General features: G+C 37.1%; 217 protein-coding genes, 5 tRNA genes and 1 pseudogene (2 of these 223 only partly in view). 109 read left to right on the top strand and 114 right to left on the bottom strand.

What is annotated here, in order from left to right; all coding sequences use genetic code 11:
- Both LB450_RS07860 and LB450_RS07855 read left to right on the top strand, forming a co-directional pair.
- A protein-coding gene (locus LB450_RS07860; protein WP_224487370.1) for a DUF5686 and carboxypeptidase-like regulatory domain-containing protein crosses the window boundary here: on the top strand, nucleotides 1-1,062 show its final stretch. 1,431 nt of this gene lie to the left of the window's left edge; only the last 1,062 of its 2,493 coding nucleotides appear in the window; the start codon falls outside the window, past its left edge; it ends in the stop codon at nucleotides 1,060-1,062.
- Between the two features lie 81 nt (nucleotides 1,063-1,143).
- The gene (locus LB450_RS07855; RefSeq protein ID WP_224487369.1) at nucleotides 1,144-2,160 is read left to right on the top strand and encodes a hypothetical protein; all 1,017 of its coding nucleotides are present in this window, start codon (nucleotides 1,144-1,146) and stop codon (nucleotides 2,158-2,160) included.
- A 492-nt stretch (nucleotides 2,161-2,652) separates the two neighbouring features.
- Here LB450_RS07855 and LB450_RS07850 read toward each other — a convergent pair whose 3' ends face one another.
- Complete coding sequence (locus LB450_RS07850) at nucleotides 2,653-2,880, bottom strand: hypothetical protein (protein WP_224487368.1); 228 nt, start codon at nucleotides 2,878-2,880, stop codon at nucleotides 2,653-2,655.
- Nucleotides 2,881-2,891: 11 nt separating this feature from the next.
- Nucleotides 2,892-3,929, bottom strand: a complete 1,038-nt coding sequence (locus LB450_RS07845) for a hypothetical protein (protein ID WP_224487367.1) — start codon at nucleotides 3,927-3,929, stop codon at nucleotides 2,892-2,894.
- 124 nt (nucleotides 3,930-4,053) lie between these two features.
- On the opposite strand from LB450_RS07845, the gene LB450_RS07840 reads away from it, so the two are divergent.
- The 7 genes and pseudogenes from LB450_RS07840 (at nucleotide 4,054) to ffh (ending at nucleotide 11,089) form a co-directional block, all read left to right on the top strand.
- On the top strand, nucleotides 4,054-4,575 hold the full coding sequence (locus LB450_RS07840) for an RNA polymerase sigma factor (RefSeq protein ID WP_224487366.1): 522 nt from the start codon (nucleotides 4,054-4,056) through the stop codon (nucleotides 4,573-4,575).
- Nucleotides 4,576-4,618: 43 nt separating this feature from the next.
- On the top strand, nucleotides 4,619-5,506 hold the full coding sequence (locus LB450_RS07835; protein ID WP_224487365.1) for a FecR family protein: 888 nt from the start codon (nucleotides 4,619-4,621) through the stop codon (nucleotides 5,504-5,506).
- Nucleotides 5,466-8,021 carry a TonB-dependent receptor plug domain-containing protein gene (locus LB450_RS07830; protein WP_224487364.1) on the top strand — a complete coding sequence of 852 codons (2,556 nt, stop codon included), beginning with the start codon at nucleotides 5,466-5,468 and terminating at the stop codon, nucleotides 8,019-8,021. The genes LB450_RS07835 and LB450_RS07830 overlap by 41 nt, the downstream gene beginning before the upstream one ends.
- A gap of 154 nt (nucleotides 8,022-8,175) precedes the next feature.
- Nucleotides 8,176-8,592, top strand: coding sequence for a DUF2141 domain-containing protein (locus LB450_RS07825; protein WP_224487363.1), 417 nt, complete (start codon nucleotides 8,176-8,178; stop codon nucleotides 8,590-8,592).
- Between the two features lie 160 nt (nucleotides 8,593-8,752).
- Nucleotides 8,753-9,007, top strand: a pseudogene (locus LB450_RS13915) (type II toxin-antitoxin system RelE/ParE family toxin); the annotation flags it as partial.
- 129 nt (nucleotides 9,008-9,136) lie between these two features.
- On the top strand, nucleotides 9,137-9,643 hold the full coding sequence (locus tag LB450_RS07815; RefSeq protein ID WP_224487362.1) for an inorganic diphosphatase: 507 nt from the start codon (nucleotides 9,137-9,139) through the stop codon (nucleotides 9,641-9,643).
- Nucleotides 9,644-9,760: 117 nt separating this feature from the next.
- Nucleotides 9,761-11,089 (top strand): signal recognition particle protein, encoded by a 1,329-nt coding sequence (ffh, locus tag LB450_RS07810; protein ID WP_224487361.1) that lies wholly within the window; start codon nucleotides 9,761-9,763, stop codon nucleotides 11,087-11,089.
- Between the two features lie 32 nt (nucleotides 11,090-11,121).
- On the opposite strand, the gene LB450_RS13910 is transcribed toward ffh, so the two are convergent.
- From LB450_RS13910 to LB450_RS07780, 6 genes are read right to left on the bottom strand one after another with little or no spacing between them, the layout of a single operon-like run.
- Nucleotides 11,122-11,544: a YkvA family protein gene (locus LB450_RS13910; RefSeq protein ID WP_407692572.1), complete on the bottom strand. Its 423-nt coding sequence runs from the start codon at nucleotides 11,542-11,544 to the stop codon at nucleotides 11,122-11,124.
- Nucleotides 11,507-12,574, bottom strand: a complete 1,068-nt coding sequence (locus LB450_RS07800; RefSeq protein WP_224487360.1) for an AI-2E family transporter — start codon at nucleotides 12,572-12,574, stop codon at nucleotides 11,507-11,509. The genes LB450_RS13910 and LB450_RS07800 overlap by 38 nt, the downstream gene beginning before the upstream one ends.
- Nucleotide 12,575: 1 nt before the next feature.
- Nucleotides 12,576-13,001, bottom strand: coding sequence for a VOC family protein (locus tag LB450_RS07795; protein ID WP_224487359.1), 426 nt, complete (start codon nucleotides 12,999-13,001; stop codon nucleotides 12,576-12,578).
- 22 nt (nucleotides 13,002-13,023) lie between these two features.
- Nucleotides 13,024-13,725, bottom strand: coding sequence for a pseudouridine synthase (locus tag LB450_RS07790; RefSeq protein WP_224487358.1), 702 nt, complete (start codon nucleotides 13,723-13,725; stop codon nucleotides 13,024-13,026).
- 2 nt (nucleotides 13,726-13,727) lie between these two features.
- A complete protein-coding gene (locus LB450_RS07785) occupies nucleotides 13,728-14,576 on the bottom strand; it encodes an alpha/beta hydrolase (protein WP_224487357.1) in 849 nt (282 codons plus the stop codon).
- A 12-nt stretch (nucleotides 14,577-14,588) separates the two neighbouring features.
- Nucleotides 14,589-15,152, bottom strand: a complete 564-nt coding sequence (locus tag LB450_RS07780) for a hypothetical protein (RefSeq protein ID WP_224487356.1) — start codon at nucleotides 15,150-15,152, stop codon at nucleotides 14,589-14,591.
- A 114-nt stretch (nucleotides 15,153-15,266) separates the two neighbouring features.
- Between LB450_RS07780 and LB450_RS07775 the strand changes: the two genes are divergently transcribed.
- Together LB450_RS07775 and LB450_RS07770 are read left to right on the top strand one after the other, a co-directional pair.
- On the top strand, nucleotides 15,267-15,899 hold the full coding sequence (locus tag LB450_RS07775; protein WP_224487355.1) for a 7-carboxy-7-deazaguanine synthase QueE: 633 nt from the start codon (nucleotides 15,267-15,269) through the stop codon (nucleotides 15,897-15,899).
- A gap of 110 nt (nucleotides 15,900-16,009) precedes the next feature.
- A complete protein-coding gene (locus LB450_RS07770) occupies nucleotides 16,010-17,950 on the top strand; it encodes a CHRD domain-containing protein (RefSeq protein ID WP_224487354.1) in 1,941 nt (646 codons plus the stop codon).
- 48 nt (nucleotides 17,951-17,998) lie between these two features.
- Here LB450_RS07770 and LB450_RS07765 read toward each other — a convergent pair whose 3' ends face one another.
- On the bottom strand, nucleotides 17,999-18,538 hold the full coding sequence (locus LB450_RS07765; protein WP_224487353.1) for a pyridoxamine 5'-phosphate oxidase family protein: 540 nt from the start codon (nucleotides 18,536-18,538) through the stop codon (nucleotides 17,999-18,001).
- A gap of 70 nt (nucleotides 18,539-18,608) precedes the next feature.
- Between LB450_RS07765 and guaA the strand changes: the two genes are divergently transcribed.
- Nucleotides 18,609-20,138, top strand: coding sequence for a glutamine-hydrolyzing GMP synthase (gene guaA / locus LB450_RS07760; RefSeq protein WP_224487352.1), 1,530 nt, complete (start codon nucleotides 18,609-18,611; stop codon nucleotides 20,136-20,138).
- Entirely contained in the window at nucleotides 20,138-22,063 is a 1,926-nt protein-coding gene (locus LB450_RS07755; protein ID WP_224487351.1) for an amino acid ABC transporter substrate-binding protein, read from the top strand. Before guaA ends, LB450_RS07755 begins: the two co-directional genes overlap by 1 nt.
- A 15-nt stretch (nucleotides 22,064-22,078) precedes the next feature.
- Here LB450_RS07755 and LB450_RS07750 read toward each other — a convergent pair whose 3' ends face one another.
- Together LB450_RS07750 and mnmA are read right to left on the bottom strand one after the other, a co-directional pair.
- Complete coding sequence (locus LB450_RS07750) at nucleotides 22,079-23,029, bottom strand: NAD(P)H-dependent flavin oxidoreductase (RefSeq protein WP_224487350.1); 951 nt, start codon at nucleotides 23,027-23,029, stop codon at nucleotides 22,079-22,081.
- Nucleotides 23,030-23,344: 315 nt separating this feature from the next.
- The gene (gene mnmA / locus LB450_RS07745; RefSeq protein ID WP_224487349.1) at nucleotides 23,345-24,538 is read right to left on the bottom strand and encodes a tRNA 2-thiouridine(34) synthase MnmA; all 1,194 of its coding nucleotides are present in this window, start codon (nucleotides 24,536-24,538) and stop codon (nucleotides 23,345-23,347) included.
- Between the two features lie 156 nt (nucleotides 24,539-24,694).
- On the opposite strand from mnmA, the gene LB450_RS07740 reads away from it, so the two are divergent.
- Nucleotides 24,695-25,240 carry a hypothetical protein gene (locus LB450_RS07740; RefSeq protein ID WP_224487348.1) on the top strand — a complete coding sequence of 182 codons (546 nt, stop codon included), beginning with the start codon at nucleotides 24,695-24,697 and terminating at the stop codon, nucleotides 25,238-25,240.
- Between the two features lie 86 nt (nucleotides 25,241-25,326).
- Nucleotides 25,327-26,649 (top strand): fasciclin domain-containing protein, encoded by a 1,323-nt coding sequence (locus LB450_RS07735; RefSeq protein WP_224487347.1) that lies wholly within the window; start codon nucleotides 25,327-25,329, stop codon nucleotides 26,647-26,649.
- Nucleotides 26,650-27,114: 465 nt separating this feature from the next.
- Here the strand turns inward: LB450_RS07735 and LB450_RS13905 are convergent, their stop codons facing one another.
- Entirely contained in the window at nucleotides 27,115-27,201 is an 87-nt protein-coding gene (locus LB450_RS13905) for a hypothetical protein (protein ID WP_224487471.1), read from the bottom strand.
- On the opposite strand from LB450_RS13905, the gene LB450_RS07725 reads away from it, so the two are divergent.
- Nucleotides 27,163-28,632: an FMN-binding glutamate synthase family protein gene (locus tag LB450_RS07725; protein WP_224487470.1), complete on the top strand. Its 1,470-nt coding sequence runs from the start codon at nucleotides 27,163-27,165 to the stop codon at nucleotides 28,630-28,632. The genes LB450_RS13905 and LB450_RS07725 overlap by 39 nt on opposite strands.
- 112 nt (nucleotides 28,633-28,744) lie before the next feature.
- Here the strand turns inward: LB450_RS07725 and LB450_RS07720 are convergent, their stop codons facing one another.
- From LB450_RS07720 to LB450_RS07705, 4 genes are all read right to left on the bottom strand, one after another.
- Nucleotides 28,745-30,100 (bottom strand): NAD-dependent succinate-semialdehyde dehydrogenase, encoded by a 1,356-nt coding sequence (locus LB450_RS07720; protein ID WP_224487346.1) that lies wholly within the window; start codon nucleotides 30,098-30,100, stop codon nucleotides 28,745-28,747.
- A gap of 276 nt (nucleotides 30,101-30,376) precedes the next feature.
- The gene (yidC, locus tag LB450_RS07715; RefSeq protein WP_224487345.1) at nucleotides 30,377-32,317 is read right to left on the bottom strand and encodes a membrane protein insertase YidC; all 1,941 of its coding nucleotides are present in this window, start codon (nucleotides 32,315-32,317) and stop codon (nucleotides 30,377-30,379) included.
- A 106-nt stretch (nucleotides 32,318-32,423) separates the two neighbouring features.
- Nucleotides 32,424-34,034, bottom strand: coding sequence for a CTP synthase (locus LB450_RS07710; protein ID WP_224487344.1), 1,611 nt, complete (start codon nucleotides 34,032-34,034; stop codon nucleotides 32,424-32,426).
- An 83-nt stretch (nucleotides 34,035-34,117) separates the two neighbouring features.
- Nucleotides 34,118-34,342: a DUF3820 family protein gene (locus LB450_RS07705; protein ID WP_224487343.1), complete on the bottom strand. Its 225-nt coding sequence runs from the start codon at nucleotides 34,340-34,342 to the stop codon at nucleotides 34,118-34,120.
- Nucleotides 34,343-34,466: 124 nt separating this feature from the next.
- On the opposite strand from LB450_RS07705, the gene sucC reads away from it, so the two are divergent.
- Nucleotides 34,467-35,660, top strand: a complete 1,194-nt coding sequence (sucC, locus tag LB450_RS07700; RefSeq protein ID WP_224487342.1) for an ADP-forming succinate--CoA ligase subunit beta — start codon at nucleotides 34,467-34,469, stop codon at nucleotides 35,658-35,660.
- A gap of 54 nt (nucleotides 35,661-35,714) precedes the next feature.
- On the opposite strand, the gene LB450_RS07695 is transcribed toward sucC, so the two are convergent.
- Genes LB450_RS07695 through rpe form a run of 4 tightly spaced genes read right to left on the bottom strand, consistent with a single transcriptional unit; the run spans nucleotide 35,715 to nucleotide 39,415 of the window.
- On the bottom strand, nucleotides 35,715-36,779 hold the full coding sequence (locus LB450_RS07695; protein WP_224487341.1) for a flavin-containing monooxygenase: 1,065 nt from the start codon (nucleotides 36,777-36,779) through the stop codon (nucleotides 35,715-35,717).
- Nucleotides 36,780-36,830: 51 nt separating this feature from the next.
- Entirely contained in the window at nucleotides 36,831-37,742 is a 912-nt protein-coding gene (locus tag LB450_RS07690; RefSeq protein ID WP_224487340.1) for a hypothetical protein, read from the bottom strand.
- Nucleotides 37,743-37,790: 48 nt separating this feature from the next.
- Nucleotides 37,791-38,750 (bottom strand): YpdA family putative bacillithiol disulfide reductase, encoded by a 960-nt coding sequence (locus LB450_RS07685; RefSeq protein WP_224487339.1) that lies wholly within the window; start codon nucleotides 38,748-38,750, stop codon nucleotides 37,791-37,793.
- A gap of 2 nt (nucleotides 38,751-38,752) precedes the next feature.
- Nucleotides 38,753-39,415 carry a ribulose-phosphate 3-epimerase gene (gene rpe, locus LB450_RS07680; RefSeq protein WP_224487338.1) on the bottom strand — a complete coding sequence of 221 codons (663 nt, stop codon included), beginning with the start codon at nucleotides 39,413-39,415 and terminating at the stop codon, nucleotides 38,753-38,755.
- A gap of 119 nt (nucleotides 39,416-39,534) precedes the next feature.
- On the opposite strand from rpe, the gene LB450_RS13830 reads away from it, so the two are divergent.
- From LB450_RS13830 to LB450_RS07665, 3 genes are read left to right on the top strand one after another with little or no spacing between them, the layout of a single operon-like run.
- Nucleotides 39,535-39,858 (top strand): DUF6122 family protein, encoded by a 324-nt coding sequence (locus LB450_RS13830; RefSeq protein WP_224487337.1) that lies wholly within the window; start codon nucleotides 39,535-39,537, stop codon nucleotides 39,856-39,858.
- Between the two features lie 44 nt (nucleotides 39,859-39,902).
- Complete coding sequence (locus LB450_RS07670; RefSeq protein WP_224487336.1) at nucleotides 39,903-40,691, top strand: hypothetical protein; 789 nt, start codon at nucleotides 39,903-39,905, stop codon at nucleotides 40,689-40,691.
- A gap of 4 nt (nucleotides 40,692-40,695) precedes the next feature.
- On the top strand, nucleotides 40,696-41,310 hold the full coding sequence (locus LB450_RS07665; protein ID WP_224487335.1) for a deoxynucleoside kinase: 615 nt from the start codon (nucleotides 40,696-40,698) through the stop codon (nucleotides 41,308-41,310).
- A 92-nt stretch (nucleotides 41,311-41,402) separates the two neighbouring features.
- Here the strand turns inward: LB450_RS07665 and LB450_RS07660 are convergent, their stop codons facing one another.
- Nucleotides 41,403-41,792, bottom strand: a complete 390-nt coding sequence (locus tag LB450_RS07660; protein WP_224487334.1) for a pyrophosphohydrolase domain-containing protein — start codon at nucleotides 41,790-41,792, stop codon at nucleotides 41,403-41,405.
- 37 nt (nucleotides 41,793-41,829) lie between these two features.
- Between LB450_RS07660 and LB450_RS07655 the strand changes: the two genes are divergently transcribed.
- Nucleotides 41,830-42,060, top strand: a complete 231-nt coding sequence (locus tag LB450_RS07655; protein ID WP_224487333.1) for a hypothetical protein — start codon at nucleotides 41,830-41,832, stop codon at nucleotides 42,058-42,060.
- Nucleotides 42,061-42,150: 90 nt separating this feature from the next.
- The gene (locus LB450_RS07650; protein WP_224487332.1) at nucleotides 42,151-43,077 is read left to right on the top strand and encodes a 2-hydroxyacid dehydrogenase; all 927 of its coding nucleotides are present in this window, start codon (nucleotides 42,151-42,153) and stop codon (nucleotides 43,075-43,077) included.
- A gap of 79 nt (nucleotides 43,078-43,156) precedes the next feature.
- Here the strand turns inward: LB450_RS07650 and crcB are convergent, their stop codons facing one another.
- From crcB to pepT, 3 genes are all read right to left on the bottom strand, one after another.
- Complete coding sequence (gene crcB, locus LB450_RS07645) at nucleotides 43,157-43,537, bottom strand: fluoride efflux transporter CrcB (protein WP_224487331.1); 381 nt, start codon at nucleotides 43,535-43,537, stop codon at nucleotides 43,157-43,159.
- The gene (locus LB450_RS07640; RefSeq protein WP_224487330.1) at nucleotides 43,537-44,574 is read right to left on the bottom strand and encodes an AraC family transcriptional regulator; all 1,038 of its coding nucleotides are present in this window, start codon (nucleotides 44,572-44,574) and stop codon (nucleotides 43,537-43,539) included. Before LB450_RS07640 ends, crcB begins: the two co-directional genes overlap by 1 nt.
- A gap of 144 nt (nucleotides 44,575-44,718) precedes the next feature.
- The gene (gene pepT / locus LB450_RS07635) at nucleotides 44,719-45,954 is read right to left on the bottom strand and encodes a peptidase T (protein ID WP_224487329.1); all 1,236 of its coding nucleotides are present in this window, start codon (nucleotides 45,952-45,954) and stop codon (nucleotides 44,719-44,721) included.
- Nucleotides 45,955-46,063: 109 nt separating this feature from the next.
- On the opposite strand from pepT, the gene LB450_RS07630 reads away from it, so the two are divergent.
- The 7 genes from LB450_RS07630 (at nucleotide 46,064) to dnaG (ending at nucleotide 54,188) form a co-directional block, all read left to right on the top strand.
- A complete protein-coding gene (locus LB450_RS07630) occupies nucleotides 46,064-47,086 on the top strand; it encodes a quinone-dependent dihydroorotate dehydrogenase (RefSeq protein ID WP_224487328.1) in 1,023 nt (340 codons plus the stop codon).
- A 5-nt stretch (nucleotides 47,087-47,091) separates the two neighbouring features.
- On the top strand, nucleotides 47,092-47,709 hold the full coding sequence (locus LB450_RS07625) for a LysE family translocator (RefSeq protein ID WP_224487327.1): 618 nt from the start codon (nucleotides 47,092-47,094) through the stop codon (nucleotides 47,707-47,709).
- 46 nt (nucleotides 47,710-47,755) lie between these two features.
- Nucleotides 47,756-48,619, top strand: coding sequence for a hydroxymethylglutaryl-CoA lyase (locus LB450_RS07620; RefSeq protein WP_224487326.1), 864 nt, complete (start codon nucleotides 47,756-47,758; stop codon nucleotides 48,617-48,619).
- 159 nt (nucleotides 48,620-48,778) lie between these two features.
- Nucleotides 48,779-49,825, top strand: a complete 1,047-nt coding sequence (gene rlmN / locus LB450_RS07615) for a 23S rRNA (adenine(2503)-C(2))-methyltransferase RlmN (protein WP_224487325.1) — start codon at nucleotides 48,779-48,781, stop codon at nucleotides 49,823-49,825.
- A 62-nt stretch (nucleotides 49,826-49,887) separates the two neighbouring features.
- Nucleotides 49,888-50,865 (top strand): polyprenyl synthetase family protein, encoded by a 978-nt coding sequence (locus tag LB450_RS07610; protein WP_224487324.1) that lies wholly within the window; start codon nucleotides 49,888-49,890, stop codon nucleotides 50,863-50,865.
- 369 nt (nucleotides 50,866-51,234) lie between these two features.
- On the top strand, nucleotides 51,235-51,612 hold the full coding sequence (locus tag LB450_RS07605) for a GxxExxY protein (protein WP_224487323.1): 378 nt from the start codon (nucleotides 51,235-51,237) through the stop codon (nucleotides 51,610-51,612).
- A gap of 626 nt (nucleotides 51,613-52,238) precedes the next feature.
- Complete coding sequence (gene dnaG, locus LB450_RS07600; RefSeq protein ID WP_224487322.1) at nucleotides 52,239-54,188, top strand: DNA primase; 1,950 nt, start codon at nucleotides 52,239-52,241, stop codon at nucleotides 54,186-54,188.
- A gap of 101 nt (nucleotides 54,189-54,289) precedes the next feature.
- Here dnaG and nadE read toward each other — a convergent pair whose 3' ends face one another.
- The gene (nadE, locus tag LB450_RS07595) at nucleotides 54,290-55,072 is read right to left on the bottom strand and encodes an NAD(+) synthase (RefSeq protein ID WP_224487321.1); all 783 of its coding nucleotides are present in this window, start codon (nucleotides 55,070-55,072) and stop codon (nucleotides 54,290-54,292) included.
- A gap of 82 nt (nucleotides 55,073-55,154) precedes the next feature.
- On the opposite strand from nadE, the gene gldB reads away from it, so the two are divergent.
- The 3 genes from gldB to LB450_RS07580 are packed head-to-tail and all read left to right on the top strand — an operon-like array spanning nucleotide 55,155 to nucleotide 56,820.
- Nucleotides 55,155-56,111, top strand: coding sequence for a gliding motility lipoprotein GldB (gene gldB / locus LB450_RS07590; protein ID WP_224487320.1), 957 nt, complete (start codon nucleotides 55,155-55,157; stop codon nucleotides 56,109-56,111).
- Between the two features lie 2 nt (nucleotides 56,112-56,113).
- Nucleotides 56,114-56,452 (top strand): gliding motility protein GldC, encoded by a 339-nt coding sequence (gldC, locus tag LB450_RS07585; protein ID WP_224487319.1) that lies wholly within the window; start codon nucleotides 56,114-56,116, stop codon nucleotides 56,450-56,452.
- Nucleotides 56,452-56,820, top strand: a complete 369-nt coding sequence (locus LB450_RS07580; protein WP_224487318.1) for a GTPase — start codon at nucleotides 56,452-56,454, stop codon at nucleotides 56,818-56,820. Before gldC ends, LB450_RS07580 begins: the two co-directional genes overlap by 1 nt.
- Here LB450_RS07580 and yihA read toward each other — a convergent pair whose 3' ends face one another.
- The gene (yihA, locus tag LB450_RS07575; RefSeq protein WP_224487317.1) at nucleotides 56,821-57,420 is read right to left on the bottom strand and encodes a ribosome biogenesis GTP-binding protein YihA/YsxC; all 600 of its coding nucleotides are present in this window, start codon (nucleotides 57,418-57,420) and stop codon (nucleotides 56,821-56,823) included.
- A gap of 12 nt (nucleotides 57,421-57,432) precedes the next feature.
- Nucleotides 57,433-58,197: an alpha/beta fold hydrolase gene (locus LB450_RS07570; protein ID WP_224487316.1), complete on the bottom strand. Its 765-nt coding sequence runs from the start codon at nucleotides 58,195-58,197 to the stop codon at nucleotides 57,433-57,435.
- Between the two features lie 345 nt (nucleotides 58,198-58,542).
- On the opposite strand from LB450_RS07570, the gene mraZ reads away from it, so the two are divergent.
- The 13 genes from mraZ to ftsZ are packed head-to-tail and all read left to right on the top strand — an operon-like array spanning nucleotide 58,543 to nucleotide 73,907.
- Nucleotides 58,543-58,998, top strand: coding sequence for a division/cell wall cluster transcriptional repressor MraZ (gene mraZ / locus LB450_RS07565; RefSeq protein WP_224487315.1), 456 nt, complete (start codon nucleotides 58,543-58,545; stop codon nucleotides 58,996-58,998).
- On the top strand, nucleotides 58,991-59,893 hold the full coding sequence (gene rsmH / locus LB450_RS07560; RefSeq protein WP_224487314.1) for a 16S rRNA (cytosine(1402)-N(4))-methyltransferase RsmH: 903 nt from the start codon (nucleotides 58,991-58,993) through the stop codon (nucleotides 59,891-59,893). The genes mraZ and rsmH overlap by 8 nt, the downstream gene beginning before the upstream one ends.
- Nucleotides 59,894-59,895: 2 nt before the next feature.
- Nucleotides 59,896-60,210: an FtsL-like putative cell division protein gene (locus LB450_RS07555; protein WP_224487313.1), complete on the top strand. Its 315-nt coding sequence runs from the start codon at nucleotides 59,896-59,898 to the stop codon at nucleotides 60,208-60,210.
- Between the two features lies 1 nt (nucleotide 60,211).
- Nucleotides 60,212-62,179 (top strand): penicillin-binding protein, encoded by a 1,968-nt coding sequence (locus LB450_RS07550; protein WP_224487312.1) that lies wholly within the window; start codon nucleotides 60,212-60,214, stop codon nucleotides 62,177-62,179.
- Entirely contained in the window at nucleotides 62,176-63,639 is a 1,464-nt protein-coding gene (locus LB450_RS07545) for a UDP-N-acetylmuramoyl-L-alanyl-D-glutamate--2,6-diaminopimelate ligase (RefSeq protein ID WP_224487311.1), read from the top strand. The genes LB450_RS07550 and LB450_RS07545 overlap by 4 nt, the downstream gene beginning before the upstream one ends.
- Before the next feature lie 3 nt (nucleotides 63,640-63,642).
- Nucleotides 63,643-64,863 carry a phospho-N-acetylmuramoyl-pentapeptide-transferase gene (gene mraY / locus LB450_RS07540; RefSeq protein WP_224487310.1) on the top strand — a complete coding sequence of 407 codons (1,221 nt, stop codon included), beginning with the start codon at nucleotides 63,643-63,645 and terminating at the stop codon, nucleotides 64,861-64,863.
- Nucleotides 64,864-66,207 (top strand): UDP-N-acetylmuramoyl-L-alanine--D-glutamate ligase, encoded by a 1,344-nt coding sequence (murD, locus tag LB450_RS07535; RefSeq protein ID WP_224487309.1) that lies wholly within the window; start codon nucleotides 64,864-64,866, stop codon nucleotides 66,205-66,207.
- A gap of 6 nt (nucleotides 66,208-66,213) precedes the next feature.
- Nucleotides 66,214-67,455, top strand: a complete 1,242-nt coding sequence (locus LB450_RS07530) for an FtsW/RodA/SpoVE family cell cycle protein (RefSeq protein WP_224487308.1) — start codon at nucleotides 66,214-66,216, stop codon at nucleotides 67,453-67,455.
- Nucleotides 67,452-68,549 (top strand): undecaprenyldiphospho-muramoylpentapeptide beta-N-acetylglucosaminyltransferase, encoded by a 1,098-nt coding sequence (gene murG / locus LB450_RS07525; RefSeq protein ID WP_224487307.1) that lies wholly within the window; start codon nucleotides 67,452-67,454, stop codon nucleotides 68,547-68,549. The genes LB450_RS07530 and murG overlap by 4 nt, the downstream gene beginning before the upstream one ends.
- Nucleotides 68,546-69,898, top strand: coding sequence for a UDP-N-acetylmuramate--L-alanine ligase (gene murC / locus LB450_RS07520; protein ID WP_224487306.1), 1,353 nt, complete (start codon nucleotides 68,546-68,548; stop codon nucleotides 69,896-69,898). Before murG ends, murC begins: the two co-directional genes overlap by 4 nt.
- Nucleotides 69,885-70,604, top strand: coding sequence for a cell division protein FtsQ/DivIB (locus LB450_RS07515; RefSeq protein ID WP_224487305.1), 720 nt, complete (start codon nucleotides 69,885-69,887; stop codon nucleotides 70,602-70,604). The genes murC and LB450_RS07515 overlap by 14 nt, the downstream gene beginning before the upstream one ends.
- A gap of 12 nt (nucleotides 70,605-70,616) precedes the next feature.
- A complete protein-coding gene (ftsA, locus tag LB450_RS07510; RefSeq protein ID WP_224487304.1) occupies nucleotides 70,617-72,011 on the top strand; it encodes a cell division protein FtsA in 1,395 nt (464 codons plus the stop codon).
- Nucleotides 72,012-72,038: 27 nt separating this feature from the next.
- A complete protein-coding gene (gene ftsZ, locus LB450_RS07505; RefSeq protein WP_224487303.1) occupies nucleotides 72,039-73,907 on the top strand; it encodes a cell division protein FtsZ in 1,869 nt (622 codons plus the stop codon).
- Nucleotides 73,908-74,400: 493 nt separating this feature from the next.
- On the opposite strand, the gene LB450_RS07500 is transcribed toward ftsZ, so the two are convergent.
- Both LB450_RS07500 and LB450_RS07495 read right to left on the bottom strand, forming a co-directional pair.
- Nucleotides 74,401-74,733: an NINE protein gene (locus LB450_RS07500; protein ID WP_224487302.1), complete on the bottom strand. Its 333-nt coding sequence runs from the start codon at nucleotides 74,731-74,733 to the stop codon at nucleotides 74,401-74,403.
- A gap of 39 nt (nucleotides 74,734-74,772) precedes the next feature.
- Nucleotides 74,773-76,485 (bottom strand): DUF885 domain-containing protein, encoded by a 1,713-nt coding sequence (locus LB450_RS07495; protein ID WP_224487301.1) that lies wholly within the window; start codon nucleotides 76,483-76,485, stop codon nucleotides 74,773-74,775.
- A gap of 370 nt (nucleotides 76,486-76,855) precedes the next feature.
- On the opposite strand from LB450_RS07495, the gene LB450_RS07490 reads away from it, so the two are divergent.
- The gene (locus LB450_RS07490; RefSeq protein WP_224487300.1) at nucleotides 76,856-77,626 is read left to right on the top strand and encodes a DUF4382 domain-containing protein; all 771 of its coding nucleotides are present in this window, start codon (nucleotides 76,856-76,858) and stop codon (nucleotides 77,624-77,626) included.
- A gap of 167 nt (nucleotides 77,627-77,793) precedes the next feature.
- Here LB450_RS07490 and LB450_RS07485 read toward each other — a convergent pair whose 3' ends face one another.
- The 7 genes from LB450_RS07485 to LB450_RS07455 all read right to left on the bottom strand — a co-directional run bounded on the left by LB450_RS07485 (nucleotide 77,794) and on the right by LB450_RS07455 (nucleotide 82,829).
- Nucleotides 77,794-79,638, bottom strand: coding sequence for a glycoside hydrolase family 2 protein (locus tag LB450_RS07485; RefSeq protein ID WP_224487299.1), 1,845 nt, complete (start codon nucleotides 79,636-79,638; stop codon nucleotides 77,794-77,796).
- A gap of 333 nt (nucleotides 79,639-79,971) precedes the next feature.
- The gene (locus LB450_RS07480) at nucleotides 79,972-80,403 is read right to left on the bottom strand and encodes a hypothetical protein (RefSeq protein ID WP_224487298.1); all 432 of its coding nucleotides are present in this window, start codon (nucleotides 80,401-80,403) and stop codon (nucleotides 79,972-79,974) included.
- Between the two features lie 3 nt (nucleotides 80,404-80,406).
- A complete protein-coding gene (locus LB450_RS07475) occupies nucleotides 80,407-80,829 on the bottom strand; it encodes a hypothetical protein (RefSeq protein WP_224487297.1) in 423 nt (140 codons plus the stop codon).
- Between the two features lie 3 nt (nucleotides 80,830-80,832).
- A complete protein-coding gene (locus tag LB450_RS07470; protein WP_224487296.1) occupies nucleotides 80,833-81,246 on the bottom strand; it encodes a hypothetical protein in 414 nt (137 codons plus the stop codon).
- An 18-nt stretch (nucleotides 81,247-81,264) separates the two neighbouring features.
- Entirely contained in the window at nucleotides 81,265-81,417 is a 153-nt protein-coding gene (locus LB450_RS07465) for a hypothetical protein (RefSeq protein WP_224487295.1), read from the bottom strand.
- A 298-nt stretch (nucleotides 81,418-81,715) separates the two neighbouring features.
- Nucleotides 81,716-82,597, bottom strand: a complete 882-nt coding sequence (locus LB450_RS07460) for a TolB family protein (RefSeq protein WP_224487294.1) — start codon at nucleotides 82,595-82,597, stop codon at nucleotides 81,716-81,718.
- A gap of 58 nt (nucleotides 82,598-82,655) precedes the next feature.
- Entirely contained in the window at nucleotides 82,656-82,829 is a 174-nt protein-coding gene (locus tag LB450_RS07455; RefSeq protein ID WP_224487293.1) for a hypothetical protein, read from the bottom strand.
- A 197-nt stretch (nucleotides 82,830-83,026) separates the two neighbouring features.
- On the opposite strand from LB450_RS07455, the gene LB450_RS07450 reads away from it, so the two are divergent.
- Both LB450_RS07450 and LB450_RS07445 read left to right on the top strand, forming a co-directional pair.
- Nucleotides 83,027-84,946 (top strand): DUF294 nucleotidyltransferase-like domain-containing protein, encoded by a 1,920-nt coding sequence (locus LB450_RS07450; RefSeq protein WP_224487292.1) that lies wholly within the window; start codon nucleotides 83,027-83,029, stop codon nucleotides 84,944-84,946.
- Nucleotides 84,943-85,545, top strand: a complete 603-nt coding sequence (locus tag LB450_RS07445; RefSeq protein ID WP_224487291.1) for a 3'-5' exonuclease — start codon at nucleotides 84,943-84,945, stop codon at nucleotides 85,543-85,545. The genes LB450_RS07450 and LB450_RS07445 overlap by 4 nt, the downstream gene beginning before the upstream one ends.
- Before the next feature lie 118 nt (nucleotides 85,546-85,663).
- Here LB450_RS07445 and LB450_RS07440 read toward each other — a convergent pair whose 3' ends face one another.
- Nucleotides 85,664-87,823 carry an APC family permease gene (locus LB450_RS07440; RefSeq protein ID WP_224487290.1) on the bottom strand — a complete coding sequence of 720 codons (2,160 nt, stop codon included), beginning with the start codon at nucleotides 87,821-87,823 and terminating at the stop codon, nucleotides 85,664-85,666.
- Nucleotides 87,824-88,276: 453 nt separating this feature from the next.
- Between LB450_RS07440 and LB450_RS07435 the strand changes: the two genes are divergently transcribed.
- A complete protein-coding gene (locus LB450_RS07435; protein ID WP_224487289.1) occupies nucleotides 88,277-88,480 on the top strand; it encodes a dodecin family protein in 204 nt (67 codons plus the stop codon).
- A 92-nt stretch (nucleotides 88,481-88,572) separates the two neighbouring features.
- On the opposite strand, the gene LB450_RS07430 is transcribed toward LB450_RS07435, so the two are convergent.
- The 13 genes from LB450_RS07430 to LB450_RS07370 form a co-directional block, all read right to left on the bottom strand.
- A complete protein-coding gene (locus tag LB450_RS07430) occupies nucleotides 88,573-89,499 on the bottom strand; it encodes a M14 family metallopeptidase (RefSeq protein ID WP_224487288.1) in 927 nt (308 codons plus the stop codon).
- An 87-nt stretch (nucleotides 89,500-89,586) separates the two neighbouring features.
- Nucleotides 89,587-90,636, bottom strand: a complete 1,050-nt coding sequence (locus LB450_RS07425; protein ID WP_224487287.1) for a glutathione synthetase — start codon at nucleotides 90,634-90,636, stop codon at nucleotides 89,587-89,589.
- The gene (locus LB450_RS07420; RefSeq protein ID WP_224487286.1) at nucleotides 90,636-92,480 is read right to left on the bottom strand and encodes a flavohemoglobin expression-modulating QEGLA motif protein; all 1,845 of its coding nucleotides are present in this window, start codon (nucleotides 92,478-92,480) and stop codon (nucleotides 90,636-90,638) included. Before LB450_RS07420 ends, LB450_RS07425 begins: the two co-directional genes overlap by 1 nt.
- 513 nt (nucleotides 92,481-92,993) lie before the next feature.
- Nucleotides 92,994-94,229 (bottom strand): APC family permease, encoded by a 1,236-nt coding sequence (locus tag LB450_RS07415; protein WP_224487285.1) that lies wholly within the window; start codon nucleotides 94,227-94,229, stop codon nucleotides 92,994-92,996.
- Between the two features lie 48 nt (nucleotides 94,230-94,277).
- The gene (locus LB450_RS07410; RefSeq protein WP_224487284.1) at nucleotides 94,278-94,805 is read right to left on the bottom strand and encodes a macro domain-containing protein; all 528 of its coding nucleotides are present in this window, start codon (nucleotides 94,803-94,805) and stop codon (nucleotides 94,278-94,280) included.
- 124 nt (nucleotides 94,806-94,929) lie between these two features.
- Nucleotides 94,930-96,030: an AI-2E family transporter gene (locus LB450_RS07405; protein ID WP_224487283.1), complete on the bottom strand. Its 1,101-nt coding sequence runs from the start codon at nucleotides 96,028-96,030 to the stop codon at nucleotides 94,930-94,932.
- 109 nt (nucleotides 96,031-96,139) lie between these two features.
- Nucleotides 96,140-97,303, bottom strand: coding sequence for a baeRF7 domain-containing protein (locus LB450_RS07400; RefSeq protein ID WP_224487282.1), 1,164 nt, complete (start codon nucleotides 97,301-97,303; stop codon nucleotides 96,140-96,142).
- A 214-nt stretch (nucleotides 97,304-97,517) separates the two neighbouring features.
- Nucleotides 97,518-98,330, bottom strand: coding sequence for a non-homologous end-joining DNA ligase (gene ligD, locus LB450_RS07395; RefSeq protein WP_224487281.1), 813 nt, complete (start codon nucleotides 98,328-98,330; stop codon nucleotides 97,518-97,520).
- Nucleotides 98,327-99,334 carry a non-homologous end-joining DNA ligase gene (ligD, locus tag LB450_RS07390; protein ID WP_224487280.1) on the bottom strand — a complete coding sequence of 336 codons (1,008 nt, stop codon included), beginning with the start codon at nucleotides 99,332-99,334 and terminating at the stop codon, nucleotides 98,327-98,329. The genes ligD (LB450_RS07395) and ligD (LB450_RS07390) overlap by 4 nt, the downstream gene beginning before the upstream one ends.
- Nucleotides 99,331-99,927 carry a DNA polymerase ligase N-terminal domain-containing protein gene (locus LB450_RS07385; RefSeq protein ID WP_224487279.1) on the bottom strand — a complete coding sequence of 199 codons (597 nt, stop codon included), beginning with the start codon at nucleotides 99,925-99,927 and terminating at the stop codon, nucleotides 99,331-99,333. Before LB450_RS07385 ends, ligD (LB450_RS07390) begins: the two co-directional genes overlap by 4 nt.
- A 43-nt stretch (nucleotides 99,928-99,970) precedes the next feature.
- Nucleotides 99,971-100,600 (bottom strand): protein-L-isoaspartate(D-aspartate) O-methyltransferase, encoded by a 630-nt coding sequence (locus LB450_RS07380; protein WP_224487278.1) that lies wholly within the window; start codon nucleotides 100,598-100,600, stop codon nucleotides 99,971-99,973.
- A 300-nt stretch (nucleotides 100,601-100,900) separates the two neighbouring features.
- Nucleotides 100,901-102,403, bottom strand: a complete 1,503-nt coding sequence (locus LB450_RS07375; RefSeq protein ID WP_224487277.1) for a malate:quinone oxidoreductase — start codon at nucleotides 102,401-102,403, stop codon at nucleotides 100,901-100,903.
- A gap of 204 nt (nucleotides 102,404-102,607) precedes the next feature.
- The gene (locus LB450_RS07370; protein WP_224487276.1) at nucleotides 102,608-103,906 is read right to left on the bottom strand and encodes an erythromycin esterase family protein; all 1,299 of its coding nucleotides are present in this window, start codon (nucleotides 103,904-103,906) and stop codon (nucleotides 102,608-102,610) included.
- Between the two features lie 360 nt (nucleotides 103,907-104,266).
- On the opposite strand from LB450_RS07370, the gene LB450_RS07365 reads away from it, so the two are divergent.
- Nucleotides 104,267-104,602 carry a DUF202 domain-containing protein gene (locus tag LB450_RS07365; protein WP_224487275.1) on the top strand — a complete coding sequence of 112 codons (336 nt, stop codon included), beginning with the start codon at nucleotides 104,267-104,269 and terminating at the stop codon, nucleotides 104,600-104,602.
- Here LB450_RS07365 and LB450_RS07360 read toward each other — a convergent pair.
- On the bottom strand, nucleotides 104,577-106,361 hold the full coding sequence (locus LB450_RS07360) for an SLC13 family permease (RefSeq protein ID WP_224487274.1): 1,785 nt from the start codon (nucleotides 106,359-106,361) through the stop codon (nucleotides 104,577-104,579). The genes LB450_RS07365 and LB450_RS07360 overlap by 26 nt on opposite strands.
- Nucleotides 106,362-106,667: 306 nt before the next feature.
- Complete coding sequence (locus LB450_RS07355) at nucleotides 106,668-107,105, bottom strand: secondary thiamine-phosphate synthase enzyme YjbQ (RefSeq protein WP_224487273.1); 438 nt, start codon at nucleotides 107,103-107,105, stop codon at nucleotides 106,668-106,670.
- 224 nt (nucleotides 107,106-107,329) lie between these two features.
- Here LB450_RS07355 and LB450_RS07350 point away from each other — a divergent pair, with 224 nt between their 5' ends.
- Nucleotides 107,330-108,136 (top strand): HAD family hydrolase, encoded by an 807-nt coding sequence (locus LB450_RS07350; RefSeq protein WP_224487272.1) that lies wholly within the window; start codon nucleotides 107,330-107,332, stop codon nucleotides 108,134-108,136.
- Nucleotides 108,137-108,652: 516 nt separating this feature from the next.
- On the opposite strand, the gene LB450_RS07345 is transcribed toward LB450_RS07350, so the two are convergent.
- Together LB450_RS07345 and LB450_RS07340 are read right to left on the bottom strand one after the other, a co-directional pair.
- A tRNA-Arg gene (locus LB450_RS07345) sits at nucleotides 108,653-108,726 on the bottom strand.
- A gap of 55 nt (nucleotides 108,727-108,781) precedes the next feature.
- A complete protein-coding gene (locus LB450_RS07340; protein ID WP_224487271.1) occupies nucleotides 108,782-109,231 on the bottom strand; it encodes a GatB/YqeY domain-containing protein in 450 nt (149 codons plus the stop codon).
- 130 nt (nucleotides 109,232-109,361) lie between these two features.
- Here LB450_RS07340 and LB450_RS07335 point away from each other — a divergent pair, with 130 nt between their 5' ends.
- From LB450_RS07335 to LB450_RS07310, 6 genes are all read left to right on the top strand, one after another.
- The gene (locus LB450_RS07335; RefSeq protein ID WP_224487270.1) at nucleotides 109,362-110,165 is read left to right on the top strand and encodes a sulfite exporter TauE/SafE family protein; all 804 of its coding nucleotides are present in this window, start codon (nucleotides 109,362-109,364) and stop codon (nucleotides 110,163-110,165) included.
- Nucleotides 110,166-110,498: 333 nt separating this feature from the next.
- On the top strand, nucleotides 110,499-112,151 hold the full coding sequence (locus tag LB450_RS07330; protein ID WP_224487269.1) for an L-lactate permease: 1,653 nt from the start codon (nucleotides 110,499-110,501) through the stop codon (nucleotides 112,149-112,151).
- A 327-nt stretch (nucleotides 112,152-112,478) separates the two neighbouring features.
- Nucleotides 112,479-113,474, top strand: a complete 996-nt coding sequence (locus LB450_RS07325; RefSeq protein WP_224487268.1) for a c-type heme family protein — start codon at nucleotides 112,479-112,481, stop codon at nucleotides 113,472-113,474.
- Between the two features lie 108 nt (nucleotides 113,475-113,582).
- A complete protein-coding gene (locus LB450_RS07320) occupies nucleotides 113,583-113,942 on the top strand; it encodes a zinc ribbon domain-containing protein YjdM (RefSeq protein WP_224487267.1) in 360 nt (119 codons plus the stop codon).
- Between the two features lie 25 nt (nucleotides 113,943-113,967).
- A complete protein-coding gene (locus tag LB450_RS07315; RefSeq protein ID WP_224487266.1) occupies nucleotides 113,968-114,645 on the top strand; it encodes an aspartate/glutamate racemase family protein in 678 nt (225 codons plus the stop codon).
- A gap of 181 nt (nucleotides 114,646-114,826) precedes the next feature.
- Nucleotides 114,827-115,471, top strand: a complete 645-nt coding sequence (locus LB450_RS07310; protein WP_224487265.1) for a ZIP family metal transporter — start codon at nucleotides 114,827-114,829, stop codon at nucleotides 115,469-115,471.
- Between the two features lie 580 nt (nucleotides 115,472-116,051).
- Here LB450_RS07310 and LB450_RS07305 read toward each other — a convergent pair.
- From LB450_RS07305 to LB450_RS07285, 5 genes are all read right to left on the bottom strand, one after another.
- Nucleotides 116,052-119,285, bottom strand: coding sequence for an efflux RND transporter permease subunit (locus tag LB450_RS07305; protein WP_224487264.1), 3,234 nt, complete (start codon nucleotides 119,283-119,285; stop codon nucleotides 116,052-116,054).
- Nucleotides 119,286-119,290: 5 nt separating this feature from the next.
- The gene (locus LB450_RS07300) at nucleotides 119,291-120,361 is read right to left on the bottom strand and encodes an efflux RND transporter periplasmic adaptor subunit (protein ID WP_224487263.1); all 1,071 of its coding nucleotides are present in this window, start codon (nucleotides 120,359-120,361) and stop codon (nucleotides 119,291-119,293) included.
- Nucleotides 120,351-121,679, bottom strand: coding sequence for a TolC family protein (locus LB450_RS07295; protein WP_224487262.1), 1,329 nt, complete (start codon nucleotides 121,677-121,679; stop codon nucleotides 120,351-120,353). The genes LB450_RS07300 and LB450_RS07295 overlap by 11 nt, the downstream gene beginning before the upstream one ends.
- Before the next feature lie 938 nt (nucleotides 121,680-122,617).
- Nucleotides 122,618-124,915, bottom strand: coding sequence for a TonB-dependent receptor domain-containing protein (locus LB450_RS07290; protein ID WP_224487261.1), 2,298 nt, complete (start codon nucleotides 124,913-124,915; stop codon nucleotides 122,618-122,620).
- 47 nt (nucleotides 124,916-124,962) lie between these two features.
- Nucleotides 124,963-125,346 (bottom strand): hypothetical protein, encoded by a 384-nt coding sequence (locus tag LB450_RS07285; protein ID WP_224487260.1) that lies wholly within the window; start codon nucleotides 125,344-125,346, stop codon nucleotides 124,963-124,965.
- Between the two features lie 220 nt (nucleotides 125,347-125,566).
- Between LB450_RS07285 and LB450_RS07280 the strand changes: the two genes are divergently transcribed.
- The 7 genes from LB450_RS07280 (at nucleotide 125,567) to LB450_RS07250 (ending at nucleotide 133,238) form a co-directional block, all read left to right on the top strand.
- Nucleotides 125,567-126,769 carry a DUF4856 domain-containing protein gene (locus LB450_RS07280; protein ID WP_224487259.1) on the top strand — a complete coding sequence of 401 codons (1,203 nt, stop codon included), beginning with the start codon at nucleotides 125,567-125,569 and terminating at the stop codon, nucleotides 126,767-126,769.
- A gap of 77 nt (nucleotides 126,770-126,846) precedes the next feature.
- Entirely contained in the window at nucleotides 126,847-127,956 is a 1,110-nt protein-coding gene (locus tag LB450_RS07275; protein WP_322962763.1) for an imelysin family protein, read from the top strand.
- Nucleotides 127,957-128,021: 65 nt separating this feature from the next.
- Nucleotides 128,022-129,386, top strand: coding sequence for an HTTM domain-containing protein (locus tag LB450_RS07270; RefSeq protein ID WP_224487257.1), 1,365 nt, complete (start codon nucleotides 128,022-128,024; stop codon nucleotides 129,384-129,386).
- Entirely contained in the window at nucleotides 129,367-131,796 is a 2,430-nt protein-coding gene (locus LB450_RS07265; RefSeq protein WP_224487256.1) for a TonB-dependent receptor domain-containing protein, read from the top strand. Before LB450_RS07270 ends, LB450_RS07265 begins: the two co-directional genes overlap by 20 nt.
- Before the next feature lie 101 nt (nucleotides 131,797-131,897).
- Nucleotides 131,898-132,494, top strand: coding sequence for a Crp/Fnr family transcriptional regulator (locus LB450_RS07260; protein WP_224487255.1), 597 nt, complete (start codon nucleotides 131,898-131,900; stop codon nucleotides 132,492-132,494).
- Between the two features lie 67 nt (nucleotides 132,495-132,561).
- Nucleotides 132,562-132,849, top strand: a complete 288-nt coding sequence (locus LB450_RS07255; RefSeq protein ID WP_224487254.1) for a hypothetical protein — start codon at nucleotides 132,562-132,564, stop codon at nucleotides 132,847-132,849.
- Nucleotides 132,846-133,238, top strand: a complete 393-nt coding sequence (locus LB450_RS07250; protein ID WP_224487253.1) for a group III truncated hemoglobin — start codon at nucleotides 132,846-132,848, stop codon at nucleotides 133,236-133,238. The genes LB450_RS07255 and LB450_RS07250 overlap by 4 nt, the downstream gene beginning before the upstream one ends.
- Before the next feature lie 64 nt (nucleotides 133,239-133,302).
- On the opposite strand, the gene nadA is transcribed toward LB450_RS07250, so the two are convergent.
- The 3 genes from nadA to LB450_RS07235 are packed head-to-tail and all read right to left on the bottom strand — an operon-like array spanning nucleotide 133,303 to nucleotide 136,737.
- On the bottom strand, nucleotides 133,303-134,229 hold the full coding sequence (gene nadA / locus LB450_RS07245; protein WP_322962762.1) for a quinolinate synthase NadA: 927 nt from the start codon (nucleotides 134,227-134,229) through the stop codon (nucleotides 133,303-133,305).
- 9 nt (nucleotides 134,230-134,238) lie between these two features.
- Nucleotides 134,239-136,245 (bottom strand): glycyl radical enzyme family protein, encoded by a 2,007-nt coding sequence (locus LB450_RS07240; protein WP_224487252.1) that lies wholly within the window; start codon nucleotides 136,243-136,245, stop codon nucleotides 134,239-134,241.
- Nucleotides 136,246-136,305: 60 nt separating this feature from the next.
- On the bottom strand, nucleotides 136,306-136,737 hold the full coding sequence (locus LB450_RS07235) for an RrF2 family transcriptional regulator (RefSeq protein ID WP_224487251.1): 432 nt from the start codon (nucleotides 136,735-136,737) through the stop codon (nucleotides 136,306-136,308).
- Between the two features lie 75 nt (nucleotides 136,738-136,812).
- Here LB450_RS07235 and LB450_RS07230 point away from each other — a divergent pair, with 75 nt between their 5' ends.
- From LB450_RS07230 to LB450_RS07215, 4 genes are all read left to right on the top strand, one after another.
- Nucleotides 136,813-137,271 (top strand): hemerythrin domain-containing protein, encoded by a 459-nt coding sequence (locus LB450_RS07230; protein WP_224487250.1) that lies wholly within the window; start codon nucleotides 136,813-136,815, stop codon nucleotides 137,269-137,271.
- Nucleotides 137,272-137,422: 151 nt separating this feature from the next.
- The gene (locus tag LB450_RS07225) at nucleotides 137,423-138,349 is read left to right on the top strand and encodes a DnaJ C-terminal domain-containing protein (protein WP_224487249.1); all 927 of its coding nucleotides are present in this window, start codon (nucleotides 137,423-137,425) and stop codon (nucleotides 138,347-138,349) included.
- The gene (locus LB450_RS07220; RefSeq protein ID WP_224487248.1) at nucleotides 138,336-138,635 is read left to right on the top strand and encodes a chaperone modulator CbpM; all 300 of its coding nucleotides are present in this window, start codon (nucleotides 138,336-138,338) and stop codon (nucleotides 138,633-138,635) included. The genes LB450_RS07225 and LB450_RS07220 overlap by 14 nt, the downstream gene beginning before the upstream one ends.
- 30 nt (nucleotides 138,636-138,665) lie before the next feature.
- The gene (locus LB450_RS07215) at nucleotides 138,666-139,409 is read left to right on the top strand and encodes a VIT1/CCC1 transporter family protein (protein ID WP_224487247.1); all 744 of its coding nucleotides are present in this window, start codon (nucleotides 138,666-138,668) and stop codon (nucleotides 139,407-139,409) included.
- A gap of 92 nt (nucleotides 139,410-139,501) precedes the next feature.
- Here the strand turns inward: LB450_RS07215 and LB450_RS07210 are convergent, their stop codons facing one another.
- The 13 genes from LB450_RS07210 to LB450_RS07150 all read right to left on the bottom strand — a co-directional run bounded on the left by LB450_RS07210 (nucleotide 139,502) and on the right by LB450_RS07150 (nucleotide 151,757).
- Nucleotides 139,502-140,560 carry a DUF481 domain-containing protein gene (locus LB450_RS07210; RefSeq protein WP_224487246.1) on the bottom strand — a complete coding sequence of 353 codons (1,059 nt, stop codon included), beginning with the start codon at nucleotides 140,558-140,560 and terminating at the stop codon, nucleotides 139,502-139,504.
- 23 nt (nucleotides 140,561-140,583) lie between these two features.
- Nucleotides 140,584-141,015: a copper resistance protein NlpE gene (locus tag LB450_RS07205; protein ID WP_224487245.1), complete on the bottom strand. Its 432-nt coding sequence runs from the start codon at nucleotides 141,013-141,015 to the stop codon at nucleotides 140,584-140,586.
- 29 nt (nucleotides 141,016-141,044) lie between these two features.
- Nucleotides 141,045-142,364: a metal-dependent hydrolase family protein gene (locus tag LB450_RS07200; protein WP_224487244.1), complete on the bottom strand. Its 1,320-nt coding sequence runs from the start codon at nucleotides 142,362-142,364 to the stop codon at nucleotides 141,045-141,047.
- Nucleotides 142,365-142,616: 252 nt separating this feature from the next.
- The gene (locus LB450_RS07195; RefSeq protein ID WP_224487243.1) at nucleotides 142,617-143,801 is read right to left on the bottom strand and encodes a hypothetical protein; all 1,185 of its coding nucleotides are present in this window, start codon (nucleotides 143,799-143,801) and stop codon (nucleotides 142,617-142,619) included.
- Between the two features lie 66 nt (nucleotides 143,802-143,867).
- Nucleotides 143,868-144,587 carry an iron-sulfur cluster repair di-iron protein gene (gene ric, locus LB450_RS07190; RefSeq protein ID WP_224487242.1) on the bottom strand — a complete coding sequence of 240 codons (720 nt, stop codon included), beginning with the start codon at nucleotides 144,585-144,587 and terminating at the stop codon, nucleotides 143,868-143,870.
- Between the two features lie 167 nt (nucleotides 144,588-144,754).
- Complete coding sequence (locus LB450_RS07185) at nucleotides 144,755-145,537, bottom strand: ABC-2 transporter permease (RefSeq protein WP_224487241.1); 783 nt, start codon at nucleotides 145,535-145,537, stop codon at nucleotides 144,755-144,757.
- Nucleotides 145,530-146,237: an ABC transporter ATP-binding protein gene (locus LB450_RS07180; RefSeq protein WP_224487240.1), complete on the bottom strand. Its 708-nt coding sequence runs from the start codon at nucleotides 146,235-146,237 to the stop codon at nucleotides 145,530-145,532. Before LB450_RS07180 ends, LB450_RS07185 begins: the two co-directional genes overlap by 8 nt.
- Nucleotides 146,231-147,478 carry a nitrous oxide reductase family maturation protein NosD gene (locus LB450_RS07175; protein ID WP_224487239.1) on the bottom strand — a complete coding sequence of 416 codons (1,248 nt, stop codon included), beginning with the start codon at nucleotides 147,476-147,478 and terminating at the stop codon, nucleotides 146,231-146,233. The genes LB450_RS07180 and LB450_RS07175 overlap by 7 nt, the downstream gene beginning before the upstream one ends.
- A gap of 1 nt (nucleotide 147,479) precedes the next feature.
- Complete coding sequence (locus LB450_RS07170) at nucleotides 147,480-147,932, bottom strand: nitrous oxide reductase accessory protein NosL (protein ID WP_224487238.1); 453 nt, start codon at nucleotides 147,930-147,932, stop codon at nucleotides 147,480-147,482.
- A 1-nt stretch (nucleotide 147,933) separates the two neighbouring features.
- On the bottom strand, nucleotides 147,934-148,539 hold the full coding sequence (locus LB450_RS07165) for a hypothetical protein (RefSeq protein ID WP_224487237.1): 606 nt from the start codon (nucleotides 148,537-148,539) through the stop codon (nucleotides 147,934-147,936).
- Nucleotides 148,540-148,621: 82 nt separating this feature from the next.
- Nucleotides 148,622-150,589, bottom strand: coding sequence for a Sec-dependent nitrous-oxide reductase (gene nosZ / locus LB450_RS07160; protein ID WP_224487236.1), 1,968 nt, complete (start codon nucleotides 150,587-150,589; stop codon nucleotides 148,622-148,624).
- Between the two features lie 33 nt (nucleotides 150,590-150,622).
- Nucleotides 150,623-151,219 carry a fasciclin domain-containing protein gene (locus LB450_RS07155; RefSeq protein ID WP_224487235.1) on the bottom strand — a complete coding sequence of 199 codons (597 nt, stop codon included), beginning with the start codon at nucleotides 151,217-151,219 and terminating at the stop codon, nucleotides 150,623-150,625.
- Between the two features lie 19 nt (nucleotides 151,220-151,238).
- Complete coding sequence (locus LB450_RS07150) at nucleotides 151,239-151,757, bottom strand: c-type cytochrome (protein WP_224487234.1); 519 nt, start codon at nucleotides 151,755-151,757, stop codon at nucleotides 151,239-151,241.
- 263 nt (nucleotides 151,758-152,020) lie between these two features.
- Between LB450_RS07150 and LB450_RS07145 the strand changes: the two genes are divergently transcribed.
- The 8 genes from LB450_RS07145 to LB450_RS07110 all read left to right on the top strand — a co-directional run bounded on the left by LB450_RS07145 (nucleotide 152,021) and on the right by LB450_RS07110 (nucleotide 159,177).
- The gene (locus LB450_RS07145) at nucleotides 152,021-152,599 is read left to right on the top strand and encodes a TetR/AcrR family transcriptional regulator (protein ID WP_224487233.1); all 579 of its coding nucleotides are present in this window, start codon (nucleotides 152,021-152,023) and stop codon (nucleotides 152,597-152,599) included.
- A gap of 51 nt (nucleotides 152,600-152,650) precedes the next feature.
- Nucleotides 152,651-153,898 (top strand): TolC family protein, encoded by a 1,248-nt coding sequence (locus LB450_RS07140; protein ID WP_224487232.1) that lies wholly within the window; start codon nucleotides 152,651-152,653, stop codon nucleotides 153,896-153,898.
- 1 nt (nucleotide 153,899) lies between these two features.
- Nucleotides 153,900-154,781: an HlyD family secretion protein gene (locus LB450_RS07135; RefSeq protein WP_224487231.1), complete on the top strand. Its 882-nt coding sequence runs from the start codon at nucleotides 153,900-153,902 to the stop codon at nucleotides 154,779-154,781.
- Between the two features lie 70 nt (nucleotides 154,782-154,851).
- Entirely contained in the window at nucleotides 154,852-155,292 is a 441-nt protein-coding gene (locus tag LB450_RS07130; RefSeq protein ID WP_224487230.1) for a hypothetical protein, read from the top strand.
- Nucleotides 155,293-155,295: 3 nt separating this feature from the next.
- Nucleotides 155,296-156,201, top strand: a complete 906-nt coding sequence (locus LB450_RS07125; protein ID WP_224487229.1) for an ABC transporter ATP-binding protein — start codon at nucleotides 155,296-155,298, stop codon at nucleotides 156,199-156,201.
- Nucleotides 156,202-156,205: 4 nt separating this feature from the next.
- Entirely contained in the window at nucleotides 156,206-156,925 is a 720-nt protein-coding gene (locus LB450_RS07120; RefSeq protein ID WP_224487228.1) for an ABC transporter ATP-binding protein, read from the top strand.
- A complete protein-coding gene (locus tag LB450_RS07115) occupies nucleotides 156,922-158,028 on the top strand; it encodes an ABC transporter permease (protein WP_224487227.1) in 1,107 nt (368 codons plus the stop codon). Before LB450_RS07120 ends, LB450_RS07115 begins: the two co-directional genes overlap by 4 nt.
- A gap of 27 nt (nucleotides 158,029-158,055) precedes the next feature.
- Nucleotides 158,056-159,177 carry an ABC transporter permease gene (locus tag LB450_RS07110; RefSeq protein WP_224487226.1) on the top strand — a complete coding sequence of 374 codons (1,122 nt, stop codon included), beginning with the start codon at nucleotides 158,056-158,058 and terminating at the stop codon, nucleotides 159,175-159,177.
- Between the two features lie 67 nt (nucleotides 159,178-159,244).
- Here LB450_RS07110 and LB450_RS07105 read toward each other — a convergent pair whose 3' ends face one another.
- Nucleotides 159,245-160,132, bottom strand: a complete 888-nt coding sequence (locus LB450_RS07105; protein WP_224487225.1) for an AraC family transcriptional regulator — start codon at nucleotides 160,130-160,132, stop codon at nucleotides 159,245-159,247.
- A 226-nt stretch (nucleotides 160,133-160,358) separates the two neighbouring features.
- On the opposite strand from LB450_RS07105, the gene LB450_RS07100 reads away from it, so the two are divergent.
- Entirely contained in the window at nucleotides 160,359-160,943 is a 585-nt protein-coding gene (locus LB450_RS07100; protein WP_224487224.1) for a T9SS type A sorting domain-containing protein, read from the top strand.
- Nucleotides 160,944-161,100: 157 nt separating this feature from the next.
- On the opposite strand, the gene LB450_RS07095 is transcribed toward LB450_RS07100, so the two are convergent.
- On the bottom strand, nucleotides 161,101-161,496 hold the full coding sequence (locus LB450_RS07095; RefSeq protein WP_224487223.1) for a PUR family DNA/RNA-binding protein: 396 nt from the start codon (nucleotides 161,494-161,496) through the stop codon (nucleotides 161,101-161,103).
- A 75-nt stretch (nucleotides 161,497-161,571) separates the two neighbouring features.
- Complete coding sequence (locus LB450_RS07090) at nucleotides 161,572-163,332, bottom strand: ABC transporter ATP-binding protein (RefSeq protein ID WP_224487222.1); 1,761 nt, start codon at nucleotides 163,330-163,332, stop codon at nucleotides 161,572-161,574.
- Between the two features lie 184 nt (nucleotides 163,333-163,516).
- On the opposite strand from LB450_RS07090, the gene nusB reads away from it, so the two are divergent.
- From nusB to LB450_RS07035, 11 genes are all read left to right on the top strand, one after another.
- Nucleotides 163,517-164,458 (top strand): transcription antitermination factor NusB, encoded by a 942-nt coding sequence (nusB, locus tag LB450_RS07085; protein WP_224487221.1) that lies wholly within the window; start codon nucleotides 163,517-163,519, stop codon nucleotides 164,456-164,458.
- Between the two features lie 47 nt (nucleotides 164,459-164,505).
- Entirely contained in the window at nucleotides 164,506-164,982 is a 477-nt protein-coding gene (locus LB450_RS07080; RefSeq protein WP_224487220.1) for a DUF1573 domain-containing protein, read from the top strand.
- Between the two features lie 3 nt (nucleotides 164,983-164,985).
- Complete coding sequence (gene yajC / locus LB450_RS07075) at nucleotides 164,986-165,291, top strand: preprotein translocase subunit YajC (protein ID WP_224487219.1); 306 nt, start codon at nucleotides 164,986-164,988, stop codon at nucleotides 165,289-165,291.
- Nucleotides 165,292-165,372: 81 nt separating this feature from the next.
- Entirely contained in the window at nucleotides 165,373-165,933 is a 561-nt protein-coding gene (locus LB450_RS07070) for a thioredoxin family protein (RefSeq protein WP_224487215.1), read from the top strand.
- A gap of 94 nt (nucleotides 165,934-166,027) precedes the next feature.
- Nucleotides 166,028-166,345 carry a thioredoxin gene (trxA, locus tag LB450_RS07065; RefSeq protein WP_224487214.1) on the top strand — a complete coding sequence of 106 codons (318 nt, stop codon included), beginning with the start codon at nucleotides 166,028-166,030 and terminating at the stop codon, nucleotides 166,343-166,345.
- 66 nt (nucleotides 166,346-166,411) lie between these two features.
- The gene (locus tag LB450_RS07060) at nucleotides 166,412-167,341 is read left to right on the top strand and encodes a DUF58 domain-containing protein (protein ID WP_224487213.1); all 930 of its coding nucleotides are present in this window, start codon (nucleotides 166,412-166,414) and stop codon (nucleotides 167,339-167,341) included.
- 84 nt (nucleotides 167,342-167,425) lie between these two features.
- Nucleotides 167,426-167,499 (top strand) — tRNA-Asp (locus tag LB450_RS07055).
- 168 nt (nucleotides 167,500-167,667) lie between these two features.
- Complete coding sequence (locus LB450_RS13825) at nucleotides 167,668-167,946, top strand: GIY-YIG nuclease family protein (protein ID WP_224487211.1); 279 nt, start codon at nucleotides 167,668-167,670, stop codon at nucleotides 167,944-167,946.
- A gap of 237 nt (nucleotides 167,947-168,183) precedes the next feature.
- Nucleotides 168,184-168,462, top strand: coding sequence for a GIY-YIG nuclease family protein (locus tag LB450_RS13820; protein ID WP_224487211.1), 279 nt, complete (start codon nucleotides 168,184-168,186; stop codon nucleotides 168,460-168,462).
- Nucleotides 168,463-169,198: 736 nt separating this feature from the next.
- Nucleotides 169,199-171,484 (top strand): PAS domain-containing protein, encoded by a 2,286-nt coding sequence (locus LB450_RS07040; RefSeq protein WP_224487209.1) that lies wholly within the window; start codon nucleotides 169,199-169,201, stop codon nucleotides 171,482-171,484.
- Nucleotides 171,481-171,882: a response regulator gene (locus tag LB450_RS07035; protein ID WP_224487207.1), complete on the top strand. Its 402-nt coding sequence runs from the start codon at nucleotides 171,481-171,483 to the stop codon at nucleotides 171,880-171,882. Before LB450_RS07040 ends, LB450_RS07035 begins: the two co-directional genes overlap by 4 nt.
- Nucleotides 171,883-172,080: 198 nt before the next feature.
- Here the strand turns inward: LB450_RS07035 and LB450_RS07030 are convergent, their stop codons facing one another.
- Together LB450_RS07030 and LB450_RS07025 are read right to left on the bottom strand one after the other, a co-directional pair.
- A complete protein-coding gene (locus LB450_RS07030; RefSeq protein WP_224487205.1) occupies nucleotides 172,081-172,533 on the bottom strand; it encodes a ribonuclease H-like YkuK family protein in 453 nt (150 codons plus the stop codon).
- A 379-nt stretch (nucleotides 172,534-172,912) separates the two neighbouring features.
- A complete protein-coding gene (locus LB450_RS07025) occupies nucleotides 172,913-174,061 on the bottom strand; it encodes an aminotransferase class V-fold PLP-dependent enzyme (RefSeq protein ID WP_224487204.1) in 1,149 nt (382 codons plus the stop codon).
- A gap of 203 nt (nucleotides 174,062-174,264) precedes the next feature.
- On the opposite strand from LB450_RS07025, the gene LB450_RS07020 reads away from it, so the two are divergent.
- The gene (locus tag LB450_RS07020; RefSeq protein ID WP_224487202.1) at nucleotides 174,265-175,401 is read left to right on the top strand and encodes a serine hydrolase domain-containing protein; all 1,137 of its coding nucleotides are present in this window, start codon (nucleotides 174,265-174,267) and stop codon (nucleotides 175,399-175,401) included.
- Between the two features lie 12 nt (nucleotides 175,402-175,413).
- Here LB450_RS07020 and LB450_RS07015 read toward each other — a convergent pair whose 3' ends face one another.
- Complete coding sequence (locus tag LB450_RS07015; RefSeq protein WP_224487200.1) at nucleotides 175,414-175,689, bottom strand: YciI-like protein; 276 nt, start codon at nucleotides 175,687-175,689, stop codon at nucleotides 175,414-175,416.
- Nucleotides 175,690-175,906: 217 nt separating this feature from the next.
- Here LB450_RS07015 and LB450_RS07010 point away from each other — a divergent pair, with 217 nt between their 5' ends.
- On the top strand, nucleotides 175,907-177,877 hold the full coding sequence (locus tag LB450_RS07010; RefSeq protein ID WP_224487199.1) for a hypothetical protein: 1,971 nt from the start codon (nucleotides 175,907-175,909) through the stop codon (nucleotides 177,875-177,877).
- A gap of 533 nt (nucleotides 177,878-178,410) precedes the next feature.
- On the opposite strand, the gene LB450_RS07005 is transcribed toward LB450_RS07010, so the two are convergent.
- Both LB450_RS07005 and LB450_RS07000 read right to left on the bottom strand, forming a co-directional pair.
- Nucleotides 178,411-178,674 carry a GIY-YIG nuclease family protein gene (locus tag LB450_RS07005; protein WP_224487197.1) on the bottom strand — a complete coding sequence of 88 codons (264 nt, stop codon included), beginning with the start codon at nucleotides 178,672-178,674 and terminating at the stop codon, nucleotides 178,411-178,413.
- Between the two features lie 419 nt (nucleotides 178,675-179,093).
- Nucleotides 179,094-179,178, bottom strand: a tRNA-Ser gene (locus tag LB450_RS07000).
- A gap of 390 nt (nucleotides 179,179-179,568) precedes the next feature.
- Here LB450_RS07000 and LB450_RS06995 point away from each other — a divergent pair.
- Nucleotides 179,569-180,579 (top strand): M28 family metallopeptidase, encoded by a 1,011-nt coding sequence (locus LB450_RS06995; protein ID WP_224487195.1) that lies wholly within the window; start codon nucleotides 179,569-179,571, stop codon nucleotides 180,577-180,579.
- Nucleotides 180,580-180,735: 156 nt separating this feature from the next.
- Here the strand turns inward: LB450_RS06995 and LB450_RS06990 are convergent, their stop codons facing one another.
- The 3 genes from LB450_RS06990 to LB450_RS06980 are packed head-to-tail and all read right to left on the bottom strand — an operon-like array spanning nucleotide 180,736 to nucleotide 184,341.
- On the bottom strand, nucleotides 180,736-181,353 hold the full coding sequence (locus LB450_RS06990) for an L-threonylcarbamoyladenylate synthase (protein ID WP_224487192.1): 618 nt from the start codon (nucleotides 181,351-181,353) through the stop codon (nucleotides 180,736-180,738).
- A gap of 34 nt (nucleotides 181,354-181,387) precedes the next feature.
- Nucleotides 181,388-182,023, bottom strand: a complete 636-nt coding sequence (locus LB450_RS06985; RefSeq protein WP_224487181.1) for a potassium channel family protein — start codon at nucleotides 182,021-182,023, stop codon at nucleotides 181,388-181,390.
- Entirely contained in the window at nucleotides 182,023-184,341 is a 2,319-nt protein-coding gene (locus tag LB450_RS06980; protein WP_224487180.1) for an ATP-dependent helicase, read from the bottom strand. Before LB450_RS06980 ends, LB450_RS06985 begins: the two co-directional genes overlap by 1 nt.
- Before the next feature lie 137 nt (nucleotides 184,342-184,478).
- On the opposite strand from LB450_RS06980, the gene LB450_RS06975 reads away from it, so the two are divergent.
- A complete protein-coding gene (locus LB450_RS06975; RefSeq protein ID WP_224487179.1) occupies nucleotides 184,479-185,003 on the top strand; it encodes a DUF7935 family protein in 525 nt (174 codons plus the stop codon).
- Here the strand turns inward: LB450_RS06975 and LB450_RS06970 are convergent.
- Nucleotides 185,000-187,078, bottom strand: coding sequence for a M1 family metallopeptidase (locus tag LB450_RS06970; RefSeq protein ID WP_224487178.1), 2,079 nt, complete (start codon nucleotides 187,076-187,078; stop codon nucleotides 185,000-185,002). The two genes, LB450_RS06975 and LB450_RS06970, sit on opposite strands and share 4 nt — an antisense overlap.
- A 56-nt stretch (nucleotides 187,079-187,134) precedes the next feature.
- Nucleotides 187,135-188,202, bottom strand: coding sequence for a putative type IX sorting system protein PorV2 (locus LB450_RS06965; RefSeq protein ID WP_262902706.1), 1,068 nt, complete (start codon nucleotides 188,200-188,202; stop codon nucleotides 187,135-187,137).
- A gap of 93 nt (nucleotides 188,203-188,295) precedes the next feature.
- On the opposite strand from LB450_RS06965, the gene LB450_RS06960 reads away from it, so the two are divergent.
- Complete coding sequence (locus tag LB450_RS06960) at nucleotides 188,296-189,033, top strand: CDP-alcohol phosphatidyltransferase family protein (RefSeq protein ID WP_224487467.1); 738 nt, start codon at nucleotides 188,296-188,298, stop codon at nucleotides 189,031-189,033.
- Between the two features lie 78 nt (nucleotides 189,034-189,111).
- Here LB450_RS06960 and lnt read toward each other — a convergent pair whose 3' ends face one another.
- Complete coding sequence (gene lnt, locus LB450_RS06955; RefSeq protein WP_224487177.1) at nucleotides 189,112-190,689, bottom strand: apolipoprotein N-acyltransferase; 1,578 nt, start codon at nucleotides 190,687-190,689, stop codon at nucleotides 189,112-189,114.
- Nucleotides 190,690-190,807: 118 nt separating this feature from the next.
- On the opposite strand from lnt, the gene LB450_RS06950 reads away from it, so the two are divergent.
- A complete protein-coding gene (locus tag LB450_RS06950) occupies nucleotides 190,808-192,184 on the top strand; it encodes a sugar transferase (protein WP_224487176.1) in 1,377 nt (458 codons plus the stop codon).
- Here LB450_RS06950 and LB450_RS06945 read toward each other — a convergent pair whose 3' ends face one another.
- From LB450_RS06945 to proS, 7 genes are all read right to left on the bottom strand, one after another.
- Nucleotides 192,185-193,180, bottom strand: coding sequence for an ABC transporter ATP-binding protein (locus LB450_RS06945; RefSeq protein WP_224487175.1), 996 nt, complete (start codon nucleotides 193,178-193,180; stop codon nucleotides 192,185-192,187).
- Nucleotides 193,164-194,801: an ABC transporter permease gene (locus LB450_RS06940; RefSeq protein WP_224487174.1), complete on the bottom strand. Its 1,638-nt coding sequence runs from the start codon at nucleotides 194,799-194,801 to the stop codon at nucleotides 193,164-193,166. The genes LB450_RS06945 and LB450_RS06940 overlap by 17 nt, the downstream gene beginning before the upstream one ends.
- Nucleotides 194,802-194,808: 7 nt before the next feature.
- Entirely contained in the window at nucleotides 194,809-195,837 is a 1,029-nt protein-coding gene (locus LB450_RS06935; protein WP_224487172.1) for a Fe(3+) ABC transporter substrate-binding protein, read from the bottom strand.
- Nucleotides 195,838-195,954: 117 nt separating this feature from the next.
- Nucleotides 195,955-196,206, bottom strand: coding sequence for a 30S ribosomal protein S20 (rpsT, locus tag LB450_RS06930; protein WP_224487167.1), 252 nt, complete (start codon nucleotides 196,204-196,206; stop codon nucleotides 195,955-195,957).
- 27 nt (nucleotides 196,207-196,233) lie between these two features.
- Nucleotides 196,234-196,305: transfer RNA gene (locus LB450_RS06925), tRNA-Glu, on the bottom strand.
- A 35-nt stretch (nucleotides 196,306-196,340) separates the two neighbouring features.
- Nucleotides 196,341-196,412 (bottom strand) — tRNA-Glu (locus LB450_RS06920).
- A gap of 62 nt (nucleotides 196,413-196,474) precedes the next feature.
- On the bottom strand, nucleotides 196,475-197,953 hold the full coding sequence (proS, locus tag LB450_RS06915; RefSeq protein ID WP_224487166.1) for a proline--tRNA ligase: 1,479 nt from the start codon (nucleotides 197,951-197,953) through the stop codon (nucleotides 196,475-196,477).
- A gap of 102 nt (nucleotides 197,954-198,055) precedes the next feature.
- Here proS and LB450_RS06910 point away from each other — a divergent pair, with 102 nt between their 5' ends.
- The 8 genes from LB450_RS06910 to pyrF all read left to right on the top strand — a co-directional run bounded on the left by LB450_RS06910 (nucleotide 198,056) and on the right by pyrF (nucleotide 208,380).
- Nucleotides 198,056-199,261 carry a hypothetical protein gene (locus tag LB450_RS06910; protein ID WP_224487165.1) on the top strand — a complete coding sequence of 402 codons (1,206 nt, stop codon included), beginning with the start codon at nucleotides 198,056-198,058 and terminating at the stop codon, nucleotides 199,259-199,261.
- 21 nt (nucleotides 199,262-199,282) lie between these two features.
- Complete coding sequence (locus LB450_RS06905) at nucleotides 199,283-200,773, top strand: OmpP1/FadL family transporter (protein WP_224487163.1); 1,491 nt, start codon at nucleotides 199,283-199,285, stop codon at nucleotides 200,771-200,773.
- A gap of 49 nt (nucleotides 200,774-200,822) precedes the next feature.
- Nucleotides 200,823-201,770, top strand: coding sequence for a calcium/sodium antiporter (locus tag LB450_RS06900; protein ID WP_224487161.1), 948 nt, complete (start codon nucleotides 200,823-200,825; stop codon nucleotides 201,768-201,770).
- Nucleotides 201,771-201,878: 108 nt separating this feature from the next.
- Nucleotides 201,879-204,065, top strand: a complete 2,187-nt coding sequence (locus LB450_RS06895; RefSeq protein WP_224487159.1) for a glutamine synthetase III family protein — start codon at nucleotides 201,879-201,881, stop codon at nucleotides 204,063-204,065.
- A 90-nt stretch (nucleotides 204,066-204,155) separates the two neighbouring features.
- Complete coding sequence (locus tag LB450_RS06890) at nucleotides 204,156-205,331, top strand: AIR synthase related protein (protein ID WP_224487157.1); 1,176 nt, start codon at nucleotides 204,156-204,158, stop codon at nucleotides 205,329-205,331.
- A 6-nt stretch (nucleotides 205,332-205,337) separates the two neighbouring features.
- Nucleotides 205,338-206,396: a DUF3078 domain-containing protein gene (locus LB450_RS06885; RefSeq protein WP_224487156.1), complete on the top strand. Its 1,059-nt coding sequence runs from the start codon at nucleotides 205,338-205,340 to the stop codon at nucleotides 206,394-206,396.
- A gap of 88 nt (nucleotides 206,397-206,484) precedes the next feature.
- Nucleotides 206,485-207,561, top strand: coding sequence for a peptide chain release factor 1 (prfA, locus tag LB450_RS06880; protein ID WP_224487154.1), 1,077 nt, complete (start codon nucleotides 206,485-206,487; stop codon nucleotides 207,559-207,561).
- A gap of 6 nt (nucleotides 207,562-207,567) precedes the next feature.
- Nucleotides 207,568-208,380 (top strand): orotidine-5'-phosphate decarboxylase, encoded by an 813-nt coding sequence (gene pyrF, locus LB450_RS06875; RefSeq protein ID WP_224487150.1) that lies wholly within the window; start codon nucleotides 207,568-207,570, stop codon nucleotides 208,378-208,380.
- Nucleotides 208,381-208,436: 56 nt separating this feature from the next.
- Here the strand turns inward: pyrF and LB450_RS06870 are convergent, their stop codons facing one another.
- The 6 genes from LB450_RS06870 to LB450_RS06845 form a co-directional block, all read right to left on the bottom strand.
- Nucleotides 208,437-208,691, bottom strand: coding sequence for a hypothetical protein (locus LB450_RS06870; protein WP_224487148.1), 255 nt, complete (start codon nucleotides 208,689-208,691; stop codon nucleotides 208,437-208,439).
- 24 nt (nucleotides 208,692-208,715) lie between these two features.
- Entirely contained in the window at nucleotides 208,716-210,254 is a 1,539-nt protein-coding gene (locus LB450_RS06865; protein WP_224487147.1) for a cryptochrome/photolyase family protein, read from the bottom strand.
- 43 nt (nucleotides 210,255-210,297) lie between these two features.
- Nucleotides 210,298-211,608, bottom strand: coding sequence for a DASH family cryptochrome (locus LB450_RS06860; RefSeq protein WP_224487145.1), 1,311 nt, complete (start codon nucleotides 211,606-211,608; stop codon nucleotides 210,298-210,300).
- A complete protein-coding gene (locus tag LB450_RS13815; protein ID WP_224487143.1) occupies nucleotides 211,587-211,724 on the bottom strand; it encodes a DUF2256 domain-containing protein in 138 nt (45 codons plus the stop codon). The genes LB450_RS06860 and LB450_RS13815 overlap by 22 nt, the downstream gene beginning before the upstream one ends.
- A complete protein-coding gene (locus LB450_RS06850; RefSeq protein WP_224487142.1) occupies nucleotides 211,724-212,362 on the bottom strand; it encodes a flavin reductase family protein in 639 nt (212 codons plus the stop codon). Before LB450_RS06850 ends, LB450_RS13815 begins: the two co-directional genes overlap by 1 nt.
- A 78-nt stretch (nucleotides 212,363-212,440) precedes the next feature.
- Nucleotides 212,441-213,541 (bottom strand): alkene reductase, encoded by a 1,101-nt coding sequence (locus tag LB450_RS06845; protein ID WP_224487133.1) that lies wholly within the window; start codon nucleotides 213,539-213,541, stop codon nucleotides 212,441-212,443.
- Nucleotides 213,542-213,662: 121 nt separating this feature from the next.
- Here LB450_RS06845 and LB450_RS06840 point away from each other — a divergent pair, with 121 nt between their 5' ends.
- The gene (locus tag LB450_RS06840; RefSeq protein WP_224487131.1) at nucleotides 213,663-214,013 is read left to right on the top strand and encodes a tRNA-binding protein; all 351 of its coding nucleotides are present in this window, start codon (nucleotides 213,663-213,665) and stop codon (nucleotides 214,011-214,013) included.
- Here LB450_RS06840 and aat read toward each other — a convergent pair.
- The 7 genes from aat to LB450_RS06805 form a co-directional block, all read right to left on the bottom strand.
- Nucleotides 214,010-214,657 (bottom strand): leucyl/phenylalanyl-tRNA--protein transferase, encoded by a 648-nt coding sequence (gene aat, locus LB450_RS06835; protein ID WP_224487125.1) that lies wholly within the window; start codon nucleotides 214,655-214,657, stop codon nucleotides 214,010-214,012. The genes LB450_RS06840 and aat overlap by 4 nt on opposite strands.
- A 3-nt stretch (nucleotides 214,658-214,660) precedes the next feature.
- A complete protein-coding gene (locus LB450_RS06830) occupies nucleotides 214,661-216,040 on the bottom strand; it encodes a short-chain fatty acid transporter (RefSeq protein WP_224487124.1) in 1,380 nt (459 codons plus the stop codon).
- Nucleotides 216,041-216,129: 89 nt separating this feature from the next.
- Nucleotides 216,130-216,504, bottom strand: coding sequence for a DUF3127 domain-containing protein (locus tag LB450_RS06825; protein ID WP_224487123.1), 375 nt, complete (start codon nucleotides 216,502-216,504; stop codon nucleotides 216,130-216,132).
- Nucleotides 216,505-216,506: 2 nt separating this feature from the next.
- The gene (locus LB450_RS06820) at nucleotides 216,507-217,379 is read right to left on the bottom strand and encodes a flavin reductase family protein (protein ID WP_224487122.1); all 873 of its coding nucleotides are present in this window, start codon (nucleotides 217,377-217,379) and stop codon (nucleotides 216,507-216,509) included.
- Nucleotides 217,380-217,460: 81 nt separating this feature from the next.
- On the bottom strand, nucleotides 217,461-218,003 hold the full coding sequence (locus tag LB450_RS06815) for an RsmD family RNA methyltransferase (RefSeq protein WP_224487121.1): 543 nt from the start codon (nucleotides 218,001-218,003) through the stop codon (nucleotides 217,461-217,463).
- 3 nt (nucleotides 218,004-218,006) lie between these two features.
- Nucleotides 218,007-218,804: a DUF3822 family protein gene (locus LB450_RS06810; RefSeq protein WP_224487120.1), complete on the bottom strand. Its 798-nt coding sequence runs from the start codon at nucleotides 218,802-218,804 to the stop codon at nucleotides 218,007-218,009.
- A complete protein-coding gene (locus tag LB450_RS06805) occupies nucleotides 218,804-219,448 on the bottom strand; it encodes a hypothetical protein (RefSeq protein ID WP_224487119.1) in 645 nt (214 codons plus the stop codon). Before LB450_RS06805 ends, LB450_RS06810 begins: the two co-directional genes overlap by 1 nt.
- Before the next feature lie 115 nt (nucleotides 219,449-219,563).
- Between LB450_RS06805 and LB450_RS06800 the strand changes: the two genes are divergently transcribed.
- Entirely contained in the window at nucleotides 219,564-220,997 is a 1,434-nt protein-coding gene (locus LB450_RS06800) for an ATP-dependent DNA helicase (protein WP_224487118.1), read from the top strand.
- A gap of 23 nt (nucleotides 220,998-221,020) precedes the next feature.
- Entirely contained in the window at nucleotides 221,021-221,761 is a 741-nt protein-coding gene (gene kdsB / locus LB450_RS06795) for a 3-deoxy-manno-octulosonate cytidylyltransferase (RefSeq protein WP_224487117.1), read from the top strand.
- 5 nt (nucleotides 221,762-221,766) lie between these two features.
- On the opposite strand, the gene LB450_RS06790 is transcribed toward kdsB, so the two are convergent.
- The 4 genes from LB450_RS06790 to LB450_RS06775 form a co-directional block, all read right to left on the bottom strand.
- On the bottom strand, nucleotides 221,767-223,224 hold the full coding sequence (locus LB450_RS06790) for an FAD-binding domain-containing protein (protein WP_224487466.1): 1,458 nt from the start codon (nucleotides 223,222-223,224) through the stop codon (nucleotides 221,767-221,769).
- A 19-nt stretch (nucleotides 223,225-223,243) separates the two neighbouring features.
- Nucleotides 223,244-224,551: a cryptochrome/photolyase family protein gene (locus tag LB450_RS06785; RefSeq protein WP_224487116.1), complete on the bottom strand. Its 1,308-nt coding sequence runs from the start codon at nucleotides 224,549-224,551 to the stop codon at nucleotides 223,244-223,246.
- A gap of 90 nt (nucleotides 224,552-224,641) precedes the next feature.
- Complete coding sequence (locus tag LB450_RS06780) at nucleotides 224,642-225,340, bottom strand: SDR family NAD(P)-dependent oxidoreductase (protein ID WP_224487115.1); 699 nt, start codon at nucleotides 225,338-225,340, stop codon at nucleotides 224,642-224,644.
- A 7-nt stretch (nucleotides 225,341-225,347) separates the two neighbouring features.
- Nucleotides 225,348-225,821 (bottom strand): SRPBCC family protein, encoded by a 474-nt coding sequence (locus tag LB450_RS06775; protein ID WP_224487114.1) that lies wholly within the window; start codon nucleotides 225,819-225,821, stop codon nucleotides 225,348-225,350.
- A gap of 155 nt (nucleotides 225,822-225,976) precedes the next feature.
- On the opposite strand from LB450_RS06775, the gene LB450_RS06770 reads away from it, so the two are divergent.
- Nucleotides 225,977-226,456, top strand: a complete 480-nt coding sequence (locus tag LB450_RS06770) for a hypothetical protein (protein WP_224487113.1) — start codon at nucleotides 225,977-225,979, stop codon at nucleotides 226,454-226,456.
- Here LB450_RS06770 and LB450_RS06765 read toward each other — a convergent pair.
- A complete protein-coding gene (locus LB450_RS06765; RefSeq protein ID WP_224487112.1) occupies nucleotides 226,453-227,007 on the bottom strand; it encodes a hypothetical protein in 555 nt (184 codons plus the stop codon). The genes LB450_RS06770 and LB450_RS06765 overlap by 4 nt on opposite strands.
- A 120-nt stretch (nucleotides 227,008-227,127) precedes the next feature.
- On the opposite strand from LB450_RS06765, the gene LB450_RS06760 reads away from it, so the two are divergent.
- The 3 genes from LB450_RS06760 to ccoN all read left to right on the top strand — a co-directional run.
- Nucleotides 227,128-229,536 (top strand): heavy metal translocating P-type ATPase, encoded by a 2,409-nt coding sequence (locus LB450_RS06760; protein ID WP_224487111.1) that lies wholly within the window; start codon nucleotides 227,128-227,130, stop codon nucleotides 229,534-229,536.
- Nucleotides 229,537-229,605: 69 nt separating this feature from the next.
- Nucleotides 229,606-229,806, top strand: a complete 201-nt coding sequence (gene ccoS, locus LB450_RS06755; protein ID WP_224487110.1) for a cbb3-type cytochrome oxidase assembly protein CcoS — start codon at nucleotides 229,606-229,608, stop codon at nucleotides 229,804-229,806.
- Nucleotides 229,807-229,808: 2 nt separating this feature from the next.
- A protein-coding gene (gene ccoN, locus LB450_RS06750; RefSeq protein ID WP_224487109.1) for a cytochrome-c oxidase, cbb3-type subunit I crosses the window boundary here: on the top strand, nucleotides 229,809-230,686 show its beginning. 1,318 nt of this gene lie beyond the right edge of the window; the window shows 878 of its 2,196 coding nt (coding positions 1-878); the start codon lies at nucleotides 229,809-229,811; its stop codon lies beyond the right edge, outside the window.

The raw sequence follows: 230,686 nt of genomic DNA, 5'->3' as shown, positions 1-230,686 counted from the left end.
GATAACTGGAGGTTACAAGGGTTTTTAGCCTATGGATTTGGTGATGATAAATTCAAATACGGCTTGTCTGGAAAATGGATGATAGATCCCAAAATGAGACTCATCATCGCAGGAGGAAACCGGAGGGATGTAGAACAGCTCGGAGCTAGTTTAACCAATACCACGGATGTGTTAGGGAGAAATCTGGCATCCTCATCTGTACTCACAGTAGGCTCAAATACTAGCCTGAGCAGCATTAACCTGACCAGTTTTTCTTTAGGTTTTGAAGCTTTCAAAAATTTTAATTTAAGATTTGAAGGGAATTTCAAAAGCCTGGAGTCAGCTTCAGATCAATTTAGCTTAGACTATTATACAACTCCGGAGCGCACTGAAACAAAATCTGTAACAGAACAGGTTGAAATTTCTACGATAATTCAATTTTCTCCTGGTCGTCAAACGACCGGCTATGGGGTGGAGCGACTCACTGTTAATGATGATGAGTATCCTCAGTTTTTTCTAAATTACACCAAAGGGCTTGGCAATATAACCACCTCTGATTTTGATTATGAGAAGATTCAATTTTACTACAGGCAACCTATCCAAATCGGTGGCTTCGGTGAATTTGTTTCCAGTGTAGAGTTAGGTAAAACCTTTGGAGCAGTGCCGTTGAGCTTGCTAAATATAGTTCCGGGAAATCAAACCCTTTTTTCGTTACAAGGTACATTCCCGCTTTTGGACTTTTATGATTTTGTAACAGATACCTACTTGAGTGTCAATTTTGAACATAATTTTAATGGCAGGTTTTTCTCACGAATTCCATTTCTCAGAGATTTGGATCTTAGGGAAATAATTTCAGTCAGGGCTGTTTCGGGAAGTATTTCAGAAGAAAATCAACTCCTCAACGCTTCTTTTACCAATCCAGTGCTAAGTGCTCCAGACATAGAGCCCTACTGGTCTTACAGCTTGGGTGTGGATAATATTTTCAGAATACTGAGGATAGATTTCCATTTCAGAGGAAATTACAAAGATTTACCAGATGCCAGAAATTTTGGGGTGACCGGAGGTTTTGGATTTAGCTTTTAGATTTAATAAAAAAAATAAATTTAGCGTAGGGCAGATGGCTTTAGTGGTGTTTTATAAGTGAAACTATAAAACATTTACACTATGAAAATTTTAAAACCAATAGCAGGATTATTAGGGATAGCACTGCTTTTCTCCTGCTCTTCAGACGATTCAAACTCAGACTCAGTAAGCGTACAAAAATCCAGTTTAGAAATTAAAGCAACTGCAACAACTGATGCTAGTGCGGCAAAAACTGCAACAGCCAGTTTAGCAAAAGCGACATCGGATGTTGAGATTTCAGAATTTTTAATCAACATTAAAAATGTTGAGCTGGAGTTTGCGGAAGGTTTCGGAATGAGTGCTGGAGATTCTTCTGGAAGCTCAAGCGAAGACGATGCTGATTATCTCAATTTTGATGAATTACCGAATGAGATTTTAGCTTATCTCGATGAAAACTATCCCAACGATGCGTTTTGTAAGGGAGAACTAGAAGATGAGCATGACGAAGATGATCCTTATAAGTATGAAATTGAATTGCAGAGCGGTACCGAAATTTATTTCAGAGCAGATTTTAGTGTCTATGCTACAGAAACCGATGATGAAGGTTGTGAAATCGATGATGACGATACTACTGAAGGGGATGATGATCGATACGATTCTGAAGACGATTTTGAATTAACAGGGCCATTCGAACTTAATTTGAGTTCGGACGTAGTAACTGTGATTGAGGTAGAGATTCCTGTAGGTGAGTATGATGAAGTAGAATTTGAAATGGAAAGAAGCGAAAATCCAATGAGCGATCTTTATAAAAAGTCTATCCTGATGAGAGGAACTATCTCGGGGACACCATTCGAATTTTTCCATACTTTTAGTGAAGAATTCGAAGTGGATTACGAAGATGCAGGTCAAAATCTTGTCATCACAGAAGACAACAGAAATTCGGTAGTTTTTGAGTTTGATTTAGTTACTGTTTTCAGCCTTGTGGATATTTCAAATGCAACAGATGCTAATGGAAATGGAACAATCGAAATCAGTCCGGAAGACAATGATGGAAATAATGAGTTGGCCAATAGAATAAAAGAAGCAATCAAAGATTATGTAGATCTTTTGGATGACTAATAAAAAATTGAGTCTCAATTTCAATACCCTGGCACATTCTTGTGTCGGGGTTTTTTATGTTAATTATTTTTTTAACCTGCGTTCCCTGGGGGACAGGCAGATTTATCAGCGTTCATCTAGTTATTTAGACCGTTGTTTACTGTGATCTCCCCAACCTTCAACGGACGCCTGACTTTAGTTTATCTGAAGGTTTTGAAGAGGCACACTACTTTAGAACAGGGCTAAAAGTTACTGCCAAATAAAAAACCAATTTCTCGAATACGTCTGTCCAGGTAAAAAATTTAGGCGCTTTTAGTAGTATCATTTAAGAGTCAGGGGCTGATAGGTCATAAGTCAGTAATAGCTTTTGGAAGTCTTTTTGAAACTCTGTAGCTGCTTTAAAAACTTAAAGAATAGTATACAATACTTTTCTCCTGACTTGATTTTAAGGTATAAAAAAGGCCTCTCAATTTCTTTGGAAGCTTTTTTGTCTTACTGTTCTATAAATGTGAATTAATTTATCTCTTTCTTGATTTTAGATTTGATTTGACTTAATATAATAAGTATACCTACTATGGGGATAGTACCAATAAATAAACTGGTAGTTTCTCCTCCGCTTATGAGTTTAGATACGATAAAGCCAATAAAAACAAGCCAGATAAGCAAAATGATGTAAAAAATAATAGTTAAGATTTTTAACTTGGATTTTAAATCCTCCTGAGATGGTTTTTCATCATCCATAAAGTTGAACTTTAGATTTTTTCAAAAATTAAAATAGTGTTTTCTTCTGAACTATCAGTGTCTCTAAGTATAATTTTATTCGGGTTTGCAAATCCTTGGACAATCCAGTCCTCATCAAGTTCATCTAAAAGATCACTGCCTTCAAAATCCAAGTCAAAAATAAGCTGGTCATCATCTATTTCAATATCCCAATCGCCAGAAAAAGATCCCACTGTGGATGGGTTTTCCACTGTAATTCTATTGTTGGGGGCGAATGCAAACCTGAAGGCTTCGTAATCTGAAATTTCGTTTTCGCCCTCATCATTCGTATAAGTAGTGATTATAAATTCTCCTGAGGTTATAAATGCTACAAATCGACTTATCCTCGAGGATTTGTTTGTTAGAAGAGAGGGGTTAAAACAGTCTTTATCAAGGTCCTGAATAGCTGTTTTAAGATCTATGTTTGAAGTAAGCGATTCTGATTCCCCATCAACAAAAACTGATATGGGATATATGATTTCGTAAAAGCCATTGTTTTGTCTAAGGTTTTTAATCAGGTTATAAAATTGAGCTTCATTTTGGATGGTACGGCGTGTTGAAACACTGTTTTCTGTATCAAAAATATTGATTTGAATTGGAAAATTATAGGTCAGGCATTTAATTTCAGTACTGCCTTCCACACTTGCAATTATGGCATCTAACTCACTTTTATTTTTTAAAATGACAGATTCGTAATTAGGGAGAGAAACTTCTACAGGAAAGCCTATGTTTACTGAGTAATCTGTTAAAGCAGATATTTCTTCGATAAGAAGTTGATAATCTATAAATTGTGATATGCTGAAGGTCTTTTCAGAATTTATCGTTATTTCAAAAGGAAACTCTAAACTCAAACTGTTAGAATTGTCTATGAAATCATCAAAGGCAGTAGGATTTTGATTAAGCCTGGATATAAGATTGCTCAACTCACCCTTGCTGGATAAACTTGTATTTTCCTCAATCTGTTCAAAAAGCTCTTCATTTTGACAACTGGTAAAAAGCACACTTAAAATAAAAAGGTAAAGATATTTCATCATTTGTAAATTTATTAAAAACCTCCTTATGTATAACAAACAAATTTTATTTTACCCTAAGTGTAAGATATGGTAAGTTTGCACTAAATTGTTTAAAAGCAAAAAGGTAAAGCAAATTTAGTTTATGGAAAAAGAGCTTATAGATAATGTTTGTGAAGAAAAGATTTTTGAGCGCATTTATGACAAACATTCTGAAGTCATAAATAATTATTTCTATTACAAATTTGGTGACAAAGAGCTAGCGGAAGAGTCTGTGCAGGAGGCATTTATCAAATTATGGGAAAATTGTAAAAAAATTCCTTTTGCAAAAGCTAAATCCTATTTATATACCGTTGCTAATAATCTTTCAATAAATAGGTATAAACATAAAAAAGTAGTGCTCAACTACGCTAATACAGTTCCTCAACGAACAGAAGACAGACAAAGTCCTGACTATAAAATGGAAGAGCAGGAATTTAAAATTAAGTTGCAAAAAGCAATTCAAAACTTGTCAGAAAAACAGAGAATAGCTTTTTTGCTCCACCGTATAGATGAGAAATCCTATAAAGAAATTGCAGATATTTTGAATATTAGTGTAAAAGCTGTAGAAAAACGAATGCAAAAAGCTCTTGAAAGCTTAAGAGAAAAAATAGATGCCTTTAAGTAGGGTAATGCAAAAGTGAAGTGTTTCAATTATAGAACTCATACCGATGAAAAAAAAATACAATTTGGCTGACTGGCTGGATGATAAAATAAGTGATGAATCTTTAAGTGATACTCAAGGAATTGATACTCTAAAGAAAATCAAGCATTATTCTTCTCAATTAGACAAACCTGACTTTAGAAAAGAGGAAGTTTTAAAACAAGTAAAGGAAAAACAAAACACTAAGAAACAGAAAAAAATAAATTGGTCTGTTGCAGCTTCAATTTTATTAATTCTAGGGATTTCTTCATTTGCTTTTTTGTTTTCAGTAAAAGATTTTACGTCACAAATCGATTCTCAGCAAAGCGTTTTATTGCCAGATAATTCTAAGGTTATTCTGGCTGAGGATAGTAAATTTAAATTCAACAACTGGTTTTGGGCTTTTGACAGGACAGTAAAAATGGATGGTCTGGCTTATTTTGAAGTAGCAGAAGGCAAAACCTTTACAGTTAAAACAAATCTTGGAAAAGTGCAGGTATTAGGAACTCGCTTTCAGGTGATGTCAAGAGACTCACTTTTTGAAGTAGTTTGTTACGAAGGCTCGGTTAAGGTGAAGTTTGAAGGTGACGAGAATATACTAAAGAAAGGCCAGTTCATAACTTATAATGATGGAGTCAAAATTGAGCAGAGCAATGTTTATGGGGAGAAACCCTCCTGGGTTTCAAAAACACATCATTTTGAAAACATAAGTCTTCCAGAGGTGATGCAAGAGTTGGAAAAAGAGTATCAGATAGAAATTGATGTGGTAAAGGTGACAGAAGATAAGCGCTTTACAGGTACGCTACCATCCGATAATTTGCCTTTGGCTTTAGAAATCCTGAACAAAACTTATCAAATGAATTACACAGTTATCAATGAAAATAAATTTATTTTTGTTGATAATGTTCAGCCATAGATTAAGTTCCAAAATCCTATTTGTAATTGTTCTGATTTTATCAGGCTACAATCTGCAAGCTCAATCTCAAAAAAAGGTTGAGCTTGTGGTGCTACTTAGCGATTTAGAAAGCAAGTATCACGTCAGCTTCAATTACTTGAATGAGGACCTAGAAAATTTAGAAATTGTTTTACCTGCAGAAAGTTTTTCACTGGATAAAACTTTAAATTTTATTAAAAAACAACATCCACTAAAATTCACCTTTATAGCTGAGCAAAGTATTACTGTAAGCGTTTTACGCAAACTTAACTGCTTAAGTTTTTACAGTGCAACTTCCAGTAAACCGATTTCAGGGGTTGAACTAAAATATAACGATCAAAACTTAGGGACTTCTAATTCTTTTGGTAAAATTTTCGTTGAGGATACTACAGATATTAGCAAACTTCAATTTTCACATCCGAATTATTTTAGTACTGAAGGAAACCTTTCTGATTCGAGTTCAGAATCCTGTAAACTTTATTATTTGTATCCCGAAATTGAGTTGGACGAAGTCATCATAAAGGAGTACTTGGCCAAAGGTATTTATTTGAATTTGGATAATAGTTTGAAAATTATTCCTCAGGAATTCGGGGTCCTCCCGGGCTTGATAAATCCGGATGTTTTGCATAGTCTTCAATACGTTCCTGGCATCGTGAATACAAATGAGACCATCGCCCAAATAAACGTTAGAGGAGGAACTCATGATCAAAATCTTGTCCTTTGGAATGGTTCGCGAATGTATCAAACAGGTCATTTTTTCGGGATGATTTCAGCTATCAATCCCCTTATGAATCATGAAATAAAGGTTCTAAAAAATGGGGGCTCTGCCTTTTACAATGAAGGTATTTCCTCAGTCATAGATATCTCTTCAAGAGGACATTCTCAAGACTTTAAAAGAATTGTTCAGCTCGATTTTTTGAGCGCAAATGCTGCTGCGTATGTAGAATTAAATAAAAACTCTAGCCTTCAAATCGCTGCTAGAAAATCTCTGACTGATGTTTATGAATCTCCAACTTATAATGGATATACCACTAAAGTATTTCAAAATACAAAAATCCAGGACTTACTGCAGGGAAATGATAATAGGATAACTACCCAGCAAGAACTTAGATTCTACGATGTTTCTCTGCAGTACGGTTACGAATTCAATTCAGGTAATCAGTTAAAATTCGATGTTTTAGCAATTCAAAATCAACTTTCTTTTGATGAGGTTTTAGAAACGACATCAGAGCAAAAACGAAATGATTTTGAACAGGGAAATTTTCTTGCTCATCTTGGTTATAAAAGCTTTTGGAATAAAAATCACTCCACATCCGTAGCTTTCAATGCATCTTTCTACAAGCTGGAAGCCTTCAATCAATCGGTTTTATCCAATCAAGAACTATTGCAGACCAATCAGGTTTTAGATTTCAAATTTAGTCTCAAAGATGCCTATCAACTTTCGGAGTATTTTCATTTGAATACAGGTTATCAGTTCAATGAAGTAGGGGTTAGAAATGATAATGAAGTGACTTCTCCTGAGGTGGTTTTAAGAGAAAAACGCGTGCTAACCACCCATTCTGGTATTGCGGAAGTGGAGTACAGTTCCAAAAATAAAAAGATCAGGACTCGTTTAGGAATTCGTGGAAATTACTATTCAGGCTTTGGTGATTTCAGACTGGAACCCAGATTCAATTTTAGTTACCAAGCCAATCGGTATTGGAGATGGAATATGCTAGCTGAACTAAAAAATCAAACGCTTACACAAGTCATAGATCAGCAACAGGATTTTTTAGGAGTAGAAAAAAGACGTTGGATACTGGCCGATGAAGAAGATTTCCCGGTCCTAAATAGCCGGCAAATTGAAGTTGGTGTGAATTTCAACAAAGACGGCTGGTTGGTTCAGGGCAGTTTATATCACAAACTAGTAGAAGGGATATCAACTGGAAGTCAGGGGTTTCAAAATCAGCTGGAGTTCCTTCAGCTCAGTGGAAATTATGAGGTGATAGGAGGAGAGCTTTTAGTTCAAAAGCAAATTGACGATGTCAGTTTTTGGTTTAATTTCTCGGTGATGGATAATACTTACGATTTCAACAATTTCGTCCCACAGCAGTTTGCCAATAATTTTGAAATTACTCAAAGTTCGGCTTTTGGGATTAATTACACACCGGGCAGGCTCGAATTGTCCCTTGGAGGGCGTTATTTTGCCGGAAGGCCAACTACAGACATCGATATGGAACAGCCTGTTTTAACACCAGACACCAATCCAAGACTTAATTTTCTCTCTCCAAATGGGAGCAATCTTGAGGATTACCTCCAAATCAATTTTACGGCTAGTCATCAATTTCAATTACCTGACTCATCAATTAAAACAGGGGTTAGCGTGTTAAATTTCTTCAATAGCAACAACCTTACTCAGCAATTTTTCAGATTAAATGATTCCACTGCTTCTGTGGAAAACGTGAGGATAAAAAGCCTTGAATTAACCCCAAATGTTTTTATTTCTTTTCAGTTTTAAAAACAGATTTTTTCAGTTCCTTCTGAACTTGCCTTATAGAGAATGCAATTAGGTTTTATCCCGTTCATCCTGAACATTCTACCACTCGTCGAAAACTTCAGAAAAAACTCAAAGTCCCCTCTTACTTTTGAAATGAACTTAAAACCTTAACGTCATGACAAATTTAGTAAGATTAGCTTTGATGCTTGTAATGATGAGTTACCAGAACTTTGTAGCTCAGGAAAAAACAACACTTATTGTAGAATTTGAACGTATAAAAAATACTTCAGGATCGCTATATATAGGAGTTTTTGAAAAAGAAAATTTTCTTAAGACCTCTGTTATGGGAAAAAGCATAGCAGTAAATGGCTCCACCCATACTGTGGAATTCGAGAACCTGGATTTTGGAGTTTATGCCATTTCGGTATTCCAGGATCTGAACGCTAACAATACCATGGATATGGAAAGCAACGGAATGCCTTTAGAACCTTGGGCAATGTCAGGCAATCCCAATCCTTATGCAGCCCCTTACTGGGAGGATGTGAAATTTAATTTTGATGAAAATAAGAAAACAGTAAAGCTTAAAATTTGAGAGACCATTTATCCGATGATTTAAAAGCCATTTGAAACTACTAAAGTTCCACTCAAATTTCGATAACTTTATAGTAAGCGGTGAGTTTTCAGGTAACGAATCAGTTATATCTGAAATGAAAGAATGGCTAGAAAAAACAATATAGTCAGATTCAGCTAAATCAGAATTTAAAAATATTCTTTATGATTTCTTCCATAGAAATAGGTCGGTCACTTATAGTTTGAAACTTCTTGATGAAACAGAGGACTTAATGAACACTCTTTCAAAAAATGAATTTATTGGTAGATTGACTTCAAATAAAATCACAAGAGTTATTTCCATGAAAGCCTATTTGATTTTTTATGAAATTAGAAATGATACAATTGAAATAGTCTCATTTTGGGACAACAGACAGAATCAAAAAAATAAAATTTAATTTAATCCCAAGATAAAAAACGAACTGAGAATTTAATTTTCAGTTTAGTTTTTATTTGATTATTGTTGATAGAGAAGTCAAAGTTTTTCTTATTTTTGCCGTCCTTGAAATTTATATAAAAAAGTGATTATGACATTTGATGTGTTAATAGAGATTCCCAGAGGAAGCAGAAATAAATATGAATACGATTTCGATTTAAAACAGATACGATTTGACAGAATGTTACATACGTCTATGATGTATCCTGCAGATTACGGATTCGTTCCGGAAACTTTGGCTCTTGATAACGATCCTATCGATGTGCTTGTATTGTTCACGAATCCTGTTGTTCCAGGCTGTGTTGCAAATGTTAGACCAGTTGGCGTGCTTAATATGTCTGATGAAAAAGGGCCTGATGAAAAAATCATTTGTGTTCCAGTGGCTGATCCCATGGGAGATGAGGTTCATAAGTTCTCTGACTTAAACCCTCATACCATCAAGGAAATCGAACATTTTTTTAGAACATACAAAGATTTAGAAAACAAAGAAGTCAATATAGGAAACTGGGGCGACGAGAAAGAGGCTGAAGAGCTTGTGAACAAAGCTATAACGCGCTACAAAGAAAGTGATACGGTTGCTCATAACTTTAGTTTATAAAAGTAATTAACATTATAAATAGCATAAAACCGCTTCTTAGGAGGTGGTTTTTTTAGTATATAAAATCTTCATTAATAGATTTCAAATTCTTATTTTTGCTGAAATTCAATAGAACATATGTTTGATAGTTTAAGTGATAAGTTAGATAAGGCCTTTCATGTATTAAAAGGTCATGGTCAAATAACAGAGGTAAATGTAGCAGAGACACTTAAAGAGGTGAGAAGAGCTTTGGTAGATGCCGATGTTAACTTCAAGATCGCTAAAGAATTTACCAATACGGTAAAGGAAAAAGCCTTAGGACAAAATGTACTTAAGAGTTTAAAACCTAATCAATTGATGGTTAAAATCGTGAAAGACGAATTAACCGAAATGATGGGGGGAGACGCAGAAGGCGTTGATTTATCTGGAAGTCCCAGTGTGATTTTAATGTCTGGTCTTCAGGGTTCTGGTAAGACCACCTTTTCTGGAAAGCTGGCCAATTTTCTTAAAACCAAAAAATCTAAAAACCCTTTACTTGTAGCCTGTGATGTTTATAGACCAGCTGCTATAGATCAGCTGCATGTGGTAGGAGAGCAGATAGGTGTTGAGGTGTTTTCCAATAAAGAAGAGAAAAACCCAGTCACTATTGCAGAAGCAGCTATTGCTCACGCCAAACAAAACGGTCATAATGTCGTCATTTTGGATACCGCTGGTCGTTTAGCCGTAGACGAGATGATGATGAATGAGATTTCTGATATTAAAAAAGCAGTTCAACCGCAAGAAACCTTATTCGTAGTGGATGCTATGACAGGTCAGGATGCTGTAAATACTGCAAAAACCTTTAATGAAGTTCTTGATTTTGATGGTGTTATCCTTACCAAACTTGATGGTGACACTCGTGGTGGTGCAGCTATTTCCATTAAATCTGTCGTCAAAAAACCTATCAAGTTTATTGGTACGGGAGAGAAGATGGATGCTATAGATGTATTCTATCCTTCCAGGATGGCAGATCGTATTCTGGGTATGGGTGATGTAGTTTCGCTCGTTGAAAGAGCTCAAGAGCAATATGACGAAGAAGAGGCTAGAAAAATCCAGAAAAAAATTGCCAAAGACAAGTTCGGGTTTGATGATTTTCTAAAGCAAATTCAGCAAGTCAAGAAAATGGGTAGCATGAAGGATTTGATGGGAATGATTCCTGGTGCTGGAAAGATGATGAAAAATATGGATATAGATGATGATGCTTTTAAGCAAATTGAAGCTATGATTCATTCTATGACCCCTCACGAAAGGGAAAACCCTACCAGTATCAATGCTAGTCGTAAAAAGAGAATAAGCAAAGGTTCAGGAACATCGGTTCAAGAAGTCAATCAATTGCTAAAACAGTTTTCTCAAATGAGTAAAATGATGAAAATGATGCAAGGCGGTGGTGGAAAGAAAATGATGGAAATGATGAAAAATCTTCAATAATTAGTCAGTCAAAAAGTTGTCTAAAAACTGAATTAAGCTTGATTTTCTTCTAGGGAGTTTTGTTCCAGTCTCCATTCCTCATAAGACTCCAAGTCTTTACTGATCAGTTTTAAAACAAAACCAAACACGGTTAAATCGTCCAAATAACCTACGAAAGGGATGAAATCTGGAATCAGATCTAGTGGGTTAATGATATAGAGAACGGTAAAAATCATGGCGGCTAGAGTCTTCCAAGGCGTTTCTGTATATTTTTTTTGTTTCACATCTTTTAAAAATTGAAACATCAAAATTATTTTATCCTTGTACTTTTTCCAGTCAGGATGGTTTATTTTTGCAAAAAGCTGATCTTTTTTATCAAATACAGTTTCAAAATCTGTATTTGAAACCGTTTCGATTCCTTCTTTTACAAAATTTTCATCAACTTTCTTTTCCGTCTTCTTTCCTGAGATTTTCATTTAATTTTTTTTCAGCTTTCGATTCAAATTCTCCATATTCTTTTTTGTAAATCATAACGACAAGCAAAAATAAGGATAATAATAAAGGACCAAAAATCAAGCCAATAAAACCAAATAGCGGAACTCCTATTATCACCCCCATCAAAGTAATAAGTGGGTGCTCATTTGCCATTTGCTTTAGTACAAGAAGTCTTACAATATTATCAGAAGAACCAACGACCGCCACACCATAAATGAGTACACCTATGGCAGCGAAAGTATCTCCCTGGTAATACATCAATAAAGTGACAGGGATAAAACCTATTGCGGTACCTACAAATGGAATCATGGAGCCAATTGTAGTTATCACAAACCAGAATAAAGGTTCCGGAACTCCAAATATCCAATAGCCAATCAATGATATAATACCTTGGAAAAGGGCTACTAAGGGAATACCTATGGCATTTGCTTTTACTTTCTTTGCTGATTCTGATGCAATTAATTTTAAGTTATCTACATCTATTGGAATATAAGTTTCCATTGAGATGGTAAGCTTTTTTTGGTTGAGAAGCATGTAGTATAATAAAAAGTACATGATACTAATGGCTATGAAAATTTCGAAAGTACCACCTGCCAGTCCTTGCAGATTTTTAGAGAGCCAGTCTGTAAAATCGGAACTATTAATTTGCTCACCCAATTTGAAGCCAGTCATATCTTCCACCTGTATAAGCTGAGCTTTAACTGCTTCTATAACTTTCTCAGAATTTCTAATGGCTTTACTTATTTTAGACGAAAGCATGAAAATAATCCCAAGCACTGGTAATAAAATCAAAATAAAGGATCCCAACATCAAAATACTAACACTCATCGTGGCATTCCATCCTTTTTTCAGCATTTTCTGCATAAGTCCTCTTAGTAAAACGTAAAACGTAATAGCGCCTAGAACTCCTGAAATATAAGGTAGAATTTCACTAAATATAAGCCCCCCTAACGATAGAATAATCAACAGGATGAAGAGTTGTCTTACAAGTCTTGGTGAAAGCCTGTCCATGTTATTTGGCAAAAACTTGATTCATATCTTTAAAGCTTTTAAACTCAAGTGCGTTTCCGCTGGGGTCCTTGAAAAACATAGTAGCTTGTTCTCCAGGTTTTCCTTTGAACCTGATGTAAGGTTCAATGACGAAATCAATTTTCTTTTGTTTCAATTGCTCGGCAAATTCATGAAATGTTTTCCATTCCAGCACAACACCAAAATGTGGGACCGGGACTTCGTGTCCATCTACAATACTAAAAGCATCTGGATTTGGTGCATGACTTTTGTCTTCGTGTATCACAAACTGATGACCATAGAAATCATAATCCACCCAATGCACATCACTTCTTCCTTCTCTAAAATTAAGTGTATTTGAATAAAAGGTTCTTGCTTCAGCAAGATTATTTACTGGAACTGCAAGATGAAAGGGGGTAAGTGATGCCATAGCTGTTGGGTTTTAATTATTTTTATTTTTGATACAAATCTTTAATTTCTTCAGGAGTCAGATGTCGATGCTCTCCTTTTTCTAAGTCCAATTTAATATTTTTTATCCGTGTTCGTTTCAAAGTTCTTACTCTATAATCTAAAGCTTCACACATTCTTCGAATTTGACGATTCAATCCCTGAGTTAAAACAATTTTGAAACTTCTATCTCCAAGCTTTTCAACTTCACATTTTCGTGAGATGGTATCTAAAATCGGAACACCATTTCTCATTTTTAAAATAAATTCGTCTGTAATTGTTTTATCTACAGTAACCAAATATTCTTTGTCATGGTAATGACGCGCTCTTAGAATATGGTTCACAATTTCACCATCATTGGTCATCAAAATAAGACCTTCACTCATTTTATCTAAACGACCTATCGGGAAAATACGCGTAGGATAATTGACAAAATCAACAATATTATTTTTTTCGACTTTAGAGTTTGTGGTACATACAACGCCTTTCGGCTTATTAACTGCTAAATACACCTTTTCCTCAGTCTCTTTCTCTACAAGATTACCGTCCACAAATACCTGATCGCCGGGATTTACCTTGGTGCCCATTTCAATAAACTCACCATTGATGGTTACACGCCCCTGCTCAAGGAGTTTGTCAGCTTCACGCCTGGAACAAAAACCTGCCTGACTTAAATATTTATTGATACGGATAGCATCTTCATTCATTTCTATTGATTTAAAAAGTTCAAGATTTCCTTACGAATCTCGTCTTTATTTAACGAGTGACCCGCACCTTCTGTAATTTTAAGCCTGGAGTGTTTAAGATTTTTATGAATAGCTTTTGCAGCTTCTACTGATGCTACTCTATCAAACTCATCATGAATAATCAAAGCCTCTTTTTCTATGTTTTTCGCAAAACCTGCAATCGAAAATTCACTAAAGTTGTAATCAAATTTTTCCTTAAAATAAGCTTCCAGGGCACGCATGAATTTATCACTTAATCTTAATATGCGTTTGTAATCACTCATGATAGCGCTCATTTCTGACGGTGCACCAAGGAGTACTAATTTTTCAACGAAAGAGCTTTGTTTTAAGTACTGATTGTAAACAATCGCCATTGCTCCAACACTATGACCAATAACAAATTCTGTTCGATAAAGCTTTAGCATGCGATTAAGACATTTTGAATACATTAGGACATTCAACAGTTTACCTTCAGAATAACCATGTGCTGGTGCATCAAATGCTATGATGTTGTAGTTCTCTTTTTGTAAATCTTTAATTAAATCTTTCCATCTGTGAGTATTGCTATCCCAGCCATGAATAAGAATCACTGTTTTACCTTCTCCTTTCCAATGGTAGGTTTGTATTTTATTGGAGTTGTATTCTATGGATGTCGTTTTCGCCTTATTCAAAAAAATCTCCTGTTCTGGTTTTATTTGGCCTTTTCTTGGTGAAGAAAATAATTCATAAGCCTTAAACACAGCTTTTTCTGGCTTGATAAGAAATAAGGAATTGAGTCTTAATCCAATTATTTTTGGTAGATATTTTTTAACCAGTTTTTTTGAAGCTTTCATAAAATAGACAAATTAAGGGGTGGATTTTTCAAATCTCAACCAAAAGTATTTAAGTGGGGCTTCATTTGGAATTTGATTGGCTTCAATTTTTGTTTCAGAATCAAATCTCAGCTTACTTGGCAGGTGTTTTTTGTCTATGACTAAATAGGCTCCGATTTCATCTATGCTTAAAATCACACTATTTATACTGTTTTGAATATTATCTATTTTATAATTTTTATAAATAGTTTTAAAACTACTGTCAATGGTTAAGCCCTTTTTAGTCTGATACTTAGGATCTAAAATTTGAATTTCGCTTATGGTTATCAACGAATCGCTTTGATAATTGGGCTCAATGATAAGAGATATTTCGCCTTCTTTATTGAAAATTTCAATTTCATTTGTCGTATTGAAACTTGATTTTAAATCAAATTCAGCAACAGAATCTTTTTTTAAAACAAGGCTTAATTCATCGATTTTAGTTTCAGGGTTGAGGAGCCCCAATTGGTTTTTAGCAATTAGAGTTTCAGATGTTGAGCTATTGCAACTCGTAAATAGGATAAGAGATAGAATGGAAAATAAGGGTATGAGTTTCATGTATTATTTTTTTTTCAAAAATAAATAAAGTCATCCATAATAATGGCCTCATTTGATCTTTATAAGTTTAGATTTAAGTTTTAATGCGAATAATGCTTTCAGTATCTTTGCAGGATGCAAAATGAAAATATAGAAAAACTTGTTCAAAAAGGGGTGATGCTTCCGCTTATGGAGGAATTCTACACTATACAAGGGGAGGGGTATCACACAGGAACAGCTGCTTATTTTATAAGAATTGGAGGTTGTGATGTGGGATGCCACTGGTGTGATGTTAAGGAAAGCTGGGATCCAGAAAAGCATCCGCCAACTCAAATAGGATCTATAATTGAAAATGCAAAGAAATACAGCAATACTATAGTCATTACAGGGGGGGAACCACTTACGTGGGATATGTCTCAACTTACAGAAGGTCTTAAAGCGAACGGACTGAACATTCATATTGAAACTTCCGGAGCTTATGACATGACTGGAGTGTGGGACTGGATTTGCTTATCTCCTAAAAAAATAAAATTACCTAAACCAGAAATCTATCCCCGTGTAGATGAACTAAAAGTTATTATTTATAATAAACACGACTTCAAGTTTGCAGAAGAACAAGCTGAACATGTGAGTGATAGCTGCGAGCTTTTTTTACAACCCGAGTGGAGCGTAAGAGAAAAAATGACTCCTCAGATAGTCGAATACGTTATGAAACACCCTAAATGGAGAATTTCGTTGCAAACCCATAAGTATTTAAATATTCCTTAAAAATTGCAAGAGAAGGTTAAAAAACGTTAATTAAAAAGATTTATAACAAAAAATTTAAATCCGTTTCCTGCATTCTCTCGTATCTATGACATATATAAAACATTATAGTTATGAAAAGATTTAAAAAATTAAGTTTATTATTATTAATAGGGGTAGTATTTGTTTCCTGTAGTAATGATGATGATGTTCAGCCATTCAATGAACCTATTCTAAATAACATGGAATACGGTTTGGGCGAAAAATCAAATTCCGGTGTTAGCGGAAAAGCTACATTCAACCAGTTAGAAAGTGGGTCAGTCCAGCTTATTTTAGAAGTTGAGGGCACATCCAGTGGAAACATGCATCCTGCTCATATTCACATGAATTCTGCTGCAGAAGGCGGAGGTATCATTGTTTCATTAGAGCCTGTTGACGGTGCTACCGGTCTAAGTATTACTGAATTTTCATCATTAGACGACGGGACCGCTATCTCATTTGAAGATATTTCAGATCTCGATGCCTACATCAATGTTCACTTAAGTTCAGAGGCTTTAGGTACTGTAGTTGCTCAGGGAGATATTGGTCAGAATGAATTAACCGGTGAATCCAAAAGTTACGATTTAGATGAAAGAGCTGTTGAAGGCATAAGCGGTAGTGTCCTTTTTGAGGAAAGAATGAGTGGTGAAGCTCTTGCAACTCTTAGCCTAAATGGAACACCTGATGGTGGTATGCATCCGGCGCACATTCACATGAATTCTGCTGTAGAAGGGGGAGGAATCATTTATAGTTTTAATCCGGTGAACGGTACTTCGGGTATGAGCGAAACTCACTTAGGTGCTTTGGATGATGGAACTGCATTTGGGTATGCGGATGTGTTGGAAGTTGATGGATATGTTAACGTTCACTTGAGTTCAGATGCCTTAGGAACTGTAGTTGCTCAGGGAGACATTGGTCAAAATGAATTAACAGGCGAATCCAAAAGTTATACACTAAATGAAAGAGCTGTACCAGGTATAAGTGGTACTGTACTTTTTGAAGAGCGAGTTAACGGAGAAGCTCAGGCGACAATCAGTCTTGATGGAACACCTGACGGTGGTTCTCATCCCGCACACATACACATGAATACCGCTGCTGAAGGTGGGGGAATTCTTTATACATTCACTCCGGTAGATGGTACAACAGGTATGAGTAAGTCTAATGTTGCTGCTCTTAATGATGATACTGCATTTGGTTATGCTGATGTGTTGGAAGTTGATGGTTACGTTAATGTCCACTTGAGTTCAGATGCTTTAGGAACTGTAGTTGCTCAGGGAGATATAGGTCAAAATGAATTAACAGGCGAATCCAAAAGTTATACACTAAATGAAAGAGCTGTACCAGGTATAAGTGGTACTGTACTTTTTGAAGAGCGAGTTAACGGAGAAGCTCAGGCGACAATCAGTCTTGATGGGACACCTGACGGTGGTTCTCATCCCGCACACATACACATGAATACCGCTGCTGAAGGCGGGGGAATTCTTTATACATTCACTCCGGTAGATGGTACAACAGGTATGAGTAAATCTAATGTTGCTGCTCTTAATGATGATACTGCATTTGGTTATGCTGATGTGCTGGAAGTTGATGGTTACGTTAATGTCCACTTAAGTTCAGATGCTTTAGGAACTATAGTTGCCCAGGGGGATATAGGTGAAAATGAGTTGACCGGAAACTCGGTTACTTATACTCTTGATGAAGCGGATGTTACAGGTATAAGCGGTAGCCTGCTGTTTGAGGAAAGAATAAGTGGTGCAGCTTTAGCAACTATTAGTCTTTCAGGAACACCGGATGGTGGTTCACATCCAGCACATATTCATGAAAATTCTGCAGCTATGGGAGGTGGTATACTTTACACCTTTACACCAGTGGATGGTACGACAGGAATGAGCCAATCTCAAGTTGAAGCTTTAGATGATGGAACAGTATTCGGTTATGAAGATGTATTAACACTTGATGGATACGTTAATGTTCATCTTAGTGCAAATGATTTAGCCACTATAGTTGCGCAAGGCGATATAGGTGCCAATAATTAATACTATTGTCTGAATTACAAATTAAAAGCGGCCAGACGGCCGCTTTTTTTATGGGTTTAAAAACTGGCCTTCCCAGTTATTGGATTTATCAAATCTGGCACGGATGTGATTTGGTCTTTTCAACTGAAGAAATTCCATGTGTTCTGGAACTAATTTCAATAAACAAAAATGGTGTTCGTCTTCATTGTATTCTACTTCATCGGGATTATCGACAGGAGTTCCAGGCGGGTTTTTGGTAATAAAGTCCTTTTGTGATTTTCCTTGCACTCTACTCCAGTAGTCTTCATATTCTTTTCCAGACGTAATCATATTCATCTTACCTTCAATCTTAACTTGGAGAAGTTTCTTGTGATTATAAAATAAAAGACTACAACTGGGATTATTTTGAAATTGACTGATTTTGTCACTTCTCTCATCTGTGTACATGATCAAATCAAAATCTTTTGTTGTATCTCTCAAGACAACAGTCCTTTGTACAGGAGTATTATCTTCAATACTGGCTAAACTCGGATAGCGAAAGGCGTGTTTTTTCTTTAGGTAACCGAACTTCACTTCGTTTTTTAAGTCTTCTAAAATCTGATTTAGCATTTTTTGTTTAAATGTAAAAAAAGAGGAGCTAAACGGAAGCCAGTTTTATCGCAAATTTATACTTTTGCCTATGCAAAAAAATGTCCTTATTCTCGATTTTGGATCGCAGTATACGCAGCTTATCGCAAGACGAGTTCGTGAACTTAATATCTACTGTGAAATCCATCCTTACAATAAATTACCTGAAGATTTATCTGTTTTTAAGGCAGTTATCCTCTCTGGAAGTCCATTCTCCTGTAGGAATGCAGAAGCTCCTCAACCAGATCTTAGTCAGATAAAAGGACATGTTCCTCTGCTTGGAGTTTGTTTTGGAGCTCAATTCATGGCTCATAATTTTGGCGGTGAAGTAGCAGGTTCCAATACCCGAGAGTTTGGAAGAGCAAATTTGTCCTTCATAAAGGATGGCGAATTGCTTTTTGAAAATATTTTGGAGCAATCTCAGGTCTGGATGTCTCATAGTGACAGCATAAAGGATCTTCCAGATCATTTTGAAAGAATAGCAAGTACAAGCGATGTTTTGAATGCAGCTTACAAAATAGAAGGTGAAAACACTTATGGCATTCAATTTCATCCTGAAGTGTATCATACTACCGATGGGGCTCAATTACTGGAAAATTTTCTTGTCAAAATTGCCGAAGTCCCTCAGTCCTGGACACCTTCTGCCTTTGTAGACATGACGGTTTCAGAATTGAAAGAAAAAATAGGAACAGATAAGGTCATTCTTGGCCTCAGCGGAGGTGTAGATTCCACAGTTGCTGCAACTTTACTGCATAAAGCTATTGGCAAAAACCTTCATTGTATTTTTGTCAATAATGGTTTGTTGAGGAAGAATGAATTTGAATCTGTATTAGACCAATATAAACATATGGGTCTTAATGTTAAAGGAGTAGATGCCACCGACAGATTTATGGAGGCTTTAAAAGGAATTTCAGATCCGGAACAAAAACGAAAAGCTATCGGGAACTCCTTTATTGAAGTTTTTGATGATGAGGCGTCTCTGGTAGAAGATGCTACGTTTTTAGCTCAAGGGACTATTTATCCAGATGTGATAGAATCGATATCAGTAAACGGTCCTTCTGCAACAATTAAATCCCATCATAATGTTGGAGGTCTGCCAGATTTCATGAAATTGAAAGTGGTTGAACCTTTAAGAATGCTTTTTAAAGATGAAGTAAGACGCGTTGGAGCAGAGATGGGCATAGACTCAAAATTACTAGGCAGACATCCATTTCCTGGACCTGGATTGGCTATCAGAATACTTGGTGATATCACCAAAGAGAAAGTACATATTTTACAAGAAGTAGATGCGATATTCATCGACGGACTCAGAGAATGGCATTTATATGACAAAGTATGGCAGGCAGGAGCCATTCTTCTACCTGTTGATTCAGTGGGGGTAATGGGAGATGAGCGTACTTACGAAAAAGTTGTAGCTTTAAGAGCTGTAGAATCTACAGATGGCATGACAGCAGACTGGGTCGACTTACCTTATAATTTTTTGCAAAAAATATCCAACCAGATAATAAATCGAGTTAAAGGCGTTAATAGAGTAGTGTACGACATCAGCTCTAAACCACCAGCAACTATAGAATGGGAATAATGAAAAAATTTTTACTAAGTATTTTTTTACTGCTTTCAATTTTAAGCTTAAATGCTCAAGATTTAAGAACTTACGAGGCTAAAGCTAATGAAAATCTCGAAGATGTAGCTTCCAAGTTTCAGGTTGATTTGACTACTTTAAAAAAATTAAATCCTAATGTTCTTAATGAAAGGAATATTTCTAACAGCCTTTTGGTAGTTCCTACTCGACCAAATTTTAAATTAAACCCTAGAATTCAGCTCATCGCATATGACGTAAGCCCGAAAGAAACGCTTTATAGCATTTCTAAATCTTACAATCTGAAAGTAAATGATCTTAGAACTTACAATCCGTTCCTGTACGAAAGAGAATTGGATTACAACGATGTTATAAGAATCCCGACTTATGAGCTTAAAGATAAAGATCTAGACATCAATCAAAGTATAAAAAACTCTGATTTTGGTACCCTCAAGCATTTGGTTCTTCCTAAAGAAACCAAATATGGCATTTCTAGAAAGTATGGACTAACTGTCGAGAAGCTGGAAGATTTAAATCCAGGAATAGATGAAAAGGAAATCCAGCCAGGTCAATTTTTAACTATTGAGCGACCAATCGATACTACACAAACGAAATCAATAAAGAATCAAAATTATGCTTTTCTTGAAGTAGATGCTGGGAACTCTATCCAAAGCATTTCACAAAACTATGATGTGACCGAAGAGGAGTTAAGAGAATCGAACCCTTCCCTGAGATTTGAAGGAATAAGTGAAGGTCTTATTTTGAAAATACCACAAATCGAAAAAATAAATTATTCTAAGTATACGGAATTTACTTTTGATGGTAAACTCAACTATTTTGATACTAAAAATATTGCATTGATGTTGCCTCTTAATTTAGAGAGAACAGAGATTGACAGTATTAGTTCAAAATCTTTGTTGAAAGACAGCAATTTACTCAAGATATCATTGGACTTTTATGAAGGCATTCAGATGGCTATTGATTCTGCCAGAAATAAAGGAATTAGAGTAAATCTAGAGGTGTACGATACCAGGAATAATCCTGCTTACGTAAGAGGACAATTGAATGAAAATTTCAAAAACTTTCAGGCGGTTGTTGGTCCGCTTTTAGACCCAAGTTTAAAAGTAGTTGCCAATTATCTTAAAAATGACGGTGTTCCAGTTATTTCTCCATTGGTAAATCCCAAGTTTGAGTTCCAAAACCTCTTCAATACGCTTCCTAAAGATGAAGAGATGCAGGAGGTGCTAATTACTTATCTACAAAAAAAACATACCAACGAAAATTTAGTTATTCTTACGGATAGTATTTCAAAATCAATACAGAGAAAATACACGCATACCTTTCCTGGTCTTAAAGTAGTAAGGCAGGTTGATTCTGATTATTTGCAAAGATCAGATTTGAGACCTAAACTGGATTCACTGGGCACGAACTGGTTTATTTTAGAAACCGAAAACCTTGGTCTTGCAGAATCGGCGGTGTCTTTTTTGAGATCATTTCAGAGAGATAGTTTCGATATCACGCTATTCACCTCCAAGAGGAATTCTTTTTACGATGACGAAATATCAAACTATTATTTAAGCGATCTTAATTTCACTTTTCCTTCAATTTCTAAAACTCAGTTATTAACAACAGAAGATAGTCACTCCAATGCGTTTGTGAATAAGCATGGAGTGTATCCTAATCGCTACGTGATGAGAGGTTATGATGTGATGATGGATTTACTTTTAAGACTTGCCTACGCAAAAACGCTTCAGGCTTCTACTGAAATTGAAGGCTTTACAGAATATGCGGAAAACAAATTCAATTACGTGCAGAAAGATTTTACGCTTGGTTATGAAAATGATGCTATCTATCTTTTACAATATCAGAAAGGATTGGAAGTAAAAGCTTTAGATTTAGCTGAGTTTCTAGGTTTAGACGCTGAATAAAACGAACTGTGATGTTTAAAACTGAATAGCACTCGCTTCAATTTTTGCAGCTTCAAATTCAGAAATAAGATTTTCCATAATTTTTTTGGCGGGTAAAATATCCTTGACGAGTCCAGATATTTGTCCAATCTCGAGTTCACCTTCTTCAAGATCGCCCTCAAACATGCCTTTTTTGGCACGTGCTCTTCCCAGCAAATCCTGAAGTTCTTCTTTGCTAGGAGAAGTGGCGTAGAGGTTTTGTATGTCTTGATAAAACTTGTTCTTGAGCAATCTCACAGGCGCAAGTTCTTTTAAGGTGAGTTTTGTGTCACCTTCCCTAGCTCTAACCACTTCATTTTTGAAATTGATATGCGAAGAAGCCTCTTCGCTCGCCACAAAGCGCGTTCCTATCTGCACGGCATCGGCTCCAAGAATCATAGCCGCAAGAATTCCGGCGCCAGAAGCGATACCGCCAGCGGCAATGAGTGGAATTTCAAGTTCTTTTTTTACCATGGGGATGAGGGTAAACGTTGTGGTTTCTTCACGTCCATTATGACCGCCAGCTTCAAAACCTTCGGCTACAACCGCATCGACGCCAGCGTCTTGAGATTTTAAAGCGAATTTCACACTGCTCACCACGTGTACAACTTTAATGTTATGAGATTTTAAATGTGGAGTCCAGGTCTTTGGATTTCCTGCTGAGGTAAAGACGACAGGCACTTTCTCTTCGATAATAATCTTCATGATTTTGTCCAAATCTGGATAAAGCATGGGGACATTGACTGCAAATGGTTTTGAGGTCGCTTTTTTACACTTTTCGATATGCTCTCTCAAAACCTCTGGATACATTGATCCAGCACCAATAATGCCAAGTCCGCCGGCTTCACTGACTTCGCTAGCTAATTTCCATCCACTTGCCCAGATCATTCCTGCCTGGATAATGGGATATTGTATCCCGAACAATTCTTTAATTCTATTTTGAGTCATGAGTTTATATTTAAACCTTTAAAGTTAATATTCGAAGTCCTAAGTTCTTAGTCTCAGTATAAGATAAGCTAAAATCAACAGTTTATTTAAAAAATAAAGCGTCCCGACTGCTCACTAAATGGCGTTTTTGTTTAAGTTCGAACGGAGTCGAGAACCATCTGCATTTTGATACTATGATTACCGCTCAGTACAGGCAAGCTCAATGCTTAAATCTTTAACAAACGTAATATTTTCTTGAACGGAATTAAATTTTTAAGGGTTTGACCGGACACTCTTATTTCAATTTTAGGATTCAAGACTTTTAATGAATTTAAATTAAGCGATTACTCCAGATCCTAAAAGTTCGTCATCCTGATACCAGGCGACAAATTGACCTTCGGAAATGGCGGTTTGTTCGTTTTCAAAAATGACATAAAGCTCACTTTCCATTTGGTAAAGTCTGGCATTTTCCAGGGGTTGTCTGTAGCGTATTCTTGCCTTTACGTCCATAGTTTCGCCAGTAGTTAAAGTTAAATCTGGCCTAACCCAGTGTACTTCGTCATTATTTACCCAGAGTCCTTTTTTGTGAAGACCTGGATGATTTTTACCTTGACCAGTGTATAAAATATTATTTTCTACATCGGTATCTATGACAAATAAAGGCTCTTTGGTTCCCCCGATAGCCAGACCTTTACGTTGCCCTTTTGTAAAGAAATGGGCGCCATCATGGGTGCCAAGTACTTTTCCAAACTCTGGTTTAAAGTCCAGTTTTTTACTCTCTTTTTTAAGCTGAGTGATTAATTTTGAATCTGCTACCGTTTCCTCATGGCTCGAAAACACTTCATGAGAAGAATCAATTTCAATGACCTGACCCTGTTTGGGCTGAAGTTTTTGCTGAAGGAAATCGGGAAGCTTCACTTTACCTATAAAACAAAGCCCCTGAGAATCTTTTTTATCTGCGGTGATCAAATTTTGCTCTTTAGCGATTTGCCTTACTTCAGACTTTTGAAGCTCACCTACGGGGAAAAGCGTTTTGGCTAATTGCTGTTGAGATACCTGGCATAAAAAATAAGACTGGTCTTTGTTTTGATCTTTCCCGGCAAGGAGTCTGTAAAGCGTTTTACCATCCTTTTCTATACTGTCTTTTCTGCAATAGTGCCCAGTGGCTACATAATCTGCTCCTAGAGAGGTAGCAATGTCCATAAAAACATCAAATTTGATTTCTCTATTGCAAAGGACATCTGGATTGGGAGTTCTGCCCTTTTCATATTCTGCAAACATGTAATCTACAATACGTTCTTTGTATTGTTTGCTCAAGTCAACAGTCTGAAAGGGGATTCCTAACTTCTCTGCAACCAGCATAGCGTCATTACTATCTTCAAGCCAGGGACACTCATCGCTAATCGTTACAGAATCGTCGTGCCAGTTTTTCATAAACAAGCCTATCACTTCGTAACCCTGCTCTTTACATAAGTAAGCAGCAACGCTTGAATCTACACCTCCACTAAGTCCTACGACAACTCTTTTCATAATCGATTATTGATTTGCAAAATTACAAAAACAATCAAAGAGTTTTGAGTATAATTTATAAGCTATTAACATGATTGTTTTGTTTAATCTTATATTAACTAATATTAAACAAAATAAGACTTAATTAAATATACTTTTACTTAAAAAATATTAGTTATGAAATTTAAAGCGTTTTTACCAGGATTAGTAGTATTATCAATATTTGTAATAAGCGTTAGTTCGTGTAGCAGCGATGATGGATACAATTCTGATGAACCTGCCTATAACGATGGTGGTGCAGGTTACAATGATGGAAGTGGAGGTGACGGAGGTTACGGTGATGGAGGCTCTTCCCAGAATGTTGTACAAATGACAGTTGATAATGATGGCGTTGAAGCTTTTTATGTAAGAAGTATTTCTGGAAATGAGCAACCTACTAGCACAAATGTAAACAATAGCACATGGACACTAACTGAAGGGACAAGATACGAACTTACCATTGTGAATTCAGGTTCTCATCCATTTCAAGTGAGAAGCTCAAGTAGTGAGATATTATTGAGCCAGAATAGCGAAGGAACTTTTGAAAGTGAATCAGCAGTAAACTTCGTCGATGATGATGAAAAGTTTTACTTTACCCTTACAGCAAAATTAGCAGATGAGATAAGTGCCTATTTTTGTGGTATTCACAGTAATAGCATGACTGGAAATATAAACATAAATTGATTTAAAAGTATTTTTTGTTTAATCATATTTAACCTTTATTAAACAAAAACACATTATTTAAGTTATTAGATTTAAAAAAAAATGCTATGAAAACGAAAAACGTATTATCCAAATTTATTTTATTGTCGGTGTTTATAATCTTTGCCGGTTCCTGCCAAGACGATGATGCTGCACAACCTATCGTTGAAGATGTCACCACTTTACAGATTATTCAAGATAGTCCAGATCATAACGTCTTAGAACAATTATTGGAGGATACTGGACTAAGTCAGACGCTTAACGATGGTACGTATACAATTTTTGCACCAACAGACCAGGCTTTTGGAAATATAGATACTTCTACACGTTCTACTGATGAAGTAAGAAACATACTTCTAAACCATGTTCTTGCTGGGTACGCTGATTCATCTTCATTGACAACAACTTATCTAAATACTTTAGCAACGGAGCAAATTTCCGGTCAAGGAAACAATTTAAGCATGTACGTGAATGTTGGTGCTGATGTTACTTTAAACGGAATTTCAACAGTTACTGCAGCAGATAATTTAGCAGCCAACGGAGTTGTACATGTTGTAAACGAAGTGATTACTATTCCAGATGTGACTACGTTTGCAACTGCAGATTCCACTTTTGAAATTTTAGTACAGGCACTAACAAGAGACGATCAACCAGATTTTGTCGGAACTTTGAGTTCATTTGAGACTCCAGCCCCATTTACGGTATTTGCCCCAACGAATGATGCATTTACAGCCTTGTTAAACGAGTTAGAATTAGGTTCTCTTGCAGATATAATCGGTGAAGTTTTAACTTCTACCTTAAATACACATGTTATTTCGAATGCTAATATCACATCTTCAAATTTACCTAGTGGTACAGTTGAAACTTTAGGTGAAACCTTTGATTTAGCCGGAACAACCATTACAGATCAAAATGGAAGATCAATAGAAATTGTTGTCACTGATGTACAAGCAGGAAACGGGATTGTACATGTTGTAAGTACCGTCATTCTTCCAGATTTAGGCCTGGAACCTGAACCAGCACCGAATACTGTACAAATGACCGTAGATAATGAAGGTGCACAGGCTTATTATGTAAGTAGCATTACAGGTAACGAAGAGCCAACAAGTTTAAATTCAAACAATAGCGCGTGGACACTCACAGAAGGAACAAGATACGAACTTACTATTGTAAATTCTGGTTCGCATCCCTTCCAGTTAAGAAATTCAAACAATGACAAACTATTGAATCAGAATGGTGATGGGTCCTTTGAAAGTGATCCTGATGTCAATTTTGTAGATGACGGACAAAAATTTTACTTCACGCTGACAGCCGACTTAGCAGCTGAAATTAATTCATACTTTTGCGGTATACACACCGGTAGTATGAACGGAAGTATAAATGTGAATTAATTATAATTCTATCATTTAAAAATAAAAAAGGAGTCCAATTTGGACTCCTTTTTTATTGATCAAAACAAGTTATATTACTTATTTCAATTTAATTTGTTTGGTTCTATTGCTTTTTTTTGTTATAGAATCTTCGTTTACATAGTATTCTTAGCTGTGGTCATTAGGTATATTCTTGAAACTATATAACTCTACTGCTAAATTTGAAATAGGGTAAAACAAGAATTGACACAGGTTAAATTTATTTGGCTAATCTTTTGAATAGATAACTTGAGACTTTCAATCTTTTAATTGGCTTCTAAATATTTATATTTACGTCAGTCTAAGAATACATTATTAATGGTTCGTGTAGAGATTCTCGAGCATAATTATTAATCGAAGATCACGGCATTACTGATGTAAGTTTAGTAGTAGATAGCTAATCTTATGGAGATTGCAAATGTTTTGAGATATAAATAATTAAAAGACCTATAAATGAGAGAAGCAATAAGATTCACATTTATCGCCTTGGTAATAATTGCGATCATCACATGCACGGTCATTTGGCCTGTATATGGTTTCTCCATTTTAGGAGCGATGATTTTTGGTCTAGGTATTTATGATTTATTTCAAAAAAATCACACCATATTGAGAAATTTCCCAGTATTGGGTCATATGCGCTATTTGCTCGAAATGATTGGTCCTGAGATTAATCAATATTTTGTAGAGAACGGTACTGATGGAAAACCTATTGACAGAAATCATAGATCTTATATTTATGAAAGAGCAAAACTTCAAAATAAAACGCATCCCTTCGGAACTGAATTGAATGTCGAAGAAGAGAATTATAAATGGATGAAACACAGTATTTATCCTTCAGAAATTCTTAAAGAACCCCCACGAGTACTAATAGGAGGGCCTGATTGTAAACAAACCTATAGTGCTAGTGTCTTCAATATATCTGCAATGAGCTATGGAGCGTTGAGTAAAAACGCAACAATGGCATTAAATCTTGGAGCCAAGGAAGGGGATTTTTTTCAAAATACTGGTGAGGGGGGGATTTCTGAGTACCATTTAAAGGGTGGCGATTTAGTCTATCAATTAGGGACAGGTTATTTTGGGTGTAGAACAATGGAAGGGAGTTTTTTACCTGAAAAATTTGAGGAAAATGCAGCTAAAACTGCTGTTAAGATGATAGAGATTAAATTAAGTCAAGGAGCTAAACCAGGGCATGGAGGAGTTTTGCCGGCCGCTAAAAACAGTAAAGAAATTGCAGAAATTAGAGGAGTGAAGCCACATACCAATATACACTCGCCTATGGGACATCAGGCTTTCAAAAATTCTGAAGATTTGTTGCTATGGGTGAAAGAACTGAGAGAGTTGAGTCAGGGTAAGCCCATCGGCTTTAAGTTGAGTATTGGTGACAAACAAGAGTTTATTGACATTTGTGAAAAAATGATTGAAACGGGAATCAAACCAGATTTTATAACGGTAGATGGTTCTGAAGGGGGGACAGGTGCTGCTCCGATAGATTTTTCAGATTATGTGGGAATGCCATGGGAAAAAGCCCTGATTTTTGTGGTCGATACTTTGAATGGATATGATTTAAAAAAAGACATAAAAATAATAACAGCTACCAAAATAATTAGATCATTTGATATTTTCAGAGCCTTATGTCTAGGTGCAGACTTATGTAATTCTGCAAGAGGAATGATGTTCGCTTTAGGGTGCATTCAAGCATTGCGATGTGATACTAATAAATGTCCAACAGGAATTACTACCAACAACCCAAGCTTAATGCGTGGTTTGGTAGTGGAAGATAAATGGAAGCGTGTAAAAAATTATCACAATGAAACTGTAAAAGAATTTTTAGAGCTTTTTGCAGCCTCAGGATGTAAAAAACTTTCGGATTTGAACCGGAGTTTTATTTTTAAACAGATAGAAACCGATATAAAGTGCTACGAAGAAGTTTATCCAACAATTACTGCTGGGAAATATTTACAGTAGGATTAAATAGTTTTGATTTGACAAAACAGCAACTTTGAAGTAGCAGGACTATTCAAAAACAAAGATGAATCAGATGTCATTAAAATCTTAAGCCAGTTGAATCGATTATTAATTAATATTTATGGATATAAACTGTCTTAATATTAACAAATTCTCGAATTCCATCTTCCGAAAGTTCACGACCATAACCTGAAATTTTTGTACCGCCAAAAGGTAGGCGTGGGTCACTTTTTACGAGCTCATTTATGAATACCGCACCGTCATCAAATTTTGGAATGAGCTTTTTGGCACGATCCAGATCTTCGGTAAAAACAGATACTCCCAAACCAAAATCTGAAGCATTGACAAGCTTTACAGCTTCCTCTTCTGTCTCGAATGTCGTAATTCCAATGACTGGTCCAAAGGTCTCTTCATGAAATAAAGTCATATCTGTAGTTACGCCATCAACTACTGTAGGCTCAAAGTAAGCTTTGTCACGTTTGCCTCCTGTCAATATTTTGGCCCCTGCATCAACAGATTTCTGCAATTGATCTTCCAAATCCTTGGCAAGATCTTCTCGTGCAACCGTACCTATATAAGTATTTTTATCCATAGGATCACCACTTTTTAAACGGCGAACTGCGCTCACATATTTATCTTTAAATTCTTCTACAACTGACTGGTGTATGAGTAGTCTTTTTCCAGCAATACAACTTTGGCCAGTATTCTGAAATCGAGCCTGGACTGTTGTTTTAATGGTTTTTTCCATGTTACAGTCAGGAAAAACAACAAGGGCATTACTGCCTCCCAGTTCAAGCACAGTCTTTTTAATCTCTGACCCTGCAGTGGAAGCTACAGCGCTACCGGCGGGTTTGCTCCCGGTTAACGTAACTGCTTTTACTTTTTTGTTTTTGATGACGCCTTCCACTTTATCGCTGTTTATTGGTAGATGCTGAAAGCAACCCTCTGGAAAACCTGCTCTTTCAAATATCTGTTGAATTTTTTCACCACAGTGCATGACATTGCTGGCATGTTTTAGAATACCAATATTCCCAGCCATTAATGCAGGAACTGCAAAGCGAAAAACCTGCCAGTAAGGGTAGTTCCAGGGCATCACCGCCAAAACTACACCTATGGGCTCATAGCTTACATAACTCAGTTCAGCGTCAGTCTCAATATTTCGATCAGAAAGGTGTTTTTCTGCGTTTTCAGCATAGTACTCGCAAACCCATGCACATTTCTCAATTTCGGCAATGGCCTGTGAGATAGGCTTTCCCATTTCAAGCGTCATGGCTTCAGCATATTCTTTTTTATTTTTTTTCAGTTCTGTTGCTGCTGCATACATGAGTTTGCTTCGCTCTGAAAATGAAGTTTTACGCCAGGATAAAAAGCGATCATCTGCCTTATCTATTGCCTGGTTGATTTGCTCTTCTGTCAATTCATCTATTTCGTAGACAACTTCCTGATTATATGGGTTTATTGATTTCATAGTTTTTTACTTTTCTTAAAGTTAGAAACTAAGCGGTAAATAAAGAGATTCTTAAGAGCATATTAACGACGAAATTTCCCGTAATTGATTCTTAACTCTTTGGGAATATTGATTGAAATCAAAGTAGATTTTTATGTTGTAGAGGCGAAACTATTTCTCCATTCCATCAATTCACACACTCGACAGACGAATTTGCAGGAGGATATACTCTGTTTAAAAACAAAAAAAGGAGTCCATTTAGACTCCTTTTGCTTTTTTATTAAAACTGAGGGAAAGTTATTTTTTATCTATTTTCTTATTGCCTTTTTTAGTGTCTTCCTTCTCGCTTTGTTTCTTTTTTTGTTGTTCAGCAGCCTGATCCATGATTTCCTGGAACTTTTTACCAAGCTTACCTTTCTTCTTAGGCTTTTTCTTTTTCTCTTCAATTTTCGCTAAGATCTTATTCTCATCGATAATGACATGCTTTATGACTAGCATGATTCCTATTGTAATTAAATTTGAAATAAAGTAATACAGCGATAAACCACTTGCATAATTATTGAAGAATATAAGCATCACCAAAGGTGCAAAATACATAATGACCTTCATGTTTGGCATTCCTGGTTGCGAGCTTTGCTGCATGTTTTGACCTGCAGTCATCTGCGTGTAAAAGAATATAGCAACAGAGGCAAGAATTGGGAATAAACTTACGTGATTTCCATATGCCCAGGAGACAAGAGGAATATAAGTATCCCATTCATAAATAACATCATAACTCGATAAGTCTTCTGCCCATAAGAATCCTTTTTGTCGCAAATCGAATGCACTCGGGAAAAATTGGAACAGCGCATAGAATACAGGAATCTGTAAAAGCGCCGGTATACAACCCGCAAGCGGACTCACACCTGTTTTGCTGTACAGCTTCATAGTTTCCTGCTGCTTTTTCATCGCATTGTCCTTGTACTTCTCATTGATTTCATTGATCTCTGGCTTCAAAACTTTCATTTTGGCCTGAGATAAATAAGACTTATAAGTAATAGGAGAGAGGACTATTCTTACAACGATGGTCATAACAATAATTGCCAATCCATAACTTGGAAGTGAACTGCTTAAAAATCCGAAGAAAGGAATAAAGATGTATCTGTTGATCCACCCAAAAAGTCCCCATCCCAATGGAACGATTTCATCCAACTGTCGATCATAGTCACTTAAAATTTTAAAATCTGTAGGTCCGTGATACCAATTCAGACTTTCAGAAAATTCACCGTTTTTCAATTTTAAAGGAACTTCTGCAAGAAAATTTTTGGTAAACAACGTATCCACCTGTTCATCCTGGACCAGGTTTCTAGATGTCATTTTTCCTTCAGAAAATGGTGTGTCAGTCAGTAATATTGAAGTGAAGAAATGCTGTTTGAAAGCAATCCATTCTATAAGTTTATCTTCCTCAATAGCCTCATCACCCTGGCCTGTGTAGTCGTCTTTTTCATCTTCGTACAGATAAACAATTTCAGTATATCTGTTTTCATAAGAAATACTTTTGGCTTTACGTAAAGCTTTAACTTCCCAGGATAAATTGGCGTTATCTGAAGAAATAACTTCACTTAAACCTTGAGAACGAATCCCGAAGTTTATCATATAATCCTCTGATTCTAAGCCGTAGTAAAATTCAAGATACTCAACATCAGACACCTTAGCTCTCATGCTTAAGGTTGGATTGCCATTTTCTGTACTTAAGTTAGGTTCAAAATAAAGGTCACTGGTATTGTAAGTTCGTCCGTCGTTTGCTTCAAAAGAAATATTGAAGCTCGCATTGCCATCTTTTATCAAATAAACAGGATTACCTTTATAGGTATCGTGCTGTTTCATTTTAGCTTCTACGATTTGACCTCCTTTATTGCTTATTTGCAGTTCTAATACTTCATTCTCAATAGTAGTAACCGCATCATCTTTCGCAAAATCTTTTACAGCTGAATACGCAAAAGCACCATATTCTCTTTTGGCGAGTTCTGCGTTGACAGAATCCTGTAAACTACTACTTAAAGTTTCAGCAGGAGAAGGTGTGCTTTGAGTGTTAGAAAGTTCAGGATTTTTTTGAGGTGTAGTCTCAACTTGTTCTGTAGATTTATCTTCGGGTACTACTTCCTCGGTAGGGTTTAGGTACATGAATAAAATCAGTATTAAACCGATAAGTGTAAATCCTATAATAGAGTTTTTATCAAACGTCTTTTTATCTTCCATTGACTTTTACAATTGTAAGTGTTGATTTTCTGAAATATGTGCAAAAATCAACATTTAATTTTATTTATATAAACTTATTTCTATAATATTTAGAGAAAGAGGTTTGTTATCTGTTTTGATAAAACTTTTTAGAGGCCTCTATAAATCCTAAAAATAACGGATGTGGAGTAGCAACTGTACTTTTATATTCAGGATGAAACTGAACGCCAACAAACCACGGGTGATTCTCAAGTTCGATAGTTTCTACCAAACCTGTTTGTGGGTTTCTCCCAGTACAAAGCATTCCGTGTTTCTCCAGGTCGGCAACGTAGTTATTGTTGACTTCGTATCTATGTCGGTGTCTTTCTGATATTTTAGTCTTCCCGTAAATTTCAGCCAATTTAGAATTTGATTGAAGTTCACAATCCCAAGCGCCCAATCTCATGGTGCCTCCCATTTGTTTCAGGTCTTTTTGATCTTCCATAAGTCCAATCACAGGATGCGGCGTTCCGGCGTTCATTTCTTCTGAATCTGCCTCTGCAAGTTTCAAAACGTTACGTGAAAATTCTATAACGGCCATTTGCAAACCTAGACAGATGCCTAGAAATGGAACCTTATGAGTTCTGGCATATTCTACAGCAGCTATTTTTCCTTCTACACCACGTTCGCCAAAGCCAGGGGCGACCAGAAGTCCATCCAGTTTATGGAAAATAGTTTCATTGTGATCTTCTTCTTCAGAATTGATCCAGACCACATTCACTTTGACATCATTATAGGCGCCAGCATGAATAAAAGATTCCAGTATCGATTTATAAGAATCTTGTAAATCCACGTATTTACCCACCAAACCAATGGAGAGTTCCTCTGTGGCGTTTTTTAGTTTGTTGACAAAAAAGTTCCACTTTTCAAGATTTGGAACTACATCGTCTTTCAGGTTAAGTTTCTTTAAGGCAATGGTATCTAATCCCTCTTCGGCCATCAGATTAGGGACGTCATAAATGGATTCTGCATCTATAGATTGAATCACCGCTTCTTTTTTGACATTGCAAAACAATGCCAGCTTATTTCTGATGTCATCATTGATTTGATGCTCTGTTCTACACACCAAAATCTCAGGAGAAATCCCACTTTCCATCAAAGTTTTTACACTGTGTTGGGTAGGCTTGGTTTTGAGTTCCTTGGCAGCGGATAAATAGGGAATCAAAGTCAAATGAATTACCAATGCATTATGCTCTCCAAGTTCCCATTTCAGCTGTCTCACAGCTTCTATGTAGGGTAAAGATTCGATGTCACCAACTGTTCCGCCAATTTCGGTAATGACGATATCGTAAGTATTATCCTGACCTAAAATTTGAATGCGTTCTTTGATTTCATTGGTGATATGGGGAATAACCTGAACTGTTTTTCCCAGAAAATCGCCTCTTCGTTCCTTATCAATGACGCTTTGGTAAATCTTTCCTGTAGTGACATTATTGGCCTGTGAGGTATTGACGTTCAAAAAACGTTCGTAATGCCCAAGGTCAAGATCGGTTTCTGCACCGTCTTCAGTTACAAAACATTCACCATGCTCATAGGGGTTGAGGGTTCCCGGATCTATATTGATATAAGGATCTAGTTTTTGGATGGTGACTTTATAACCTCGTGCTTGAAGAAGTTTTGCTAAAGATGCTGCGATTATTCCTTTCCCTAAAGACGAAGAAACACCGCCTGTTACAAAAATATACTTTGTATCGGCCATTTGTGTTATGAGTTTTGTGTCTATACGGGATGCAAAAATATCATTTAATTTTTGCTTTATCTCCGAATTAGTTCAAAAATCCTCTAGCTTTTTCTGATTTTTCTCAAGATATACTCCAAACCATTTTCTTTCAATTCGAGTACTTCCTGCATTTGCTGGCCTAGCTTGTTGTCTGGAAAGCCTTTACGCTTATACCAAATCAAATAATATTCAGGAATGTCTGAAAGGTAAAAGCCTTTATACTTGCCAAAATGCATTTTAGCATGAGCCAATTCAACTAAAGCTTTTTTGTGAGATTCAGAATTCATTCGATGTTAATTATCACTTTGAGTTAAGCTTTTGCTTAGGATGCTAAGAAACCCTTTTAAATTATTGTAGCCAAACTTTAAATTATTACTTTTGTGAACCAAATTTATATCATAAAACCTGATTATGAATCTACATGAATATCAAGGCAAAGAAATATTAAGTAGTTATGGCGTTGCTATCCAAAAAGGAATAGTCGCTAAAACTCCTAAAGAAGCTGTAGAAGCTGCAAAAAAACTTACTGAAGAAACCGGAACTGGATGGCACGTGATCAAAGCCCAGGTTCATGCTGGTGGACGTGGTAAAGGTGGTGGTGTAAAACTCGCCAAAAACCTAAAAGAAGTTGAGCAACTTGCAGATGAGATTTTAGGAATGCATTTGGTAACGCCTCAAACAAGCAAAGAGGGAAAAGAAGTACACCAGATTCTTATAACTGAAGACGTATATTATCCAGGTGATAATGAGCCAGAAGAATATTACATGTCCGTATTGCTCAATAGAGCTACAGGAAAAAACATGATTATGTACTCTCCAGAAGGTGGAGTAGATATAGAAAGTGTTGCAGATAAAACACCAGAGAAAATTTTTACAGAAGAGATTGATCCTGCAACCGGAATTCTTCCTTTTCAGGCGCGTAAAATCGCTTTCAATTTTGGTTTGGAAGGAAAAGCGTTTAAAGAAATGACAAAATTTGTCACAGCTCTTTACAACGCTTACGATGGTTCTGATTCTTCGTTATTCGAAATCAACCCTGTTCTTAAAACAAGTGATGATAAAATTCTAGCTGTGGATTCTAAAGTAACTTTAGATGATTCAGCTTTATTCAGACACAAAGATTACCAAAGCATGCGTGATACGCGTGAAGAGGATCCTACAGAAGTGGAAGCAAGAGAAGCTGGCCTGAGCTACGTCAATCTAGACGGAAACGTAGGTTGTATGGTCAACGGTGCTGGTCTTGCGATGGCAACTATGGACTTGATCAAATTTGCTGGCGGAGAACCTGCCAACTTCCTTGACGTTGGTGGTACTGCAGATGCAAAACGAGTAGAGCAAGCTTTTAAATTGATTTTAAAAGACGAGAAAGTAGAAGCTATCTTAGTTAACATTTTTGGTGGTATCGTAAGATGTGACCGTGTCGCTGAAGGAATTATCGAAGCTTACAAAAACATGGGTGACCAAATTAAGGTGCCTATCATCGTAAGACTTCAGGGTACCAATGCTGAAAAAGCTGTGGAACTTATTAATGAAGCAGGAATTAACGTGAAAACAGCAGTTCAGTTCAAAGAAGCTGCAGATAAAGTTCATGAGGTTTTAGATTAATAAGACCTTTCTATAGAATTAAAAACCCTTCGATATATCGAGGGGTTTTTAATTTTAAACCGAAATGGGTTCTCTGGTCGAAGCTTTGTTTTTGATATAATCTCCAAGATAATCCGCGTCTTTTTTGATACCGCCAAGCGTAGCTGAAGCTCGTGTATGTAGCCATGGCAGACCAATAAAATAAAGACCTTCCACGTTACTGACACCTCTCTCATGAACAGGATATCCTTTTTTATCGAGTTCCAGTCCCTCAATCCAATCAAATTTAGGTCGGTAGCCTGTCGCCCAGATGATGTTTTTAACATCGGCTAATTTTGCTTCTTCAGTGATGATAACATTCTGCTTGGCATCCACGGTCTTTCCTACGGGAATCACGTTTTCTTTGTTCAGGATTCCTTTTACATCTACCCCAATAACGGGTTGTTTGGACTCGCTTATTTTTTTACCCAGCCAGGAATCTTTTCCAAAACTTAAATAGCCGGTTTTTGTAAACCACCACCATAAGGTTTTACCAAGAAATTCCTGTGGAAGTGTTTTGACATCTGTATCTCCAGAAAAATAAACATCGCGAAGGGTGTCGGAAATTTCATCTAAGATTTGATATCCGGAATCTCCAGCGCCAACCACCATCGCTTTTCCTTCCTGTAACTGACTCGGGTTTTTGTAATAATCACTGTGGATTTGGAAAATAGACGAACCTATTTTGGTATGGAAAGGAGGTGTGTATGGAATATGAAACGGTCCAGTAGCGACGATGACCTGCTCGGCTTCATAATATCCATCCTCATGTTTTACGATAAAAAAATCGGTTTTATCTTGAATTTCGGTGACTAAAGTATTAAAGCGAATAGGGATTTCGAATTTCTCAACATAAGCTTTGAAATAATCGGCGACTTCATATTTGTTTGGATAATGCCCTTTTGGTTTAGGGAAATTCATGCCTTTCAGATTGTTAAATTCTGAAGGTGTAAACAATGTCAATGAATCCCAGCGCTTGAGCCAGGACGCGCCTACTTCATTTTCTTTATCTAAGACTATATAATTTTTCCCTTGCTGCTCGAGTTCATAAGCCATAGAAAGACCTGCCTGTGCAGCACCGATAATTATAAAATCATACATTTTTTTAGCGATTTATTTCAATATAACATTTTAAACTACAATCGCAACTATTTATGCCTTGAGGGTTTTATTCAGTTTGAAATATTGATTGTAAATGTAAAGGATTAAAACACCAAAGCTTACCGCCACGATGATTAATATAGTATTGATGATGTTATCTGCAGAAAATGATAATTTGATTAGAATGGTTGAAATCACAAATCCTGAATTCCGTATAACCCTGCTGAATTCTTCGGTTTGCAAGAATGAAAAGAGAAGTAAGAGCACATCAATGAGGATTAAAACAGTAAAAAAATCGTCAAAAAATATAGTGTTTACGGTCTTTATAGAGGTCGAAGAATAGTCTGAGCCAGTTAGTGTATCATAAAACCAGTCTCCAAACGAAAATAAAGCCAGGAATACGATAGTGGGAACTAAAATGGTTGCGAATACATGCTTGACTTTTATATGTGATTTAGTTTTATCTGTGATTTTTTCTTTTTCAGCTTTGTTTTTGGAATTCAGCCTGTAAAACTGAAATATCAAAAAGAACAACACTAAAGTTGATATAAGATCAATGGTGAACTGAATATCAGCTTCAATTGAAAACCAATCTGAAGAAAATTCTAAATTGGATAAATCGTAAAATATCTTCCGAATCAAAATCAGGGTGATGATTTCGTATTGTTTACCAATATAGATGGTGATAGACTTAGGAAGATAAAAGACCAGTAGATAAACCTCATAGATAAGAATAATCGAAAATGGGGTGTAGATAGCCGAAATTGGGCTAATAATTAGGTTGCCGTCATACTCGCCAAAATCTATAAAATCGAAATCTATCAGCCCAATTATAGCAAGATGTATCAAAAAACTAACAATTGCCGTGATAACAATAACCTTCTCCAGCTTTTCTTTGAGCGTTTCGGAAAGAACGAAAGAATGTAATCTGGAGTAGTATTTGTTTAGCTTGGTTTTAGACATGGTTAAATATAGCCAAATTCTTAGATAGGAATTTTCAACAACTCTTAATTAAGATTTAATATCTTCCATAATCATCTTCGCATGTATTCTGGAGTTTTCGATAAACCATTTATGAGTTTCCATGCCGCCACAGATAACACCAGCCAAATAAATACCATCTACGTTGGTTTTCATGGTCTGTTTATCGTAGTTAGGAATAGAAAGCTGGTCGTCACTCAGCTCAATTCCCAGTTTTTTCAAGAACTCAAAATTGGGTCTATACCCTGTAAGTGCAAGTACAAAATCATTTTCAAGGGTTTGAATTTTTCCCTCTTCGTCTTTAAACTTGACGTAGTCTTCTCCGACTTCAGTCAATTCAGAATTGAAAAAGGCTTTAATACTTCCTTCTTTTATCCTATTAATCACATCGGGTCTTACCCAGTACTTCACGCGTTCGCCTATTTGTTCCCCTCGAACAATCATGGTCACTTCAGCACCTTTTCTGTAGGTTTCTAAAGCGGCATCCACAGAAGAATTGCTTGCTCCTACAACCACTACTTTCTGAGTTGCATAATAATGTGGATCACCATAATAATGCGTGACTTTATCTAAGTCTTCGCCGGGGATATTCAGGTAATTTGGGATATCATAAAAACCAGTGGCAATAACCAGGTTTTTAGATTGGTAAGTAGATTTTGAAGTGGTGGTAGTAAACACATGATCTTCGCTGCTTACATTTTCAACTTTTTCAAATAATTGAATTTGAACTTGTTTAGACTCGACAATTCGTCTGTAATATTCCAAAGCTTCCTGTTTTGAGGGTTTTGGATTATTACTGACAAAAGGAATGTGATCCAACTCCAGCTTTTCCGAGGTAGAAAAGAAAGTCATTTTATCTGGATAATTGTACAAGGAATTGACTAAAGCCCCTTTTTCAAGGATGATGTAAGAAAGGTTTTTCTTCTTCGCCTCCAGTGCACATGCAATCCCAATAGGACCACCTCCAACAATTAAAACATCATATACCATAATTATTTATTTATCATTTGTTTTAAATCAGAAATGGTTTGTTTAGGGTTATCAGCCTTAAACACAAAACTACCGGCTACTAAAATATCAGCACCAGTATTTACCAGTTCTTCTGCATTTTTATCGGTCACGCCGCCATCTACTTCAATTTTTGTGTGAGCATTTTCTTCTTTTATCAAAGCCTTAAGTCGCTTAACTTTATCATAAGTTCGTTCTATAAAATGCTGACCTCCGAAACCTGGATTTACGCTCATCAGACACACCATGTCAATATCGGTAATGGTATCTCTTAGCACTTCAACATTGGTATGCGGATTTAAAGCAACTCCAGCTTGCATACCGTGTTGTTTGATAGATTGTAAACTTCTATGAAGATGCGTACAGGCTTCATAGTGAACCGTCAACATATTCGATCCCAAATCTGCAAAGTCCTTGATGTAGCGATCTGGGTCTACAATCATCAAGTGAACATCTACAAATTTTTTGGTATGTTTTGTCATAGCCTTAAGAACGGGCATTCCATAAGAAATGTTTGGGACAAAAACACCATCCATAATATCGATGTGGAACCAATCTGCTTCGCTATCATTAACGAGTTCAATATCGCGCTGCAGGTTTGCAAAATCTGCTGCAAGTAGGGAAGGGGCAATAAGTTTGTCGCTCATGGGAGTATTTTTTTGCAAAAATAAGGTTTTTGTTGGGTAAAAGGACTATTTATTCATTAAAACGCCTTGCGTTTAAGAGCTGTTTAACTGTATTTTGCAAGACAGCTTAGGAAATCAATATGTGGCAAACTTTAGTACATTATAGCAATCATTTTATCATTATTCTGCTCATTGCATGGATTTACAGTCCAAAGCATTTGTGGAAGGGCTATTTAATTTTATTGTCTACCATGATCGTAGATATCGACCATTTATGGGCTGTGCCCATTTTTGACCCCGGTCGGTGTAGCATTGGATTTCATACCTTTCATTCCAAAGTTGCTATTACAATTTATGTGTTGAGCTTGTTTATTTTTAAAAATAAATGGATTAAACTTTTCTGCATAGGCCTTATTTTTCATATGATTACGGATGGCCTCGACTGTTTATGGTCTGGAATTTGAATCACAAACCTTTATTTGGTATATTTCACAACATCAATTTTTTCATGAACCGCTTTTTTCCCTTTTTTCTTCTGATTTTGTTTCCGTTGGCTTTAAGCGCACAGTCCTCTAGCTTGAAGCTTGTAGATAGGTTGCCAGTAAATGCCGATCAGTTTTGGGGTGTTGATACCTATCAACACTTTTATTTTTCTAGAACAAATGTGTTTTTCAAAACTGAAAATCAAAAGAAATTCCAATTTCAGGATTTGCAACTCGGTAAACTTGAAGGCGTTGATTTACTAAATCCGCTTAAAATTCTGTTGTTTTATAAAGAGGCCAACACCGTTGTGATTTTGGACAACCGCCTCAACGAAATCGAGCGCTTAAATTTCAATAGGATCTTAAATTTTAAAACTGTTGATTTTGCTGGAATTTCAAAAGATAATTTACTTTGGATTTTCAATGCAGACCTTCAGCAGCTTGAGCTTTTTGATTATGAATCCTTGAGTACAAGAAGTTCTTCACTTCCGCTTAATGAAGAAATCATAGGCTTCAGAAGCAATTACAACTACTCCTGGCTTAGGCATTCCAAAGGCTTTTCAAAATTCAACATCAACGGTAGCCTTATCGACGAATTTACTTTTGAAAATGCATTGTCTTTCAATATTTTTAAAAATCAGGTCATGGTTCAAACCGAAAATCTTTTAGAATTATTCTATAAAAATCCAGAATTTAAAATCAGTTTTAAAAAACCTAAAATTAGCTTCAATCAGTTTTATTTCAATGCTGAAAACCTCTATATTTACAGCGATAAAGTACTTTATACGTACGAATTTAATATTGTAAATAACTGATTATATGCACGTTGCAATCGCTGGAAACATAGGAGCTGGAAAAACCACACTGACCAAACTCATCGCAAACCACTACAAGTGGAAAGCAGAATACGAAGATGTTATCGAAAATCCTTTTTTACAAGATTTTTATGAAGACATGAAGCGTTGGTCATTCAATTTACAGATCTATTTTTTAAATAGCAGGTTTAGACAGATTCTTCAAATCCGTGAAAGCAATATCGACATTATTCAAGATCGGACTATATATGAAGATGCTTTTATTTTTGCTCCCAACTTACATTCGATGGGCTTAATGGCTAATAGAGATTATGAAAATTATTCTTCACTATTTAATCTTATGGAGTCTGTAACCGAAGCTCCAGATTTGTTGATTTATCTCAGAAGTAGTGTTCCAAATTTAGTCAAGCAAATTCAGAAAAGAGGAAGAGAATACGAAAACTCTATCTCCATAGATTACCTCAACAAACTTAACGAACGCTATGAAGCGTGGATCCAAACCTACGACAAAGGTAAATTGCTCATTATAGATGTGGATGAATTAGATTTTGTAGATAAGCAGGAAGACTTTGGAGTCATTTTAAATAAAATTGACGGTGAAATCAATGGATTGTTTTAAAAAACAAACCTCCCTTAGCCCCTCCAAAGGAGGGGGACTCACCACTTACAAGCTCCAAAGCTCACCACCTCACCAACTCAAAGACTCACCACCTATTCACTTTCAATAATCCTTTTCAGTTCCGGTCTAAAGTAATTTGGGCCTTTTAATACTTTTCCATCTTCTCTGTAAATGGGTTTGCCGTTTTCTCCAAGCTTACTCATGTTACTGCGATGGATTTCCTCAAAGACTTCTTCAATCTTGTGTTGCATGCCGTGAGAAATGATGGTACCGCATAAAATATAAAGCATATCTCCCAAAGCATCAGCCACTTCAACCCTATCGCCCTGGGTAGCAGCATCTAAATACTCTTCATTTTCTTCACGCATAAGTTTGTATCGCAACAGATTCTTTTCGAGTCCTAAATCGGCTTTTTGAGACTCAGAAACATCCAATCCAAAAGCTTTATGGAATTTTTTTACTTGGTCTAGCGGTTTTTTCATAAGAATAAGAAGTATTTTTGTGTAAAATAAAACATTTATGTTTACTCCTGGGCGAATTGCCTTTATCATTTTTTTCGTAGTTGCTTTTGTTTCCATTTTGATCTATTCCTATATCAAAGACAAAGGCTTACACAATAAGTATTACAAAGGAACTTTGTTTGTTTTATTAGGTTTCTTTATTTTCATTATCTCATTGGTTTTTCTAAGGTTTTACTGGAGAGATGAGTCTCTTTTAGACCTCATTAGACATATGATGGGAGGGTCTTAGAATGATCTATCTTGTAAGTATCAACCTATGTTAGGTTAATTCAGACAGCACACTAGTTGAAGCGTAACTTCGATTTAAAATTTAAAAAACATGTCAATAGTATTAGTCAGTACCGCAAGAGCTCCAGAAAAGTGGGCTTCCACTTTGAAGGAAAAAAATAAATCTCTCGATATCCAAATTTACCCCGATGTCCAAAGACCTGAAGATATAGAATTTGCCATTTCCTGGAAGCATCCGGAAGGGCTTTATCAAAGCTATCCCAACTTAAAAGTAATTGCCTCTATGGGCGCTGGAGTCAATCATATTTTAAAAGATGAAAATTTGCCAGAAGGTGTAAAAGTCACAAGAATTGTAGATGATCAATTGACAAAAGATATGAGTCATTTTGTACTCTTACAATGCCTGGCGGTTTCCAGAAATCTTTTCACTCATCTTCAGGATCAGGAGTCCAAAACCTGGAAAGTGAAATCCTATCAAACTCCAGAGAAAACCAGTGTTGGTATTATGGGTTATGGTGTTTTAGGACAAGCCGCTGGCAACGTGTTAAAAGCAAATGGATTTGATGTCAAAGGTTATGCAAACTCTTCAAAAATTGTTGACGGTGTCAAAGTTTTTGGGGCAGAGGAGCAGGATGAGTTTTTAGAAAATACTCAGGTTTTGGTTTGTTTACTTCCCGTGACTTCAGAAACCAAAGGTGTTTTGAATCTTGAAGTGTTTAAAAAACTAAAGCCAGATGGATATCTGGTTAATGTCGCAAGAGGAGAACATGTGGTGGAAGCCGATTTGATTTCTGCAATAGACCAGGGTGTCATAAAAGGTGCTAGTTTGGATGTGTTTCAGGAAGAACCTTTGCCAGAGTCTCATCCATTTTGGAGCCATCCCCGTATTCAAATCACACCACATGTAGCCAGCATGACAGACCCTGAGTCGGTCGCCAATCAGTTATTGGAAAATTACAAGCGCATGAAAAATGGAGACTCCTTATTGAATGAAGTGGATGTGAATAGAGGTTATTAGCTACCAGCTTTACCAAAAGTCTATTTCGCCAGCGGCGGTGAGTCTCGCTCGTGAAAAGTTATTCAACATTTCGTAAACATTAGGTTTTTATTCTCATGATCAAAACGCCTAAAAAAACAGCGAGTATTCCAAGCAACAAACTGCCTAAACCATACAAGAGAAACTCTATGTAAAAGTTGTTTTTGAGCAGGTCCAGGTTTTCCGCAGAAAAGGTAGAAAAGGTAGTGAATCCACCACAAAACCCCACGATCACTAAAAGTTGAAGGTTGGGATAAGGAGTTTCAGATTTCAAAAACCAGCCCATGAGTAAGCCAATGAGCAAGCTTCCTACAATATTAACGGTAAAGGTGCCGTAGAGGTTGAGCTTAGAATCCAGTTGCTGGTTGACAAATAAAGCAACCCAATAGCGAACAAGACTGCCTAAACCACCTCCTAAAAAAACAAGCAAAGCTGATTTCATTACTCTTCAATTATAGGAATATAAAAATTGGTAACCAGCTCGGCGGGATTTACAGTATCATTCCTATCGACTTCAAACACCAGAAAGGGCTTAAGAAATCTGTTGATGACCAAATCTCTTTTTTCAACAGCGGACTGGCTTACAGATAAAAGTTGTTTTAGATTGACATAATCGCCAGCAAGTTGGGTTTTGAAGTACGTACTTCTTCGTATAGGTTTGGATAACACTTCAAAATAATCTGGAATAGCAACAGCCTGTTCTGTCCCTATGCCAGAAGAAAATATGATGTTGTCTGCATCTTCATACAAATTTTCAAAAAGTACAATTCTGCCTTTATACACATCAAACCGCTGTTCTTCCATAAAATTCTCTACACTTTCAAAAACAGGTATGGATTTATCAAGAATGGTCTTGAAGTTAAGTTTGGCAGCAGAGGTAGCATGAAGCAAATAAAATCCGCCGGTTTCTACCAGTCCAATAGGAGAAATATCATAAACAGAGATTTCTTTTTGAATAGTGTCCTCAAGTGTTTTCAAGCTTTCTTTTATGGTTTTTTCAGCAATTTCTAAATGCGTTTTTCCTTTAAATATATATTCTGTTTTTTGCAAAAAGCTGGCATCCGATTTTAAGTCAACTGCAATAGTTGAATTTTTATCTGAAGTTGCAAATGTCCAATTTATATCAATTTCCGAAGAACTTATCCAGGTTTTGAGAACGAGTTGTTGAATAATAGAATCCTCCGTAAGTCTTTTATTTTGAAAATTTATGGCTTCAAACGTCTCATTTTGCCAGGAAAGTGTTGTGTTTTCAAAATCCCCAGGGTTGCTCAGTCTGGGTTCTGATATGGGCTTTTCTGGAAAACTAAACCAATTCTTGTAAGTGGATAAATCTTGTATTTTTAGCTTGAAAAGCTCAGCTGCTATTGGAGTTTCAAACTTTATTGTTTTTTCATCAGGAACACTAATGGTGGCGATGTAAAGCGATCCTATAACAAAAACCAGAACGATAAGAAAAAAGAGGTATTTGAAAAATTTCATTGATAAGAATTTGTTAACTAATATACTTAAAAAGTGCTAAAGTTTGAAATCAGAATTGGATTTATTCCGCTGAATCTTTGGGTTTGAAAAAGGCAGTGAAGTTCAATCAGACAGCAACCTGAAGGAGGTTTTCGTCAGATAGGTTTATTGTTTTGCTGTGAGTTCTGCAATTTTGACGATAACTTCTGAAGCTTTCACCATGCTTTCAAGCGGGACATATTCATATTTTCCATGAAAATTATGTCCTCCAGCAAAAATATTAGGGCAGGGTAGACCTTTATAGCTTAATTGTGCACCATCGGTGCCACCTCTTATTGGCTTTAGAATAGGCTTGATGTCGAGTTCTTTCATGGCCTGCTCAGCGATATCCACAATATATTTAATAGGCTCAACCTTTTCTTTCATATTGAAATACTGGTCTTTCACCTCAATACTGATGTCTGCTCCTTCTAGTTTATTGTTCATTTTTGTAACAATATCCTTCATTAACTGCTTTCTGGCTTCAAATTTATCTCGGTCGTGATCTCTTACGATGTACTTCAGCTCTGTTAGCTCTATGTTACCTGAGATTTTAGACAAATGAAAAAAGCCTTCATAGCCTTCAGTTTGCTCTGGAACTTCGTCTTTAGGCAGGACATCGATAAATTTTTGAGCCATATACATGGAATTCACCATTTTATTTTTAGCATAGCCCGGATGAACACTCGTTCCTTTAAATTTTAAAATAGCAGAAGCTGCATTAAAGTTTTCATACTCTAACTCTCCAATTTCACTGCCATCCATAGTGTAGGCATACTTAGCTCCAAATTTTTCAACATCAAAATGGTGTGCGCCTCTACCGATTTCTTCATCAGGAGTAAAACCTACTCGTATTTTGCCATGTTTGATTTCCGGATGGTTCACCAAATATTCCATGGCTGTAATGATTTCGGTCACGCCGGCTTTATCATCTGCACTTAGCAAAGTTGTACCATCGGTGGTGATGAGAGTCTGACCCTTGTATTGTTTGATTTCTTCAAAATAACTAGACGACAACACAATATTTTTCTCTTTATTTAAGACGATATCCCCTCCGTCATAATTCTTATGAATTTGAGGATTAATCTCTGAAGCTTTAAAATCTGGTGAAGTGTCAAAATGCGAAACAAATCCAATGGTATCCACCTCATGCTCTACATTGGACGGAAGCGTCGCCATGATGTAAGCTTTGTGATCTATAGTGACGTCTTGTAAGCCTATAGTTTTCAATTCGTTTTTGAGCAGATTGGCTATGTCCCACTGTTTTTCTGTACTTGGTGTGGTGTCGCTTTGGGGGTCACTTTGTGAATCGATTTTGATATAGGTCAGGAATCTTTCGAGAAGCTTTTGAGAATTGATCATGTACTGGTTTTATTTTGTTCAAAAATATGAATTTGAAGCCATTAAACCTTCCAGAATTCGATTGACTTCGTGAGATTTACTTTATTTTTGCAACTAAATTCTAATAAAGATGTACAAACAAATTTTAAGACCCTTATTATTTCAATTTGATCCCGAAGCTGTACATCATTTTAGTTTTAGCTCTTTAAAATTGGCTCATCGATTCCCCGGAGTTTCTCAACTGCTAAGAAAGATGTTCACTTTTGAAGATAAGCGTCTGGAAAGAGAAGTCTTTGGATTGAAATTCAAAAATCCTGTGGGTTTGGCAGCTGGCTTTGACAAAAACGCTGAACTTTATAAAGAACTCTCTAATTTAGGGTTTGGGTTTATTGAAATCGGAACAGTCACTCCAAAAGCTCAGGCCGGTAATCCTAAAAAAAGACTGTTTAGACTAAAAGAGGATTCTGCCATCATCAACAGAATGGGATTTAATAATGAAGGCGTAGATGAGGCAGTCAAACGCTTGAAAAAAAACACCAACGTCTTAATTGGAGGAAACATTGGGAAAAATAAAATCACTCCTAATGAAGAGGCCGTAAATGATTATGACTATAATTTTGAAGCCTTATTCGATTATGTAGATTATTTTGTTGTCAATGTAAGTTCTCCAAACACACCAAATTTGAGAGCGCTTCAGGATAAAGAGCCATTAACAAGGCTTTTAAGTCATTTGCAAAATAAAAATCAGAAGAAATCCAAACCGAAACCTGTTTTACTCAAAATAGCGCCAGACCTTACAGACTCTCAACTTTTGGATATTATCGAGATTGTAGACGACACTAAAATTGCAGGTGTGATTGCTACCAATACGACGATTTCCAGAGAAGGTTTAACCTCAGAAAATAAAGAAGAAACTGGGGGGTTGAGTGGAAAACCATTAACGAAATCGTCCACAAAGGTGATTCGATTTTTATCAGAAAAAAGCAACAAGGCTTTTCCGATTATAGGGGTTGGCGGGATTATGACTCCTGAAGATGCCCTGGAAAAACTGGAGGCTGGTGCGAGTTTGGTTCAGCTTTACACAGGGTTCGTGTACGAAGGCCCTGGGCTTGTGAAAGCCATCAATCAAGCTATTTTGGATAAAATGTCCTAAACTTTATGTTAGAACAACTCATCCCCTTTCTAATAGCGTCTATCTTATTAACCCTTTCTCCAGGACCAGATATCATCTATGTGCTTTCTCAAAGTCTGGTTGGAGGCTACAAAAAGGGAATGATTATAGCCCTAGGCTTAGTTTTCGGAATCATCATTCATACCTCGCTGGTTGCCTTCGGAGTGTCCTTGGTTATCAAAAACTCTGAACCTCTTTTCTGGAGTATTAAAATTGCAGGAGCTCTTTATTTACTATACCTGGCCTACAAAGTCTATTCGTCTCCCTCTCAAAATTTTACTCAGGACAAAACTGTGGATTCTAAAAAATCTGCTTTATCTGATTTTAAAACGGGTTTTATCATGAATATTCTGAATCCTAAAGTCACGATTTTTTTTCTGGCGTTTTTTCCAGGTTTTCTGTGGGATACAGAAAAGGATCTGATGATGCAGTTTTATGTTTTAGGAGGATTGTTTATGTTTCAGGCGTTCGTGATTTTTAGTCTGGTCGCACTTCTTTCTGATCAACTTTCCAAATTTTTATTCAAAACGACCAAGTCTTATTCATTTTTGAAATGGTTTCAGATTTTCACATTTGTAGCTATTTCTATTCTGATTTTACTTTAAGTTGATTTCATTTTTGAAAATAACTTAAAACTGTATATTTGGGCTCATGAAATCAGTCAAACTAATTGAATGTCCCCGAGATGCCATGCAAGGCATCAAATCTTTTATCCCAACCGATGAAAAGGTAAAATATATTCAATCTCTTTTAAGATGTGGTTTTGACACCATAGACTTTGGAAGTTTTGTGTCTCCCAAAGCTATCCCGCAAATGCAGGATACAGCGGAGGTTTTGTCCATGCTGGATTTGTCTCAGACTCAAAGCAAACTTCTGGCGATTGTAGCCAATACAAGAGGAGCAGAAGATGCGTCGAAGTTTCCTGAAATCGATTATCTGGGCTACCCATTTTCAATATCCGAAAACTTTCAAATGCGTAACACGCATAAAACCATAGCTGAATCTGTCGACGTTTTGAAATCGATTTTAGACATAGCTAAAGCTTCCAATAAATCGGTGGTGGCCTATTTATCCATGGGGTTCGGGAATCCTTATGGCGATCCCTGGAGTGCAGATATCGTTGGGGAATGGACAGAGAAGCTCGCCAATCTTGGGGTTGAGATTCTTTCACTCTCCGACACCGTAGGGACTTCTACTCCTGATGTGATTGAAGACCTGTTTTCTACACTTATCCCCAAATACCCAAACATGGAATTTGGCGCACACCTGCATACAACACCAGAAGCCTGGCACGAAAAAGTTCATGCCGCCACTCAGGCTGGCTGTAGACGATTTGACGGAGCGATTCAAGGCTTTGGCGGCTGTCCTATGGCAAAAGATGACCTTACCGGCAATATGCAAACCGAAAAAATGCTGTCCTATTTCAATTCTAAAAATATTGAAAACTCCATTCGCATGACCAGTTTTGAATCTGCCTACAACAAAGCTTCAGATTTGTTTTCGAAGTATCACTAGTTTGAATTTTCAGAAAACACATGTCTTTGCGTGCTTTGCGCTTTCTTAGATTGCTTTGCGAGAAAATTTTAATAACACTCATATCACAGTGTCACAAAAACTTGATTGGTATAACATACTTTTTGGAAGATTCCCTTCTTTTTTATCTAATTTTGCAAAGTGAAAAATTCAAAAAAAGACATACGCGCGCTTAGTAAAAAAGAATTACAAGATTTCTTTGTTTCTCAGGGAGATAAATCTTTTCGGGGTACTCAAATTTATGATTGGTTGTGGAACAAAGCCACTTATAATTTTGAGGAAATGACCAACTTGTCTAAGGAAACCAGGCAAATGCTGGAAGACAATTTTGTCATTAACCATATTGAAGTAGACCAGATGCAAAGGAGCAAGGACGGAACCATTAAAAATGCCGTTAAGCTTCACGATGGATTCACGGTTGAATCTGTTTTGATTCCGACGATGTCGAGAACAACTGCTTGTGTGTCCTCACAGGTGGGCTGTAGTCTGGATTGCAAATTTTGCGCGACAGCCAAACTCAAACGTCTCAGAAATTTGAATGCTGACGAAATTTTCGATCAGGTGGTGGCCATCGACAAAGAAAGCAAGCTTTACAATGGTATTCCTTTATCCAATATTGTCTATATGGGCATGGGCGAACCATTGATGAATTATAACAACGTCTTGAAGTCCATAGAAAAAATCACGTCACCGGAAGGACTGGGAATGTCTCCACGCCGAATTACTTTATCCACTTCCGGCGTGCCAAAAATGATTAAAAAACTGGCAGATGATGAGGTGAAATTTCATTTAGCCGTATCCCTACATTCTGCAATCGATGAGGTACGGACCCAGATTATGCCTTTCAATGCTAAATTTCCCTTAGCCGATTTAAAAGAATCTCTGGTGTATTGGTACGAGAAAACAGGGAAATCAGTGACTTACGAATATATCGTTTGGAACGGGATCAACGACAGAGAAGAAGACATCAGAGCGCTGGTTGAATTTTGCCAGGCCATACCCTGTAAAGTCAACATCATTGAATACAATCCTATTGATGATGGTGGTTTTCAGCAAGGAAGTGATGCTGCAGTGGCTAAATATGTCAATGCCCTCGAGGCCAATCGCATCACAGTGACCTTACGTCATTCAAGAGGAAAAGATATCGATGCAGCCTGTGGTCAATTGGCTAATAAAATTAAGGTCTAAACCTGTTTTTTAAACTTGATTTTCAGATTTTCTTAATATATTAAATTCTATATTTGTGGGTCTTGAAAACAGTCTCACAAATAAAAGAACCGATAGCTCATGAGATGGAACTTTTTGAAAAAAAGTTCTCGCTTTTCATGTCTTCCCGTGTAGCGCTTCTAAACAAAATCACTCATTTTATCGTTAACAGAAAAGGTAAGCAAATGCGGCCTATGTTTGTGTTTTTGGTAGCCAAGATGGTTTCCGATGGTGAAGTTAATGATAGAAGTTACAGAGGAGCTTCAGTTATTGAATTGATTCATACAGCCACTTTGGTTCATGATGATATTGTGGATGATAGCAATCAGCGTCGTGGTTTCTTTTCCATCAATGCCCTGTGGAAAAACAAAATTGCTGTTTTGGTAGGTGATTTTCTACTGTCCAAAGGTTTGCTGCTCTCTATTGATAATGATGATTTTGATCTATTGAAAATCATTTCAGTGGCTGTCAGAGAAATGAGTGAAGGGGAGTTGCTTCAAATTGAAAAGGCTCGTCGTCTTGACATCACTGAGGATATTTACTACGAAATTATTCGTCAAAAAACAGCAACGCTTATCGCGGCTTGCTGTAGCCTTGGAGCAGCTGCTGTAAGACCAGAATCTGCACATGTGGAGTCCATGCGTAAATTTGGAGAGTTGATCGGCATGGCATTTCAGATCAAAGATGATTTGTTTGACTATGGTGAACAAAAAATAGGCAAGCCAACAGGAATAGATATCAAGGAACAGAAAATGACACTTCCTCTTATTTACACCTTAAATCAGGTGTCAAAGAAAGATAAAGACTGGATCATCAATTCGGTAAAAAATCACAACAAAAATAAGCAGCGGGTCAATGAAGTCATAGACTTTGTAAAATCTTCCGGAGGTTTGGAATATGCGCAAACCAAAATGAAAGCCTTTCAGGAAGAGGCTTCAGAAATCCTTCAGAAATATCCAGACTCACCTTACAAAGCTTCACTTCAATTGATGATAGATTACGTGATTGATAGAGAGAAATAATCCCATTCCAAGTTTTTAAATTTAAAAAATCCACGCCAAGCTCCCAAAGATAAAAACGCGAAGATCGCCAAGCCTTGGGATGGTTACTATACTTTTGCGTACTTTACCAAACCACTTAGTGCCCTTTGCGAAACTACTTGGCGCCCTTTGCGTGAAAAACACCACGCAAAACCTACAAAGAAATTTCTCGCAAAGCTTGCAAAGATAAATCCGTGAAGATAGCCAAGCCTCTAAATGCTTATTATGCTTTAGCGTACTTTGCGAAAGCACTTAGTGGCCTTTGCCTGAAAATATACTAGGCAAAGAATAAATCTCTTGCATCTTATCAAGGAACTTTATTAATTTTATAGTTCAACAATTGAATAATGGATGACTGAAAATGAACTTTCTTATCAGGTGATAGGAGTAGCTCTAGAGTTACATAAAAACCTTGGTCCTGGGTTGTTAGAATCGACCTACGAATCTGCATTAAAATATGATTTAGAAGAAACAGGTTTAAGGGTTCAGCAACAAGTTCCAATGCCATTTGTTTATAAGGAAGTAAAAATGAATATGGGGTATAGGTTGGACTTAGTCGTTGAAAATAAATTAGTTCTTGAAATTAAATCCTTAGAAAATTTAGCCCCTGTTCATTACGCTCAACTATTAACTTACCTTAAGCTATCTAATATAAAACTAGGCTTGTTAATTAACTTTAATACCAAATTTCTTAAAAGCGGTATTCATAGGGTTGTAAATGGCTTATGATACGATCATTTATTTAATTTGCGTGCTTTGCGTAAACTCTTGGGCGGACATTGTATGAAAAATTCCATGCAAAACCTACAAAGAAATTTCTCGCTAAGCTCGCAAAGACAAAAAAACGTGAAGATCGCCAAGCCTTGGGATGGTTACTATGCTTTCACGAACTTTGCGAAACCACTTAGCGCCCTTTGCGTGAAAATATATCAAGCAAAGCTCGGAAAGATAAAACCGCAAAGATCGCTAAGCCTTTAGAGGGTTACTATGCTTTCACGAACTTTGCGAAAGCACTTAGTGGCCTTTGCGTGAAATATTAGGCGGCTAAGCTTAACATTTAAAACTTATCTAAAAATAGCATTGACTTTGACGATTAAATATTTTTTTTGATTTAAGTATTAGAATGGAGTAAGTCCTCACAGGTTTTTAAAACCTGTGAGGACTTGGATGTCAACTTATTTTTGATCTAAATGAACGTATCATTTATAGGTCTTAGACAAGGATATATTTGAAAATTATAGTATTAATTATCATGATTTTTATTTTCCTTTGTATGAAAAAAGAGTGCGCTATTAATCAAATTCTATCAACTTCTTAAACTAATTTATTTTACCTTTATTTTAAATTATTTTCCATTGATAAGTAAGACCACCATTGATAAAGTATTTGATATTTCCCGGGTTGAGGAAGTTATCGGCGATTACGTTCAACTGAAAAAATCGGGAAGTAATTTCAAAGGATTAAGTCCGTTTACTGAAGAGAGAAGCCCCAGTTTTATGGTTTCTCCGGTAAAGCAAATCTGGAAAGATTTCAGTTCCGGAAAAGGAGGAAATGTAGTAGCGTTCTTAATGGAACACGAGCATTACACTTATCCTGAAGCCATCAAGCATTTGGCAAAACGCTACAATATCGAAATCGAAGAAACAGAACAGTCTTCAGAAGAAAAAGAAAAAGCAAGTGAAAGGGAAAGTATGTATTTGGTCAATGAATTTGCCAAAACTTTCTTTGTCAATCAAATGCTGCATACCGATGAGGGTAAGTCTGTAGGCTTAAGTTATTTCAAAAACCGTGGATTTACTTCTGAAACCATTGAAAAATTTGATCTCGGATATTCTCCAGACGAGTGGCAGGCGTTTACCGATAAAGCTCTGGCGAAAGCTTATAAATTGGAATTCTTGGAAAGGACAGGGCTTGCTATTGTTAAAGGCGAAAAACGTTTTGACAGGTTTAAAGGTAGAGTCATGTTTCCGATTCACTCCATGTCTGGACGTGTGCTTGGTTTCGGAGGTCGAATTCTGACTAACGATAAAAAGCAAGCTAAATATCTCAATTCACCAGAAAGTGAAGTTTATCACAAGAGTAAAGTGCTCTACGGACTTTACCAGGCTAAGCAGGCTATAGCTAAAGCGGATAATTGTTATTTAGTGGAAGGCTACACGGACGTGATTCAGTTTAACCAAACCGGAATTGAAAATGTCGTGGCTTCTTCTGGAACAGCACTTACCCCTGAGCAAATCCGCCTGATTAGCAGATTGACTAACAATGTTACCGTTTTATTTGATGGAGATGCAGCGGGATTGAGAGCTTCTATTCGAGGGATTGATTTGATTTTGGAACAAGGCATGAACGTAAAAGTGTGCTTGTTTCCTGAAGGAGAAGATCCCGACAGCTTTGCGAAAGCCAATTCGCAAGAAGATTTACAAGCCTATCTCGATAAAAATGCTCAGGATTTTATACGATTTAAAGCCTCGCTTTTATTGGAAGATGCAGAAAAAGATCCTGTAAAGAAGGCTGAAGTGGTTAGAGATATTGTGAATTCGATTTCCAAGATACCAGATCAGATTACCCAGGAGATTTATATCCAAACCTCTTCCAATCTTCTCGATGTATCAGAGGATGTATTATTTAGTACACTGGCACAAATTCTCGCTAAAGACAGAAAAGAAGCAGGCAGAGGAACAAGGCGAAAACCTCTTGAAGTAGTCAAAGAAACAACGGAAAGCCCTGTTTCTAAAGTAGATCATCAATACGTTTTGGAAAGAAGTATCATTCAGTTGTTGTTGAGGTACGGCGATCAAACTGCTGTTTTTATCGATTTTGATTTTGATTTTGAAGAAGATACACATGTAGAAGTAAAACGTGAATATGTTGTTTTTGAAAAGATTTTTATTGAATTGCAGGAAGATGAAGTTGAGTTCTCCAATCCTGTTTTCAAAGACTTATACGAACAAATCATTGAAGTTTTCGCAAAAGATGGCAATTTAAAGGTTGATACGTTTGTCAATCATCTTAAACCAGAATTAGCTCAGGAGGTAACTTCTATTTTGATGGAAAATGAAAAAAATCAACTACACGACTGGAAGCGTCAGGAGATTTTTGTGATTGACAAAAGTGTTTTGGATCCAAGGGAAGTGATGGAAACCATTTTGAACCTCCGTCGTTATCTTATCCGAAAAAAAGTACAGGATTTGAGTGAAGTCATAAGAGATCAAAAGGAAGAAGTAGATATCGAACTTATGCGCGAGACGATGGAATATAATGGTTTGGAAGTTTTGATTTCCAACAAATTGAACAGGGTCTTGTAACCTACGTGCTCTCTGTGTCTTCGAGTGTAAAGCTTTAATAAAATTTAAAGATAAAACTACCGAATTTAATATAACTAGAGTAATCAACTCAGGGATATAGGCTATTCTTTATAATCTCTGGGAATTTCACAAACAGGGATGGGCTGCATTTTGTGTTGATTGGCTGTATTCAGTTTTTTATAAAGTTCTAAAACTTCTTGTTGTCGATCTGATATTTCTGAGACCTCACCATCAAATCCCATCACCCATTCCAGCTCATCGTAACTTGCCCCAATCTGATCTTCATCTGTTCTGTGGTCTCCATGAAGACCATCGGTGGGTTCTGCCTCCTGAATCTCGTCAATGACGCTTAAACTTTCAGCAAGTTCATACACTTCACTCTTCATCAAATCTGCTATAGGACTTAAGTCTACACCGCCATCACCATATTTTGTATAAAAACCGACCCCAAAATCTTCAACCTTATTTCCAGTACCGACAACTAAATAGCCATGTATGCCGGCAAAATAATAAAGGCTTGTCATTCTTAATCTGGCTCTGGAATTGGCAAGTGAAAAATCCTGTAAATCTTTATCCTCTATTTCAGGGAGGCTAGCCTTGAACGTGTCGAAGGTGTTGGATAAATCTACCTTCACAGAACTCACATTAGCAAATCTACCTTCCAGATGTTCAATGTGTTTTCTCGCTCTGGAAACTTGAGATTTATGTTGATGTATGGGTAATTCCACGCATAAGGTAGGTTTTCCTGTATTAGCACAAAGTGCTGAAGTCACAGCCGAGTCTATTCCTCCAGAAACTCCAATCACAAAACCATTTTGATTGCTTTCCTTCAAATAATCCTTCATCCATTCTGTAATGTGGTCAATTGTTTTCTGGGCTTTCATGGGACTCATTTTAGGCTTTAATACTTACATTTGCATCAAATATAAATAATCTATTTAGTTACTAAACATTACCACTAAAAATATGAGGTTTCCTTTACTCTTGTTAAGTCTTTTTTTGGTTTTATCTGCCTGCACCCAAGATTCAAAATTGAATTCTGAGGCAGAGACTTTAGAGGTTAATTTGGATGTTGAACGCTTCGATTTTCAGTTTGCAGAAGCTTCGCCTGATGAATTAGGAGCATTAAAATCCAGGTATTCTAAACTTTTTTCAGAACAAGTCCCAGATAGTTTATGGGTGGTCAAAATGCAAAGCGATCTTCAGCATGAAATCAACACTGAAGTCAAAAAAAGCTTTCCAGATTTTAAAGGTGAAACCGAGCGCATTGAGCGCTTTTTTAAATACGCTAAGTACTACTTTCCAGCCTACACCATACCCACAGTTTACACCTTGGCCGAGGAAGTCAATTATCGACAAAAGCTTATTTTGACAGACGACCTGCTACTGATTTCCTTAGATAATTACCTCGGCAAAGACCATAAATTTTATAATGGTCTGGCTGAATATATTGCTTTTCAACAGGATAAAGAATTTTTAATATCCGACATAGTGCAAGAATTTGCTAAGCAAAAATTGAATGCTAAACGATCCAGGACCTTTTTGTCTGACATGGTTTACCATGGGAAAATACTTTATTTAAAAGACCTTTTAATGCCTTTTGAACCTGATGCTGCAAAAATTTATTATTCCGAAGATCAGTTAAAATGGGCCGATGAGAATGAAACTCAGATCTGGTCTTTTTTTGTAGAAAACGATTTGATTTATTCAACTGATATTCGTCTGGAAAACAGATTTATAAGCCTCTCTCCTTATTCAAAATTTTATCTGGAACTGGATAATGAATCTTCTCCCAGAATTGGTCAATACATCGGCTGGCAAATTGTAAAAGCTTATATAGATAAATATCCTAAAACAAGCATAAAAGAGCTATTAAAACTCGAGTCTGATGTTATTTTTAAAAAATCAAATTACAAACCTTAGTTATGATTGAAAAAAAGTCTGAAATCAAAATCAACGTTATTACCGACGAAAATAGAATTCCAGAAAAATTAACCTGGTCTGCACAGGATGGCGGTATAGACAATGAAGAAGCCAAAGCTGCTTTTCTTAGCATTTGGGATCATAAAGCTCAAGAAACTTTACGTATAGATCTTTGGACCAAAGAAATGCCAGTAGATGAGATGAAAAAGTTTTTTCATCAAATTTTTGTGGGAATGACTGATACTTTCCAAAGAGCTACCGATGACGAGAAAATGACGGCAACCATGAAGGATTTCTGTGATTATTTTGCAGAAAAATTAGACATTAAAGATGCTAAATGATGCAAAAGAATAAGGCTCTAATTTTTGTTTATAACGCCAACTCTGGAGTTCATAATTCATTGCTTGATAGTGTTCATAAGATTTTAAGTCCAAAAACGTATGAGTGTAATTTATGTGAACTGACTTTTGGTGCCATTTCTGAAAACAGGAAATGGAAAGCTTTCCGAAAGAAAAGCGATATCGAAATGGTCTTTTTGCATAAAAAGGAATACCAACGCAAGTTCAAATCTAAATTTGAAAAACTCTACGATTTGCCAGTCATATTATATCAGGATAACTATGACTTAAGCCTTTTGATGGGGAAAGATGAACTCAATCAAATTGAAAAGGTCGAAACGCTGATTGAAAAAATAAAGTCCAGGATATAATTACTTCAACGTCTCGTTAATGTTTTGGATGTAATCCAAAATTTCATCTCGTCCGGTTTTGTTAGCAGATGACGTGACAAAATAAGGGGGTAGTTCCGCCCAGGTTTCTGCCAGTTTCGCTTTATAATCAGCGATATTTTTTTCTAAGGCTTGGGGCTTCAATTTATCTGCTTTGGTAAAGACAATAGAAAATGGAATTGCATTGGTTCCCATCCATTCCAGAAATTCTAGGTCTATGGGTTGAGGTTCATGTCTGCAGTCGATCAGGATAAACGTGTTGACAAGCTGCTGACGCTTTTCGAAATAAGCGGTGATGTATTTCTGAAATGTTTTCTTCTCCAGCTTGCTGACCTTAGCGTAGCCATAGCCTGGTAAATCTACAAGGTGCCAATTGTCATTGATGAGAAAATGATTGATAAGCCTTGTTTTACCCGGTTTCCCAGAAACTTTAGCAAGATTTTTCCGGCCTGTAATCATGTTAATCAAAGAGGATTTTCCCACATTACTTCTTCCTATAAAAGCATATTCTGGCAAGTGCGAAACAGGGCATTTAGCCACATCCGAATTGCTTACGACGAATGCTGAGGTTTTAATTTTCATGAGATAAGTGTCTTAGAAATTTCTTTTCTCAAGCCATGCATACAAGAGATCGTTGAACTGGTCTGGATGTTCCATCATAGCCGCATGCCCACATTTGTCTATCCAGAATAATTCAGAATCTGGTAGAAGTTTATCAAAATCTTTAGCTACTTGTGGAGGAGTAACCTGGTCTTGTTTTCCCCAGATGATACAGGTTGGTGTTTCCATGTTTGGTAAATCTTTCGACATATTGTGACGAATAGCGCTTTTGGCAATCGATAAAGTTCTTAACAATTTACTTCTGTCGTTGACCACGCTGTAAACATCATCAATGATTTCTTGAGTAGCGACTTCCGGGTCATAAAACACGTCCTGAGCTTTCTTTTTGATGTATTCATAATCGCCACGTTTTGGGTAACTTTCACCCATGGCACTTTCGTAAAGTCCTGAACTCCCGGTAATAACCAAAGCTTTGACAATTTCAGGATAGAGTTTAGTAGTTAATAATCCTACATGACCTCCAAGGGAGTTTCCTACTAAAATGACCTGACCGTAAGATTTAAAGTCAATGAATTCCTTGATGTACTTGGTGATGTTTTTTATGTTGGTTTTAAGAAGTGGCAAGTCGTAAAGTGGTAATTCTGGGACGACAACCTTATAGCCCTTTTCAGGGAAGTAAGTCATAACTCCGTCGAAGTTACTTAAACCACCCATCAGTCCATGTAAAATAACAATTGGAGTACCTTCACCTCTTTCAAAGTATTTAAACTTGCCTTCTTGCGTTATGTGTTCTTCCATCGGGTTTTCAGAATTTCAAAATCCAAATATAAAGATATTTGTATAAGAAATACCTACAGTTCTTGAGACTTGTCTTTTCGAAATGTAAAAGAGTGTAAATAAGACTTTTAAAACATGATTTTTGCCAAAGTTCCAGTTACCGTTCTTAAATTTTCTTCAAAAAAACAAGATTACAGACTTTATCCACAAGGATTTGGGATTTATGAGAATCTCTGGAAGTATAGATAGTTACTGCTTTCAACAAGTCATAAAAGTTTCTAGTGGAAAAAGTTATCCACAATGTGGTAGAAAGTGGTAAAAAGTGGTAAAAATTTCGATATATTTGAAATTGAAATCAAACTTACCATGAATACCCTAATAGGATCTTACGAATGCAAAGTTGACACAAAAGGTCGACTTATGCTACCATCTGGCCTTAAAAAGCAGATGCTTCCTATTATTGAGGAGGGTTTCGTTTTGAAACGTTCAGTGTTTCAGCCTTGTCTGGAATTATACCCGATGAGTCAATGGAACTTACTGATGGATAAGATGAATGGTTTGAATCGATTCAATAAGAAGAACAACGATTTTATAAGAAAATTCTCTGCTGGTGTCAAAATCATCGAAGTCGATGCCAATGGTAGATTGTTAATTCCCAAAGACCTCATCAATTTTGCTGCAATTGAAAAGGAAATAGTGGTTTCTTCTGCAATTAATATTGTAGAGATTTGGGATAAAAAGAACTATGAATCAGTCATTAGCGATTCTGAAGACTTTGCAGATTTAGCTGAAGACGTTATGAATTTTGATACGAATGAGTGAGGCTTACCACATCCCTGTTCTGCTAAAAGAAAGCATTGACGGCATGTCCATAACACCAGACGGTGTTTATGTGGACGTGACTTTCGGTGGTGGTGGTCATTCCAGAGAAATATTATCTCGACTTGGAGATCATGGAAAGCTATATGCATTTGATCAGGATCAAGATGCTCAGGAAAACACAATCGATGATCCGCGATTCACGCTGATTCCAGCCAATTTTAGATTTATAAAGCGTTTTCTGAAGCTGGAAGGAGTGAAACACGTGGACGGCATTCTTGGAGATTTTGGGGTTTCCTCTCATCAGTTTAATGAGGGGGAGAGAGGCTTTTCCATAAGGTTTGATGCTGAATTGGATATGAGGATGGATCAACAAACCGGACTAAGTGCTTCAGAACTGATCAACACTTACTCTGAAAAGCAATTATCTCAATTGCTATGGCAATATGGAGAAATAAAAATGTCCAGAAAGTTGGCTAAAGCTATCGTAGAAGAAAGAGCAGTAAAGCCAATTCAGTCAACTTCAGAATTGAATGCTTTGTTAACTCCATTTTTTCCACCTACCAAAGTCAATAAGTTTTTGGCTCAGGTATATCAGGCTATTCGCATTGAAGTCAACCAGGAAATGGAAGTTCTTAAAGAGTTTTTGCTCCAGACACCAGATTTGATTAAACAAGGCGGAAGACTGAGTTTGATCTCCTATCATTCTTTGGAAGACAGGCTGGTGAAGCGATTTATAAGAGATGGGAAATTTTCTGGAGCACCAGAAAAAGATTTTTATGGAAATATGCTGGTTCCTTTCAAAAAAGTTGGAAAGCTGATGACGCCAACTCCAACCGAAATGAAGTTAAACAACAGATCGAGGAGTGCGAAATTACGAATTGGAGAAAAGTTATAATCATGTCAAATGGTATAGGAAACATATTGAAAGGTAAATTTTTGGTAAGCGAAGGCGCTTTCACCAACTGGGCTTTTATTGTGTTTTGTGCTTTGCTTGCTATTATAATGATTGCCAGTTCTCATAGTGCGGAACGAAAAGTGTACAGAGTTGCAGAACTCAATCAGCAACTCAAGGAACTCAGAAGTGAATTTGTGGACACGCGTAAAACCGTGATGCAGCAAAAAATGGAGTCTAACGTTGCAAGGAAGATGAAGCAACGCTCTATTGGTTTATCCGATAAACCGCCTTATAAAATTTTAGTAAAGACCAAATAAAATGACAACAGACAAAAGCATTTTAAGTCGGTTTTACATTATAGCAACTGCGCTGGTCATCGTGTTTATAGCTTTGGGCTACAAGCTTTTCGATATTCAGATTGTTGAGGGCCAAAAGTATAAAGACCTGGCTCAGGAAACAGTGTACAGAAACTTTAGTATTGAGCCTAATCGTGGTAATCTCTATGATACCAATATGAATTTGTTGGCGACTTCGGTTCCTAAATACGATATCAGATTTGATGCTATCACTGTTTCAGAAAGCAATTTTCAGAAACATGCTTCAGCTTTAGCTTCAGAATTGTCCAAGCTGCTTGGACATACTAAAAACTATCACCTTCAGAAATTAAAGCGTGCCAGGGAAGTCAAAAACAGGTATTTACTTATAGCTAAGCAACTGGATTATTCAGAATATGTGGCCATACGGGAATTTCCACTATTCAATCTTGGGCCTTATAAAGGTGGCTTCATAGCAGAACAATCTACGGTGAGAGAACATCCGCTTGGCAAAATTGGAGAGCGTACCGTTGGTTTTGGAAATGTAGGCCTGGAAGGTGCCTTCGATGACTACTTAAGAGGTAAAGAGGGGCAGAGGTTGAAACAAAAAATAGCTAAAGGGCAGTGGAAACCGATAAGCGATGTTAATGAAGTGGAGCCAGAAGATGGCTACGATGTTATTTCTACAATTGATGTCAATATCCAGGATGTTGCTCATCATGCCCTGCTAAGACAGCTTGAGCATTTTGAAGCAGATCATGGAAGTGTGGTGGTTATGGAAACCAAAACCGGAGAAATTAAGGCGATATCCAATCTAGGTCGCATCAAAGGTTCTGATAAATATTACGAGAAACTTAACTATGCCGTATACGAACCGCACGAACCTGGCTCAACATTTAAGTTGATGAGCATGGCTGCAGCTTTGGAAGATAAAGTTATCGATACCAGTACAGTTTTCAACACCGAAAATGGTGTAGCTCAGTTTTATGACCGTAAAGTTTATGATTCAAAACGTGGTGGTTACGGTAAGATTTCGGCTGCCGAAGCCTTTCAGGTATCTTCTAACACTGCATTTTCAAAAATGATTTACGACAATTATAAAGACAACCCCGAACGATTCGTGAATCGACTTTATAATATGGGACTGAACAAAAAAATCGGATTAAAAATTAAGGGTGAAGGTCAGCCTACCATTCCTCATCCAGATGATTCCAACTGGTATGGGACAACCTTGCCCTGGATGTCTTTTGGCTATGGAGTGACTTTGACATCACTGCAAACCTTAACTTTTTATAACGCGATTGCCAATAATGGACTAAAGGTAAAACCAAAATTCATTAAACAGGTAAGAGATAAACATTCACTAATCGAGTCGTATTCAGAACCTATTATTGAAGGAAGTATTTGTTCCAAAGAGACCGCTTTGAAACTGAGAAGCATGATGGAAAGCGTAGTAGAAAAAGGAACCGGGAGTAATATCCGTCATGATAATTTCAAAATGGCTGGAAAAACCGGAACCTGCCAAACCGAATATTGGATAGAATCTGGCCGTTACGTCTCTTCCTTTGTGGGATATTTTCCTGCAGATGAACCTAAATATTCCTGTATTGTGGTAATTCATAAGCCAAACCCTAAAATAGGTTATTACGGAAGTACAGTTGCTGCACCAGTTTTTGAAAAAATTGCCCAAAAGATTTATATCGATACACCCATTAAAGACGAGATTTCTGAGAAAGTTATCCAAGAAGCTGACCTGGCAAATTCCGCTTATGAAAACTACTATGAAGTTTCTCAAAAGTACAAAACCGTCATGCCAGACCTTACAGGATATCCCGCTATGGATGCGGTTTCCATATTAGAAAATCTAGGTCTTAAAGTGACTCTTGTTGGCGATGGTGAAATCGTGAAACAGTCGATAAAAAGCGGTGCAAAAATATCAAATAACCAACACGTAAATTTAATTTCAAGTTGAATATATTAAAAGACATATTATATAAAGTTCCTATTAAATCTGTAAAAGGTTCAACGGCTCTGGAAGTGAATAACCTTCATTTCGATAGCCGTTCTGTAACTCATCAGGATGCCTTTGTTGCCATAAGAGGTACTGCTGCAGATGGACATTTATTTATAGATGCGGCTATTTCTAAAGGTGCTCAGGTGGTTGTATGTGAAGACCTTCCTTCTGAATTAGCTCCAGGGATCACTTATGTTCAGGTGAAGGATACCAGAGAGGCATTGGCGATTATGGCTTCCAATTATTACGGAAACCCGTCGTCCAACTTAAAGCTTGTTGGAGTTACCGGAACCAATGGTAAAACCACGGTAACTTCTTTGCTGTATCAACTATTTAAAGCGCTTGGTTTTAAAGTGGGTTTGATTTCTACCGTCACTATAAAAGTTGACGATAAGGAATTTTCAACCAAATTGACGACTCCAGATTCTCTGAAGATTAACTCATACCTCCAAATGATGAATGAGGTTGGAGTAGAGTTTTGTTTTATGGAAGTGAGTTCTCACGGTATTGCCCAGCACAGGACTCTAGGGCTCGACTTTAAAGGTGGAATTTTCACCAACCTTTCTCAGGACCATCTGGATTATCACAATTCTTTTGCTGAATACAGAGACGTTAAAAAAAGATTTTTTGACCAGTTGTCTAAAGATGCGTTTGCAATCACCAATATTGACGATAAGAATGGCAACTATATGCTTCAGAATACCAAGGCCAAAACTTATGGGTACGGAGTTAAAAACCTTACAGACTATAAAGTTAAAATTCTTGAAAAGAGCTTTTCAGGATTAAAGTTGACTATCAACGGAAATGAAGTCTGGTCGAGATTTATAGGTGATTTTAATGCCTATAACTTGTTAGCCGTTTATGCAGCAGCAGACCTGCTTGGAGTCGATGAACTTGAAAACTTACAGACGCTGAGTCAGTTGAAGCCGGTTGATGGAAGGTATCAGCATCATGTTTCAACGACGGGTATTCATGTGATTGTGGATTACGCCCACACTCCAGATGCCTTAAAAAACGTGTTACAGACTACCAACGATATCAGAACCCGAAATGAAGACCTCATTACCGTTGTAGGTTGTGGAGGAGATCGAGATAAAACCAAGCGTCCAGTGATGGGTAAAATTGCCGGGAACCTGAGCACCAAAGTTATTTTCACCAGTGATAACCCAAGAACAGAAGATCCGGAAGAGATAATAAGCGATATAGAAAAAGGCGTGGAGTCTCAGGATGTGTTTAAAACTTTGAGCATTACTTCCAGGCAACAGGCTATCAAAACAGCTTGTAGTTTAGCTCATAAAGGAGATATTATTTTGATTGCGGGAAAAGGACATGAAACTTACCAGGAAGTTCATGGGGTGAGATCAGATTTTGACGATTTAAAAATTGTGAAAGAGTTATTAGCTCAGTTTAATAAATAAGATATGTTGTACCACTTATTCGAATTTTTAGAAAACAGTTACGATCTTCCTGGAGCTCGCTTGTTTCAGTACATATCTTTTAGAGCAGCCGCTGCTATCATCTTATCACTTTTGATTTCTACAATTTTTGGTAAACGCATCATTTTATTCCTTCAAAGAAAACAAATAGGAGAAAGTGTAAGAGAACTCGGCCTGGAAGGCCAAAAAGAAAAGGCTGGCACACCCACAATGGGAGGGCTAATTATTATTTTTTCAACGCTTATCCCCGTTTTATTATTCTCTCAACTCGATAATATTTATATCATTCTTTTGATTGTAACCACGCTTTGGATGGGGGCTATTGGATTTTTGGATGATTACATCAAAACATTCAGAAAGAACAAAGAAGGATTAAAAGGGAAATTCAAAGTCATTGGCCAGATTGGGCTTGGGATTTTTGTAGGTGCAGTGATGTATTTTCACCCTGATGTTACGGTAAGGACAGAAAATGTGGTAACGACCACCAATAACGTACAGGTAATTTCTGAAACCTCACCAGAAGAGAAGTCTACAACCACTACAATTCCCTTTTTTAAGAACAACGAGTTGGATTATTCCAAAGCCATTTCCTGGATAAGTGAGGGGGCAGCATCTTACGCCTGGCTTATTTTTATTCCGATTGTTATATTTATTGTTACTGCCGTTTCCAATGGCGCCAATCTTACCGATGGTATTGATGGGCTGGCTGCAGGAAGCTCAGCTATAATCGTGTTGACCCTGGGTATATTTGCCTGGGTCTCGGGTAATGTTATTTTCTCAGATTATCTGAATGTGATGAATATTCCACGCACAGGGGAAATGACCATTTTTATAGCCGCGTTTTCGGGAGCTCTCGTTGGATTTTTATGGTACAATACTTACCCGGCTCAAATATTTATGGGAGACACTGGTAGCTTAACAATTGGCGGAATCATTGCTGTAATTGCCATTGCTACCCGTAAAGAATTGCTGATTCCAATTCTCTGTGGCATTTTCTTTATTGAAAATTTATCTGTGATTCTTCAGGTTGGCTGGTTTAAATATACCAAGAAGAAATCAGGAGTTGGAAGGCGTATCTTTTTGATGTCTCCGCTTCATCATCATTATCAAAAGCAAGGTTTTCATGAATCTAAAATCGTTGTTAGATTTTGGATTATAGGAATTCTATTGGCTGTTATCACCATAGTAACACTTAAAATTAGATAAATGGAAAAACTAGTTGTTTTAGGTGGGGGAGAAAGTGGAGTAGGAGCTGCCATTCTAGGTAAGGTCAATGCTTACAAGGTATTTTTGTCGGATTTTTCAAAACTAAAGCCTAAGTTTAAAACTAAATTAAATTCAGAAAAAATTGAATTTGAAGAAGGGAGACACACGATTTCAAGACTTGAAGCTGCAGATGTTGTTGTGAAAAGCCCAGGTATCTCTGATGATTTGCCCTTAATTCAAAAACTGAAGAAAAAGGGAATTAAGGTGATCTCAGAAATTGAATTTGCTTCCTGGTTTACCGATGCTAACATGATCGGGATTACAGGATCGAACGGCAAAACTACAGTCACCAATATGGTGTTTCATATTTTGAAAAATGCTGGCTTATCAGTTTCTATGGCGGGGAATGTAGGTTTCAGTTTTGCTGAACAAGTGGCCAGACACTCTGTTCATAATTATGTGCTCGAACTCAGCAGTTTCCAATTGGATGGTATCGAAAGTTTTAAGCCTCACATCGCGATTTTAACAAGTATTACAGCAGATCACTTAGATCGATATCATAATAACTTTCAGGAATACATCGAGGCTAAATTCAGAATTACAAAAAATCAAACCGGGGACGACTACCTCATTTATAACAAAGACGATGAAGTGATTGTGGCCTGGCTGGAACAAAATCCGGTTAAAGCTCAATTAATTCCTTTCACTATGGCGACGCTTGTGGAAGATTTATCCGCTTTTATCGAAGACAATAAAATTAATATAAAACTCAACCATAATTTATTCACTATGTCTGTAACAGATTTAGCCGTAAAAGGCGACCACAATACTAGAAACGCAATGGCAGCCTCTACAGCTGCGAGATTGCTTAAGATTAGAAAACAAACCATTCGTGACAGTATGGAAAGCTTTCACGGTGTAGAACACAGGCTGGAGCAGTTGGGCAAAATCAACAAAGTATCATTCATCAATGATTCTAAAGCTACCAATGTGAATGCGACATTTTATGCGTTGGGAAGTATGAATGCACCAACGGTTTGGATTGTAGGAGGAGTTGATAAAGGGAATAAGTACGAAGATTTACTGGCCCTGGTCAACGAAAAAGTAAAAGCTATTGTTTGCCTGGGTATCGATAATCAAAAGATATATGAAGCCTTTAGCAACTGTGTGGATACGATTCTTGAAACATCCAGTATGGCTGATGCAGTCTCGAAAGCCTATGACTTAACCGAAGAAGGCGATGCTGTGCTTTTATCGCCAGCATGTGCGAGTTTTGATTTGTTTGAAAATTACGAAGACAGGGGAAGACAATTTAAAAATGCAGTACAACAGCTAAAAAAATAAAGAAAAATGTCAACCAGTACAGGACTTAAGGAATTTTTTAAAAGCATAAAAGGAGACAAGATGTTGTGGTCTGTGGCTGCGCTTTTGGCTATTTTTTCTTTTATTCCTGTATACAGTGCTTCAAGTAATCTGGCTTATCTCAATGGAGCAAGTGGAAGCACATTTGCTTATTTGGTAAAGCATTTCATCCATTTAGTATTGGGCTTTTCTATACTTTATGCGACCCATAAAATTCCGCATCGTTATTTCAGAGGTTTGTCTATCATTTTATTGCCAATAGTCATCGTGCTTCTTATAGTTACATTATTTCAGGGCACAACCATGCAGGGAGCGAATGCAAGTCGGTGGATACAGGTCCCGATTGTCAATTTTTCCTTCCAGACTTCAACCTTGGCCTCAGTAGTGTTACTGATATATGTGGCGAGGTATTTATCCAAAATTAAAGACACCGAATATACCTTCAAAGAAACTATTTTACCGCTTTGGTGTCCTGTTTTTCTGGTAGTGGGTCTTATTTTACCTGCTAATTTTTCAACAGCAGCCATTATCTTTCTTATGGTTTTGCTGCTTACTTATGTTGGAGGTTATACGTTCAAATATACAGCAACTGTGCTCGGTATCGGACTACTGGGATTGGCCGTATTTGGATTAACTGCCAAAGCGTTTCCAGATTTGTTTCCAAACAGAGTAGATACATGGATCAGCAGAGTCGAAAGTTTTACTGGAGATGAGCAAAGTCGGGAACAATATCAAGTGGAGAAAGCAAAAATTGCAATCGCTACCGGAGGAATTACAGGAAATGGGATAGGGAAAAGTGTACAGCGTAATTTTTTACCTCAGTCTTCTTCAGATTTTATCTATGCGATTATCGTAGAAGAAATGGGCATGGTTGGTGGCATAGGAGTGATTTTAGCTTACCTGTTTATGTTGTATCGAATAGCGATTATAGTGACTAAATCAGAAACGGCTTATGGTCGCCTGCTTGTTGTTGCAGCAGGAATTCCTATCATATTCCAGGCCTTTGTCAACATAGCGGTGGCTGTTGAATTATTACCCGTCACCGGTCAGACCCTTCCTTTGGTGGGGAGTGGGGGCACTTCTATCTGGATGACGTGTCTGTCTCTAGGCATCGTTATAAGTGTGAGTGCCAATAATGAAGTAAAAGCCAAAGCTGAAGCTGATGAAAAAGAGAAAGAAGACAATCTGGCCATTGAGAATCCATTAGAAGTATTAAGCGAAACGATATGAGCGCAAAACGATACATGATTTCTGGAGGAGGCACAGGTGGACATATCTACCCAGCTATTGCTATTGCTGAAGAATTGAAGGAAAGACATCCTGATGCAGAATTTCTATTCGTCGGTGCAAAAGATAAAATGGAAATGACCAAAGTGCCTGAAGCTGGTTTTGAGATTGAAGGACTTTGGATTTCCGGAATACAACGGAAACTGACTTTATCGAATTTAATGTTTCCTTTCAAACTGATGAGTTCCATGCTGAAGGCAAGAACGCTAATCAAAAAATTTAAGCCAAATGTTGTTGTAGGAACCGGAGGTTTTGCGAGTGGTCCTTTATTAAAAATGGCTTCTATCCTAAAAATTCCAACACTCATTCAGGAACAAAATGCCTACGCAGGCATTACCAATAAATGGCTTGCCAAAGAGGCGCATTCCATTTGCGTGGCTTATGAAGGCATGGATAAGTTTTTTCCAAAAGAAAAAATAGTACTTACAGGAAATCCCATACGCAAGGATTTGCTTAAAGTGCGAAGTAAAAAAGAAGCCGGTCTAAAGCATTTTCAGTTAGACCCAAACAAAAAGACTTTGTTGATTGTTGGGGGCAGCCTGGGTTCGCAGCGTATCAATGAATTGATCGCAAGTCAGTTGTCCTTATTTGAAGCCGGAAACCTTCAGGTGTTGTGGCAATGCGGGAAGTTGTATTACGATAGATACGTTTCAAAAGCAACTGAATCTATCAAGGTTTTAGAATTCATTTCTAAAATGGATTTGGCTTATGCCGTTGCAGATGTCATCATATCGAGAGCAGGAGCAGGAGCGGTAAGCGAATTGAGTCTGGTGGGAAAACCAGTGTTATTTATTCCTTCGCCAAATGTTGCAGAGGACCATCAAACCCAAAATGCAAAATCTATAGAAGATAAGCAAGCGGCTATTATGCTTAAGGAGTCAGATTTGGATGTAAAATTTGAGCCGGTAATCAAGAATTTGATCAATGACATTGACCTTCAAAAAAGCCTGTCTAAAAATATTTTGACTTTAGCCAGACCTTTGGCGACAAAAAGCATTGCAGATGAAGTGGAACGTATAGAAAATGAAGTGAAATGAAAGACCTAAAGCAATATACACATGTGTTCTTAATCGGTATCGGTGGTATCGGGATGAGTGCTTTGGCTCGCTATTTTAATCAAAAAGGTTTGACAGTCTCTGGCTATGACAGGACAGAATCGGAGTTGACCAAAACTTTATCAGCAGAGGGAATTGAAGTGTTTTATTCTGAAGCTAGCGGTACTCACATTCAGAACTTATCCAAGGAATCAACATTAGTCATTTATACACCTGCGATTTCTAAAACCTCAAAATTCTTTGACTATTTCAAAACTCAGGATTTCGAGGTGTATAAGCGATCGGTGGTTTTAGGAATTATCACCAAACATCTGCCCACGCTGGCAGTAGCAGGAACTCATGGTAAAACCACGACTTCAGCGATTTTGGTTCACATACTTAAAGTTGCAGGAGTGAAACTCACGGCTTTTTGTGGTGGGATTTTACAAAATTATAAAACCAATTACATCGGGGATGGAGAGGAAGTGGTTGTTGTAGAAGCCGATGAATTTGACAGGTCGTTCCTTCAGCTGCATCCCACTGCAGCAGTGATCAACTCCATGGATGCTGATCACCTGGATATTTACGAGACTTCTCAAAAGCTGGTAGATACGTTCAAAGAATTTTCAAGATTGGTACCAAAAGGTCATTTGTATGCCAAATCTGGTTTGGGTTTAGACGCATATACTCTGGGCATTGGAGAAGAGGCGGATGTACAGGTGAATCACATTTCAATAGAAAATGGCAGTTACAGATTCAATTTTAAACAGGGAGAAGTTCATTTGACTGGGCTTCAATTTTCTCTGCCAGGACGTCACAACTTATTCAATGCGGCGGCGGCCTTAGCCCTAGCTGTTGATTTTAAACCAGAATTAGCGAAAGAATTTGGAGAAGCATTAACCAGTTTCGAAGGTGTGCAAAGACGCTTCAATTACATTTATAAATCAGACGATTTGGTGGTAATCGATGATTACGCGCATCACCCTAAAGAAATTGACGCCGTGTATCAGGCGATTTCTGAAATGCATTCAGAAAAAAAATCGGTTGTTATTTTTCAACCACATTTATTTTCAAGAACTCAGGATTTTGCAGAGGATTTTGCCAGAAGTCTGGCTCAGTTTGATGAGGTGAATCTTTTGGACATATACCCGGCAAGGGAGGAACCTATTGAAGGAGTGACTTCAGATTTTCTTCTGAATTTGATTCAGCACCCCTCAAAACACTTGATGATTAAAACTGATATTCAACATAGAATAGCGACAGCCAAAGATGAAGTTATCGTTTTGCTAGGTGCAGGAGACATAGGAGTAGAAGCCGCTAAAATTTCAAAGCATTTGCATGAAACTATTTAAACTACATAACATACGATTGATTTTGATCCTGGGGATTGTTTTCTTTCTGGTGGGTTTTGCAAATCATCGCCAAAACCTGAAACCCGTCAAGTCACTTAAAGTTGAACTTCTGGACGCTTCCAAAATTTTCATTACCGAAGCTGAAGTCGAGCAATTACTTGAAGAGGTGCTGAAGTCCAACGGAGATTCTTTAGTGAATGAAAAGCGTTTGGCTAGTTTTGAAAATGTGCTAAACACGAACGAGATGATAAAGTCTTCTGAAGCCTATTATAGTCTGGACGGCATACTTTCAGCAAAAATTATACAGAGAGAACCCATAGCAAGGGTAATGGATGATGGATTTTATTATTTGGATGCCGATGGTCTAGCGATGCCTTTATCTCCAAACTACTCATCCAGAGTGCCTTTGGTATCTGGAGTTGGTGCAAATGAGCTAAAAGAAGTTTATCCGCTTTTGACAAGAATACAGGCTGATGATTTTTTAAAAAAACATATCATTGCAATCCGAAAAAAATCAGTAAATAACTACGTTTTAGAAGTAAGAGGTAGAGATTATTTAGTCAATTTTGGTCAAATTTCTTATCTTGACAGAAAGTTGACTAACTATAAAGTTTTTTATTTAAAAGCTTTGGAATACAAAAAATTAGATGAGTATAAACGCATAGATTTGCAGTTTGGTAATCAAGTGGTATGTACAACAAAGTAATAATCTACAAAGATGGAAGAAGATAATATTGCAGTAGGCTTAGACATTGGGACAACAAAGATTGTAGCGATGATTGGTCGCAAAAATGAATATGGAAAAGTAGAGATTCTAGGCATTGGGAGAACCAAAAGTCTGGGTGTTCATCGTGGAGTAGTGAATAATATTACTCAAACCATTCAATCCATTCAGCAGGCTATCCAACAAGCGGAGGCTAATTCAGGAATTGATGTTAAAGGAGTAACTGTAGGTATTGCGGGACAACACATCAGAAGTTTACAACACAGCGACTACATCACTAGAAATGATGTGGAAGAGGTGATAGAAGATGAGGATATCGATAACCTATGCAACCAGGTTCACAAGCTGGTGATGCTTCCAGGGGAGGAGATCATCCACGTGTTACCTCAAGAATATAAAGTGGATGGACAGTCTGAGATCATGGAGCCAAGGGGAATGTCTGGCGGACGTTTGGAAGCCAACTTCCACGTGGTAGTGGGGCAGATATCATCTATCCGTAACATTGGGAGATGTGTCAAAAACTCTGGTCTTGAGCTCAATGGAATGACATTGGAGCCTTTGGCGTCGGCAAACTCAGTATTGAGCCAGGAGGAAAAAGAAGCCGGAGTAGCTTTAATCGATATAGGTGGGGGTACCACCGACTTAGCCATTTTCAAAGATGGAATTATACGGCACACAGCAGTGATTCCACTTGGAGGAAATGTGATTACAGAAGATATAAAAGAAGGCTGTTCTATTATAGAAAAGCAAGCCGAATTGCTCAAAGTAAAATTTGGCTCGGCGTGGCCAGGTGAAAATAAAGAAAACGAAATTGTTTCAATTCCCGGATTGCGAGGAAGAGATCCTAAAGAAATATCACTGAAGAATTTGTCTAAAGTGATCCATTACAGAGCTGTAGAAATTATAGATCAGGTTTATCTTGAAATTAAAAACTACGGACATGATGAACAAAAGAAAAAACTAATTGCCGGCATTGTCATCACCGGTGGTGGTGCGCAACTGAAGCATTTGAAGCAGTTAGTGGAATATGTCACCGGGATGGATACCCGAGTTGGTTACCCCAACGAATATCTTGCCGGAGAAACCGATAAAGAAATCGCAAGTCCACTTTATGCCACAGCAGTAGGCCTGGTGATGGACGGATTGGAGCGCAAAGCTCTTGATAGAGCTGAACGTGAGGAACTGGAAGAGGAAGAAGAGCCAGTGAATGCACAACAGCCCGCAGAAACAGCATCAGAATACACTAACGACGGAATCACAGAGGATTCCCGAGAAGGGGATGACAAGCAAAGCATCCCGGAGCAACCTAATCAGCCAGCACGACCTAGCCGAAGTGTAGTCGAAAAATGGTTTGATAAATTGAAAGATTTTTTAGATAACGCAGAATAAGAAGCATACCAATCAAAATATATAATTATGAGTCAGAAAGAATTTGAAAACATCTCATTTGATCTCCCTAAAAATCAATCCAATGTCATTAAAGTCATTGGTGTAGGAGGAGGAGGTTCTAACGCGATCAATCACATGTTTAGTCAGGGAATTAAAGGCGTTGACTTTGTGGTTTGTAATACCGATTCACAAGCCTTGGAGAATAGTCCGGTACCTACACGAATTCAGCTTGGAGTTGACCTCACCGAAGGACTTGGCGCTGGAGCCAACCCAGATATTGGTAAACAGGCGGCTGAGGAAAGTCGAGAAGACCTGAAAAGCTTATTGAGCACCAATACCAAAATGGTATTTATCACTGCAGGAATGGGTGGTGGTACAGGAACTGGTGCTGCCCCTGTGATTGCCAGACTCGCTAAAGAAATGGATATTCTTACGGTTGGTATCGTTACCATTCCATTTCAGTTTGAAGGTCGCACCAGAAATGAACAGGCTCAGCTGGGTGTGGAAGAACTTCGTAGCAATGTTGACTCACTCATTGTAATTAACAATAATAAACTTAGAGAAGTCTATGGTAATCTTGGCTTTAAGTCGGGGTTTTCTAAAGCCGATGAGGTTTTGGCCACTGCTTCTCGTGGTATTGCAGAGGTCATAACTCATCACTACACTCAAAACATCGATTTACGTGATGCGAAGACAGTATTGAGCAATAGCGGAACAGCTATCATGGGTTCTGCAGTAGCTTCAGGCACTAACAGATCCCAAATTGCTATTGAAAAGGCATTGGATTCCCCATTATTAAATGATAACAAAATTAAAGGTGCCAAAAATGTATTGCTGTTGATTGTGTCAGGAACCGATGAAATCACTTTAGATGAAATAGGTGAAATCAATGACCACATTCAGGCTGAAGCTGGTAACAGTGCCAATATCATCATGGGTGTTGGTGATGATGAAAGCCTGGAAGATTCCATTTCAGTTACTGTAATTGCCACAGGCTTTGATACAGAGCAACAAGATGAAATCGTGAATACCGAAACCAAAAAGATCATTCATACCCTAGAAGATGAGCAAAGAATTGAGCAAAATTTATCCACGGGCAGATTCAAAAAGCAATCTTCTATGGATGTCCCGCAATCCAGATCAAAGGCTTCAGAACAAAAAGAAGAGCCTAAGGTCATGCACGAATTGAATTTTGAAGAGGAGAGCGGTGATGAAAAGAATGAATCCGAAGAAGTAAGTGTAAATCACTTGGATGTGGATTTTGAAATTGTGAATGCACACGGCGATGATTTTGAAATCATTGAAGATAGTCCTGTCAAAGAAGATGAAAATTCTTCGGGCATGTTGAGTTTTGACTTTTCTAAAGACGAAGATGATGAACCAAAATCCTACACGTCAAAACCTGCCAGAGATATTGAAGTGAATGAACCAGAAGAAGTCAATTCTTTTAGAAATAATTCCGAATCTGAAGTTAAAAAATATGATTTGTCTGAGTTTATGGAAGAAGAGGAAGCCAAAAATTCACCTGCATCTCAAAAGCCTAAACCTAAGCCGGTAGAGGAAGAGCCAAAAGAAGTACAGTTTACCAGAAGAACTGTAGAACATTCAGAAGACTCAGAAAGAAATACGGAGGACGTTGATCCTATGAACACGCCTTTGGCTGAACTTGCCAAGAGAGCTGAAGAGCGAAAAGCTAAATTAAAGCAATTCAACTATAAATTTAGAAATACCAACAATATCGATGAGATTGAAAAGCAGCCCGCTTACAAACGTGCAGGTGTAGAATTAAATCACAATCGTGAAGGAAATTCTCTATCGAGAACCAGTGTGGAAGGAGATAAGGACAATTTAAATTTCAGGTCCAATAACTCTTTTTTACATGATAACGTAGATTAGATTTATCCATCGTACTGTATTAAAAAAGACCGGCAAAACTGCTGGTCTTTTTTTAGTATATATGGTCTCGTGAACCTTGTCAGTTTAAGTCTACCGGCTGTTTTCGTAATTCTGGACTATTTTTTAAATACTATTTCAAAAGTTAAGTTTGAATTTGTCTCGTTAGAGACTTTATCTCGGTAACCTGAAAGAACCCGCAAAACCCAAGTGCCTTCAGGTACTTTATATCAAGAAGCTACTTTTGAATTATGCTCTTAAGGTATATGGCGTACCTAACGGCACGCTGGCTGAGCTACATGCTTGATTTTACCCATAAATAGTCCCTACGGGACAGGTTAAGCCCTGAGGTTTTTTGAATTTATTCTAACAGGAAGAGACGGAGTTATTTTTTGCTTAGAGCTATTTTTAATTTTTTCTTAGGCTAGGGCTAAGTTAACGCTAGTGTATTTCACTAAAAAAACACAAACATAATTTAGCTCAGTTGGCTGGTTTTTTACAACAACTCTCTTTTCTTCCTATCGAATTCCTCCTGTGAAATGATGCCTTTCATCTTTAAATTATACAGCTTTTCAATTTCTTCACTTGAACTGTTTTTGAAGTAATTATGTTGTTGCACCAACGGCTCTTTGTTGTACTTATAATCAAAGGTTCTTTTATCCATGGCCAGGAAAACAATGAAATCTATAAGAGACGCGATCAATGGGATGAAGGTCCAGCTGAATAAAAGGTACAAAAACCCTAAGCCAATCTGATTTAGATAAAAGCGATGGATTCCGATGCCTCCGAGGAAAAAAGCTAAAAGTGCAGCAGCAGTCTTGTCTTTCATAATTTTAGTTTAAGGTTGTGTTAACTTTAGAGATGAGGTCTAATTTTGGCTGACTTCTTTAATATACGCTTCAATACGTCTTTCTAATATAGGTAAGGTCACCACGCCCTGTTCGAGAATCACTTCGTGAAAATCTCTGATGTTAAACTTTTGCCCAAGCGTTTCCTCAGCCTTAATTCTTAATTCTCTGATTTTGATTTCGCCAATTTTATAAGACACAGCCTGTCCTGGCCAGGAAATGTAGCGGTCCACTTCTGTGTTGATGTTGTGTAAGGACAAGGCTGTGTTTTTAGTAAAATACTCCACGGCTTGTCCTCGTGTCCAGCCCATCGCATGAATACCTGTGTCGATGACGAGTCGGCAGGCACGCCATTGCTCATAAGTCAGTTTTCCGAACCTCTCGTAAGGCGTTGTATATATCCCCATTTCGTCAGCCAGAAATTCTGAATACAGGCCCCAGCCTTCTCCGTAAGCTGATAAATACATGCTTTTACGGAATTTTGGAATGCTATCGCCAAGCTCAGCATTGAGGGCGTTTTGCAAATGATGCCCAGGCACTGCTTCGTGAGCGGTTAAGGAGGGTAACACATAAAGTGGTCTATTGGGTAAATTATAGGTATTCACCCAATAATAGCCTGGCTGTGTGTCATTGGAGGCGCCGATATAGCGTCCGGTGGTATATTTGGGGGCTATGGCATCCGGAACTTTGGCGACGCCATAAGGCTTTCTCGGTAAAGTTTTGAAGTAAGCAGGAAGTTTGGCGTCAATACGTTTGGCGATATCGCGTGCCTCCTTCAGGAGCTCTTCTCCTGTCTTTGCATAAAACTGCTCATCGGTTCTTAAAAAGGCGATAAATTCATCTAAGCTGCCCTCAAAGTTGACTTCTTCAACAATAGATTGCATCTCCGAATTGATGCGTTTCACTTCCTTTAAACCTATCTGGTGAATTTCTTCGGCTGTCAAATCCAAAGTGGTGTAGTAATTCAGCCTATTCTGGTAATAAGCCGCGCCCTGCGGACCTTCTGAAACACCTAAGGAGGTTTTGGTGGCTGGTAGATATTCGGTTTCAAAAAAGGTTTTAATACGCTTAAACTGGGCGATGACATTGGTTTCAATAGCCAGCTTGGCGGCTTTGATAACAGAATCTTTCTGAGTTTCTGACAGAGTAGAGGGCAGGCTTTCAAAAGGTTCGTAGAAATAACTATCTTCAGCCTGATCAACAATTTGAGAATCGTAAGTCGACGCATAGCCTTCAAAAATAATCCGGGGTTGAGAGAAACCGTCTTTTAGTCCTTTCCGAAGCAGTTTCAAATGCTGATCTGTATAGGTAGGAATGGCATTGAGTGTATTGAGGTAAGCTCTCACCTGGTCGTAAGTGTTAAGGTCTCTGACGCGGTAAGACAAGCTGAGGTGAAATCCAGAGTCAGAAAGCAACGGATTTAAATAGGCACCGTAAGCATAAAAATCTATCGTTTCCTGTAGTTTGAATTTCAAAAGTTCCAGGGAAATTTGTTCGGTTTCTGAAAGCTCACCCGTATTGATTTCTGCTAAATCACTCAGGATTTCTTTTGCAAATTCAGCTTCCTGCTTGTAATAGGCTTCTGTATACAAACCTAGCGGATAAACTTCTCTGTCATAGCCTTTATGTGCTTGGTAGGTTTGGATGATGGAATTCAGGGTCTGTGACTGAGTCTGACTCACTGCGGAAAGCGTTACTGCAAAGGGGATTAAAAAACATAAAACTAATTTCATAGATGCTATTTTAAACTTTAAAGATAAGTCAAGCATTTGAAATGATAGCCTTACGCAGTTAAGCTTCCTTATAATTCTTGCCTTGAAAACAGCAAGTGCAGGCCGGGAAATACTATGAAACTGACTGAGACCAGGAACAGTAAGCGTAATCGTGAGCAATCATTTTCTAATATTCTCTTTTTTTCTGAAAACTACTCGGCATATTTCTGCTCCTTAATAAGGTTTTGATCTTCAATTTAGTTCAAGGGAAAGACAGATTTTAGATAAAAAATCTCAAAAAATCAGTATGTTAAAGCTAGGGTCATCCCCTTTTGCATTGTTATATTAATATAAGACAGTATTTGTCTATTTAATTTAAAAATTATAAGAAATGAAGAATTTAGTAAAAGTTATTTTAAGTGTATTTGTAATATCAGCTACATTTATCAGTTGTGATTCTGATGACAGTTCAGTCGAAGCGACTTCGGGTATGTCTGTTCGTCTGGTTGATGCTCCAGGAGATTATGAAAATGTATTCATAGATGTTGTTGGAGTTGAAGCTATAGTCGACGGTGAAATTGTAATGATGGAAACCAATGCTGGGGTATATGATTTACTTACTCTTACGGGTGGAAATTTTGTTAGCCTTGTCAATGAAGATATCCCTTCAGGAGATTTAAGTCAGGTACGTCTTGTCTTAGGTGCAGAGAACAGTATTGTTCTTAAGAGTGGTGAAGCTATAGATCTTCAAACACCAAGTGCGCAACAGTCTGGGTTGAAACTGAACGTGAATTATGACTTACAGCCAGGTGTGACGTATGAATTTATCATGGACTTTAAAGTTGACGAGTCTGTTGTGGCACAAGGAAACGGAGGTTTTTTGCTTAAGCCTGTAATTCGTATCACGACGAGTGCAGAAAGCGGCGCCATAGCTGGTTCTGTTGAACCTTTTGATACTGAAACCAAAGTGACTGCAACCAATGATGCTTCAGGAGAAGAAATCAGTGCCTATACAGATGAGACTGGTGAATTTTTACTTTACGGAGTTCCTGAAGGAACTTATACTTTACAAGTAGAGTCTGAAAGCGGTCTTACTGCAACTGTAAACGACGTAACGGTTGTAATTGGTGAAACCACTGTCCTTGAAGTGATAGTGCTTTAAGGAGTATTCTTGAATCCATATAAATTTAAAACCACTCTTTATGAGTGGTTTTTTTATGCCTCTAACCTAAATTCCTGAACCAAAATTTATGATGGTATTTTTAGTTCATTTCATTCAGGATTGGCAATTTATACTTAACCAGAAATTAAGTTGAAAATCCAAATCAATTACTGGTTTTCGAGTTCATTGTAATAGTTCTGAAGTATGTAAAAAGCTTTTTTCTTGTTCCCTTCATTACCGATAAGGCCTTTTCTATTCCAGCCTTCCTGATAAACAGGGTGGTTCCTTCTTGGAGAACGGAAATCGGTTAAAATCCAGGGAGACATTCCGCTGTAATTTTCGGGCATGCGTTTCATCATTGCGATTTGCTCTTTATATAACCATTCCTGGTATTCTTCACTCCATCTGTTTTCCTTTTCTGCGTGGTAGCCGGCTTTTGCACCTGCACCAGTTTCACTAAAGAAAAGAGGCTTGTTGTAAGCTACTTCCCATTGGGCAGACTGAGCTGCATCTGGAAGTCCTCCATACCAGCCCAAATATTCATTCACCGAAACAATATCTGTGTATTCCCCCAGCGGGTCATCAATGTGGTTGATGCCCTCTTCATTATATCCCACCTCGAGTGCTGCTGAAACCAAGCGGGTATCATCCAGCACTTTTGCCTGGTCAATCAAGGACTTCATGAACTGGTTGCGGGTTGGAGAAACCGGAGTTTCGTTTCCTACAGACCATATAATAACGGACGCCTTGTTTCTGTCCCGAATTACCATCTCTTTAAGTTGTTGCTTTGCTTTATCCAGCACCTTTTCACTTTCAAAATCTATGGTCCAGTAAACGGGGATTTCAGACCAAACCAGGATTCCAAGGGAATCTGCGACTTTAGTCATGTTTTCATTGTGAGGATAATGGGCCAGCCGCACCATATTGGCATTTAGGTCCTGCACATAACCAAACAATTGTTCAGCGTCTTCTCTGCTATAAGCCCTCCTTTTATCTTGTGCTATCTCCTCATGAATACTGATGCCTCGCAAGAATATGTTTTCTCCGTTGAGAAGTATATCTTTACCCGAAGTCTCAATTTTTCTAAAGCCTATTTTGTCATTGATTTGATTTCCGTTAAGGCTGAACACAATATCGTATAATTTGGGATTGTCGGGAGACCATAAGTCCAGATTTTTGACCTCAAAATTAAAACTTAACTCATCTCCTGTTATTGGGAAACTTTTCGTCAGCTTTAGTTCGGGTATTTCAACTCTGACCTTGCTTTGTTTTGCTGCCCTATTCAGTTGAATACGTCCTTCCAATTCAAAACTCTCTTTTTCTTTAGCCTGTTGAATATTCTGATCCTGGCTAAGATGAAGTTCATATTGGCTGATAAAAGTTTCAGGCACAACAACGAGTTTGACGTCACGGGTGATACCACCAAAATTCCACCAATCGGTATTCAGAGTAGGGATTTCCTGAGCATGACGTTTATTATCCACCTTAACCACCAGAAAGTTATTTTCTGATTTCAGGATCTTTTTTGGAATGTGAAAATTAAAAGGTGTAAAGCCTCCCTTGTGGGAACCCAATTTTTTGCCATTCAAATAGACATGTGCTTCATAATTCACTGCTCCAAAATAGAGGTAAGCCCTTTCGTTTTCAGCTAAGTCCTGCGTATCAAATTCTCTTTGGTACCATACACTGCCTTCATAGTATTTGAATACATCTCGCTGGGAATTCCAGTCTCCAGGAACCTGTAAGGTATAGGGTGCCTGATAACCGTGCTCCACTCTATCCGTTTTCTTTTTTACTACTGGACGGTTCCAGTAAGCTTCAGGATCATTCTCGTCTCTTTCTTTATACCGATAATTGTAGAACCCTGTCTCATAGGGGTCTATGATATTATTCCAGGTGCCGTTAAGAGAAATTGTTTCCCTCCCATCAATATTGACAATAAGGTCTTCCTGAGATGAAGCCGGTACACTTGTGATCATAAGTAGTAATAGATTAAAAAAGCTCTTTTTCATAATTATCATTTTCAATGAGAGACCTGTTGGATTCTTTAGGCTTTCGGCCTTTCTGGACCAAGTAGTTCTGTTGATATATCTTAAAGGTATTACTTATATCAAGTATAACAAAATTGCCAGAGGTTACCAAAACTCCAATTGAAGAGAAGTCAGAAGTTGAAAAAATGAATCGACATGTCATCAATGTTTTAGCTAAGAAAAATGAGAGGAGGTCTGACCCAAATTGAGTTAGCGAAGTTATGAAGAGGGTTTTGTGGCAAACAGCCTGGTTCTATTGAATCTCAATTTAGGCACCTGAGGTGTACTGAAATATTTTGAACTAAAAAATAAGGATTAGAGCTGGGTTTTAAACTTACTGAAATAGTTTTTTTCTGGAGGTAAATCGGCTTTTTTCAAAACTTCCATCAATTTGAGGAGGGCTGCATTATCAATCAAATCAATGTCGATTTTGATTTTTTTCGTGTCTGATTTCAAAACATACTCGCCTCCTTCTTTTTTGATGTCTTGAATCTCATCTAAATTTAGCTTATGAGTTGAACCGAATAATTTGACTTCCTGAATGCTGCCGTCTTCAATGAGCAGGTATAGATTTTTATTTTCGAGGAAAAACTGACCTAAGTAAAAAACACCTAAAATGAGATAGGCATAAATAGTCCAATTTGTGATATCATCGCTAAAAAATAAAGATAAGGTTCCTGTTATTATCCAAACAAGACCTATCATAAGGTTGGAATAAAGTCTTTTTTTATTGAAAATTATTTTCATTTTTCAACGTGTTAAAAAGGTTTTTTCTGAAGGTGAATTCAACTCTTTTAGAAAGTTGTGCAAATCATTGAGGGATTCCTTTTCGATGACTGCCGGATCGATTTTAAAAGTGCTGGACTCTGATTTAAGAATATAATTACCCCCAGCTCTTTTGATTTCATGAATATCATCTACATCAATTTTAGTTGTAAAATTGAAACCGTAAAGTTTATTTTTACGGATGCTCCCATTTTCGATATGCAGGTATTGATGCTTACTATCATAGAGATAGTGAAGAATATCAAAAAAACCAATAGCCATAAAACCAAAGCCAAACCAGAATAAGCTATCGCTGGTTATCAAAAAATACATGCTACCAAAAGTCAGCCATACCAGACCTAAAATAAGATGAGTATGGAGTATTCTTTTCTTTAAATTTATCCTCATGTTTTAGCTTGTTAAAAACGATTTCTCTGAAGGCAAATCAATTTCTTTCAAAACTTCCATTAATTTGAGTAGGGCTGTATTGTCGATGAGATCGATATTGATTTTCAAGGTCTTGGTATCTAGCTTCAGAATAAAATCTCCTCCAACTTTTTTGATCTCCTGAATTTCATCTACATTCATTTTATTCTTAAACCCGTAAAGTATGTTTTTTGTAATCCTTCCGTTTTCAATGATGAGGTATTGATGTTTTTGATCATATAAAAAATGACCTAGATATAAAATTCCTATCATTAAATACCCGTATCCAAACCAGTAAATATTTTCCCCTAAAATAAGCCCAGTAACACCAAGAACGAACCATAATGCACCAATGATGAGGTGTGCATAAAGTCTTCTTTTGGTGAATTCGATTTTCATTTTTTGATAAGTAATAGATTAAGGATGAAATGGCTTATTCATTTTAGCATCGTTCCATCCTCTTTTAAAATCTTCTTTATGACTTTCCCAATCGGAAATGAGATTGATAACAAAGAAACTAAAGAAGCCAAGGATGAAAATTTTCACGTCTCTTTTGGATATGTTTTTCATAACTGTGATTAGTTATAAAAGACTTTTTTATTGTCGGATAAATAAGCGTAAGTTCTAAGTTAACCCACTCAAAATTTAAATAATAACTTTTTACCAATTTAAAATTACCAAAAATTTTGATCTAGTACAAATTTTGTTATTTTTTGATAAGCTCTTTTAAAGCTCTAAACTAAAGCATCTTCTTGAACTAAATGATAAAATACAAAAAAAATCATCCGCCTAACCGTGAGTCATTTTACGGATGATGCTGGTGAATATGATTGTATGAGTTTAATAAATGCGATGGGTTAAAAAGTAATCAGGACTTAACCTCTTCGTAAGACACAAAAGCAAATCGTTTGCCATCGGGTGACCAGGAGGGCACATTGATGCTTCCTTGTCCGCCAGTGAATTCACATAAGGTTTTTAGGGTTTTTGTTTCCAAGTCATAAAGTCTTAAGACTACCCTTTTCATAGGTGGATGCGCCTCACCCTGCTCGTCGAGGTAAGATAAGAACACAACAGAAGAACCGTCCGGTGAAGGATGCGGAAACCAGTTGGAATACGAATCCTTGGTAAGTTGAGTCTTTTGACTCCCGTTTGTTTTCATTCTCCAGATGTCCATGCTGCCCGATTGCATGGAGTTGTAGTAAATGTAGTTGCCATCGTGAGAATAATCAGGGCCATCATCAAGCCATTTCCCGTCTGTAAGCCTTGTTTCTTCACCACCATCGATACCGATGCTATAAATATCAAAACTCTCTTCACGCCTGGCAGTATAGGTTAAAATTTGCCCATCCGGAGACCAGCCGTGCCAGAATGAAGGTTCTTTTGGCGTGACGAGTTTAGGGGCACCACCAGAGGCAGGAAGTACATAAATCTTTGAGGTAAGCCATTGCTCTTTATCTTTTGCAGGGACTGCATCAGCTGAACTAATGACTATTTGTTCTCCATCTGGCGAAATGCCATGGTCGTTGTTTAAGTCTTTAGCAAAGCCCGTATCTACAACGGTTTTCTTTTTGGTTTTGAAGTCCCATTTGAAAAGTTTTGCATCGCTATTCAAAAGAAGATAGCCGTCATTCCTGCTCCAGTTAGGCGCTTCAAAATGCCCGGTTTCTGCATAGATGACTTCTCTTTTATTGGTAGTTATATCATAAATTTCTAAAACAGACTTTATTTCTTTTGTTTGGTTGAGGGGCATGTGTTTTTACTTAAAGGATTAGAGCTTAAAAATAATAAGCTTTGGTAAACATTAACCCTCATGAGTCCTTAGGCTTTTTTAATTGATTATAACCAGTGACACCTGTAGCTATAGATAAAAATAACATGACAGGGACAGCTACTTTCCAGAGGGGGCAAGCAAAATAGGCGCAAACCATGAGGCCTAGAAATAATCCACTTGCCCAAAATAAAATAATATGTTGCTTTTTCATAGGTTATTAACTTTAGTTTGAACTTGTATTTTTTAGATAAATCGGTAGTCGTCTTTAAAATAATTCAAAATGAATTCAGTAATCTTTAAGACTACAGATTCAATATTTGAATTTATAATAATTTTTAAAAAAAGTAGTAAATTGTAAAGGAAAGTTTGTCTTCCAAGGTAAACATCTGGTTTAAACGAGTAATCGAAATGGAAAATGTTATTGTAGAACGTGTTGCTGACTTTTTAAGGCAATATCCACCCTTTCAGGATCTGAACTCTGAGGATTTACATCAGTTAGCCTCTCAGGTTCGGGTTCATTATGTTCCTAGAAGAAATTACCTGTTTAAGGAAGGCGATACTGCTCACAAAGAATTTTATGTAGTGCAACAAGGCGCTGTTGGTTTAAGGTCTAAGCAACTGAGCTCAACAAATTGGATAGATATATGCGATGAAGGCGATATACTGGGTTTACGTCCTTTGTTTGCAGATCAAACCTATGCTATGGAGGCTATGGCGAGAGAAGAATGCGTGCTGTATGCTATTCCTTTCGAGGTTTTTAAAAATTTGTTATTGAACAATACCAGGGTTATGGACTTTCTTTTGGAAAGCTTTGCTTCCAATACCAGAAATCCAAAAGCATCAGAATCTAAAGGGAAGCTACTTTCCAGCAATTATAATTCAGGCGAAGAGCCATCTTCAGAACTGGATTTTTTTCAGCAGGCCTTTTATACCAAAAACCCTAAATGCCTCTCACCCGATGAAAGCATTCAGCAGGCAGCATTTGTCATGAATAAGCATAAAATCAGCTCGCTTATCATTGAACACAATAAATTCCCCATCGGTATTGTGACCGATAAAGATATACGGCGCTGGGTCGCAAACGGCGTTCTGAGCAGTGAGGATAAGTTAAGCACAATCATGTCTTCACCGGTAAAATGCGTTCCTCCGCATATTCATTTAGCCGATGTGCAAAGCTTGCTCTTGCAGCATCAAATTGGACATTTGTGTGTGACCGAAGATGGAACGCAACACACTGAGATTGTTGGGATTTTGTCTGAACATGATATCGTTACTGCTCAAGCCAATAACCCTGTGGCACTTCTGAAGCAAATTGAACGTGTGAGTCAACTGGAGTCTTTAATCAGAATTCGTGAATCTTTGAGTAGTCTTTTGGAAGCTTATTTAAATACAGCTTTGCCTATGCCTTACGTCATGAAGGTAAGCCGACTGATTACACAGGCTTTGATGCAGCGGGTGATAGAATTGAGCGTAAAAAAAACAGGAACACCACCTGCCAAATTTGCCTGGCTCGGAATCGGGAGTCAGGGCAGGGGAGAACAAGTATTACTTACAGATCAGGACCATGCTTTAGTTTTTGAAGATGTTTCTGATGAAAAATCAGAAAGTATTCAATCCTATTTTTTGGAATTAGCCAAAGAAGTTAGTTCTATTTTTAATGAATTAGGCTATGTGTTTTGCCCGGCAGAAATGATGGCGAGCAATCCTGAGTACTGTTTAAGTCTGAGTCAGTGGAAACGTAAGTTTTCAAATTGGATAGATAATCCTTCATCCAAAAGCATAATGATGTGTAATATCTTTTTTGATTATGCTAAAGTTTATGGCGAGGAAGAACTTTCAAAACAACTGAGTGAGCATATTTTTAAAAAACTAAAAAAAAATCAGCGCTTTTTCGCCTACCTGGGCGAAGATGCTGTAAAAAATCCACCGCCTTTAGGATTTTTCAGACAGTTTATAATTGAAGACGATGGCAGGCATAAAGACGAATTTGATGTCAAAGCCAGAGCTATTCAACCTCTGGTAGAGGCGGCCCGGGTTTTGATTTTGTCTGAAGCAGTAGAGGGCAAAAACAATACTGTAGAACGTTTTGAAAAACTGATAGAACTCGAGCCTCAAAATGAAGAAATCTATGCAGGGTGTATCAAGAGTTTTCTTGTATTATCCAAATTCAGAGCTGTGGAGGGCTTCAAACAAAATTCAACAGGCAGGTATTTAGAACTATCAAAATTAAGCAAGAGTGATAAAATGAAGTTGAAACGCACGTTTAAACCCATTAAAGACGTACAGAGTTTACTAAAAAATCGATTTCAACTCGCTTATTTTCTATGATGTACTGGCTGAATAATTTATTTGGAAAACGAACAAATCACCCCGATTTCTGGAAGGCATATCAGGAAGAATTCAAACATACCAATAACCAGCGCGTGGTCGTTTTAGATTGTGAAACGACCGGGTTAACTCCAGGAGAAGATAAAATTTTATCAATTGGAGCGGTGGCTTTACATCAAAACGTGATTTACGTGGAAGATCATTTTTCTGTATTTCTGAAGCAAAAGCTAATTAAACCTGAAAGTATTGCTATACATGGGATTGTAAAGAATAAAAGGAATACATTAACTTCAGAAATGGAGGCCATAAAGCATCTGCTGAAATTTCTAGGCAGTTCTAAAATCCTGGGCCATCATATTCAATTTGACATCCAAATGATTAACCTGGCTCTTAAGAACATGGAATTACCAAAGTTGAAAAATAAGGTTGAGGATACGGATGGTTTATATTCAAAATTCAAAGGGGTTCACCAGCCGATGCATAAAAGTTTAGATGAGTTGTGCGATGAATTCAATATCCCTAAAAAAGACAGGCATACAGCTTTAGGGGATGCCTTTTTGACCGCTCAAGTATATCAGCGCTTAGTGGTCTCACTCTAGCCACACAGCAAAGCACCGCAAGCTGAATTGTATTCTTTTCAAGTAAAAAATGCAAGTTGTTTTTATGATAGTTTAACTTAAGGGCATGAATTGAATACTTAGGATAAGCTTATGGGTCTTAATTATCTTCTTTCTTCACCTCTTTTGCCGGGCTATCTTCAGGTTCTGAATCTTTTTCCTGTTGTCGTTTTTCAAGAACAACAAGTAAGGGGCAATCTATTTTATCACTAATCTCACCTCTGATTTTATTGATAAAATTTTCCCGTTCTTTAGCATTGGCCTCCACTAAGATCACAAGGTCATCAGCCTGGTGTTTTTCTTTCACCGCTTCAGAAATATCACTGACCTGTACAGAACTCGATTCAATTTGTTTTCTATTTACTCCTGCCTGTTTTAGCCTGTTTATGGCTTCTCTTTTCATTGCAGAAGTATCTTTAGCCTTTTTGTTTTCAGATTCTTCCGAACTCTCTGTGCTTTCAATAAACATTAAGCTCGCTGGCAGACCACTGGCTTTGGTCAGTTCATAGATGACCGTCGCATAACGTTTACTGAGTTGATGGATGTCATACACAGGAATAAGCAGTCGGTTGAGTTCCTTTATCGGCTTCACTACCAGCAATGCCTGGCAGTCATATTCTAAGATCACATTATCTATTGCCTGAGCTACGTCTGAAGTAAAAACCAGTTCTGTGTCGACATCAAAGGATTCATCTTCCAGTTCTTTTTTAGCCTTATCCAATTCCTTTTGAGATTCGCCATCATCATCTTTCTCAAATTGTTCTGGACTTGTTTGTTCTTTCAGTTCCTTGTAACCCAGTAGCAGAATTTCAAGATCTGTGAAACCTCTTAATATGGCTAAAGGAATAGATTTTTCCATTGGTATGGAGACAGGAAGTAAAATTCTCGGCTGACGCAACTTTGGTTCTATATGTGGAGGTGATGGGTCTTCCAAGGTTTTGTCTCTGGCGTAGATAAAGTAAAAAATGGCACTAATCAAAAGGACAGCCCCTCCCAGTATGATAGACAAGGTTTGCATGAAAAATATAAGTCCAAATCCAGCCAGCATTCCTGCGATTGGAATAACAGGATAACCTGGTGTTTTAAATCCTGGTACATACCAAATAGGAAGATCTCGACGAAGCTTTAACACACATGCGCAAATAAGACCATAAATAACAAGATGAAGAAAAGAGGCAGTTTCCGCCAGTATCTCAAGGTTTCCGACAAACATGATTCCAGCAATAGGTAAACCCACGAAAATTAATGCGCGGTGTGGAGTGCCATACCGTTCATGTAATTTAGATATCCAATTTGGCAGAAATCTGTCTTTACTTAAGGCATAAATTGTTCTAGAGGAACTTAAAATAGATCCGTTAGCGCTTGAAAGAGTCGCCAACAAGCCGGCAAAAAGAACTACTAATGCGCCAATGTCTCCTATAAGTCTTCTAGCGACTTCTACAATTGCAGTTTCTCCTAATTCTTTAAGCTGTGACACAGAAAGAAAGCTATTGCTTACGAAAAAAGTGAGAATATAAAGCAGGGTTACAATTAGTACACTGCCCACCAAAGCACGAGGTAGATTACGTTGCGGATTGATGATTTCTCCTCCCACAGTAGCTATTTGAACAAATCCCAGATATGAAGTAAAAATGAGTGCGGAAACTCCTACTACAGGGCTGAATCCTTTAGGAGCAAATGGTTTTGGTAAATGTGCAGAACCAATAATTCCAATAGCTTGAAGCGTACCATACAAAAATAAAAGAGTCAATACTCCTGTAAGTACAAGAACGATACTATTTTGAAGTTTATTTGCACTTTTTGTTCCTACGATGTTGATAAAAGTGAGAAGTAAAGTAGAAGCTAAGGCAATTAATATCACTGGATCTTTAGGTTGGTATCCAATTTCTTTGAGAAAATCTATCAAATAACTGGCAAATCCATACAGGTAGAAGGAACTAGCGAAAACAAGACCCATCCATTGTCCAACACCTATCAGCATACCCCAGAATGGACCAAAAGTTCTTGAAACAAAATAATACCCACCTCCGCTAGCAGGCATAGCGGTTGCTAGTTCAGCTGTGCAAAGAGCAACCAACAACGCAATAGCACCAGCAAGCACGAAAGATAACATGGCGGCAGGTCCGGCCTGCCCTGAAGCTATGCCAGGGAAAACAAAAATTCCTCCTGCACCAACCATAATTCCTACACCAATACTTAAAGCTGCCTTAAGTGAAATAGTACGTGTTAATGAAGGTTTTTTTTCTTTGGGGTTACTCAAAACGACAGGTATTGATTAAATAGAAATTACAAGTGAACTAATAAATTTCATTAAAAAAGTAAAAGTGCTCTTTGATGAAAACAGATAAGTTTAATCAGAAAATTATCGACCTTGTTGTGAATCTTCTCTTTCAAGAATATTGAATCGTCCAAAAACAATTAAAGCGGTACCTATTGCTGAAAATATACCGAGTAAAAAATTATACTCGTTATTCTCATAAAGATAAAGAGTGAAGACTGATGACATTATTAATATAACACAAAGAATACGTACTTTATTAAACATCATATGGACAGAATTAATCTATAAAAATAATAAATCATAGAATAAAATTCAAGTCCATAGACTCTTATTTAAGATAAGATTTTAGCTTTTTGTTAAATATCCTTAAATACAATTAGTTTCCTCTCTGTTTTTATTATTTTAGTAGTGAACCAATTAAAAATAAACATTATGAGCATTGTAAAAGTTATAGAAGTATTAGCAACTTCAGATAAAAGTTTTGATGACGCAACTCAAAATGCAGTAACTGAAGCATCAAAGACCGTCAAAAATATTAAATCTATTTATGTAAAAGAAATGAATGCAAACGTGACTAATAATCAAATCGTTTCTTACGCAGTAAATGCAAAAGTTTCTTTTGAAATAGAAAGTTAAATCAATTTAACTGATAAATAAAAAAGCAGCAAGATTTTCAATCTTGCTGCTTTTTTAATGTTTAATTTTTTAATCAAAAGTCTTATTAAGTTTCAATTTGAAGTGTATTCTACTTCTTCAATGATAAAAAAACCGTCGTTTCCCTGAAATTGGTATAAGGGCATAAATATGCGTGCGTTCCATTTACTCTTTATTTCATTTCCATTTTGTTTGGCCAGGAGTTCTCCTTTTTCAACTTTTTGAAAATTTTCATACCCAGGTTCCATTTCAAAGACATCGGAATCTTCAAGACCATGTCTGTGAATCAATTCAAAAGTTTTCTGTTCAGGAGCATTTTTCTCAGCAAAACGATTTATGCACTCTGGATAAGTTTCAATCTTTGTAAGATTTATCTGGCATGCTTCTTTTAAAGCTAGCCAAATGACACCTTCGTGATTTTCAACCGAAGTTTCATCTTCGTGTTGTCCTGCTTCGAAGACAAAACCTGTCATCCCGATTCGACTTAGGTAATGATCTATATCTCCAGTAATGATGTCGCTAAATCCGCGTATAATATAAGTTGGAAATTTATGAGCCCATTCATCATTATCATTTACAACTTGAACTGAAACGTAGGGAAGACTTGGTGAAGAAGTAGTGTGACAATCCAGAAAATAACGCTTAGTATAGTCCTCTTCAGGATATTGATTTAAAATCCCAATAATTTCCCACATTTCTTTTTGCTCGTGGGTTTCCGCTTTTTTCTGCTGAATGTTTTCTTTGGTCCAGACTCGGTTGAGGTCTTCGTCAATATAGCGTTTATTCTGATTGAGAGCTTTATGATTTCCTGATACACCCACAATCTTTCCCTCAATTTCAGGTTTTGCTTTTTCTAACTGTTCAAACACTTCTTCTAATGCTTTTACTCCACTGGATTCATTTCCATGAATACCTGCAGTAACAAAAAGTAAAGGGCCTTTTTTATTGCTGGAGTATTCTCCTATAATTCTTGGGATTTGATTGTCGGTTTCTTGACTCATAGTTTATGTGTTAAATTTTTCAATTATCTATATAAGTTTTTTAGTTTTTAAATTGATATTACTAAATATCAGTCTAGAGTTGAATTATTATTTCATGCAGGCAATCTCCTTATTGGTTAATAGATGACCATAAAGATTTTTATATTCAACTTTACGTTCTATAGCTTGAACTATAATTTCAGTAAAATCCGGGAGACCAACCTCTTCAAAATGCTCCATACCACCTGGACTTAAAACATTAATTTCTATCAGCTTATCATTTACAACATCTAGTCCTACAAAGAAGAGTCCATCGCTTATCAGTTTTGGTGCGGTTAGCTCAACTATTCGTTTCATTGCAGGGGTAAGATCGCTGGTATCTGCAGTAGCTCCAAGTGCAAAATTACTACGGAATTCACCTTCACCACTTACACGTCTTATGATAGACTGTTTTCCATCATTGACCATAACGCGGCCATTCATTAATAAAACCCTGACATCACCATCTTTCACTTCAGGCAAAAATTCCTGAGCAATGATATATCCATCCTGACTTATAGTTTCAATAATTTGATTGAGGTTTTTTTCATTTTCATCTATTAGAAATACATTTTGACCTCCGGAGCCTTCAAGAGGTTTTAAAACCATTTTTTTATCATTCTCCTCCCAAAATTTTAGAATATCATCTTTATTTCTGGTAATCAATGAATTGGGTTTTATTTCTGGTGGAAGTTCCTCAAAATAGAGTTTATCTATAAAGGCTTGAGATAAAGCATATGCATCATTCAAAACTAAAACCCCCTGCTGCTGTATTAGCTTTCCAAAAGCAATACCAGCATGCTCAGCCCATTCCCGACCAGAACCTTCTTCTGTAGGATTATTTCTTATAAATAGTACATCCAGTTCAGTGGAAGTAATTATCTTCTTACGAGCTTTAGAACTTTTCAACGCTTCGAGGTAATCCTGAGCAGAATTAATTTTTGCATCTTCAGGCACTTGTGTGCTATTAATACTAATAGGTGCTCCATGGTGAAAATTAAAATCACCTATACCCATGGCATAAACCTCATGGCCACGAGCGTGAGCTCTATTCATTACCATAATTGAGGTTCCATACCTTTCATTTTCTATATCGTTTAAAACAAAACAAATTTTCATTAGGTTGTCATTTTTGAAATGGATAACCCATTTCTGATTAAATTTAATTTTTCAGTAACATCTTCAGTCAACAAATAGCTTGGTCTGAGTGCTCCTGGTAGTAAAATTTTTCTTTCGGTTAACTCTTCTATTATTTTGGTATGCTTTAAGGCAAACTTTCCGGCCAATAGTGGCTCATAGTCACCACCATCCTGAAGGTAATCACGAAGTTGAACTAAACCCTTCAAGTAGATAATGTCTTTCAAAAATCCACCTCCCTGCATAATTCTGGAAGTTATATTGAAAGCTCGTTCTGAGGAAAAACCATACTGTATCTTCAGAAGTCTGAATATTTCCTGAAAATTAGCACCTTCCAATCTTGCAGAACCTGCAACAACTCTTCCAGCCAAAGTTCTCAATCTATTAGGGGTAAGTCCATCGACCAAATACTCTGACATAACTGCAAGACCTTCCTGAAGTGGGTCATAATCAGCTAAACCACTGCTCAATAATTCTAAAGGTTGCTGTATACCGTTATAATGGGTAAGAACGTGAGTCCCAACCTCATGCTGGATCAATGCCGAGGCTTCAACTTTATTCATTTTATAATCTGCTGGCACATAAAGCTCTCCTTTATTAACCATCATGATATTGACATCCTTTCGAATGTGAATTTTACTTTTGAAGTTTTTGTCCTGATTGGTGAAATAATCAAATTCTCGACGTGCTAAGCTAGCAAAGCCTTTGGCGTCTATAAAGTTACCATCATCAAACTCTTCTTTTTCATTCACTTCACTGAGTATGGTCTTCGCTTCCTGATTTAGTTTCCGGCTTATTCCTTTATAAAGTCTTATGCTGTTATAAAAGAAATTTGGCGTTCCTCTTTCGTTCAGCATGGTAATTTGATGATCGAGTTCCTCCCGTTTTTCTCTGAATATATGAGACATTGCAGGGTCATCTATATCTTCAATCTTGAGATTGTAGAGCTCTCTTTTGAGAACATCCGGATCTATGGGTAAAATACGATAATGGTAATCTATAACTTTTTCGAAATTACTTTCGAAAAAAGTAGCTTTAATATTATGAATATTGGCAGGGGAAACTAACCATAAAAATTGATACGATCGTTCTATTTTAGCAAGAGCTTTATCTATCTCAAAAACCTTATCTTTTAAGTGTTCCCTCCCCATAGACAGATAGCTTTCCATTCTGCACGAAGTATGCACCCTTACATAATCAAAAATCGTTTTGTGAATAGAATCTACCAGGTAGTCTTTAAACTGTCTTAAAAAAACCGGAAAAACATCTCCGCTCTCATTACGATAGATAGGGGGAATTTCCAGTCCTAAAACAATAGCACCTAATCTTTTTGCATCCTCTACACTTAGGATTTCAGGATCACCTTCTTTTTGCCGGTTTGGAGTGTCTAACACTTCAGTATTTAAATAAAGTGCGCTAAATTTATCGTTTATCTCGTTAAGCTCTTTTTCCAGTACATGGACTGTGCTTCCTATTTTTGATACTGGAGCTTTGATAGTAAAACAATTGGTAGATTCTCCAGTATAGATTTCAAATACCATATAAGACTTAAAGTCAGAACAGAGCCTTTCTATAAGTGCAAAAATTAATTTCTGATAGTTCTTAAACTCTTTTTGACCAATCAACAGATAAGACGCTTCACTTAAAACTAATTTTTCAGTACCAGAATCATTTTCTCGTTCTCTGTAAACTATTAAATAAGGAAGGTTTTCTTCAATATGAAGTAAACCGCCACCAGGAAGTGTTGCACCTATTTTTCCATCTTCGTCAAGTGTTTTTAAAATTAATTCAATAGATTTTTTTGATAACTCAGATATGTTTAGCATTTGTGTTATTTAAAAAAATTTAATAGTAGTTCAATTATTAATATAATTGAATTGAATGTTGATTTTATTTAAATTATTAAATAATTAAGTATTATTCAAGTCCAAAATTATTTTAGTATTTATTTATGAGATTTACTAAAAAGCTTTAGAATACTTTCAGAATAAAGATTTGTGAGCAACTGTAGAATGAAATTGATTTAAAAGGAAGCGTATAAAGGTTATATTTTATAAAATATCAATCAAAATTATCACGGCACTCTCCTCTTTGATATTATCAAAGGCAAGTACTAATGTATTTGTACAATAGCTTTTAGAATAAGGTCTTGCCTCCTCATAAAGTACTTTAGCTAATAAAACAATATGTAAAATACCACGCATCAAATTAGCTAAAGATGCATAGGCATATTCAAAGTTTTTTTTAAAAGATGATGACGATAGAAATTTAAACTATGAACGATTTAAATAAAATCTCAGTTGACATGTTTTTTATCCTAGGTGTTTCCGATAGTTAAATCATAAGTTGCCTTGTGTTAAATTATAGATGTTATAACCAAAAAGAATAAGTATTGTTGCTAAAGCTATTATAGTTGGAACAGGAATATTTTTAATATTCAGCGGAATATGAAAAGGAGCCTTTTGTTTTCCTTTATTTTTATAGCGAAAAACAAGCATAGAGAAATTTACCATACCAAAGACGATGAAGATAAAAATATTACTGATGCTCGCTACCAGTTTTAAATCTCCTAATAAGCCAAAAGCAATTGCGACAAGAGCGATAGCTATGATAGCATAATTTGGAGCATTTCCGATACCAGAAATTGTGGTAAATTTTTTGAGCCATGCTATATCACTATCCCTGGCAACGTCATATAGCAATCGTGAGGTTCCCAATATATTACTCAGAATGGTTTTACTGGTTGCAAATAAGGCAATAACTACAAGTCCTGTGGCTCCGATTGTTCCTAGTTTTGTCTGAGCAACTGCAGCTAGTGGTCCCCCGGTCTGAGCGAGTTTATTCCAGTCCAAAACACTTACCGCACTTATGGCTATAAGCACGTAAATTATTAATACAGCTACCCCGCTTAGCAGAACGCCTTTAGGCATTACCTTTTCAGCATTTTTTGTTTCTTCGGCCATTTTCACCAGATCCTCAAAACCAACGTAACTAAAGAAGATAAGGGCACTACTGGCAACAATACCATTCCACCCAAAATTGTTGAATTCAGTAAGGTCCGTGTTGCCAAACTCGGGAATGCAGACTGCAATAATTACAGCAAGACCAAGAAGGGTAATAATGGTAGCAATTGAATTGTAATACGAACTATACTTTGCTCCAAAGATGTTGAATAAAGCCATCAGTCCAATTATAGCAATCACGATTATCCATGATGGAAACTCCAGAAGTCTAGTGAGATAGCTGGCAAAACTTATAGCAATAGCCGCCGCCGCTACTATACCTGTAAACATCATCAAGACAGACATTACTAAAGCAGCTTTGTGTCCTAAACTTTGTTTTATATATTCGAAACTTCCACCAGAATCTGGAAACCTGCTTACAAACTCAGCATAGCTTAAGCCTGTGAGAAGCGCCACACAGGCAGCCACTACAAAACTTAGCCAGAGCATATTGCCCCCTAAAGCTGCTGCTTCTCCTATAATAGCATAAATGCCTGCGCCAACCATCCCTCCTATTCCAAACATCAGAATGTCCCACAACCCAAGTGTTTTTTTAAGCTTCCTTTTTTCCATAGTAAGACTCTAATTTTGAACTTATTGAACTAAGATGTTTATGGATGCCTAAAGATTGGATACAATGCTTTCGTGGATGTCTAAGTCTTCTTTACCATAAAGTACAAATCGAATCTTTTTGACTGATTGTAATTTTGGAAGCATCTCTGATATAGTTTCAAAAGCTATCTTAGCGGCATCTTTTGTAGGATATCCAAAAGCACCAGTGGATAAAGCTGGAAATGCAACAGAGTCAATCTTATTTTCTTCTGAAATTTCCAGAGCATTACGGTAGCAATCTGCCAAGAGTTTGTCTTCCGGCTGGTCTCTGCCATAAACAGGGCCCAGGCAATGAATCACATAATCATTTGGAAGCTCATGAGCTCCCGTAATAACGGCTTCTCCCGGGTTGATGGGTGCTAAAGATCTGCATTCATCATAAAGACCAGGTCCGGCAGCGCGATGTATAGCACCTGCTACACCACCACCTGTTTTAAGCTGAGCATTTGCAGCATTCACTACAGCTTCGATGTCTTTCTGTGCAGCAATATCCCCCTGTTGACATTCAATCTTGATACCTGATAATATTTTTTCCATAATTCACTTCTTTAATATCCAATAGTTAGTTTGCCTTTTTAAAGAGCTAAGTCAAAAAACATAAGACTAAAGTTTAGCTATAAAATTGAAAAATCAATTTCTTAACTCACCAACTCACCGCTACTTAGTCTCTTCCCATAATTTTATTTTTCCATTGGGTCAAAAAATCTAATTTAGCTCCACTGTCATCATAACCAATCAGAAAGCCTACAGGTTTGAGATCCTGAGTGTTATCAAATACAATTTTCATAACTCCAAATAAAGGCACAAATAAAATCAGTCCTGCAAAGCCCCATATAGCACCGCCCAGAACAATAGCTATAATGACAAACAACGGACTTTGTTTGACTTCAGAGCCTATAAGCAAGGGCTCCAAAACATAACTTTCTATGAGTTGAATTATCACTATGAGGATAGTAAATGAAATAATCTCTGTGGAATTCTGACTAATAACGAGCATAAACAGAACTGGTAAAAGTCCACTAAGTAAGGGACCTATATAGGGTATAATAGTGACCAAAACTCCAAAAATTAGCAGCAGTGCAGAATACTCTAAGTCATAGGCAAAAAATGCAATACTATACATGACAGCCAATACAATCATCACCTGAGCTCTTCCCCAAAGATAGCGGTTGGCAACATTTTTAGATTTGTGTAAAATTATTTTTGCATTTTGTTTGTTTTTTTCGGACACATATTTCATCAAAAATTCATTGAATTTTTTACGATTGATCAGTAGTAGAAAAACATAAATTAATGTCAGTAAAAAACTAACTAATATATCAATAAAACCTCCAAAAACATCAGACAAGTGTTTTTGAACTTCTTGGATTAACCCGTAAATACGCTCATTAAACATTTCTTTTTGTTGTTCCAGAGTGAACCCCGTAGAATCAACGATTTGCTGTTGAAGGTTATCAACAAAACCAAAGATGTCCTGTTTTCTTTCTATAAGATCATTTATAAACAAACTAAGCTGACTGAATAGTAAAAAGAAAAGTCCGCCAACCACTATAAATAGAATGAATGTACTAATGAATGACGCCAGTATTCTTCCCAGATTTAGTCTGTTTTCAAGAAAATTGCAAATTGGCATCATCAGCGTGGTAAAAAATATGCCAAAAGTGAGGGGAATCAAAAACGAAGAACCGTAGTATAATCCAATGATCAGAAGTAAGCAAAATAATAAAACACTGTTGATTTTCTGTAATTGGCTTTTCTGCATTGCTCTAAATTTTTGACTAAAACTAAGTATTTTAAGTCATAAATAACAAGAAATTATTAGGATTTGACACCCAATAATTTCTTGATACTTGAACTCAGTTAAAGAAAGTTTAATACCTGTATAAAGCATTTACTTTTTTATGGTTTTCATCGGGCATCGCTTCTTTTTCCATAATATAAATGCTGCCACCCTTTTCGAAAACCTTTATAGCTATAAGGTTAAGCAAAGAAATATTGTTATCGGTAAGTTTGTCTTGAATATTCGCTTCCTGACTAGCGTGGTCATAATCACCGAATATTTCGGCTCCGCTTTGCACAAATAGACTATCAATTCTTCCTTCAATTGCCGATTTTACAATCATATTTATATCTGCTGAAGCTTTACCAGTTCCGATATATTCTGAATATAAGTTCAACTTTTCTTTGCGTGTCTTAGTAAAATGAGGTTGCAATAAACTCCAGGCTTCTTCATGAAGCTGGTTGATATCTTTGTCCTCTGGATTTCCTGAAACGTGCTCATCATATAGGTTTTGATACGTATTGACATCCTTATAGACAGGGAATTGAAAATCCTGACAAGACACTACTAAGGGCGGATTTTGGTCATCATGAAGCATAGTCATTATACCATCGTTTACCGCTCTGAAGTAGCGTTTCATCTCATTCAATTCTTCAGCTTTGCCTTCTCCGGCACCATGGTACATTCCGGATTTGCTATCGCCTTGCTGTCCAGATCTAAACTGTAGGTTTTTCTGTTCAAAATCATAGCCGACAACATCTTCCAGTCTTGAAGGAACTTCTTCTGGAGTAATAACTTCTGTCATGGTATATCGGGTGCCTTCATAAAATTTAACCTCATCATTCTTAAGTGATAATAAATAAAACAATCCATCACCGTTGAAAAGCGGCATCAATGGCTTGAGATAAAACTCATCGGCTACATAATTAAACTCTTCAAAATTGACGGGTACCGTATATTTCTTGAAGGTGTTTTCAGATAGGAAAATAGCTAAGCCGTCAGATTGATGTCTCCAAAATTCATTGTCATTTATCAATTCGTTTACAGGTTTGACCAATTCTTCCACTTCTTTATCGCTCAAACCTCGCTGTTCTAGTTTAGCTTTAGCATTTTTAAGCTGAGTCTTTAGTCTGATTTTATCCTGACCGTCTAATGTTTCCGCACCAGCCCGGTGTGTTGGTATGTAAATAGAAACATAATTTGAACTCTGTTCATTCACTAATTTTAAAACTTCTTGTTTTGTTATCATTGCCATATAATTTGTTTTATATAATGTTTGACTAATTAAAATAGATATTCATCTTTTAAATAAATCTATAACTATTGTCAAACTACTAAAAACAAAGGCTATGACCTTCGATTTAAGAATATTTTAAAATAAAAATCAAACTTATGGCTTACAAACCGACATTAAACAAAATGAGTTATCGAGGGTACCGATAACTCATTCTACAATACCAATAACCCACCTATGCCTTTTGCCCTAAGCGTCTGAAAATATTCGAAAACCCATACTGGTCTGGTTTTTCGATTTTTGATAATTCATCCCATCGAATTGGCGTGGCAACTCCAGCAGAGGGGATAGGTCTGAGAGAGAATGGACAAACGGAAGTCTGACCGTAGGCATTGCGTAAGTAATCGACAAACACTTTATTGTCGCGGTTATCTTTTCTGATAGCTGTAGTCAGAATATCAGGATGTTTTTCTCTCATGTTTTCAACCAGCGCTTTTATTTTTTCTCGTCGCTCATCAAAATCTTTGGTTTGTTTGACGGCATACCAGATATGAAATCCACTTTTGCCTGTGGTCATCACCTGGGGGTTTTTTCCTTCTTTTTGAAGGAAGTTGCCAATTTTCTGTGTAGCCTCTTTCACTTTTTCGAAAGCATTTTTTGGAGGGTCTAAATCAAAAATAACTTTATCAGGTGTATGTAATTTTTCTTTTTTTGATAGCCAAATGTGGAAGGTTACGACACCCTGGTTTGCTAAATAGATAAGCGTTTTCTTGTCATTGCAAATCACCTGCGTATTGCGTCCGTCTTTGGTTTCTATAGGAATGGTTTTTATAAAATCCGGAAAATAATCCGCTGCGTTTTTTTGATAAAAACCGTCAGATTCAATACCATCCGGAAAGCGCTGAAGAGTGAGTGGCCGGTCTTTGAGATAAGGCAACATCTTATCCGCGATCTTTTCGTAATAGTTTATCATGTCCAACTTGGTGATTTCCAGGTCGGGAAAAATAACTTTGTCGGGATGTGATATATCGATGTCTTCTATTTTCATTTTGGGACTTCTTGAGTTACCTGTTTTGCTTCTTTATCATCTCGAATACCTAAAAATCGGGGGTGGCGTAGTTTATTATCGTCGGTCCATTCTGTAAAACCAAATTCTCCAACATACTTCGGTTTGATCCAGTGATTGAATCCGTTTTCGTCGTCATCAAAATTTTCAAAAGGACTGGAGTCCAGTTCAACCCGATCAAATTTTTTTCGCCATTTCTTAAGAAACTCGTCAGCATATCCGGTTCCGACTTTTCCGGCGTACATAAGTGCACCCTCCTCATAATAGCCAACAAGCAGAGCTCCAAAACCCAGACGTTCTCCTTCAGGCTCAGTAAAACCGCCTATAACCAGTTCCTGGCCTTTAGAGCATTTAAACTTGAGCCATTTTTTGCTCCGGCTGTGTACATAAGCAGATTCCCCGTCTTTAGCAATAATGCCTTCCCAGCCTTTTTTACAGGCTTCTTCATGGTAGGATTTACCGTCTTCATTGCGATGAGCTACAAACCGAATGGGATCGTCCCAGTTAAGCGCTTCTTTCAGGACCTTTTTACGCGCCTTCAACGGAAGTTGATCAAGGGCAAAATCTCCATAATACATGATGTCAAACACATATAAAAAGACCTTCACGTCAGAGTTTTTCGCTTCCTCTTTATCCTTGAGTTGCATTCTATCCTGTAACTTGCTGAAACTGGAGACATGTCCGTCAAAAGTGACTATTTCGCCATCCAAAATAAGATTGGGATAGTTTTCTTTTTCCAAAGCCTTTTCAAATTCAGGATAGGTCGAATTCAGTTGCTTTTCATTTCTTGAAAAGATAGAAACCTTTTCATTTTCTATTAGAATTTCACAGCGTTCACCGTCGAGTTTTCTTTCGTACATCCACTGCGGATCATCGAAGTAGTCCTCTGTTAAGGTAGCAAGCATGAGCGGCATAAAGCCCGGAAACTTTTTCTTTTCAGCCTTTTTGAAAACCTCATCTGCCAGGATGTCTTTCAGAGCTTTCATGAGTCGCTTTCTTCTTTTTCAATGGCATTCAGGGTTCTCCCTGTTTCAGTACTTTTTGGTTCGGTGCTGGTGGGATTATGGCGAGCATCGGCTTTATCGTCATCCATTTTGATGAGTAACCAGTTGCCTTCCATTTTTCCGCTATCCATCTTTATCAAAGCATAACCCCCTTTCAGTTTTTCTCCATGCAATTCAATTTCAATGGTTCCGTTTTCGAAAGATGTTTTGAGACCCATAGAATTTCCATCTTCATCTCTCTTGATATTCTCAAAGGTTCCCTTATCCCAAATCATTACTGTTCCCCCACCGTATTCATCTTCTGGAATTACGCCTTCAAAATCTGCATAGTCAACAGGATGATCCCCAGTAGGGATTGCCATTTGCTTTTCACTGGGATCGGTGCTTGGTCCTTTAGGAACAGACCAGGATTTCAGGGTGCCATCTATCTCTATTCTGAAATCATAATGAAGCTGACTTGCATCGTGTTTTTGAATGACAAAAATAGGCTTGTCACCGCTGCTTTTTTTCTTACTCCCCTTAGGTTCGTCTGTTTTATCGAAATCCCGTTTCTCTTTATATGTGTTGCTGGCCATTTTTTTCTTTTGAAAATAGTTAACTCGTTGAAGATACAAATGTTTAATCTTTTTGAGCCTCCCCCGTCATTGGTACAAATCTCACCATCAGTAAGGTTTCCTTCTTAAATTTATCCTCTTCCAGTCGTTCGATAAGCACCAATTTTTGTGAAGAAGTTCCCACAGGTGCTAATAGTTTACCGCCAATCTTAAGTTGTTTTTTAAGGGTTTCAGGAATTTTTGGGGGTGCTGCTGTAAGTTGGATCGCATCAAAAGGGGCCTCTTCCGGCCAGCCTTCATAACCATCGGCATGTCGAACTTCAATAGTGTCATAGTCAGTTTTTTTGAGGTTTTCTTTAGCCTGTTTAGCCAGCCATTCTATTATTTCAACCGAATAAATTTGTTTGGCTAAGCGTGATAAAACAGCAGCATTATAACCGCAACCTGTTCCTACTTCAAGGACTCTATCACTATCTTTCAGTCCTAGAGCCTGGGCCATATAGGCAACGATGTAGGGCTGACTTATCGTCTGAGATTTCCCAATAGGCAGGGGACTGTCCTCATAAGCTTTGTCTTTCATATCTTCAGGTACAAAAAGCCTCCTGTCCACGTCCTGCATGGCCTTTAAGACCGCCTTATCTTCAATGCTTCTTTTTTTTAGTTGACGTTCTATCATGTCTTTTTTTGTACTCATCATGTATTGTTTTTGAATTATTTTTTTTGAATAAATAGTAGGTAATAAGTCATCCATTAATCGAACATCAGCAACTGAATTCGCTTTTTTACTAATTTTTTTCAAGCAAGCAAGCATCGCTTTGCGCTTAGTCAAGAAGGTGAATTTTTTAAATCAGTGACACGCTATACTTTGCGTTTCTTCGCGGGTTTGCTTTGTGAGCTTTGTCTGAAATAGCATTGCGATTAGTGATGTTATAAAGAGGCTGATTAGTCACCATACTCTTATTAAAATTTAAAACTTTCAAAACAATTTAATGCGCTATTCAGCACTAACCTTCAGGCCCAGTTTCTCATGGCATTGCTCACGAATTTTTCTGAATTCATCTTCATTCCCCTCAACGGGTTTATCCCAAAAAGGGATCATGTGATTAAGCTTAGTTTTGACTTCGTCCGAATTCAGTAAATCCGGATATTCCTGCTTTATAATGTCTAAAGCAATTTTGACTGCGGTTGAAGCTCCTGGTGAAGCGCCAAGTAAAGCTGTAACCGTACCATCTTTGTTGGAAACAACTTCAGTTCCAAACTCCAGCAAGGCTCCTTCTTCTTTACTTTTCTTAAGAATTTGAACTCTTTGTCCAGCGTTTTGCATTTCCCAGTCTTCAGACTTGGCATCTTTTACAAATTTCCTTAATTCTTCCAACTGGGCATCCTTTCCAGTCACCACCTGTTCTACAAGATATCTGGTAAGGTCAAGGTTTTTCCAAAAGACCCCCCAATAGGTAGGAATGTTTTCAAAATTAATAGAGTGGGGAAGGTCTAGGGAGGAGCCTTCTTTTAAAAATTTGGTACTAAATCCTGCAAACGGACCAAACATAAGTGCTTTTTTTCCATCGATGTGACGGGAATCTAAATGTGGAGCAGACATGGGCGGATTATTTCCGCTGGCTTTGGAATACACCTGAGCATCATGGTTTTTGATAAGCTCTTCGTTACGGCAAACCAGCCATTTTCCGCTTACGGGAAAACCACCGTAATGACTATGCTGTTCAATCTCCGATTTTTGAAGGAGTAGGAGTGCTCCGCCACCGGCACCAATGAAAATCTTTTCTGTTTCAAATGAAAAGGATTTTTCATCAGAGGCAGTCTTGCCATCAACAGTCCAACCCCGGTGGGTTCTATTGACATCTTTCACGTCATGATCTACCAAAATATCGACATCAAATTCGTTTTTCAGGATGTTCATAAAAGATTTGGTGACCGCTTCAAAGTCAATTTCTGTCCCCTGCTTAATTCGTGTTCCTGCAAGATGTTCGTTATCGTCTCTATTCCTCATAATGACAGGAAACCAGTCGCGCATGCTGTCAAAATCTTCGGTATATTCCATGTTCTCAAACTCCACACTGGCTTTCATTTTTTCAAATCTTTTTTTGAGAAGCTTCACCTGTTCTTCGTCATGTACCCAGCTGCAATGGGAAGTCGGAAACACAAATGAATCTGGATTCGATATAAAATCTTCTTCGATGAGATAGCTCCAGAATTGCTTGGTGAGTTCGAAATCATGACATACATCGAGTGCTTTGGAGATATCGACATGACCGTTATCTTCTACCAACGTGTAATTGAGTTCGCAATTGCCAGAATGCCCTGTTCCTGCATTGTTCATGGTTTTAGAGCTTTCCTGGCCGGTTTCTGAAAGGCGTTCGAGAATTAAAATTTCAAACTCAGGTTTTAAAATTTTAAGCATCAAAGCATAAGTCATGCTCATTATTCCTCCGCCAACGCAAATCAGATCGTAGATTTTGTTCCTGTGTGATTTATTCATCTTTTGAATTTAAGTTAATACTATAAATGTGTTTAGTCGAGCCTAAGCTCAAATGTTAGTCTTATACCTAAAGCTCACTTATTAAAATGGATGTTTTGTTATTATAAAACTGAATTGCCTAGGTGAAAATTACTCAGACAGTTCAGAATCAAATTGAATTTCAATTCCGGTAAATCCTCTAAGTCATTTATGGGCTTATAAACTTTACAATCCATAAGGATAGGTTTCGGGAAGTTTAGAGTCTTCAACAGAAACATCTATGTGATTTAAGGCCTTGGTTTTATCAAAAAACAAAAAATGATCATAGCGTTTGGTGATAAGCGTAGGCACATAGTTTCCAAACCGCTCGTGGTTGGGATTATAAACCACACCTACTGCCCGGTGAGGGATTCTTTTCTGCAATTCAGGAATGTGCCTGAGATCCTCCATATGGATGTGAAACTGATCTCCTGCGCGATGGCATAAATCTTCCCAGCTATCTTCACGACCTTCCGGCAACTTCATTTCCTGAACCTCTGAACCCCAGGAATTTCCTGCCAGCACACTTCCGCGGTAACTGCCAAAACCAATAAGAGATACCTTATCTTTTCCATATTCTTCCCGACCAAGCTCTCCTATATTGTATAAACCCTGGTCACCCATATCGGTGTAAGAAGCATCGCCTATATGGGTATTGTGTGCCCAGACGATTCCCGTGGCATTTTCACCATGAAATTTCATCAGCCGGTTAAGGGTATCCATCATGTGTCGGTCTCGAAGATTCCAGGTGGATTCGTCGCCGGAAGCCATGATGCGATAATACTTTTCAGCATTTTTAGTGACCACTGCATTTTGTTCGGTGCTGAAAGCGTGTTCACGATCCGAATTATAATTGGATACGTTTTTACGAATTTCAGAAAGCAATTGACTGACTTCTCTGCTGCAGCCTTCAGGAACCAATCTTGTGGATAAGGCATATGTTTGTCCTCCTTCATCGCGATGAGGTTCAAAACAGCGCATGGCTGTTTTAGCAGTTTCAAAAGCAGACGGGTCTTCTTTTTTCAGATACTCCATTACGGCATCCAGCGATTCCCAAAGGCTATATACGTCCAGACCGTAAAAGCCCTTACGTTTGCCTGATGGCAGTTCTTTGTTAAATTCTCTAAGCCATTGCATCCACTCGTGGACCTCCCAGTTGGCCCACATCCAGGACGGCCATCTTTTAAATTCCCTGAGTACCGATTTTGTTTCTTCACTGGCATCTTCATAATTTTTGACATGGCGGTTGAGTTCATAACAGGCTGGCCAATCTCCTTCAACGGCAACAAAATCAAAACCATGCTCTTCCATTAAAAGTTTAGAAATCTTGGCTCTCCAGTTGTAATAATCGTGAGTTCCATGAGAAGCTTCCCCCATCATTACAATTCTCTTGTCTTTGATGGAATCTATAAGGGCTTTTAAATCCTCTTTCTCCTTAAAGTCATTTTTATTTTCCTGCAGAGTTGCAATAACTGAATTTTTCACACTATTTTTTTTAAAATTAATAAATCCTCAGTTCGATATGAAACGCTAAAAGCGAGCTGAGTAGCAACTAAACATTTCATTAATACCGAGCTTATATAAACCTGTGAGTTTTTTAGGCTGAGCCAAAATAGGATTTGTTGTTTTGGCTAAAGAAATTAAAAGTCTATTTCTGTTTTATTAGCACCTGCCTTTGGATATTAAGCAGATGTGTATAAATTTACTATTCAGGTTTATTGTATAATAATTAATACTTGTTCAAAATACTTATTGACCTGTGAAATGCAAAGCTTTTAAGAGTATTATAAGAAGTAATGAAAATTGTATACTTTTTATTACATTGAAATACATTAACTATAAACCATGAAACGATTTAGAAGATTTAGGAGTGACTTCAAGAATGATGAAAAAATAATATTGCGTGATTTTTTAGCTATGGAGCGCACCACTTTAGCTAATGAACGCACTTTTTTCGCTTACATCCGGACAAGTTTTTATCTTATTGTAGCAGGTATAGCTTTCATCAAACTCAAGGACTTTGATCCCTTAAGCTGGGTAGGTTATGCTCTCTTTGGAATCAGTGCTTTTTTACTGAGTTTTGGTATTTATAGGTATCAGCTTTTGCAGAGAAAACTGAACCGCTTTTACGATGACTCAGAAGTAGAAAAGGAGTCTAAAACGGATAAAAATAAGGAATAAGTATACTGGCTAAGATCACGAATAAGAGGTGGAGTGGAGCCCCTACTTTCGTAAAATCCGTAAATTTATATTTACCTGCGCTAAAAACCATGGTATTGGTTTGGTAACCAATGGGCGTCATAAAACTCGCACTTCCAGCAATGGCAATGGTTACCAAAAAGGGTAAAATATTGGTATCTAAACCTGAGGAAACCGAAAAAGCTATGGGTACCATTAAAGCTGCTGAAGCATTATTGCTCATTGTTTCCGTGAGTAGGGAAGTAAACACATAAAAAACAGCAACTAAAAGCATTCTGCTTTGAAATTCGCTGGTTGTGCTTATCAGCATCTCGCTAATATTCTGAGAAAGGCCGCTGCTGGTCATTGCTTCCCCCAAACTTAAGGAGCCGGCCAACAGAAAAATCACTTTCCAGTCGATCGCCCGATAAGCCTCTTGCATACTGATGATTCCAAGACTATTTAAAATAACAATCCCCCCGAAAGCTGAAATCACCAAGGGTAAAATATTGAAAGTAGCCAAAAGAATAACAGATAGTATCACTGAAATCGAAATGTATAACTTCTTTGGGTTTATGTCGCTTACTACTTGTTCACTCACGGAGATAAAGGGTGAATTTCGTTTTTCCTGACTTTCCTGTAGGAGTTGGTATCCATTTTCATTGGTTAGTAAAACCAGGATATCACCGGCCTGTAGTTTTACTTCCTTTAAATCAGAAAGTTGTTTTTCACCTCTTTGGCGAATGCCTATAACATTGGCATTGTAGCGATTTAGGAAATCGACCTCTTCGAGCTTTTGACCTATGAGGTCTGAATTCTGGAGTAAGATGATTTCCAGCATACGGGTTTCCTCATCGGGAAATTCTTTATCCTCAAAGTCTTCTGTTAGACTGAAATAGTCATCCTTAATCAATTTGTTCATTTCTTTAAGAGAGCCTTCAATCAACAACGAGTCATTTTCTTTTAATTTTTTAGATTGATCTGGTTTATCTTCAGTTTCATTATCTCTTTTGTGAGTTTTGATCGTTATGTCTTTATCCTGGAATAAATTATTTAAATCCATTTCCTCTTCCTCGGGTTTTTTCTTTAGCCTGACTTCTGCTAAAAATCGTTTAGTTTCTTCCTGTTCTTCCATCAGGTCTTTTGATCCTTGATCTGGAAGAAAGTAACGGCCAGCAAACATCAAATACAGCAAGCCTACTGTAAACAAACAAAGTCCAATGGGCGCAAGTGTAAACATATTAAAATCCTCAAATCCCCTGTCTGATGCCATTCCGCTGACAAGCAAATTGGTGGAAGTGCCGATTAAAGTGCAACAGCCTCCAAAAATAGCCAGATAGGAAAGGGGGATTAAATACCTGGAAGGAGAGCGCTTGAGCTTTTTTGTAGTCCTGTTCACTACTGGAATAAAGGTAGCTACTACGGGGGTATTGTTTATAAATGCTGAAATTCCGCTCACCATAAATGCCATACTAAATATGGATTTTGGATATCCTTTGCCCAGTAAGTTTTGCATCAATGGAACTAACAAGTCGATTAAATTCGATTTGATCAACGCCTGACTCAAAATAAACATGGCGGCTACGGCAAGAGTAGCCTGATTGGCAAAGCCAGAAATGGCTTTGTCGGCATCAATTACGCCGGTGGTCACCAAGCTCACCATGACGCCTATAGCAACCAAATCTACTGGAATGTTCTCCTTGATATAGCAGAACATGCTTATGGCAATAATAGCAAGAGTAATATAAGCTTCAATGGTCATATTTAAAGTTAATTAAAAAATTGTAGAAAGCGTAAAAGTAAACGAATCTGAATTCGCCTAAGTTTTGATTATTTACATATTGACAAGCAGACTGCGAATGTTTTCGCTCTATTTGCTCATCTAACTTATTTTTAAAGGTACTTTATGATAGTATTTTTTATGATAAGCGAGATTGATGAAATTGGTGAAACACCATAATAAAGCTAAACATTAGTGTAAAACCTATTGATCGGTCGTAACAGGCTTAAACTTTAATTGCAGTCCAACTGAAAATCACTATCAAAAGGAGAGGGTTTCTATTTAAAGCTAGTGTTTTGAAAGAGTTCCTAAGGCTGTGACTACGATAGTTCGCCTACCACCATTATCTCTGTGTTCGCATAAGTATATGCCCTGCCAGGTCCCCAGATTCAACTCGCCATGACTTATAGGAATACTTAATGAAGAACCTAAAGTGGAGGCCTTTAAATGGGCGGGCATGTCATCAGACCCTTCTATGGTATGCGTGTAATATGGAGCGTGCTCTGGTACCGAATCGTTGAAGTGGCTTTCAAAGTCTACTCTTACAGATGGATCTGCATTTTCATTGATCGTCAATGAAGCAGAAGTGTGTTGAATGAAAACATGAAAAACACCTATGTCAATTGAACTCAACTCCTGTTTTACTTCTTGCATTATCTCCTTGGTTATTAAGTGAAAGCCTCTACTATAAGCCTTTAGCGTAAACTCTTTTTGAAAAGAAGTCATAAATTCATGTGTTTTAGCTTGACGGGTAATATACAAAATCCACACAAAAGCGTTTAATCTTAAGCAAAGTCATGAGATCATTATATCATTAACTTCTAAATTATTTATTCTAAAAACTCAAAATCTATGTCTATGTTATGGATGATATCTACATTTGTTTTTTTTTTGAAACTCTGTGGAGTTATCACGCACTTTGGTTCAATGACCAAAAAATAAATTATAACATGGATTTTTCGAACATCAAACTGGTGGTTTCCGATATGGATGGCACCCTGTTAAATAGCCGACATGAGGTTAGTACAAAATTTCTGAATCAGTTTCAGCAGCTAAAAAATAAGAATATTCATTTTGTAGCAGCGAGTGGAAGACAATTCCAAAGCATATTAAGCAAGTTTCCCTCTATCAATAATGACATTAGCATTATCGCAGAGAATGGTGCTGTTATGAAGTATAAGGACGAAACCAACGTCTTACTGCAATTGAGCTTAAATCAAATTTCAGACTGTATTTCACGCATTAGAGAAATAAAGAATTCTCATATTGTTTTATGCGGTAGAAAAACAGCTTATATTGAATCCAAAGATTCAAGTTTCATTTCCAAACTACGCGAATATTATACAGAGGCTTCACAAGTCGATGATCTTACTCAGGTCACTGATGACAAATTCTTAAAAATTGCAGTTTTTCATTTTGATTCCTCAGAGGAGTTTGTGTATCCTTACCTTCAGCCAGTTGTCAATCAGGTCCAAGTGATTGTTTCTGCACAGAATTGGGTTGATATTTCTCATAAAGAAGCCAATAAATCCTTTGCTCTAAAACAAATTCAAAAGAACTTGGGGGTAACACCTGAGCAGACGATGATTTTTGGTGATTATAACAATGATATTGAAATGTTGAAGTTAGCACAATTTAGTTACGCCATGTCCAATGCACATCCTCGGGTTAAAGAAGTAGCCAATTATGCTACATCAAGTAATGATAATCATGGGGTGGAAACCGTTTTGGAAAAACTGCTTTCAGCTAGATCTTAAAACGAATTATTTTTGAAGTGTTAACTGATCTGAAATTTAGTTTTACATTGAAGTCAGACCTTGGGTCAGCAAAAGTGTAGTAAATCCCACCTATCTCTGATTCAATTTGGCTGTTTCTTTTTAAAACCACATGAACTTTCGCTTTTCTCAAAATAAAAAAACCACTCTATTTTTAGCGTGGTTTTCCACTCGTCGTGTTGATCGAGTATTCGCTTCGCGCATCCCAAAGCGTTCCGCTTCCGCTTATATTTGTAAAAAAGAACTTCATTATGAGCAAAAGCGTTGTTCTCTGCTTGCTGTGTTCATCGAGGATTCACTTCGTGCATCCCAAAGCGTTCCGCTTTTGATTGTGTCGAAAACAAAGAACTCCACTATGAAAAATAACGTGGTTTTCTGCTTGCTGTGTTCATTGAGGATTCGCTTCGCGCATCCCAAAGCGTTCCGGTTTGAAAATACTTCAAACAAAAAAACGCTCAAGTAAACTTGGCGTTTTTTCTTTTTTGAAGTATTTATTCGTGACCGCGGAGGGATTCAAACCCCCAACCCTCAGAGCCGAAATCTGATATTCTATTCAGTTGAACTACGCGGCCTAAAATTTCCGTGAAAACGGAAATCTATGAATTGCAAGATTACAATAATATTAGCTTAAGACAAGTTGCCTTTCACAATTTTTGAAATTGTTTTTCCATCAGCTCTTCCAGCCAGGCGCTGAGAAGCCATGCCCATTACTTTTCCCATATCCTTCATAGAGCTAGCCCCAGTTTCTTCTACAATGGACTTGACTTCTTTATCAATTTCTTCTTCGCTTAACTGTGCTGGTAAAAATTGTTCAATGATTTTAGCTTCAGCCAATTCTGCTTCAGCCAAATCCTTACGGTCTTGCTCTAGATACAAATCAGCACTATCTTTTCGTTGCTTTACCAGTTTTTGAACCAATTTCAATTCTTCAGCTTCAGGAATTTCATCCTTGCTGGAAGTAGCAGTTTTAGCCTTCAAAATTTCACTTTTGATAGATCGTAAAGAAGCTAAGGCGACCGAATCTTTGGCCTTCATCGCTTCTTTCATTTTTTGCATCACCTCTTGTTCTAGTGCCATTTCTAATTTTTTTGCTAAGATAAATAATAATCTTTCAAAATCAATTTAAAGCCTTACTTTCAATGTAACTAAAGTTACTGATTAGCTTTGGTCTAATTCTATCTTTACGTTTTAAAATGAAATCCATCTTATGGAAATAATAGAATTATCAGGTTTTTTTGGGGCACTCATCATAGGTATAGTGCTTGGTTTAATCGGCGGGGGAGGTTCCATACTTACTGTTCCGGTTCTAGTATATTTACTTTCAGAAGACCCCGTAACGGCCACAGCCTATTCGCTTTTTGTCGTTGGTACAGCTAGTTTGGTAGGAGCACTCAGGAACATACAAAAGGGCTTAGTCGATATCAAAACAGCAACGGTTTTTGCCATCCCCGCTTTTATCGCTGTTTACCTCACCCGAAAATTCGCAGTTCCTGCCATTCCAGACTCACTCTTTACGGTTTCGGGCTTCGAAGTGACCAAAGGTGTAGGAATCATGTTATTTTTTGCACTGATTATGCTACTGGCAGCCTATTCTATGATCGTAGACAAAACAGAAAATATTAAGGAGGCCGAAAGTGAAGTCAACTACAATTATCCCTTGATTATCATAGAAGGTATTGTCGTAGGTTTTCTCACAGGAATTGTTGGAGCAGGAGGAGGGTTCCTTATCATTCCTGCTTTGGTATTGTTAGCTAAGTTACCTATGAAAAAAGCTGTCGCCACTTCCTTATTAATCATAGCTGTAAAATCCCTGATTGGGTTTATAGGTGATGTTCAAAACATAGATATCGAATGGAAATTCCTCGGGATTTTTACAGGACTATCTGTCATTGGTATATTTTTAGGGATTTGGCTGAATAAATTCATCAACGGGAAAAAATTAAAAAAAGGCTTTGGGTGGTTCGTTTTATTGATGGGTTTATATATTGTTTACAAAGAATTCACCAGGTAGTTGGTTTTAATTTATAGCCTTTCAAAAACAAATTTCTGAAAGTCTGATTTTTGAACATGTTTCAAAGGTTTAGCCGGTTAGTTTTCTTTTTTAATTTAGTTGCTTTCATCAAGCTAGAGATAGACTTATTTCTCAGTGACCTTTTCCTGAAAATTGTTAATTGAAGGATTTTTACACATTCCAGAAACTATAAGTAAAGCAAATTGAGCATTATCTTAAACTGGTAATTATAACAATTTATGTCCAAAGTCATTTTAATACTTGAGAGCCGTATCAAAAAGATGTTTTAAGTTTGTTAGTGGTTATTTATAAACTTGATCTCAATCTATTTTTATGGATGCATTACTAGCTTTTTCGCCAATACTTCTTACGATTATTTTAATGGCTGGGTTTAATTGTGGTGCCAACAAAGCATTGCCTTTGGCATTAATATTAGCGGTGCTGGTAGCCTTTTTTAAATGGAATATGGGTATTGAATTTGTTCTAGGCTACACCTTTTTTGGATTTCTAAAAGCATTTGACATTCTCATCATCATTTTTGGAGCTATTTTGATTTTAAATACCCTCAAGTTATCCGGAGCCATGGCTACAATCAACCATGGGTTTAATGGGATCACAGATGATCGGCGTATCCAGGCAATCATCATAGGTTTTATGTTTGGAGCCTTTATTGAAGGAGCTGCTGGCTTTGGAACCCCCGCTGCTTTAGCAGCACCTCTGCTGGTAGGTCTGGGATTTCCACCGCTGGCCGCCGCCCTGGTTGCTCTTATATTCAACACTGTTCCAGTACCTTTTGGAGCAGTGGGGACTCCCATATTTGGATCTATGAGTACACTTGGAACAAATATTGCCTCCACAGGCATTTCTGCTGAAAGTTTCAAAATGGCATTGACCGAATGGATTGCTATCCCCAATAGCATTGCCGGAATATTTATTCCTTTATTAGGGCTTGCAATAATGACACGTGTTTTTGGTAAGGAAAAATCGATTAAGCCTGCTTTAGCCGCAGCTCCATTTGCCATTTTTGCAGGACTTGCTTTTATGATTCCCTATCTGCTTATAGCTGTCTTTTTTGGTCCGGAACTTCCGTCATTGGTAGGTGCTTTTATCGGTTTAGGCATTGTTATTATTGCTGCAAAACACGGGTTTTTAGTCCCAAAAAAGAAATGGGATTTCCCACACAAGTCGGCCTGGCCAGAACTATGGACTTCCAAAATTGATACTGGAAATACAGGAGAATCCAAAATGTCACTCTTTAAAGCCTGGTCCCCCTACATTCTCATTGCAATTATTCTTGTGATTTCGAGAATTCCGGCATTTGGCATAAAACAACTTCTTATGGATCAGGAATTCACCTTAACCAATGTGGCGGGAATAAAAGATCTGACTTACAATTTGAAGTGGGCTTATCTGCCTGGGACCATTCCTTTTATGCTAGTTGCTTTAGCCACCCACTTCATTCATAAAATGAGTAAAAAGGATATTAAAAGAGCATGGCAGTTAACTTTCAAACAAATTAGTGCCGCTGCAATAGCCCTTTTAGCAGGAGTCGGGCTGGTACAACTCATGCTCAATTCTGGAGTAAATACAAGTGGAATGGACAGTATGCTGACTACCATGGCTGAAGCTACGGCAGACCTGTCGGGCGCAGCCTATCCTTTCTTTGCTACACTCGTGGGGATGCTAGGAACTTTCATGTCCGGCTCAGCAACAGTGTCCAATATCCTGTTTATGTCATTTCAATTTGAAACTGCTTCAATTCTCGACTTTTCACCTATTCTGATTTTATCAATGCAAGGAATAGGTTCTGGCATTGGAAACATGATTTGCATAAATAACATTGTAGCCGTTTCTGCAACAGTTGGCTGTATTGGCGCAGAAGGAAAAATGATCAGAATAAATGCTCTACCTGCATTAATTTACTATCTACTCATCACAGCTATTGTAGGTATACTCATTTACAGCGGATTTTCGCCATTACAATAAGCCTTCTGGTGTTTAAGAATCTGAAGTTGTTTTTTCAGGAGCTATTCCCGCTATACATTCCAAGTCCGCCCCCCCCAAAGCCTTGGGGGTTGAGGGCTTTCCATTGCTATCGGGGCTAAGGAATGGTGAATACTTGATACTGAATACCGAATATTGAATGCTGAATTATAAAGGTTATTCAATAAATTTAAAGTTCCTCAATCTGATATTTTTTTAATTTCGTCTTCGTCTTCGTCTACCGTCTACCGTCTAAAACCCCCTCCCTGTAACTTAAGTTACCATAAAAGTCACCCAAGTCATGTAACTTGCTTTTTCAAATTACTACTTATGAAATGGATTCTAATGGTTTCAGTGATACTCGCGAGCCTAACCTCCTGTAAAAAGTCATCTCAAGGAGATAAAGCCGAGTACTTCGAGCTCAAGTCAACGGATATAAATTCAGAAGAAATAGCAGTAAGAGGAAAGACACTTATGGAAAACAAGTGTTACCTCTGCCACAATCCAAAAGCTGAGGAGGGGTCTATGATTGCTCCACCGATGATTGCCATAAAAGCAAGGTATTCTAAAGATGCTAAATCTAAAAAAGAATTTATGGCGGATATCTGGAATTTTGTAGAGAAGCCAGCTCAGGATAAAGCTAAGTTAAAAGGGGCGGTTAAGCGCTTTGGGTTAATGCCCTATCAGCCTTATGCACAGGAAGACATAGAAGCGATTGCAGCGTTTATCTATGATTATGAAATAGAAAAACCAGAGTGGTTTGAGCAACACTGGAAAAAAAATCATGAGAAAAGGTACAGGCAAAAAGGAAAATCTGTTGCTCAACTTCCAGAACCAGAGCAAAATTATGCAGATATTGGGATGACTTACGCCAAATCTACCAAAGCGACTTTAGGTAAAAATCTGATGGGCGCAATCCAAAAGGAGGGTGTTTTACATGCGCTTTCGTTTTGTAATGTGCAGGCCATGCCGCTTACAGATTCTATGTCTACTAAGCATAATGCTAAAATAAAGCGAGTGTCTGATAAGTACAGAAACCCCAAAAATGAAGCTAATGAAGAAGAATTGAACTACATTTCTCTGTACAAGCAGATCTTAGAAAATGGGGAACAACCAGAACCTATTGTCGTCGAAGAAAATGAAAACGTAAATTTCTATTATCCCATCGTCACCAACGATATGTGTTTAAAATGTCACGGTACCCCTGGTGAAGAAATTCAACCGAAAATTTTGGAAAGAATTCAGGCGCTTTACCCTAAAGATAATGCGATTGGCTATGACGTAAACGAAGTGAGAGGAATGTGGAGCATAAGCTTTGATAAGTAAAAGTCAAATCAGGATTGTGATTTATTATGATATTGCATCCGATTTAAATGGTAAAAGGTAAAATAAATCCGCACTTTTGAGCTCCCATTGCAATCAAATCAAAAACTTATGTCAGAAGAAATGAAAGAATGTCCAAGTTGCAAATCGCCTTACGGCTATGCTGTTGAACAAGGTCTTTACAATTGTCCGGAGTGTAGTTTTGAGTGGAATCCTGGAGAAAAGGAATCTGAAGAAACCGAAGCAGAAAACGATGAGCCAGTCATAAAAGACGCCAATGGAAATGTACTTGAAGATGGCGATAGCGTTGTCGTCGTTAAAGACCTTCCGGTCAAAGGCTTTCCAAAACCCGTGAAAGCGGGGACTAAAGTGAAGAACATCCGACTTACTGACGGCGATCATAATATCGACTGTAAGATTAAAGATTTTGGAGCGATGGCTTTAAAATCTGAATTTGTGAAAAAAGCTTAACTTGATATAACCTAAAACATGTATCATGAAACGATTAGGACTTATTGGAGGAACTTCTTACCACTCAACCTTAGAGTATTACAAGGCCATCAATGCACAGGTTATTGAGCAAAATGCGACACATTCAAATCCGGAACTTTTACTCTACAGCATTACTATGGATGTGATGCGGCGTCAAGAGCAGGAGGAAATAAATTCGGTTTACCTCAATGCTGCCAAAAAACTTCAGGAAGCTGGTGCCGAAGCTATTGTCATTTGTGCCAACACGCCGCATATGGCGGTAAAATATGTTCAACCTCAACTTGAAATTCCCTTTCTGCACATTGGAGATTCGATAGGAAAAGAAGCGGTTCAACACAATTACAAAAAATTACTGCTACTCGGAAACCGACCAACTATAACCAAAGCCTTTCTGAAGGATTACCTTATCGAAAAATACAACTTAGAGGTCATCATTCCAGAGGAAGAAGCTATCGAAAAGTCTCATTATTTCGTTTCCGATGAATTGACAAAAGGGATATTTTCTAAAGAGGCCAAAGCATTTTATAAAGAACTGATTGAAAAGCATCAGGATACAATCGATGCTGCTATTTTAGGGTGTACAGAATTACCAATTCTGCTCAAAGATGAAAGCTCAAAAATACCTTATATTAAAACGACCGATTTACACATTCAATCGGCAGTAGAGTTTATTATAAATTAGTAAATTGTCTTATTTCGATCTTTTTGAATGCTACAAGAATTTAATTTGTTTTTGATCCTGATGAACATTCGATACTATTGAAGTTATGTTTGACGAGACTGTATTTAGAGTTTTTTTATACGCCTTAATCACCGCAATTACGACGGGTTTTGGAGCAATTCCCTTCTTTTTCGCAAAAAAAATGCCCAAGAAATGGCTGGGCTGGTCTGGTGGAGTCGCATCGGGAATTATGCTGGCCGCCAGTTTTCGCCTGATTAATGAAGGCATAAATTATGACCTTTATAAAACAATTAGTGGAGTATTGATAGGTCTGGTTTTTATCCTTTTAAGCCAGAAATGGCTATCCAGTCATGAAAATCTTCATGTTGGTAAGCTAAAGGGAGCGAATGCAAAGAAAGCATTGATGATCATTGGTGTGATGACTATACATTCATTTGCAGAAGGCGTTGGGGTAGGCGTGTCTTTTGGAGGTGAAGAAGGATTTGGTGTGTTTATGTCTGTTGCAATTGCTATACACAACATTCCTGAAGGTTTAGCCATTAGCCTGGTATTGATTCCCAAAGGCATGAGTACATGGAAGGCTGCAGGCTGGAGTGTGGTCTCCAGTTTGCCGCAACCCCTTTTAGCTATACCTGCGTTTTTGTTTGTTTCCGCCTTTAAGTCGTTCCTGCCCGTAGGATTAGGCCTGGCGGCCGGGGCCATGATTTGGATGGTTTTTTCAGATCTTGTGCCAGATGCTTTAGAAAATGCTAAAAAACAGCATGTTGCTACTATAGCTACCGTTTCTATTGCCCTGATGATGCTTTTCCAGGTTTTGATGGAGTAAGTTGTTTTTTGAAAGATATTAGAAGTTAGATTTTAGATATCAGAAGTAAGGTATTAAATATTAGAAGTGCTAGGTTAGCAGTTGAAATCTTTAGTCTCTAAGCCCTGGCTCTTGTTTCAAAGATTTCTGAATACCGAACACCGAATAAAAAATAAAGAATAAAGAATATAATTTTTTAAATTTTGAAACCACTAACCACTCTTTCGCTTCGACTAGCCTGCCTGCGCCTGCCTGTCGTGCCTCTGGCAGGCTGGTTTCCTTGGCAAAGGCAGGGAATCTATCTGTCTTTCAATATTAAAGATTTATCAGTCGCTGAAAAAGCTCCTTCTGAATGACAAATTCAAAATTTAAGGTTCTTTATTCAATTTTACTGAAAACCGACAACCAGTTGACCAGAAAAAACATACCTCTAAGCCCTCAGCACTGATTTTGCGTTTGGGATGGAAGTAAAAATCCCGTAAAAGACAAAAGCCTAGATTTTCTAACTTGGCAGAGCGACTTTTGAAGCTCCAGTCCAGGTTTTTGAAAATCTGGCTATTGTCTTGCGGACTTGTAACGAACAGCCCGTTAAAACGCCCTGTTATTTATATTTCTTTTTCATCACCATATAAAACACAAGGGGTACAACAATTAGGGTTAAAAATGTCGAAACAATAGTCCCCCCCATGAGAGATAGAGCAAGACCTTGAAAAATCGGATCGAAGAGTATCGCAACGGCTCCAATAACGACAGTTCCTGCGGTCAATAATATAGGTGTAGTTCTCACCGCTCCTGCCTCAATGATAGATTGCTTAAGGGAGATGCCTTCGTTGAGACGAATTTCTATAAAGTCGACCAGTAAAACCGAGTTTCTTACCATAATCCCCGCTAAGGCTATCATACCAATAAATGAAGTAGCCGTAAAGAAGGCGTCAAAGAGCCAGTGTGCTAACACAATCCCTATTAATGAAAGTGGAATGGCAATCATCATTACTATAGGGGAGCGGAAGCTTTGAAACCAGCCAACGATCAACATATAAATAATGAAAATAACACCTATAAAAGCTATACCAAGATCTCGGAATACCTCCAGCGTGATTTGCCATTCACCGTCCCATTTCACAGAGTAATCTTCTGTATCTACAGGGATGTCTGTATATAATTCTTGTATAGAATAGCCTTCTGGCAAGTGCATATCTTTAAGGTATTCTTCCATGCCCAAAATAGCATAGACTGGACTTTCTAACTCGCCAGCCATTTCTGCCGTGACATACACTACTCGGCGTTTATTTTTTCTATAGATGCTTTTTTCTATGGGCTGCTCTACCAGGCTCACAAGGTTTCCAATGTTAACCATGTGGCCCTGTTGTGATTTTACTTTTAACTTTAATAAATCACCTGTAGATGATTTTTCAAGGTTTGGAGTGTAGTAGGTGATGCTAACCTGGTCGCGTTCATTTTCTCTGTACGCCATGCCAATAGAAGTATTCCCAAGGCTTAGTCGCATAGTTTCAACAATTTGCTGAGTGCTCACCCCTTCCAGGTTGGCACGCTCGGTGTCCACTATAAATTCAACTTCGGTTTGGTCGGCTTCTACACGCCAGTCGATGTCGACCACATCCTGAGTTTCCTGTAAAATACCTTTAACTTTTTTGGCAATCTTTATTTGCTCATCGTAATCTGGACCATAAACTTCGGCAACGATTGTAGACAATACAGGAGGTCCAGGTGGAACTTCCACAATTTTTATGACCGCACCATAGCGGTCTCCAATTGCTTTCACATCCTTTCTGAAGGATTTTGCAATATCATGACTTTGTGCGCTACGTTCGCTTTTGTTGGTGATATTCACCTGAATGTCTGCAAGATGTTCATCGTTTCTGAGATCGTAATGTCTCACCAAACCATTGAAGGTAATAGGGGAGGCTGTGCCTACATAGGTTTGATAGTTCACGACTTCTTCTCTGCCCTTGACATACTCTGCAATATCTAATGTAACGGCCTGCATTTCCTCTAATGGAGTACCTTCTGGCATATCGATAACAATCTGAAATTCGTTTTTGTTATCGAAGGGAAGCATTTTCACCAACACAGATTCATTTAAAAACAAAAATACCGAAGCGATAAGAAGGACGACCGTACTTCCAATAAAGAGCCAGCGTTTTTTCGAACTTTCCAGAAGTGGCTGCTGTACTTTTTCATAGAGTTTATATATTCTGGTCGATTTTAATTTATCATCACTGAGCTTATCTGCTTTTTTGATAGCTTCTTCATCATCTTCTTCTTCCCCATTGTCTTGTTTGCCATCCCCTTTTAAAAAGTAAAAGGCAAGGAAGGGTACAATCGTAAGTGCAATAAAAAGGGAAAGAATCATTGTTATAGAGGCCCCTATGGGCATAGGACTCATATAAGGTCCCATAAGTCCACTTACAAACGCCATGGGTAACACTGAAGCAATAACAATAAAGGCTGCTAAAATGGTAGGATTACCAACTTCGTTGATCGCATAAATGGCTGCATTCCGTAAGGACCTTTTCTTCATCTTGAAATGCCGGTGCATATTTTCTGTAATGATAATAGAATCATCTACCACAATCCCGGTAATGAAAATAAGTGCAAAAAGGGTTATTCTATTTAAGGTATAATCAAATAGATAATAGCTCAACATGGTTAAAGCAAAGGTGATAGGAACCGAAATAAAAACCACGAGACCTCCGCGCCAACCCATAGATAACATCACCACTAAAGTGACGGCAATAATGGCACTTAGCAAGTTAAAAAGCAAGTCAGTAACCTTAGCCGATGCGGTTTCTCCATAGTTACGTGTGACTTCCAGTTCTACATCCTCTGGAATAATATATTGTCCCCAGCGCTCTTTTTGAGCAATAATCTGGTCGGCTACCTGCATCGCATCGGAGCCTTTTCTTTTGGCAATCGATAGCGTCACAGCAGAGTAGGAAGAAGGCATTTCTTCTTGTTCTGCACTTGCAGCGCCAAAACCAAATTCTACATAACTCTCTGGTTTTTCAGGACCTTCCTCTACCTTTGCTATTTGATGGAGGTATACGGGACTGTTCTTATAAGTACCAACAACGATTTGTTTCAGATCCTTTTCAGTTTTAATAAAATTCCCAGTGGTGATAAGAATATTTTCGTTTTGATTTTGAATCACACCACTTTTGGATCTGGAGTGATTGGCCTGAATCCTCTGAGTCACACTTAAAATATCCAAATTGTATAGCGCTGCTTTTTGATGATCAAAACTGATTTTTAATTCTTTGCTTCTGCCACCGATAACTTCAGTAGAAGACACATTTTCCACCTTTTCGATTTCTACAATAAGCTCATCAGCAATTTCTTTAAGGCGGTAATCGTCGAACTTATCACTGTAAAGTGTAAGCCCAACAACAGGAACATCATCTATAGATCTTGTTTTGATGAGTGGGGGAGAAGCGCCTTTGGGTATTTCGTCCATGTGCCGCTCTATCTCGTTATGGAGTTTCACATAAGAATCTACAACATTCTCTCCTACATAAAACTGAGCTATAAGCATGCCTTGTCCCTGCATAGAAGTGGTATGTACATATTCAATACCTTCAATATTGGAAATGACACGCTCCAGAGGAATGATGACTTTGGATTCGATTTCCTTGGGACTCGCTCCTGGATAGCTGACAAATATATCGGCCATTGGCACGTCTATTTGTGGCTCTTCCTCTCTTGGAATGAGTAGTGTAGCATAAATACCTACTCCCATAAATACAACCATCAGTAAGATGGTGATTTTAGAAGTCAGAAATGCGTTGGCTAGTTTACCAGCAATACCATTTTTCATAAGATTTAATATTTTACAGGCATTCCATTATAAAGTTTGGAATCTGCAGAAGTTATAATAGACTCATCACTGCTTAATCCAGAAAGAATATTAGTATGATCGCCATAGCTAATTCCAGTTTCCACCCATCTTAACATGGCTTTATTTGCTGGACTTACTACAAATAAACCCTGCAAACCGCCTCTGCGGAAAACTGCTGATTTTGGGACGAAAATTCCTTGATCTAAAACGTCGGTGACAAGTTGAATTTCAGCTTGTTGACCAGAAAACAACTCGACATTGTTCTTGTTGATCAGTTCTGCTTTCACCACATATTGACCACCCGAATTAAGTGAGGAAGAGCTAAATTCTGAAATTTGAGCATCGATTTGTTGACTGCCATTAGAAATTTCAACTGTTGCATCTTGTCCTACTCTTAAAGCGGAAATCGCTCGTTCTGAAACCGAAAAATGGAATTCAAAGGCATTGTCAACTTCCATTTGAAGGATAGGGGTTTGTGGATTTGCCAAATCTCCTTCCTGGGCCAATTTTGAAGTGATTACGCCTTCGAAAGGAGCTCTGATGTTGAAATATTTTAATTCTGACTTTATTTCTTTTAGCTGACTCTCAACTGCTGCTTTTTGACTTTTTACAGACTTGTATTTCAATCTAATAGATTCTAATTCTTTTTCTGAAACACTATTTTTTTCCCTTAAGTTTTTATAGCGTTCATAGTCTTTTTCAGCATTTTCGAGTGTGGCCTCTATCTCTTCGAGTTGAGCAGAAATCTGAGCCTGTCTTGCCTGGAGATCATCGCTGTTCAATTTGACGAGTAATTCATTCTTACTGACAGCATCCCCTATATCTACAAAGATTTTATCTACATAACTCGCTACTCTGGATTGAACCCCAATAGACTTTGAAGATTGAATTTTACCCTTATGGTTCAAGCGTTGAGGTAAGCTGGTAACAGGTTTTTGAACCTTAACTTCTACCGCTTCTGGTTGAGGGTTCTCGTTTTGAGTTTCTTCTCCACAGCCTGCTAAGCTTAAGATAAGCACGGCAAATAAGACTATAGGTGATAATTTATTTTTCATAAGTGTAGTTGTTTGCTAAAAATTGGACATATAACTGGGCGTAATTAAATTCGAATATGGATTGATTGTAAGACAACCTCATGGCAGACTGCTGTTGTTCTGCCTGAAGTAAATCGGTGGTTCTCTCAAGCCCTTCTTCAAATCTATCTTTCCTGATTTTGTAAACCTTTTCTGCCTGTTCCAGGGAAAGTCTATTTCTGTTGAGTTTTTGTTCTGCCTCTCGAAACTGTCGTTTTGCTTTTTCCAATTCCAGGTAAGATTGAGAGGTGTACATGGACGCTTCCAGCTGCGCCTGGTCCAGACTTGCGGTTTCTTCTTGGAGTTTTGCGATGTTTCTGCCTCCTTCAAAAACAGTCCAGTTGAGAGATGCACCTACAAAGAAGTTTCTGGAGTTGGTTGAAAAGATTTCGTCATCAAACCACTGTACATTCCCAAAAGCGTTAAGCGTTGGGAGAAAGGATAACTTTGAAGCTGTCTGCATTTTGGATTGTGCTTCTGTTTGTAAATCGACAGCCAAAACATCTTCCCTTGTTTCAATCTGGTTGCCTTCTTCTGGTGCAACCACATTTAATTCGAGTTTTGAAGTTGGCTTTATCACAGCATTGGAATCTTTATTCATAAGAAACAGGAGATAATCTGAAAGATTCTTAAGTTGATTGGATGCTGAGACGTACTCATTTTCAACTTCATTCAATCTTACTTCTGCATTCAAAACATCTGGTATAACCAGTAAACCTTCGTCATAAAAGTTCTGTATAGTTTCGAAATTTTGTCTGGCAATTTGTTTAGTTTGCTCAAGCACCTCCAGGCCTTTATAAGCGAGCTGAAGTTGCATATAAAGTTTTTCTACTTCAACTAAAAGTGCTTTCTCTTCAAATGTATTCTGAAGCTGCTGCGCTTCCCTCTGGGCATTTAATGCTGAGCGTTGTGCCCACTTATCCAGATTGATAAGAGGCTGCTGAATTTCTAAAGCAGTGGTGAAGTTGGAAATCGCGCTCGGGTTGTTCAAGTTATCGATTTGAAAATCCTGCTCCGTAAAAACACCTTGATTTAACAAAGTACCAAAAGCCTGTACAGGATTATTGGTTCTGTAAAAACTATGAGAGACGCTTAGCTGTGGTAAAAATGCAGCATTGGTTTGTCTGTATTGTGCTTTTATTTTTCTGAATTTACTTTCATTAACTTGAAGCGACCTATTGTTTTCAAGGACTTCGGTTTTTAATTCCTCAAGCGTAAATTCTATTTCTTCCTGAGCCTTTATTTGCCCAAGACTGAATAAAATAGCTGTAAAAGCAACTAATTTTAGGTATGCATTCATGTGTTTTGAATTAGGAATTGCAAAATTATGTATTAAGATACGCATTGAATGTAACAAATGTTCTATAAGCCCTTTTTTTTTGATTTTCAAATGAGATGGCTATAAAGCTCAGTCTTCGTGTGTGATGCGCCTAACTCTTAATTCACTATGTTTGAGAGGAGTAGGTGTGTTGTCAGTTTCAGTGTTGTCATTCCGCCGGAGACACTTTTTGGCAAAGGCAGGGAATTTTTTATAGTCTGTGAGTTTGTGAGTGGTGAGTAACTCCCCCGATTATACTATTATTCGATTATTCCAATAGTCGATTTCACTGAAAAAGCTCCTTCTGAATGACAAATTCAATATTCAGTATTAACAATTTGTGAGTTTTTGAGTTTGTGAGTTTTTGAGTTTGTGAGTGGTGAGTTACTTCCCCGATTATACCATTATTCGATTATTCCAATAGTCGATTCCACTGAAAAAGCTCCTTCTGAATGACAAATTCAAAATCCGTTGTTCTGTATGAGTAGTCTGTGAGTTTTTGAGTGGTGAGTTACTCCCCCGATTATACCATTACTCGATTATTCCAATAGTCGATTCCACTGAAAAAGCTCCTTCTGAATGACAAATTCAATATTAAGTATTAACAATTTGTGAGCCAGTGAGTGTTTTGTTATTCCCTCGATTACACCATTACTCGATTATTCCATTATACGCTATCACTGAGAACCGATAACAGTTTACCAACAATTAGTTTATCAGTAAAAAAAAATCACCTCTCACCTTTAAGCCTTCCGTACTCATTTTGCGTTAGCGATGGAAGTGTGTAGCCTGCCTGCGCCTGCCTGTCATGCCTCTGGCAGGCAGGTTTCCTTGGAAGGCAGGCCCGTAACCCCTCCCCAATACTTTGGGGAGGGAGAGGACTAGTAATGGACAGCGTGTAAAAACACCATCAAAATCAATTAAAACTCATACTTTACAAATACAGTAAAATTTTGACCTGGATCGGTGAGGCGTTCCATTCCGCTTAAACTGGCGTTGGCCTGATTTCTGAAAGCAAAATTTAAATGGTCATAATATTGCTGATCAAATGCATTCAAAACTGCTCCGCCAAGGTTAAGGTCGGGTAACAACTCATAACCCAATCGAAAATCAACCAATTCGTAACCTGGCGTCGCCTGATTTTCACCAAATGAAGTCGCAAGTTCGTCCTGTTGGCTTACGACTCTTAAGTCGGTGGCAATCCAGAATTTGTTTTTGTTGTATTGTAAGCTCAACTTGCTACGCAAAGGAGGCGTAAGTGGCAGGGATTCGTTCAAATCCTCATTTCTAGCGTATACGTATGCTGCTTCAGCATCAAATTGAAAATTATTAAAGAAGTTGACTCCCAGATTGGCTTCAAAACCTGTTTTGTAAGCATCATCCAGATTTCTAAAGACTTTAGGGTTTAGAGGTTCCTGATTGGGCATAAACTTTCTCGTTTTGGTAGGATCTATGATGGCGACGATGTAATTTTCGAATTGAGAAAAATAGACGGAAGCTCCCCAGTCCAGTCTGTCGACGGGTCCATCCATTGTTTTCTTACCCGTGTAGGCGACTTCAAATTGATTATTGACTTCGGCATCTAGATTTGGGTTTCCGATGTACTCAAACGGATCCTGCCCCACCTGAAAATGATTGATAAACCTCTCAATCATGTTGGCTGATCGCACCCCACGACCAAAAGCGAATTCCAATTGATTATCAGCATCCAGTAATTTTTTAAGCGATAGGGTCCCACTAAAATTGTGTTCAGTTCTGTTTCCTAAACCTGGATAGTAATCTTGGAAATCTGAAGCGGGATCTTGAATATCTGAGTTTACCACATCATATCGAATACCTGCGCTGAGAACTGTTGAGGTGTTGAGTCTGTAACGTGATTCTGCAAAAAATCCATAGTCATTGATAAACGACTCCTGCCAGATTTTATCTGTCAATTCTATTGGCGGATTGATTGACATTCCCATCATATTAAGCTTGATAAGCCGATTTCTGGTCCCGTCTCTACTGATTAAAAGCGCATCGGTTCCCGTGAAAAGTGTCCAGAACTCATCGAGTTTCCATTCTAATTCAAATCGACCACCTGCTGTAGTAGCTTCAACAGGAGAAAGAGCTTCAACTGTACTAAAATTACTTCGTCTGCTGTTACTCATTAAATGGTCTACGTAAGAATAGTAAGCTTTAGCCTGTATTTTTTGTAGTGTTTTACCTGGGTTTTTTTTAAAATAATCCAGGGATAGCATAGAAGAATCATCGTAATCTGAATCCATTGGTAAGGAAGCGTGAAGCACATCTCTTCCATAGGATTGTCTCCAGTGCAATTGCAAACGTTCCAGACTGGCGAAGTTGTAGCCTAGCCGAAGGCTGTAGTCTATACTTCTAAATGAAGAAGGGATTTCTCGACCAGCTCCATCTTCGTAGTTGCCAAAATCCCGGTAACCGTACATGCCCACGACATCGAACTTTTCTTCAGCATATTGAAGGCGAACCATGTTAACCATGGAGTTTCCATTGGTTTCATAGCCAGTAGAAGCACTTCCTGAAAAGCCATATTTTCCTAGTTCTGGACGTTTGGAAACCATATTGATGAGCCCGCCAAAGGTAGCGCCGTAGCGCATAGTGTAAGGTCCGCGAACCACTTCAATTTTTGCGATATCTTCTGGCATCACATGTGTTGTGATGGGATCCATTCTGTTGGGGCAAGCGTTCATGACTTTAGTACCACCGTCGTATTGAATGTTTAATTGTTCGTATTGTGAAGCTCGGAACGATGGATCTATGGCGTAATTCCCGCGTTTTATAAGGCCAAATCCGTTGATGTCTCGAAAAAGATCTGCTACATTTTTGGGCTGACTGACTCTTTCCGTTAAGTCTGGCGTGGTGATGTTCATCACAGGGTCCTGAAAGATCTTCCCTGTGACTAAAACTTCTGCCAGCTCTGTATTTTGAGCTTCCAGGAAAACAACTTCCGGAGTTGAGGATTTTATTTTTAAAACTTGAGAACTATAGCCTATATGGCTAACGCGGTAAGTTTTACCGATTTCTAATTTTAGAATCTTGTTTTCAGTAATGCGGTAATCCTCTTTGTTATTTTGATCGATGGCGTAAACCCCGGTAAGAGTTTCTTTGGTTTGTGCGTCTTTTACTTCTATAGACTTAGTTTGTGCAATTAGCATTATAGAAGTAGCCAAAAGGGATATGGCGCTTAGAATAAATTTCATGTTTAAGCATTTTATGTTTAACTATTGTGTTTAAAAAAAAGGTGGTGTTAAACACAAACTGCAGGAGGCTTAAAACTGCTTTTTAGATAATGAAATTTATAGAGTGAAGTATAAAAGTAGGAGTGTTGTTGTTTTGAAATAAAAGGATCTAAAATAAGATCTGTCTCATAAACAATAGTGGTGAAAATAAGTTCGCTTTCCAGGAAAATATTAGCATTTTTTGGAGTGTCTGTTTCTTTTTTATCGAGGACGTCACTTAGAAAGCATTTTCCATCACATTCAAGCTCAGGTTTATCGGTGTTCTCACAGTAATTTTCAATAAAGTTATCGGTGAATACCACATAATAGGATAGCCAAAATGCCGACTTTACTGTGAAGAGAAGCACAATAAGACTGAGTGCCAGCGCAATATGGAGTTTGATGTTTTTCACGTTGCAAAAATAAATAGAACAGTTGCCTTGGTTTGTGATTAAAATCACATTTGAAAACTATTTATCGTGTGGGCTTTCTTTTTTGTGGGCTTATGAAAGGAGTTTAAACTTTTAACTATTCTTATTTAAACTTAATACAAATAAAATTTGCTCAAGTTAAAATGAGTTTTATATTTGCATTGTATTTATAACAAGTCTAAATAAACATAATTTTTTAAAAATGAAAAAATCAAATTTAATCACAAGTCTATTTTTAAGTTTTACCGTTTTACTTTTAATCTCATGTGAAGATGATGATACTGTTAACGTTCCAGTTTTAGAAACTCCTGAGACCTATAGCTTTGAGCGTAATGGAAATAGCACAGTGAGTTATGGAGGTCAAACGACCAGAATTATGATGGGAAATGAGCTGGATGGTGCATTAAAAAACACTAGCCATACTGAAACTGAATTGATTTCTATGTATGCACACCAAGAAGGTGATGCTGATTTTTCTGATGCTGATTTAAACGCATCTGGTAAAAGCCTAAGAAGCAAAACAGCGGCCTCCAAAGATTATTTTTCCGCCAACACTACTGAAGCCCTTGCTATTAGAAACCAATTTGACGAATGGATAAGCAGTCAAGTCACAGAAGTTTTTCCAAACTGGAATACCATGGCAGCACCTGGTCAAGCCGGTCAAATTCAAGAAGCTGGTGGAGGTAGCGTAAGGTATGTGAACGCTAAAGGTCTAGAATACAATCAAGCCGTACTTAAATCACTTATTGGTGCTTTGATGACAGACCAAATGCTAAACAATTATTTGAGCACTTCTGTACTTGATGAAGGTAATAATATTGAAAATAATAATAATGAGATTACCGAAGAAGGTAAAAATTATACGACCATGGAGCATAAATGGGATGAGGCTTTTGGTTACTTGTATGGTACCGATAACCAAACCAATCCAGAGCTTGGTCAGGATAGCTTTTTGAACAAATATTTAGCTCGTGTAGAAAATGATCCTGATTTTGAGGGTATCGCCGGTGACATTTATGATGCTTTCATTTTAGGCCGCGCTGCTATTGTGGAAAAAGACTATGAATTAAGAGATCAACAGGCTGAAATTATCAGAGAGAAAATTTCTGAAATTATTGGGATAAGAGCTGTGTATTACCTGCAACAAGGTAAAAATAACATCGCTACCGATAAGGGCGGGGCTTTTCACGATCTCTCTGAAGGCTTCGGATTTATTTATAGCTTACAATTTACAAGACAGCCAGGCTCTGACAGCCCTTACTTTAGTAAAGCTGAAGTAGATACTATTCTGTCAACACTCATGGAAGGCAATGGCTTATGGGATGTTTCTGAAGACACTTTAGAGAATCTAGCAAGCCAAATCGCAGCGAGATTCGACTTTACATTAGAGCAGGCTTCTAGCTAATTTAGAATTAGTTTAAGATTAAATTAAATAAGCAAATGCCTTTCTGCTTTTATATTTGCAAAATTATAATTAATATGATGAAGAAAACAATTTTAGCCGTAGTTAGCCTTTTAATGATAGGAGCCTGTAGTTCAGATGACAGTTCTGATACAGATGCTATTCAAAATGATGACTTTGATCGTTCGGCAATGCTTGTCAATTGGGCAGATAACATTATTATTCCTGCTTATGAAGATTTAACTGCTAAACTTGAAACTTTAGTGGCACAAAAAGAGGTCTTTATCGCTGAACCAAATGCTGCAAACCTTGAGAGTTTGAGGACTGCCTGGAAAGAAGCTTACAAAGTCTGGCAGCATGTCGAAATGTTCAACGTAGGCATGGCCGAGAACACCAATTATATCTTTCAGATGAATGTATATCCAACCAATATTCAGGATATTCAAAATAATATTCAATCTCAGGATTATGATTTATCAAGCGTCAATAATAATGATGCGGTTGGTTTTCCTGCTTTAGATTATATGCTTTACGGGATGGCAGAGTCCGATGCAGAAATCATAGAGGTTTACACTTCTGCTGCTGATTCAGGTAAACGTAAAACTTATTTATCTGATTTGACTGATCAAATGAATACCTTAACTCTGGCTATACTAGAGGATTGGAAAAATGGCTACCGTGACACATTTATTGCCAATACAGATAATACAGCCACTGGCTCTATCAACCTAGTCGTCAATGATTTTATTTACTATTACGAAAAAGGATTCAGAGCAAATAAATTTGGAATTCCAGCGGGTGTTTTTTCGCCAAATCCTTTACCAGATCGCGTAGAGGCATACTATTCATCCGGTTTTTCTAAAGTTCTGGCTTTGGAAGCTATAGATGCTATTCAGAATTTCTTCAATGGTCGTGCTTATACCAGCGGGAATAATGGCAAGAGTTTGGATGATTATCTTAACTCAATAAAAGAAAGCGAAGAGTTAAGCTCAATGATCAATAGCCAATATGATGCCGCTCGTAGTAAAATAAGTACGTTAAAAGATTGTTTTGCCGAGCAAGTGGAAACTAATAATGTTACGATGACTGAAACTTATGATATTATTCAATTGGCGGTTGTGTTATTGAAAGTCGATATGCTCCAGGCTTTAGACATTAGTGTTGATTTTGTTGATGCTGACGGAGACTAATCCTTCTTAATCCTGTTAAATTTTATAAGGGATTTTCATAAGTTTGAAAATCCCTTTTTATACGTATGCTAAAGCACTTAAAATCCTATTGTAATCAACAAGTTTCAGCCGCACCCTTAGCGGTGTTTAGAATTGGTTTTGGGTTGATGATGCTCATTAGTATCATTCGATTTTGGAGTTATGGCTGGATAGAAAAGTTGTATCTCGATCCGAAATTTCATTTTTCTTACTTCGGGTTTGAATGGGTGAAGCCTATTGGCGACTGGACTTATCTCGTTTTTATCATCTGTGGACTCTCTGCTTTATTTGTGGCACTTGGGCTGAAATACCGTTTAGCTATTATTCTGTTTTTTTTGAGTTTTACCTACATAGAACTCATGGACAAGACCACTTACCTCAATCATTATTACTTTATCAGTTTAGTCAGTTTTTTGATGATTGTTTTGCCAGCCAATGCTTACTATTCTATCGATAACCTCATTAACAAGAAGCAATATTTAAACATCCCCAAATGGACTGTTGATTCAATAAAACTGTTGCTGGGTCTGGTTTATTTTTATGCAGGCTTGGCAAAGCTCAACAGCGACTGGCTGTTTAAAGCCATGCCTTTAAAAATCTGGTTACCTTCCAAATATGATCTGCCGTTTATCGGTGAAAATTTGATGCAGCAAGAGTGGTTTCACTTTGCTATGAGCTGGTCTGGAATGCTTTACGACCTTTTCATACCGTTCTTGCTACTTTACAAAAGAACTCGAACTTATGCCTTTGTGCTGGTGGTGTTCTTTCATGTATTTACACGAGTGCTTTTTCCCATAGGTATGTTTCCTTACATCATGATCATTGGAAGTTTGGTATTCTTTGATCCGAAAGTGCATCACAAAATCATACGCAGCATTCAAAAGTTCTTGAAGCTGTTCAGCATCAGTCCTAAACCTGTTGCCACAGCAACGTTTAATTATGCAAATCAAAAATTAATTGTTTCTGGCTTAGTCGTTTTTTTCGTGATTCAGTTGCTGATGCCGTTTAGATATGTGTTGTATCCCAGCGAATTGTTCTGGAGGGAAGAGGGGTATAGGTTTTCGTGGCGAGTGATGCTGATGGAGAAGAGAGGGTATGCCAATTTTAAAGTGGTGAACCCGGATAAAAACACCTATTTTTACGTTGATAACACAGATTTTCTTTCTTCGTTTCAGGAGAAACAAATGAGCACACAGCCCGATTTTATTTTGGAATACGCCCATTTTTTAGGCGAACAATTCAAAGCTCAGGGGCATGAACCCATCGAAATTTATGTAGAAAGCTATGTAGCACTCAACGGCAGAAGAAGCCAACCCTACATTGATCCCGATGTGGATTTACTAAAACAATACGAATCATTCCAGCCCAAAAGTTGGATACTACCATTTAAAGATGAAATTAAAGGACTTTAGCGTATTAATCTTTTTGTGTTTATGTTCAGTCATAGGCTGGTCTCAAACTTACCAGGTTGAAGGCCATGTGTATGACAAAGCCAGTCAAAAGCCACTTAAGTCGGTTAATGTTTACGACAGAGAAAAAGGCATCTTAGCCCAAACCAATGCATCGGGCTATTTTAAGCTTGAAACCTTGAAAGAAGAATTGAATTTAGTTTTCTATGGACTTCAATATCAAATCCTTGAGAAAACTATCAAACCTTCAGAAACTTCATCACTTAGCATTGAATTAGAAGCTTTGTCGGAAGAACTTTCAGAAGTCCAAATCATAGCTCAAAAAGAAAAAGTTTTTGCGCTTAACCGCCTTAATGATGTTGTAGGCACCGCAATCTATGCGGGTAAAAAGACAGAAGTTATTCAAGTTGACCAGTCTATGGCCAATCTGGCGACTAACAATGCCAGGCAAATTTACAGTCAGATTGCCGGATTGAATATTTTTCAAAATGACGATGGTGGATTGCAACTGAATATTGGAGGAAGAGGACTTAACCCCAATCGAACAGCCAACTTCAATACCCGCCAAAACGGCTATGACATCAGTGCTGATGTTTTGGGCTATCCCGAAAGTTATTACACACCCGCTTCGGCAGGCTTACAGCAAATTCAAATCATAAGGGGAGCAGCTTCTCTGCAGTATGGAACTCAGTTTGGAGGTTTGGTTAATTTCATCATGAAAGAGCCCAACCCAAACAAAAGCCTTGAAGTAATTACTCGAAATACAGCAGGTAGCTTTGGGCTTTATACCAATTTTACCAGCTTAAGCGGTACCAAAAACGACTGGAGTTATTATACGTATATAAATTATAAGCGTGGTGACGGGTTCAGGCCCAATTCTGAATACGAATCCATCAATATGTTTTCACACGTAGGCTATGAATTAAGTGAAAAAACAAAGCTCACTGGGGAAGTGACTTATATGAATTATCTGTCTCAACAGGCTGGAGGTCTTACCAATCAAATGTTTGCAGAAGACCCTTACCAAAGCAATCGTGAGCGCAACTGGTTTGAGGTGGACTGGTTGCTTTATAACATAAAACTAGCCCATGAGTTTACTGAAAAAACCAATTTCACATTCAATTTTTTTGGTCTTAATGCCAAACGAAGTGCATTAGGTTTTAGAACCAACAGAGTCAACCAAATTGACCCCAATAGTGAACGGGATTTGATTGTGGGTGATTTTAATAATTTTGGTTTTGAAGCCCGCCTGTTGAGTGAATATGAGCTGTTAGATAAAGACGCTACTTTCCTCATCGGTACAAAGTTCTACAACTCCAACAACCAGGAACAACAAGGAGCTGGTTCTGATGGGTTTGGTCCTGATTTTAGTTTTAGAAACGATGAATATCCGGGCTATCCCAATCAGTCAGAATTTGATCTGCCCAATACAAATGTAGCGGTGTTTGGAGAAAATATTTTTTATGTAAGCGAAAGGTTCTCGGTTACGCCTGGTTTCAGGTTTGAATATATTAAAACAGAAAGCGATGGGTTTTTTAGACGTATCAATACCGATGCTGCGGGAAATGTGATTGACGATCAAACCATCCAGGATCAAAGAAGTTTTGAACGTTCGTTTTTGCTTCTAGGACTCGGTTTAAGCTATAAACCCTATGATGATGTCGAAATGTATGCCAACATCTCAGAAAACTACCGTTCTGTTACCTTTTCCGATATCAATATCAGCAATCCCGCTTTTGCTGTGGATCCCGACATTACCGATGAAGAAGGCTTTACTGCTGACTTAGGTTTAAGAGGGAATTTCAATGATTTTGTGTCTTATGATGCAGGTGTTTTTGCTTTATCTTACCAGGGAAGAATTGGTTTTATACAAAAGGTTTTAGAAGATAATCGAATCATCAGTGAAAGAGGGAATGTGGGGGATGCTCTTATCTACGGCGTAGAGTCTTTATTCGATTTCAATGTTAAGAAGATACTTAACCTAGACCCGGTTTACGACCTTAATGTTTTCGTGAATACCTCGGTCATCAATTCAGAATATACTAATTCTCAGCGTCCAGGCATAGAAGGTAACAGGGTAGAATTTGTGCCTGATCTCAACCTTAAAACCGGGTTCAAATTTGCTTATAAGAACTTTGCCGTCAATATGCAATACTCGTATTTGTCTGAGCAATTTACAGATGCTACAAACTCTGTGGAGGCAAGCTTAAGTGGGGTCATTGGGGAGATTCCTCAATATGATATATTGGATTTTTCTTTGTCTTACCGCTACAGAAACTTCAAACTCGAATCTGGCGTCAATAACCTTTTGGGCGAAGAATACTTTACCCGAAGAGCAACAGGTTATCCTGGACCGGGTATTATCCCTTCCGCACCAAGAAACTGGTATGCTACGTTAGAGATTGAGTTTTAGGTTTGAAAGCTTTATTAATATCAATTGTCCATACAAAAAAGACTTTTCTATGCGATATTATTCTAAAAATGTGATCTTTATGACATGTTAAAAGCTGCCTTATGATCAACCCCGATTTATTGTTACAATTCAATGCCGAACTCATTAAAATAGAGAAAGGCCATATTATTTTCGACTATGGCAGCAAAGCCCAATTTTATTTTCAAGTGAAGTCTGTTGAAGTGAAAATGAATAACGTCAACCGGGATGGTAAGGAGTTCATTCAAGGGATTTTTTATGCCGGACAAAGTTTTGGAGAGCCGCCTTTATTTGCAGATGTAGCCTATCCTGCAGGAGCTGAAGCTATTACAGATGCTGAACTATACCGCTTGCCGAAAGATATTTTTTTTGAATTGCTTAAACAAAACCCTGACACACATCTTAAAATTTCAGAAGTATTGGCCTCCCGACTCTATTACAAAGCGATTATGGCTTCAGAAATTTCATCTCAGGAACCTGAACATCGAATTTTGAGATTGCTAGACTACACCAAAAAGCATATCCATGACCTGGATTCGACAGACGTCCTGGAAGTAGACTTAACGCGTCAGCAAATCGCTGACTTAACCGGTTTACGGGTAGAAACCGTTATTCGATCCTGTAAGTCACTGGAGAAAAAGGGAGAAATTCAAATTAAAAAGCGAAAGATTTTCAGATAAATTCCAGAACTGATTCAAATCATAAATGGTTCTCATGTTGCTTTGTACTTTGTAAAAAAAAAGTACAATGGACATAATTAATAGATTATCAACTGATTTTGAAAGGTTTTATATGGCAAATTCTATCCTGGGCATCATTGTTTCTAGTTGCCCTGGCTCTATAGCTGCTATGATGGTTTTGGCAGATGGAAATTCTGTTTATCACGTTATTCATCTGAGCTGGATTGTGATAGTCGCCATGATTTATAATGCTTCAGTTTTAGTCGGATTAAAATCAAAAATGGTTTTTTTATTACAAGTGATTAGTGTATTATCAAGTGTGCTCAGCATTGCTTATTATATTTTTATTTCATGAAAACAGACCTAACAACAAGGGAAGATGTGTCTAAGCTAGTCCATCAATTCTACACAAAAGTTCGTAAAAACGAGGAGATAGGTTATTTTTTCAATGAAACCATCCAGGACTGGAATGAGCATCTTGAGAAACTAACCGATTTTTGGGAAACCAATTTACTTTTTAAACGCAACTACAAAGGCAATCCGAAACTGGCGCATCAACGCGTTGACCAGGATTTCGATCAAAGCATAGAGCAAAAACATTTTGGTGTCTGGTTAAATCTTTGGTTTGAGACTGTGGACGATTACTTTGAAGGCGATCTCGCCGACCGTGCAAAAAATAACGCCAGGAATATGGCTTCTCATATATTTATGCAGATTTACATGAATAGAAAGACCGATTCCTAAAAGCTAATCTTAGTTATAAAAACCTAAACTTACAAAGCGAACTTTAAACAGCGCTTTTATCGCTTTAGTGTAGACTCATCATTTCTTTTAAAGGGACGGCTGCTTTATGAGCTACTTCATGATGAAGTTTTATCTCCGGGTCTTCATTTTTTAAACAGTCATAAAGCTTTTGTAAAGTATTCAGTTTCATGAAATCACATTCTCTGCAAGCACAGGAAATATCGTCCTGAATGGGTACAGGAATCAGTTTTTTATGTGGAACTAATCTTTGCAACTCCTGAAGTATTCCAGTCTCTGCAGCGACGATAAATTCGTGATGTTCGTCTTGTTTTACAAAATTGAGCAGCTTTGAAGTTGTGCCAACAAAATGGGCTATTCTCAAAACTTCAGCATCACTTTCGGGATGCGCAATTAGTTGAGCATAAGGGTATTCAACAACTAAATCTAAAATTTTATTGAAATAAAAGGCTTCATGCACAAGGCATGAGCCATTCCAGACTATCATATCTCTTCCCGTTTCTTTAATCAGGTAATTTCCTAAATGTTCATCAGGAGCAAATAGGATCTTTTTATGTTTAGGAATTCTGTTTACAACCTCTAAAGCATTGGAAGGTGTACAAACTAAATCACTCATGGCTTTAATTTCTGCACTACAATTGATACTAGCGAGGATAAGGTGTTCAGGATAGTTATCGATAAATTTTTTAAAATCTGTTGCATTACAATCATCTGCCAAAGAGCAGCCGGCATCCAAATCGGGTACTAAAACTTTTTTAGATGGATTTAAAATTTTAGCGGTTTCAGCCATGAAATGAACACCTGCAAAAACGATAAGTTTTGCAGATGTTTCTTGGGCTTTTTTAGCGAGTTCAAGACTATCACCACAATAATCTGCAATATCTTGAATAGCCGGATCCTGGTAATAATGCGCTAAGATCACTGCATCTTTCTCTTGTTTGAGCTGTTTAATCTCCTTCTTTAAATTCATCATAGTTAGTATTTATATCAAACAGGTATCGTTATTGCAAAATTTTTCTCCTTTACCATCTTCAAAAGACTGTATGCTGAAATCTCCTTTCATTTTAGATTTCATCTGTTTATATTTTTCTTTGGAAATGGCTTCATAAGGCATTTGCGCATAAGCTCCCATTTCTAACTTGGGTAAAAAGCTAATAGACTTAAGGTCATATTTGAAAAAATCTAAAATCGGTTTAATTTGATCTGCTTCTTCTGGTTTAAACGTAACCGTACACGACACCTGATTATCGGACCAGTAGCGTTGCAAAAACACAGCTAAACTCACTTGTTCCCAGATGCTGACTTCGTTTAAGGATTTGCCTTCATTATGAATAGGAAATGAAACCACAGCAGAGCTTGGATCCATTACATCGTCTTCAATTTCCAGTCCAGCTTCAAAAAGTTGAGGTATTAATTTTGAGTTTTTAGCTATTCGAATTCTTCTGATGTAATAGTTAAATTCAGGATAATGACAGCCAGGATTTACTCCTGCTAATAGACTTACTGTTCCTGAAGGTTTCACACTCGTGGTTTTGATGCTTTTAGGGACACATAACCAGGACGAATAAATCTCATCCCAACTTTGAATTTCCTTATAGCCAGACTCTAACCAGTTTTTGAAAATTTCTAAAGAATTCTGACCAATAAAATTTGTAACCCCTGTAACAGATGTTCCAATGCGGCGGTTGCGTTTTTGAACCCGATTGGTTTCATGCCATGTGGTAGTCACCAAGGTGGCGGTTTTACCAACGAGATAGGCGAATTTTAAGGTTCGTAAGTAATCTTCCTTGTTTTCAGCTCGTGATGGAAAAGTTTCTACCAAACAACAAAGTTCATAGCTCTCCAAAGACTGTTCTCCACAAGGATTAGTACCCACTGCTTTATGATCTTTATGATCTGCAGGGTCAGACATCCTGGAATATGCTCTAATGTTATCCATGAATACATAACCAGGCTCACCATTTATAGCCGTTTGTTTAGCTAAGTCTTCGAAATCTGTGTTATTGTCTACAAATACACTGTTATTTGATGCCCAGCCATAGGCAGCCCGATGAGCGTTTTCTCCTACATAAGTTTCAGTTTTACTGTCCCACTGGTAATCTTTAAGTTTCCTGTACTCTTCGCTTTCGGCGTTTCCCAGAGCAATTTGCGCAGTACGTCTCACATTTCCTGCAACCACACACTGTCCTATCATATTCATGATATCGGTTATGACTGTGATGCTTAGGTTCTTTTGATTCACCCGGTTTAAAATAGTACGAATCTGCTCATGAAGTTTTTCTAAAGGTTTTGGTCCAGAAGAGATGCCGCCAAATCCGTGAATGGGTTCGCCTTCTTTTCTGATAAGGCTATAATCAAACTCGATTTTATGGGTTTGATTAGTATTAAAATGCTGGCCAAAATAGGAGGCTAGCAACAACTCCAGGCTTTTCACCCAGCCTTCTCTGGAGTCAGGAATAACATAGGTTTCGGAATCTTTTTCAGGTTGATGGATTTGAATTTTATGCTCACCAGAAACATCAAAGCCAACGCCAACACCTACCATACTCATGTCCATCATAAAGGTGAATGGTTTCACAGCATCACTAATGCTTTTATCTATATCTTTTGTGGATACAAAGGCGCAATTGAATAAAGCCTGACCGACTTTTTTTTCATGGATAAGGGGAGTTCCCAAGGCCCAAAGCATTCTGCCGGGTGGTAAAAACTTCATAGTGAACATTCGGGCAAACATTTCCTGAGCTGAGCGCTGGGCTTTGGTATCGTTCCAGCCCAATTCATTTCTAAGAATATGTTCTTTTTGAAGGCTGTAACAACCTTCTACAACTCGTTGTATGGTTTCAAACCATTGTTCATTTTCTCCATTGGCTTTTAATCTGGAGTAGGTGCGGTGATAGGTTAATAATCCCAAGCCATTAAAACCAAAATCAGGTTTAATCTGGCTGTACTTTTCAACAAAGCTTTCATCAAGTTTAAAATCTAGTGGCATAGATGGTGTTTTTTAATATTTATATTAGGACAAATTTGTCTTATTTCAGGGTAATTTTTTTTATTCCTTGAAATAGGCATTTTTTTCATTCACGCGTTTAGCGATAATCTCTAAATTAGTTTCTTGTAATTTTATTTTTAAATGTTGCCTGGCAGATTTTAAATGATGATGAACAATACAAGGATTTTTTTCTGAACAGGTCCCAAACCCCAAGACGCAACCTTCTAATAATTTTTTCCCGTCTATGGCTTCAATAATCTGTGAAAGACTGATGTTAAATTGATCGGGTAATGAAAAACCACCAAATCGCCCGCGAGAACTGACTAACAAATCAGATTTGACTAAATCTTGTAAAATTTTAGCTGTAAATGCTTTTGGAGAGTCAATAGCCTTAGAAATGGCATCCACATCTACTTTTTTGTCCGACTTTTTTTGCTGATGTGCAATAAAGGTCATTATTTTTATCGCATATTCACAGCGTTTTGAAAACATATATATGATTTTGAAGTAAAAATACAGCTAATATTATAATAAGACAAATAAGTCCTTTTTAGTTATCAACAACTTATGAACAGCCCGATAAAACGTCACGAAGCCTTAAAAAACCTAAGTAGAGAACATCATGACGGGCTTATTTTTGCCTTGCGTCTACAGAAAGGAGTGACGAAAAAAGCTGAATGCCAAGTCATGGAAGCCTATGCTGCCTGGTTTTGGAAACATCACTTAATTCCTCATTTCGAAATGGAAGAAAAGCATCTGTTCCCCAGATTGAATGAAGAACATGAGTTAGTAAAAGAAGCAAAACAGCAACATCGTGACTTAAAATCTCTTTTTGAAATTCAGTCCAAGGATTATGAAGATTTCAAAGCTATTTATGAATTGCTGCAGAAGCACATTCGCCTGGAAGAGCGTGAACTGTTTAATTTGATTCAAGAAAAACTCACCGAAAATCAACTTGCAGAATATCAGAACATTCATAATTCTCAACAGGCATGTGAAGTCTGGCCTGATTCGTTTTGGAAATAATTTGATTTTGATTTTTGAAAATATTTAAATACATCATTTTTTTTAGGATATTCAATTATACCTAAGAGTTTTTGAGGGTAAACCTTATATGTTTAAAACAAAGTATCTAACTTTGGAATAGATGCTTAGCAATCAAGCTTAAATATCAGCTATGGAATTTATCGATTATTATAAAATACTAGGCCTTTCCAAAAAGGCCACTGAAAAGGAGATTAAGGCAGCCTATCGAAAGCTGGCTAGGAAATACCATCCAGACTTAAATCCTAATAATCAGGAGGCAGAAAACAAATTCAAACAGGTCAGCGAGGCTTATGAAGTACTGAGTAATCCTGAAAATCGAAAAAAATACGACGAATTTGGTAAGGACTGGAAACACGCAGATGAATTCAAAAAAGCTCAGCAGCAACAAAGACAGCAGCAACAAGCCTATCAGCATACTGGAGCAGATTCAGGTCAGCAGGAATTTTCAGGAGATTTTTCAGATTTTTTTGAATCCATGTTTGGTGGCCAGGGAAGAGGTAGTAGTCAGGGAAGAAGAACAGGACAAACCAAGTATAGAGGTCAGGATTTAAATGCTGAATTAGAATTAAATTTAAAAGATGTTTACACCTCACAAAAACAAACATTAACTGTAAATGGTAAAAAAATCCGTTTAACATTTCCTGCAGGCATTGAAGATGGACAGGTGATAAAAATAAATGGACATGGGGCACCGGGTGCAAATGGAGGACCAAGTGGAGATTTATACATTAGGGTTTCAATTAAAAATAACACCGAATTTAAACGAGACGGAAAGCATTTATATACCACAGCAGATTTAGATCTTTACACAGCTTTGCTTGGCGGCGAGGTCTTGCTAGACACTTTTGATGGCCAGGTGAAACTTAAGGTGGCTCCTGAAACCCAACCCGGCACAAAACTAAAATTGAAAGGAAAAGGCTTTCCTGTCTATAAAAAAGAGGGTGAATTTGGTGATTTGTTTGTAACCTATCAAGTGAAACTGCCAACAAACCTGTCCAAAAAAGAAAAAGAACTAGTAACAGAATTACAAAACATCAGAACTCATGGAAACAAATAAGATGATACTTGTGGAACAATTCTGCTCGAATTGCGATATAAATTTTTCTTTTATCAATGCCTTAAATGACTACGGTGTTATTGAAATCATTGTTGTAGATGATAAAAAATATATTTTAAACCAACAGCTAAAAACGCTTGAGAGAGCCATTCAATTTCATTACGAGTTGAACATTAACATAGAAGGTATTGACGTAATACATAATTTGCTGCATCAAATCGATGATTTACAGGAAGAACTGAGGCTGACGAAAAATAAGTTGAGGGCATTTGATGTCGATGAATAAAGGATATAACGAACCAGACTAAGAAAGGCCATGGCAAATAACAAAACGACAGAGGTATCTGCGGATAAGGATGCTGATAATATCGATACTTATTTAGACGCACATTATGTTCAGCGAAGCAATTGGTTGCGTGCAGCAGTACTCGGTGCAAACGACGGTATTATTTCTACGGCTAGTTTAGCTATTGGGGTTACGACCGCAAGTTTAACACGAGATCCTATTTTGTTGGCGACTACTGCAGGAGTAGTAGCCGGAGCCCTTTCTATGGCTGCTGGAGAATACGTGTCTGTAAGCTCTCAAACCGATGTTGAAAAAGCCGATATTGAACGAGAGAAAAAAGAACTGGAAGAGATGCCGGAACTGGAATTACAGATGCTGGCCAAAATTTATGAAGAACGCGGACTGAAAAAAGAAACAGCGCTTAAGGTAGCCAAGGAATTGACGGCAAACGACGCTTTAGGGGCGCATGTTAGAGATGAGTTGGGCATCAACGATATCAATCAGGCAAAACCTATACAGGCAGCTTTAACTTCCTGCATAGCATTTGCTTTTGGCGGCGCTTTACCTTTGCTGGTTACCATTTTTGCGCCGATGGATTCGATGGAATATTACCTGTACGGCTTTACCATCATTTCCCTGATTATTCTCGGAGCAATCTCAGCCAAAACAGGTGGTTCTGGTATTCCAAAAGCCATTCTTAGAATTGTGATCTGGGGCTCTATCGCCATGGGATTATCTGCTCTTGTAGGTTATTTGTTCGGGGTGAATGTTTAGATATTGTCAATCTTGATTTTAAGAAAAACCAATTGCAAGATCAAGGTTGGGAGAGACAGTTTCAGCAATAAAAAAAGAATCAGAATTGTGTTTTATAAGCTCCAGCCTACAGTAGTTTGAAAGATATAATCTGTTTCACTGCCGCCTCGAACAGGTTGATTATCATAATTTAAACTGATGCCAAAATTGATAAAGAAATCTAAAGGTAAATCATATTTCACATCTAAGTTGAAATCTGTTCTCCACCGCCCAGATTCAGTTAAACTCGGGTAGACTACGACTCTGCTCAACAGGTTTAAATCGCCTATATCGTAAAAATTGACTTCGGTTCCCAGGAAAGCTTCAGAACTGTTGTTATATGTGTTTTGACCTTCGACGCTAAAACTTTCATTATTAAAAGAAATACCGGTTTGCAGACCCCAGTAGAGGCTATTGGTTTGGATGATATATTTACCAAGACCAGCTTTACTTACAGTTCTGAGGTCTATATTTTGAGCGGTATTCGACAGCCAATTCACCTCTCCTAAAAGAAACCAATTTTTTTTAAGGAAACGATTGTAAATAAGATTAGCATCCAGTCTTTGGGTAGACGAAACATCACTTTGTGCTGAAATGATATGGTTATAACGTGACAAAGCAGACCAGCGCTCTGCTCTGTAACCCAGATTGCTTCTCACACTGTATTGAGATAGATTATTGGCTTTTGTAAAGTTATAGCCGATACTTAAGGACACATTTACATTGCTCCAGAAATCAAAATCTATTTTTTTGAGGAAAACAATGTCATTGATTTTAGACCTGACTAAAGTATCATTTTGATTTATTACGGATACGACATCATCAGATACACTTTCCAAATGCCCCGTGTAGCGTTTACCTGCACTAAGAGTTATTAAATATATTGTTTGGGTTTTTACATTCTTTATTTCATTCCATTTAATTTTGAAATCGGTATTGCTGTAATCGGTTTCAAATAAGGCTATATTTTGTTTCATTTCTTTAAGCTGCCCAACTATAAGATCGCCATTTTTTAATTGAATAGAATCTGTTTGAGCTGATAGACTATTGCTCCATAAAAGAAAAAAGAACAGAACTACAACAACAAATTTTAAATGAATATGTCGTTCAGAGGATTTATAAATACACTCCATAATAAATTAAAATTTAAGTCTATCTAAGGGCTTTTAGTCAGCTCATAAAAACCTGAAAGGTCACCTGTTATTTTTTCACCATTTATGTCTAAAGCAAAGAGACTATTTTCCCCGACTTGATAGGCGTTAGGTTTGGGATGGTCTAGCCTAATGGCGCTACCCGCATCGTTCCAGGAGAATTTACCGGTGGTTGTATAAGTTTCATCGGTTTTACCTAAATAGGTTTGTTCCTTAACATAAGTCAAATCCTGATGTAGTGTGATTTGAGTTTTTATCCCTTCACAATCGGCACAAGGTAAAATCCCTTTGTAAACGCCATCCCAATCTAGTGCATACCGACTGTTATCTGCAGTTGGAAGAACATCATAATTCTTGTTTTCTTGCTGATTTGGTTTGTCTTTACAGGAAGCCAAAACCAACAGCATCAGTAAAACTAAACTAAAAAAATACTTCATATCAAAGGTTTTTAATTGTCAAATTGACATTAGTTAAGTCTATTTTTAAAAATCTGCCCGTTTTTCATTATTAAAAGAAGTTTTTCTTCTGCATTATTTAACAGCTCTAAATCTTTAAGCGGATTACCATCGACGATGAGAATATCAGCCAATGCACCTTCTTCTATAACACCAATTTTACCAGCGTAAGGGCTTCTTTTGCCAGACATAGCAAGTAAATCTGCATTGTCTGCAGTAGCCATTTTGAGAATTTCAAAATTATCAAACCAGCGTTTCATTTTAAGCAATTGTACATTGGGCTGCGCTGCTTTCTTTGCATTAAATAAGACATCAGAGCCGTAAGCAATTTTCATTTTGTATTTTTTAGCAAGAGCAAAAGCCTTGTCTGTACCTGAGTACATTTCCAATTGTTTGGCACGACTTTCTGGCGATAAATTACCAGTATTTCCTTCGTCAATAAACGGTTGTAAACTCCAAAATACATCGTTATCTACCATGAGTTTTACGGTTTCTTCATCGATGAGCTGACCGTGGTCTATGCATTTCACTCCCGTTTCGATGGCTTGCTGTATGGCTCGAGGCGTATAGGCATGAACAGTGACATAAGTTCCCCAATTCTCCGCGGCTTCTACCGCTGATTTGATTTCGGGAATAGTATACTGTGTAACATCCAGCGGATCATAAAGGGAAGAAACGCCGCCACCAGCCATCAATTTAATCTGACTCGCACCCTGCATGAGTTGTTCTCTGGTTTTCACCCTTACCGCATCAGGACTATCGGCAATGGCAACGGCATTGATACGCTCTGCATAGGACAAGCCACGGTTTGGATCTGAAGGAATTTCGTTAGGTAAGCGAAAATCACCGTGACCACCGGTTTGCGAAATAAATGCGCCAGAGGGCCATATTCTTGGCCCTTTAGAAATACCTCTGTCGATGGCTTTTTTTAAGCCAAAAACTGGACCTCCCAGATCCCTAACGCTTGTGTACCCATTCATGAGTAAGTTTTCAGCATTTTTAGCTGCTGCAAGGTTGATAAAACCAATATCTGAAGTGAGTAAAACCACTTGTGGAAGACTCGCAAACATGGTATGGTAATGCGCGTCTATCAATCCCGGCATAAGCAACTTACCATCCCCGTCAATGACTCGAGTGTTTCCACTTTTGTCTGTCGCAATGGGGTTGCTGGAGATTTTGCTAATGCTGTTATTTACAATAAGAACATTAGCCTTAAATGTTTTTTGATCTTTACCATTAAAAATTTCAACATTGTTGATTAACGTGGTTTGCTGAGCAGCTAAACTGCTCACATAGATTAAACATAAAAACAGGATGGATGCAAGTCTCATAATATTAGTTTTATAATTAGCATAACAAATATTATAATTATTTACATAATTAACATAAAACAGATGTTATTTATTAATATATAATTAGTCATACTGTATTTTTCGGTCTGTAGTTTTATTTAACTTAAGAGATTCTGAAAAGTTATTAGTTTTAAAAATCAGGTTTCGACTGCGCTCAACCTGACAAGGACTTCGCCTGCCTGAGTTCCTCGGAAGGCAGGGGGGCGCAATCTGACAAGGACAACGCTTGGGCTAACCAGTCTTGGAAGTCAATTGATTTTGATTCTTCCTGATTAAAAGAGTTTGGCCTAAAATTGTAATCACAGCAACACTAAATAAGCAAGAAGCCATAGCTAAATAGGTATTCAAATTGGGTAAATAATCCCATTGAAAGTTAATGATGCCAGCGCGATAGAAGATTAAAAATTCGGTTGAGATAAACGCGATGAGGTATAGGCTAAGGCTAAACTTTGAAAGCCTGATCCATTTCAGGTAGGAGGCCAAAAACAATAAAAACAAACTGACGAAGCCTAAGAAAAACCAATGTAAATACCCAATGACCACATCCAAGTTTGCAGCGGCTAGTTCAGCAAAAAAAGGAATCCCACTCAAGGTTTGCATCGTCAATTTTAGGATGAAAACAAACACAAGAAACTTAAGAATAAATTTGGATTGGGGGATTAATGCTTCGTAAAATGGATCAAAGGACTTTTTAACAGATTTCCACAAATAGAAGAAGCCAAGCCATAAAGACAAACTTCCTAAATTGCTGAGTAAATACACCGTCCAGTGTGATGTTGCCCAAAGTGTGGATAAGAAAAAGGTACCGATGATTCCTATATGGAAAAGGAAAATAAATTTTGAAAAGGATTTGGTTTCGATTATGAATTGAGTTTTCTCCAGGATAAACACCAGGAGGCCCATAAAGGCTAACACAAACCAAGCATTATATTGAAAGTGGAGGTAGAAATATATCGCCAGTTTATACCAAACTGATTCGTTTCCTAAAGTTGCCATAACTGGTCCTAAAGCCCATGGACCAATGGAGGATAATACCATGTAAAACAAGGCATGTTTGATGAGGAGAAATGATTTTCTGGATTTGAATTCAGGTGTTGTATGCTTTAAAATAAACCCGAAGAATACATAACTTACCAGCAGGAATAAGGTGGAGAATGTTATCGACACTAAAGCATAACCCTGAATTGGAAAGGCCATAAGCATCCCGATTAAACAAGCCTGAGTTGCCCAGAAAATTTTGGAGTAATGTTTTTTGACTTTAGATTCTGAAACAAAAAAATAAACGATAAAACTGCTTAAACCTAAATAGACCCAGCCCAATAAGGCTACATGCGAATGGGCATGTACTACGTATTTGTAGTTGCTAACCATATCCAAACTGAAAGGTGTGGCTGCGAGTCTAAGAAAAAACCCCAAAACAGCAATAATTATAAAATAAAACAGACTACTTAAAAATTGCTGGTTCAGGGTCATCAAAACAAACTATGAAAAAATTTTCTTTTCCAGGGCTAAAGCTTTTGGAAAAAGGATATTATTTTCTAAATGTATGTGCAAATGTAAATCATTTTCGAACTCTTCCAGTTTATGAAACATAGCTCTATACGTGTTACAGGCATGTTCTGGCAGGCTATAGTTATGGGTTAAAGATGCGATTTCTTTAAAAAGATCCCCGGCAGCTTCATGTTCGTCTTCCATCATGGCAATAGGGTTTTCAACCGTTCCAAAATGAGGTCGCTCCAGGCTTTCGCCACTTTTAACTGCGCGTTCCATTTTAGCAATGAAAGGGAATAATATCAACTCTTCTTTTTTTAAATGCGGAGTTAATTCATTCGCGACATCAACGAATAAATCTCTAACTCTTATTAATTCCGGATCTGAATCGCCATGTACTTTTGCTACTTTATTGGTATACTGAATAAGTAGTGGAATAGTTTCTTCTACATAGCTGTGGTGCACGTTTTCAATATGTTGTGCCAGGAAATTCAGGTCCCACTTTTTATAGTCATAGCTTCTGCCTTTATCCTTCAGATTGACTATATCGTCAATTAATTCATCCAGTTCAACATGATTTTTTTCACAAGCTTTTGAGACGCTGATACCACCGCCACAACAAAAGTCGATGCCATATTTTTTGAATACGTGGGCTGTGTTAATGTTTTCGCTAACCAGTGCTGCGACAGTTTTATCCTTCAATGAAGTCATGATATGTGTATTTTAATTCAAAATAAAATTACGACTAGATTATGCCTTAGTTTATGATTTGAATCAAGTTGAAGTCATAGTAAAATTCTCTTATGCTTCATTTGGAATAAGACCTCACAGTCCCCAAAGTTTTGGGGACTGTGAGGTCTTGGTGTTGATGTTTTTATTTAAAAATCTTTTTTCTTAGCAACGTGAAGCATTCGCCATAATGGTAAAACTACCCATACTGCCAAAACGCCTAAAGACACTAAACTTCCGGCTATGGTACCGAAAAAGTCTTTAAAAATAGCTCCTGTATAACCCAGTAAAGCGGAGATATCGAGCTTTAGTAAGATTAAAATTCGTGATAAATCAATAGGATTGAAAAGCGTGGCAACCAAAGTAAACTGGTCTAGAGGATATTCCTGAAAGTAGATGAGGGCAATCAAAAAAGCACCATCATAAATGACTGCTAAAAACAACCAAACTAAAATGGCATATCCAAATCCTTTGATTTTATTGGTATTGGTCAGGGCGATATTAAAAGCTAAAGCACTGAAGATAAAGCTTAAAAAAACGGCAACCACAATCAGAATTAAAAAATCAAAAATGACATTGGATTGAAATAAGCCATACAATGCAAAGGGAATGCCTAAGCCTAACAACACGCTTAAAGATAGGGAAGTGGCAACACCCAGGTACTGACCCAAAAATATGGACTTCCTTTTAATAGGCTGTGCTAAAAGGAGTTCTGTAAATTCCTGCGAATCGTAATAATACATGACTCCGAAAATAGTGCCGATGAGCGGCACTAAAACAATCACAACATTGAGCAGTGTGATGATAGCATTTGATAAATCATTATTTAAAAATAACAATACCGAACTCAGAAGTAGATAGAACAGGAAATACACATAACTCCAGCGGCTTCTTATCAAGTCAAAAAAACTGTATTTTAAAATTTTAAGCATGATCGTTTTTTAATAAGTTAGCAATGGCGTATTCAAAATCGGTTTCTTGGGTTGTTGATTTTAATTCATCTATACTTCCATCGAAATAGACTTTACCGTCTAAAATAAAACTGATGTGGTCTGAAATTTCTTCTACAAAACTCATGATGTGAGACGTAATCAGGATGGTTTTCCCATTGTCTTGTTCTTTTTTGAGCAGGTCTTTTAGCTTGATTAAAGACAGAGGATCTAAGCCTGAAGTCGGTTCATCCAAAATAACAAATGGACTATCAAACATAAGACTAAGCACCAGGTTCACTTTTTGTTTATATCCACCGGAAAGATGACTCAGCTTGGTGTCTAGGTAGGGCTTCAATTCAAAATACGTGATCAACTCCTCATCACGAGTTTTTTGATGTCTCAAGTCTTTGATCATCGCAATGATTTCTTTCACTTTTATATTTCCCGGGAAATTGGCGATTTGAGGGAGGTAATCAATGTTTTTTCTATAAGACCAATTGTTTTTGGTAGTGGAGTTACCAACTAAAATATCTCCTTTATTTGAATGACACATCCCAAGCAATATTTTGATTAAGGTGGTTTTTCCGGAACCATTAGGACCTAAAATTGCTGTGGTTTTACCATCTTGGATTTTTAAATTTATGCCCGTAAGCACGTCATTTTTACCAAATTTTTTTTGAATATCTTTAAATTCTACCATTGCACTTCGCTCATTAAGGGTTGTTGGTCGGTAAGGTTTTTTGGGGTAAAAACAGGGGTTACCTTTTCTGAAAAATTGATGATATCTACAAATAGACTTCTCAATAAAATAATGCTTTCGGGCGTTTCGTTTACCAGATAACTAAACAATTTTACAGGACGGTAAGGCACATCTCCATAGTTATCATTATCCAAATCATAACCAGTGTAATCGCTCCAGTAATTAGTATCAAAACTGTTATTGTTCAGTCTTCCAGAGTAGCTTAAATCAAAGTTATTGTAAAGAAAATTATTTTTATAAAACTTGTTTTTGTAGCTGCCTCCTATGAATTTTACAGCATAGCCATTATTGATAAAGTCATTTTCGTAGTAATTTATTCGGGTAGAACCATCTGCAGTGATACCTGTTGTGTTATTTTCAAAAGTATTGTGATAGATTTCGCCATCGCTGATTTCCTTCAGTAACAAACCATAAGAGGCTGTTCCCCAATTTTTTTTAAACACATTATTGTTCATTTGAATGCGTTTAGAAAACATAACGGCAACGCCAGCACTGTTGTTTTGAAACGTATTATAACTGTAGCGATTATCATCGGAAAACATAAAATGCAGTCCGTAGCGCATATTGTCGTGGCTTGTATTGTTCTCAAAAACATTATTGCTTCCAAATTCAATGTAAATCCCATCCCGCATATTGTAAACATCGTTATCTCGCACTTCCAGCTCTTTTGAATTCCAAAGGTGAATGGCGTTTCCAGAACTTGCTTCAGATTGACCAATACCAGAAATATCGTTTTCTTCGATAATGCCCTTGCTGGATTTTTCAATCAGAAATCCAAAGAATGCTTTTTTTAAAGTGATGTTTTTTAGTTTGAAATTGTCACATTTAAAAAGGTAAATCGCCGCATAATCCGATGTGTAACTTACTTCAACGTTTTTTATAGTCAGGTCAGTGATGCTAAAATCATTAGCTTCCACCTTAATCCCATAGCCTTTATGGTCGATATCTATTATGCTGCCTTTTTCACCGTAGAGATGAAGCGATTTCCTGTTGATAAATATATCATGTTCTTTATAAACTCCCTTTTTTATAAAAATGGAATCCCCAGCTTTTGCCTGGTCGACTGCTTGCTGAATCGAAGTAAACTCACAATCCTTAGCACACACCTCCAGGGTTCTGTTTTGTGCATAGCTGAAGTTTAATGCTATAATAAGGCATAAGAGGAAGAAACTTGATTTCATTCTATCGACTTTGATGACTATTCGTATTGATGACTTCCATAAGTTCATTCCATTGATATACTTTACCATCTAATTTTTTTTGTGCTTCTTTAGCCTCAGCTGTAGTTGCAAAAGCAGTTAAGTTAGCTCCCATTGGGCTTGGTAAACTCTTACTGATCAAGTAGGCTGAATTTTCAGCAGGAATCATTTCGCCGGGCTGATTGTAATTAGCCACAAGCAAAGTAGCATTTTCAAACTTTTTCGGTTCTTGCTTAATGTAATTCACCATACATTCAACAGCATCAAACTTGTGTTGCTTTCCTTTTTCAGTCACCATCTGGGCTGAATGCGTTTTTTGAACGATGCTCATGCTGCAATAGTCACATTGATCTTCTCCGTACTTGATTGGTTTTACTGATTTATCGCAGGAGGTAATAGCAATTATTAATAGAGCTAAAAGGGTGTATTTTCTCATATTACTTTGTTTTTTTAAGCCCGATGATGTAAGCTACAAACGTAAGAAACATACCAGCTCCCATCAAAATTGCACCTAATGCCGGATAAGAATGAGCTGTAAAATTTAATATATCTTTAGAACCAAACAAGGGGGGCTTGTAACTTAAGGGATTGCCTTCATCATCTGTCATTTTCATGATGGCTTTTGGATCTAAGTTAGTGCCATAATCGGTCATCCAGTTATTAAAATCGATCATGCCGAGAACACCTAGCACAAGCATAAGAATGAGCCATCCTAAAAACCAGTTGTAGGATATTTTTTTAAAAAAGCCTAGAATTCCAATGATAATGCCCAATATAGCCATACCACCAACGACTTTGGGAAATACAGAAAACTCCCACATTTCATCATCTTTTGGTAATTTACGCATGCCTATATAATGGTTAAGCCCATCTATATTTTGAATATCGTGCTTTTCATGACCTTCAAGTCCGTCGAGGTTGATATACATGCCTATGCCACTTGGATATTGAGGTGCTTCCAGGCTAATGCTCCAAAGGGGATATAAAAATAATCCAAACAATAGGGCAGAGCCAATAATCATGGTAATACTTGCTGTTTTCATAATCTAATTTTTTAATAAAAAAGGGCGAGCAGAGAATTCTACTCGCCCCAGATTGAGTAATCAAAATCAAAACATCAACTTATTACTCATTCCAATCTTCATCTAATTTCCAGCGTAATTTAGTGTTGCTGTTTTTAGCAGAAACTCTTACATAACCTTGCATTTCCTGGTGAAGTGCAGAACAGAAGTCTGTGCAGTAGAAAGGCCAAACTCCTTCGCGTTTTGGTTCCCATACAATGGTTTTAGTTTGTCCGGGCATAATCAAAATCTCTGATGTATTAGCTCCAATCATTGCAAATCCATGAGGAACATCAAAGTCCTGCTCTAGGTTTGTGATATGAAAATACACTTTATCACCAACTTTTATACCTTCAATATTATCGGGTGCAAAATGGCTTCTAACTGTGGTTGCATAAACGTGCACCTCATTGCCATTACGTTCTACACGGGTATTAGCTTCATTTTTTACTGCATACTCATGATTGTTCTCTTCTAACTCATAATATTTTTTAGACTGAGATTTTATTTTATCAGCAGGGATTCCTGCAGCATAGTGAGGTTCACCATGGGTTGGGAAATCGTATATGAGTTTCATTTTATCTCCTGATATATCATATAACTGTGCAGAGTGTTCCAGTTCTGGTCCAACTGGCAGATACCTGTCTTTGGTAATTTTATTTAAACTTACCATATACTTACCATATGGTTTTCTTGAGTTACCACCAGGAATCATCAAGTGTCCAACGGAATAATAGGTAGGTTTTCTATCTAAAACTTCCCAGGTTCCTATTTTCCATTTAACGACTTCAGAAGAGATAAAGAAGGTGGTGTATCCATTTCCTTTACCATCAAATTCAGTATGCAATGGTCCTAAACCACCACTATCTACAACGCCTTCCAAAACAGATTCGAAGCTTAAAATGGGGATACCGTAAGCGTCACCGTCATAATCTTTATCTTCAATAGCTTTCATCATTTTTTCAAAAGAATACACGCTCAATTGAGTAGATAATTTACCATTACCAATGATGTATTGTCCGGATGGATCTACATCTACGCCGTGAGGTGATTTTGGAACCGGCATATAAAACACAGCACCTTCAACTTCGCGAGGATCGACAGAAATAACGCCTTCTTTCATTTCTGTAGTGGCCGTCATTGTTGATTCATCAAACACATTGTGAGCATAAGTGCCAGCTACTTTTTTTCCTCCACCATTTTCTACATATTCTGCAATTTTTTGCCAGTTCACAGCGGCGATAAAGTCTTTATCGTTTTGTGAAGCATTGACCTCTAGCATAGAGTGTGCTTCTTCGGTATTATAGGAAGTAAAAAAGAACCAACCATGAGATTTGTCACGGCCAGGGTGAGCTAAGTCATAATTGAAACCTGGCATATTCAACTGAAAATCTAAATTCATCCGCCCGGTTTCCTGATCGATAGAAATAAAACTCAAAGGGCCTTTGAACTTCCCTTTCATATCGTCAATTGGCATGTCTTTTTGTGGATTTGGAACTGCGAAACGTGTTCCTGCTACAATATACTCTGTGTTTTCAGTCACAAAAGATGAAGCATGGTTACCAGCAGAATTAGGGATTTCGATGATTTCATCGGTTTCAAAAGTGGTCAAGCTAATTCTGGCAATACGTGGAGTGTTGTTTTCGTTGATGAAAATCCAACGCCCATCCAATTCTCCATTGGTTTGAGAAATATCCGGATGGTGAGAATCTCCCCAAGGGATAAATCCGAAAGACGTATTAAGCATAGCTTTAGTCTCTTCAGAATATCCATAACCATTGGTTGGAAATTGAGAAAAAACAGGAATTTCTTTAAACATTCTTCCACTTGGCAGACCATAAACGGTTAAGTTACCAGAATAGCCGCCAGACATAAAGGCGTAAAATTCGTCATGCTCTCCGGGAGCAACGTAGACCTGTTCTGCATTAGAAGATGCCATAGCACCAGAAGAATTGTCGTTTGAATTGTTACCGCAGCCTACTAACAGTAATCCTGCACCTAGACCTAGTAATAGTTTTTGAATTGTTTTCATTGTTTTGATTGTTTATTGTTTTGATTTTAAAATTTAGTTAGTTGGTAATAAAACCTTATCTACAATATGTACCCAGCCGTTGCTGACATTAACGGTGGCGATAATCTTGGCATCACCGATGTAAAGATCTTCTCCTTTTTTAGTCACATCTAAATAAGAGCCATCCGCCATATAAAGCTTCCTGTCTTTCTCTATATTTTTTTCTAGAGTTTTGACTGGGTAATTGCTCGGTGCAACGTGGTGGACTAAAATGTTAGCAAGTTTAGATTTGTTTTCAGGCTTGAGTAAATCTTCCAAAGTGGCTTTGTCTAGTTTGTCAAAAGCCGCATTAGTAGGTGCGAAAACTGTCAGGGGTCCCACATTTACCAAAGCATTTTCAACTCCTGCAGCCTGGACAGCTGTAACCAAAGTGGTGTGATCTTCAGAACCCACTGCCAGTTGAAGGGCATTTGGATCTCCTTCATTATCTTCAATAAAAGCCTGTCCTTTATTGGAAGAAGAAACTTCGCTTGAGTTTGTTTTATCTTCTGTGGATTGGTCAGAACTTTTCGAATTATTCGAAGAGTTGCAGGCTAACAAGCATACCATTACAAAAACAGAAGCCAGTGATTTAATAAAATGAATGTTCATAGGGTTATATTTAAAGGGATTAATGAGTCTTGTCATATTCTCTGAAGTATTCCAGAATTGCACGAGCGTCTTCTTCAGATACATTTTGATTGGCCATTACTGCCATGTTACTTTCTACGAGTAAGCGTTTTCCGATGGGATCTTTTTTGATCATTTCTTCCGGATTCAAAATCATGTTCATGATCCACTCGGGGCTTCTGCGTTCAGTCACACCACCTTGTGCCGGACCAACAAATTTATTATCCATCTTGTGGCAGGCTGTACACAGATTATTATATACCTTTTTACCCCTGGCGGCCATTTCTTTATTTATGCCTTCGCTTATATCTACCGATTTTATAGGACCGATTCCCAAATTGGCCATATCATCTTCTGCAGAAGTTTCAGATGTTGACTGTGTTGCAGGTTCAGATTTCTTTTCTGTTTTTGACTGCTGACCAACTTTTATCTGGTCCTTTTCTTTTTTTTCTCCGTTTCCACCGCAAGCTATAAGTAAGCCTAGAAGGAAAATAGAAGAGATTTTAATAAGTGGTTTCATATTTCTCTGATTTTAATTACTTCAACAAATCTAAAAATTAAGATATGTTTAATATATGATTAAAATCATAAAGCATGCGGTTAACGAGATTAAATTATATTTAAATATTTAGTTATAAAGGACTTAGGTATCTGTGTTATGCCTTTGGTATTAAATTGATTTACTGAATACATGATATATATCAGTTTTTTGTTAACAATTTAAAAATTTAAATTTTAAAAGATAAAACCTGTGTAGTTTTGTGAGTGAACACTCACTTACTTATGACAAAACGACAATTAGACATCATCAACTCAGCTGGTAAAATTTTAACCGAAGGAGGAATTAGCGGCTTAACTATTAAAAATATTGCGACAGAAATGCAATTTTCTGAAAGTGCCATCTACCGACACTTTAAGGGTAAAGAGGAAATTATTTTGGCTATGCTTAATTATTTGGCTGATGATATGCAGGAGCGCTGTGAAAAAGTAATAGATCAGAATGATTCTGCTGCCCTTCAGCTTAAGAGCTTATTTGCACATCAGATATCCTATTTTAAACAGCATCCCCATTTTGTGAGTGTTGTTTTTTCTGATGGCTTGCTTGAAGAAAGCGAGCGAATAAATAATGCTATAAGGAGGGTAATGAAGGTAAAGCACAATCTGCTTTTGCCGATAATTCAAAATGGTCAGTTAAATGGTGAATTCAATAATGCGATAGAGAGCCAAAATTTAGTTGAAATTATAATGGGAGCCTTTCGTTTACAAATGTTCAAATGGAAATCCTCTGGTTTCCACAGTGATATCGAAGACCATGGAAATGCAATTATTGAAAATCTAATTTCACTTATAAAGAATAATTAAAAAGATCTAATCAGAAATGTTAGTCAATATTTATAAACAAATCAAAAGTCAATGAAAAAGCTTATCCTCATATTCATGTTTTCAGGTTTAGTGGCGCAAGCGCAAGACGTGTTTAGCTTAGATGATTGCTACAACTTGGCAGCAGAAAATTATCCTTTAGTCAAACAAAAAATACTGTTAGAAAATCAATTAGCTACAGAAAACGAAGTGATAGATTCAGAACAGCTACCGCAAGTGAGCTTGTTTTCCAGAGCTAGTTATCAATCGGATATCATCAATCTGGCAATTCCAAATTCTACTTTTCAAGGCCCAAACAAGGATCAATACAGAAATGAATTACAGATCAATCAGTTGATTTATGGCAGTGGTGTGATCGATGCAAAGTCAACTCTTCTTCAAAAAACGAATCAGGCCGAGCAGTTAGCCGTAGATATCAGGTTGTATGAATTGAAGCAACGCATCAATCAAGTCTACTTTTCAATTTTGCTTCATCAGGAAAAAATTGAGTTGCAGGCCAGGCGAAATCAGCAACTTCAACAACAATTGCGAGAAGTGAAATCTGGTGTAGACAATGGAGTTATTGTTGCTTCGGCTCAAGATGCTATCCAGGCGGAATTATTAAAGGTAAAGCAACAGACTACAGAGCTTGAAGGCAATTTGCAATATCTCCTGAAGGCACTATCAAGCTTAATAGGAGTAAAGGTTTCAGATGTAAATCAGTTGCAATTCCAAAAGATTGAAGTTACTGATGAGGGCTCTCTCCAGAGACCAGAATTAAATTTCTACCAGGCCAAAAAAGAAGAACTGACAGCCAGTCAAAATTTGATATCTAAAGAGAACTTACCGCGATTGAATGCCTTTGCCAACGCTGGCTATTCCAATCCAGGATTGAATATGCTGGACAATCAGTTTCAAGACTATGTGTTTGTTGGACTTCAGCTAAACTGGAAAGTTTTCGATTGGAATGCCAATAAAAATAAACGCAAAAGTTTGGACTTCAAGAAAGAAGAACTTTCTGCAGAAGCAGAAACTTTTCAGCTCCAAATCCAGACAAAACTCGATGAACAACTTCAGAAAATAAAAAGTTTAGAGCAAATCATAGAAGATGATGATGCTATTATTGAATTGCGGTTAAAGGTTATGAATGCAACTTATTCGCAGCTCAAAAATGGATCGATAACCGCTTCCACGTTTTTGGCCGAGCAAACTCAATTTTATGAAAGTGAAAGTTCAAAGCTGATACATCAAATTGAATTGGTGCTTGCTAAACAAAATTATAACACCATTAAAGGATACTAACATGAAAACGATATCAAAACTCCTATTCTTACCTCTGCTATTTATTTTTACATCGTGTTCTACCGATGAAAAAGCAGATGCTTACGGAAATTTTGAAACTACAAGTGTATTGGTTTCTGCAGAAAACACAGCCAAAATCATGGCGCTTAATGTAGATGAAGGGACCCAGCTTAATAAAAATCAAATGGTGGGTTACCAGGATACCATAACGCTGCATCTCAAAAAACAGAATCTTAAGGCAAAGAAGGAAGTTATACAAGCCAATTCTGCCAGTGTACTGGCAGAAATCGACGTGCTTTCTGCAAGAGTGAAAACTGCCAAAATAAATCGAAATCGAATTGAGCAAATGCTTAGTGACAATGCGGCAACTCAACAACAATTAGACAATATTCAAGGAGAAATTAATGCTTTACTCCAACAAATAAATAGCGTAAAGTCAAAAAACGTTTCAGTGCTTACTGAGCTTCAGCTCATCGAAATTCAATTGAAAGAATTGGAAGATTTAATTGAAAAAAGCATGATCAAAAGTCCTATGAATGGTCGAGTGCTCAATACCTACGCGGAAGCCTCGGAAGTTGCTCAATATGGCAAACCCTTATTTGAAATAGCTGATTTGTCTAAACTTGAAATTCGAGCTTACATTTCAGAGCCACAATTAACAGAGTTTGTTTTAGGAGACCAGGTGCAAGTGAAAGTCGATTCTCAAGATGGTATGTTGTCTTATGAAGGTCATATCACTTGGATTGCTGATGAAGCTGAATTTACCCCGAAAATCATTCAAACTAAAGAAGAGCGTGTTGCTTTAGTCTATGCGATTAAGGTTGAAGTTGAAAATGATGGTAAACTCAAAATAGGCATGCCAGCTGAAGTTTGGTTAGAATAAATCTGCTAAAATTTTTCATGAATACGATTGTAACATTTTAACTATTGAATTTAATTAAAAAAATAAACCAATGAGAACAATGAAAATTATTGCAACATTTGGAATTGTAAGCCTTGCTTTGTTTGCTTGTAAAAACCAAACCAATGCTGATGAGGCTAAATTTATGGACGAAGCTTGGTTGGATGAAATTGAATTAAACCAAAACGAGCCCTGGAATGCTGACTTAGTCACCAATAACGGCGTAGAAAAGCTGAAGCAAGTTTTGGATGAATTTCAGACCACTTCCTTAAAAGACTATCATCAATTAGCAAATCAATTGATAAATATCAACAATTACATTATAGACAATTGTACGATGGAAGGGGCTTCTCATGATAATCTCCATATTTGGTTACAAGCTTTACTTGAAAAAGTAAGTGAATTAAAACAAGCGAGTTCAGTGGCTGAAGCTGAAGAACTAAAGGCTTCAATTGAGTTTAGTGTCAATCAGTATTCAACTTATTTTCAATAACAGATGAGCCTTCAAATCAGTGATATTTCAAAATCCTTTAAGGACTTAAAAGCTTTAAAACACATTAGTCTTGAGGTCAGGGAAAATGAGCTTTTTGGCTTGATAGGTCCGGACGGTGCAGGTAAAACAACGCTTTTTAGGATTTTGGCAAGTTTACTTTTACCGGACGAAGGGCAGGCAAATGTTGCTGGTTTTGATGTAATTAAAGATTATAAGCAATTGAGAAAAAATATAGGGTATATGCCAGGTAAGTTTTCGCTTTATCAGGATTTGACGGTAGAGGAAAACCTAAACTTTTTTGCTACCATTTTTAACTCCAGCATCGAAGAAAATTACGATTTGATCAAAGATATCTATGTACAGATAGAACCTTTCAAAAAGCGAAAAGCAGGGGATTTATCGGGTGGGATGAAACAAAAACTGGCTTTGAGTTGCGCCTTGATTCATAAACCAAAGGTTTTGTTTTTGGACGAACCTACCACTGGCGTTGACCCGGTATCCAGAAATGAATTTTGGGGCATGTTGAAGAAGCTTCAAAAAAAGGGTATTACCATATTTGTATCGACCCCCTATATGGATGAAGCTGCTTTGTGTGATCGCATAGCCTTTATAAATCAGGGTGAAATTCTTCAGGTTGATACGCCTTCGGCTATTGTCAAAAACTTTGCTAAGCAGGTTTTAAACATTCAAACTCCGTCCATATATAAAGCCTTACGAGTTTTAGGGAGTTATCAACACACGCATAGCATTTATCCTTTTGGGGAGTCCTTACATTATATGGATTCTCGAAAAGATTTTGATTGGAATGAGGTTCTAAATCATCTTAGAAATGAAAAAATCAAAGACGTTGAAGGAGAGTTGATTTCTCCGGAAATTGAAGATGTGTTTATGGAACTCTCAAGAAACTAAACCCATGGAAACAACAATTAAAGCAACGAATCTAACCAAGTCCTTTGGTGATTTTACAGCGGTAGATAAGCTGAATTTTGAAGTTAAAAAAGGTGAAATTTTTGGATTTCTTGGAGCTAACGGTGCAGGAAAAACAACGGCTATGAAAATGCTTATCGGTATTTCCAAACCTACTGCAGGAGATGCTGTTGTTGCTGATTATAAAGTTTCAACTCAAGCGGATTTAGTCAAAAAGAACATTGGCTACATGAGTCAGAAGTTTGCCTTATACGATGATTTAAACATCAAAGAAAACATTCAGTTCTTTGGAGGCATTTATGGGCTGAATGCAAAACTAATTCAGCAGAAATACCAGCAGGTCGTAGATAATTTAGGCTTGGAAAATTACGTAAAGCAGTTAGTAAAAAGCTTACCTCTGGGTTTGAAACAAAAATTAGCTTTTTCGGTAGCCTTGTTACATCAACCCAAAGTCGTGTTTCTGGATGAGCCTACAGGTGGAGTTGACCCCATCACTCGACGCCAATTTTGGGAATTGATCTACGAAGCAGCAGATCGCGGCACCACCATTTTTGTAACCACGCATTATATGGATGAAGCTGAATACTGTGACCGAATTTCTATGATGGTAGATGGTAAAATTAAGGCTTTGGATACATCAAAAGCCCTCAAAAAGGAATTTGGTGCAGAGACATTGAACGAGGTGTTTTTAAAACTTGCCAGATGAAGAAGTTTATAGGATTTGTAAAAAAAGAGTTTTACCATATTTTCAGGGATAAGCGCTCTCTTTTCATCTTATTTGGTATGCCTATCGCTCAGATTTTGCTGTTTGGTTTTGCGATTTCCAATGAAATCAACAACGTTGATATCGCTATTCTTGATAAAGCTGATGATAAAAATTCAAAAGAAATTATAGTCAATCTAAAGGCCTCTAAATATTTCAATGTAATCGATCATCTGCAAAGTGAAAAAGAAATTGAAACCGCATTCCAAAAGGGCAAAGTAAAAGCGGTAGTGACTTTTGACCAGGATTTTGCCAGAAATCTGCAACGTCCTGAAACCAGTAAATTTCAAATCATCACCGATGCTACCAACCCCAATGTAGCCAACACGATAACCAACTACATCAATTCAATAGTCGTAAAATATCAAATGGTGAATTTGCAGCAGGACCCACCGCCACAACTTGTACAATCTGAAAGCAGAATGTTCTTTAATCCAGCCCTTGAAAGTGTTTATATGTTTGTGCCAGGGGTCATGACCGTCATCTTAATGCTGGTTTCAGCCATGATGACTTCCATATCAATTACGCGAGAAAAGGAAGTAGGAACGATGGAAATTTTGCTGGTCTCGCCTTTAAAACCAAGTACAGTAATTGCGGGTAAAGTGGTGCCCTACATTTTTTTATCTCTTATTAATGCGATTGTTATTGTCCTCTTAAGCGTGTTTGTATTTCAGATGCCTATAGAAGGAAGTATATTTTGGCTAGTCACAGCAAGTCTCCTGTTTATAATTACTTCGTTAAGTTTAGGTATTTTGATTTCTACCTTATCCTCAACTCAGCAAACCGCTATGATGATTTCATTGATGGGCCTGATGCTTCCTACAATTCTACTATCAGGTTTTATTTTTCCCATTGAAAGTATGCCTTATCCTTTGCAATTAATCAGTCATATTATTCCTGCCAAATGGTTTATCATCATTATTAAATCAATTATGCTGAAAGGTGTAGGCTTTAGTTTTTTCTGGAAAGAAACACTCATTTTAGTGGTTATGACAATTTTTTTATTGGGTCTTAGCATCAAAAAATACAAGATAAGATTAGCCTAGATCATTCATAGTATTAAAAAGGAAGACATGAAAATTGTATTCATTATCATAAGAAAGGAATTCAAACAAATCTTTAGGAACAAAGCAATGCTTCCTATCATTTTTGTGTTGCCCTTACTTCAGCTTATTATTTTATCGAATGCTGCTACTTATGAGGTGGATAATATTCAAGTGGCTTATATAGATTATGATAAAAGTCTTTCTTCTCGAAAATTGATAGAGCATATAAAAGGGTCTTCGTATTTTGAAAATCCTGTTTATTTTGAATCACCTGCTTTAGCTGAAGAAGCCATACTAAAGGACAAGGTGGATCTAGTTCTAGAAATCCCAAATCATTTTGAAAAAGATATTCAAAATGCCAGTCATCCAAGAGTTGCTGTAAGAATAAATGCAATAGATGGTGCTACAGCTGGAGTCCAGAATGTATATATCCAAAAAATCATTTCAAATTTTAATAAAACTATTCAGTTAGAAAGTTACAACCCAGCTCAACAAAGTCTGAACTATTCAAGCATAGAGAGTGTGACTTCATTTTGGTACAATCAAAATTTGAATTATAAGACGTTGATGGTTCCTGGAATTTTGGTTCTCATCATCACCATGTTGACCTTGTTTCTCTCTAGTATGAATATTGTGCGGGAAAAAGAAATAGGTACCTTAGAACAAATCAATGTCACACCAATTAAAAAATGGCAGTTTATTGTAGGCAAGTTATTTCCATTTTGGATGATTGGATTGGTATTGCTAAGTATTGGATTGCTCATAGCTAAGTTGGTTTTTAACACTCCAATGCTTGGGAGTACTTTGCTGATTTATGCCTATACCAGCCTTTATCTCTTGGTGATTTTGGGAATGGGCTTGTTTATCTCCAACTTTACAGACACTCAACAGCAAGCCATGTTTATTGCCTGGTTTTTTGTAGTGATTTTCATTTTAATGAGTGGCTTATTTACCCCAATTGAAAGTATGCCAGTTTGGGCACAAAACTTAACACAGCTCAATCCTGTAGCTTATTTTGTAGAGATTATGCGCATGATTATGCTTAAAGGCTCTACGTTTAAGGACACTGGTGTCATTTTTATGAAGACTTTTATATATGCTTTAGTTATGAATTTTTTAGCGGTCTGGAGTTATCAGAAAAAGAATTAAAGAATATTAATTTGAAGTATCAATTAACTAAAGGGATCCATAAAGGTAAAACTGATTAGGAATCCTATTAAAATTTTTTGGATACAGAATAATTAAGTTCGTTTCTATACTGAGTGGGCGTGCGGCCAGTAAAGGCTTTAAATTTCTTATTGAAATGACTGAAATTATTGAAACCACTTTCATAACATACATCTAAGATGCTTATCTGCTTTTCATGTAGCATTTTTGCAGCATGGGTAATTCTGTATGAATTCACGAAATCGGTAAAGGTTTTTCTGGTAATTTTTTTGAAATATCTGCAGAAAGCTGGCTTTGTCATATTCACTTTTTCTGAGATTTCATCCAAAGTAATGCTTCGCCGAAATTCCTGCTGCACAAAATTGAAAATTAAATTGATACGTTGATTGTCCTCTAGTTTAGCTTCCAGTAGAAATCCATTGGCATTTAGCAAGGTATAATTTTTGGTTTTTTCCATCATATTAAAAACCTCAAGTAAACCTATAAGTCGCTCTACTGGAGGAGCAGTCTCTAAGGCCTCTATTTTGTGACCAATTTCCCTTTTTGCTTCTCCATGGAAAACAATACCATATTGTGCTCTCTGTAAAAGTTTTTTGATGTTTTTGAGTTCAGGGATTTCAAAAAATGACTTCCCTAAAAATGACGGTAGCATTTGTACTACGGTTTCCTGTTGATTCTTTTCTAAAGTATCTGTGAAGCCACAATGGGGTAAGTTGGAGCCTATGAAAATTAAATTTCCATTCCTATAAAATGAAGCATGACTGCCTACCAGCAATTTTCCAGAACCTTCATTGACATAAACCAATTCCAGCTCTGGATGGTAATGCCAAAACTTATCACTATTGTTTTGATTGTTGGTATTGAACTGTTTATAAGTAAAAGAATTTCCGAAGTTTGGCGCTAGCTTCTCAAGTACAGGTTTTGCATTTTTGTTCATAAAAAGGCATTTAAAGGATTGAATTCACAATTTTTAAATAGAGTTTTTAAAGGTATTAAAACTTCTAATATGTTTCATATTTTAATAATGTAATATTAAAATACGAATTACTGGTTAATATAGCACATCTTTGTGTTTATTTTGAACTTAAATCATTCGATGTTGCCCCTTAACTTTGTCTCGTAAGTTTAAAAGAAAAATGAACATTAACTTAGATACATTAATTATGAGACAATTTATTAACACATTAGCGATTACACTAGTTTTTTTAACCAGCTTTGCAACTTTAGCTACAGAAAATTTTGAAGTTGAAGTCAAGTCAGACCAAATTTTGAATATCAAAATAAGCAACCTCCAAACATCAGATCAGCTTATTTTTAAGGACAGTAATGGTGAGGTTCTGTTTAAGGAACAATCTTTATCTCAGCCCTATACAAGACATATAAGTCTTGAAGACCTTCCAAATGGCACCTATTCCCTTTCATTGGAAGACACTTATATGACTTCTACTAAAACTATTTTCAAAACAAAGTCAGGAATCAGAGTCTCAAATTCTGAAGTTGCTTTTAAGCCTCATTTTCAACTCATGGAGCCTAATTCCAAAAAAGTAAAAGTAGCCTTCGTCAATTCAACCATGCAACCGGCTCAGTTTAAAGTTCTAAACAAAAAAGGACAGGTCATTTTTAATCTAGAAAATAGTGATACGGTATTTAGCAAAACCTTAGATTTTTCTGAAGTTCCATCAGGAAACTATTCAATTGCTGTCAACACTAAGGGCAGAAGCTATTATAAAGATATTACGATTAAATAAATTTATTAGAGGCACAAAAAAACCCGCAAACTTTCATTTGCGGGTTTTTTTGTGCCGTAAATTGACATCTACACTTTAGTGAAAATAATAGATTTCACCGTTACTGATGCCTAATTAAAATCTTAGGGTAGATTTTAAAAATTATTTAATCTAATGTTTATATATCGTCAAAACTTATATTGGTGAAAGCTGTAGCGCTTGTTTTGTCTGCAGATTCTGTTTGAATTGATCCATCAGATTCAACTTCAGAAGGTTTTGTAAAGTCTTTTTGATGACGTTCGCTAATGACTTCCTCCCCTTTTTTATCGATGATAAAGTTGGTAGTTTCCTCCAAAGCTTCTTTAAAGTTTTCGAAATCTTCTTTGTATAAATAAATCTTGTGTTTTCTGTAAAAGAAAGAACCATCATCGTTGGTAAATTTTTTACTCTCCGTTATAGTCAGATAATAATCATCTGCTTTGGTAGATCTTACGTCAAAAAAATAAGTTCTTCTTCCAGCTCTTATCACTTTCGAGAAAATGTCTTCGTTCTTCATCGATCCTTGGTCACTCATAATTTCTTTATTAAATATGATTAAAATAACATTTGTTCAAAAGTCTTAAAAAAAATCAAAAATGCAAATCAATTTTCAATTTTCTTTTTCTGAAAGTTGTTTTTGATACAAGTCTTTATAGTAACCACCTTGAGCGATAAGTTCGGTATGATTTCCTTCCTCTAAAATTTCACCTTCCTCCAGGATGATGATATGATCTGCGTTTTTTGCGGAAGAGGCGCGATGACTCACAACGACTGAAGTCTTGTTGTTAGAGATTTTGTTGAGTTTATTAAATATTTCTTCTTCTGTTTCTGTATCAACAGCAGATAAGCAATCGTCGAATAACACGATTTGTGGGTCTTTTATAATTGCTCTAGCTATGGAGACCCGTTGTTTTTGACCTCCTGAGAGGGTGATGCCACGCTCTCCAAGTACGGTGTCATAACCTTTACTGAATTCAATAATATTATCATGAACAGCAGCGTTTTTAGCTGCATTGATGATGTCTTCTTCTGAAGCATTTGCTTTACCAAACTTAATATTGTCTCGTATAGAACTGCTAAACAAAAAAGCATCTTGTGGCACGTAGCCCAGCTGCTGTCTTAAGCCATCAAGATTATAACTTTCAATAGGTTTACCGTCAATTAGAATTTCACCCTGGTCTACATCATATAAGCGTCCTGTCAATTCCAGAATGGTAGATTTTCCAGATCCTGTTTTACCCATGATAGCCAAAGTTTTTCCTTTCTTCACTTTGAAGGAGACATTATTTAGGGCAACAATATTTGTGTCTTCGTAAGTAAAACTGACGTTTTTAAATTCGATTTCTCCTTTGATAGATTCAGAAGAATTTGGCGAATTATTTTTGACATTTGGTGTTTCACTCAAGAATTCATTGATGCGTTCCTGTGAGGCCTCAGCCCGTTGCACCATGGAGGTAATCCAGCCTACAGAAGCCACAGGCCAGGTCAACATATTGACGTAAAGCAGGAACTCTACAATAACTCCAACGCTTTCTATTTTGCCATCGATATACTGCATACCACCAAAATAGATGACAAACAAGTTACTAAAACCTATCAATAAAATCATAAGGGGGAAGAAAAAGGCTTCAACTTTTACCAGGCTGATATTTTTCTCTTTGCTCTCGTTAGATAATTTCTCAAAATCAGAATTGAAACGGCCTAAAATTCCGTAGGATTTAATCACGGCGATACCGCTAAAACTTTCCTGAGTATAGGTGTTGAGATGGGAAAGAAACTGCTGAATTTCCGCGCTTCTTTTGTTGATGGCGACACTAAGTTTGTAAATAGCAAAAGAAAGTATAGGGAAAGGAACTAAAGTGTATAAGGTGAGCATTGGTGCGGCTTCTATCATAAAATAGATCACGACAACAAAAAGCGTAAGCGTTTGAACGCCATACATCAGGGCTGGTCCTACATACATTCTAACTTTTGAGACATCTTCAGAAATTCTGTTCATCAAATCTCCAGTTCTGTTTCTCTTATAAAAATCAATAGATAGGTTTTGATATTGCGTATAGATTTCATTTTTTAAGTCATATTCTATATATCTGGAAACGACTATAAAGGTTTGACGCATCAGGAATGTGAGAATTGCGGAAGCTAAAGCTGCACCAATAATAAGACCGATATTGATAAGTAATTCTTCTTTAACCTCTGCTATATCTGTTGCATTACCATTTACATAATCCTCTATGGCGTTTGTAGAATTTCTGATAAGTTGAGGTGTAAAAACTGCAAAGACACGTGCACCAATGGTAATTATAAAACCAAGAAGTAACCTGCCTCGGTACTTATATAAGTATTTATTTAGACTTAGTAGAGCCTTCATCCACATTTCACTTTGAAGTTGCAAATGTAATCAAAAGACTGAATTGCCTTTTGATATAACAAAAGTTTAAATATATTCATAACAAGGACTTCGGCTAATCTCATTTTGTTTTTAAAAAAATCGAAATAGGCTTCTAACTCTTCTTTTTAATATTATTTTTGCGCTACAATTTTAGAACCTACACATGCTAACAAGAAGACATATTCGTGCAAAAGTGATGCAATCTTTGTATGCTTTCCATCAGGGCAGTAAAGACTCCATGCAAGCCGAAGAGAAATTTTTAAAAAAGAGCACAGAAGATATGTACAATCTTTTTTTACTCAATTTGGAACTCTTGGTTAACATTAGGAGTCAGGCCGAAGACTATTACAAGATTGTGAAGAAGAAATTCCTGGCTACAGAAGAAGAGAAAAATCCTAATAAGAAGTTTATCAATAATCAACTGCTTCACAGAATCGCAAACTCCAATGCCTTGAGTGAACTTGTGGAAAGCAAAAAACTTAACCATTGGTCCAGGGATGATGAATATCCAATTTTGATTTGGAACAAAATTTTGGAGTCAGATATTTATTCAGACTATATTTTTACGGAGACGTCAAGTTTTAAGGAAGACAAAGAGTTTGTTGTGGATATTTTCAAAAAGATTATCGCCCCCAATGATGATTTATATGATTATTATGAAGATCATAACCTGACCTGGATAGATGATTTTCCTATTGTAAACACCACTTTGTTAAAGTTTTTGCAGAAACAAAAAGAAAGTGATGAAGTTCTAAACATACCCCGTCTCTATAAAAATGTAGAGGATGAAAACTTTGCCAGAGAGTTATTTACCAAAACTCTACTTGCTGATGAGGAGTTTTCTGAAATCACTAGAAACAAAACTCCTAACTGGGATCAAGATAGAATTGCAGAAATTGATAGTATTCTTATTAAAATGGCTTTGTGTGAATTTATAAAATTCCCTTCTATTCCTGTGAGAGTTACTATTAATGAATACTTAGAACTTGCCAAGGAATATAGTACTCCCAAAAGCAGTACGTTTATAAATGGTGTTTTGGATACGGTCTCCAAAGAATACCAATCCAATGGAAAAATTAATAAAGTAGGCAGAGGCTTAATGTAATTGGCGAAATTGTCATATTTTTGGTTTTAAATTAAAATTAGTTACTCATGAGAAAGTTAATGTTAGCTTTAGTTGTTATAACAACATTGTCATTATCAGCTTGTAAAAACAAGGCTGCAGACAAAGTCGACGAATCCAAAAAAGAAATAGCAGAGCAACGAGATGCTCAGGAACAGGATTTTCCAGTGATGAAATTTGAAGAAGAAGTTCATGATTTCGGCACTGTAGAAGAAGGAGAAATTGTAGAACATACATTTGCCTTTACCAATACTGGTAATGCTCCGCTTATTATTTCTGATGCTAATGCTAGTTGTGGCTGCACAGTTCCTACTTGGACTGAAGGCGCAATTGCACCAGGTGAAAGTGGGGAGATGTTAGTTAAGTTCAACACCAGAGGTAAACCCAATCAACAAATGAAAGCAGTTAGGATTGTAACTAACACAGAGTCTGGTAGAGAAACTATCAGAATTAAAGCTTTTGTGAACCCAAAAAATAACAATGCTGGATCTCCAGTAAGACAATAATATATGGATCAAATAGGAAGTTTATTACCGTTAGTTTTAATATTTGTAGTGCTTTATTTTTTTATGATAAGGCCTCAAATGAAAAAACAGAAAAAAGAAAAAAGCTTTATTGAATCTATAAAACGTGGAGATAAAGTAGTTACCAAAAGTGGTTTACACGGGAAAGTTGCAGATTTGAGTGAAAAACTTGATGCGGTAATCCTGGAGACAGGTGCTGGTAAAATGACGTTCGACAAGTCATCTTTATCCTACGAGCTTACCGAAAAAGTAAATGCGCCTGCAAAGGAAACAAAACCTGAGAAAAAATAATTTTTTAAGGCAACTTGATTAAAAAGCTATCGGAAACGGTAGCTTTTTTTGTTTAAATTTGACTCAATAAATACTAGCAAAATGTCATTAACCTCATCCAGTATGTTGGATCTCGGAACCAAAGCTCCAAATTTTGAACTTCCAGATTCTATATCGCGATCCATTTATACACTTCAGCAGCTCAAAGGGGATAAAGGAACTGTGATTATGTTTATCTCCAATCACTGTCCTTATGTAAAACATGTGAACGAGGAGATTGTGAGGTTTGCCAATGATTATAGAATACTGGGATTTAGCTTTATAGCTATTTCCAGTAATGATGTAAAAGCTTATCCGCTGGACCATCCTGAGGAAATGTTTAAAACCGCAAGACAGCTCAATTATCCGTTTCCGTATTTATATGATGAAACCCAGGAAGTAGCCAGAGCCTTTCAGGCGACATGTACTCCAGATTTCTTTGTGTTTGATGAAGCTTTAAGCTTAGTTTACAGAGGTCAACTAGATGATTCAAGACCCAAAAATGGCATACCGACATCGGGGAGAAGTATGAGAGAAGCTTTGGATGCTCTCTTAAATAATAGAGCAGTACCTAAAGTTCAAAAGCCAAGTATGGGCTGTAATATTAAATGGCGTACCTATTAAAATAAACCTACCTAATTCTTAAATAAGATTAATTAATATATTATTAAGTTCTTTATTCCCATACATAACCTAATTTTGCATAAAACATATAATTATGGCATTAGAAATAACAGATAAAGATTTTCAAGAAAAAGTTCTAGAAAGCGATAAACCCGTACTTGTTGACTTTTGGGCAGCATGGTGTGGACCTTGCAGAATGGTAGGGCCAATCATTGAGGAATTAAGCACAGAGTATGAAGGCAAAGCCGTTGTAGCTAAGATGGATGTTGATCAAAATCAAGAATTTGCAGCCAAATATGGTGTAAGAAACATACCAACCGTTCTTTTATTTAAAGACGGGGAAATGGTCAACCGTCAAGTTGGTGTCGCACAAAAAGAAACTTATAAAGAAGCAATTGATAATGTATTGTAACTTACAATAAAGATTTTTAAACTTCGAGGCCTGGTTTGTACCAGGCCTTTTTTATGAGTGTTTACCATGGACATTAAAACTGTACTTCGAGATTCTAAATTGACCAATCTCCCTTTACTAGCTTCACAGGTAGTAGAAGGGTTTATATCTGGAATACATAAAAGCCCATTTCATGGCTATTCTGCTGAATTTGCCGAGCATAAGCTATACAATACAGGAGAAAGCACCAGGCATATTGACTGGAAGCTCTATGCTAAAACGGACAAACTTTACACCAAAAAATTTGAGGAGGAGACCAACTTGAGGTGTCATTTTATCTTAGACCAATCGGCTTCTATGTATTATCCTGAAGTTAAGTCACCATCGTTAGCCAATTTGGACAAATTGAGTTTCTCAGCCCTTTCCATAGCGGCTATTATGCAGCTGCTCAACAAACAGCGAGATGCTGTGGGATTATCTGTCTATGATGAAGAGTTAAGGTTTCAGGCTACAGAAAAGGGGAGTGGCTTGCATTATAATATGATTTACAGTGAACTTGAAAAGTGCATCAATACGCCGCAGCAGAGTTCAAAAACCAATACGTATCAGTTTTTACATGAAATCGCTGAAAAGCTGAAACGCCGTTCTCTTATTTTTCTTTTTACCGATTTACTGCAGCCTGATTTGCCACGGGCCGACTTGTTTGAAGCTCTGAGACATCTCAAGTACAATAAGCATCAGGTGGTCTTATTTCACACCTTAGATCATCAAACAGAGGTGCATTTCAAATTCGACGAAACACCAAAGCGATTTTTTGATCTAGAGACTGGAGCCAAAATCGACTTACATACGCATCAGATTCAGAAAGAATACGTTGAAAAGATGGCAGAATTCATCCGGGAAGTAAAGCTGACCTGTGCTAAATACAGGATAAGATACGTCGAAGCAGATATTCGAACTAATTTTGAAAAAATATTATCGACTTACTTAGTTGAAAAACAGAACCTAAAGTCTTAAAGTCTTTTTTTGTTGAATTATTTTCATCAAACATGTTTGTGTAATTAAAAATTGGGCTTATATTTGCACTCGCAATTAAGCAACGGTCTGGTAGTTCAGTTGGTTAGAATACCTGCCTGTCACGCAGGGGGTCGCGAGTTCGAGTCTCGTCCAGACCGCTTTAATTTCCACGAGATTGGAAATTTTATTAAGAGGTTGTGTTGTGAATGTGTAACAGCATTCTTAGGTTTAGAAAAGTAAACCGCTAGAAGTCTTTCCCAACAGGAAGGGCTTTTTTATTTCCAAGAAATTCGAAATCTTTTTAAATTTAGATATTTTAAAAAGACATGTTTTACTTTGTTTACATCATTTATTCATTTGAAAATGATATTTACTATAAGGGTTTTTCTACTCGACCCTTAGAAAGACTTAAAGAGCACAATGAAAATTTAGGTCGATTCACAGGGAACAAAGGGCCGTGGGTTTTGGTTTTTCTCCAATCATTTCAAGAGAAAAAACAAGCTTTAATACGTGAACGAAAGTTGAAGAAATATAGCAAAGTTCAGATTCAAAGTTTAATCCAAACACCATTGAATGAAATTGATAAATTTAAAACTAATGAATAGTTTTTATTGGAAACCTGCCTGTCATCCCCAAAGCATTGGGGACGAGTTCGAGTCAGGCTTGACCCCAATCCTTTGGGGTTCCAGACCGTCCCCAAAGCATTGGGGATTGTGTTGTGAATGTGTAAAAGCATTCTTAGGTTTAGAAAAATAAACCGCTAGAAGTCTTTCCCAACAGGAAGGGCTTTTTTATTTCCAAGAAATTCGAAATCTTTTTAAATTTAGATATTTTAAAAAGACATGTTTTACTTTGTTTACATCATTTATTCATTTGAAAATGATATTTACTATAAGGGTTTTTCTACTCGACCCTTAGAAAGACTTAAAGAGCACAATGAAAATTTAGGTCGATTCACAGGGAACAAAGGGCCGTGGGTTTTGGTTTTTCTCCAATCATTTCAAGAGAAAAAACAAGCTTTAATACGTGAACGAAAGTTGAAGAAATATAGCAAAGTTCAGATTCAAAGTTTAATCCAAACACCATTGAATGAAATTGATAAATTTAAAACTAATGAATAATTTTTATTGGAAACCTGCCTGTCATCCCCAAAGCATTGGGGATTGTGTTGTGAATGTGTAACAGCATTCTTAGGTTTAGAAAAGTAAACCGCTAGAAGTCTTTCCCAACAGGAAGGGCTTTTTTATTTCCAAGAAATTCGAAATCCACAAGCACTATCTTTAAATTGAGATATGATTTTTGCAATAAAAAAGGGAGACTTTTTTTAATTATTAAATTATTTTATATAAAAATGTTAGGAGCAAATAACAGTCTCTGTTCAAAGGAATATCTATATCATGTCCTCGAAGTCTTTTAGTCTCTCGTACACTTCTTTTACTGACTCCCCTGGCTGAACGGCTTCGTTCAGTGTACCCTGCCAGTAAGGTGGATAAGTCCTTATTTCCCTCTGTTGTTCGTAGGTTGGTCTCGGTTTCTTCTCTGAGTCTTCTTGCTGTTTCATGTTTCCTCGAATCATATTTATTTAATATATACTATTGTAATAGGTTATTTTATGAACAATATTTACAGTTAAGATTTACTGAGTTCAACAAATACTAACTTAAACTTAATTAATCTGAAAAATTCTTTCTACTTTTAGCTTCTATTATCATTTCAACTTTGGTTCAAGAATTAAAGATTGTGATAAGTGATGCTAGTGATGGTATTAATTGTTAATCTAAAAAACTTGCGTCTGTTTACCCTCTACAAATACTTATATAAGCCCGTTGGACAACATTTTGAAAACATAATCACCTTATGAAAAGTTCTGAAATGCCAAAAAATGAATTAAACCATCTAAACCAAGAACTAGATAAGAAGAATGAGTTGTTTGAGTATATACAAGAAGCGAATGAATTGGGCATATGGGAATTGGATATTGCGTCTGACAAAATTACCTGGACTGATATGGTATATAAAATCCATGAAGTACCTAAGGATTTTAATCCTAACAAAGCAAAAGCAATAGAATTTTATCACCCTGATTACAGACCTATAGTTTTGGAGGCTATAACAAAATGCAGTGTAGATGGCAAATCTTACGACCTAGTATGTCAATTGATCACCGCCAAAGAAAGGCTAATATGGGTGAGAGCCACCGGCAAAAAAGTCGGTGATAAACTCATTGGCAGTTTTCAGGATATCACCAATATAAAGAAGAGTGAAATTAGATTTAAATCTGTAATCGAAGGTACCAATGTGGGCACCTGGGAATGGAATGTACAAACAGGTGAAACCGTCTTTAATGAACGGTGGGCAGAAATCGTGGGCTATACCCTGGAAGAACTCGCTCCTGTCAGTATTGAGACCTGGATGAAATTGGCACACCCTGAAGATCTTAAAGAATCCGAGCGCAGACTCAATGCTTGTTTTGAGAAAGAGACAGAATACTATAAGTTTGAAACCCGCATGAAGCATAAAGACGGTCATTGGGTATGGGTTTATGACAGTGGTAAAGTTTTTGAATGGACACATGACGGAAAGCCTTTGATGATGTATGGTACTCATAAAGATATTACCGAAAGAAAGCTAAGAGAAGAGAAGCTCCGTATCAGTGAAGAGGCTTTCAGAGGAAATTTTGAAAACGCTGCCATTGGAATGGCTTTAATGGATGAAAATGGAAAATGGCTAAAAGCAAATGCCAAGGTCTGTGAAATGGTTGGGTATACGCAAGAGGAGTTATTCGAACTTACCTTTCAAGATATGACACATCCTGATGATTTAGATACAGACTTGGGACTTTTGAAAGAACTTGTGGTAGGCAAAAGGGATCATTATCAAATGGAAAAACGCTACTTCCATAAAGACGGACATATAGTTCATATCCTATTGGCAGTATCTGTGGTAAAGAATAAGCAGGGTAACGTGCTCTATTTTATTTCGCAAATAATAGACATTAGCAATGAAAAAGAGTCACAAAGAAAACTGCAAGAAGCAATCTCCAGCTTGCAAGCTATCCTGGACGCAAGCAAACAGGTTTCCATTATTGCCACGGATAAAGAGGGTACAGTTACCTTGTTCAACTCTGGTGCTGAAAAGCAACTCGGGTACAAAACACAGGAAGTTATAGGTAAACCTCATCCGGAACTTATTCATCTGACTGAAGAGGTGGAAAGAGAGAGTGAAGAACTATCTAAAAAGTACAACAAAGAAATAAAGGGGTTTGAAACCTTCGTATATGAAACCAAAATTGGTGTATCAAATACAAAAGAATGGACTTATATCCGTAAAGATGGAACTAGCTTTCCTGTTTTGCTTTCTGTCAATACCATAAAAGACCATGATGAAATTGTAGGATACTTGGGTGTAGGTACTGATATTAGTGATTTGAAAAAAGTTGAGAAAGAGATCAAATCGCTGCTCGACATTACAAATGAACAAAATGAAAGACTTCGCAATTTTGCTCATATTGTTTCGCACAACCTGCGGTCTCATAGCTCTGGAATTTCCGGAATTATTCAGCTTTTTCAAATGGAATTTCCGGAAGTATCGAAGCATGAATTAATCAGTCATCTTAGAAATGGAGTCGAGAACCTGACGCAAACGGTAAATGATTTAAATGAGATTGTAAAAGTTAATTTGTCGCAAAGCGACACTGCCCAAATTGGTATTTATGAGGTGTTACAAAAAAATATAGACAGCCTGAGCATGCAAATACAACAGACCGATATTGAAATCATCAACACTGTTGAAAAGGATCTGTCAGTCAAAGCTATTCCTGCTTATCTTGATAGTATTTTCCTGAATATGATTACAAATGCCATTAAATATAGAAGCGAAGAAAGAGCGAGTTATTTGAAGATTCAAGCAAATATGGAAAAATCCATGGTAAGTGTATCTTTTGAAGATAATGGTCAGGGCATAGACTTAAAAAAACATGGTGACAAACTCTTTGGCTTGTACAAAACCTTTCATGATCACGATGAATCCAGAGGCGTAGGATTGTTCATAACTAAAAACCAAATAGAAAGCATGGGTGGCAAAATAGCAGTGGTAAGTGAAGTAAACGTGGGTACAGTTTTTAAAATAACCTTACCAAAATGAAAAAAATAGATTTAGCGTGTATTGTGGAAGATGATCCAGTGCAATTGTTTATAACGAGGAAGTATATAGAACTTTCCGGATTTGTTGAAAAAACATTGGCTTATAAGAATGGAAAAGAAGCATATACTTCACTAAAAGCAATGTTTCTGAATAATGAAAAATTGCCCCAAATTATATTTTTGGATTTAAATATGCCTGTTTGGGATGGGTGGAAGTTTCTGGATGAATTCACTCAAATACCTATAGAACAGGGTGGTGCTATTTATATTTTAACAAGTTCAAATCATGAAGATGATATTCAAAGAGCTGAAAAATATGGATTGAAAAATAACTATTTAGTCAAACCAATAGATCTAAGTCAATTAAACGGTATTTTGCCAAAGCTTGTCACTAATTAATTCTATCGACCAACTTAAACAACATTTACCAACAATGGTAAGCCTTGCCCCCGTCCGAATGGAACAGGCGGGCAAGTCACCAAAAATTTAGAACACAAGTCGTTTTAAGCCCTTTTCAGGGGTTTGTCTTAGTATCAAAGAGTGTTCTTTAAAATAGTGAAATAAGAGACCGTATTTTTTTTGGTGTAAAGCTCTTCTTTATCCCACAATATGATCAGCGGCATAGACGGCAGGAAGAAGATCGGGTTTTATTCTTGCTTTGAAGCCTAAGGATTCAACATAACCCACCGCAGCTGTAACCAGCGTATTGGATTTGAATTTGGGATTCACATTGTAATCCAGATCAATGGTGTCGATCTCAATACCCTTCTCGCGCAGATAAAGCGCAGTTTCTACCGAACGTTCTGTCTCTCCCCAGAGTCTGGTCCACATATCGGCAATCAAGGGCATCACTTCCTTGCGATAAATCACATGACAGCCTGTTTTTGAAACATTAAAGACCAGGGTGGTGGCATAAGTCGTCCGTAAGCGGTTTTGACTATCGCAACCCAAGTATAGGTTGAGCTTTTCATAGGGATAAAGCGCATAATAGTCGTGCACATAATCGGCCACATCAAAAGGCTTTTCACTGGTCAATTTTTTGAATTGCATCTGTCCGGATTTAATATCTTAAACTAAGCTCTGAATATCAAATAGTTCTATAGAAAACTCAGTTAAAGCTACAGTTTTTAATCTTACTTTATGAGGATATTAATCTCTGCTTTTTACTACTTAACGGTATTGACTTAATATCTTCTTACTCTTATGTTTTATTCTGATTTTGCCTTTAACTGGTTTGATGCTCTGCGATACATTTCTTAAGACTTTATGTAGACCTGAACATCCAGTTTGTATTGATGATTTACTGAAAATTTTGAAAACTTATTTTAGTGTGTGATGAAGAGTTGGGAGTGAGCTAAAATTTAGGCTTTTAGTAATTTATATAAAGAGGTTGCTCTTCAGTAATCATAAATACAATCAATAATTTTATTCATAAATGTGTATCCAAAACCTTTATAAATGCTTCTATATCAGGGACGGTATTATAAACATGAGGCGAAACCCGGATGAAATTACCCCTGGTAGACACGTGAATGTTATTGGTTTTAAAGTCGTTTTTCAGTTTTGGGGTAAGCAGGCTTTCAGGTAGAAACAATCCGTACAGATGTGAACTCATGTTGATCTCATCTTCCATCTCCAGGCCTTTTCTTTTTTGAAATGCTCTTAAGGGCTCAAGCAATTCAAAGCAATAGGTTTGAATGTTTTCCACCTTCCATTTCAGAATTTGTTCCAGGGCAGCTTTCAGCATAGGGAGGGCGATAAAATTGCTAAACTCTCCCACATTATAGCGCATGGCTCCGCTTCCGTAGTCCTCAGGATAACTGGTGAGTTTGTCGAAATCATGGCTGTCTTTTCGAGTCATCCATGAATGTTCAATGGGTTCGCCCTGGTTAAATTTTTCGCTATAATAGGCTAAGCCCGAAGAGTAGGGTCCGAGGAGCCATTTATAAGAAGCGCATATCAATGCATCTATGTTGAATTCCTGAACATCCATGGGCAAAGCGCCAACAGATTGAGTGCCATCCACGATAAAATACGTGTGGGTTGACCGGCATTTTTCACCTATGGCCTTCAAATCGAATTTCAGGCCCTGCATCCAATGAATAGAAGACATCGCCACAACGGCAGTTTCTTCAGTGATGCTTTCGATTATATCTTCGGTCCATTTTAAAGTCCTTCCTTTTATAAATTCCGGAGGAGGTAACACCTTAAGATCAGCCTTTTGGTCCTGACAGATTTTTCTCAAAGCAAGGTGATCACTAGGAAATTCTTCACTGACCATGATGGCATACTGCCCGCTTCTGAAGGGGACATTGCGCAGGGCATTAATCAATCCGTAAGAGGCAGAGGGAATTAGCGCATTTTGGGAAGCAGGGCTGTTAATTAATTTTCCAAACAGTGACTTTATCTCCAGAGCCGGCTCAAAGAAATCGGATTCTTTTATAGAGGTAGGGTCAGATTTTCTTAAGACGCCCTCAATTCCAGCCTGCTCAACTGCTTTTAGATTAGGAGACATATAAGCACCGTTGAGATAATGTAAGTTTTCGGGAAGGCTAAAAAGATGGTTTTGATTTTTCATCAACGCAGTTTTAATGTAAGAGATTTCAAATTTCAATATATAATTTTTATCGGATCCATTACCTCAAATAAAACCCATTTAAACTTAGCCTGATTCTAATCTACAATACATTTATTAGCGAAATATAAAAATTATTAAACTTGCTCTGCGGTAGTTCGGATTTTATGGATATTTACAACTTATCAAATCATAAAATATCCAACATGAAAATTTTATTCACGCTCACCTGTGTTTTGTTTTTTTGGTCAAACATCGTGTTTGGACAATATTATCCAAGTCAAGACTGGGAAAGAAAATCGGCTACCGCTTTAAAAATGAATCCCGTCTTATTAGATAGTGCTGTGACTATCGCTTCTGGTAATGAAAATTCAGTCAATAGAGATTTAAGAATCGCTATACTAGAAGCTTTTTCCAGAGAGCCAAATTTTGAAATTCTCGGAGAAACCAAACAAAGAGGCGGCCCAGCTGGCTTGGTGATTAAAGACGGTTATATCGTGGCGGAATGGGGAGAGGTCGACAGAGTAGATATGACCTTCAGTGTAGCTAAAAGCTATCTATCTACTGTGGCTGGATTGGCTTTAGATCGTAAGTTAATTCATAGTATAAACGATAAAACTCACAAATATGTCTGGGATGGGACGTTTGATGGGGAACATAATCAAAAGATAACCTGGGATCATTTATTAACTCAGTCTTCAGACTGGTCTGGACAACAGTTTGGACTTGACGATTGGGCAGACCGCCCGCCAAGAGAGGGCACTATCGACGACTGGAGAGCAAGACAATTGTATGAACCTGGAACTCATTACAAATACAATGATGTAAGGGTCAATGTCCTGGCTTATGCCCTGCTTCAGGTGTGGAGAAAACCACTACCACAAGTCTTAAAAGAGGAAATCATGGACCCTATTGGGGCTTCTACAACCTGGAGATGGCTGGGATACCATAATTCTTACGTGAATGTAGACGGTTTACAAATGCAGTCTGTGAGTGGCGGCGGACATTTTGGAGGTGGCATATTTATCAATTCTTTAGATCATGCTAGATTTGGGTTATTATTCCTGAGAAATGGAAAATGGAAGGATAAGCAACTGATCTCAGAAAACTGGGTGAAAAGTGTCCAGGAATCTTCTCAGGCCAAATCAGACTATGGCTATTTGTGGTGGAACAATAGCCAGGAAGCCTGGGAAGGAGTTTCTGAGGAAGTGTACTTTGCTGCAGGATTTGGAGGGAACTATATCATAATCGATGAAGAAAACGATTTGCTTGTGGTCACCCGCTGGATCGACAATTCAAAAATCGACGATGTGATGCGGTTGTTGCAAAAAGCCGTCGAGTAATTAATCAACTATTTACCCGCCTATCACCACAGTCCAGGGGCGAATCTTCCACTCGGTAATCAATCCGTTTTTGACATAAGGATCGTTTTTGGCAAAGTTTTCGGCGACACTGGGATCATTTGTTTTAAAAATAAAAACCCCACCATCAGCTGGTTCTGAAAAGGCACCAGCCATGACTAAAGTACCTTGCTCATTTGCGGTTTTTAATAATTCTAGATGTTCTTGTCGAAAAGGAGCTCTTTTTTCAATATAATTGTCAACAGATTTATAAAAAAGAATATAATGCATAGGAGTTATTTAAGGTATGAAATTACAAGTCATATTATTCGTCTAAAATACAATAAAAATGGATTTGGTTAATCTTAAATATAGGTGGGAGTATTTTAGATATTATCGAGGATTAAATAAAAAATTGAAAGCAAAAGAAAATTTAAAATAAGCTGTTGAATTGATTGTAAGTGATTTAAACGCGTACACTTAATTATCAAGAATTAAAAATAAACTTATGAATAAAGCTCAAAGCAATTTTAGAAAAAAACTCTTATCTTCTATGGCTATCCTTACCATGGCTTGCATATCATTTCTAGGATGTGATGAATCTGAAAGCAAAACCTTTAAAGTTGATTTCGATAGTACTAAAACAGTATCAGGTGAAAAATTTGCACTTCGGGATATAAACCCTGAACTTGAGTCAGACTGGAGTGATTATAATTATGTGTTGCTTGAAATGATGATGAGTACTCCACAGCGATTTCAAATTGGATTCACGACAGATTCAGGTTATAATGATCTTCGGGTCATGAGCTATGCTCCCGGGGGATGGATAAAACTAGCGATTCCTCTTAGGTTTTACAGGCAGCTCCCCGACGCGGCAAATGATATCGCAGCAACTATGAATCAGCCTCGGTATACCGGCTGGTTTAATCTGGGAGGTGAGCGTGGCCCCCTAAAAGGGGTGGATTCTATCGGCATCAGAATGCATGCTCCCATTGGAAACCCCTACTTTGAGTTGCGTTCCATAAGTTTACACAAAGAGGATCCCGGTGATGAATACCTTGGAGAAACACCTGTCGTCGATGAATTTGGTCAATCTAACCTCTTGGACTTTGATGAGAAAATTAAATCCTTGGATCAGTTAAAAACAGCCTGGGAAACTGAAGAAACAAACTTAAGTAAAAAGGAAGATTTTAATTATTCAACATATGGTGGCTACCTGAATGCAAAAGTAGAAGCTACAGGTTTTTTTAGAACACAAAAAGTAAACGGCAAATGGTGGTTTGTGGATCCAGAGGGCTATCAATTTTTGTCTCTTGGCGTAGATTGTATAGCGCCAGGTAATGGGGGGCAAGTGAATAGACTGGATCAGCGTGAAACTTCAAATTTCATAAAGAAATTACCTCCTGAAGGTGTAGGATACGATCCGGAAAATCCTAATTCAGTATCCTTTGGGACATGGAATTTGCATCGCCGCTTTGGAGAGGATTATCCTGCTAAATCCAGAGAAATGATAATAGACAGAATGTCTAACTGGGGGATTAATACCATAGCCAACTGGAGTAGTAAAAAGGTTATAGATATGAATCAAAAACCATTTATGCTGCAACTTTCCGGACTTGGTATAAATGAAGGAGTTATGGGACTTGTCGATGTATATGCTCCTGATTTTCAAAGGAAAACTGAAGAAGCTGTGAAGAAGACGGTTTTCCCTTACAAGGATAACAAATGGCTGATAGGTTATTTTACCAGCAATGAACCCTCATGGTTAGGTCAGGAATCCAGATTATGTGATTTGATCCTTGCAGAAGATGAGGATAAGCCTATAAAACAGGCTTTAGTGAATTATCTGGCAGAAGGAGATACGCCTGAAAGGCGTAAGGCATTTATTTTTGATACGTTTAAAACATTTCTCCAAACCGTGGAAGCTTCAGTAAGAAAATATGACCCCAATCACCTCACTTTAGGAATACGTTTTGGAGAGGTTCCAGAGGACGAAATCCTAAATATATGTAAAGGTGTTTTCGATGTATTTAGTTTCAACGCTTATGAAGTGGTTCCTCCCAGAGAAACCATGGACAGAATAAGTGAAGTGACAGGTTTACCCATGCTTATAGGAGAATATCATTCTGGAACAGTCAATAGAGGGATGGCTCAGGCTTTGGTGCAGGTTAAAAATCAAGAAGAGCGGGGTGTCGCCTATAGATATTATACAGAGCAGGCGTTCAATCATCCTGGCTTAATTGGCGTCGCTTATTTTCAATGGGCCGATCAGGACTTAACCGGAAGACGTTATGATGGCGAAAATTATAACTGTGGCATCGTAGATGTCACCGATCGGCCGTATCCGCATATGGTGGAGGCCATCAAAAAAACAGCAAAACGAGTGTATGAGGTACATACCGGGAAATTGCAGCCTTACAATCAAAAACCTTTAGGTGCTACTGGTTATGAGCTTATACCAGATCTGTGGAATGAATAAGAAATGAAGGATGTGAACACTAACATTTAGCTATATTCAAAGCTGTGCATCTTCATTATGACCTTAAAACAGATTACTTCTGAGGAACTTAGAAACCAATAAACCCACAACTTTCGTTGTGGGTTTTCCTTTTGCGGAGAAAGAGGATTAACTGCGTTGATCCCAAAAGTGTTATCCTGTACAAGCATATAAAACCCAAGCAAGCTAACGCTTACTTTGTTTTTTAAATGTCCAACCCCTTACAAAAGCCTTGCTTTTGACGTGATTAGACATTAAAAAACCCACAACTTTCGTTGTGGGTTTTCCTTTTGCGGAGAAAGAGGATTAACTGCGTTGATCCCCCGAAAGGGTATCCTGAACAAGCATGTAAAACCTAAGCAAGCTAACGCTTACTTTGTTTTTTAAATGTCCAACCCCTTACAAAAGCTTTGCTTTTGACGTGATTAGACATTAAAAAACCCACAACTTTCGTTGTGGGTTTTCCTTTTGCGGAGAAAGAGGGACACTGACGCTTCGGTCAGTGTGATGACAAGCTAGGCTTCGTCATCATTCGAATATTTTTTTATAAACTCCCGTTTACGACTTTTGGATAAGTTTTTCAATTTTTTTTCAAGCTTGAAAGCTTCAGCTTTGTTTGGCTTTTTTGTAAACCATACCAATTCCCAGGGCATATATTTTTTAGTAAAATTTTCTAACCCAGTATTATGCCTCTGGAGTCTTTTATTAACATCATGGGTTGCACCTACATAAAATAAATCAACCGATTTTGAATATAAAATGTAAACAAAGCAATTCATAAACTAAAAATAGGAAATTTAGGGTATTAAAAAACCCACAACTTTCGTTGCGGGTTTTCCTTTTGCGGAGAAAGAGTATTAACTGCGTTGATCCCCGAAAGGGTATCCTGAACAAGCATGTAAAACCTAAGCAAGCTAACGCTTACTTTGTTTTTTAAATGTCCAACCCCTTACAAAAGCCTTGCTTTTGACGTGATTAGACATTAAAAAAACCACAACTTTCGTTGTAGGTTTTCCTTTTGCGGAGAAAGAGGATTAACTGCGTTGATCCCCGAAAGGGTATCCTGAACAAGCATGTAAAACCTAAGCAAGCTAACGCTTACTTTGTTTTTTAAATGTCCAACCCCTTACAAAAGCCTTGCTTTTGACGTGATTAGACATTAAAAAACCCACAACTTTCGTTGTGGGTTTTCCTTTTGCGGAGAAAGAGGGATTCGAACCCCCGGAGGTGTGACCCTCAACAGTTTTCAAGACTGCCGCATTCGACCACTCTGCCATTTCTCCAGTCCTTTTCGGATGTTTGACCTCCCGATTACTATCGGGGCTGCCATTTCTCCGGAATCCATTTACATGGATTTCTTTAGCGGTTGCAAATATACTAAGCTTTTTGGTTTCTCAAAATTATTCGTCCTTGTTTTTATAAAATTATTTTGACCCTTGTTTTAAGCAATTCTGGGTGTATAGCGTTTTAAATTTTAAAGCTAAACTTATAGATTAATTTGAAATCATGATTAAATCATGCCTCAAGACTGGAGGTTTAAATGACCTGATAGCTTAAAGAAATGTATCGCCGGGCATAAAAATAATTATGTACAAATTCAAAATAAAGATTTTTGATGATAATACTTCAAAGTCAGCGGTTTTCCTAGTATTTTAGCAGTAAACAAATCATACATGAAAAAAATAATATTACCTTTAGTTTTAGCGTTAAGCCTCGTAGGCTGCAAATCCCAAAAGAAAGATGTCACCGAAGTGGATCCTATACGATTTTCCCAATCGATTACCTCTTCAGAATTGAGCGATTACCTGTATACCTTCAGTTCAGATGAATTTGAAGGGAGAGAAACAGGTCAGGAAGGACAGAAAAAAGCGGCTCAATACCTTAAGAATTATTACAACAGTCTGAATATTCAAGGGGGGTCTTCTGAAGATGAGCCTTATTTTCAAACCATAGATTCTTCTTTCTTCAAGGGTAGGTTTAATTCTAGTGAAAACGTAATTGCCATTATTGAAGGCAGCGAATTACCTGAAGAATACTTAGTAATTACATCGCATTACGACCATGAAGGCATTAAAAATGGTAAAATTTATAATGGCGCAGATGATGGAAGTTCCGGTTCTATGGCCATGATGGAAATAGCTGAAGCTTTCCAAAAAGCAGTTTCAGAAGGCTACAGACCTAAACGTTCTGTCGTGTTTTTACATTTGACCGGCGAAGAAAAAGGACTTTTGGGATCTAAATATTATACCGAAAATCCTATTTATCCGTTAGACAATACGGTTGCTAACCTGAATATGGATATGATAGGTAGAGTGGATGAAGCTCACCAAGAGGATTCTGATTATATTTATCTGATTGGCAGCGATAAGCTGAGTACAGAACTCCATAATATTTCTGAGGAAGCTAACTCTAGCTACACCAATCTGGATCTTGATTACACTTATAATGACGAAAATGATCCTAACCGATTTTACTACAGGAGTGATCATTACAACTTCGCCAAATTTGATATTCCAATTATTTTCTATTTTAATGGGGTTCATGAAGACTATCATAAACCTACAGATACTGCTGAAAAAATCGAATACGATGTTCTAGAGAAGCGAGCTAAGTTGGTATTTTTTACCGCCTGGGAGATTGCCAACCGCGAGGAAAGGCCTTTTGTGGATAAGCCTACTCTATAACTCAATTAAAAAATGACGATAAAAAAAACGGCAACTGTAACAAGTTGCCGTTTTTTATTGAGTATTGCGGCAGAACAGGCCTGTGGAAATTGATTTACTTCAATTGATTAGACTCCATTAATCCTTGTCTACTCTTTTAGATTGAGTTACCTAGGACTAAATATCTGCTGATCCTTTTCCCTGCCTAATAAGCTCTGGTTGAGGTTGTGTTAAGTCAATCACGGTAGAAGCCATATTGTCGCCATAACCAGCGTCTATAACCACATCTACAAGCTTGTCCCATTTCTCCACAATGAGTTCAGGGTCGGTGGTATATTCCACGACATCGTCATCATCTTTTATAGATGTTGAAATGATAGGATTACCTAAATGATGCACCAGCAGTTGGGCAATTTTATTATCAGGAACTCGTATGCCTACTGTTTTTTTCTTTTTGAAAACGGTAGGTAGATTATTATTTCCTGGGAGAATAAAGGTGTAAGGACCTGGTAAATTGCGTTTAAGGATTCTAAATGTTGCCGAATCCAGTTGGGCGACATATTCAGAAAGATTACTCAGGTCTTCACATACAAACGAGAAATTCGCTTTCTCGAGTTTTACGCCCTTTAAACGTGCAATTTTTTCTAAGGCTTTGGTATTGTTGATGTCACAGCCAAGTCCGTAAACGGTATCGGTTGGATAAATAACCAAGCCTCCATCTTTTAAAACTTTAACGATGCGTTTAATTTCTTTTTCTGAAGGATTTTCTTCGTAAAGTCTGATAAGTTCTGCCATAGTTTCAAGTATTATAGAACTCTAATTTACAAAATTATTGATTTATGGATGATCTTTTTTTGACTGTATTTACTTTATCAGTAATGTAAGATACGATGGCACCAAAAATCGCAATACCGTTAAGGATCAATATGCTGGCCGCAAGTTTTCCGGGATTGGTCACAGGGTAATAATCGCCATAGCCTACGGTGGTAATAGTGATATAACTCCACCACAAAGCATCTTCAGCAGTTTTGATGTTACCTACATCTTGTTCGAGGTAAAGAACTAGAGTAGAACTTAAGATTAAAATAATAGTCGAAACAAAAACAATTAAACCATAAAGACTTGCTTTTTTGTTGGTGATTATGAATCTGTAAAGCATATTTAAGGATCTTATAATTCTCAAAATCCTGAAAATTCTTAAGACTCTGATGTATCTAAATTCAGAAATGACAGGGATGGAGGAAAGTAAATCCAGCCAGCCATAGGTAAAAAAATATCGCCATCGCTTTTTCCGTTTATACAACTGAACAAAAAAATCATATAAAAAAACCATACACAATCCAAAATCATAATATTGGATGAGTTGATTTAATTCTGAATCCTGATCTATAAAAAAAGTAAAACTCAACAGTATAATACTGAAAATAGAGAGTAAGGCAACAATAAGCTTAGTGACTGATAACATTAAGAGATAATTTTAAGCTTAGCAAACTTTAAGATGAGGTTCTTCACCCCTCCATTTTCAAATTTTATGGAGGCTTTTTTATCCATACCAGCACCTTCTACATTTATAACTTCTCCTTGACCAAATCGGGTATGCTCAACAATCTGTCCGGCATCGAGCTGAATGGGTTTAGCGCGTTGAGGGTTTGGATTTTCTCCTTCAGGTTTTATTTTTCGAAGTCGCTTTAACTGCTGTTCCGAAGGTTTATGACTTGGTGGTGGAGTTCCTTTAGAAGGCTTGGTCTGCCTCAGTTTGCTTTTGTCCACCTCATCAAAAATATCTTTATCGATCAAGGATTTATAGCGATAATCATCTTTGGGTATCATATAATCCAGATACTTGTCGTCTATTTCTTCAATAAATCGGCTAGGCTCAGCATCTATCAACTTTCCCCAGCGGTAACGGGAAAGCACATAGGTCAAATAGGCTTCCTTTTCGGCACGGGTTAGAGCCACATAAAACAAACGTCGCTCCTCTTCCAGTTCAGACCGGGTGTTCATACTCATGGCAGAAGGGAAAAGGTCCTCCTCAAGCCCGACGATGTACACGTACGGAAACTCCAGCCCTTTGGCCAGGTGAATCGTCATCAAAGCCACTCGGTCTTCGTCTGCAGTTTCTTTGTCAAGGTCGGTGGCTAAAGCCACATCTTCCATAAATTCCGAAAGAGACCCTGTGGCATCCACCAGTTCTTTCTGTCCTTCCACAAAATCACTGATACCATTTAAGAGTTCCTCTATGTTTTCAATTCTGGCGATACCCTCGGGAGTGCCGTCTTTTTTGAATTCCTGTAGTAATCCTGTTTTTTTGGCTACGATTTCCGTGATCTCAAGAGCATTCAGCTTCTCATTCTGAATCTGAAAGCTCTTGATCATATTTACAAAATTGACAAGCTTGGTTTGAGTCCCTCTATTGATTTTGAGATCCAGCTTTGCGATGTTTTCAATAATTTCAAAAATCGTCCTTTTGTAGTGATTGGCTGCCAGCGTCAATTTATCCAGGGTGGTTTGTCCAATTCCTCGAGAAGGATAATTGATGACCCGTTTCAAAGACTCTTCATCTTTTGGATTTATGATCAGGCGTAAATAAGCCAGAACATCTTTTATTTCTTTACGCTGATAAAAGGACAATCCTCCATAAATACGGTAAGGAATATCCTTGCGGCGCAGAGCATCTTCAATGGCTCTACTTTGGGCATTGGTTCTATATAAAACGGCGAAATCACCATTTTTGGCGCCTTCCTGCATTCGTTTTTCGGTCACCGAACTCGCCACAAACCGGCCTTCCTCAGCATCGTTGATAAGTCGGTTGACATGAATTTTGGAGCCGTCCAGATTTTGAGTCCAGACCACTTTGTCCAGTTTGGTTTTGTTTTTTTCGATGATAGAATTGGCTGCTTCTACTATATTTTTGGTGGAACGGTAATTCTGTTCTAGTCGATAAGATTTGACATCATCATAGTCCTTCTGGAAATTCAAAATATTATTGATATTTGCTCCCCGGAAGGCATAAATACTCTGCGCATCATCGCCTACCACACAAATGTTCTGAAAACGATCGCTCAATGCTCTTACAATCAAATACTGAGAGTGGTTGGTATCCTGGTACTCATCTACCAAAATGTATTTGAACTTCTGCTGATATTTGGCCAGCACATCCGGAAAACGAGTCAATAATTCATTGGTTCTCAATAATAAATCATCAAAATCCATGGCGCCAGATTTGAAGCACCTCTCCACATATTCCTGATAAATATCTCCCATACGCGGACGCTTTGCCATTGCATCTGCTTCTTGCAGTTCTGGATTTTGATGGTAAGCCTTTACAGTGATTAAGCTGTTTTTGAAAGATGAAATTCTCGATTGAATTTGCTTGTATTTATAAATGTCTTTATCGAGGTTCTTTTCCTTGATGATGGTTCTTATCAACTGCTGAGAATCATTGCTGTCATAAATGGTAAAATTGGAAGGAAAACCTAGTTTATCGCCTTCAAATCTTAGAATTTTAGCAAAAACAGAATGAAAAGTTCCCATCCACAAGTTTTTAGCTTCGGGGCCAACGATTTCGGTAATTCTGTGTTTCATTTCTCTTGCAGCCTTGTTGGTAAAGGTAAGCGCCAGAATATTAAAGGAATCTACACCTTCGCTCATCAAGTAAGCAATTCTGTAGGTCAGTACTCTCGTTTTTCCAGATCCGGCGCCAGCAATCACGATCATAGGACCGTCTTTTTGCAAAACAGCCTCGCGCTGAGCTTCGTTCAATTGTTCAATATAATTCTGCAAGAATTGAGTTTTTTAAGATTATCACTTTCACTTCAAAATTAGTGAATTTGAAGGCATATTTTATTCGATCAGCAGTAAAATTAATTCAGAAAATCTTTTAGTTGACTAATATAATTATATTTGAATTAAAACTTGGAATGACTTCAATGACAGAAATTTTAAACTACCTGGCCTACTTACTTCCTGCACTTATCGCTGGCGGTATTGGCTATTACTTTTTTAACACCTACGTCGAACATCAAAAGGAGATGCAATATTTAGAGTTGAGAAAAGAAAACAGGAGTGAGGTTCTGCCCTTGAGACTCCAGGCTTTTGAACGATTAATTCTTCTGCTGGAGAGAATTTCTCCAGGGCAACTTTTAGCTCGTGTTAAACCTGTTGGGGAGGATAAATACGACTATCAGAATCTGCTTATTGCTTCTATAGAACAGGAGTTTGAACATAATCTTGTGCAGCAGGTTTATGTAAGTCAGAGGTGCTGGGATGCTGTAAAAGCTTCCAAAAACTCAACGATTTCCTTAATTCGCAATACCACCATAAGCGATAAAATCACCGATGCACAAAAATTGAGAGAAGTTATATTAACCGATTTAATTGAGAAATCTACCCCTAGTGATACGGGAATTGCTTTTCTGAAAAACGAAATCAAAAAACTGTTTTAATAGCGGTTGTTGAAAAAGGTTTTCTCTTTTATCGAAAACTCATCGATTAAATTCAGAATTGCCTTTTTATGACGTTCAGACGTCATGAGTGTATCCAATAGTTCTCTGCAGAATTTTTTGAATTGCCAAACAGGATGGAAAGCGCCTTGCATCAAATCTTTGTAATTAGATTCTGAAAACGTATCGATTTGATACAGATACCCAAAGGCGTGTTGTCTAATCTGATAAGGAAAACCTGGTCTTGTATAGTTACTTAGCTCTTTAAACACCTTAGATTTCTGTTCAGGCTGATAGTCTGGAGTCGCGAGGTTGAGGGTTAACCAAAGCAATTTTACGTTTTTATCTTGAAAACCAACAATAGTTTTGGTTTGGTCCAGGTAGTCCAATCTTTTTTCAGGAAAAGACATCCACAGATGCAGTAAGGCTTGTTCTATAGTAAGGTAAGAATCGTCTTCCAAAAGGCTTTCATATTCCGTTTTAAGTTCTACGGGAACCGAAGTCAGTGAATTGGCAACCGCCTGTCTCACGTACAAATTATTGGTGTTGAGCGCTTTTTTATAAAGGGGGAGGGCTAGCCTCAAATCCTCTCCATTCAATTGGTAAACCGCTTCCTGACCCAGGTATTCATTCACAGGAAAATCCAAAGCTTCATCGACTATGTCTTCTTTGAGCGTCAATCGAGTTTCACGAAACGCCGCCAGTTTCATATAGTCTTTAACAAATTCATTTTTCTTTAAAAACTCCAGGGTTTCCCGGGATTGAAATGCCTTTTGGTAAAGCCATCTCTCTTTAAAATTGCTAAGGGGTTGCCCGTAGGCTAATTCCACTTCGCTCATGAAATCTTCAGTCCTTACATTTTTAAAAGCATTATGGTTTAGGTAGTTTTCAACGGCTTTGTCAAATACATTATCTCCCACTATATCTCTCAAAATAATGAGTGCCCAGGCTCCTTTCTGGTAGTAGGTGAGTGAGGAGCCGCCGGTATTCACCAAAACCTGACCCTTGCCCGTATCGCTTAAAGCCTTGAGTTCTTCAGCCGTTTTGTAGATTTTAAAGTAATAATAATCCTCACCATAAATTTCCCGTTCCGCCTCCAGGGCATAAAAGGTAGCAAAGCCTTCATGCAGCCAGTGGTGTTTGGAAGACGTTTTGGTCACCAGATTTCCAAACCACTGGTGCGCCAGCTCATGCGCCTGCACGTTCACAAAACTCCTGTCGTTGGCACCAGTTTCATCGACTACAAATTCTTCAGAAAAAATGTTGAGCGTGGTATTTTCCATTCCCGCATACAAAAAATCCCTCACCGGCACCTGTTTAAAATTCTGCCAGGGGTAGTTGATATTGATTTTATTTTCCAGAAAATTAAAAATTTCGTTACGCTGCTCGTAGGTGGAACTCACCTTATCTGTATGTCTGGTTTCAAGATATAACTGAAGTGGAGTGCCATTTTCACTTTTAGCTGTCGTTCGCCTGAAGTCTCCCATGGCAAAAGCCACGAGGTAGCTGCTCATGGGTTGCTCCATTTCATAAGACCAGGATTTATGATTCAATCGGTTTCTCGTTTTGGTAAGGGCTCCATTGGCGATAACTTCATAATTTTTTGGAGCCAGATAAGTAAGATTGAAAATAAGCTTGTCATTCATATCATCCAGACTTGGCAGCCAGTGCGAGGTGTACTTTCCCTGGCCCTGCGTCCAGACTTGTGAAGGGTAGTCTTTCAAATCAGAATTGAACCCCACAAAATAAAGGGCCTGCTGGGGTTCGGCTTTATAAGAAAACTCAGCAGTGTAGTCCGTATCTTTTTTGAAGTTACTGGTGATCCAGATTTTATCATTCTTCTTAACAATCTTAAAAGGACTCCCTTCTGAGGCTTTTATCTTCATGTTTACGGCATCCAGATAAACAGAGTCGGTGTTTTGAAGCACCTTAAATTTAATTTGAACAGTTCCATTTACTTCAAAATTGACGGTATCAATTTCAACTGCAGCATTCATTTCCAAAAAGTCAACTTTCTCCGTTTGTTGGCCAAAACAAAGACCAGCTGAGAAAAGCAAAAAAAATAGGGTTTTTAGCATGGGTCAAAGTTAGGATTAAAATCAAAAAAAAGCGAAGTCAATGCTGAGGTTTTAGATCATCTAAAAACAGACCAGTCCAGCTTCAGAGAGAACACATTGGAGTAGAGGGCAAGGCTTTGGTCGCCAATATCGGTTAGCGCATAATCAATTTGTATGCCTTTGTATTTAAAACCTACACCAAAGTTAGGCTGGAAACCTACTTCAGTTCCATCACCGCCGAGTTGCTCGATATTTTGAAAATTGCCCACCCCTCCGCGTAGGTAAACCAAATCGATGTAACCCACCTCAAAACCAAAGGCAGGAGTCATACTCATTGCACCCGAGGAAATAATATCATTGGTTTGTGCAAATCTCATATCTAGATTCAAAGAGGTGGTAAGGTCAAAATCCCTTCTGATGGTTGTGGTTTTAGCCACACCAATTTGAAGTTTTGGTAAGGTCATTTCAGAAGCTTCAGGAGCTACCTGATTTTGGCCATCAACGGCATTTTGTATGGTCGCCAATTCAGCATCATCAAAAGTCCAGGTGTTATAAGTCGTAGTAATGTCTCTGGCCATAGCTCCAAAATACCAGGAGTTTTTTTGAAACTGAATACCTGCATCAAATCCGAAACCCCAGGCATTGGCAAAATCTCCAATCACTCTTCTTATCACTTTGGCGTTGACACCATAAGAAAACCCATCTAAGAGTAAACTTCTTGCATAAGACAAGGTAAAGGCATAATCAGCAGTAGAGAATAAACTAATGCGGTTATAGTTGATATTTCCTTGCTCATCTATAAGTTGAGTAGTGTTTAAGATATCATCCACGCCAAATCGTATCACGCTAAACCCAACGGCACTTTTATTGTCAATAGGCATTGCCCCTGCCACATAATTGTAGGTGGCAATATTTGCAAAATAATTGGCGTGCATCGCCGAGATTTGGTTGTCTTCCAAATGAACTAGGCCGGCCGGGTTCCAGTAACCTGAATTGACGTCTCTAGTGGTTGCCGTCACCGCATTGGCCATCCCAAAAGCAGCGGCATCTACGCCAATACTTAAAAATTCATTGGAATATTTTGCAGTTTGCGAAAAAGTCGATAACGTAGATATAAAAATCAATATGAAGCTAAACCTCTTCAATTCACTAATTATTTTGGGCAAATATGCCACAATTAATAATATTAAAACTTATTTTGCTTTTTCTTATTGCATCTAAGATTCCACTTTATGAGATTGATAAAAAGACAAATTCCAAATTTTATAACCTTACTTAATTTACTGGCAGGTAGTATAGCAAGTGTTTTTGCTGTTCAAGGCGATTTAAGCACGGCTACTTTATTTGTAGCCATAGGAATTTTCTTCGATTTTTTTGATGGTTTGGCAGCCAGAGCTTTGGATGTAAAAAGCGAGATGGGTTTACAACTCGACTCCCTTGCAGATATGGTCACCAGTGGTTTGGTTCCAGGTATAGTCATGTGTCAGTTATTGTCTAGATCATTAAATTCTTCCTCAGCTTTAGTTTTTCTTTCCCCAGACACGAATTGGATGGTTTTTATTGGACTCATTATCACTTTGGGGTCTGCCTATAGACTGGCGAAATTTAATATTGATGAACGTCAAACCGATAGCTTTATTGGTTTGCCGACACCAGCCAACGCGCTTTTGATTTTGAGCCTTGGCCTTATTTTAGAATACCACCCCGAATCTTTTACTACGCCCTGGATTGAAAACACTTACGTCCTGATTTTTGTTTCAATCCTAAGTGTTTTATTGCTCAACGCAGAAATAAAGTTGTTTGCGTTGAAATTTAAAAATTTGAATGTGAAAGAAAACTGGTTTAGGTATTTTATTGTCGTGTTTTCGATTATCACCATAATCTGGCTTCAATTTGTAGCCATTCCTATTATCATCTTTGTTTATCTTTTACTATCCATAGTTACCTCTGGGCTTCAGAGCCAGCAGAACAAATAATTTATGAACATTTATGGAATGGTGTAAGTAGTAAAAAAAATGATAATAACCCCGATAACCTTGCCTCGGGGTAACCGTTTATTTTCTTCTTCTGGTGACTGCAAATAATAAAATGAATAAGGCTAAGAAGTTGGAAATTCTAGGTATAAAATCTCCAAATTTTACATAAAACGTTTCCTCTTCATAAAGTGGCAGATCATAACTTAAAGCAACTTTTTCGTTATAATTTGATTTTTCTAGAACCGTCCCATCCTTATCTATGAAGCCCGATATTCCAGTGTTGGCACTCCTCGCTATTGCGCGTCTTGTTTCGATAGCTCGCAATCTGGCATAGCTCCAGTGTTGTTTGTGACCTTGAGTTTCTCCCCACCAGGCATCGTTGGTGATGATGGCTAGTGCATTAGCACCATTCGACACATAGCCAGTTACAAACTCACCGTAAACGGATTCATAACAGATGATAGGAGCAACGCTATAGCCATTATTCAATTCAAATACACTGCGCTCTTCCTGAGTTGTTTTCTTGGCTACCGTTCCGCCAAGATCTATCATGATGTCACCCATGAGTGGCTTTAAAGCAGACTGATAAGGAAAATTTTCTACACCTACTACCAATTTGGATTTATGGTAAAATTCATGTTCTGCATTTTTTCTTTTAAAAACCGCACTATTGTAATCATTGAACCAGACTCCTTTTCTAAAAACATTGCTTTGTGGAGAAATTTGACTTTCATCACGAATTATTTGATACATCGAGATCCCAAACAAAATATTAAGTTGCTTATTTTTACTCAACAGTTGTTCAGTAAATAGTTTGGCGTGTGAATATCTGTAATTTTTGATGTCAATGCCCTCAGCAAAAACAGTTTCCGGAGCGATAAGCAGTTGAGGTTGATTTGTAAGTAAGGGTTCTGCCAAATCGATTAAACTTCTGGAAATACCTTCATCATTTGTGTTGTATTTCTCTGTGTAAGGATCGATATTGGGTTGCAGACTTAGCGTTTCAATCGTGTTTTCTGAATTCATTTCTGGCTTAATCAAAAGGCTAACGACAATAGGTATACCTAAAATTAGAAAAAATCTAAGTCCAGTTCGCATTAGAATTTTGGAATCCTTGTGTTGTATATAAAGCAATATCCCCTTAAAAAGAATGAAATTGCTGATTAAAACCCAAAGGCTTCCACCGAAAGTTCCTGTATACTCATACCATTGAATCAGATAAACATCTTCGGCAAATACATTTCCGAGATTGAGCCATGGCCACGAGAATTCCCAGCTCAGATGTAATTTTTCAAAACTTAGCCATAGGGCAATAAAAAAGGAAGAGGCGGCTGTAAACGCAACACGCTTGGCAATGATATGGTAAATAAGAAAAACCAAACTCATAAGTAAAGAATTAGCAAGAATGGCAAAAACCCCACCAAAAGGCGTCGAGAAGTAAAGCCAGTAGGTGGTTATAAGGTTCCAAACAAGAAAGCTGAGATAGGCAAGACCGAATAGTTTCAAATTATTTCTTTTTAATTCACTTTTCCTAAGATTAAATTCAGCAAAAAGAAGAGGTACAAATCCAATGAAACTCAAGAGGCTGAAGCCATTTGTCGGCCAGCTTAAGGCCAGTAAAAGACCCGAGGATAGAGCTAAAAGTATATTTTTCAATCTTATTTTTTTTCAAATTTACTTTAAAAAGGAGGGTTTAGAAAAAAATAGTATAAAACAATTTTTTTTAAGGATTTACTTTGTATATTTTTATAAATTGGTCATGATATCCTAAGTCATGAAATTTAATAAAGTCAGCCATTTTGAAATTTCTGAAAGGAAAGTATTACTGAGAATATTTGATGTAGCTTTTGTGTGGTTAGCTCTTTATTTAACAACCCAGATTCTTGACTTTACTTATTTTCCTTTTAATTCCAACACATGGGTTTGGCTTATAGTATTAGGGTTCTATGTTCTTGTATTCGGGGCTGTTTTCGAAATCTATGACTTACAAAAAGCAGAGTCTAGAAAAGCCACGGTGAAAAATGTGGTATTAACCTCACTTCTGGTGACCTTGTTTTTTTTGCTAACTCCTAAATTCACACCAACTCTTCCTGAAAATAGGTTTCAAATTCTTTATTTTTTTACCATCCTGCTCCTGTCTCTATTAATCTGGAGGTTTCTTTACATAGGGTTGATTACCTCTCCTCGTTTCTTTAAAAGAGTATTAATCGTTGGTGATGACGTTGATATAGACATTATCGCTAACGAATTGCTCAAGAATGATCCAAATTACGAGATCAAAGGCTATATAAGTTCAAAAGGGCGAGAATCAAAAAGCTTTGAGGCTTACAAATTAAGTGAAATTCAAGCAGTTGTTAAAGATTATAACATTGGAGAAATAGTGGTGACCAATTCAATGGAAGGTCTAAGTTCTGAGGTATATCAGGCTTTAGTGCCTCTTTTAAAGATAGGTTTTCCCATCAAAGCTTATGCGCATGTTTATGAGGATATTACAAGTAAGGTGCCTTTGCAGTATATAAACAATGAATTTTATTTTTATTTTCCTTTCAGTAGAAGTAATCAAAACAGGCTTTACTTATTATATCAAATAACTGTGGATATTGTTTTGAGTATTTTAGGATTGGCCTGTGTTTTATTCTTTTTGCCCTTTATTGCTCTTGGAAACCTAATCGGAAATAGAGGAAGTCTATTTTATAAACAAATTAGATTAGGGAAATCTGGCAAGGAATTCAAAATCATCAAATTTAGGACAATGGTTAAGGATGCTGAACCTCATGGTGCTCAGTTAGCTTATAAAGGAGATGTGCGAATTACAAAATTCGGTAAATTTTTAAGGCATACACGACTTGATGAACTACCTCAATTCTTTAATGTGCTCAAAGGCGAGATGAGTCTTATAGGACCAAGACCAGAACGCCCCGAATTCGTTAAAAGTTTATCAGATAAAATACCATTTTATGAGGTTAGGCAAATCATTAAACCCGGGCTTACCGGATGGGCTCAGGTGAATACAAGGTACGCAAACTCTGAGGAGGATATGTTGGAAAAATTGCAATACGACCTGTATTACATCAAGCAGCGAAGTGTGTTTCTGGATTTGAGAATTCTGCTTAAAACTGTAAGTACTATCATCTTTTTAAGGGGACAGTAATTATTCATCGAAAGCTAAAACATCTTTCGAATTAAAACCGATTTTAATTGTTTCGCCCAATACGGGTTCGTTGGTAACTACGGTGAGATGCTCCCCATTATCCAATTTTAAAAGCAATTGAGAGTGGGTGCCTAAAAAAGTCCTTTTTAATATTTCAGCTTCAGAAACATAATCACAATCTTGATTTACAGTAAGGCTTTCATTTCTGATAGCATGACAACAATCCTCTTTTAGAGGGCATTTGAATGCAGTTTGCAAACCTTTATTAAGTTGAACTGTGTTTCCGAATAAAGAAGCCACATAAATGGATTGAGGTTTTTTATATAAGGCCGAAGCTTCATCTTTTTGAACCAATTTTCCATTTTGAAGTATTAAAATTTCATCGGCTACAGCAAGGGCATCCTGGGTGTCATGCGTTACAAAAATAGCGGTAACACCCGTTTTTTTAATGATGTTGAAAACTTCATTTCTCAGTCTGTATCTCATCATGGCATCCAGATTGCTGAAGGGCTCATCTAGAATTAACACTGAAGGTTTTGGAGCCAGGGCTCTAGCCAATGCTACTCTTTGCTGTTGTCCTCCAGACAACTCATGCGGGTATCTTTTTTCGAAACCTTTTAATCCAACAAGGTCGAGGGTTTCTAGGGCAGTATCTTTTTTGGATCTGGAGTTTTTAATGCCATAAACTACATTTTCCAATACAGAAAGATGAGGGAAAAGCGCATATTCCTGAAACACCATGCCAACATCTCTTTTTTCTGGAGCGACATTTTTTTTGATAGAAGCCACAAGGTGGTTTTCGATATGTATTTCTCCAGAATCTAACTCCTCAAGACCTGCTATAAGGCGGATAAGCGTAGTTTTGCCACTGCCGCTTTCACCTACAACTGCACAAATATCTCCCTGGTTCACATTAAAAGTGATCCCATCAAGAGCTTTTACCTTTCCCTGATCGAAAGATTTGGATAGATTGGAAATGTTAAGAGTTGCTTGCATTCTTCAAAAGTAACTTATTTAAAAAAATGGCAGGGATTAATGCCGTTAATATTATGAGAAGAGATGGGAGAGCTGCAGAGCTTACCATCTCGTCGCTTGCGTATTCAAACGACTTTACTGCCAGAGTATTGACATCGTAAGGTTTCATGATTAAAGTAAGAGGCAATTCCTTTAAGATATCGATAAACACTAAAATAAAGGCACTCAGAAGTCCAGCTCTTATTAGTGGAAATTCAATTTTGAAAAATGTTTTGAAGTTACCTTTCCCCAAAACCTTGGAGGAGTCAGATAAACTTCGGTCGATTTTCAGGCTGGAAGATTCCAAAGGTTGATAAGCCACTGCTAAAAATCTTACAACATAGGCATATACCAAAGCAATGAGCGTTGCATTTAGAATCAGTTTTGAAGTTATATTTTTTTCAATTAACCATTTGTCTATGTACAAACTGGGAATTAAAACTCCTATTGCTATAATTATTCCGGGAATTGCATATCCCAAAACACCAAGCTTAGAGCTGGTTTTAAGCAATTCAATTTTATTCCATCTGGTAAAAAAGAGAAGGAGCAAAGCAACCAAAACAGTAACAGATGCTGTTAAAAATGCAATACCAAAGCTCTCAAGAGTGATTGAAATAAATTCAACAGTCCATACTTTTGAAAACGTTTGCTCTACCCAGATAATAAGTTGAATAACAGGCAGAACAAAACCTAAAAAAACGGGAATAAAGCAAATGACAGTAAACCATAGTTGGTTAGCTTTTTTAGGCTTAAGTCTTGAATTATAATTCTGCTTGGACATTTTAGCTGAAGTAAAATTAAGATGTCTTCTCTGCCATTTTTCAAAAAGAATAAGCCCAAACACGATCAATAATAATATGGCGGAAAGATAGATGGCAGTTTCTGGCTCGCCGAGTGAAAACCAGGACCTGAAAATCCCTGTTGTAAAGGTGCTTACTCCATAGTAGCTTGCCGCACCGTAATCGTTTAAAACTTCCATCAGAACTAAAACCAACCCGGCAATAATAGCAGGTCTGGCTAAAGGAAAAATCAGTTTGAAAAAAGATTTGAATTCACTAATTCCAAGCATTCTTGACGCTTCAAGTAAGTTGGTAGCCTGAGCAAGAAAGAAAGTTCTACTGCTCACATAAACATAAGGAAACAGTGAAATGCTTAATACTAAAGACAGCCCATAAATATTCATGACCTCGATTCTGAAATCACCAATACCAAAAGCCCCCATTAGTTTTGAAAATAGTCCGGAATACCCAAAAACCCCTGCGTAGGCATAAGCCATAATGTAAGCAGGTACAGATAGAGGTAAGATGAGAAGCCATTCCAGCTGCTTCCTGAAAGGAAACTCGAACCTGGAGACCAGCCAGGCTGTCGTCACTCCAAAGAGAATGACAATAATTGAACAGAATAGGGCTAAAAGAAAGGAATTTTTTAAATAATCAAATAAGACATATTCTAATATGTGGTTCCAGCTTTCTCCAGGCCCATCAAATAATTTAAGACCTATAGTGAGAATCGGAACAGAAACTACTGCCAGAATTAACAACAACAAAAGAGACCATCGGTTGAGGTCTCTTTTGAGTTTGAAAAATCTATGTTTTAGATTCAATTTAGAACTATTTCCAGCCTACTTTATCAAAAATAATGACGGCTTCTTTGTTATATTCTCCCAGTTTATTCAAGGATAAATTGTCTTCTTTAAAATCTCCCCAGGATTTTAGAATGTCTGCAGGTTCCACGTTGGGGTTTACAGGATATTCAAAATTCGAACCGGCAAAGATGCTTTGAGCTTTCTCCTGAAGCAAAAATTCAATAAATTGAACAGCATTTTCTTTGTTAGGCGAATATTTTGCAACGCCTATGCCGCTAACATTGATATGTGTCCCTGTTGTTTCCTGATTCGGAAAAAAGATGTCGACGCTCTTTCCTGCTTCAACTTCATTTTTATCTTCAGAATTTAAAAGCTTTCCGATATAGTAAGTATTTACAATAGCAAGATCCCCTTCGTTATTGGCTACAGCTTTCACCTGGTCTCTGTCGTTACCTTTAGGGGCACGTGCCATATTCTCAACAACACCACTAGCCCAATCTTCAGCAGATTGCTGCCCTTTATTGGCAATAATTAAAGCTAAAAGTGACTGATTGTAGATGTTTGAAGAACTTCTTACCAAAATTTTATCTTCCCATTCCTGTGAAGTTAGATTTTCATAAGTTGATAATTGAGTAGAATCAATTCTTTCTTTAGAATAAGCAATAACTCTAGCTCTTTTAGTTAATCCTACCCATTGTCCGTCTTCGTCTTTAAGATGTTTTGGAACAATAGAATCTATAAGACTGGATGAAAAAGACTGAAGTAAATTCTGAGATTTGGCTCTGTAAAGTCGACCAGCATCCACAGTAATAAGGACATCTGCAGGAGACTGTTCTCCTTCTAAGCTCATTTTTTGAATTAACTCGTCAGCACTTGCATTAACGATGTTGAGCTTAATACCGCTTTCTTCTTCAAAACGTTTGAATAGCTCCTGGTCAGATTCATAATGCCTATGAGTATAGACCGTAAGTTCGTTTGAATCTTCTTTTTTGTTATCAGACTTACATCCAACTACAAAAATCGAAATAAGTAAAAGGTAGATTATTTTTTGCATCATTTGTTTTTTTGACAAATTTAAACATCTAAATTTATTTAGACTGATTATTAATAATTTTTTTTCGCAAAAAAAATGGTCTCTTTGAGGAGACCATTAAAAGTTCTGAGTTACGGCTTATAAAGCAGCAACATGTTTTGTTAATTGAGACTTTAGGTTTGCAGCTTTATTATCATGAATGATATTTTTCTTTGCCAACTTATCAACCATTGAAATGACTTCTGGAAGACTTTTCAATGCCTCTTCTTTGTCTTCAGTAGACTTTAATTTTCTGATAGCATTACGAGTTGTCTTGTGCTGATAGCGATTTCTTAAGCGCTTTGCTTCGTTGCTTCTGATTCTTTTTAATGCTGATTTATGATTAGCCATAACTTTTAAATATAAAAATTTTAATAGTAGTCCGTAGGGGAATCGAACCCCTGTTACCAGGATGAAAACCTGGCGTCCTAACCCCTAGACGAACGGACCGTGTTAATAATTTGATTAATGAACTTAAAATCTTGTAGTCCGTAGGGGAATCGAACCCCTGTTACCAGGATGAAAACCTGGCGTCCTAACCCCTAGACGAACGGACCATTAAATTTGCGAGTGCAAAAATAACCAATTATTTAAATTGCACAAATGTTTTATTCGAAAATTAATACGCTTTAGCAAATAAAACGCGTTGAGCTGAATATTTACCTGTAAACATGCATTTTCCGCTTTCTTTAATTTCTTCAAATGGGATGCAGCGAATTGTAGCTTTTGTGAGTTCTTTAATTTTGTCTTCGGTTTCTGAAGTTCCGTCCCAATGTGCTGAAACAAAGCCACCTTTAGATTCCAGAGTTTCTTTGAATTCTTCAAAAGTGTCAACTTCAGTGATGTGCTCATCTCTAAAAACTTTTGCTTTAGTGAATAGTTCTAGTTGAATTTCTTTTAATAGATTTTCAATAAGATGTTCTATCCCGTCTTGGTTTTCAAAAGTTTTGGATAAAGAATCTCTTCTTGCAAGTTCTACTGTACCTTTTTCAAGGTCTTTAGGACCAATGGCAATTCTTAAAGGAATTCCTTTGAGCTCATATTCAGCAAACTTCCAGCCGGGTTTATGTGTTGTTCTGTTGTCATATTTGACTCGAATTCCTTTAGCTCTCAAAGCATCTGCAATAGCATTTGCTTTTTCAGAAACAAGACTGAGTTGTTCTTCATTTTTGAATATAGGTACAATGACAACTTGAATTGGGGCTAAATTTGGAGGTAGCACCAGTCCGTTATCATCTGAGTGTGTCATTACTAGTGCGCCCATTAATCTTGTTGAAACTCCCCAGCTTGTTGCCCAGACGTATTCCTGTTTTCCCTGGTCTGAAGTGAATTTAACATCAAAGGCTTTAGCGAAATTTTCGCCCAAAAAATGAGACGTTCCAGCTTGTAGAGCTTTGCCGTCCTGCATCATGGCCTCAATACAATACGTTTCTACTGCACCAGCAAATTTTTCACTTTCAGATTTTAAACCCTCAATTACTGGAATAGCTAAAAAGTTTTCAGCAAAATCTGCATAGAGAGAATTGATGAGCTCAGCTTCTTCAACAGCTTCTTTTTTGGTAGCGTGAGCAGTATGCCCTTCCTGCCATAAAAATTCGGTGGTTCTTAAGAAAAGTCGTGTTCTCATTTCCCATCTTACCACATTGGCCCATTGGTTAATTTTAAGCGGAAGGTCTCTGTAGGATTGTATCCATCCTTTAAAAGTATTCCAAATCACAGCTTCAGAAGTAGGTCTTACTACCAGTTCCTCATCTAATTTTGCTTCAGGATCCACTCTTAATTTCCCAGGTCGATCTGGGTCGTTTTGCAGTCTGTAATGTGTTACTACAGCGCATTCTTTTGCGAACCCTTCAGCGTTTTTTTCTTCAACTTCAAACAGAGATTTCGGAACAAATAAAGGAAAATAGGCATTCTCATGCCCTGTTTCTTTAAACCTCTTGTCTAGTTCGGCTTGCATTTTTTCCCATATAGCATAACCATAGGGTTTGATAGTCATACAGCCCCTTACAGCTGAATTTTCTGCCAGATCTGCTTTAACTACCAATTCATTATACCACTTGGAATAATCTTCTTTTCTACTTGTAAGGCTCTTTCCCATTATATTTGGTTTGGCACAAAAGTTGTACCTATGTTAATGATTATTTTGTTAGCACAAAACTAACTAAATTTGATAATAGTAATAATATAAAAACCACAAGTTATGATACAATCAAACAAAATTCTAAATTCGGTAGCATCATTAGCAATGTTATCTGTGGTTTTCTTGACTTCGTGTTCGTCTTACAGAAATGTAAATTCTACACCTGATGGAATTTATAGATCTAGTGCCCCTTCGGAGACTAGAAAATCTATTTCCAATGTGGATGACACACGTGGAAATGTGAATAAAGAATCTGAAACCTATGAAAAGTTTTTTCAAGACCAGGGTCAGATGATTTCTGAAGCTAGGAATGCAAATAACGAAGTCTTTGTAAATATAGACGACTATTCTTCAGATGATGGAAATTATACTGAAGAAGAAAAATATTATGAAGAACCAATATATAATGGTAACAATGCAGGATGGGGAACCAATCCTACTTCTGTAAGCATCAACTATATCAATACTGGCTTTGGTCCTGGATGGGGCTGGGGCGGATTTGGTTTTGGTAATCCTTATTTTGGAGGTTTTTACGGTCCTGGATGGGGCTGGGGCGGATTCGGGTACGGTGGCTTTTATGGTCCTAGATTTGGATTTGGAGGTCCTTTCGCTGGTGGCTTTTATGGAGGTTTCGGTGGCTTCTATGGACCAGGGTTTTACGGTGCTGGATTTGGTTACCCGTTTTACACAGGCTATGGAGGCTATTATGGCTTAGCTTACAATAGATCTAACAGATATACCGGATACGGAAATGCTTACAGAGGTAATACAAGATCTCAGGTTGCCAGCAGATACTCAGATAATGGTAGATCTAACGCAACTCGGGCCAACTCTTCTAGGAGTAGATCAAATGTGTCTAGAGCTTCTAGTAACAGAAAAAATTTTGAAGGAAGAACAAGATCCAATTCATCAAGATACTCTAACAGAGTGAGAAATTCTAACAGAGTGGGTGTGAGAACATCTGGCAATTACTCCAAAGCTGGAATTAGAAATTCAAATAACGTTAATGCCAGGTCCAGATCAAACTCTACTTATGGTAATTCTTCATCTAGAACTAATAGAAGCAGTGGGGTAAGATCTTCTAGCGGATCTTCCAGAAGTTCTGGTGTAAGGAATTCTAGTAGGAGCTCAAGAAATTCTAATGCAAGAAGTTCAAGTAGCTCAAGGAGTTCTGGTGTCAGAAGCAGTGGTGGCAGTAGCAGATCATCTGGAAGTAGATCTTCAGGAGGCAGATCCTCTGGAGGAAGAAGTTCAGGTAGAGGATAGTTCAATTAAAACAACTTTAGAATGAAAAAGATAATCGCATTATTTTTACTAATGAGTTCAAGTGTTTTTGCTCAGGATATAACAGATGCTTTAAGATTTTCTACCAATAGCATCAATGGTACCGCCAGATATACAGCTATGGGCGGAGCCTTTGGTGCGCTGGGAGGAGATGTTTCAGCCATCCAAATAAATCCGGCAAGTTCAGCAATATTTTTGAACAACAAGTTTTCCAGCTCGCTGGATCTGACCACTATCTCTAATGATTCATTTTATGGAGGTCATCTTAATAATTCATCCAGTTCTGATTTTGATTTAAATCAAATAGGGGCGGTATTTGTTTTTACATCTAATAATGAAAGTGCATTGTTTCAAAAACTTACGCTGGGTTTTTCTTATAACAGAACAAATAATTTCAATGATCAGTATTTCGTCAGTGGAAATAACGACGCGAGTATTTCAGAATATTTTTCAAATTTTGCACAGGGAGTTCCTTTAGATTTACTCACCCCTCGTGCTGGAGAAAGTCCTGCAGATTTGTATAGATTTTTAGGTGAAAATCAGAGTTTCGGAACACAGCAGGCTTTTCTTGGTTATGAAACTTACATTATAGATGCTTTAGACTCTTCAGATTTAAATAATACGGAGTATATAAGCAATGTTTTAGGGTCTGATTTCAGTCAAAGCTACTTAGAAGAAACCAGGGGTAATTCTGGTAAATACACTTTTAATGCCGGTGGAATGATAGGTCAAAAATTACACTTGGGCCTAAACTTGAATTTTCACTTTTTAGATTACAGGCGAACCACTCAATTTGACGAGTTCAATTCTGGCTCTGGAGTGAACACCATATTTTTTGATAATGACTTAGCAACTCGTGGCAGTGGATTTTCTTTTCAACTTGGGGGAATTGCTAAAATTACAGAAGGATGGAGATTGGGTTTCACCTACGATTCTCCTACCTGGATGACCATTTCTGATGAACTTTTACAACGTCTTGAAACTGTAAGGTCTGGAAACAATGTTGCTATTTTGGATTCAAAGGTTTTAAATATTTATCCAGATTATGATTTTAAAAGCCCAGGGCGTTTGTCTCTTAGTACAGCTTATGTTTTTGGAGGCTCAGGATTGATAAGCTTTGATTATAGTTACAGAGATTTTTCTAATATGGAATTCACTTCAGGAGGATTCGAAGGGCAAAATCAAGATATCTCTAGTCTGATGACGAGTGCCTCAACTTTTAATATAGGTGGTGAGTATAGAATTCAAAATACAAGTCTTAGGGCTGGATATTTTATAAAAGAAAGCCCTTATGAAAATGAAAGTTTTCTGGGAGATACCACTGGTTATTCATTTGGGCTAGGCTATAATTTTGGCAATACAGCTTTAGATTTCTCCTATCAGCACATTGAGCAGAACAGGCAGGGGATATTATACTCTACAGGTTTAACTCAGGAATCTGAGATTCAAAGCTTCATAAATAATTATATATTGACCTTGTCATTTAATCTGTAAGATGACTCAGAGATTTCTCTCAAAGTCCTATTTTCGCTAAAAATTTTTAATGGATATATTTTTAGTAATCATAGGGTTTATTCTGCTGGTAGTTGGTGGTGAGTTTTTGGTAAGGTCTTCTGTAGCCCTTTCCTTAAAATTCAATATTTCAAAAATGATCATTGGTCTTACAGTGGTCTCATTTGCAACTTCAGCTCCGGAACTGTTGGTGAGCCTCCAGGCTGCTTTGTCTGATCTTTCTGATATTTCATTAGGTAATGTCATAGGTTCCAATATTGCAAATATTGGTTTGGTACTGGGTTTAACAGCCATTATTTCATCTATGGACATAGATAAAGACTTTCTGAAATTCAACTGGCCGGTGATGATGATTTTATCTGGTTTGCTGTATTTATTTCTTTATACGGGAGGAGAAATTACCCGAATTGAAGGAATAGCTTTACTTATTGTAATCACTATTTTCATTTTGGTTTTAATAAGAAAAGCGATGAAAGGAGAAGTAGAAGTTGCTGATGAAGTTGACGAAAGCTTAACTCAAACTACAGGAATCAAAATTATTTTATGGCTGCTTATAGGTGGGGTTGGACTTTATTTTGGTTCAGAATTTCTTGTTTTAGGAGCTGTAGGTATCGCCGAATCTCTCGAAGTGAGCGAAAGAGTAATATCGGTTACCATGATTGCTATAGGAACGAGTATTCCTGAACTGGCGGCTTCAGTCATTGCTGCCTTAAAGAAAGAAAACGGTATCTCTTTAGGAAATTTAATCGGCTCAAATATTTTTAATATTGCTTCTGTGATAGGTATAACAGCTCTTATTCAGCCTATTTTTCTTCAATCCAAAGAAGTTCTGACCAATGATATGTTATGGATGATAGGATTTTCATTCGTGCTCTTACCTTTGGTTTTCTTGCCAAAGAAAAATACGATCTCCAGATACAAAGGTCTTTTTCTATTTTTAGCCTATGCAGTCTTCTTGTTTTTAACTTTTAGCGAATAAATATGGGGGTGTGAATCTAAATTTATTTATTTTTTAATTTTTAGCCCCTCATTTTTAAATCATATCTCAAAATTATTTACTTTTGATTGAATTTAAAATTTAATCAATATGGCAAGTTTAAGATTTAATGCTTTAAAAGAGACACTTCATCGTACTCCAGTCAAAATAGAAGAAAACGAACGTAGATCCGATCTTTTTGGTAGAAACGTTTTCAATAAAAAGGCCATGCGCCAGTACTTAACCAAAGACTCTTATGATAGTCTGATCAACGTTATTGAGAAAGGTCATAAGATTGATCGTTCACTAGCCGATAATATTTCCACAGGAATGAAAGAGTGGGCTATTTCAAAAGGAGCTACAAACTACACACACTGGTTTCAACCGCTTACCGGATCTACGGCAGAAAAACACGATGCTTTTTTTGAGACTTATGGAGATGGAGAAGCTATGGAGAAATTTAGTGGTTCTCAACTCGTGCAGCAAGAACCCGATGCATCAAGTTTGCCACACGGAGGAATAAGAAACACATTCGAAGCCCGAGGATATACCGCCTGGGATCCTTCATCACCAGCATTTGTGTGGGGGCCAACTTTATGTATTCCAACCATATTTGTATCCTATACAGGAGAGGCATTAGATTATAAAACGCCATTATTACGTTCTGTTTCTGCTCTGGATAAAGCAGCCACTGACGTTGTAAGATATTTTGATAAAAAAGTAAATAAAGTCATAACCACCCTAGGCTGGGAGCAGGAATACTTCTTGGTGGATTCTGCTTTGGCTTCTACACGCCCGGATTTAATGATGTCTGGAAGAACTTTACTTGGACATTCTCCTGCAAAAGGCCAACAACTAGATGATCATTATTTTGGGTCTATACCAAGCCGAGTTTTAAATTACATGAGAGACTTGGAAAGAGAATGTATGCTGCTGGGAATCCCTGTAAAAACAAGGCACAATGAGGTAGCACCAAATCAATTTGAGCTTGCTCCCATTTTTGAAGAAGTAAATCTTGCCGTAGATCATAATTCACTATTGATGGACGTCATGGATAAAGTTGCCGAGCGCCATCATTTTAAAGTGTTGTTTCATGAAAAACCTTTCCAGGGGGTCAATGGTAGTGGAAAGCACAACAACTGGTCTTTAGCTACAGACTCAGGTTCTAACCTATTGAGTCCGGGGAAAACCCCTATGAAAAACATGAGGTTCTTAACCTTCTTTATAAACACCATTAAAGCAGTTTATGAAAATGAAGAATTGATAAGAGCTACAATAGCTTCAGCATCCAATGATCACAGGTTAGGCGCTAATGAAGCACCACCAGCAGTGATGTCTGTGTTTATCGGTTCTCAGCTCACTAAAGTCTTAGATGAATTGGAGAAAGTAACCGATGGAAAATTATCTCCGCAAGAGAAAACGGAATTAAAATTAAATGTCGTTGGTAAAATTCCAGAAATTTTACTGGACAATACAGATAGAAACAGAACGTCGCCTTTTGCCTTTACAGGTAATAAGTTCGAATTGAGAGCTGTGGGTTCTACTGCCAACTGTGCAGATCCAATGACGGTTCTTAATGCGATTGTCGCCAAGCAACTTATCGAATTTAAAAGTGATGTAGATGGTCTTATCTCTGACAAAAAAATGAAAAAGGATGATGCAATCTTTAATGTATTAAGAGAGTACATTAAATCCTCACAGCAAATACGATTTGAAGGCGATGGTTACGGTGAAGCCTGGGAAAAAGAGGCTAAAAGGCGTGGTTTAAGTAATTTCAGAACGACCCCTGAAGCCTTGAAAGCGAAAATTTCTAAAAAAGCTATTGATCTTTTTGGTGATCTGAACATCATGAATGAAAGAGAGGTGAAAGCCAGATATGAAATAGAAATAGAAGATTATTCAAAGCATATTCAGATCGAAGGAAGAGTTTTAGGAGATATCGCAAGAAATCATATTATCCCAACGGCTATCAAGTATCAAAACGTACTTATTAAGAATGTGAAGGGATTAAAAGAAATTTACGGTACGAATTTTAAAAATCAGGCTAAGCAACAGATGAATATCATTGAGGCTATTTCTGAACATATCGAAAAGATAAATGAAGGAGTAGAATTAATGATTGATGAGCGTAAAAAAGCTAACGCTATAGAAGATCCTACCAAAATGGCATTTGCCTATTGTGATAAGGTAAAACCTTACTTTGATGAAATTCGTTACCACTGTGATAAACTGGAATTGCTGGTTGATAATGAAATTTGGCCAATGACTAAATACAGAGAGCTTTTATTCACTAAATAAGTCTAATAATAAATTATCTTATAAACCCAGTTTTGGATTATACCCAAGACTGGGTTTATTTTTTATAAATTTACACAAATTTTTTTCAAGATGAGTAATCAAGACAGATACGCAAAAAGAGGAGTTTCTTCACAGAAGGAAGATGTCCATAAAGCCATAAAAAATATTGATAAAGGACTCTTTTCCAAAGCGTTTTGTAAAATAATTCCTGATTATCTCACCGGAAGCGAAGAGCATTGTGTAGTGATGCATGCAGATGGGGCCGGCACCAAGTCTTCTTTAGCTTATTTATATTGGAAAGAAACAGGTGATTTATCCGTATGGAAAGGTATTGCTCAGGATGCCCTTATAATGAATATTGATGATTTATTATGCGTAGGAGCAACAGATCATATCTTGATATCTTCAACGATAGGAAGAAATAAAAATTTAATCCCCGGCGAAGTTATTGCAGAAATTATCAACGGAACAGAGAGTTTAGTAAACGACTTGAAAAAACACGATGTCAATATCTATACAACAGGTGGAGAAACAGCTGATGTAGGAGATTTAGTTAGAACTATTATTGTTGATTCTACTGTGACTGCAAGGTTAAAAAGAAGCGAAGTTATAGATAATGCTAATATAAAAGAAGGCAACGTCATTGTAGGATTATCTTCTTTTGGTAAAGCAACTTATGAGAAAGATTATAACGGTGGAATGGGAAGTAATGGCCTTACCTCTGCAAGACATGATGTGTTGAATCATGATTTAGCTAAAAAATATCCAGAATCTTTCGACCCATCGGTTCCTGAAAATTTGGTTTACTCAGGCTCCAAATCTCTTACGGATATCATATCCGAAGATTTACCGGATGTTGGAAAACTTATATTGTCGCCAACTCGAACTTATGCACCTATAGTAAAAAAAGTGTTTGAAAAACTAGGGAGACAATCTATCGATGGAATGGTTCATTGTAGTGGAGGTGCACAAACCAAAATTCTTCATTTTGTAGAGGATTTGAAAATTATAAAAGATAATCTGTTTGATGTTCCTCCTTTATTCAAACTGATACAAAATGAAAGTCAGACCGATTGGAGAGAAATGTATCAGGTCTTTAATATGGGACACAGATTGGAATTTTATGTAGATGAATCTGTTGCTCAAGACATCATAGACATTTCTAAAAGCTTCAATGTCGATGCTCAAATCGTAGGTCGAGTAGAAGCCTCAGAAAAGAAATCCTTGAGCATTATTTCAGATTTTGGCCATTTTGAGTATCAATAAACTTTAATGAAAAAACTTTTAATCAGCATATTGTTTTTTGGATTCTTCCTTCATGGATATTCTCAATCTTTTGGTGAAATACAGGAAGTTGAAGCCATAGGAGATAATTTATATCCTATTGGTCCCATACCATTTATAAGAACAAGTTTTGATATTGTCGATTTCTACCAATTTGAATTCAATGAACTCGTTCCTACAACGGGACGAACAAGTTTCTGGGAATCGGTGAATAAATTTACGCTCGACCTGAGCGAAGTAGCCTTTGTCAATTGGAATGCAGGGGGAGCTAATTCTATATCTGGTCTATATGGAATGAATATAGCACGGACTTATAGAAATGTAGGTTTTAGATGGGATAACCAATTTCGTTTTAGATATGGAATTAATCAGCAGGAAGGTCAGGAATTAAGAAAAACAGATGACGATTTAGAATTCAGTTCATCATTTGGGTATGAAGTATCAAAAAATTCAAGATGGTTTTACACTGGAAAATTCAGATTTAAAACTCAAGTCGCTAGAGGATTTAATTATCCGGATACAGAAGCGTCGATATCAGAATTTATGGCTCCTGGCTATGTTTTTCTTGGGGTCGGTGCAAAGTATGTTGAATTTAATGAAAAATTCGAACTCTATTTGTCACCACTAACTCAAAAATCAACTTTTGTGTTAAATCAACGACTGGCCAATCAGGGTGCTTTTGGTGTTCGTGGTGCAGTACGAGATAGCCAAGGAAACATGATCAAGGAAGGGAAAACTTCCAGAAATGAATTGGGAATTTTAATCACTAATGAGTTGGAGCAAAAGATTTTTGATAGCACTTCACTTATAAGCCGATTGAGTCTTTATACAGATTACATCAATAATTTTGGGAACGTAGATGTGGATTGGGAGTTAATTTTTGAATTTGATATCAATCATTTTATGAGAGCCAGTCTTGGTGCGCACATAAGGTATGATGACGATATAAAAATCAGAAAGGAAGCGTCTGACGGAACACCTGAAGATGGTGGAACTGCAATACAGCTAAAGCAACAATTGGGGATTGGGGTAGTTTTAGACTTATAAACGTGTCTTAACTTCACAAAGTAATAAGCTTGCTTTCCACTAAATAGTTCACTTAAATTCACTTAAATTTGTACCAGATTAAAATAATATGCTAGATAAATTAAACTTTATAAAACAACGATTCGACGAGGTTAGTGATTTGATCATTCAACCAGATATAATGTCGGATCAAAAACGCTATGTAGAACTTTCTAAAGAATATAAAGAGCTTAAAGCCATCATGGATGAGCGTGAGATTTATGTTGAATTGAAGGACAATCTTGAAGAAGCTGAAGAAATTATTTCCAAGGAATCAGATCCTGAAATGGTAGAAATGGCAAAGCTTCAATACGATGAAGCTAAAGATGAACTTCCAAAGCTTGAGGAAAAAATAAGGATGATGTTGATTCCTAAGGATCCTGAAGATGCTAAGAATGCAGTTGTAGAAGTAAGAGCAGGAGCAGGGGGAGACGAGGCAAGTATATTTGCAGGTGATATCTTTAGAATGTTGTCCAAATACTGTGAAGGTAAGGGCTGGAAAGTAGATGTTGTAGATTATAGCGAAGGAACCAATGGGGGCTATAAAGAGATTCAGTTTGAAGTTTCTGGAGAAGACGTGTATGGGACTTTAAAATATGAAGCAGGAGTTCACCGTGTGCAACGTGTTCCGCAAACTGAAACTCAGGGCCGAGTACATACCAGTGCTGCTACGGTTATGGTATTTCCAGAAGCTGAAGAATTTGATATTGAGGTCAATCCCAAAGATGTTCGTATCGATTATTTCTGTTCGTCCGGTCCTGGAGGCCAGTCGGTAAATACGACCTATTCTGCAGTAAGACTTACCCACGAACCTACGGGAATTGTAGCTCAGTGTCAGGATCAAAAGTCTCAGCATAAAAATAAGGAAAAAGCTTTTAGAGTGTTGCGTTCCAGACTCTACGAAATGGAGCTTGCCAAAAAGCAGGCGGAAGATGCAGAAAAGAGAGGCGTTATGGTCACCAGTGGAGATAGGAGTGCTAAAATTCGGACTTATAATTATGCCCAAAGCCGGGTGACCGACCATAGAATTAATCTTACACTTTACGATTTAGATAACATCATCGGTGGTGATATCGAGAAAATTATTAATGAGTTGAAACTTGTTGATAATACCGAAAAGCTTAAGAATATTTCTGACGATTTATAGAACCTAATGAACATTCAAAAGCTCATCCAACAGATTGAAAAGAAAAAATCCATGCTTTGTGTTGGACTGGATGTGGATTTGGATAAAATTCCAAAACATCTTCTTAAACTTGAAGACCCCATTTTTGAATTCAATAAGGCGATTATTGATGCTACACAAGTCTATTGTATTGCTTATAAGCCCAATATAGCTTTTTACGAAGCCTATGGTGTAAAAGGATGGAAAGCTTTAAAGCGCACTATAGATTACATCAACGAAAACTACCCGGAGCAGTTTACCATTGCAGACGCTAAACGCGGCGATATAGGGAATACCTCTACGATGTATGCTAAAGCTTTTTTTAACGACTTAAACTTTGACTCTGTTACTGTTGCGCCCTACATGGGTAAAGATTCTGTTGAGCCCTTCTTAGAATTTGAAGATAAGTATACCATACTTCTTGGGTTGACTTCAAACTCAGGTGCTGAAGATTTTCAATTTCTAAAATCTGATTCTGATTTTTTATTTGAAAAAGTACTCAAAACTTCACAGAATTGGAAAAACAGTCAGCAGCTCATGTACGTCATTGGTGCGACCAAGGCAGATTACCTTAAAACCGTAAGAGCGCTATTGCCGAACAGTTTTTTGCTTATCCCTGGTGTGGGTGCTCAAGGAGGCTCCTTGGAAGAGGTATGTAAATTTGGTCTGAACGCCGATTATGGATTACTCATCAATTCGTCAAGAGGTATTATTTATGCTTCTTCCCAGAAAGATTTTGCAGAAAAGGCAGGGTTAAAGGCTTTTGAATTGCAAAGTGAAATGTCAAAATACATCAAATAAAAAAGCTTATACATGAATGTATAAGCTTTTTGTAAAAAGTGAGATATAGTAGTAGACTACATTTCTTCTTTAGTCTCTTCCATTGCATCTTCAGTTTCTTCAGCAACATCTTCCATAGCATCACCGGTATCATCTGCAGCATCCTCCATTGCATCACCAGTTTCTTCCATTTTTTCTTCAACAGCTTCACCAGCTTTTTCGGCTTCGCTTTTTTCTTCTCTACAGCTTACTACTCCTAATCCAAGTAAAGCAGCCATAGTGATTGATAAAATTGATTTTTTCATTTTGTTTTGATTTTGTTTAAGTCTCAAAAGTATATAAATTTCTGAATTATTTTAAAATTTACTTGGATTTTTTATAATTTCTTTTGAGCGATTGATATGATTATCTAAGGTGTCTTTGTTCATTTTTTTGAGAAGACTCATCATCATATTCATACGTTGATTGTTTTTGAAATGCTCCTGTTTTTCATATAAAAAATTCCAGTATAAATTATTGAATGGACAGGCATCCTCACCCTCTTTTTTGCTGACAGAATACTTACAAGATTTGCAATAGTTCCCCATCTTATTGATGTAACTACCACTGGAGACGTAAGGTTTGGTTGCTACGATGCCCCCATCTGCAAACTGACTCATGCCTCTGGTGTTGGTGAGTTCTACCCATTCTATGGCATCTATATAGACACCAAGATACCAGGCATCCACTTCGTCGGGATCTGTCATTGTCAGCAATGCAAAATTTCCCAAAATCATGAGTCGTTGAATATGATGCGCATAAGCATCGTCCAGGCTTTGATTGACGGCATGCTTTAAGCAATTCATATCGGTTTCTCCCGTCCAGTAGAAATCGGGGAGTTTATTGGTGTTTTCAAGTTCGTTTTTAGACTTATAACCAGGCATTTCTTTCCAGTAAATCCCTCTCATAAATTCTCTCCAGCCTAGGATTTGTCTTACGAAGCCTTCTATTTGAGAAATATCGATGTCCTCTTTATGTTCATAATAATAGTCTAACGTAGTTTCGATGACCTCTTTAGGTGACAGCATTTTGCTATTCATCGCAAAAGAAAGCCTGGAGTGGAATAAGAATTTCTGATCGGTATGCAAGGCATCTTCGTAATCTCCAAAATGAATCAGAAGATTTTTACAGAAATAATCCAAGACCTCAAGGCATTCCTCTCTGGAAGTCGGCCATGGGAAATTGTCTTTATCTATTCTCCCCATAGTCTTTACATCCATTGTTTTCAATTGCTCTAAAACCTGTTCTATGTTTTTATCAAATGTTTTAGCTTCTGGAATCCCAGGTTTCCCCGTCCATTTTTTTCGATTGCTTTTATCATAATTCCAATTTCCACCTTCTGGTTTTTTGTCATCGAGCATCATGATGCCATGTTTTTTTCTCATATCTCTGTAAAAATATTCCATGGTCATTTCTTTCTTTCCCTCAAAAAACTTTTCGATGTCTTCTCTTTTGGTATAAAAATGTTCGCTGTCGTAAGCCTTACTAGAAATGTCTAACTGATTACAAAAAGTTTTTAGTTTAATGTCCAGACGGTATTCATCTGGATATAGGTATTCAAAATGTTCTATTTGTTCCTGCTGAATGATCTTGTTGAGGTTAGAGGGCAGGTCTTGTTCGTTGTTTTTATCGTCAATTTGATAATAAATCACCTGATGTCCTTCCTTTTGAAGTTCTTCTGCAAAATTTCTCATGGATAGAAAAAAGGCAACTACTTTTTGAATATGGTGTTTGACATAACTGGTTTCCTGTTGAGTTTCTGCCATGACATAAATGACATCCTCATTTTTTTCCTGAAACCAGGAATGCTTGTGGTTAAGCTGATCGCCGAGTATGAATCGTAATGTTTTTTTCATGACCTTAATTTTTAAATAACTGGTGAACTAAATTTTCTAACCTCTAAAATAAGCTTTCCTGCAACCAGGTGCGTTGATATTTACCATTAGTATCGTAACGCTCTGCCTGGCTTTTGATGTTGAATTTTCGATCTCTAGGGTCATTGCCAACGCCAGAGTTGTACATCCAGTTGCCCCAGTTGCTGTGGACGTCATAGTCAACAAGCATAGCTTCAAAATAGGCTGCACCTATCCTCCAGTCTTGTTTCCACTCCTTGGCCCAGTAGCTGTTGACGTTCTGCCTGCCGCGATTGCTCATGAAACCTGTTTCTCGAATTTCGATCATATTCGCATTGACAAATGACTCTGGCGTGTTGCCATTGATCCACTGGTTGAAGGCTTTATCGTTGTTTCCCCAATCGTACTCTTTGTTCAAAACACCACCCAGTTGAAAGATTTTATTGCCGTGTTTGAGTGAAATGTATTTGAAATAATCCCTCCAAATCAGCTCAAATATCAACCAGTAGGTATCCTGGTTTTTCTTGATTTCTTTTTCAAATTTCTTGACTTCATGATAAATGGACACTGCAGAGATGCTTCCATTGGCAAGCCATGGCGAAAACTTAGAACTGTAGTCTGTCCCCAGCAATCCATTCCTGGTTTTCTTGTAATACTGCAATTTTTTAGTGTCCCAGAAATAGTGTTGCAGGCGCTTCCAGGCTTCATCTTCTCCGCCGTGAAAAGGGAATGCAGAACGCTCATCTCTCTCAAATTCCTCCAAACCTAAATCGGTTAGACATGGAATTTTAGTGTCAATATTCTGTAAGTTTTCATCAGAAAGCACTTCTGGAACTGGGATCTCTTCTCTTACCTGACTTTGTTTTTCACACTTTTTCCTGAAGTTGGTGTATACTTCTGGAACCTGGCTAAAGTCATCATAAGGCACATCATCTGGATGAAATAAAAACTGGTTGTAATGGTTTACAAAGCGAGTATCTTTTAACACTGACTTGACTGCATCCTCTGCCTGCTTTTCTTCATCGGTCCATTCAGTCTGATAAAATACGTTTTTGATGTTGTATTCTTCAGATAGTTTCAGGAATATACTCGCTGGTTCATCCTGCTTTACATAAAGGCTTATGTTTAATTCTTTAAGCTTATTTGAAAGCTGAGTGACTGATTCTATCAAAAATTTAGCTCTGTATTTTTCAGTTTTTTTAAAACCATATGTTGTGGTTTCGTAGTGTTTTGGATCAAAGCAATAGACACCAAGGACAGGTTCTGATTGCTGGCAGGCTTCGTGTAATGAGTTTTGATCTCTTGTACGCAGGTCATTTCTAAACCATACGATGTTTATGTCTTGTTTCTTCTGCATTTTTCGCTACAATATTTGACGTTATCCCAATTTTTTTCCCATTTTTTTCTCCAGGCAAATGGTAAACCACAGGTGACGCATATTTTTTCTGGTAAATGAACTTTCTTATGTGCCATTATCCTTTAAGAGGTTTCGGTTCCTGATTTGGTCTTGCGTAGGTATACCTCTCGATGAGTTCCGTTTTGACATAGCCGTCAAGTCCTATAATTCCTGCTGAATTGGCTTTCGTTAGATCTAAAAATCCATCTTTATCCAGTATTCCATCTTCAACCAATATATGTTGAATCTCACCGATAATCAACCGACAGCCATTTTCCTCAATAAAATACGAGTTGATGTACTTGCAACCTATTTTGATTCTAGATTCTTTTACAAATGGAGCTTCAAAATCTTTAATGAATTCTTCTGTCAATCCCACCTCTTTAAATTCTGAATCATCCTCATCATACTTTGCTGAAGTTTGATGAGCTTTATCCACAAAGCTTTCGTGAATATGATTCACTGTAAAGTGCTTATTTTCTTTGAAGTTGTCATAAGTGTGTCTTTCTACTGTCGTCGGCCTGAGCATAAAACTCAACATTGGTGGATTGCTTCCTAAGTGAATTACAGAATTAAATACCCCCAGATTAGTAACTCCAGATTTGGAAATGCTTCCTATAAGATTGCCGGACTTCAAACCACCACATGAATTAACGAGGTGCATGCGTTCCAGACTCGGTAAATTGATGATGTCTTGTTTGGAAAAATGTGTCATAAAAAAAGGCCAATTTTAAATCGACCTAAAATTAAATATTGTTTAATGTTTTACTGTTAAAAAATAAACAAAATTAAATTATTTTTGTTCTTCCAGTTTTGGATAGTCTGTGTAGCCTTTTTTGCCTGTATCATAGAATGTATCTTGATCCCAATCTTGCAATTCAGCATTTTTTTCAAATCGAACAGGTAGATCTGGATTGGAGATAAACAACTTTCCGAAAGCAACCATATCTGCATTACCATCCTCAATCACTTTATTTCCGCTTTCCTGATCAAAACCTGCATTAATCATCAAATTACCTTTGTACCTAGGTCTAAAATGTTCAGCAATATTCGATACGAGATAATCTTTACCGCTTACGTCGTTAAATGGTTCCGATAAGTGTAAGTAAGCCAAGTCATACTCATTAAGTTTTTTTACGATATACTCAAAGGTAGGGATAGTTTCTTCGTCGGCTTCCATACCGAAAATACCGTCCAGTGAAGGATTTAACCTTACACCAATTCTGTTTTCTGGAAAAAACACTCTAACGGCATTCAAAATTTCAAAAAGAATTCTTGTTCTGCCTTCTTTTGAGCCTCCATATTCGTCTGTACGATGATTGGAGGATTTATTGAAAAATTGATGCAATAAATAACCGTTGGAGGAGTGAATTTCTATCCCGTCAAAACCAGCATCGACTGCATTTTTAGCAGCTCTTTTGAAATCTTGTACAGTTTGTTTCACTTCTTCAGTAGTCATCGCTTTTGGCTCAACGGTATCCTGGAAACCATCTTCAGTAAAACATTGAGCATTAGCATTTAGAGCACTAGGCGCTAGAGGTTTTTCTCCATCATGGAAATCTGGATGTGAGATTCTTCCTACATGCCACAACTGAACGAAAATCTTTCCGCCTTCCTCATGAACAGCATCGGTTACTTTTTTCCAGCCTTCAACCTGCTCGGGTTTGTGGATTCCGGCTGTGTTTATATATCCTCTTGCTTCATAAGATACCTGCGAACCTTCACTTATGATTAAACCAGCACTTGCCCGCTGCTTATAATATGTCGCATGAAGGTCTGTAGGTGCATTATGTTTATTATCTGCCCTATTTCTGGTCATAGGTGCCATAATAACTCTGTTTTTCAATTCCATATCGCCTATTTGAATAGGCTTTAATAAGGCTTGTTTGCTCATAATTGAACTTTTTTTTGTAAACTTAATATTTATTAATTCTTTGTTCGTTAAGGCAATTATAAAACAAAGTAATTTTTTCTGATTTCGATATAGATAAAACTTATACTTAAGCCATCAATTTATGATAAAGACATCTGAACATGATTTGACCTGGTCTGAATTCCAAAAAGTGGACATGAGGGTGGGAACCATTTTAAAGGCTGAACTATTTAAAGAGGCCAGAAACCCTGCTTTTAAGCTTGAAATTGACTTCGGTGAACTCGGCATCAAACGCTCTTCTGCTCAGATTACAGAGCTTTATTCGGCAGATGAACTTACAGGTAAACAAGTGATTGCAGTGCTCAATTTTCCGCCAAAACAAATTGCCACGATGATGAGTGAATGTTTGGTTATTGCCGCAGTAGATGGTGAAGTAGGGACTTCACTTTTATCACCAGATCATAAGGTTAAAAACGGAACTCGTATTTCCTAAACTTTAGAATGTAGAATAGTTAAAAAATTATGCCTGCTGATTTCCTCAGCGCCAAGACTCTCGAGATGCTTGGTATAGACTTGACAATCGATGAGACTGATGCCGTTTTTCTCCATGTTTTTAACCAGAGTGATGAACCCATATTTTGAGGCATTATCGACTTCTGTAAACATACTTTCACCACAAAATACTTTTTTTTCTTTTAGTAAAATTCCATAAAGCCCGCCAACAATTTCGCCGTTTTTCCAAACTTCAATAGATTTTGCCAGTCCTGCTTCATGTAATTTGATGTAACTTTCAATCATGTCTTCGGTAATCCATGTTCCGTCTTGCCGCTCTCTGTTGATGTTGGCGCACTTACGAATCACAAATTCAAAATCTTCATTATAGGTCACTTTAAACGCTTTTTCTTTAAAAAGCTTTTTCATGGATTTTGATATTTTCAGGTTTTCTGGAAATAACACCATTCTGGGATCCGGACTCCACCAAAGTATAGGTTGTCCTTCCTCATACCAGGGGAATATGCCGTTTTCGTAGGCGACTTTTATGCGCTCCATACTCAAGTCACCACCAAAAGCCAATAAGCCTTTATCATCTGCAAATTTGGGGTGTGGAAATATAATGTCTTTAGTTAGTTTATACATAGGTCAAAAAATAAGTAATCCAGCTATAAAAATTAAGCTGCCAATGATAAATAATAAAAAAGTGAATGGGAAAATATCACTTGCCTTTAACTTGGTTATGGCAAGAAGTGGTAAAGCCCAGAAGGGTTGAAGCATATTGGTAATCTGATCTCCATAGCTTAATGCCATGATAATTTTAGGCAAAGAAACACCTAATTTGGAGGCAGATTCCAGAGCGATTGGACCTTGTATAGCCCATTGACCGCCTCCGCTGGGAACAAAAATATTCACGATCCCAGAACTTATAAATGTGAAAAGAGGTAAGGTTGTTTCATTTGAAATGCTGATGAAAAACTGCGCAAAACTTACTGCCAGTCCGCTTTCTTTCATCACGCCAATGATTCCAAAATACAGCGGAAATTGAATCAGAATCCCTGAAGCTCCTTTGATGGCTTCTCCCAGTGATATCAAATAATGAGATATAGATTTATGAAATAGTATTCCCAGACCCAGCATCAAAAAGTTAAGCATGTCAGGAGTAATATTTAGTTGAAAGAGATTTTTATAATAAACCACAAAAAAGCAAACCGTCATCAATCCGCCAAAAATTACGGTCAGTAGTCTGTTTTTTTCAAGAGCATGTCCGTGTTTCTTTTCTGATCTGCCTGACTGTGTCACGCAGGCAGGTTTTGATGCTACATCAGTTAAAAGATTTGAGACATCAAACTTTGAGGTTGTTCTGCGCTTGATGCGTCTAAAAATTAACGGAACCACTAAAAGAATGACGCCAAATATGATAAGATTACCAGAACTGAAAATAGTTTCAGAAGTAGAAATTTCTGAAGGAAATCCTGAAGGAAAATCGGTATACAGGGAATGTAAATGGCCATTTTCGGCAGCTTTTAAGGGAGCTGATCCAGAGATGCCCCCATGCCAGATCATCATACCAGAATAGCCTAAAGCACCTATGAGAGGATAGTTGATGTTCAGGTTTTCTTTAGCCGATTTTTCACCAATTTTCCTGGCCAGTATGGCTCCAAAGATCAGCCCCAGGCCCCAGTTGAAGAATCCCATCAGCATAGTAAACACACTCACTAAGACAATAGTGCTTTTGGTATCTGTAGCACCTTTGGTAATGAATTCTAAGAATGTATTGACAGGAGAACTAAGTACCAGCACATGGCCAAGTACCAAAATAAGCATCATTTGATAGCCGAAAACCAGCAACTCCTGATTCCATAATCCAGATTGCCAGGCTTGCAAGGTGGAGACAACTTGATTAGTTTCACTGGAAAATTCGCCAAATACAATAGCCAAGCTTAGAGTGACAAGAGTAAGTAGAATACTAAGCGTAAAAGGAGAGGGGAGGAATTTCGCAAAAAAGTGTTCTAGTTTGGCAATCAACTTTTCAAGTTTTTAAAATAAGAGTTGTAAAAATAAAAAAAGCCCTAGATATATGTCTAGAGCTTGGCTTGTTTATGCGTTAATGCAGATTAAAATGGTAAATCATCTTCATCGTCATCGTTTAAATCCTGTACCGGTTCAAATTGATCAGATGGTGGAACGGGAGGTGCACCTGCAGAGCTATTTTGATCTACGCTTTCGATTCTCCAGCCATTCAAAGAGTTGAAATATTTAGTTTCGCCTTGCGGGCTTACCCATTCACGACCTCTCAAATTGATCCCTACTTTTACATTCTGACCTACATTGAAATTGTCCAGCAAATTGGTTTTGTCTTGAACAAATTCAATTAAAATGTGCTGTGGGTATTGTTCTTCGGTAGTCACAACCATTTCTCGTTTTCTAAAACCATTGCTACCAAATTCCTTGGTTTCTCCTACGACTTTAATTTTTCCTTGTACTTCCATAATTATTGTTTTGCGAGTAAAATATGTAAAGCTTTTTCAAGCTCGTTTTTTTCTATGTATTCCTGAGCGATGATATGAATTTGTTCATCAGAATTTTCTTCTATAAAATTTACTAAATTATATTCAGAAATGAAATTTTGAACTGACGAATTTTTTGGTAATTCTTCTAAATTTCCAAGTTTTCCAAGGTCGTTCCCCGTTAAAATTGAACTCAGCCGAATTGATTTTGGTAATTGATCCACGCCGATTCCTTGTCTCTGTAAGGGTTTTTCGACTTCAAACATACCCTGGTTGGCTCTGGAATACCAGTTACCACCCATTCTTGAAACCAAATCAATTTTATGTTGATCGATGTGCAAACCATCATCTAGCAAATCTTCTCTGATGTGAAGTTTTACCACTTCAGCAATAACCAGATTTCCAGCCCCTCCGTCTTGGCCTAAAGCGATGGTGTCGTTAACTCGGCATTCATATTGAACGGGAGATTCCTTTACTCTTGGGGGTTTCACTAAGTCAGACTCCAGCATAGTTAAACCCGATTTTTCAAATTCATTGATGCCCTGGTCATATTCAGTGCTAGACAATGAGACTTGCTGCACCATGTCCCAATTCACCACATTTATTACTACTTCTTTTGTTTCTAAGGCGTTTTCTAAAGTGTGCTTTATAGAATTATCTCTTACCCGTCTTACAGGCGAAAATATCAAAATAGGAGGATTGGCACTAAACACATTGAAAAAACTATATGGTGATAAATTTGGGTTTCCATTTTTATCCATTGTGCTTACGAAAGCAATTGGACGTGGTCCAATTGAACCTGAAAGCAAGCCATATAGGTTTTTAGTTTCCAATTCTGAAGGCAAAAAGCTTTTCATATTTGAATTTTTACAAAGGTAATTAATCTGTTTCTAAAATTCTTTTCAGAAGTAATTTCACTTTAAAAAGATGCTATTTGATTATGATTTAATCTGAAAAAAGCTGAATACAGAGTTACCATAGCGCCTTTGTTCTGTGTATGTGTCTATATGTTCTAAACTCGTGTGTTTAGAATGTTCAATAATCAAAATACCATCTTCATTCAGAAGAGCTCTTTCTCTTACAAGGTTTTCAATTTTTTGAAAATCCTCAACAGGTAAGTCGTAAGGCGGATCTGCAAAAATAAGATCTGCTTTTAAATGTGTTTTTCCAAGAAAATCAATTACATCACTTTTGATGATATTTAAGTCTATGTCCAGTTCTTCAGACGTTTTGGTAAGGAATTTAATGCAGTCAAAATTAGCGTCTACTGCTGTTACACGTTCAGTTCTTCTTGAGATAAATTCAAAAGAAATGCTTCCAATTCCAGCAAATAGATCAATGACTTCAAGATCTTTAAAGTGAAGTCTGTTATTCAAAATATTAAATAATCCTTCCTTAGCCATGTCCGTTGTGGGTCTAACGGGAAGTTTTTTTGGTGCTATAATTCTTCGTCCTTTTAGACGGCCAGATACAATTCTCATGTCTTATAATAAATTAAAATGTTCTTGGAATCCCTCTTTGTAATGAAATTCAGACGAAACATGTCCATTAGAAAATAAAATGTGCCTAAGATAGGTAGAAAGTATGGCTAAAGCTGAATTTTCATCAGTATTTAAAAAACTACCTGTAAATTCAATGATTACTTCTTCACGGTTTAGATTTAATTCTTCGACTGTAAATAGAATATAATAGGCGAAATCTTCGGGTGTTTCAAAGGAAAAGGCATTCGTAAGAATTAATTTTTGATTTCTGAAAGCTGTGAAATAAATCAGCTGTCTGCTTACGTGAATCTTTACGTATTCATTGGAAGAGTAACTCTTTTTAAAAGCTTTTTCGATTAAACCTGAAAAAAGATGAGTAAACTTAAAGCTTCCAAACAATTCAAATAGGTAATTATTGATATTTACATAGGGTATGTAAACCGTGTTGGCTTGAACCGACAACATCTGGTCAAAAGAAAAATCGTCGCCTTCAATGAGTTTGGAACTGTATTTTATGTAATGCGGCAGATGAGATTCTTTAAAATAAGCTTGCGGAACAATGCTAAATTGGGGATTACCATAAATAACCTCTAAGTTTTCAATTTTATGGGTTTCAAAAAAAACTGGTGTAATATGTGTTTTCAATAACTTAAGGAGTTCTGTCGTTGATTGAGAACTACCGAGTTTGAAATCTTCAAAAATAAGCGGTGCAGAAACTGAATCTGTTAATAAAAAAGAAAATCCATCTTGTAAAATGAAGATGGATAGTCTGTTTGTAATATGTATTGAGTTCTCACTCATTAATTATCACCAAAGTTTTTTGGCCAGTTACCGTTTGTTTTTACCTGAGTCATTGAACCAACTGTTATGGCTTCGCCATCTACACCATCTACAGCTACGGTTTGTTTTTCCTGGACTAAAAGATCCGGATCCTGATCTGCTAAAATTAAATCTTTAGGGGCTCTTACTTCAAAAACTGGAATTTTAGTTCCTTCATCATCGATATAACCCGCCTCGATTTTGAATCGTTTGTTGTCTGTGTGAGGGATATACATCATATCCTTATATCTATCTGAATCTCCGAAAATAGAATCTTTTACTGAAGCAAATCCGAGAGTATCGATCACAACTGCTTCTTTGTATTGATCTACACCGTAAGTTTTTTTATACTCTTCATCAAGAAAAGATGTATCTCTTCTTTGTGTAATAGTATATTGAGCGGTATCAACAAATTTTATTAAATCTTCAAAATTATCTTCGTAGTTACCGATAATTTCTCTGTGAGCAACTTGAACATCACGAATGTCTTTCATTTTCTCAACAACATCTACATAACGTCTGTCTCTTACTTTATTAAACTCAACAGGTCCATAAACTGCATTGTAGGTTAAATAACCCAATACACCGATAACAACCCATAAAACAATCTGTATTACAATCTTCATAACTTAAAATTAAGAGTTTTTGATTAAAGCAAAACTACAACTTTTTTTTAATCACAAAAGTATAGCACTAAAAAATCGTGCTTATATTTGAAATTTAAGAATCGCAACCTCTTTTATGGACAATCAAGAGTTTTATAAAGCACTCAAAACTGATTTTGGACACCCTCCTACACCTAAGCAAGACCTCACATTACAACTTTTAGCCAAATTTGTTCTGGAAACTTCTGTGGATCGTATTTTTTTACTTAAAGGTTATGCGGGAACCGGGAAAACTACCATTATTGGAACTTTGGTTAAAAATATCTGGAAGGTTAAAAAGAAAGTGATACTGGCAGCGCCTACTGGACGTGCGGCTAAAGTCATATCAAATTATAGCCATCAATACGCACAAACCATTCACCGTAAAATTTATCAGCCTAAAAGTACCAGCGGCGGAGGAATTGAATTTGTCCCGCAGGTCAATAAACATAAAAACACCATATTCATTGTAGATGAGGCTTCGATGATTCCAGATTTTCCTAGTGGAGATCAGCTTTTTAATAAAGGCTCTGTTTTGGATGATCTTATGGAATACGTTTATTCTGGTGAAAATTGTAAGTTGATTTTCATCGGGGATACTGCTCAGCTACCCCCGGTAAAATCAAATTTAAGTCCTGCTTTAGACGAAAAAACCCTGACCAACCATTACCAAATGGACGTGATCCCTGTTGAGCTGGATGAAGTTGTCCGTCAACGCCTGGAAAGCAGTATTCTGTTGAATGCCACCAAGATCCGTGAAACCATCGAAGATGAAGATTTTGAAAATTTCAAATTTGAATTGTCAGAAAAAGCGGACATGGTGAGGCTTGTGGATGGCTATGAAATTTTGGATGCCATCAACGAAGCCTACGATAATCTGGGACACGAAGAAACGGCTATCATAGTGAGGTCCAATAAAAGAGCCAATCTTTATAATCAACAAATACGAAGCAGGATACTATTGAGAGAAGATGAAATTGCGCCAGGTGACTTCTTGATGGTCGTCAAAAACAATTATTTTTGGGTTAAGCCAAAAAGTGATGCGGGTTTTATTGCCAATGGTGATATCGTGGAGATTTTGGAGATTTTCGGAATAAAAGAACTCTACGGATTTAGGTTTGCAGAAGTGAACGTCCAGATGGTAGATTATCCCAAAATGAAGCCTTTTGAAACCGTCATTATGCTGGATACTTTAAGTCTGAATTCTCCCTCTTTACCTTACGAACAGTCCAATCAACTTTACCAGGAAGTGATGAAGGATTATGAGGAAATCACTTCCAAATACAAGAAGTTTTTAAAGGTAAAACAGAATCCATTTTTTAATGCGTTGCAAGTCAAATTTAGTTATGCCATCACCTGTCATAAGTCTCAAGGGGGGCAATGGGATACGGTTTTTGTAGAGCAGCCATACTTGCCAGATGGAATTACTAAAGATTACCTAAGATGGTTATACACGGCCTGTACCCGGGCTAAAGAAAAACTCTATCTTATTGGCTTTAAAGATGATTTTTTCAGCGAAAAACAATTGTAAATCAAGGATTAATTACAGTAAATATGTCAACACCTTTTAAAGTTATAGCTATGATCCCTGCGCGCTACCAGGCAGCGAGATTCCCCGGGAAATTGATGCAGGACTTGGCTGGAAAACCAGTGATTGTCAGAACTTACGAATCGGCTAAATCGACTAACTTATTTGATGAAGTTTATGTGGTCACAGACTCTGAACTTATTTTTTCTGAAATTGAAAAGGAGGGAGGTAAAGCTATCATGAGTCAAAAAGAACATGAGTGTGGCAGTGATCGCATTGCTGAAGCTGTGCAAGACATGGAGGTGGATATTGTAATTAATGTTCAGGGTGATGAACCATTCATCAACGAAAAAGCATTGAGTAAACTACTAAGGGTTTTTGAAGAAGATAAAGACAAACTTATAGATCTGGCTTCTTTGAAAGTGAAATTGACTTCAGAAGAAGATATTTTAAATCCAAACCATGTGAAGGTAATCACAGATTTAAATAATTTTGCCCTTTACTTTTCAAGATCACCGATTCCGTTCCATAGAGCTAAAGACCTGGAGGTAGATTATTTTAAACATGTGGGTATTTATGCATTTAGAAAAGAAGCCCTGATGGCCTTTTACAATTTACCGATGAGCCCTCTGGAAGCTTCAGAAAAAATTGAATGTATTCGTTATTTGGAAAATGGGAAAACCATCAAAATGGTGGAAACCGAAGAGGTGAGTATAGGTATTGATACTCCAGAAGATTTGGAAAAAGCAAGACTGAAATTTAATTAATTGTTTTAGCGCCCTCCTCTAATGGTATGCCTTTTTAAAATTTTTTTGCCTTCAACTTTAGACCTTTCAGATTGAATGATTTTCCAGATAGAATCTGAGGCAAATTGACGAGAGGCTTCCAAGTCGATAATGGGTTTTGGATAATCATCTCCAAGCTGGAAGCCATACATGTCCTGTTCCATGCTGGTTAGTTTCCAGGGCTCATGAACAAACTCTTTTGGAATTGAATTTAATTCAGGAATGTAATTCAAAATAAAATCACCTTCAGCATCGTGTTTATAAGAGTTTTTGACGGGGTTGTAGATTCGTAAGGTGTGAATACCAGTGGTGCCTGCCTGCATTTGCAGCTGAGGAAAATGAATACCAGGTTCAAAATCTAAAAATAAACTTGCCAGATGCTCTGAAGCGTCCTGCCATTTTTGCCATAGTAAATGTGTGAAAAAAGAAACTAAAAGCGCTCTCATTCTAAAGTTGAGATAGCCGGTTTGAGTTAGGCAGCGCATGCTGGCATCCACAAGCGGAAAACCGGTCTGACCTTCTTTCCAGGCTTTGATTAATTCATTGTTTTTCCCGTGTTTTAATACATTAAAAGCAGAGTTGAAGTTTTGGAACTCAGCTTTATACTCCATTTCAAATTTCTGAATAAAATGGGCCTGCCATCTTAATCTAGATTGAAACTGACTCAAGGCTTGTTTGTGTTTGGTTTTGTCTTCAAGTTGCATAGAAGCATGAATCACTTCTTTCATCGATAAATTTCCCCAAGCGATATATGGTGACAATCGGCTGCAGGATTTTCTGGCTAATAGCGGTTTTGAAATATGATTTTGATAGTCAGGATAGCGATCTTTCAAAAAGCTATTCAGATAACGCAGGGCTGTTTTGCGACCTCCTTTTTGAAAATTCGTATCTCTTTCTACTGATAGGCTTAGGTTTTCAAAATGAGCTTGTAGTCTTTGAATGGTTTTAGAATCTACAAACTGCCCCTGGCTTGCTGAAAATGGAACCGGGTCTTGATTCATGAAATTCTCCCAGGAATTCACCCAGGTTTTTCTGTTTTTTAACCCCCGAATAACTCCGTTTGTAATGAATTCTTTCCACTGAATGCCTTCAGAAGTAAATTGACGCTTTATTTGCTTATCTCTCTGAAAGGTAATATGTATACCCGTTTCCTGATGAGAGTAAACAGTTTTGATTTTAAACTGGGAATGGATTTTTTTGAAAGCTTCTTCAGCAGAAGACTTTATCACTAAAACCTGTGTTTGATATGCTGCTAAGTCTTGCTGTAATTCCTGCAATGATTCCTTGATGAATCTAAAATGACGCCTGCTGTAATGAGCATCGTCTAGAAGAATGGGCTCAAACAGATAAAGCAAAAGAACAGGCTGTCTTTTTTGTAAAGCTTCATATAATGGCGCGTGGTCGTGTAATCTCAAATCCCTTTTTAACCATACGACATTCACCATCATCAATTTAATTGATCTGTTAATTTTTGACAGCTTCTTTATAGGTTTCTAAACAGCGCTCTCTCGCTTCTTTATGTTCTACCATGGGTTCTGGATAGTTGCTGGTATCCAATTCAGGAACCCATTTTTTGATGTATGTTTTATCTTTATCAAATCTATCGGTCTGCGAGTAAGGGTTAAATACTCTGAAGTAAGGCGCCGCGTCCACACCAGAGCCTGCAACCCATTGCCAGCCACCTACATTGGATGACATTTCATAATCGAGAAGTTTTTCTGCAAAGTAGGCTTCGCCCCAGCGCCAGTCAATCAACAAATGCTTACACAAAAAACTTCCAACAACCATTCTGAGTCGGTTATGCATCCAGCCAGTTTCATTGAGTTGGCGCATACCTGCATCTACGATAGGGTATCCGGTTTGTCCTTTTTTCCACTTTTCGAATTCATCTTCGTTATTCCTCCATTGAATCCGGTCATATTTAGGCTTGAAAGATCTGTCCTGAGTTTCTGGATAATTGTGAAGAATTGCTTTGTAAAATTCTCTCCAGATCAATTCATTCAGAAAGGTTTCGTTTTTCACTGATAATGCTTTTTTTACAACTTTTCTATAGCCAACAGTTCCAAATCTCAAATATGGACTTAGTCTTGAAGTTCCTTCTTTTGAAGGAATATTTCGAGTGTCTTCGTAGTTTTCAAGCAAATCTTTGTCCAAGTTATATTCTGGAACCTTTATGGAAGATGTTTCAAAGCCCATATCAGATAATGAAACATTAGGCAGTCTCAAATTTTTATAGGTGTTATCGAGTAAGTCTTCAGAAGGATAGGTTTTGAAATCGACAGCTTCAAACTCTTTTTTCCATTGCTTCATGTAAGGGGTAAATACCAGATACATGCCTCCATCATTCTTCTCCACTTCAGTTTTTTCAAAAATGACCTGGTCTTTAAAATCGTGGAATTCAATTCCGTTTTTAGCTAACTGCGCATTGATGCTGGCATCACGTTTATAAGCATAAGGCTCGTAATCCCTGTTGGTATAAACAGCTTCAATATCGAAATCTTCAATCAGTTGTTTGAAAGCGTTTTCAGGAGTGTCGTGATAGGTAGCTATGGAAGAATTATAGTTGTCTTGAAGATAAGACCGCATTTTTTGTAATTCATCATGAATGAATGTGACTCGCGCATCATCTTTAGGAAGTTCATCCAAAATATGTTTATCGAATATAAAAAGAGGAAGAACTGGGAAATCTCCGGATAAGGCATGGTATAAACCTACATTATCTTCGAAACGCATATCTCTTCTGAACCAGAATACTCTCACTTTATCACTCATGATGCTTAACTTTTTAATCTTTACAATACTTAAAATCTTCCTGCAAGATAAGTGTCTCGCAAGAAGATTTTAAAAAAAATCAGGTAAAATCTAACTTACATTGAGGCTTCCCATACCACCATCAACTCCAAGAACTTGACCTGTTATCCATGTAGAATCGTCAGATAATAAGAAGCTGGCTATTTTTCCAATATCAGAAGGTTCACCTACTCGTTTTAGAGGGTGTCTCTCATCCATTTTTTCTTTTTTCTTATCATTGCCTAAGAGTTTACCGGCAAGCTGAGAATTTACCAGTGAAGGTGCAATTACATTTACTCTAAAGGATGGTGCATATTCAGCTGCAAGTGATCTTGCAAATCCTTCAATGGCTCCTTTGGCTGCTGCAACACTGGTATGAAATGGCATACCTGTTTGTACAGCAACGGTGCTGAAATAGACTATGCTCGCCTGCTTGGAGTTTTTGAGTTTTGAAAGGACACCATGAGTTGTTTTTACCAGACTCATAAAATTAAGCTGGAAATCTTCTTCAAAAACTTTTGGTTTCATCATTTTAAAAGGCTTCAAGTTGATGCTCCCGGGACAATATACCAACCCGTCTAGGGTGTCCGGCAAATCCAATTCTGAGATATCATCCGTAAGTGCATCAAACTTGTGATACGTCACATCATATTCAGATAGATTCTCATCTGACCGTGATGCTACAATTAGATTATGATTTGGACTCATTTCTTTTACAATTTCCAAACCTATGCCTTTGGATCCTCCAATAAGTAAAATATTCTTTTTCATATTTTTATTATTTATTTTGATTTTCGAATTGACCGAATTTTTCGATCATTTTAGCCTCTCTGGCTTTAAAAATTTTATTCAATTTTGGTTTGACTATAAGTGGATGCATCAATCTTCCTAAACCTCCAAACGGAATTTTGTAATGAACTAAATCTTCTACCTCAACACCTCCTTTAATTTCGTGGATAAAATGTTTATGATGCCATAAGGCATAAGGACCGTAGAGTTGAATGTCTACAAAATAATTCGGTTCTTCGACATGTGTAATCTCTGTTACCCATTTGGTATTAAAACCAGGGAATGGAGTGACATTATATTGCAATAATTGTCCAGTAAACATTTTTCTGTCTGCACCTGATAGGATTTCGAAACCCATATCGTCAGGCATGATTTCTTGAAGGTTTTTTGGGTCGGACAAAAAATCCCAGGCCTTTCTTTTAGAAATAGGTAATTTTTGTCGGGTATTAATCTCGTATATCATAATTCAAAAATAGATATTTAATTGTTTAATGAATTATGTTTTAAGTTAAACAAAAGTTATTATTGAAGACATTCATCCCCATAAAGTTATAAATAATTCTTTACATGATATTTCCGTGTATTTAGTATGCTTTAATTTGCAAAAAAATGAAGTAGATGATGATGAAATTCCAAAGCCTAGTGCTCCTTTTATTGCTTGTGGCTTGCAAAACCACCCAAACTGATTTACCACTTCTTCAAGACTGTCCGAATGATGGGGATTGTGAAGTTCAGGTTTTAAAAGAAACAAAATTATTTATAAGCGAAGATTCTGAGGGTATCTCAGAAATTTCTTTTGAAGAAGACGTTGATTTCCAAGTGATTTTTATTCAATTTAAAGATTCAAAATCAATTGATTACAAAGAGGAGATTTATCTACAAATTCCATCTAGGTTTAAAGAAATACAATCCAAAAATCAAAGTTTACAAAATCAAAAAGTTATTTTCGGAAAGTTAGGTGATTTTGATCAGGGCGGTTTTGAACGCGTAAAAGATGGTGAATTACAACTTGTCAAATTAAAGGATCACATATCGCTTCATCTGGAAATTCATTCTGAAAGAAGTCATGTTTTTGAAAGTGTAGATTTAAAAATTTAATTATCAATTACATCCGCAGAAAAGGGTGGAACCCCCGGAGCAGATCCAGGTTTTTTATCTTCTTTCTCAGAATCCAATTCTAAAATATTATAAGGAAAATCTTTAGTTCTTACTTTTTTTCTCTTTTTACAATCCAGATTTATATAAATAGTTTCATATTTTTCTTGTGATGCTGTGTCCCATGCGTATAAATACACCTCCCTTACATACTTTAAAATAAGATCATAAGAGTCGTGTTTTCCATAAGAACCTAAAGCTATAATAGCCTGTTTTGGTGAATCTGCTTTGGATTTGTCCTTAGATGGATTTGTCAAAAAATCATAAACAGTTTCTTTAAATTGTATCTCAGACATCCCTTCTTTTCTCTTGCCCTTCATCAATAACTTACCTTCCTGGTCTATGATTAGAGTGAGTAGATTATTTGGATTTGCAGAGGTGTATTCTTCATTTGAAATCTTTTTTTCAATAGGACATGAGTCATCCAGCCAGGTTTGACTAAAACTCGATACCGCAGATACCAGACTCATAAATAGCATTAAAAAAAACTTCATGGTTATTTCTTTATACACCTACAAAGATATAAACTTATTTATCCAATAACACTAGAACTGAGTTTTATCATTTTTTGTCGCTGTCAAGTTTGAGTATTTTTGCCTAATTAATTTAATTTCATGTCGATAGATAAGTGTTTTCACTGTGGTGACGATTGCGCAAGAACCAAAATTCATCACGATGACAAATTGTTTTGTTGCAATGGTTGTAAAACCGTTTTTGAAATCTTTTCTGAAAATGATTTGACCTGTTACTATGATTTTGAACAAAATCCAGGAGCTACTCCAATTGACATTGACGGAAAATACGATTATCTTGATAAGCCGGAAATCGTTGAAAAATTAATAGATTTTCAAGAAGATTCCACTGAAATTGTTTCGCTTCATATTCCACATATTCATTGTAGTTCTTGTATCTGGATATTAGAAAATCTTCATAAATTAAACCAGCACGTAGTATCCTCACAGGTTGATTTTCCTAAAAAGAAAGTCAGTATAACTTATAAGACAGAAGAGTTCTCCCTGAAATCACTTGTAGAGCTAATGTCCAGAATTGGTTATGAGCCATACATAAGTCTGGAAAATTACAATCAGACAACAAAAAGTACAGATAGAAGTCTGATTTATAAAATTGGTGTTGCTGGCTTTGCTTTTGGTAACGTGATGTTTTTAAGTTTTCCTGAATATTTTGAGGTTTCAGAATATTGGCTGGAGCAGTACAAGCCTGTTTTTAGATGGCTCATGTTCTTCTTTAGCTTGCCGGTGGTCTTTTATGCTGGTCGTGATTATTTTAAATCTGCTGTCAAGGGTCTCAGAAGTAAAATTCTGAATATCGATATTCCTATTGCTTTAGGGATTTCAGTCTTATTTGTGAGAAGTACTGTTGATATTATTTTTAATTTAGGGTCTGGTTTTTTTGACAGTCTTACGGGCCTGGTATTCTTCCTTCTGTTAGGTAAAATCGTTCAGCAAAAGACCTATAAATCCATGTCTTTCGAAAGGGACTATAAATCCTATTTCCCCATAGCAGTAACGAAAATAAACCCGTCTGAACCTCTAGGAACCTCAGGTGCAGTAGGAAAAGAAGAAAACATTCAGGTTTATGAAATTGAAAGAGGTGATAAACTCCTGATTAGGAATCAGGAATTACTCCCAGTTGATGGTATTTTAATGTCTGCATCTGCAGAAATTGATTATAGTTTCGTCACTGGTGAGGCCAAGCTCGTTAAAAAAGTATCTGGAGATAAAGTTTACGCTGGTGGTAAACAGCGAGGTAGTGCCATTGAAATTATAGCAGAAAAGTCTGTGGAACAAAGTTACTTGACTCAATTGTGGAGTAATGATGTGTTTCAAAAAGATTACAATCCTAAATTTCAAAGTCTGATAGATAAAATCAGTAAAAAATTCACGATTGCAGTCCTTACAATTGCTTTTTCTGGATTGTTATTTTGGCTTTTTTATGATACGGGCCTGGCTTTAAATGTCTTTACAGCCGTTCTCATTATTGCTTGTCCCTGCGCTATTGCTTTAGCGACTCCATTCGCTATGGGAAACTTACTTAGGATTTTTGGGAAAAACGGGTTTTACCTCAAAAACACAAACGTCCTGGAACAAATGGCAGACCTAGACGTCTTTGTTTTTGATAAAACGGGAACGTTGACAACAAACAAGAAAAGCGATATTTCTTATTCTGGACTGACGTTGAGTGAAGAAGATAAAATGGTATTGAAGAACACCTTCAGAAATTCCAATCACCCTTTAAGCAGGGAGCTCTATTCATTTTTGAGCAGTCAAAATATTCAAGATTCTGAATCTTTTGAGGAACACCTTGGCGAAGGAATAATATCCACTTATAACGATCATACTTACAAGCTCGGTTCGGCTAAATTTGTTTCTAATGTCGTCGAAGACCCGGGTTTATCCACAGCTGTTCACATCAGTAAAGACGAAACCTATTTAGGGAAATTCGAATTTGATACAATTTACAGAAAGGGTGTTGAGTCTTTATTTGAGTCTTTAGACTCACAATATAAATTGATTATTCTTTCTGGAGATAATGAAGGGGAAAAACCAGTACTTACCAAAATGTTGCCAAAAACTACTCAGATGTTTTTCAACCAGAAACCAGATTCTAAAATGCGTCTGATAGAGAAAATCCAATCTGAAAATAAAAATGTCGTCATGGTGGGTGATGGATTAAATGATGCGGGTGCTTTAAAACAAGCTGATATAGGTATTGCCATTTCAGAAAATGTTAACGTGTTTTCTCCAGCTTGTGATGCTATAATGGATGCCTCAGAATTTCACAAGCTAGACAGGTATGTGGATATTTCCAAAAAAGGAATCAAGATCATAAAGCTGAGTTTTCTGTTCTCTTTTCTTTACAATAGTGTAGGCTTATATTTTGCACTAACGGGACAACTTCAGCCTGTCATAGCGGCCATTTTGATGCCTTTGAGTTCGATAACTATTGTAATTTTCACCACTTTAGCTACCCGAAACATTTCCAAACCAATACTTAATGAGTAAATCTTTGAAACATGATTAAGATCATTTTTTTAGAAAATATTCAAATGTAGTTTTGACAAAAATTAATTCATGAACGTCATTTACGGACTTCTCGCCATCAGTATCCTTGTTGCTCTTATCTTTTTCGGGCTTTTTATTTTTTCAGTTAAAAAGGGTCAATTCGATGATGATTATACCCCATCAGTCAGGATGCTTTTTGATGATGAGCTAGTAAAAGATAAAGATGAAAAGAAAAAAGAAAATTCAAACAATCAACAAAAACAATCATAACTATGGAGTTACAGCAATTTCATTACGATAATAAAATCGTAAAAAACTTCCTTTATGCCACTATCATCTGGGGTGTTGTAGGAATGTCTGTTGGCCTTTTATTGGCATTTATGTTTATTTTTCCAAGTGTCACCGACGGTATCTCTTGGTTGAGTTTTGGTCGGTTAAGACCATTACACACCAACGCTGTAATCTTCGCATTTGTTGGTAATGCTATTTTTGCAGGGGTGTATTATTCTACCCAAAGATTACTAAAAGCAAGGATGTTTAGCGATGCTTTAAGTAAAGTCAACTTTTGGGGATGGCAGTTGATTATTGTTGCCGCGGCAATCACATTACCACTTGGCTTTACGAGTTCCAAAGAATATGCTGAATTGGAATGGCCTATCGATATTATGATTGCAGTGGTTTGGGTTGTTTTTGGATGGAACCTTATTGGTACTATTCTGAAAAGACGTCAGCGTCATTTATACGTGGCTATATGGTTCTATTTGGCAACTTTCGTCACTGTTGCTGTTCTTCATATTTTCAATAGTTTAGCCTTACCGGTTAATTTATTTAAGAGTTATTCGGCTTACGCAGGAGTTCAGGATGCTCTGGTACAATGGTGGTATGGCCACAATGCTGTTGCGTTTTTCTTAACTACTCCGTTCTTAGGACTGATGTATTATTTTGTTCCTAAAGCGGCAAACCGACCTGTATATTCCTACAAATTATCGATCATTCATTTTTGGTCTTTGATTTTTATTTACATCTGGGCTGGACCTCACCACCTGCTTTATACAGCACTCCCGGACTGGGCTCAAAACCTTGGGGTGACCTTTTCTATCATGTTATTGATGCCATCCTGGGGTGGTATGATCAACGGTCTTTTAACCCT

Origin of the sequence: Psychroflexus curvus, from assembly GCF_020164585.1 — a bacterium.
Classification (GTDB): domain Bacteria; phylum Bacteroidota; class Bacteroidia; order Flavobacteriales; family Flavobacteriaceae; genus Psychroflexus; species Psychroflexus curvus.
Note: the sequence above shows the minus strand (reverse complement) of the source record. Positions and strands in the feature narration are given on the sequence as shown.

Excerpts from the sequence above, each read along its gene's own strand:
- LB450_RS07855 (WP_224487369.1), top strand. The coding sequence starts at position 1,144 with ATGAAAATTTTAAAACCAATAGCAGGATTATTAGGGATAGCACTGCTT.
- LB450_RS07850 (WP_224487368.1), bottom strand. The coding sequence starts at position 2,880 with ATGGATGATGAAAAACCATCTCAGGAGGATTTAAAATCCAAGTTAAAA.
- LB450_RS07845 (WP_224487367.1), bottom strand. The coding sequence starts at position 3,929 with ATGAAATATCTTTACCTTTTTATTTTAAGTGTGCTTTTTACCAGTTGT.
- LB450_RS07840 (WP_224487366.1), top strand. The coding sequence starts at position 4,054 with ATGGAAAAAGAGCTTATAGATAATGTTTGTGAAGAAAAGATTTTTGAG.
- LB450_RS07835 (WP_224487365.1), top strand. The coding sequence starts at position 4,619 with ATGAAAAAAAAATACAATTTGGCTGACTGGCTGGATGATAAAATAAGT.
- LB450_RS07830 (WP_224487364.1), top strand. The coding sequence starts at position 5,466 with ATGAAAATAAATTTATTTTTGTTGATAATGTTCAGCCATAGATTAAGT.
- LB450_RS07825 (WP_224487363.1), top strand. The coding sequence starts at position 8,176 with ATGACAAATTTAGTAAGATTAGCTTTGATGCTTGTAATGATGAGTTAC.
- LB450_RS07815 (WP_224487362.1), top strand. The coding sequence starts at position 9,137 with ATGACATTTGATGTGTTAATAGAGATTCCCAGAGGAAGCAGAAATAAA.
- ffh (WP_224487361.1), top strand. The coding sequence starts at position 9,761 with ATGTTTGATAGTTTAAGTGATAAGTTAGATAAGGCCTTTCATGTATTA.
- LB450_RS13910 (WP_407692572.1), bottom strand. The coding sequence starts at position 11,544 with ATGAAAATCTCAGGAAAGAAGACGGAAAAGAAAGTTGATGAAAATTTT.
- LB450_RS07800 (WP_224487360.1), bottom strand. The coding sequence starts at position 12,574 with ATGGACAGGCTTTCACCAAGACTTGTAAGACAACTCTTCATCCTGTTG.
- LB450_RS07795 (WP_224487359.1), bottom strand. The coding sequence starts at position 13,001 with ATGGCATCACTTACCCCCTTTCATCTTGCAGTTCCAGTAAATAATCTT.
- LB450_RS07790 (WP_224487358.1), bottom strand. The coding sequence starts at position 13,725 with ATGAATGAAGATGCTATCCGTATCAATAAATATTTAAGTCAGGCAGGT.
- LB450_RS07785 (WP_224487357.1), bottom strand. The coding sequence starts at position 14,576 with ATGAAAGCTTCAAAAAAACTGGTTAAAAAATATCTACCAAAAATAATT.
- LB450_RS07780 (WP_224487356.1), bottom strand. The coding sequence starts at position 15,152 with ATGAAACTCATACCCTTATTTTCCATTCTATCTCTTATCCTATTTACG.
- LB450_RS07775 (WP_224487355.1), top strand. The coding sequence starts at position 15,267 with ATGCAAAATGAAAATATAGAAAAACTTGTTCAAAAAGGGGTGATGCTT.
- LB450_RS07770 (WP_224487354.1), top strand. The coding sequence starts at position 16,010 with ATGAAAAGATTTAAAAAATTAAGTTTATTATTATTAATAGGGGTAGTA.
- LB450_RS07765 (WP_224487353.1), bottom strand. The coding sequence starts at position 18,538 with ATGCTAAATCAGATTTTAGAAGACTTAAAAAACGAAGTGAAGTTCGGT.
- guaA (WP_224487352.1), top strand. The coding sequence starts at position 18,609 with ATGCAAAAAAATGTCCTTATTCTCGATTTTGGATCGCAGTATACGCAG.
- LB450_RS07755 (WP_224487351.1), top strand. The coding sequence starts at position 20,138 with ATGAAAAAATTTTTACTAAGTATTTTTTTACTGCTTTCAATTTTAAGC.
- LB450_RS07750 (WP_224487350.1), bottom strand. The coding sequence starts at position 23,029 with ATGACTCAAAATAGAATTAAAGAATTGTTCGGGATACAATATCCCATT.
- mnmA (WP_224487349.1), bottom strand. The coding sequence starts at position 24,538 with ATGAAAAGAGTTGTCGTAGGACTTAGTGGAGGTGTAGATTCAAGCGTT.
- LB450_RS07740 (WP_224487348.1), top strand. The coding sequence starts at position 24,695 with ATGAAATTTAAAGCGTTTTTACCAGGATTAGTAGTATTATCAATATTT.
- LB450_RS07735 (WP_224487347.1), top strand. The coding sequence starts at position 25,327 with ATGAAAACGAAAAACGTATTATCCAAATTTATTTTATTGTCGGTGTTT.
- LB450_RS07720 (WP_224487346.1), bottom strand. The coding sequence starts at position 30,100 with ATGAAATCAATAAACCCATATAATCAGGAAGTTGTCTACGAAATAGAT.
- yidC (WP_224487345.1), bottom strand. The coding sequence starts at position 32,317 with ATGGAAGATAAAAAGACGTTTGATAAAAACTCTATTATAGGATTTACA.
- LB450_RS07710 (WP_224487344.1), bottom strand. The coding sequence starts at position 34,034 with ATGGCCGATACAAAGTATATTTTTGTAACAGGCGGTGTTTCTTCGTCT.
- LB450_RS07705 (WP_224487343.1), bottom strand. The coding sequence starts at position 34,342 with ATGAATTCTGAATCTCACAAAAAAGCTTTAGTTGAATTGGCTCATGCT.
- sucC (WP_224487342.1), top strand. The coding sequence starts at position 34,467 with ATGAATCTACATGAATATCAAGGCAAAGAAATATTAAGTAGTTATGGC.
- LB450_RS07695 (WP_224487341.1), bottom strand. The coding sequence starts at position 36,779 with ATGTATGATTTTATAATTATCGGTGCTGCACAGGCAGGTCTTTCTATG.
- LB450_RS07690 (WP_224487340.1), bottom strand. The coding sequence starts at position 37,742 with ATGTCTAAAACCAAGCTAAACAAATACTACTCCAGATTACATTCTTTC.
- LB450_RS07685 (WP_224487339.1), bottom strand. The coding sequence starts at position 38,750 with ATGGTATATGATGTTTTAATTGTTGGAGGTGGTCCTATTGGGATTGCA.
- rpe (WP_224487338.1), bottom strand. The coding sequence starts at position 39,415 with ATGAGCGACAAACTTATTGCCCCTTCCCTACTTGCAGCAGATTTTGCA.
- LB450_RS13830 (WP_224487337.1), top strand. The coding sequence starts at position 39,535 with ATGTGGCAAACTTTAGTACATTATAGCAATCATTTTATCATTATTCTG.
- LB450_RS07670 (WP_224487336.1), top strand. The coding sequence starts at position 39,903 with ATGAACCGCTTTTTTCCCTTTTTTCTTCTGATTTTGTTTCCGTTGGCT.
- LB450_RS07665 (WP_224487335.1), top strand. The coding sequence starts at position 40,696 with ATGCACGTTGCAATCGCTGGAAACATAGGAGCTGGAAAAACCACACTG.
- LB450_RS07660 (WP_224487334.1), bottom strand. The coding sequence starts at position 41,792 with ATGAAAAAACCGCTAGACCAAGTAAAAAAATTCCATAAAGCTTTTGGA.
- LB450_RS07655 (WP_224487333.1), top strand. The coding sequence starts at position 41,830 with ATGTTTACTCCTGGGCGAATTGCCTTTATCATTTTTTTCGTAGTTGCT.
- LB450_RS07650 (WP_224487332.1), top strand. The coding sequence starts at position 42,151 with ATGTCAATAGTATTAGTCAGTACCGCAAGAGCTCCAGAAAAGTGGGCT.
- crcB (WP_224487331.1), bottom strand. The coding sequence starts at position 43,537 with ATGAAATCAGCTTTGCTTGTTTTTTTAGGAGGTGGTTTAGGCAGTCTT.
- LB450_RS07640 (WP_224487330.1), bottom strand. The coding sequence starts at position 44,574 with ATGAAATTTTTCAAATACCTCTTTTTTCTTATCGTTCTGGTTTTTGTT.
- pepT (WP_224487329.1), bottom strand. The coding sequence starts at position 45,954 with ATGATCAATTCTCAAAAGCTTCTCGAAAGATTCCTGACCTATATCAAA.
- LB450_RS07630 (WP_224487328.1), top strand. The coding sequence starts at position 46,064 with ATGTACAAACAAATTTTAAGACCCTTATTATTTCAATTTGATCCCGAA.
- LB450_RS07625 (WP_224487327.1), top strand. The coding sequence starts at position 47,092 with ATGTTAGAACAACTCATCCCCTTTCTAATAGCGTCTATCTTATTAACC.
- LB450_RS07620 (WP_224487326.1), top strand. The coding sequence starts at position 47,756 with ATGAAATCAGTCAAACTAATTGAATGTCCCCGAGATGCCATGCAAGGC.
- LB450_RS07605 (WP_224487323.1), top strand. The coding sequence starts at position 51,235 with ATGACTGAAAATGAACTTTCTTATCAGGTGATAGGAGTAGCTCTAGAG.
- nadE (WP_224487321.1), bottom strand. The coding sequence starts at position 55,072 with ATGAAAGCCCAGAAAACAATTGACCACATTACAGAATGGATGAAGGAT.
- gldB (WP_224487320.1), top strand. The coding sequence starts at position 55,155 with ATGAGGTTTCCTTTACTCTTGTTAAGTCTTTTTTTGGTTTTATCTGCC.
- gldC (WP_224487319.1), top strand. The coding sequence starts at position 56,114 with ATGATTGAAAAAAAGTCTGAAATCAAAATCAACGTTATTACCGACGAA.
- LB450_RS07580 (WP_224487318.1), top strand. The coding sequence starts at position 56,452 with ATGCAAAAGAATAAGGCTCTAATTTTTGTTTATAACGCCAACTCTGGA.
- yihA (WP_224487317.1), bottom strand. The coding sequence starts at position 57,420 with ATGAAAATTAAAACCTCAGCATTCGTCGTAAGCAATTCGGATGTGGCT.
- LB450_RS07570 (WP_224487316.1), bottom strand. The coding sequence starts at position 58,197 with ATGGAAGAACACATAACGCAAGAAGGCAAGTTTAAATACTTTGAAAGA.
- mraZ (WP_224487315.1), top strand. The coding sequence starts at position 58,543 with ATGAATACCCTAATAGGATCTTACGAATGCAAAGTTGACACAAAAGGT.
- rsmH (WP_224487314.1), top strand. The coding sequence starts at position 58,991 with ATGAGTGAGGCTTACCACATCCCTGTTCTGCTAAAAGAAAGCATTGAC.
- LB450_RS07555 (WP_224487313.1), top strand. The coding sequence starts at position 59,896 with ATGTCAAATGGTATAGGAAACATATTGAAAGGTAAATTTTTGGTAAGC.
- LB450_RS07550 (WP_224487312.1), top strand. The coding sequence starts at position 60,212 with ATGACAACAGACAAAAGCATTTTAAGTCGGTTTTACATTATAGCAACT.
- mraY (WP_224487310.1), top strand. The coding sequence starts at position 63,643 with ATGTTGTACCACTTATTCGAATTTTTAGAAAACAGTTACGATCTTCCT.
- murD (WP_224487309.1), top strand. The coding sequence starts at position 64,864 with ATGGAAAAACTAGTTGTTTTAGGTGGGGGAGAAAGTGGAGTAGGAGCT.
- LB450_RS07530 (WP_224487308.1), top strand. The coding sequence starts at position 66,214 with ATGTCAACCAGTACAGGACTTAAGGAATTTTTTAAAAGCATAAAAGGA.
- murG (WP_224487307.1), top strand. The coding sequence starts at position 67,452 with ATGAGCGCAAAACGATACATGATTTCTGGAGGAGGCACAGGTGGACAT.
- murC (WP_224487306.1), top strand. The coding sequence starts at position 68,546 with ATGAAAGACCTAAAGCAATATACACATGTGTTCTTAATCGGTATCGGT.
- LB450_RS07515 (WP_224487305.1), top strand. The coding sequence starts at position 69,885 with ATGAAACTATTTAAACTACATAACATACGATTGATTTTGATCCTGGGG.
- ftsA (WP_224487304.1), top strand. The coding sequence starts at position 70,617 with ATGGAAGAAGATAATATTGCAGTAGGCTTAGACATTGGGACAACAAAG.
- ftsZ (WP_224487303.1), top strand. The coding sequence starts at position 72,039 with ATGAGTCAGAAAGAATTTGAAAACATCTCATTTGATCTCCCTAAAAAT.
- LB450_RS07500 (WP_224487302.1), bottom strand. The coding sequence starts at position 74,733 with ATGAAAGACAAGACTGCTGCTGCACTTTTAGCTTTTTTCCTCGGAGGC.
- LB450_RS07495 (WP_224487301.1), bottom strand. The coding sequence starts at position 76,485 with ATGAAATTAGTTTTATGTTTTTTAATCCCCTTTGCAGTAACGCTTTCC.
- LB450_RS07490 (WP_224487300.1), top strand. The coding sequence starts at position 76,856 with ATGAAGAATTTAGTAAAAGTTATTTTAAGTGTATTTGTAATATCAGCT.
- LB450_RS07485 (WP_224487299.1), bottom strand. The coding sequence starts at position 79,638 with ATGAAAAAGAGCTTTTTTAATCTATTACTACTTATGATCACAAGTGTA.
- LB450_RS07480 (WP_224487298.1), bottom strand. The coding sequence starts at position 80,403 with ATGAAAATAATTTTCAATAAAAAAAGACTTTATTCCAACCTTATGATA.
- LB450_RS07475 (WP_224487297.1), bottom strand. The coding sequence starts at position 80,829 with ATGAGGATAAATTTAAAGAAAAGAATACTCCATACTCATCTTATTTTA.
- LB450_RS07470 (WP_224487296.1), bottom strand. The coding sequence starts at position 81,246 with ATGAAAATCGAATTCACCAAAAGAAGACTTTATGCACACCTCATCATT.
- LB450_RS07465 (WP_224487295.1), bottom strand. The coding sequence starts at position 81,417 with ATGAAAAACATATCCAAAAGAGACGTGAAAATTTTCATCCTTGGCTTC.
- LB450_RS07460 (WP_224487294.1), bottom strand. The coding sequence starts at position 82,597 with ATGCCCCTCAACCAAACAAAAGAAATAAAGTCTGTTTTAGAAATTTAT.
- LB450_RS07455 (WP_224487293.1), bottom strand. The coding sequence starts at position 82,829 with ATGAAAAAGCAACATATTATTTTATTTTGGGCAAGTGGATTATTTCTA.
- LB450_RS07450 (WP_224487292.1), top strand. The coding sequence starts at position 83,027 with ATGGAAAATGTTATTGTAGAACGTGTTGCTGACTTTTTAAGGCAATAT.
- LB450_RS07445 (WP_224487291.1), top strand. The coding sequence starts at position 84,943 with ATGATGTACTGGCTGAATAATTTATTTGGAAAACGAACAAATCACCCC.
- LB450_RS07435 (WP_224487289.1), top strand. The coding sequence starts at position 88,277 with ATGAGCATTGTAAAAGTTATAGAAGTATTAGCAACTTCAGATAAAAGT.
- LB450_RS07430 (WP_224487288.1), bottom strand. The coding sequence starts at position 89,499 with ATGAGTCAAGAAACCGACAATCAAATCCCAAGAATTATAGGAGAATAC.
- LB450_RS07425 (WP_224487287.1), bottom strand. The coding sequence starts at position 90,636 with ATGAAAATTTGTTTTGTTTTAAACGATATAGAAAATGAAAGGTATGGA.
- LB450_RS07420 (WP_224487286.1), bottom strand. The coding sequence starts at position 92,480 with ATGCTAAACATATCTGAGTTATCAAAAAAATCTATTGAATTAATTTTA.
- LB450_RS07415 (WP_224487285.1), bottom strand. The coding sequence starts at position 94,229 with ATGGAAAAAAGGAAGCTTAAAAAAACACTTGGGTTGTGGGACATTCTG.
- LB450_RS07410 (WP_224487284.1), bottom strand. The coding sequence starts at position 94,805 with ATGGAAAAAATATTATCAGGTATCAAGATTGAATGTCAACAGGGGGAT.
- LB450_RS07405 (WP_224487283.1), bottom strand. The coding sequence starts at position 96,030 with ATGCAGAAAAGCCAATTACAGAAAATCAACAGTGTTTTATTATTTTGC.
- LB450_RS07400 (WP_224487282.1), bottom strand. The coding sequence starts at position 97,303 with ATGGCAATGATAACAAAACAAGAAGTTTTAAAATTAGTGAATGAACAG.
- ligD (WP_224487281.1), bottom strand. The coding sequence starts at position 98,330 with ATGAAAATAGAAGACATCGATATATCACATCCCGACAAAGTTATTTTT.
- ligD (WP_224487280.1), bottom strand. The coding sequence starts at position 99,334 with ATGAAAGCTCTGAAAGACATCCTGGCAGATGAGGTTTTCAAAAAGGCT.
- LB450_RS07385 (WP_224487279.1), bottom strand. The coding sequence starts at position 99,927 with ATGGCCAGCAACACATATAAAGAGAAACGGGATTTCGATAAAACAGAC.
- LB450_RS07380 (WP_224487278.1), bottom strand. The coding sequence starts at position 100,600 with ATGAGTACAAAAAAAGACATGATAGAACGTCAACTAAAAAAAAGAAGC.
- LB450_RS07375 (WP_224487277.1), bottom strand. The coding sequence starts at position 102,403 with ATGAATAAATCACACAGGAACAAAATCTACGATCTGATTTGCGTTGGC.
- LB450_RS07365 (WP_224487275.1), top strand. The coding sequence starts at position 104,267 with ATGAAACGATTTAGAAGATTTAGGAGTGACTTCAAGAATGATGAAAAA.
- LB450_RS07360 (WP_224487274.1), bottom strand. The coding sequence starts at position 106,361 with ATGACCATTGAAGCTTATATTACTCTTGCTATTATTGCCATAAGCATG.
- LB450_RS07355 (WP_224487273.1), bottom strand. The coding sequence starts at position 107,105 with ATGACTTCTTTTCAAAAAGAGTTTACGCTAAAGGCTTATAGTAGAGGC.
- LB450_RS07350 (WP_224487272.1), top strand. The coding sequence starts at position 107,330 with ATGGATTTTTCGAACATCAAACTGGTGGTTTCCGATATGGATGGCACC.
- LB450_RS07340 (WP_224487271.1), bottom strand. The coding sequence starts at position 109,231 with ATGGCACTAGAACAAGAGGTGATGCAAAAAATGAAAGAAGCGATGAAG.
- LB450_RS07335 (WP_224487270.1), top strand. The coding sequence starts at position 109,362 with ATGGAAATAATAGAATTATCAGGTTTTTTTGGGGCACTCATCATAGGT.
- LB450_RS07330 (WP_224487269.1), top strand. The coding sequence starts at position 110,499 with ATGGATGCATTACTAGCTTTTTCGCCAATACTTCTTACGATTATTTTA.
- LB450_RS07325 (WP_224487268.1), top strand. The coding sequence starts at position 112,479 with ATGAAATGGATTCTAATGGTTTCAGTGATACTCGCGAGCCTAACCTCC.
- LB450_RS07320 (WP_224487267.1), top strand. The coding sequence starts at position 113,583 with ATGTCAGAAGAAATGAAAGAATGTCCAAGTTGCAAATCGCCTTACGGC.
- LB450_RS07315 (WP_224487266.1), top strand. The coding sequence starts at position 113,968 with ATGAAACGATTAGGACTTATTGGAGGAACTTCTTACCACTCAACCTTA.
- LB450_RS07310 (WP_224487265.1), top strand. The coding sequence starts at position 114,827 with ATGCCCAAGAAATGGCTGGGCTGGTCTGGTGGAGTCGCATCGGGAATT.
- LB450_RS07305 (WP_224487264.1), bottom strand. The coding sequence starts at position 119,285 with ATGAAAAATGGTATTGCTGGTAAACTAGCCAACGCATTTCTGACTTCT.
- LB450_RS07300 (WP_224487263.1), bottom strand. The coding sequence starts at position 120,361 with ATGAAAAATAAATTATCACCTATAGTCTTATTTGCCGTGCTTATCTTA.
- LB450_RS07295 (WP_224487262.1), bottom strand. The coding sequence starts at position 121,679 with ATGAATGCATACCTAAAATTAGTTGCTTTTACAGCTATTTTATTCAGT.
- LB450_RS07290 (WP_224487261.1), bottom strand. The coding sequence starts at position 124,915 with ATGAAATTTATTCTAAGCGCCATATCCCTTTTGGCTACTTCTATAATG.
- LB450_RS07280 (WP_224487259.1), top strand. The coding sequence starts at position 125,567 with ATGAAAAAATCAAATTTAATCACAAGTCTATTTTTAAGTTTTACCGTT.
- LB450_RS07275 (WP_322962763.1), top strand. The coding sequence starts at position 126,847 with ATGAAGAAAACAATTTTAGCCGTAGTTAGCCTTTTAATGATAGGAGCC.
- LB450_RS07270 (WP_224487257.1), top strand. The coding sequence starts at position 128,022 with ATGCTAAAGCACTTAAAATCCTATTGTAATCAACAAGTTTCAGCCGCA.
- LB450_RS07265 (WP_224487256.1), top strand. The coding sequence starts at position 129,367 with ATGAAATTAAAGGACTTTAGCGTATTAATCTTTTTGTGTTTATGTTCA.
- LB450_RS07260 (WP_224487255.1), top strand. The coding sequence starts at position 131,898 with ATGATCAACCCCGATTTATTGTTACAATTCAATGCCGAACTCATTAAA.
- LB450_RS07255 (WP_224487254.1), top strand. The coding sequence starts at position 132,562 with ATGGACATAATTAATAGATTATCAACTGATTTTGAAAGGTTTTATATG.
- LB450_RS07250 (WP_224487253.1), top strand. The coding sequence starts at position 132,846 with ATGAAAACAGACCTAACAACAAGGGAAGATGTGTCTAAGCTAGTCCAT.
- nadA (WP_322962762.1), bottom strand. The coding sequence starts at position 134,229 with ATGATGAATTTAAAGAAGGAGATTAAACAGCTCAAACAAGAGAAAGAT.
- LB450_RS07240 (WP_224487252.1), bottom strand. The coding sequence starts at position 136,245 with ATGCCACTAGATTTTAAACTTGATGAAAGCTTTGTTGAAAAGTACAGC.
- LB450_RS07235 (WP_224487251.1), bottom strand. The coding sequence starts at position 136,737 with ATGTTTTCAAAACGCTGTGAATATGCGATAAAAATAATGACCTTTATT.
- LB450_RS07230 (WP_224487250.1), top strand. The coding sequence starts at position 136,813 with ATGAACAGCCCGATAAAACGTCACGAAGCCTTAAAAAACCTAAGTAGA.
- LB450_RS07225 (WP_224487249.1), top strand. The coding sequence starts at position 137,423 with ATGGAATTTATCGATTATTATAAAATACTAGGCCTTTCCAAAAAGGCC.
- LB450_RS07220 (WP_224487248.1), top strand. The coding sequence starts at position 138,336 with ATGGAAACAAATAAGATGATACTTGTGGAACAATTCTGCTCGAATTGC.
- LB450_RS07215 (WP_224487247.1), top strand. The coding sequence starts at position 138,666 with ATGGCAAATAACAAAACGACAGAGGTATCTGCGGATAAGGATGCTGAT.
- LB450_RS07210 (WP_224487246.1), bottom strand. The coding sequence starts at position 140,560 with ATGGAGTGTATTTATAAATCCTCTGAACGACATATTCATTTAAAATTT.
- LB450_RS07205 (WP_224487245.1), bottom strand. The coding sequence starts at position 141,015 with ATGAAGTATTTTTTTAGTTTAGTTTTACTGATGCTGTTGGTTTTGGCT.
- LB450_RS07200 (WP_224487244.1), bottom strand. The coding sequence starts at position 142,364 with ATGAGACTTGCATCCATCCTGTTTTTATGTTTAATCTATGTGAGCAGT.
- ric (WP_224487242.1), bottom strand. The coding sequence starts at position 144,587 with ATGACTTCATTGAAGGATAAAACTGTCGCAGCACTGGTTAGCGAAAAC.
- LB450_RS07185 (WP_224487241.1), bottom strand. The coding sequence starts at position 145,537 with ATGCTTAAAATTTTAAAATACAGTTTTTTTGACTTGATAAGAAGCCGC.
- LB450_RS07180 (WP_224487240.1), bottom strand. The coding sequence starts at position 146,237 with ATGGTAGAATTTAAAGATATTCAAAAAAAATTTGGTAAAAATGACGTG.
- LB450_RS07175 (WP_224487239.1), bottom strand. The coding sequence starts at position 147,478 with ATGAAATCAAGTTTCTTCCTCTTATGCCTTATTATAGCATTAAACTTC.
- LB450_RS07170 (WP_224487238.1), bottom strand. The coding sequence starts at position 147,932 with ATGAGAAAATACACCCTTTTAGCTCTATTAATAATTGCTATTACCTCC.
- LB450_RS07165 (WP_224487237.1), bottom strand. The coding sequence starts at position 148,539 with ATGAAAACAGCAAGTATTACCATGATTATTGGCTCTGCCCTATTGTTT.
- nosZ (WP_224487236.1), bottom strand. The coding sequence starts at position 150,589 with ATGAAAACAATTCAAAAACTATTACTAGGTCTAGGTGCAGGATTACTG.
- LB450_RS07155 (WP_224487235.1), bottom strand. The coding sequence starts at position 151,219 with ATGAACATTCATTTTATTAAATCACTGGCTTCTGTTTTTGTAATGGTA.
- LB450_RS07150 (WP_224487234.1), bottom strand. The coding sequence starts at position 151,757 with ATGAAACCACTTATTAAAATCTCTTCTATTTTCCTTCTAGGCTTACTT.
- LB450_RS07145 (WP_224487233.1), top strand. The coding sequence starts at position 152,021 with ATGACAAAACGACAATTAGACATCATCAACTCAGCTGGTAAAATTTTA.
- LB450_RS07140 (WP_224487232.1), top strand. The coding sequence starts at position 152,651 with ATGAAAAAGCTTATCCTCATATTCATGTTTTCAGGTTTAGTGGCGCAA.
- LB450_RS07135 (WP_224487231.1), top strand. The coding sequence starts at position 153,900 with ATGAAAACGATATCAAAACTCCTATTCTTACCTCTGCTATTTATTTTT.
- LB450_RS07130 (WP_224487230.1), top strand. The coding sequence starts at position 154,852 with ATGAGAACAATGAAAATTATTGCAACATTTGGAATTGTAAGCCTTGCT.
- LB450_RS07125 (WP_224487229.1), top strand. The coding sequence starts at position 155,296 with ATGAGCCTTCAAATCAGTGATATTTCAAAATCCTTTAAGGACTTAAAA.
- LB450_RS07120 (WP_224487228.1), top strand. The coding sequence starts at position 156,206 with ATGGAAACAACAATTAAAGCAACGAATCTAACCAAGTCCTTTGGTGAT.
- LB450_RS07115 (WP_224487227.1), top strand. The coding sequence starts at position 156,922 with ATGAAGAAGTTTATAGGATTTGTAAAAAAAGAGTTTTACCATATTTTC.
- LB450_RS07110 (WP_224487226.1), top strand. The coding sequence starts at position 158,056 with ATGAAAATTGTATTCATTATCATAAGAAAGGAATTCAAACAAATCTTT.
- LB450_RS07105 (WP_224487225.1), bottom strand. The coding sequence starts at position 160,132 with ATGAACAAAAATGCAAAACCTGTACTTGAGAAGCTAGCGCCAAACTTC.
- LB450_RS07100 (WP_224487224.1), top strand. The coding sequence starts at position 160,359 with ATGAGACAATTTATTAACACATTAGCGATTACACTAGTTTTTTTAACC.
- LB450_RS07095 (WP_224487223.1), bottom strand. The coding sequence starts at position 161,496 with ATGAGTGACCAAGGATCGATGAAGAACGAAGACATTTTCTCGAAAGTG.
- LB450_RS07090 (WP_224487222.1), bottom strand. The coding sequence starts at position 163,332 with ATGAAGGCTCTACTAAGTCTAAATAAATACTTATATAAGTACCGAGGC.
- nusB (WP_224487221.1), top strand. The coding sequence starts at position 163,517 with ATGCTAACAAGAAGACATATTCGTGCAAAAGTGATGCAATCTTTGTAT.
- LB450_RS07080 (WP_224487220.1), top strand. The coding sequence starts at position 164,506 with ATGAGAAAGTTAATGTTAGCTTTAGTTGTTATAACAACATTGTCATTA.
- yajC (WP_224487219.1), top strand. The coding sequence starts at position 164,986 with ATGGATCAAATAGGAAGTTTATTACCGTTAGTTTTAATATTTGTAGTG.
- LB450_RS07070 (WP_224487215.1), top strand. The coding sequence starts at position 165,373 with ATGTCATTAACCTCATCCAGTATGTTGGATCTCGGAACCAAAGCTCCA.
- trxA (WP_224487214.1), top strand. The coding sequence starts at position 166,028 with ATGGCATTAGAAATAACAGATAAAGATTTTCAAGAAAAAGTTCTAGAA.
- LB450_RS07060 (WP_224487213.1), top strand. The coding sequence starts at position 166,412 with ATGGACATTAAAACTGTACTTCGAGATTCTAAATTGACCAATCTCCCT.
- LB450_RS13825 (WP_224487211.1), top strand. The coding sequence starts at position 167,668 with ATGTTTTACTTTGTTTACATCATTTATTCATTTGAAAATGATATTTAC.
- LB450_RS13820 (WP_224487211.1), top strand. The coding sequence starts at position 168,184 with ATGTTTTACTTTGTTTACATCATTTATTCATTTGAAAATGATATTTAC.
- LB450_RS07040 (WP_224487209.1), top strand. The coding sequence starts at position 169,199 with ATGAAAAGTTCTGAAATGCCAAAAAATGAATTAAACCATCTAAACCAA.
- LB450_RS07035 (WP_224487207.1), top strand. The coding sequence starts at position 171,481 with ATGAAAAAAATAGATTTAGCGTGTATTGTGGAAGATGATCCAGTGCAA.
- LB450_RS07030 (WP_224487205.1), bottom strand. The coding sequence starts at position 172,533 with ATGCAATTCAAAAAATTGACCAGTGAAAAGCCTTTTGATGTGGCCGAT.
- LB450_RS07025 (WP_224487204.1), bottom strand. The coding sequence starts at position 174,061 with ATGAAAAATCAAAACCATCTTTTTAGCCTTCCCGAAAACTTACATTAT.
- LB450_RS07020 (WP_224487202.1), top strand. The coding sequence starts at position 174,265 with ATGAAAATTTTATTCACGCTCACCTGTGTTTTGTTTTTTTGGTCAAAC.
- LB450_RS07015 (WP_224487200.1), bottom strand. The coding sequence starts at position 175,689 with ATGCATTATATTCTTTTTTATAAATCTGTTGACAATTATATTGAAAAA.
- LB450_RS07010 (WP_224487199.1), top strand. The coding sequence starts at position 175,907 with ATGAATAAAGCTCAAAGCAATTTTAGAAAAAAACTCTTATCTTCTATG.
- LB450_RS07005 (WP_224487197.1), bottom strand. The coding sequence starts at position 178,674 with ATGAATTGCTTTGTTTACATTTTATATTCAAAATCGGTTGATTTATTT.
- LB450_RS06995 (WP_224487195.1), top strand. The coding sequence starts at position 179,569 with ATGAAAAAAATAATATTACCTTTAGTTTTAGCGTTAAGCCTCGTAGGC.
- LB450_RS06990 (WP_224487192.1), bottom strand. The coding sequence starts at position 181,353 with ATGGCAGAACTTATCAGACTTTACGAAGAAAATCCTTCAGAAAAAGAA.
- LB450_RS06985 (WP_224487181.1), bottom strand. The coding sequence starts at position 182,023 with ATGTTATCAGTCACTAAGCTTATTGTTGCCTTACTCTCTATTTTCAGT.
- LB450_RS06975 (WP_224487179.1), top strand. The coding sequence starts at position 184,479 with ATGACTTCAATGACAGAAATTTTAAACTACCTGGCCTACTTACTTCCT.
- LB450_RS06970 (WP_224487178.1), bottom strand. The coding sequence starts at position 187,078 with ATGCTAAAAACCCTATTTTTTTTGCTTTTCTCAGCTGGTCTTTGTTTT.
- LB450_RS06950 (WP_224487176.1), top strand. The coding sequence starts at position 190,808 with ATGAAATTTAATAAAGTCAGCCATTTTGAAATTTCTGAAAGGAAAGTA.
- LB450_RS06945 (WP_224487175.1), bottom strand. The coding sequence starts at position 193,180 with ATGCAAGCAACTCTTAACATTTCCAATCTATCCAAATCTTTCGATCAG.
- LB450_RS06935 (WP_224487172.1), bottom strand. The coding sequence starts at position 195,837 with ATGCAAAAAATAATCTACCTTTTACTTATTTCGATTTTTGTAGTTGGA.
- rpsT (WP_224487167.1), bottom strand. The coding sequence starts at position 196,206 with ATGGCTAATCATAAATCAGCATTAAAAAGAATCAGAAGCAACGAAGCA.
- proS (WP_224487166.1), bottom strand. The coding sequence starts at position 197,953 with ATGGGAAAGAGCCTTACAAGTAGAAAAGAAGATTATTCCAAGTGGTAT.
- LB450_RS06910 (WP_224487165.1), top strand. The coding sequence starts at position 198,056 with ATGATACAATCAAACAAAATTCTAAATTCGGTAGCATCATTAGCAATG.
- LB450_RS06905 (WP_224487163.1), top strand. The coding sequence starts at position 199,283 with ATGAAAAAGATAATCGCATTATTTTTACTAATGAGTTCAAGTGTTTTT.
- LB450_RS06900 (WP_224487161.1), top strand. The coding sequence starts at position 200,823 with ATGGATATATTTTTAGTAATCATAGGGTTTATTCTGCTGGTAGTTGGT.
- LB450_RS06895 (WP_224487159.1), top strand. The coding sequence starts at position 201,879 with ATGGCAAGTTTAAGATTTAATGCTTTAAAAGAGACACTTCATCGTACT.
- LB450_RS06890 (WP_224487157.1), top strand. The coding sequence starts at position 204,156 with ATGAGTAATCAAGACAGATACGCAAAAAGAGGAGTTTCTTCACAGAAG.
- LB450_RS06885 (WP_224487156.1), top strand. The coding sequence starts at position 205,338 with ATGAAAAAACTTTTAATCAGCATATTGTTTTTTGGATTCTTCCTTCAT.
- prfA (WP_224487154.1), top strand. The coding sequence starts at position 206,485 with ATGCTAGATAAATTAAACTTTATAAAACAACGATTCGACGAGGTTAGT.
- pyrF (WP_224487150.1), top strand. The coding sequence starts at position 207,568 with ATGAACATTCAAAAGCTCATCCAACAGATTGAAAAGAAAAAATCCATG.
- LB450_RS06865 (WP_224487147.1), bottom strand. The coding sequence starts at position 210,254 with ATGAAAAAAACATTACGATTCATACTCGGCGATCAGCTTAACCACAAG.
- LB450_RS06860 (WP_224487145.1), bottom strand. The coding sequence starts at position 211,608 with ATGCAGAAGAAACAAGACATAAACATCGTATGGTTTAGAAATGACCTG.
- LB450_RS13815 (WP_224487143.1), bottom strand. The coding sequence starts at position 211,724 with ATGGCACATAAGAAAGTTCATTTACCAGAAAAAATATGCGTCACCTGT.
- LB450_RS06850 (WP_224487142.1), bottom strand. The coding sequence starts at position 212,362 with ATGACACATTTTTCCAAACAAGACATCATCAATTTACCGAGTCTGGAA.
- LB450_RS06845 (WP_224487133.1), bottom strand. The coding sequence starts at position 213,541 with ATGAGCAAACAAGCCTTATTAAAGCCTATTCAAATAGGCGATATGGAA.
- LB450_RS06840 (WP_224487131.1), top strand. The coding sequence starts at position 213,663 with ATGATAAAGACATCTGAACATGATTTGACCTGGTCTGAATTCCAAAAA.
- aat (WP_224487125.1), bottom strand. The coding sequence starts at position 214,657 with ATGTATAAACTAACTAAAGACATTATATTTCCACACCCCAAATTTGCA.
- LB450_RS06825 (WP_224487123.1), bottom strand. The coding sequence starts at position 216,504 with ATGGAAGTACAAGGAAAAATTAAAGTCGTAGGAGAAACCAAGGAATTT.
- LB450_RS06820 (WP_224487122.1), bottom strand. The coding sequence starts at position 217,379 with ATGAAAAGCTTTTTGCCTTCAGAATTGGAAACTAAAAACCTATATGGC.
- LB450_RS06815 (WP_224487121.1), bottom strand. The coding sequence starts at position 218,003 with ATGAGAATTGTATCTGGCCGTCTAAAAGGACGAAGAATTATAGCACCA.
- LB450_RS06810 (WP_224487120.1), bottom strand. The coding sequence starts at position 218,804 with ATGAGTGAGAACTCAATACATATTACAAACAGACTATCCATCTTCATT.
- LB450_RS06805 (WP_224487119.1), bottom strand. The coding sequence starts at position 219,448 with ATGAAGATTGTAATACAGATTGTTTTATGGGTTGTTATCGGTGTATTG.
- LB450_RS06800 (WP_224487118.1), top strand. The coding sequence starts at position 219,564 with ATGGACAATCAAGAGTTTTATAAAGCACTCAAAACTGATTTTGGACAC.
- kdsB (WP_224487117.1), top strand. The coding sequence starts at position 221,021 with ATGTCAACACCTTTTAAAGTTATAGCTATGATCCCTGCGCGCTACCAG.
- LB450_RS06790 (WP_224487466.1), bottom strand. The coding sequence starts at position 223,224 with ATGGTGAATGTCGTATGGTTAAAAAGGGATTTGAGATTACACGACCAC.
- LB450_RS06785 (WP_224487116.1), bottom strand. The coding sequence starts at position 224,551 with ATGAGTGATAAAGTGAGAGTATTCTGGTTCAGAAGAGATATGCGTTTC.
- LB450_RS06780 (WP_224487115.1), bottom strand. The coding sequence starts at position 225,340 with ATGAAAAAGAATATTTTACTTATTGGAGGATCCAAAGGCATAGGTTTG.
- LB450_RS06775 (WP_224487114.1), bottom strand. The coding sequence starts at position 225,821 with ATGATATACGAGATTAATACCCGACAAAAATTACCTATTTCTAAAAGA.
- LB450_RS06770 (WP_224487113.1), top strand. The coding sequence starts at position 225,977 with ATGATGATGAAATTCCAAAGCCTAGTGCTCCTTTTATTGCTTGTGGCT.
- LB450_RS06765 (WP_224487112.1), bottom strand. The coding sequence starts at position 227,007 with ATGAAGTTTTTTTTAATGCTATTTATGAGTCTGGTATCTGCGGTATCG.
- LB450_RS06760 (WP_224487111.1), top strand. The coding sequence starts at position 227,128 with ATGTCGATAGATAAGTGTTTTCACTGTGGTGACGATTGCGCAAGAACC.
- ccoS (WP_224487110.1), top strand. The coding sequence starts at position 229,606 with ATGAACGTCATTTACGGACTTCTCGCCATCAGTATCCTTGTTGCTCTT.